General features: G+C 66.9%; 192 protein-coding genes, 2 rRNA genes and 10 pseudogenes (1 of these 204 cut by a window edge). 91 read left to right on the top strand and 113 right to left on the bottom strand.

The window, feature by feature from the left end:
* Window positions 1–681, top strand: the 3' portion of a protein-coding gene (locus CFB52_RS31685) for a Crp/Fnr family transcriptional regulator (protein WP_257220844.1). The gene continues 162 nt to the left of window position 1, outside the view; the window shows 681 of its 843 coding nt (coding positions 163–843); its start codon lies off the left edge, out of view; it ends in the stop codon at window positions 679–681.
* A 78-nt stretch (window positions 682–759) separates the two neighbouring features.
* Here the strand turns inward: CFB52_RS31685 and CFB52_RS31680 are convergent, their stop codons facing one another.
* The 5 genes from CFB52_RS31680 to CFB52_RS31660 all read right to left on the bottom strand — a co-directional run bounded on the left by CFB52_RS31680 (window position 760) and on the right by CFB52_RS31660 (window position 4168).
* Window positions 760–1059: a RebB family R body protein gene (locus CFB52_RS31680; protein ID WP_226093981.1), complete on the bottom strand. Its 300-nt coding sequence runs from the start codon at window positions 1057–1059 to the stop codon at window positions 760–762.
* 220 nt (window positions 1060–1279) lie between these two features.
* A complete protein-coding gene (locus CFB52_RS31675; protein ID WP_059574947.1) occupies window positions 1280–1636 on the bottom strand; it encodes a RebB family R body protein in 357 nt (118 codons plus the stop codon).
* Between the two features lie 190 nt (window positions 1637–1826).
* Window positions 1827–2159 carry a RebB family R body protein gene (locus CFB52_RS31670; RefSeq protein WP_059574945.1) on the bottom strand — a complete coding sequence of 111 codons (333 nt, stop codon included), beginning with the start codon at window positions 2157–2159 and terminating at the stop codon, window positions 1827–1829.
* Between the two features lie 80 nt (window positions 2160–2239).
* Window positions 2240–2890, bottom strand: a complete 651-nt coding sequence (locus tag CFB52_RS31665; protein ID WP_099318407.1) for a hypothetical protein — start codon at window positions 2888–2890, stop codon at window positions 2240–2242.
* Between the two features lie 228 nt (window positions 2891–3118).
* Entirely contained in the window at window positions 3119–4168 is a 1050-nt protein-coding gene (locus tag CFB52_RS31660; RefSeq protein ID WP_257220843.1) for a DUF6396 domain-containing protein, read from the bottom strand.
* A 535-nt stretch (window positions 4169–4703) separates the two neighbouring features.
* Here CFB52_RS31660 and CFB52_RS34885 point away from each other — a divergent pair.
* Both CFB52_RS34885 and trpS read left to right on the top strand, forming a co-directional pair.
* Complete coding sequence (locus tag CFB52_RS34885) at window positions 4704–4859, top strand: hypothetical protein (RefSeq protein ID WP_167351636.1); 156 nt, start codon at window positions 4704–4706, stop codon at window positions 4857–4859.
* A 209-nt stretch (window positions 4860–5068) separates the two neighbouring features.
* Complete coding sequence (gene trpS / locus CFB52_RS31655) at window positions 5069–6082, top strand: tryptophan--tRNA ligase (protein ID WP_059575188.1); 1014 nt, start codon at window positions 5069–5071, stop codon at window positions 6080–6082.
* Between the two features lie 110 nt (window positions 6083–6192).
* On the opposite strand, the gene CFB52_RS31650 is transcribed toward trpS, so the two are convergent.
* The 4 genes from CFB52_RS31650 to CFB52_RS31635 all read right to left on the bottom strand — a co-directional run bounded on the left by CFB52_RS31650 (window position 6193) and on the right by CFB52_RS31635 (window position 10196).
* Entirely contained in the window at window positions 6193–6606 is a 414-nt protein-coding gene (locus CFB52_RS31650) for a VOC family protein (protein ID WP_099318406.1), read from the bottom strand.
* A 93-nt stretch (window positions 6607–6699) separates the two neighbouring features.
* Window positions 6700–7620, bottom strand: a complete 921-nt coding sequence (locus CFB52_RS31645) for a bestrophin family protein (protein WP_099318405.1) — start codon at window positions 7618–7620, stop codon at window positions 6700–6702.
* A 165-nt stretch (window positions 7621–7785) separates the two neighbouring features.
* Window positions 7786–8793 (bottom strand): cytochrome d ubiquinol oxidase subunit II, encoded by a 1008-nt coding sequence (gene cydB / locus CFB52_RS31640; RefSeq protein WP_099318404.1) that lies wholly within the window; start codon window positions 8791–8793, stop codon window positions 7786–7788.
* A gap of 2 nt (window positions 8794–8795) precedes the next feature.
* Window positions 8796–10196 (bottom strand): cytochrome ubiquinol oxidase subunit I, encoded by a 1401-nt coding sequence (locus CFB52_RS31635; protein ID WP_059574934.1) that lies wholly within the window; start codon window positions 10194–10196, stop codon window positions 8796–8798.
* A gap of 424 nt (window positions 10197–10620) precedes the next feature.
* Between CFB52_RS31635 and fdhD the strand changes: the two genes are divergently transcribed.
* The 5 genes from fdhD to moaD all read left to right on the top strand — a co-directional run bounded on the left by fdhD (window position 10621) and on the right by moaD (window position 14976).
* Window positions 10621–11493 carry a formate dehydrogenase accessory sulfurtransferase FdhD gene (gene fdhD, locus CFB52_RS31630; RefSeq protein ID WP_099318403.1) on the top strand — a complete coding sequence of 291 codons (873 nt, stop codon included), beginning with the start codon at window positions 10621–10623 and terminating at the stop codon, window positions 11491–11493.
* The gene (locus CFB52_RS31625) at window positions 11490–12704 is read left to right on the top strand and encodes a molybdopterin molybdotransferase MoeA (protein ID WP_099318402.1); all 1215 of its coding nucleotides are present in this window, start codon (window positions 11490–11492) and stop codon (window positions 12702–12704) included. The genes fdhD and CFB52_RS31625 overlap by 4 nt, the downstream gene beginning before the upstream one ends.
* 217 nt (window positions 12705–12921) lie before the next feature.
* Window positions 12922–14046 (top strand): GTP 3',8-cyclase MoaA, encoded by a 1125-nt coding sequence (gene moaA / locus CFB52_RS31620; protein ID WP_099318401.1) that lies wholly within the window; start codon window positions 12922–12924, stop codon window positions 14044–14046.
* A gap of 47 nt (window positions 14047–14093) precedes the next feature.
* Window positions 14094–14666, top strand: coding sequence for a molybdenum cofactor biosynthesis protein MoaE (locus CFB52_RS31615; RefSeq protein ID WP_099318400.1), 573 nt, complete (start codon window positions 14094–14096; stop codon window positions 14664–14666).
* A 52-nt stretch (window positions 14667–14718) separates the two neighbouring features.
* The gene (gene moaD, locus CFB52_RS31610; RefSeq protein ID WP_099318399.1) at window positions 14719–14976 is read left to right on the top strand and encodes a molybdopterin converting factor subunit 1; all 258 of its coding nucleotides are present in this window, start codon (window positions 14719–14721) and stop codon (window positions 14974–14976) included.
* A 150-nt stretch (window positions 14977–15126) separates the two neighbouring features.
* On the opposite strand, the gene CFB52_RS31605 is transcribed toward moaD, so the two are convergent.
* Window positions 15127–16551, bottom strand: a complete 1425-nt coding sequence (locus CFB52_RS31605; RefSeq protein WP_099318398.1) for a PLP-dependent aminotransferase family protein — start codon at window positions 16549–16551, stop codon at window positions 15127–15129.
* A gap of 436 nt (window positions 16552–16987) precedes the next feature.
* Between CFB52_RS31605 and CFB52_RS34880 the strand changes: the two genes are divergently transcribed.
* Together CFB52_RS34880 and CFB52_RS34875 are read left to right on the top strand one after the other, a co-directional pair.
* Complete coding sequence (locus CFB52_RS34880; protein WP_180278294.1) at window positions 16988–17152, top strand: hypothetical protein; 165 nt, start codon at window positions 16988–16990, stop codon at window positions 17150–17152.
* 29 nt (window positions 17153–17181) lie between these two features.
* Entirely contained in the window at window positions 17182–17352 is a 171-nt protein-coding gene (locus CFB52_RS34875) for a hypothetical protein (protein ID WP_180278289.1), read from the top strand.
* A gap of 30 nt (window positions 17353–17382) precedes the next feature.
* Here the strand turns inward: CFB52_RS34875 and CFB52_RS31595 are convergent, their stop codons facing one another.
* The 8 genes from CFB52_RS31595 to CFB52_RS31560 all read right to left on the bottom strand — a co-directional run bounded on the left by CFB52_RS31595 (window position 17383) and on the right by CFB52_RS31560 (window position 29282).
* The gene (locus CFB52_RS31595) at window positions 17383–18303 is read right to left on the bottom strand and encodes a hypothetical protein (protein ID WP_099318397.1); all 921 of its coding nucleotides are present in this window, start codon (window positions 18301–18303) and stop codon (window positions 17383–17385) included.
* A 312-nt stretch (window positions 18304–18615) separates the two neighbouring features.
* Window positions 18616–20352 carry a site-specific integrase gene (locus CFB52_RS31590; protein WP_099318396.1) on the bottom strand — a complete coding sequence of 579 codons (1737 nt, stop codon included), beginning with the start codon at window positions 20350–20352 and terminating at the stop codon, window positions 18616–18618.
* Between the two features lie 133 nt (window positions 20353–20485).
* Window positions 20486–21754, bottom strand: coding sequence for a nitrate/nitrite transporter (locus CFB52_RS31585; protein ID WP_059574912.1), 1269 nt, complete (start codon window positions 21752–21754; stop codon window positions 20486–20488).
* 15 nt (window positions 21755–21769) lie between these two features.
* Window positions 21770–22558, bottom strand: coding sequence for a peptidylprolyl isomerase (locus tag CFB52_RS31580; RefSeq protein ID WP_059574910.1), 789 nt, complete (start codon window positions 22556–22558; stop codon window positions 21770–21772).
* Between the two features lie 9 nt (window positions 22559–22567).
* The gene (narI, locus tag CFB52_RS31575; RefSeq protein ID WP_059574909.1) at window positions 22568–23251 is read right to left on the bottom strand and encodes a respiratory nitrate reductase subunit gamma; all 684 of its coding nucleotides are present in this window, start codon (window positions 23249–23251) and stop codon (window positions 22568–22570) included.
* Between the two features lie 24 nt (window positions 23252–23275).
* Window positions 23276–23980, bottom strand: coding sequence for a nitrate reductase molybdenum cofactor assembly chaperone (gene narJ / locus CFB52_RS31570; RefSeq protein WP_059574907.1), 705 nt, complete (start codon window positions 23978–23980; stop codon window positions 23276–23278).
* On the bottom strand, window positions 23977–25506 hold the full coding sequence (gene narH / locus CFB52_RS31565) for a nitrate reductase subunit beta (protein WP_059574905.1): 1530 nt from the start codon (window positions 25504–25506) through the stop codon (window positions 23977–23979). Before narH ends, narJ begins: the two co-directional genes overlap by 4 nt.
* Window positions 25503–29282: a nitrate reductase subunit alpha gene (locus tag CFB52_RS31560; protein WP_099318395.1), complete on the bottom strand. Its 3780-nt coding sequence runs from the start codon at window positions 29280–29282 to the stop codon at window positions 25503–25505. The genes narH and CFB52_RS31560 overlap by 4 nt, the downstream gene beginning before the upstream one ends.
* A gap of 250 nt (window positions 29283–29532) precedes the next feature.
* On the opposite strand from CFB52_RS31560, the gene CFB52_RS35275 reads away from it, so the two are divergent.
* A complete protein-coding gene (locus tag CFB52_RS35275; RefSeq protein WP_059574900.1) occupies window positions 29533–29901 on the top strand; it encodes a hypothetical protein in 369 nt (122 codons plus the stop codon).
* Window positions 29805–30302, top strand: a complete 498-nt coding sequence (locus tag CFB52_RS35270) for a tetratricopeptide repeat protein (RefSeq protein WP_226225506.1) — start codon at window positions 29805–29807, stop codon at window positions 30300–30302. Before CFB52_RS35275 ends, CFB52_RS35270 begins: the two co-directional genes overlap by 97 nt.
* 118 nt (window positions 30303–30420) lie before the next feature.
* Here CFB52_RS35270 and CFB52_RS31550 read toward each other — a convergent pair whose 3' ends face one another.
* Window positions 30421–30612 carry a DUF2964 family protein gene (locus CFB52_RS31550; protein WP_059574896.1) on the bottom strand — a complete coding sequence of 64 codons (192 nt, stop codon included), beginning with the start codon at window positions 30610–30612 and terminating at the stop codon, window positions 30421–30423.
* Window positions 30613–30625: 13 nt separating this feature from the next.
* A complete protein-coding gene (locus CFB52_RS31545) occupies window positions 30626–31105 on the bottom strand; it encodes a universal stress protein (RefSeq protein ID WP_059574894.1) in 480 nt (159 codons plus the stop codon).
* A gap of 366 nt (window positions 31106–31471) precedes the next feature.
* Here CFB52_RS31545 and CFB52_RS31540 point away from each other — a divergent pair, with 366 nt between their 5' ends.
* The 4 genes from CFB52_RS31540 (at window position 31472) to CFB52_RS31525 (ending at window position 36704) form a co-directional block, all read left to right on the top strand.
* Window positions 31472–32233, top strand: coding sequence for a 2-keto-4-pentenoate hydratase (locus CFB52_RS31540; protein WP_059574892.1), 762 nt, complete (start codon window positions 31472–31474; stop codon window positions 32231–32233).
* 31 nt (window positions 32234–32264) lie between these two features.
* Complete coding sequence (locus CFB52_RS31535) at window positions 32265–33677, top strand: hypothetical protein (protein WP_059574890.1); 1413 nt, start codon at window positions 32265–32267, stop codon at window positions 33675–33677.
* A 145-nt stretch (window positions 33678–33822) separates the two neighbouring features.
* The gene (locus CFB52_RS31530; RefSeq protein WP_099318394.1) at window positions 33823–35991 is read left to right on the top strand and encodes a hypothetical protein; all 2169 of its coding nucleotides are present in this window, start codon (window positions 33823–33825) and stop codon (window positions 35989–35991) included.
* 5 nt (window positions 35992–35996) lie between these two features.
* Complete coding sequence (locus CFB52_RS31525; RefSeq protein WP_060967369.1) at window positions 35997–36704, top strand: DUF3142 domain-containing protein; 708 nt, start codon at window positions 35997–35999, stop codon at window positions 36702–36704.
* Window positions 36705–36781: 77 nt separating this feature from the next.
* Here the strand turns inward: CFB52_RS31525 and CFB52_RS31520 are convergent, their stop codons facing one another.
* Complete coding sequence (locus CFB52_RS31520) at window positions 36782–37462, bottom strand: LysE family translocator (RefSeq protein ID WP_099318393.1); 681 nt, start codon at window positions 37460–37462, stop codon at window positions 36782–36784.
* Window positions 37463–37628: 166 nt separating this feature from the next.
* Here CFB52_RS31520 and CFB52_RS31515 point away from each other — a divergent pair, with 166 nt between their 5' ends.
* Window positions 37629–38549 (top strand): LysR substrate-binding domain-containing protein, encoded by a 921-nt coding sequence (locus tag CFB52_RS31515; protein WP_099318392.1) that lies wholly within the window; start codon window positions 37629–37631, stop codon window positions 38547–38549.
* A gap of 96 nt (window positions 38550–38645) precedes the next feature.
* Here CFB52_RS31515 and CFB52_RS31510 read toward each other — a convergent pair whose 3' ends face one another.
* Window positions 38646–39482 carry an alpha/beta fold hydrolase gene (locus CFB52_RS31510; RefSeq protein WP_059574880.1) on the bottom strand — a complete coding sequence of 279 codons (837 nt, stop codon included), beginning with the start codon at window positions 39480–39482 and terminating at the stop codon, window positions 38646–38648.
* 135 nt (window positions 39483–39617) lie between these two features.
* Complete coding sequence (locus CFB52_RS31505) at window positions 39618–40451, bottom strand: oxidoreductase (protein ID WP_059574878.1); 834 nt, start codon at window positions 40449–40451, stop codon at window positions 39618–39620.
* A gap of 94 nt (window positions 40452–40545) precedes the next feature.
* Here CFB52_RS31505 and CFB52_RS31500 point away from each other — a divergent pair, with 94 nt between their 5' ends.
* The 3 genes and pseudogenes from CFB52_RS31500 to CFB52_RS31490 all read left to right on the top strand — a co-directional run bounded on the left by CFB52_RS31500 (window position 40546) and on the right by CFB52_RS31490 (window position 42781).
* Window positions 40546–41517: an AraC family transcriptional regulator gene (locus CFB52_RS31500; RefSeq protein ID WP_099318391.1), complete on the top strand. Its 972-nt coding sequence runs from the start codon at window positions 40546–40548 to the stop codon at window positions 41515–41517.
* 111 nt (window positions 41518–41628) lie between these two features.
* Window positions 41629–41904 (top strand): annotated as a pseudogene (locus tag CFB52_RS31495) (TrmB family transcriptional regulator); the annotation flags it as partial.
* Between the two features lie 16 nt (window positions 41905–41920).
* A complete protein-coding gene (locus CFB52_RS31490; RefSeq protein WP_059574872.1) occupies window positions 41921–42781 on the top strand; it encodes a PhzF family phenazine biosynthesis protein in 861 nt (286 codons plus the stop codon).
* A 33-nt stretch (window positions 42782–42814) separates the two neighbouring features.
* Here CFB52_RS31490 and CFB52_RS31485 read toward each other — a convergent pair whose 3' ends face one another.
* A complete protein-coding gene (locus CFB52_RS31485; RefSeq protein WP_099318595.1) occupies window positions 42815–43978 on the bottom strand; it encodes an aldose epimerase family protein in 1164 nt (387 codons plus the stop codon).
* 442 nt (window positions 43979–44420) lie between these two features.
* Between CFB52_RS31485 and CFB52_RS34870 the strand changes: the two genes are divergently transcribed.
* Window positions 44421–44579, top strand: coding sequence for a hypothetical protein (locus CFB52_RS34870; RefSeq protein ID WP_180278293.1), 159 nt, complete (start codon window positions 44421–44423; stop codon window positions 44577–44579).
* On the opposite strand, the gene CFB52_RS31480 is transcribed toward CFB52_RS34870, so the two are convergent.
* A complete protein-coding gene (locus tag CFB52_RS31480; RefSeq protein ID WP_059574870.1) occupies window positions 44545–45450 on the bottom strand; it encodes an AraC family transcriptional regulator in 906 nt (301 codons plus the stop codon). The genes CFB52_RS34870 and CFB52_RS31480 overlap by 35 nt on opposite strands.
* Window positions 45451–45570: 120 nt before the next feature.
* Between CFB52_RS31480 and CFB52_RS31475 the strand changes: the two genes are divergently transcribed.
* Window positions 45571–46479 (top strand): LysR family transcriptional regulator, encoded by a 909-nt coding sequence (locus CFB52_RS31475; protein WP_059574869.1) that lies wholly within the window; start codon window positions 45571–45573, stop codon window positions 46477–46479.
* Window positions 46480–46660: 181 nt separating this feature from the next.
* Here CFB52_RS31475 and CFB52_RS31470 read toward each other — a convergent pair whose 3' ends face one another.
* The 5 genes from CFB52_RS31470 to CFB52_RS31450 form a co-directional block, all read right to left on the bottom strand.
* Window positions 46661–48148 carry a mechanosensitive ion channel family protein gene (locus CFB52_RS31470; protein WP_099318390.1) on the bottom strand — a complete coding sequence of 496 codons (1488 nt, stop codon included), beginning with the start codon at window positions 48146–48148 and terminating at the stop codon, window positions 46661–46663.
* A 111-nt stretch (window positions 48149–48259) separates the two neighbouring features.
* Complete coding sequence (locus CFB52_RS31465) at window positions 48260–48679, bottom strand: DoxX family protein (protein WP_059640736.1); 420 nt, start codon at window positions 48677–48679, stop codon at window positions 48260–48262.
* 153 nt (window positions 48680–48832) lie between these two features.
* Entirely contained in the window at window positions 48833–50638 is a 1806-nt protein-coding gene (locus CFB52_RS31460; protein WP_099318389.1) for a winged helix-turn-helix domain-containing protein, read from the bottom strand.
* Between the two features lie 411 nt (window positions 50639–51049).
* The gene (locus CFB52_RS31455; protein ID WP_099318388.1) at window positions 51050–51871 is read right to left on the bottom strand and encodes an alpha/beta fold hydrolase; all 822 of its coding nucleotides are present in this window, start codon (window positions 51869–51871) and stop codon (window positions 51050–51052) included.
* 70 nt (window positions 51872–51941) lie between these two features.
* Window positions 51942–52367, bottom strand: coding sequence for a DUF3331 domain-containing protein (locus CFB52_RS31450; RefSeq protein ID WP_059574860.1), 426 nt, complete (start codon window positions 52365–52367; stop codon window positions 51942–51944).
* Between the two features lie 366 nt (window positions 52368–52733).
* Between CFB52_RS31450 and CFB52_RS31445 the strand changes: the two genes are divergently transcribed.
* The gene (locus CFB52_RS31445) at window positions 52734–53714 is read left to right on the top strand and encodes an alpha/beta fold hydrolase (protein ID WP_089466086.1); all 981 of its coding nucleotides are present in this window, start codon (window positions 52734–52736) and stop codon (window positions 53712–53714) included.
* Window positions 53715–53814: 100 nt separating this feature from the next.
* Here CFB52_RS31445 and CFB52_RS31440 read toward each other — a convergent pair whose 3' ends face one another.
* Complete coding sequence (locus CFB52_RS31440) at window positions 53815–55395, bottom strand: MFS transporter (protein ID WP_099318387.1); 1581 nt, start codon at window positions 55393–55395, stop codon at window positions 53815–53817.
* Window positions 55396–55478: 83 nt separating this feature from the next.
* Here CFB52_RS31440 and CFB52_RS31435 point away from each other — a divergent pair, with 83 nt between their 5' ends.
* Both CFB52_RS31435 and CFB52_RS31430 read left to right on the top strand, forming a co-directional pair.
* The gene (locus tag CFB52_RS31435) at window positions 55479–56531 is read left to right on the top strand and encodes an HlyD family secretion protein (protein WP_099318594.1); all 1053 of its coding nucleotides are present in this window, start codon (window positions 55479–55481) and stop codon (window positions 56529–56531) included.
* Window positions 56528–57964: an efflux transporter outer membrane subunit gene (locus tag CFB52_RS31430; protein WP_099318386.1), complete on the top strand. Its 1437-nt coding sequence runs from the start codon at window positions 56528–56530 to the stop codon at window positions 57962–57964. Before CFB52_RS31435 ends, CFB52_RS31430 begins: the two co-directional genes overlap by 4 nt.
* A 50-nt stretch (window positions 57965–58014) precedes the next feature.
* On the opposite strand, the gene CFB52_RS31425 is transcribed toward CFB52_RS31430, so the two are convergent.
* Window positions 58015–59286, bottom strand: a complete 1272-nt coding sequence (locus CFB52_RS31425) for an NAD(P)/FAD-dependent oxidoreductase (RefSeq protein WP_059574852.1) — start codon at window positions 59284–59286, stop codon at window positions 58015–58017.
* 234 nt (window positions 59287–59520) lie between these two features.
* Between CFB52_RS31425 and CFB52_RS31415 the strand changes: the two genes are divergently transcribed.
* The 12 genes from CFB52_RS31415 (at window position 59521) to CFB52_RS31360 (ending at window position 72823) form a co-directional block, all read left to right on the top strand.
* Entirely contained in the window at window positions 59521–59793 is a 273-nt protein-coding gene (locus CFB52_RS31415) for a UBP-type zinc finger domain-containing protein (RefSeq protein WP_059574850.1), read from the top strand.
* 156 nt (window positions 59794–59949) lie between these two features.
* Window positions 59950–60429: a VOC family protein gene (locus tag CFB52_RS31410; RefSeq protein WP_099318384.1), complete on the top strand. Its 480-nt coding sequence runs from the start codon at window positions 59950–59952 to the stop codon at window positions 60427–60429.
* Window position 60430: 1 nt separating this feature from the next.
* Window positions 60431–61654, top strand: a complete 1224-nt coding sequence (locus CFB52_RS31405; RefSeq protein ID WP_099318383.1) for an FAD binding domain-containing protein — start codon at window positions 60431–60433, stop codon at window positions 61652–61654.
* 73 nt (window positions 61655–61727) lie between these two features.
* Window positions 61728–62087, top strand: a complete 360-nt coding sequence (locus CFB52_RS31400) for a DUF485 domain-containing protein (RefSeq protein WP_089466084.1) — start codon at window positions 61728–61730, stop codon at window positions 62085–62087.
* Window positions 62084–63766 (top strand): cation/acetate symporter ActP, encoded by a 1683-nt coding sequence (actP, locus tag CFB52_RS31395; protein WP_099318382.1) that lies wholly within the window; start codon window positions 62084–62086, stop codon window positions 63764–63766. The genes CFB52_RS31400 and actP overlap by 4 nt, the downstream gene beginning before the upstream one ends.
* Window positions 63763–64893 carry an amidohydrolase family protein gene (locus CFB52_RS31390; protein WP_099318381.1) on the top strand — a complete coding sequence of 377 codons (1131 nt, stop codon included), beginning with the start codon at window positions 63763–63765 and terminating at the stop codon, window positions 64891–64893. Before actP ends, CFB52_RS31390 begins: the two co-directional genes overlap by 4 nt.
* 277 nt (window positions 64894–65170) lie before the next feature.
* Complete coding sequence (locus tag CFB52_RS31385; RefSeq protein ID WP_099318380.1) at window positions 65171–66457, top strand: cytochrome c; 1287 nt, start codon at window positions 65171–65173, stop codon at window positions 66455–66457.
* Window positions 66454–66954, top strand: a complete 501-nt coding sequence (locus CFB52_RS31380; RefSeq protein WP_060310513.1) for a (2Fe-2S)-binding protein — start codon at window positions 66454–66456, stop codon at window positions 66952–66954. The genes CFB52_RS31385 and CFB52_RS31380 overlap by 4 nt, the downstream gene beginning before the upstream one ends.
* Window positions 66954–69215, top strand: coding sequence for a molybdopterin cofactor-binding domain-containing protein (locus CFB52_RS31375; RefSeq protein WP_099318379.1), 2262 nt, complete (start codon window positions 66954–66956; stop codon window positions 69213–69215). Before CFB52_RS31380 ends, CFB52_RS31375 begins: the two co-directional genes overlap by 1 nt.
* A 104-nt stretch (window positions 69216–69319) precedes the next feature.
* On the top strand, window positions 69320–70237 hold the full coding sequence (locus CFB52_RS31370; protein WP_059640765.1) for a LysR family transcriptional regulator: 918 nt from the start codon (window positions 69320–69322) through the stop codon (window positions 70235–70237).
* Window positions 70238–70414: 177 nt separating this feature from the next.
* Window positions 70415–71632 carry an MFS transporter gene (locus CFB52_RS31365; RefSeq protein WP_060310515.1) on the top strand — a complete coding sequence of 406 codons (1218 nt, stop codon included), beginning with the start codon at window positions 70415–70417 and terminating at the stop codon, window positions 71630–71632.
* A gap of 78 nt (window positions 71633–71710) precedes the next feature.
* Window positions 71711–72823 carry an alkene reductase gene (locus CFB52_RS31360; RefSeq protein ID WP_059574828.1) on the top strand — a complete coding sequence of 371 codons (1113 nt, stop codon included), beginning with the start codon at window positions 71711–71713 and terminating at the stop codon, window positions 72821–72823.
* 82 nt (window positions 72824–72905) lie between these two features.
* Here the strand turns inward: CFB52_RS31360 and CFB52_RS31355 are convergent, their stop codons facing one another.
* From CFB52_RS31355 to CFB52_RS31345, 3 genes are all read right to left on the bottom strand, one after another.
* Window positions 72906–73589 carry a hypothetical protein gene (locus tag CFB52_RS31355; RefSeq protein WP_059574825.1) on the bottom strand — a complete coding sequence of 228 codons (684 nt, stop codon included), beginning with the start codon at window positions 73587–73589 and terminating at the stop codon, window positions 72906–72908.
* 93 nt (window positions 73590–73682) lie between these two features.
* Entirely contained in the window at window positions 73683–75569 is a 1887-nt protein-coding gene (locus CFB52_RS31350; protein ID WP_180278292.1) for an amidohydrolase, read from the bottom strand.
* 132 nt (window positions 75570–75701) lie between these two features.
* The gene (locus tag CFB52_RS31345; RefSeq protein ID WP_099318378.1) at window positions 75702–78596 is read right to left on the bottom strand and encodes a winged helix-turn-helix domain-containing protein; all 2895 of its coding nucleotides are present in this window, start codon (window positions 78594–78596) and stop codon (window positions 75702–75704) included.
* Window positions 78597–78995: 399 nt separating this feature from the next.
* Here CFB52_RS31345 and CFB52_RS31340 point away from each other — a divergent pair, with 399 nt between their 5' ends.
* Window positions 78996–79916 (top strand): AraC family transcriptional regulator, encoded by a 921-nt coding sequence (locus CFB52_RS31340; protein WP_059574821.1) that lies wholly within the window; start codon window positions 78996–78998, stop codon window positions 79914–79916.
* Window positions 79917–79942: 26 nt separating this feature from the next.
* Here CFB52_RS31340 and CFB52_RS31335 read toward each other — a convergent pair whose 3' ends face one another.
* Entirely contained in the window at window positions 79943–80977 is a 1035-nt protein-coding gene (locus tag CFB52_RS31335; RefSeq protein WP_099318377.1) for an MBL fold metallo-hydrolase, read from the bottom strand.
* A 218-nt stretch (window positions 80978–81195) separates the two neighbouring features.
* Between CFB52_RS31335 and CFB52_RS31330 the strand changes: the two genes are divergently transcribed.
* Window positions 81196–82101: a LysR family transcriptional regulator gene (locus CFB52_RS31330; RefSeq protein ID WP_099318376.1), complete on the top strand. Its 906-nt coding sequence runs from the start codon at window positions 81196–81198 to the stop codon at window positions 82099–82101.
* A gap of 24 nt (window positions 82102–82125) precedes the next feature.
* Here the strand turns inward: CFB52_RS31330 and CFB52_RS31325 are convergent, their stop codons facing one another.
* The 5 genes from CFB52_RS31325 to CFB52_RS31305 form a co-directional block, all read right to left on the bottom strand.
* Window positions 82126–83586: an alginate export family protein gene (locus CFB52_RS31325; RefSeq protein WP_099318592.1), complete on the bottom strand. Its 1461-nt coding sequence runs from the start codon at window positions 83584–83586 to the stop codon at window positions 82126–82128.
* Window positions 83587–83600: 14 nt separating this feature from the next.
* A complete protein-coding gene (locus CFB52_RS31320; RefSeq protein ID WP_089466078.1) occupies window positions 83601–84554 on the bottom strand; it encodes a VOC family protein in 954 nt (317 codons plus the stop codon).
* A gap of 315 nt (window positions 84555–84869) precedes the next feature.
* Window positions 84870–86759 (bottom strand): amidohydrolase, encoded by a 1890-nt coding sequence (locus CFB52_RS31315; RefSeq protein ID WP_099318591.1) that lies wholly within the window; start codon window positions 86757–86759, stop codon window positions 84870–84872.
* A gap of 19 nt (window positions 86760–86778) precedes the next feature.
* Window positions 86779–86946, bottom strand: coding sequence for a DUF1427 family protein (locus CFB52_RS31310; protein WP_059579100.1), 168 nt, complete (start codon window positions 86944–86946; stop codon window positions 86779–86781).
* Between the two features lie 169 nt (window positions 86947–87115).
* The gene (locus tag CFB52_RS31305; RefSeq protein ID WP_059579098.1) at window positions 87116–87802 is read right to left on the bottom strand and encodes a hydrolase; all 687 of its coding nucleotides are present in this window, start codon (window positions 87800–87802) and stop codon (window positions 87116–87118) included.
* A 306-nt stretch (window positions 87803–88108) separates the two neighbouring features.
* On the opposite strand from CFB52_RS31305, the gene CFB52_RS31300 reads away from it, so the two are divergent.
* Together CFB52_RS31300 and CFB52_RS31295 are read left to right on the top strand one after the other, a co-directional pair.
* Window positions 88109–88390 carry a XapX domain-containing protein gene (locus CFB52_RS31300; RefSeq protein WP_081066619.1) on the top strand — a complete coding sequence of 94 codons (282 nt, stop codon included), beginning with the start codon at window positions 88109–88111 and terminating at the stop codon, window positions 88388–88390.
* An 8-nt stretch (window positions 88391–88398) separates the two neighbouring features.
* Window positions 88399–88527: pseudogene (locus CFB52_RS31295) on the top strand (LysR family transcriptional regulator); the annotation flags it as partial.
* 173 nt (window positions 88528–88700) lie between these two features.
* Here CFB52_RS31295 and CFB52_RS31290 read toward each other — a convergent pair.
* Window positions 88701–89438 (bottom strand): YoaK family protein, encoded by a 738-nt coding sequence (locus tag CFB52_RS31290; protein ID WP_099318375.1) that lies wholly within the window; start codon window positions 89436–89438, stop codon window positions 88701–88703.
* Entirely contained in the window at window positions 89420–89656 is a 237-nt protein-coding gene (locus CFB52_RS31285) for a DUF1427 family protein (protein ID WP_099318374.1), read from the bottom strand. The genes CFB52_RS31290 and CFB52_RS31285 overlap by 19 nt, the downstream gene beginning before the upstream one ends.
* 226 nt (window positions 89657–89882) lie before the next feature.
* Here CFB52_RS31285 and CFB52_RS31275 point away from each other — a divergent pair, with 226 nt between their 5' ends.
* The 4 genes from CFB52_RS31275 (at window position 89883) to CFB52_RS34865 (ending at window position 93093) form a co-directional block, all read left to right on the top strand.
* Entirely contained in the window at window positions 89883–90602 is a 720-nt protein-coding gene (locus CFB52_RS31275; RefSeq protein ID WP_060314486.1) for a TetR/AcrR family transcriptional regulator, read from the top strand.
* 142 nt (window positions 90603–90744) lie between these two features.
* On the top strand, window positions 90745–91620 hold the full coding sequence (locus CFB52_RS31270) for an alpha/beta fold hydrolase (protein WP_099318373.1): 876 nt from the start codon (window positions 90745–90747) through the stop codon (window positions 91618–91620).
* A 40-nt stretch (window positions 91621–91660) separates the two neighbouring features.
* Window positions 91661–92803, top strand: coding sequence for an FAD binding domain-containing protein (locus CFB52_RS31265; protein ID WP_099318372.1), 1143 nt, complete (start codon window positions 91661–91663; stop codon window positions 92801–92803).
* Window positions 92804–92823: 20 nt separating this feature from the next.
* Complete coding sequence (locus CFB52_RS34865) at window positions 92824–93093, top strand: hypothetical protein (protein WP_180278291.1); 270 nt, start codon at window positions 92824–92826, stop codon at window positions 93091–93093.
* 39 nt (window positions 93094–93132) lie between these two features.
* Here CFB52_RS34865 and CFB52_RS31255 read toward each other — a convergent pair whose 3' ends face one another.
* Both CFB52_RS31255 and CFB52_RS31250 read right to left on the bottom strand, forming a co-directional pair.
* Complete coding sequence (locus CFB52_RS31255) at window positions 93133–93438, bottom strand: DUF4148 domain-containing protein (protein WP_060314497.1); 306 nt, start codon at window positions 93436–93438, stop codon at window positions 93133–93135.
* A 222-nt stretch (window positions 93439–93660) separates the two neighbouring features.
* The gene (locus tag CFB52_RS31250) at window positions 93661–94128 is read right to left on the bottom strand and encodes an MEKHLA domain-containing protein (RefSeq protein ID WP_060314464.1); all 468 of its coding nucleotides are present in this window, start codon (window positions 94126–94128) and stop codon (window positions 93661–93663) included.
* A 211-nt stretch (window positions 94129–94339) separates the two neighbouring features.
* On the opposite strand from CFB52_RS31250, the gene CFB52_RS31245 reads away from it, so the two are divergent.
* From CFB52_RS31245 to CFB52_RS31235, 3 genes are read left to right on the top strand one after another with little or no spacing between them, the layout of a single operon-like run.
* The gene (locus CFB52_RS31245) at window positions 94340–97579 is read left to right on the top strand and encodes an efflux RND transporter permease subunit (protein WP_099318370.1); all 3240 of its coding nucleotides are present in this window, start codon (window positions 94340–94342) and stop codon (window positions 97577–97579) included.
* A gap of 53 nt (window positions 97580–97632) precedes the next feature.
* The gene (locus tag CFB52_RS31240) at window positions 97633–99069 is read left to right on the top strand and encodes an efflux RND transporter periplasmic adaptor subunit (RefSeq protein WP_099318369.1); all 1437 of its coding nucleotides are present in this window, start codon (window positions 97633–97635) and stop codon (window positions 99067–99069) included.
* Between the two features lie 31 nt (window positions 99070–99100).
* A complete protein-coding gene (locus CFB52_RS31235) occupies window positions 99101–100642 on the top strand; it encodes an efflux transporter outer membrane subunit (RefSeq protein WP_099318368.1) in 1542 nt (513 codons plus the stop codon).
* A 466-nt stretch (window positions 100643–101108) separates the two neighbouring features.
* Here CFB52_RS31235 and CFB52_RS31230 read toward each other — a convergent pair whose 3' ends face one another.
* From CFB52_RS31230 to CFB52_RS31195, 8 genes and pseudogenes are all read right to left on the bottom strand, one after another.
* Window positions 101109–101459 carry a type II toxin-antitoxin system ChpB family toxin gene (locus CFB52_RS31230; RefSeq protein ID WP_059579063.1) on the bottom strand — a complete coding sequence of 117 codons (351 nt, stop codon included), beginning with the start codon at window positions 101457–101459 and terminating at the stop codon, window positions 101109–101111.
* Window positions 101453–101704: an AbrB/MazE/SpoVT family DNA-binding domain-containing protein gene (locus CFB52_RS31225; protein ID WP_099318367.1), complete on the bottom strand. Its 252-nt coding sequence runs from the start codon at window positions 101702–101704 to the stop codon at window positions 101453–101455. The genes CFB52_RS31230 and CFB52_RS31225 overlap by 7 nt, the downstream gene beginning before the upstream one ends.
* A gap of 169 nt (window positions 101705–101873) precedes the next feature.
* Window positions 101874–103334 carry a heavy metal sensor histidine kinase gene (locus tag CFB52_RS31220; protein WP_059579061.1) on the bottom strand — a complete coding sequence of 487 codons (1461 nt, stop codon included), beginning with the start codon at window positions 103332–103334 and terminating at the stop codon, window positions 101874–101876.
* The gene (locus CFB52_RS31215; protein WP_059579057.1) at window positions 103331–104008 is read right to left on the bottom strand and encodes a heavy metal response regulator transcription factor; all 678 of its coding nucleotides are present in this window, start codon (window positions 104006–104008) and stop codon (window positions 103331–103333) included. The genes CFB52_RS31220 and CFB52_RS31215 overlap by 4 nt, the downstream gene beginning before the upstream one ends.
* Window positions 104009–104212: 204 nt before the next feature.
* Window positions 104213–104746, bottom strand: a pseudogene (locus CFB52_RS31210) (methyl-accepting chemotaxis protein); the annotation flags it as partial.
* An 83-nt stretch (window positions 104747–104829) separates the two neighbouring features.
* Complete coding sequence (locus tag CFB52_RS31205; RefSeq protein ID WP_155753715.1) at window positions 104830–105210, bottom strand: hypothetical protein; 381 nt, start codon at window positions 105208–105210, stop codon at window positions 104830–104832.
* Window positions 105211–105394: 184 nt separating this feature from the next.
* Window positions 105395–106681 (bottom strand): MFS transporter, encoded by a 1287-nt coding sequence (locus tag CFB52_RS31200; protein WP_099318366.1) that lies wholly within the window; start codon window positions 106679–106681, stop codon window positions 105395–105397.
* Window positions 106682–106730: 49 nt separating this feature from the next.
* Window positions 106731–108155: a M20 family metallopeptidase gene (locus CFB52_RS31195; protein WP_089466066.1), complete on the bottom strand. Its 1425-nt coding sequence runs from the start codon at window positions 108153–108155 to the stop codon at window positions 106731–106733.
* 134 nt (window positions 108156–108289) lie between these two features.
* Between CFB52_RS31195 and CFB52_RS31190 the strand changes: the two genes are divergently transcribed.
* Window positions 108290–109186, top strand: a complete 897-nt coding sequence (locus CFB52_RS31190; RefSeq protein WP_099318365.1) for a LysR family transcriptional regulator — start codon at window positions 108290–108292, stop codon at window positions 109184–109186.
* Window positions 109187–109460: 274 nt separating this feature from the next.
* On the opposite strand, the gene mdeB is transcribed toward CFB52_RS31190, so the two are convergent.
* Both mdeB and CFB52_RS31175 read right to left on the bottom strand, forming a co-directional pair.
* The gene (gene mdeB, locus CFB52_RS31180) at window positions 109461–112148 is read right to left on the bottom strand and encodes an alpha-ketoglutarate dehydrogenase (RefSeq protein WP_099318364.1); all 2688 of its coding nucleotides are present in this window, start codon (window positions 112146–112148) and stop codon (window positions 109461–109463) included.
* Between the two features lie 71 nt (window positions 112149–112219).
* Window positions 112220–113236, bottom strand: coding sequence for a 1-aminocyclopropane-1-carboxylate deaminase (locus CFB52_RS31175; protein WP_059579040.1), 1017 nt, complete (start codon window positions 113234–113236; stop codon window positions 112220–112222).
* 173 nt (window positions 113237–113409) lie between these two features.
* On the opposite strand from CFB52_RS31175, the gene CFB52_RS31170 reads away from it, so the two are divergent.
* The gene (locus CFB52_RS31170; RefSeq protein ID WP_059579037.1) at window positions 113410–113922 is read left to right on the top strand and encodes an Lrp/AsnC family transcriptional regulator; all 513 of its coding nucleotides are present in this window, start codon (window positions 113410–113412) and stop codon (window positions 113920–113922) included.
* Between the two features lie 125 nt (window positions 113923–114047).
* Here CFB52_RS31170 and CFB52_RS31165 read toward each other — a convergent pair whose 3' ends face one another.
* The 5 genes from CFB52_RS31165 to CFB52_RS31145 all read right to left on the bottom strand — a co-directional run bounded on the left by CFB52_RS31165 (window position 114048) and on the right by CFB52_RS31145 (window position 121489).
* Window positions 114048–115616: a methyl-accepting chemotaxis protein gene (locus CFB52_RS31165; protein ID WP_099318590.1), complete on the bottom strand. Its 1569-nt coding sequence runs from the start codon at window positions 115614–115616 to the stop codon at window positions 114048–114050.
* Window positions 115617–115915: 299 nt separating this feature from the next.
* The gene (locus tag CFB52_RS31160) at window positions 115916–117010 is read right to left on the bottom strand and encodes a Rieske 2Fe-2S domain-containing protein (RefSeq protein ID WP_099318589.1); all 1095 of its coding nucleotides are present in this window, start codon (window positions 117008–117010) and stop codon (window positions 115916–115918) included.
* A 25-nt stretch (window positions 117011–117035) separates the two neighbouring features.
* Window positions 117036–118736: an NAD(P)/FAD-dependent oxidoreductase gene (locus CFB52_RS31155; RefSeq protein ID WP_059579034.1), complete on the bottom strand. Its 1701-nt coding sequence runs from the start codon at window positions 118734–118736 to the stop codon at window positions 117036–117038.
* A gap of 51 nt (window positions 118737–118787) precedes the next feature.
* Entirely contained in the window at window positions 118788–119822 is a 1035-nt protein-coding gene (locus tag CFB52_RS31150) for a monodechloroaminopyrrolnitrin synthase PrnB family protein (RefSeq protein WP_180278302.1), read from the bottom strand.
* 50 nt (window positions 119823–119872) lie between these two features.
* Entirely contained in the window at window positions 119873–121489 is a 1617-nt protein-coding gene (locus tag CFB52_RS31145) for a tryptophan halogenase family protein (protein ID WP_099318362.1), read from the bottom strand.
* 800 nt (window positions 121490–122289) lie between these two features.
* On the opposite strand from CFB52_RS31145, the pseudogene CFB52_RS31135 reads away from it, so the two are divergent.
* Window positions 122290–122892: pseudogene (locus CFB52_RS31135) on the top strand (LysE family translocator).
* Between the two features lie 273 nt (window positions 122893–123165).
* Here CFB52_RS31135 and CFB52_RS31130 read toward each other — a convergent pair.
* Together CFB52_RS31130 and CFB52_RS31125 are read right to left on the bottom strand one after the other, a co-directional pair.
* Window positions 123166–123351, bottom strand: a complete 186-nt coding sequence (locus CFB52_RS31130) for a hypothetical protein (protein WP_226093956.1) — start codon at window positions 123349–123351, stop codon at window positions 123166–123168.
* Between the two features lie 283 nt (window positions 123352–123634).
* On the bottom strand, window positions 123635–125056 hold the full coding sequence (locus tag CFB52_RS31125) for an aldehyde dehydrogenase family protein (protein WP_059579018.1): 1422 nt from the start codon (window positions 125054–125056) through the stop codon (window positions 123635–123637).
* Between the two features lie 189 nt (window positions 125057–125245).
* Here CFB52_RS31125 and CFB52_RS31120 point away from each other — a divergent pair, with 189 nt between their 5' ends.
* A complete protein-coding gene (locus tag CFB52_RS31120) occupies window positions 125246–125941 on the top strand; it encodes an SDR family NAD(P)-dependent oxidoreductase (protein WP_059579015.1) in 696 nt (231 codons plus the stop codon).
* A gap of 88 nt (window positions 125942–126029) precedes the next feature.
* On the opposite strand, the gene CFB52_RS31115 is transcribed toward CFB52_RS31120, so the two are convergent.
* The 3 genes from CFB52_RS31115 to CFB52_RS31105 form a co-directional block, all read right to left on the bottom strand.
* Window positions 126030–126755: a GntR family transcriptional regulator gene (locus tag CFB52_RS31115; protein ID WP_081066620.1), complete on the bottom strand. Its 726-nt coding sequence runs from the start codon at window positions 126753–126755 to the stop codon at window positions 126030–126032.
* Between the two features lie 67 nt (window positions 126756–126822).
* Window positions 126823–127833 (bottom strand): zinc-binding dehydrogenase, encoded by a 1011-nt coding sequence (locus CFB52_RS31110; protein WP_089466059.1) that lies wholly within the window; start codon window positions 127831–127833, stop codon window positions 126823–126825.
* Between the two features lie 2 nt (window positions 127834–127835).
* Complete coding sequence (locus CFB52_RS31105) at window positions 127836–129449, bottom strand: GMC family oxidoreductase (RefSeq protein ID WP_059579010.1); 1614 nt, start codon at window positions 129447–129449, stop codon at window positions 127836–127838.
* Window positions 129450–129727: 278 nt separating this feature from the next.
* On the opposite strand from CFB52_RS31105, the gene CFB52_RS31100 reads away from it, so the two are divergent.
* The 4 genes from CFB52_RS31100 to CFB52_RS31085 all read left to right on the top strand — a co-directional run bounded on the left by CFB52_RS31100 (window position 129728) and on the right by CFB52_RS31085 (window position 134392).
* Window positions 129728–131221, top strand: a complete 1494-nt coding sequence (locus tag CFB52_RS31100) for a sugar ABC transporter ATP-binding protein (RefSeq protein ID WP_059579116.1) — start codon at window positions 129728–129730, stop codon at window positions 131219–131221.
* Window positions 131222–131232: 11 nt separating this feature from the next.
* Entirely contained in the window at window positions 131233–132216 is a 984-nt protein-coding gene (locus tag CFB52_RS31095; RefSeq protein ID WP_257220818.1) for an ABC transporter permease, read from the top strand.
* A gap of 83 nt (window positions 132217–132299) precedes the next feature.
* On the top strand, window positions 132300–133553 hold the full coding sequence (locus CFB52_RS31090; protein WP_059579007.1) for a sugar ABC transporter substrate-binding protein: 1254 nt from the start codon (window positions 132300–132302) through the stop codon (window positions 133551–133553).
* Window positions 133554–133636: 83 nt separating this feature from the next.
* Window positions 133637–134392 (top strand): SDR family NAD(P)-dependent oxidoreductase, encoded by a 756-nt coding sequence (locus tag CFB52_RS31085; RefSeq protein WP_059579005.1) that lies wholly within the window; start codon window positions 133637–133639, stop codon window positions 134390–134392.
* Window positions 134393–134484: 92 nt separating this feature from the next.
* On the opposite strand, the gene gabD is transcribed toward CFB52_RS31085, so the two are convergent.
* The 3 genes from gabD to CFB52_RS31070 form a co-directional block, all read right to left on the bottom strand.
* Complete coding sequence (gene gabD, locus CFB52_RS31080) at window positions 134485–135966, bottom strand: NADP-dependent succinate-semialdehyde dehydrogenase (RefSeq protein ID WP_059579002.1); 1482 nt, start codon at window positions 135964–135966, stop codon at window positions 134485–134487.
* Between the two features lie 165 nt (window positions 135967–136131).
* A complete protein-coding gene (locus tag CFB52_RS31075; RefSeq protein WP_059578999.1) occupies window positions 136132–137118 on the bottom strand; it encodes a transketolase family protein in 987 nt (328 codons plus the stop codon).
* A 2-nt stretch (window positions 137119–137120) separates the two neighbouring features.
* Complete coding sequence (locus CFB52_RS31070) at window positions 137121–137990, bottom strand: transketolase (protein WP_059578997.1); 870 nt, start codon at window positions 137988–137990, stop codon at window positions 137121–137123.
* A 180-nt stretch (window positions 137991–138170) separates the two neighbouring features.
* Here CFB52_RS31070 and CFB52_RS31065 point away from each other — a divergent pair, with 180 nt between their 5' ends.
* The 3 genes from CFB52_RS31065 to CFB52_RS31055 all read left to right on the top strand — a co-directional run bounded on the left by CFB52_RS31065 (window position 138171) and on the right by CFB52_RS31055 (window position 141617).
* Window positions 138171–139001 carry a shikimate dehydrogenase gene (locus CFB52_RS31065; RefSeq protein WP_059579109.1) on the top strand — a complete coding sequence of 277 codons (831 nt, stop codon included), beginning with the start codon at window positions 138171–138173 and terminating at the stop codon, window positions 138999–139001.
* Between the two features lie 7 nt (window positions 139002–139008).
* A complete protein-coding gene (locus CFB52_RS31060; protein ID WP_257220816.1) occupies window positions 139009–140256 on the top strand; it encodes a glycerol dehydrogenase in 1248 nt (415 codons plus the stop codon).
* A gap of 62 nt (window positions 140257–140318) precedes the next feature.
* Complete coding sequence (locus CFB52_RS31055; protein ID WP_059578991.1) at window positions 140319–141617, top strand: MFS transporter; 1299 nt, start codon at window positions 140319–140321, stop codon at window positions 141615–141617.
* Here the strand turns inward: CFB52_RS31055 and CFB52_RS31050 are convergent.
* The 4 genes from CFB52_RS31050 to xopAD all read right to left on the bottom strand — a co-directional run bounded on the left by CFB52_RS31050 (window position 141519) and on the right by xopAD (window position 150764).
* Window positions 141519–142724 carry a phenylacetate--CoA ligase family protein gene (locus CFB52_RS31050; protein ID WP_226093955.1) on the bottom strand — a complete coding sequence of 402 codons (1206 nt, stop codon included), beginning with the start codon at window positions 142722–142724 and terminating at the stop codon, window positions 141519–141521. The genes CFB52_RS31055 and CFB52_RS31050 overlap by 99 nt on opposite strands.
* 190 nt (window positions 142725–142914) lie before the next feature.
* Window positions 142915–143145, bottom strand: coding sequence for a hypothetical protein (locus CFB52_RS34860; protein ID WP_089466058.1), 231 nt, complete (start codon window positions 143143–143145; stop codon window positions 142915–142917).
* Between the two features lie 12 nt (window positions 143146–143157).
* Window positions 143158–143334 (bottom strand): hypothetical protein, encoded by a 177-nt coding sequence (locus CFB52_RS34855; RefSeq protein ID WP_155634578.1) that lies wholly within the window; start codon window positions 143332–143334, stop codon window positions 143158–143160.
* A 548-nt stretch (window positions 143335–143882) separates the two neighbouring features.
* Complete coding sequence (gene xopAD / locus CFB52_RS31035; protein ID WP_059578989.1) at window positions 143883–150764, bottom strand: XopAD/skwp family type III secretion system effector; 6882 nt, start codon at window positions 150762–150764, stop codon at window positions 143883–143885.
* 280 nt (window positions 150765–151044) lie between these two features.
* On the opposite strand from xopAD, the gene CFB52_RS31030 reads away from it, so the two are divergent.
* Window positions 151045–151287: a hypothetical protein gene (locus CFB52_RS31030; protein ID WP_124864160.1), complete on the top strand. Its 243-nt coding sequence runs from the start codon at window positions 151045–151047 to the stop codon at window positions 151285–151287.
* Window positions 151288–151549: 262 nt separating this feature from the next.
* Here CFB52_RS31030 and CFB52_RS31025 read toward each other — a convergent pair.
* Window positions 151550–151768, bottom strand: a pseudogene (locus CFB52_RS31025) (transposase); the annotation flags it as partial.
* A 238-nt stretch (window positions 151769–152006) separates the two neighbouring features.
* On the opposite strand from CFB52_RS31025, the gene rbsK reads away from it, so the two are divergent.
* Genes rbsK through CFB52_RS31010 form a run of 3 tightly spaced genes read left to right on the top strand, consistent with a single transcriptional unit; the run spans window position 152007 to window position 155402 of the window.
* Window positions 152007–152933 carry a ribokinase gene (gene rbsK, locus CFB52_RS31020; RefSeq protein ID WP_059578976.1) on the top strand — a complete coding sequence of 309 codons (927 nt, stop codon included), beginning with the start codon at window positions 152007–152009 and terminating at the stop codon, window positions 152931–152933.
* Between the two features lie 40 nt (window positions 152934–152973).
* Complete coding sequence (gene fucP, locus CFB52_RS31015) at window positions 152974–154347, top strand: L-fucose:H+ symporter permease (RefSeq protein WP_059578973.1); 1374 nt, start codon at window positions 152974–152976, stop codon at window positions 154345–154347.
* 2 nt (window positions 154348–154349) lie between these two features.
* Window positions 154350–155402 (top strand): aldose 1-epimerase family protein, encoded by a 1053-nt coding sequence (locus tag CFB52_RS31010; protein WP_099318360.1) that lies wholly within the window; start codon window positions 154350–154352, stop codon window positions 155400–155402.
* Window positions 155403–155448: 46 nt separating this feature from the next.
* Here CFB52_RS31010 and deoR read toward each other — a convergent pair whose 3' ends face one another.
* On the bottom strand, window positions 155449–156219 hold the full coding sequence (deoR, locus tag CFB52_RS31005) for a DNA-binding transcriptional repressor DeoR (protein ID WP_059578967.1): 771 nt from the start codon (window positions 156217–156219) through the stop codon (window positions 155449–155451).
* 146 nt (window positions 156220–156365) lie between these two features.
* Here deoR and deoC point away from each other — a divergent pair, with 146 nt between their 5' ends.
* Together deoC and CFB52_RS30995 are read left to right on the top strand one after the other, a co-directional pair.
* Window positions 156366–157046: a deoxyribose-phosphate aldolase gene (gene deoC, locus CFB52_RS31000; protein ID WP_089466054.1), complete on the top strand. Its 681-nt coding sequence runs from the start codon at window positions 156366–156368 to the stop codon at window positions 157044–157046.
* Window positions 157047–157206: 160 nt separating this feature from the next.
* Window positions 157207–158073 (top strand): DUF2071 domain-containing protein, encoded by an 867-nt coding sequence (locus tag CFB52_RS30995; RefSeq protein ID WP_099318588.1) that lies wholly within the window; start codon window positions 157207–157209, stop codon window positions 158071–158073.
* Between the two features lie 100 nt (window positions 158074–158173).
* Here CFB52_RS30995 and CFB52_RS30990 read toward each other — a convergent pair whose 3' ends face one another.
* From CFB52_RS30990 to CFB52_RS30965, 6 genes are all read right to left on the bottom strand, one after another.
* The gene (locus CFB52_RS30990) at window positions 158174–159028 is read right to left on the bottom strand and encodes a 3-hydroxybutyryl-CoA dehydrogenase (protein ID WP_099318359.1); all 855 of its coding nucleotides are present in this window, start codon (window positions 159026–159028) and stop codon (window positions 158174–158176) included.
* A gap of 38 nt (window positions 159029–159066) precedes the next feature.
* The gene (gene bktB / locus CFB52_RS30985) at window positions 159067–160260 is read right to left on the bottom strand and encodes a beta-ketothiolase BktB (protein ID WP_059578954.1); all 1194 of its coding nucleotides are present in this window, start codon (window positions 160258–160260) and stop codon (window positions 159067–159069) included.
* Window positions 160261–160309: 49 nt separating this feature from the next.
* Window positions 160310–161938 carry an electron transfer flavoprotein-ubiquinone oxidoreductase gene (locus tag CFB52_RS30980; protein ID WP_373680984.1) on the bottom strand — a complete coding sequence of 543 codons (1629 nt, stop codon included), beginning with the start codon at window positions 161936–161938 and terminating at the stop codon, window positions 160310–160312.
* Between the two features lie 80 nt (window positions 161939–162018).
* Window positions 162019–163809, bottom strand: coding sequence for an acyl-CoA dehydrogenase (locus tag CFB52_RS30975; protein WP_099318357.1), 1791 nt, complete (start codon window positions 163807–163809; stop codon window positions 162019–162021).
* Window positions 163810–164226: 417 nt separating this feature from the next.
* Window positions 164227–165273, bottom strand: coding sequence for an AraC family transcriptional regulator (locus tag CFB52_RS30970; protein WP_373680983.1), 1047 nt, complete (start codon window positions 165271–165273; stop codon window positions 164227–164229).
* 133 nt (window positions 165274–165406) lie between these two features.
* Window positions 165407–167041 carry an AMP-binding protein gene (locus tag CFB52_RS30965; protein ID WP_099318355.1) on the bottom strand — a complete coding sequence of 545 codons (1635 nt, stop codon included), beginning with the start codon at window positions 167039–167041 and terminating at the stop codon, window positions 165407–165409.
* 311 nt (window positions 167042–167352) lie between these two features.
* On the opposite strand from CFB52_RS30965, the gene CFB52_RS30960 reads away from it, so the two are divergent.
* Window positions 167353–168453 carry an AraC family transcriptional regulator gene (locus CFB52_RS30960; RefSeq protein WP_099318354.1) on the top strand — a complete coding sequence of 367 codons (1101 nt, stop codon included), beginning with the start codon at window positions 167353–167355 and terminating at the stop codon, window positions 168451–168453.
* Window positions 168454–168468: 15 nt separating this feature from the next.
* Here CFB52_RS30960 and CFB52_RS30955 read toward each other — a convergent pair whose 3' ends face one another.
* The 3 genes from CFB52_RS30955 to CFB52_RS30945 form a co-directional block, all read right to left on the bottom strand.
* Window positions 168469–169989: a HAMP domain-containing sensor histidine kinase gene (locus CFB52_RS30955; protein WP_060315351.1), complete on the bottom strand. Its 1521-nt coding sequence runs from the start codon at window positions 169987–169989 to the stop codon at window positions 168469–168471.
* Entirely contained in the window at window positions 169989–170708 is a 720-nt protein-coding gene (locus tag CFB52_RS30950) for a response regulator transcription factor (protein WP_059578940.1), read from the bottom strand. The genes CFB52_RS30955 and CFB52_RS30950 overlap by 1 nt, the downstream gene beginning before the upstream one ends.
* A gap of 299 nt (window positions 170709–171007) precedes the next feature.
* A complete protein-coding gene (locus tag CFB52_RS30945) occupies window positions 171008–175405 on the bottom strand; it encodes an autotransporter domain-containing protein (protein ID WP_099318353.1) in 4398 nt (1465 codons plus the stop codon).
* Window positions 175406–175957: 552 nt separating this feature from the next.
* Between CFB52_RS30945 and CFB52_RS30940 the strand changes: the two genes are divergently transcribed.
* Entirely contained in the window at window positions 175958–176575 is a 618-nt protein-coding gene (locus CFB52_RS30940) for a glutathione S-transferase family protein (protein WP_060315336.1), read from the top strand.
* Window positions 176576–176663: 88 nt separating this feature from the next.
* On the top strand, window positions 176664–178733 hold the full coding sequence (locus tag CFB52_RS30935) for a pyridoxamine 5'-phosphate oxidase family protein (RefSeq protein WP_099318352.1): 2070 nt from the start codon (window positions 176664–176666) through the stop codon (window positions 178731–178733).
* 211 nt (window positions 178734–178944) lie between these two features.
* Here CFB52_RS30935 and CFB52_RS30930 read toward each other — a convergent pair whose 3' ends face one another.
* Both CFB52_RS30930 and CFB52_RS30920 read right to left on the bottom strand, forming a co-directional pair.
* Entirely contained in the window at window positions 178945–179850 is a 906-nt protein-coding gene (locus tag CFB52_RS30930) for a LysR family transcriptional regulator (protein ID WP_099318351.1), read from the bottom strand.
* Between the two features lie 295 nt (window positions 179851–180145).
* On the bottom strand, window positions 180146–181126 hold the full coding sequence (locus tag CFB52_RS30920) for an AraC family transcriptional regulator (RefSeq protein WP_059578927.1): 981 nt from the start codon (window positions 181124–181126) through the stop codon (window positions 180146–180148).
* A 129-nt stretch (window positions 181127–181255) separates the two neighbouring features.
* On the opposite strand from CFB52_RS30920, the gene CFB52_RS30915 reads away from it, so the two are divergent.
* Window positions 181256–181792 carry a carboxymuconolactone decarboxylase family protein gene (locus tag CFB52_RS30915; RefSeq protein WP_099318348.1) on the top strand — a complete coding sequence of 179 codons (537 nt, stop codon included), beginning with the start codon at window positions 181256–181258 and terminating at the stop codon, window positions 181790–181792.
* 200 nt (window positions 181793–181992) lie between these two features.
* On the opposite strand, the gene CFB52_RS30910 is transcribed toward CFB52_RS30915, so the two are convergent.
* From CFB52_RS30910 to CFB52_RS30895, 4 genes are all read right to left on the bottom strand, one after another.
* Entirely contained in the window at window positions 181993–182742 is a 750-nt protein-coding gene (locus CFB52_RS30910) for an amino acid ABC transporter ATP-binding protein (RefSeq protein WP_099318347.1), read from the bottom strand.
* Window positions 182729–183379: an amino acid ABC transporter permease gene (locus CFB52_RS30905; protein ID WP_059578919.1), complete on the bottom strand. Its 651-nt coding sequence runs from the start codon at window positions 183377–183379 to the stop codon at window positions 182729–182731. Before CFB52_RS30905 ends, CFB52_RS30910 begins: the two co-directional genes overlap by 14 nt.
* A complete protein-coding gene (locus tag CFB52_RS30900) occupies window positions 183376–184062 on the bottom strand; it encodes an amino acid ABC transporter permease (RefSeq protein ID WP_059578916.1) in 687 nt (228 codons plus the stop codon). The genes CFB52_RS30905 and CFB52_RS30900 overlap by 4 nt, the downstream gene beginning before the upstream one ends.
* An 89-nt stretch (window positions 184063–184151) precedes the next feature.
* The gene (locus CFB52_RS30895) at window positions 184152–184958 is read right to left on the bottom strand and encodes a transporter substrate-binding domain-containing protein (protein WP_059578913.1); all 807 of its coding nucleotides are present in this window, start codon (window positions 184956–184958) and stop codon (window positions 184152–184154) included.
* Between the two features lie 460 nt (window positions 184959–185418).
* Between CFB52_RS30895 and ansP the strand changes: the two genes are divergently transcribed.
* Window positions 185419–186909 carry an L-asparagine permease gene (gene ansP, locus CFB52_RS30890; protein ID WP_059578910.1) on the top strand — a complete coding sequence of 497 codons (1491 nt, stop codon included), beginning with the start codon at window positions 185419–185421 and terminating at the stop codon, window positions 186907–186909.
* 195 nt (window positions 186910–187104) lie between these two features.
* Here the strand turns inward: ansP and CFB52_RS30885 are convergent, their stop codons facing one another.
* Window positions 187105–187932: a hypothetical protein gene (locus CFB52_RS30885; protein WP_059581218.1), complete on the bottom strand. Its 828-nt coding sequence runs from the start codon at window positions 187930–187932 to the stop codon at window positions 187105–187107.
* 129 nt (window positions 187933–188061) lie between these two features.
* On the bottom strand, window positions 188062–188649 hold the full coding sequence (locus CFB52_RS30880) for a tetratricopeptide repeat protein (RefSeq protein WP_059644760.1): 588 nt from the start codon (window positions 188647–188649) through the stop codon (window positions 188062–188064).
* A 415-nt stretch (window positions 188650–189064) separates the two neighbouring features.
* Here CFB52_RS30880 and CFB52_RS30875 point away from each other — a divergent pair, with 415 nt between their 5' ends.
* Both CFB52_RS30875 and CFB52_RS30870 read left to right on the top strand, forming a co-directional pair.
* Window positions 189065–189667, top strand: coding sequence for a TetR/AcrR family transcriptional regulator (locus CFB52_RS30875; RefSeq protein ID WP_099318346.1), 603 nt, complete (start codon window positions 189065–189067; stop codon window positions 189665–189667).
* 587 nt (window positions 189668–190254) lie between these two features.
* Window positions 190255–190536: a hypothetical protein gene (locus CFB52_RS30870; protein ID WP_059644903.1), complete on the top strand. Its 282-nt coding sequence runs from the start codon at window positions 190255–190257 to the stop codon at window positions 190534–190536.
* 114 nt (window positions 190537–190650) lie between these two features.
* Here CFB52_RS30870 and CFB52_RS30865 read toward each other — a convergent pair whose 3' ends face one another.
* The gene (locus tag CFB52_RS30865) at window positions 190651–191958 is read right to left on the bottom strand and encodes an Nramp family divalent metal transporter (protein ID WP_099318587.1); all 1308 of its coding nucleotides are present in this window, start codon (window positions 191956–191958) and stop codon (window positions 190651–190653) included.
* A gap of 479 nt (window positions 191959–192437) precedes the next feature.
* On the opposite strand from CFB52_RS30865, the gene CFB52_RS30860 reads away from it, so the two are divergent.
* A complete protein-coding gene (locus tag CFB52_RS30860; protein WP_059578827.1) occupies window positions 192438–193343 on the top strand; it encodes a manganese catalase family protein in 906 nt (301 codons plus the stop codon).
* A gap of 106 nt (window positions 193344–193449) precedes the next feature.
* On the opposite strand, the gene CFB52_RS30855 is transcribed toward CFB52_RS30860, so the two are convergent.
* The 3 genes from CFB52_RS30855 to groES all read right to left on the bottom strand — a co-directional run bounded on the left by CFB52_RS30855 (window position 193450) and on the right by groES (window position 195874).
* The gene (locus tag CFB52_RS30855; protein WP_059578902.1) at window positions 193450–193737 is read right to left on the bottom strand and encodes a hypothetical protein; all 288 of its coding nucleotides are present in this window, start codon (window positions 193735–193737) and stop codon (window positions 193450–193452) included.
* A gap of 116 nt (window positions 193738–193853) precedes the next feature.
* Window positions 193854–195476 (bottom strand): chaperonin GroEL, encoded by a 1623-nt coding sequence (gene groL / locus CFB52_RS30850; protein ID WP_099318345.1) that lies wholly within the window; start codon window positions 195474–195476, stop codon window positions 193854–193856.
* Between the two features lie 80 nt (window positions 195477–195556).
* Window positions 195557–195874, bottom strand: coding sequence for a co-chaperone GroES (gene groES / locus CFB52_RS30845; RefSeq protein ID WP_034209415.1), 318 nt, complete (start codon window positions 195872–195874; stop codon window positions 195557–195559).
* Window positions 195875–196318: 444 nt separating this feature from the next.
* Between groES and CFB52_RS30840 the strand changes: the two genes are divergently transcribed.
* Together CFB52_RS30840 and CFB52_RS30835 are read left to right on the top strand one after the other, a co-directional pair.
* Complete coding sequence (locus tag CFB52_RS30840; RefSeq protein ID WP_059644908.1) at window positions 196319–196642, top strand: hypothetical protein; 324 nt, start codon at window positions 196319–196321, stop codon at window positions 196640–196642.
* Window positions 196636–196914: a hypothetical protein gene (locus CFB52_RS30835; protein WP_099318344.1), complete on the top strand. Its 279-nt coding sequence runs from the start codon at window positions 196636–196638 to the stop codon at window positions 196912–196914. Before CFB52_RS30840 ends, CFB52_RS30835 begins: the two co-directional genes overlap by 7 nt.
* Before the next feature lie 175 nt (window positions 196915–197089).
* Here the strand turns inward: CFB52_RS30835 and CFB52_RS30830 are convergent, their stop codons facing one another.
* Complete coding sequence (locus CFB52_RS30830; RefSeq protein ID WP_059578837.1) at window positions 197090–197581, bottom strand: Lrp/AsnC family transcriptional regulator; 492 nt, start codon at window positions 197579–197581, stop codon at window positions 197090–197092.
* Window positions 197582–197925: 344 nt separating this feature from the next.
* On the opposite strand from CFB52_RS30830, the gene CFB52_RS30825 reads away from it, so the two are divergent.
* From CFB52_RS30825 to CFB52_RS30815, 3 genes are all read left to right on the top strand, one after another.
* Window positions 197926–198594, top strand: coding sequence for a haloacid dehalogenase type II (locus CFB52_RS30825; protein WP_060314546.1), 669 nt, complete (start codon window positions 197926–197928; stop codon window positions 198592–198594).
* Window positions 198591–199832: a phosphotransferase gene (locus CFB52_RS30820; protein ID WP_218964217.1), complete on the top strand. Its 1242-nt coding sequence runs from the start codon at window positions 198591–198593 to the stop codon at window positions 199830–199832. The genes CFB52_RS30825 and CFB52_RS30820 overlap by 4 nt, the downstream gene beginning before the upstream one ends.
* Before the next feature lie 119 nt (window positions 199833–199951).
* Entirely contained in the window at window positions 199952–201268 is a 1317-nt protein-coding gene (locus tag CFB52_RS30815; protein ID WP_180278290.1) for an aspartate aminotransferase family protein, read from the top strand.
* A 225-nt stretch (window positions 201269–201493) separates the two neighbouring features.
* Here CFB52_RS30815 and CFB52_RS30810 read toward each other — a convergent pair whose 3' ends face one another.
* Together CFB52_RS30810 and CFB52_RS30805 are read right to left on the bottom strand one after the other, a co-directional pair.
* Window positions 201494–201967: an RES family NAD+ phosphorylase gene (locus tag CFB52_RS30810; protein WP_059578842.1), complete on the bottom strand. Its 474-nt coding sequence runs from the start codon at window positions 201965–201967 to the stop codon at window positions 201494–201496.
* Window positions 201964–202392 (bottom strand): antitoxin Xre/MbcA/ParS toxin-binding domain-containing protein, encoded by a 429-nt coding sequence (locus CFB52_RS30805; protein ID WP_059578845.1) that lies wholly within the window; start codon window positions 202390–202392, stop codon window positions 201964–201966. The genes CFB52_RS30810 and CFB52_RS30805 overlap by 4 nt, the downstream gene beginning before the upstream one ends.
* A 500-nt stretch (window positions 202393–202892) precedes the next feature.
* Between CFB52_RS30805 and msrB the strand changes: the two genes are divergently transcribed.
* The 4 genes from msrB to CFB52_RS30780 all read left to right on the top strand — a co-directional run bounded on the left by msrB (window position 202893) and on the right by CFB52_RS30780 (window position 207479).
* Window positions 202893–203423, top strand: a complete 531-nt coding sequence (gene msrB, locus CFB52_RS30800) for a peptide-methionine (R)-S-oxide reductase MsrB (protein WP_099318342.1) — start codon at window positions 202893–202895, stop codon at window positions 203421–203423.
* A 34-nt stretch (window positions 203424–203457) separates the two neighbouring features.
* A complete protein-coding gene (locus CFB52_RS30795; protein WP_099318341.1) occupies window positions 203458–205323 on the top strand; it encodes a cytochrome c biogenesis protein DipZ in 1866 nt (621 codons plus the stop codon).
* Window positions 205324–205383: 60 nt separating this feature from the next.
* Window positions 205384–206127, top strand: coding sequence for a peptide-methionine (S)-S-oxide reductase MsrA (gene msrA, locus CFB52_RS30790; RefSeq protein ID WP_099318340.1), 744 nt, complete (start codon window positions 205384–205386; stop codon window positions 206125–206127).
* A gap of 236 nt (window positions 206128–206363) precedes the next feature.
* Window positions 206364–207479, top strand: a complete 1116-nt coding sequence (locus CFB52_RS30780) for an aromatic ring-hydroxylating dioxygenase subunit alpha (RefSeq protein WP_089466233.1) — start codon at window positions 206364–206366, stop codon at window positions 207477–207479.
* 34 nt (window positions 207480–207513) lie between these two features.
* Here the strand turns inward: CFB52_RS30780 and CFB52_RS30775 are convergent, their stop codons facing one another.
* From CFB52_RS30775 to CFB52_RS30740, 8 genes are all read right to left on the bottom strand, one after another.
* On the bottom strand, window positions 207514–207903 hold the full coding sequence (locus CFB52_RS30775; protein ID WP_060011396.1) for a cytidine deaminase: 390 nt from the start codon (window positions 207901–207903) through the stop codon (window positions 207514–207516).
* Between the two features lie 25 nt (window positions 207904–207928).
* The gene (gene deoA / locus CFB52_RS30770) at window positions 207929–209245 is read right to left on the bottom strand and encodes a thymidine phosphorylase (protein ID WP_089466041.1); all 1317 of its coding nucleotides are present in this window, start codon (window positions 209243–209245) and stop codon (window positions 207929–207931) included.
* Window positions 209246–209284: 39 nt separating this feature from the next.
* The gene (locus tag CFB52_RS30765; RefSeq protein WP_059578863.1) at window positions 209285–210559 is read right to left on the bottom strand and encodes a NupC/NupG family nucleoside CNT transporter; all 1275 of its coding nucleotides are present in this window, start codon (window positions 210557–210559) and stop codon (window positions 209285–209287) included.
* A 247-nt stretch (window positions 210560–210806) separates the two neighbouring features.
* Entirely contained in the window at window positions 210807–212264 is a 1458-nt protein-coding gene (gene hydA / locus CFB52_RS30760; protein ID WP_099318338.1) for a dihydropyrimidinase, read from the bottom strand.
* A gap of 63 nt (window positions 212265–212327) precedes the next feature.
* Complete coding sequence (locus CFB52_RS30755) at window positions 212328–213836, bottom strand: NCS1 family nucleobase:cation symporter-1 (protein ID WP_099318337.1); 1509 nt, start codon at window positions 213834–213836, stop codon at window positions 212328–212330.
* 100 nt (window positions 213837–213936) lie between these two features.
* Complete coding sequence (preA, locus tag CFB52_RS30750) at window positions 213937–215253, bottom strand: NAD-dependent dihydropyrimidine dehydrogenase subunit PreA (RefSeq protein ID WP_099318336.1); 1317 nt, start codon at window positions 215251–215253, stop codon at window positions 213937–213939.
* A 53-nt stretch (window positions 215254–215306) separates the two neighbouring features.
* Complete coding sequence (locus tag CFB52_RS30745) at window positions 215307–216644, bottom strand: NAD(P)-dependent oxidoreductase (RefSeq protein ID WP_099318335.1); 1338 nt, start codon at window positions 216642–216644, stop codon at window positions 215307–215309.
* A gap of 129 nt (window positions 216645–216773) precedes the next feature.
* Window positions 216774–218054 (bottom strand): Zn-dependent hydrolase, encoded by a 1281-nt coding sequence (locus CFB52_RS30740; RefSeq protein ID WP_099318334.1) that lies wholly within the window; start codon window positions 218052–218054, stop codon window positions 216774–216776.
* Window positions 218055–218375: 321 nt separating this feature from the next.
* Here CFB52_RS30740 and CFB52_RS30735 point away from each other — a divergent pair, with 321 nt between their 5' ends.
* Entirely contained in the window at window positions 218376–219068 is a 693-nt protein-coding gene (locus CFB52_RS30735) for a TetR/AcrR family transcriptional regulator (protein WP_099318333.1), read from the top strand.
* 127 nt (window positions 219069–219195) lie between these two features.
* On the opposite strand, the gene CFB52_RS30730 is transcribed toward CFB52_RS30735, so the two are convergent.
* Genes CFB52_RS30730 through CFB52_RS30720 form a run of 3 tightly spaced genes read right to left on the bottom strand, consistent with a single transcriptional unit; the run spans window position 219196 to window position 222853 of the window.
* Window positions 219196–220386, bottom strand: coding sequence for an acetyl-CoA C-acetyltransferase (locus CFB52_RS30730; protein ID WP_089466037.1), 1191 nt, complete (start codon window positions 220384–220386; stop codon window positions 219196–219198).
* Between the two features lie 18 nt (window positions 220387–220404).
* Window positions 220405–221172 (bottom strand): 3-hydroxyacyl-CoA dehydrogenase, encoded by a 768-nt coding sequence (locus CFB52_RS30725; protein ID WP_059578885.1) that lies wholly within the window; start codon window positions 221170–221172, stop codon window positions 220405–220407.
* A gap of 13 nt (window positions 221173–221185) precedes the next feature.
* The gene (locus tag CFB52_RS30720) at window positions 221186–222853 is read right to left on the bottom strand and encodes an acyl-CoA synthetase (RefSeq protein ID WP_099318332.1); all 1668 of its coding nucleotides are present in this window, start codon (window positions 222851–222853) and stop codon (window positions 221186–221188) included.
* 143 nt (window positions 222854–222996) lie between these two features.
* Between CFB52_RS30720 and CFB52_RS30710 the strand changes: the two genes are divergently transcribed.
* The 5 genes and pseudogenes from CFB52_RS30710 to CFB52_RS35350 form a co-directional block, all read left to right on the top strand.
* Window positions 222997–224001, top strand: coding sequence for an AraC family transcriptional regulator (locus CFB52_RS30710; RefSeq protein ID WP_059644950.1), 1005 nt, complete (start codon window positions 222997–222999; stop codon window positions 223999–224001).
* A 119-nt stretch (window positions 224002–224120) separates the two neighbouring features.
* Window positions 224121–225374: an SMI1/KNR4 family protein gene (locus CFB52_RS30705; protein WP_099318331.1), complete on the top strand. Its 1254-nt coding sequence runs from the start codon at window positions 224121–224123 to the stop codon at window positions 225372–225374.
* Window positions 225375–225568: 194 nt separating this feature from the next.
* The gene (locus tag CFB52_RS30700; protein WP_099318330.1) at window positions 225569–226168 is read left to right on the top strand and encodes a hypothetical protein; all 600 of its coding nucleotides are present in this window, start codon (window positions 225569–225571) and stop codon (window positions 226166–226168) included.
* Between the two features lie 55 nt (window positions 226169–226223).
* Entirely contained in the window at window positions 226224–226595 is a 372-nt protein-coding gene (locus CFB52_RS30695) for a nuclear transport factor 2 family protein (RefSeq protein ID WP_099318329.1), read from the top strand.
* Between the two features lie 152 nt (window positions 226596–226747).
* Window positions 226748–226906: pseudogene (locus CFB52_RS35350) on the top strand (GNAT family N-acetyltransferase); the annotation flags it as partial.
* A 26-nt stretch (window positions 226907–226932) separates the two neighbouring features.
* Here CFB52_RS35350 and CFB52_RS30685 read toward each other — a convergent pair.
* A pseudogene (locus CFB52_RS30685) lies at window positions 226933–227238 on the bottom strand (integrase core domain-containing protein); the annotation flags it as partial.
* 82 nt (window positions 227239–227320) lie between these two features.
* On the opposite strand from CFB52_RS30685, the gene CFB52_RS30680 reads away from it, so the two are divergent.
* Window positions 227321–228607: an IS110 family transposase gene (locus tag CFB52_RS30680; RefSeq protein WP_060011748.1), complete on the top strand. Its 1287-nt coding sequence runs from the start codon at window positions 227321–227323 to the stop codon at window positions 228605–228607.
* Window positions 228608–228831: 224 nt separating this feature from the next.
* Here the strand turns inward: CFB52_RS30680 and CFB52_RS30675 are convergent.
* A pseudogene (locus tag CFB52_RS30675) lies at window positions 228832–229637 on the bottom strand (IS3 family transposase); the annotation flags it as partial.
* 71 nt (window positions 229638–229708) lie between these two features.
* On the opposite strand from CFB52_RS30675, the pseudogene CFB52_RS35470 reads away from it, so the two are divergent.
* Both CFB52_RS35470 and CFB52_RS30665 read left to right on the top strand, forming a co-directional pair.
* Window positions 229709–229821: pseudogene (locus CFB52_RS35470) on the top strand (GNAT family N-acetyltransferase); the annotation flags it as partial.
* Between the two features lie 9 nt (window positions 229822–229830).
* Window positions 229831–230127, top strand: a pseudogene (locus CFB52_RS30665) (GNAT family N-acetyltransferase); the annotation flags it as partial.
* Between the two features lie 103 nt (window positions 230128–230230).
* Here the strand turns inward: CFB52_RS30665 and rrf are convergent.
* Together rrf and CFB52_RS30655 are read right to left on the bottom strand one after the other, a co-directional pair.
* Window positions 230231–230343, bottom strand: a 5S ribosomal RNA gene (gene rrf, locus CFB52_RS30660).
* Window positions 230344–230571: 228 nt separating this feature from the next.
* Window positions 230572–230686: ribosomal RNA gene (locus CFB52_RS30655) — 23S ribosomal RNA — on the bottom strand; the annotation flags it as partial.

Genomic DNA, 230686 nt, shown 5'->3' with positions numbered 1-230686 from the left:
GAAACCATGCCTGCCCTTGCTAACGCTCAAACGCTGCGCAATATACCGATACTCGCCGGCCTCCCGGAAAGCCTGATCGCCCACATCGAGCGGCACGTGACGCCCTGGCCCGAACACGGCAATCGCCTGTTGTTCTTCAAGGGCGATCCGGGGGATTTCGTCGCGTTCGTGCACAGCGGCCGCGTCTACAAGACACTGCACGAACCCGGCGGGCGCGAGATCATTCTCGGCCACTCGATGCCCGGCGAACTCATCGGCGAAAACACGCTGATTCGCGCGCACCGGCGCAGTTTCACCGCCCAGTTGAGCGCCGACTGCCGCATTTCGCTGCTGTATCGCCAGTACTTCGCGCCGCTGCTGGCGAACGCGGAATTCATGGGGCGCATCCATGAGCAGCTGTGCCGGCACCTTCACCAGTTGAGCGACTTCGTCGAGTCGGCATGCCTGTACCGGGTCGAAGCACGGCTCGCGCGCCATCTGCTGAACCGCATGCAAGGGAACGATCTCGAGGTGCCGTTGCCGGAGAACCAGAGCATCCTCGCCGCGATGCTCAACGTCAGCCGGCCGCGACTGAACAGCAGCCTGCGGAAGATGCAGCGCGACGGCCTGATCCGGCTACACGAACACGGCGTGACGATTCAGAAACCGGAGCAGCTCCGGACCATCGTCGACGCCAATTGATGCCGCGGCAAGCGCGTGCGTCGGGCAGCGCCGCCGGGCGGGCGGATGCGCGCCGGGTCATGCGGCGCGCGGTGAAGGTCAGCCGCGCCCGTGACCGAGGGCGTTCATCAACTGCGCGACGGCGGCGAGTTGCGATACGAAGCTGTCGTTCGCCGAGCGCGCCGCGCCGGCCGCCGCCGCCGGCGACCCGGCATAGAGCTGCATGACGCCGACGGTCGTGGCGGCAAGGTTGGACATCGCCTGGTTCGCCTGCATCTGCACCGCGTTGTGAAGCAGGATCGCGGACGCATGGCTGTTCGACTGCATGAGCGTGCCCAACGCCACGGCGGGCGCTTCGCCCACCACCTTCACGTTGGCTTGCGTGACCGCATCGGTCATCGCGGGAGAAACCTGTTCCGGCATGTCGTTGCTCCTGGTTGGTTCGCCGCTGACGTGCTGTCACGGCGAAAGCATGAGTGGGTCGGTTGCTGCCGCGCGCGGCACGGCGCCGCCGATGCGCCCGCTGGGGCCCGCGTGCGCGGGCGTGTCGACACGGCGTCCGACGCCGGGCGGCAGCACCCGATGGGAGCCGCCGCCCGGCGTCCGCGCCAGCGATGCGTCAGGCAAGCGCCTTGCCGAGCGCGAGCACGTCGGCCAGCACGGAAAGCACGCCGTTCGAGCCGATTTCCGTCGCGGATGCGCCGGCGCTCGCCGGCCCGAGCGTGTACAGCTGCATCGTGCCCACGTTCGTCGAGGTCGGCAGTTGCACCGCGGACTGCGACTGCTGCTGCACCGCGTTCTCGAACAACACGCTCAGCGAGTGGCTCTGCGCCTGGTACAGCGAACCCGTTGCCATCGCGGGCGCTTCGCCGACCACCTTGACGTTGGTCTGCGTGACCGCGTCGGTGATCGCGGCGTTGACCGCGCACGTCGTGCAGTTGCAGGGGTCTTTCGGATCGTCTACGTCGTTTGCCATCGTATTTCTCCTGATTGGCGAACGGGCGCCGCATCGAATCGGTGCTGCCCGTTCTGTCGATTGCTCCGGAACATCGCGCGGCACCGCTGTTCAGGCGCCGGCGGCCATGCTGCCGACTCGCGGCACGGCGGTGGCATGGGCGGCTCACGCCGCTTGCGCCGCCGCTCGACCACGGCGTTGCGATGGCGCGTCAGCCCTTGACTGCCTTCCCGATCGCGATCACGTCGGCCAGAATCGAAATGATCCCGTTCGCGCCGATTTCGGTGGCGGCCGCGCCCGCGCTTTCCGGCCCGATCGTGTAGAGCTGCATCGTCCCCACGTTCGTCGACGTTTGCGACTGGATCGCGGCCTGCGACTGCTGCTGCACCGCGTTCTCGAACAGGATGCTGAGCGAATGGCTCTGGGCCTGGTACAGCGAGCCCATCGCCATTGCCGGCGCTTCCGCGACCACCTTGACGTTGACCTGTGTGACCGCATCGGTAATCGCGGGATTGACCTGGCACACTTGACACGTATCAGCCATTTGTTGCTCCTTGGTTCACGTAGTTGAGAGGTCGCACTTCGGGGCCGGCCGGTTTCGCGTTCGGCCGCATGACCCGCGTGCTACTCCATGGACGCTGCGCCGGGCGTATCGTGAACGGCAGCGGTGGGGTCGGCCGGGCCGGCCGGGCCGGCGCCGATGCTCCGCAACCGGTCCTCCATCGCGTCGAGCCTGACGGCGAGCCCTCCGGCGAGCCGTTCGGCGAGCCGTTCCGCGAGCGCATCGCCGTATTGCCGGAAGCATGCTTCGATTTCCTGCCGGATCAGCCCCGTCAGTTGTTCCCCGATCATCGTCAGCGCCTCGCGGGTGCTGTCCTGGATCTCGACCGCGCCGGACGCCTGCGCGTCGGCCGCCGGCTCGTGCGCGTCGAGTACGCCCGATACTTTCCGCTGCTCCGACGCGAGCATGCCGAGGGTCGTCTCGTTCTGCGTATCGATCGTCTGCAGGATCCCGCGCATCTTCTCGTACGCCTTTTGCTGGTTGAGCTGCAGGAAATGCTTGATCTGTTCGCGCGCCTCTTGCCGCGTTTTGAATTGCGGCAATGGAGGCTTCGCGGCGCCCGCCTGCGCGGCCGGGCCGCCGGCGGGCGGCGGCGGGTTCCCCTGCCGGCTCGGCAGCCGCTCGAGCAACGCCTGTTCTTCGGGCTCGAGCGGCCGTCCGAGTCGCTTCTCCGCAAGCTGCCGCAGCAGCGGGGTCAGTTCTTCAGTGCTCATGGCTCACCCCTCCTCGCCGGTCGCTCGCGGCGCGAGTACGTGCGGTTCGGGTTCGGATGGACGCCGCGTCACGGCGGCCTGGTCGGGGTGCTGCAATGGATATCGCATGGTGTTCTCCGGGAAAGGGACGTGCGACGGCCTTGCCGGAAATGTCGGCAGGACCGCTGCAAGGACGAACCGTGCGACGAGGATGTGAAGTCGGGAGGCAGTGCGGGTGGGCGGTGTGTGTCAGGTGAGCCGGTAACCACCGACAGGAGCGGCCGTCGTTTCCGCTTGGGGAGGCTCGGCGGCTTGCGGCTTCTCCGGCGGCATGTAGCCATCGGGCACATGCACGCGGCCCGTACGCGGCGACACGGGATGCGCCGCGGGCTTGACCGGCGACACCGGCGCGGACGTCTCCGTCTCCGCCTTCGCCGCGTCGATCAACGTCTCCTTCTTGCCGTCCCACCTGGGCAGCTTGGCGGGCGGCAGCGGCACGACCTTGTCCAGATTCGGCAGACGCAGGTCGGGGTCGCGCTCGAGGCGATCGGCAAGGACACTGTAGCGCTCGGCGCGGGCTTCATCCTTGACATGGCCGACCAGAGCGTCCCCCTTGCCAAACGACGCACTCAACCACCCCGCACTCTCGGCATTACCGAATTTCACACCCGTATGCAGCGTCTGGAGTGCGCGTTCGTTGTTCTCGCTCAACTCGGCTCGATCGCCGGCAATCGTCGTTCCCAATTCATATGCGGCAAGTCCGTTGCCCTGCGCAACCGCACATTCGAGCATCTGGAGTGCGATCTTGCGGTTCCCCCAGAAGCCCGCCTTCGGGTCGTCATAGAGCGCGTCCATCTTGCCGCCCAGATACGCCATCGCACTCGGGCTGCCCATATCGGCGGCCAGTTGCCAGAATGCATGGGCGCGGCTGGCATCCTGCCTAACGCCCATCCCGTTCATGTGGTACGTGCCCATCAGGTCGTAGGCTGCCGGAATGCCGAGTTTCATCGCCTGTTCGGTGATCTGAACGGCATGTTCCGCATCACGTTCCACGCCCTGGCCCTGAGCGTAGGCATTCGCCAGATTCAACATGGCTTTCCAGTGCTTGCGCTCGGCCGCCTTCGTCCACAAGTCGACAGCGCCCTTGTAATCGCGCTGGTTCGGCCACAACAGCGAACTGGTCAGCGCCATTGCTTGCTGATTCCAGCGATCGGCCTCTGGCTCGACAGGCGGCGCGACGGAAGATTCGTGCTTGCACGCAAATGCCCCGCGATGCGGATTGAAGGCAGCCAGCGACATATTCCGAGGGAGAACATCGTTCCTCGAACAGGCTGTACACGCGAAGCACAGGAAAACAGAAACCAATTGCATGAAGCCAATACGGTTGGCAGCAGTCGGACGTAATTGATTTCGCACGATTTCGAATACCCACGCAAGAAAAGCGAACCCATTATCGCCCGCTCATTATGGTGCCCACGCGCGAGACCAGCGGGTCCATCCGGTTTTTTCCGGGTGATATCATTGACCCCGGCAATCGCACCCGACCGAGAAATACCGCGGCCTCGGCTTGGCTCGCAGACCGAACGCGACGCGATCCATTCAGGCCATTGCCCTACAATTCCTGACTGTGCGCACCGCCCCGAACTGGTAGCATGCGCACCGCTTCGCACGAAACGATGCGTTCGCGGAACACATGATCGTTCCCCTTTAAATGCCCGCGCGTGCCCCGCCGCACGGGAAGCCAGATTGAGCCCCATTTCCCCGCAACACCCCGGCCTCGCCCCGCGCGACCCGTTGCAGTAACGTTGGAGTGGCGCACCTCGCGCCTGCAAGCATGAAGAAATCGAAGCAGCCCATCCATTCCCCACGCGACAAGGACCGCACGCCGCTCGTACGCGCCGGCGCGTGGCTGCTGATGGCCGGCCTGCTGTATCTGCTGTGGCCGTCCGCCGAAACCGCCTACCTCGCGATGGAGTCGGTGATCCGCTGACGCGCACGTCCCCGGACGCACTACGCTATACTGCCGCGATGGAAACCCGACCCGCCTCGCCGATCGTGCATTGCTGGTGGCGCGCCTGACCCAGGCGGCCCGTTTCCTTTTGCATGTCCCAAACGTGATGCCGCCAGCGATGGCGGCATTCGCGTTTCTGCGCCGACATCATGGCTGGCGGCCTCGACAACCCGGAGCCAACGACGACCATGACTCACCCCGCCCGCCCGACCATTCTCACCGGCGACCGCACGACCGGCCCGCTGCATCTCGGCCACTACATCGGCTCGCTGCGCGCACGCGTGCAGATGCAGCACGAAGCGCGGCAATTCCTGCTGCTCGCCGACACGCAGGCGCTGACCGACAACATGGGCCGCCGCCAGCGCGTCACCGAGAACGTGATCGAGGTCGCGCTCGACTACCTCGCCGTCGGCATCGATCCGGCGATCTCGACGATCGTCGTGCAATCGCAGGTGCCCGAACTCGCCGAGCTGTCGCAATACCTGCTCAATCTCGTCACGGTCGCGCGCCTCGAACGCAATCCGACCATCAAGGAAGAAATCCGCCTGCGCGGGTTCGAGCGCGACATCCCGGCCGGCTTCCTCACCTATCCGGTGAGCCAGGCGGCCGACATCACCGCGTTCAAGGCGACCCACGTGCCGGTCGGCGACGATCAACTGCCGATGATCGAGCAAACCAACGAACTCGTGCGCCGCTTCAACGCGACCGTCGAGCAGCCGGTGCTGGTCGAATGCGAGGCCGTGCTGTCGTCGGTCACGCGGCTGCCGGGCATCGACGGCAAGGCGAAGATGAGCAAGTCGCTCGGCAACGCGATCACGCTCGGCTCGACGCCGGACGAGATCGCGCAAGCCGTGAAGGACATGTACACGGACCCCAACCACCTGCGCGTGAGCGACCCGGGCCAGGTCGAGGGTAACGTCGTGTTCACGTTCCTCGATGCGTTCGAGCCCGACGTCGCGAAGGTCGACGAACTGAAGGCCCACTATCGCCGCGGCGGCCTCGGCGATAGCGTGGTCAAGCGCGTGCTCAACGAGCGGCTGCAGGCGCTGATCGAGCCGATCCGCGCGCGCCGCCGCGAATTCGAGGCCGACAAGGCCGAAGTGATGGCGATCCTGAAGCGCGGCACGCTGCATGCACGGGAAGTGGCAGGCGCGACGCTCGCGGAGGTGAAGGGTGCGATGGGGTTGACGTATTTCGACTGATACGTTCCGGCGGCATGCGTTGACCGTCGGCATGCCGAGTAAAGCGATATCGCTCGGGACGTGGGACTCCGACGCAGTCGAAAACTAGCGGCCGCGGGGCCTCACCACCGTCACGGCCGCTCGCGCCCCGCCCCCGCCGCATGACACACGGCCTCGATCCGGTTGCCGGCCGGATCGACCAGGAAAGCCGCGTAGTAGTCGCCGTGGTACTGCGGCCGCAAGCCCGGGGCGCCGTCGGACTGGCCGCCCGTCGCGAGCCCTGCGTCGAAGAACGCATGCACCTGCTCGCGGGAAGCAGCCTTGAAACACCAGTGCCGCTTGCTCGCCCCGATTTCGGCGGGGTCCAGATACACCGCCAGAAAAGTCGACTCCGGGTCATTCGCGCTGCAACGTTCACCATAGCCGAGCGCGTTGGGCCGGTCATAGACCTTGGTCGCGCCCAGCGCAGCCATGACGGCATCGTAGAAGGGGCGTGCCAGGTCGATGTCCGGAACACTGATCGACACGTGATCGAGAAGTTGCATGGTATGGGCTCCATTGAACGAGCCCGAGTCTACACAACCGTTCCCGGCCCGGCCGATCAACCTTACCGACGACTACACTACCGACCGCGCCGCCTACGTGATCTGATACGTCGACGCCGGCACGAACTCCTCCGGCATCGGCCGATCGCCGAGTTCGAGCACCGACCGCTCGATCGTGCGCGTGATCGCATCGAGCGCGAGCGCATTCGGCGCGAGCCCGAACGGTTCGGCCACTTCGTTCGCGATCGCTTCGAGCGCGATCAGCGTGTACGAGATGAACACGCAGATCAGCGGCGTGAAGAACTCCGTCGAATCGACGAGCCCGAACGGCAGCAGCACGCAATACGCATACACGGTGCGATGGAGCAGCACGCTGTACGAAAACGGGATCGGCGTCGACAGGATGCGCTCGCAACCACCGATCGACTTGCCGAGCTCGTCGAGTTGCGTCTCGAACATCCAGCAGGCCGTGTCGCTGCCGGGCGCGCGGCCTAGCGCACGGACGATGCCGCCGCGCAGTTCGTCGAGGATCGCGACCGGCTTGTAGCATTTGCCGCCAAGCGCCGCCGCGCGTTCCGCCCCGAGAATGCGCTGCAGATCCGCGGTCGGATCGGTATGACGCAACTGATGCTTCAACGCATACGCGAGCGCGATCAGCAGATCGGTGAGCCGGTTGCGCTCGGCGTCGCTCACGCTGTCGGGCAGGTAGCGATGCAGTTGCGACGTCACCGCGCGTGCGGCGATCAGCAGGTTGCCCCACAGATGCCGCGCTTCCTTGAAGCGCTCGAAGCTCGCGTTGTTGCGAAACCCGAGGAAGATCGCGAGCGCGAGCCCGAACAGCGTGAACGGCGCGGTGTTGAGCGGAATCTTCTCGCCGAAGATGCGCCCGTTCGTGAAGACCGCCAGCGTGCTGACGATCGCCATGAACACGAGCTGCGGAATGATCGATTGCAGCACGGAGCCGTTCCATACGAACAGCATCCTGAGCCAGTTCTGTCGTGGTCTGACGATCATGATGTTTTCTCGACTGCCAAAGGAATGCGCAACGCAACCCGTTGCGCCCGCACCCGATGCGCAACGGCCCGCGCGTGGCGGGCCGCTTTCTGTCGGGCACCGTGCCGGGCACCGCGCCGCGCGTGATGATACGCGAGCGCCGCGCCCCGTCACCTCGCGTGCCGCTCAGTGATAGCCGATGTCGCCCTCGCGCACCTTGCCGCGGAACACGCGATACTGCATCGCGTTGTACACGAGGATGATCGGCAGCACGATCACGGTGCCGACCAGCGCGAACAACTGGCTCGAATGGCTCGACGACGCGTCCCAGATGGTCAGCGACGGCGGCACGATGTTCGGCCAGATGCTGATCACGAGCCCCGTGTAGCCGAGGAACACGAGCGCGAGCGTCAGCAGGAACGGCGTGGCCTCGTGCACACGCTTCACCGCGTGGAAAATGCCCCACACGCATGCGACGACGAGGACCGGCACCGGCAGGAACCAGCCGAGGTTGCCGCTGCCGAACCAGCGGTGCGCGACGGCCGGCAGCCCGATCACGGTCCACAGGCTCACGACGCCCATCACCGCGAGCAGCACGCCCGTGAGCGGCTTCATCAGCAACCGCATCTTGCGCTGGAGTTCGCCGTCGACCTTCAGGATCAGCCAGCCGCAGCCGAGCGTCGCATAGGTGACGAGCACGCCGATCCCGCACAGCATGCTGAACGGCGACAGCCAGTCGAACGGCCCGCCCACGAAATGGTTGTTCTCGATCTTGATGCCCTGCAGCAGCGAACCGAGCACGATCCCCTGGCAGAACGCGGCGAGCGCCGAGCCGCCGATGAACGCGAGATCCCACATGTGCTGCGTGCGGGTGGCTTTCGCGCGCAGCTCGAACGCCGCGCCGCGGAAGATCAGCCCGACCAGCATCAGCACCAGCGGCAGGTAGTTGGCCGGCAGCAGCGTCGAATACACGACGGGAAACGCGCCATAGAGGCCCGCGCCGCCGAGCACGAGGAACGTCTCGTTGCCGTCCCATACCGGCGCGACGGTGTCGAGCATCACCTGGCGCTCGGCCTTCGCATCGAAGAACGGAAACAGCAGCCCGATGCCGAGGTCGAAACCGTCCAGCATCACGTAGATGAACACGCCGAGGCCGATGATCGCGGCCCAGACGACAGGAAGATCGATGTGCATGGTTACTCCGCCTCGGTGACGTTCAGCGGCGTGGACAGCGCGCTCTTGCGCAGCCCCGGATGCCGGTGCAGCTCGATGTACCCGGCCTGGGCGGCCGGCCCGCGCTTCATCAGTTTCATCATGTAGTAGATACCCGTTCCGAATACCAGGAAGTACACGACCACGAAAATCAGCAGCGATACGCCGACCTGCTGCGCGGTGAGCGGCGCGACCGAATCGATGGTGCGCAGCACGCCGTACACGGTCCACGGCTGGCGCCCGACCTCGGTCGTGATCCAGCCGGCCAGCAGCGCGACGATGCCCGACGGCCCCATGCACACGACGAGCCACTGGAACCAGCGCGTCTCGTACAGGCGCCCGCCCTTTCTCAGCAGCAGCCCGAGCAGCGCGGTCAGCAGCATCAGCATCCCCAGGCCGGCCATGATCCGGAACGTCCAGAAGATGATCGGAGAATACGGGCGATCCTGCGGCGCGAATTCCTTCAGCCCGCGGATCTCGCCGTCCCAGCTGTGCGTGAGGATCAGGCTGCCGAGGTGCGGCACCTGGATCGCATAGCGCGTGGTTTCGGCCTGCATGTCGGGCAGCCCGACGAGGTTCAGCGCGGTGCCGCCCTTCTCGGTTTCCCACAGCCCCTCGATCGCCGCGATCTTCGCCGGCTGGTATTCGCGCGTGTTCAGCCCGTGCGCGTCGCCGACGAAGATCTGGATCGGCGCGAGCACCAGCAGCATCCACAGCGCCATCGAGAAGCTGCGCTTCACCGGCTCGTCGCGGCGGCCCTTCAGCAGGTGCCACGCGCCGCACGCGGCGACGATGAAGCCCGCGACGATGAACGCCGCGATCGTCATGTGCGCGAGACGGTACGGAAACGACGGGTTGAAGATCACCTTGAACCAGTCGACCGGCACGACGAGGCCGTTTTCGATCTTGTAGCCTTGCGGCGTCTGCATGAAGCTGTTCGACGCGAGAATCCAGAACGTCGAGATCAGCGTGCCGACCGCGACCATCAGCGTCGCGAAGAAGTGCGCGCGCGGGCTGACGCGCTGCCAGCCGAACAGCATCACGCCGAGGAAGCCGGCTTCGAGGAAGAACGCCGTCAGCACTTCGTACGTGAGCAGCGGCCCCGTGATGTTGCCCGCGACGCGCGAGAACCCGGACCAGTTGGTGCCGAACTCGTACGCCATCACGACGCCGGAGACCACGCCCATCCCGAAGCCGATCGCGAAGATCTTCGACCAGAACTGAAACATGGATTTGTAGGCGGCGTCGCCGGTGACGAGATAGCGCCATTCCAGCACTGCCAGAAAGCTCGCCATGCCGATGCTGATCGCGGGGAACACGATGTGGAACGACACCGTGAATGCGAATTGCAATCGGGCGAGATGGAACGCATCGAAGATTTCCATGACCGTAATTTGCTCGTGGTTTGTGAGGACGTACGCTCGAAGCAGGAAATCGCGCGACGGCTTGGCGGCGACACATGCGAACGCAACCGGTCGCTCGCACGGCATCGAAGCGTGAATGACGATATCGCGTTTGCAACGATACTCGCAATCATTCGGACGTGCGCTGAAACTGTGATGCCCGCTCCGCCAAAGATGTGTGCACGGAAAACACTTTCCGTGCCGGCGGGACGCTCAGCTGTACTGCTTTCCCCGTTGCGGCGCTGTGCCTGCGGTGCGCTGTTCGCTCCACTTAACATGTGATGCAACGCCAGCCCGCGGCGGTCGCGCGCCCTTCGGCGCCCCGCCCGGCGGCATCGATTCCCGTCGTTCGGCGCATGCGCCGAGCCCGGCCGGCCCGCCGGCCGCCCCGCCTGGAGAAACCTGCATGGAGTCCTGCATCCGCCGCGACGATCCGACCGGCAGTACCGCGTGTCGGGTGACGCGCCATCGTGCCGGCGACGCGCGCGACACCGTCGATCGCGTCGTCGACGAGACGCCGGTTGCACTCGTGTTCAACGGCATCTCGCACACGGTCATGATGGCGACGCCGATCGACCTCGACGCGTTCGGCCTCGGCTTCGCACTGAGCGAAGGCATCGTCGAGCGCGCGTCGGACGTCTTCGATATCGAAAGCGAATGCCGGCCCGGCAGCGCCGAAGTGCGGCTGACCGTGTCGCAGCAGGCGTTCATGGCGCTGAAGGCGCACCGCCGCGCGCTGGCCGGCCGCACGGGCTGCGGCGTGTGCGGCATCGAAAGCATCGCGCAACTCGACCTGCAGCCGCCGCGCATCGCCGCCGCCGGCGCGGCCGCGGGCATCGGCGCCGACGCGATCGCACGCGCCGCTCGTGCATTGCCGGCCCGGCAGACGCTGATGCGCGAGACGGGCGGCATCCACGCGGCCGCGTGGTGCGACCGCGACGGCGCCGTGCTCGACGTGTTCGAGGACGTCGGTCGCCACAACGCGCTCGACAAGCTGATCGGGCAGCTCGCGCGCCGCCGCGCCGACTGGAGCGCGGGCTTCGTGTTCCTGTCAAGCCGCGCAAGCTACGAACTGGTGCGCAAGGCCGCGCGGGTCGGCATCCCGATGGTCGCGACGATCTCGGCGCCGACGTCGCTCGCGATCGACGTCGCCCGCGAAGCCGGCGTGCGGCTGCTCGGCTTTTGCCGCAACGACGGCTTCGTCGAATACGTGTCGCCCGCTGTCGCGCCCTTCCACTCAACGGCGCCCGCACCGGCGCACCCGGCCCATTCGTCATGAAACACCTGCTCGATTTCGATACCGCGCAGCAGCAATTCGCCGGCGCGTTCGCGCCGCTCGACAGCACCCGGTCCGTGCCGATCGCGCAGGCAGCCGGCCACGTGCTGGCCGCGCCGCTGACCGCGGTGCTCGACCAGCCGCCGGCCGACCAGAGCGCGATGGACGGCTATGCCGTGCGGCACGTCGACCTCGCGCACGGCGAGCCGCTGCGCGTCGCACAGTGCTGCTATGCCGGCGACACGCCCGCGCCGCTCGCGCCGCGCACGGCCGCACGCCTCTTCACCGGCAGCCTGATTCCGCCCGGCGCCGACACCGTCGTGATGCAGGAGCATGCGCGCGAACAAGCGGGCGGCGTCACGTTCGACGCGCCCCAACGCAGCGGGTCGCACATCCGCCGCCGGGGCGAGGAAGTGCGCGCCGGCGATCGGCTCGTGCCGGCCGGCGTGCGGATGGGCGCGATGCACGTTGGCGTGGCCGCCGCGCAAGGGTTCGCGCGCATCGACGTGCGTGCGGCGCTGCGCGTCGGTATCCTGACGACCGGCGACGAGTTGATCGCGTGCGGCCAGCCGCGCGCGCCGCAGCAAATCTACAACAGCAACGCGCCGATGCTCGCCGCGCTGGTGGCGGGAACCGGCGCCGACGTCGCGATGAGCGTGCACGCGGCCGATACGGCGGCCGCCGTCGATCGGGCGTTGCGCGACCTGCACGCGCAGTGCGACCTCGTGATCTGCGTCGGCGGCGCGTCGGTCGGCGACAAGGACCTGCTGCGCCCCGCGCTGGCCGCGCTCGGCGCGTCGCTCCTCGTCGCCGGCGTCCGCATGAAACCCGGCAAGCCGGTCGCGCTCGCACGCCTCGATGCGCGGCCCGTGGTGCTGCTGCCCGGCAATCCGGGCGCCGCGATGACGGCGTTCGCGCTGTTCGTCGCGCCGCTGATCCGCCGCCTGCAAGGGCGCGACACGTGCCTGCCGGCCGTGCCGTCGCTGCCGATCGACACCGGCTTCGAGCCGGATGCGCAGCGCGATCGGTTCGTGCGCGTGTGCCGTGCCGTCGGCGCCGATGGCGCGCCCGTGCTCGATACGTTGCGCCAGCAAGGCGCCGGCACGCTGCAGTCGCTGGTGCTGGCGAGCGGGCTCGCGCGGCTGCCGGCCGGACGCACCATCGCGCGCGGCGAGGCGGTACCGTATTACGAATTCGCGCGCTGGCTCGCATGAGCGCGACGCCGAATACCCGCCCCATGCGGCGCCTTCGCCCGATTCGCCGTGCGTGCCGCACCTCCCGCGCGGCGAACTGTATTCCTGCCATTCAGGCGCGATTGTGTCTCTGCCGACGAAACCCGGCGGACTATGCTCACGATGAGGCTCGTCACGAGCTGTGCGCCGACACGTCGGCACCCGCACGGCCGGACGGCGACGCCCCTCCGCTTACTTCATGCAGGCCGACGACCCGATCGTGAATGCCATCGTTTCCGCCGCGCCGGCCGCCGCCGCTTTATCCGGCGGCGCGTCACCCGGCGCTTCTCCCCGCCCGTTCGACACGCTCGGCCGCCCGCTGCGCGACCTGCGCCTGTCCGTCATCGACCAGTGCAATTTCCGCTGCGGCTACTGCATGCCGCGCGAGAGCTTCGGCGCCGACTACGCGTTCATGCCGTCGTCCGAGCGATTGTCGTTCGCGCAACTGGAAAAGATCGCGCGCGCCTTCACGTCGCTCGGCGTCGAGAAGATCCGCATCACGGGCGGCGAGCCGCTGCTGCGCCGCCACCTCGAAGCGCTGATCGAACGGCTTGCCGCGCTGACGACCGTCGACGGCAAGCCCGTCGAAATCGCACTGACGACCAACGGCTCGCTGCTCGCCGCGAAGGCACGCACGTTGCGCGACGCGGGGCTGACGCGCGTGACCGTGAGCCTCGATGCGCTCGACGACACGGTGTTTCGCAGGATGAGCGACGCCGACGTGCCCGTCGCGCGCGTGCTGGCCGGCATCGAGGCCGCGCAGGCGGCCGGGCTCGCGCCGGTCAAGGTCAACGCGGTGATCGAGCGCGGCGTGAACGACGACCAGATCGTGCCGCTCGTGCGGCACTTCCGGCATACGGGCGTGGCCGTGCGTTTCATCGAATACATGGACGTCGGCGGCGCCAGCTTCTGGTCCGGCGACAAGGTGGTGCCGGCCGCGCGGATGCGCGAGCTGATCGACGAGCACTATCCACTCGTGCTCGTCGGCGAACCGGGGCACGACGCCACCGCGATCCGTTGCGCGCACATCGACGGCGCCGGCGAAGTCGGCTTCATCGCGAGCGTGTCGCATCCGTTTTGCGGCACCTGCTCGCGCGCCCGCGTGTCGGCTGACGGCCAGCTCTATACGTGCCTGTTCGCGACGCAGGGCACCGACTTGCGCCCGTGGCTCGACGGCGCGGCGTCGATCGACGCCCTCGCGGCCGCCGTGCGCGCACGCTGGACGCGGCGCGACGACCGCTATTCCGAGCGCCGGGCCGCACGGCCGGCCCGCGCGCCGGGCAAGACCTATCCGACCGTGCGCATGTCGCTCGTCGGCGGCTGACGGGCCGCCGCCCGATACAGGATGCGCCGCCCACTGGAGAACCTGTCATGACCACCTTCACCGAATCCCGCGCCGGGCTGCCGGACGATCCGCTGCGCGCCGGCAGCTCCGCGCCGCCCGTCGACGCGACCGAACCCTACCCCGAAGCGGCGCCCGCGATTGCCGCCGGCTTCGAGGTGCGCGTGCAGCATGCGCCGATCGACGCGGGCGCGGAACTCGCGCCGATCGTTCGTAATCCGAATGTCGGCGCGGTCGTGAATTTTCTCGGGGTCGTGCGCAAGGAAGGCGATGTGGACGACGTCGTCGCACTGGAAGTCGAGCACTATCCGACGATGACCGAACAGGCGCTGTGGAGCATCGTCGAGGAAGCGACCGCGCGCTGGCGGCTCGAAGCGGTCAGGATCGTGCACCGCGTCGGCCGCATTCCGCTCGGCCAGCCGGTCGTGCTGGTCGTGGTGGCCGCCGCGCATCGCGCGTCCGCGTTCGATGCGTGCGAATTCCTGATGGATTTCCTGAAGACCCATGCGCCGTTCTGGAAGAAGGAGATCCGGCACGACGGCGAATCCGGCTGGGTCGAGGCGAAGGCGCGTGACGACCAGGCGATGCGGCGCTGGGGCTGACTGCGTTCGCTTCGTGTTTTCCGATTCCGCCGCTCCTGCTCGAGACATCCCGATGAAACTGAAGATCAAATACTTCGCAAGCATTCGCGAACAACTGGCAATCGACGAGGAATCCGTCGAGATCGATGCCCGCGAACTCACCGTCGACGCGCTGCGCGGCACGCTGGCCGCGCGTGACGCGCGCAGCGCCGAAGCACTGCGGATGGACCGCCCCGTACGCGCGGCCGTGAACCTCGAAATGGTGACGGGGGAATTCGTCGTGCGGGAGGATAGCGAGGTTGCGTTCTTTCCGCCGGTGACGGGGGGATGACGGGACGCGCGGGGCTATGCGCTTCGATGCAGCCGCTTCGCCTCGATCGACGCCCCGACCACGACCGCGGTCGTCGGCGCCCGCCGGGAACAACAAAACCGGCACAAGGCCGGCTGTGTCATCGAAGCGCGGCGTACCACGCGCGTCCGTTCACCGCATGCATGCCGCGGCCAGCTTCCCGACCGTGATCACCGCCTGCTCGATCTCCGGCGACCACGGGCTGCTGTAGTTCAACCGGATGAAGTTCCGGTAGTTGTCCGTGATCGAGAACATGTAGCCGGGGCCGATCGTGATCCCCTGCTCCAGCGCGAGCTGGTACAGCCGCATCGCATCGACCTGCGCGGGCAGCTCGACCCACAGCACGTACCCGCCCGCCGGGCTCGAAATGCGCGTGCCCTCCGGAAAGAACCGTGACACCATCGCGCGCATCAGGTTCGCCTGCTGCGCATACGCCTTCCGGATCCGCCGCAGGTGATGCTCGTAGCCGTCACGTTCGAGAAACTCCGCGATCGCCAGTTGCGGCAACGACGGCGTCGCCAGCGTATTCAGGAACTTCAGCTTCTCGACCTGATCTCGGTAACGGCCCGGCAGCGCCCAGCCGATCCGGTACGCCGCTGTCAGGCTCTTCGAGAACGACGAGCAATGCAGCACAATCCCGGTCCGGTCGTAGGATTTCAACGAACTCGGATGCGTGTCGCCGAAATACAGTTCGTTGTACACGCCGTTCTCGATGATCGGCATGCCAGCCTTCGTTGCGAACTCAACCAGTTCGCGCTTGCGCTCGTCCGGCATCTGAAAGCCGAGCGGGTTCTGGAAATTCGGCATCACCATGCACGCGGCGATCGGCTGCGACTTCGCGATCGCGGCCAGCGCCGCGATGTCGATCCCGTATTCCGGATGCGTCGCCACCTCGATCGCCTTCATCCCCATCCGCTCGATCGCGTGCAGCATCGCGTAGAACGTCGGCGACTCCACCGCGATCGTGTCCCCCGGCTTCGCCACCGCCTGCAGGCACAGGTTGATCGCCTCCGTCGCGCCGACCGTCACGATGATCTCGTTCGGGTCCACCGACATCCCGTTTTCCAGGTAGCGGCGGGCGATCTGCCGGATCAGCCGCGGGTGGCCCGGCGGCAGCCCGTCGGTCACGCCCCACAGCGACTTGTCGCGGCCGGCCGCATACGCATAGCGGTTCAGCTTCTCGAACGGAAACAGGCTCGGGTCCGGATACGGCGAGCCGAGCGGCACCGCATCGTCCGTGCCGATCGAGCGCAGCGTCGACAGCACGAGCCGGCTCACGTCGACCGACGACGAGATCGCGATCGGCTTCGACGGCCGCAGCTCGCGCACCGGCGCATGGCCGTCGTCGCGCCGCAGGTTCACGAAATAGCCGGACTGCGGACGGCTTTCGAGCAGCCCGCGGCTTTCCAGCAGCAGATACGCATGCAGCACGGTCGTGATGCTGATCCGGTGTTGCTGGCTCGCCTGGCGCACCGACGGAATCCGGTCGCCGTGCCGGTACACGCCCTGGCGGATCAGGCGCTCGATATCGTCCGCGAGTTTTTCATAGAGTTTCATCGTGCCCCTCCTGCCGGCACGCGCCATCGCACCGCTTCGCCGTGTGCGTCCCATACGCACGTGTTGCAGATGTTTCGCCCGCCGACCGGGCCGCCGTGATTCCTGATCTTTCCCTCCGGTTTTGCCTTTTCCATCGCACTGGCTCTCTCTTGAAGATGCGCCGGCAGGGTTCCGATACGGCTGGATCTGCAGCACTGTGCACTTGATGATCGAATCTTAAGAGAAGAACAGTTGGCGGCGAGTACACACATCGAGCGCGCGAACAAGAGTACAGTTCGGCGCGAATCGCGCATTGCGGGGGAACTGTACGTCTTATGAAATGGCCGGACGGCCGGTTGGCCAGCACCGCGCGGCCGGATCGGCCCGGGATGCCCGCCCACGCTTCACCGGCACGGCGCGCGCCGGGGCGCCGTTGCCGATAGGCGGGCGCCATTCGGTGGTGTTTTCGGAAGTCGCGCGTGCGGTCGACCTGCTCGTCAGCGTGTCCGTGTCCGTGTCCACGTTCGCGCTCGACGACGATGCGCCCCGTACGGCGGCCGGTGCCCGCGCGACGAATCCGGTCCGCCAGCGCGATATCGGGACGCAACACTGGCGCTGCTGAACCGGTTGTCGGATTTACCGCTGGGTGTGATGGCGCGACAGCGCAGGCAGGTGCTGTCGCTCGTATTCGTCGAATCGGTTGCGCACGGCAAGATCTCGTTCGACGAGCGCGGCGACCTGGTCAAGCCGCCGTACACGCTGTTCCGTGTCGAACAGGGGCAGTGGCGCAGCATTCGCACGGTCGGCGGCGCGTCGAACTGATCGACGCCGAGCGGCAGCCGGCAGGCGGCGTCATCGCGCCGTCTGCTGCCGCTGCACCTCCTGCGCTTTCATCTGCAGATACGCGCCGCGCTCCACTTCATGCAGTTGCTGCGGATACTGCTCGGTCGCGTCGAACCAGCGCGCGAGGCGCTGGTCGAGCGGCTTGTCGAGCGTCGCGAGGTAGGTGTCGATCGCGAGGTAGTAGCGCATCGTGTTGCGCTCCAGCAGCCCGCGCACGCCGCCGATGTACTGCGGCTGCGCGACCGACGCGCCGCTGGCGGGCGTGAACCCGACCTTGTCGCTGCCGACCGTCGCGAGGTAGGTCTTCATCGCCATCCGGCCGACCGTGCCGAAACCATACGAATACGTGAGGTGCAGGAACGTGCGCGACGCGCCGACCGGCACGGCTTCGAGCGCAATCCGGTAATCCTTCGTGCCCATCGGGCCGCTGTCGGCGGTCAGGTCGACCTGGAAATAATCGGGCGTCGCGGCCGCCACACGATAGCGGAACTGCACGCGATAGGTATCCGACAGCTTTTGCTCGACCTTGCGCCCGAGGTTCACGTCGAGCACCGGGCCGTTGCCGCCGCTCGACGCACGGCAGTACTTCGTGTTCAGGTGCAGGATCAGCACCGCGCACCAGTTCGCGGGGCCTTGCGCGGGATCGTTGAGCTGGCCGTTCACCACCGCGAACGGATAATCGACGACCGCATAGATGTCGCCCTTCAGCGAAGACGACGCTTCCGACGATTCGAGCACCACCGGCCGGTGAAACGCGTTGTCCTTCAGTTGCGCGCCGAGGCTGCGATAGCGCTCGAGCAGCGCGGCCGCGCCGTTCGCGCCCTCCGCGCCGAACGACAGCGCGCTCCAGCCCACGCACACGGTCACGACGAGCGCGCGCCAGGCGCGGCGCGCCAGCCGCATACCGCGCGAAACTCCGGATGTCTCCATGTTGGTACTCCCTGGCGCACGACGGTCGCGCGCATGTGTCACAGAATACGCCTGCCCGCTATGCGGTGCGGCATGCGGCGCGTTCGTCATCGGCCGCGCTTCACCGGCAGCGGCAAGCGCGCGGCGGTGATCCGGATCGGCGTCGCCAGCCATGCGCGATCGTCCCGGCGATCGCCGAACATCTTGCGCGCCGACACCGTACCGGCCGCCGCGATCTGCTCGACGATGAAATCGACGTACCCTGGCTCGATGCCATCGCGATCTCCGGAATCGAAAATTCGTCTGACCTGCGTCGATGCCGTGCCGTTCCGCTCATTTGTCGATGCCGAATGCGCTCGACATCTGCCGTGCCCGCTTCACGTCGTCGCCATGCAGATAGATCGACGTCGTCGAGATCGACGCGTGCCGCAGGTTGTCGCGCACCGTCGTCAGCTCCGCGCCGCGCGCCAGCGCGTGCGTCGCATGCGTATGCCGCATCCAGTGCGGGCTCGCCTGGCGCAGCTTGTGCGCGAGCGCCGGGTTGTCGGCTTCGACGGCATCGGCCGTCTGCGCGAAGAAGCGCTGCATCACCTTCCACAGCCGCACGCTCGTGATCGCGGCCGCGTCGTCTTCGGCGAGGCTCGGAATCAGCGGCGTATCGGGCCGCCAGCGCGCCGGCGTGACCGGCAACCGGCGCGCGACCAGATAGCGATCGAGCGCCGTGCGCGCGAGCGGCGGCAGCGCGACGCGGGCGGCCTTGCTGCCCTTGCCGACGACCTTCAGCCATGCGTCGCCGTGCGCGTCCGTCTCGATGTCGCCGAGCGTCGCGCCGACCAGTTCGCTCGCGCGCAGCCCGGTCGCATAGCCGAAATCGAGAATGAAGCGCAGCCGTTGCGCGGCGGCCGGCGTCCAGCCCGACCGCGGCGCACCGTCGGCCGTGCGCTTGCCGAATTCGAGCCCGTCGGCGATCGTGCGGACCAGCAGCCACTCGCCTTCGGTGAATGCGTGCGACGTATCGAGTGCGGTCACGCCGCGCGTGTCGCGCACCTTCACGCCCGCGAACGGATTCGCGAGCAGGTAGCGCTGCTCGATCAGCCAGCGGAACAGCGCGCCGAGCACCGACAGCGTGTACGCCGCCGACCGCGCGGACAACGCACCCGAGAACGGCCGCCAGTCGGGCGCGCCGCGCGGCCGCACGGGCCCGACCCAGCGTTCGTGCGGCGTCGGGCGGCGGATGAACGCGCGATAGGCGAGCGCGTCCTCGGTCGTCAGCGACGACAGCGCCCGGCCGCGCTCGACGATCGCCCACAGGATCAGCCGCTCGGCCTCCTTGCGGTACGCGCGCCGCGTCGCGGCCGATTCGTGCAGCGACAGCCACGCGTGCACGGCCGCGTAATCGTTGTCCGCGTCGAGCGTGCAGGTCGCGCGCGGCGCGCGGAACGTGCCGGCCGAGCCGTCGACTTCGTGCGGCAGCTTCAGGTGTTCCCACGGCACGATGCTGCCGCGCGGCGTCGCGGCGATCAGCGCGCGCGCCCGTTCGGTCAGGTCCGGATGCGCGGCGAAGAACGCCTCGATGCGCCGCGCGCCGGCCATGCCGAGTCCCGCGATCGTGCGCCACCACTGGCGCCGGCGCGGAATCCGCACCGTCAGGTCGGCGAGCGTCGCGATGCCGTGCGCACGCAACGCAACGACCGCGCGTGCCGGCAGCCACAGGCCGACGTCGTCGCCCATCTGCGGCACCGGTGCGCGCGCATGACGCAACTGGCCGATCGCGTCGGTGGCCGCTTTCGCCTGCCGCAAACGCTCACCGTCCGGATGGCCGAGCCGTTCCGCGAGATCGGGGCGGCCGACCTGCCGCGCGACGCGCACGAGGCGGCGGCGAATCGCGCCGATCACGCCGCGCGCCGAGCGCCTGTCGCCGAGCCGGTCGGGCAGATAGCGCTCGACGGCCTGGCGCACGGCCATGCCCGCGTACCACGCGCGCAGTGCGGCCAGTTCGTCGGCATCGGGAAAGCCTGCGGGCGCAGGCGTGGAATCGGGGGAAAGCTGTGCAGTGAGGCGCGGTTTCATGGGCGCCAGTTTGACAGAAGCGCGGGCGGCCGGGTACGTCGCGCGCGAACCTCCAGAACGCAACGATGCGCGTGCGCGACCCCGAACCCTCCTCCGGGCATCACGCGAGCGCATCGGACCGTTCGAACCGACCTCAACCCGTGACGACAGGCGTGCGGCGCACTTCGGACAGGTAGATGAGAATCAGCGACACCCACACGATTCCGTACAAAAACATGAAGCAGGTCGTGCGCACGCGCAGCAGGTCGAGCAACATGCCGAACAGGATCGGCAGCAGGAAACCGCCGAGCCCGCCCGCGAGCCCGACGATGCCGGTGACGACGCCCATATTGTCCGCGAAATCGTCGGCGACGTACTTGAACGTCGAGGCCATCCCGAGCGCGAACACCGCACCGAGCACGAAGGTCAGCGCGACGAAGCCGGCCACCGGCATCGCGACGTTCAGCGTCGCGGTGCCGTCGATCGTGTGGATCACGAAATCGGTCGCCGGATACGACAGCAGGAACAGCGCGATCCACGCGACCCACAGCCCCCACCACGTGACCGCATGCGCGCCGAAGCGATCGGACAGCGCGCCGCCGAGCGCGCGCAGCACGGAGCCCGGCAGCGAAAAGCCGGCCGCAAACGCGGACGCCATCACCAGCGACATCCCGTATTCGCTCTTCAGGTACTGCGGGATCCACAGCGACAGCGCGGTGAAGCCGCCGAACGTGATCGAATAGTACTGGCAGAGCCGCCACACGCGCGGGTCGCGCAGCACCTTGAACGAATCGAGCATCGATCCGCCGCGCTTGCCCGCGCCCGGATCGGGCGCCGACGCGAACCAGAAGATCAGCGCCGTGACGAGCAGCGCGACCGCGTAGATGCGCGGCACGACGCGCCAGCCGTACGCGTCGAGCAGCACCGGCGTGACGAACAGGTTGACCGCCGCGCCGCACGTCCCCGCGCCGAACACGCCCATCGCAAGCCCGCGCCGCTGCGGCGGGAAAAAGCGCGCGACATACGGCGTGCCGACCGCGAACGACGCACCGACGCAGCCGAGGAACAGCCCGATCAGCAGGAACTGCCACAGCTGCGTCGCGTAGCTGACGACATAGACGGGCACCGCGCACACGACGAGCAGCACCGTCATCACGATGCGACCGCCGAAGCGGTCAGTCCAGGTGCCGAGCGGCAAACGCATCAGCGCGCCGGTCAGCACCGGCGTCGACGTGAGCATCCCGAACTCGGTGCTGTTCAGGCCGAGATCGGCGCGCAGTTGCACGCCGAGCACGCCGAACATCATCCACACGACGAAACACACCATGAATGCGAGCGTGCTCGCGGCCAGCACCGACCACGCGCGCAGCGGGACGGCCGGCGCGCTCACGACCGGCCCGGCGTTACCTTGTTGAGTTGCCATACGTCAACCTCGTTTTCATTGGACCAGCGGCCCGTTCGCACCGTCGAAGGTCACGCCTTCGACCCGTGCGCCGCCCGCGAGAATCGCCACGTACTGCCGCATCGCCTGCTGCCGTACGCGCGCGGCCAGGTGCGCGGCGATCTGATCGGCTGCTTCGTCGAACGGCACCGCATCGCCCGGCACGCGGCGCTCGATGCGCACGATGTGGAAGCCGAAGCGCGTGTTGACGAGCTTCGGCAGCACGCCGATGCTGTCGGTGTCGAACAGCGCGGCCTCGAATTCCGGCACCGTGTCGCCGCGCAGCAGTTGCCCGAGGCTACCGCCGACTTCGGCCGACGGACAGTTCGACGATGCGCGCGCGACCGTCTCGAACGTATCGGGCGCGGCCACGATGCCGGCGAGCGCCCGTTCCGCGCGCTGCCGCAGCGGCGCGAGCGGCACGCGGTCCGTCATCGCGAACAGCACGTGGCTCGCATAGACGATGTCGTTGCGGCGAAAGCGCGCCGGATGCCGCGCGTAATAGCGCTCGCACGCCTCGCGGTCGGGGTCGGGCACGTGTGTGAGTTCGCGTCCGAGCAATGCGTCGACCGCCGCGTCGTCGAGCGCCGCGCTTTCGTCGAGCAGCGCGAGCGACACCGCGCGCTGCCGCAGCAATTCGCGCACCGCGAGCGCGCGCCGCGCCGCATCGAGCGGATCGGGCGCATCGCCGTGATGCGCGGCTTCGGCCGCGATCGCGTCGTTGCCGATCGCTACGCCGTTGACCGTGAGCGGCGCCGTGACGACTTCGGAGAGAACGTCGTTCATGCAGCCTCCTCAGCGCTTGCGCACGAGCTGGTACGGGCGGATCAGGTACGCGACCGACGCGATCCCGCTCCAGACGTGCACCATCCGCGTGAACGGCGATACGAGGAAGATCGTGAAGCCGAGCAGGATGTGCAGCCGGTACGTGAGCGGCACGCCGACGAGCAGGCTCGCGATGTCCGGACGGAACGTGACGACGCCCTTCACGTAATCGGTGAGCTGTTCGAACATCACGCCGTCCATGTGGCGCGTCGACAGCACGACGGTGCCGAGCCCGAGCGCGAGCTGCACCCACAGCATCAACACGATCAGGATGTCCGACGTGCGGCTGTTCTTGCGGATGCGTGCGTCGCCCAGGCGGCGCCAGATCAGGATCGTCAATCCGATGATCGCCGCGACGCCGGCCGCGCCGCCCGCAACCATCGCGACTAGCTGGTGCCCGGACGCCGACAGGAACGGCGACACGAGCCAGTGCGGCGCCAGAAAACCGCCGAAGTGCCCGAGCACGACGACCAGCACGCCCCAGTGGAACAGGTTGCTGCCGAGTCGCAGCATGCCGTGGCGCAGCAGCTGTGATGAATCGCTTTTCCACGTGTATTGCTCGCGGTCGAAGCGGATCAGGCTGCCGACCAGCAATACGGCGAGACAGATGTACGGGTAGATCCCGAACAGGAACTGATGCAAGTAAGCGTTCATGTCATTCCCCAATTGGGCCCGCGCTCACGCGCCGCGGGCCGGCCGCTTGTCGTGGAACCGCACGGTCTGCTCGGTCGACGCCGGCGTTGCCGCGCCGACGAAGCGCACGGCCTCGTCCGCATACGACGCGTCGAGCGTGCGGTAGTCGTCGGCACTCGGCCGCTCGGCGGCAACGTCGTCGTCGGCAGCGTCGGGCGCGTCGGCCGGCGCGAGCCCGGCCATCGGCAGCAGCGCGCCGACGACGAAGCTGTAATGGCTGCCGCGCTGCGCGAGCTGGCCGGCCAGCGCGCTCAGGATCTCGCCGGTTTCGGCGAGCAGCTTGCGGGCATCGGGCGCCGGCAGCCGCGACAGGTATTCGAGAAACACGGGCAGGTAGTCGGGCAGCTCGCCCGGGTTCAGGAACAGCCCGTGCCGCTCGTACATCTGCAGCAGGTCGACCATCGCCTGCCCGCGGTCGCGCGATTCGCCGTGCACGTGCTCGAACAGGTACAGCGACGTCGCGCGGCCACGGTCGAACAGCCCGACGTAGTTCTCCTGCAGCGTCAGCAGATCGCGCTCGCGCACGTACGCAAAAAACCGGTAGAGGCCCGCGCGCACCGCTTTCGGCAAACGCGTGCGCTCGCGCAGGTGCGCGTCGATCGAATCGAGCGCGGCGACCAGCGATTCGTCGGGATAGTCGAGCAGCGCCGCGAGCGCCGCATAGGTCGGATCGGGTGCGGTGCTCGTCATCGGGCAGCCTCGTGAATCGGAATCGTCTTGTTGCCCTTCCTCGGGCTGAACAGGCTCGTCTCGGAACGGCCGTCCGAGCAGCCGTTGCCGAACGAAAAGCCGCACGACGCGCGCAGGTCGTACGCGTTCTCCGCGTATTCGCGGTGGGTGGTCGGGATCACGAAGCGATCCTCGTAGTTCGCGATCGCCAGATAGCGATACATCTCCTCGACCTGCGCGAGCGACAGCCCGACCTGATCGAGCACGCCGCGCGCATCGATGCCGTCCACGTGGCGCGCGCGCATGAACGCGCGCATCGCCAGCAGCCGTTCGAGCGCGCGCTTCACGGGCGCCTCGTCACCGGCCGTCAGCAGATTGGCCAGATAGCGCAGCGGAATGCGCAGCGATTCGACGTCCGGCAGGTAGCCGTTCATCCCCAGGTCGCCGCTATTGGCGGCCGCGTTGATCGGCGACAGCGGCGGCACGTACCACACCATCGGCAGCGTCCGGTATTCCGGATGCAGCGGGAACGCGATCTTCCAGTCGATCGCCATCTTGTAGGTCGGCGAACGCCGCGCGGCGTCGATCCACGCGGCCGGCACGCCGTCGCGCTCGGCCTGCGCGATCACGGCCGGATCGTCCGGATCGACGAACAGCGACAGTTGCGCTTCGTACAGATCCTTCTCGTTCGCGGCACTGGCCGCCTCGCCGATCCGGTCGGCGTCGTACAGCAGCACGCCGAGGTAGCGGATGCGGCCCACGCAGGTTTCCGAGCACACGGTCGGCTGGCCGGCCTCGATGCGCGGATAGCAGAAGATGCACTTCTCGGCCTTGCCGCTCTGCCAGTTGTAGTAGATCTTCTTGTACGGGCAGCCCGACACGCACATGCGCCAGCCGCGGCACTTGTCCTGGTCGATCAGCACGATGCCGTCTTCCTCGCGCTTGTAGATCGAGCCCGACGGGCACGACGCGACGCACGCCGGGTTCAGGCAGTGCTCGCACAGGCGCGGCAGGTACATCATGAAGGTGTTCTCGAACTGCCCGTAGATGTCCTTCTGCACGTTCTCGAAGTTGATGTCCTTCGCGCGCTTCTCGAACTCGCCGCCGAGGATTTCCTCCCAGTTCGGCCCCCACTCGATCTTCTCGAGCCGCTGGCCGCTGATCACCGAACGCGGCCGCGCGACCGGCATCGCGCGCGTGTTGCCGGCTTCCTGCAGGTGCGCGTAATCGAACGTGAACGGCTCGTAGTAATCGTCTATCTCGGGCAGGTGCGGGTTCGCGAAGATCTGCGCGAGCAGCCGCCACTTGCCGCCGAGGCGCGGCTCGATCCTGCCGTCCGCGCGCCGCTGCCAGCCGCCGCGCCAGCGATCCTGGTTCTCCCAGTCCTTCGGATAGCCGATGCCCGGCTTCGTCTCGACGTTGTTGAACCACGCGTATTCCATTCCTTCGCGGCTCGTCCACACGTTCTTGCAGGTCACCGAGCAGGTATGGCAGCCGATGCACTTGTCGAGGTTCAGCACCATCGCGATCTGTGCGCGGATTTTCATGACGTTTCTCCGATGCGAACGGCCTGCGTTGTCGGGTCGCTCGCGGCGTCTTCCCCGTCGAGCCAGTCGATCCTGTTCATCCTGCGCACGATCAGGAACTCGTCGCGATTCGAGCCGACCGTGCCGTAGTAGTTGAAGCCGTACGACAGTTGCGCATAGCCGCCGATCATGTGAGTCGGCTTCAGCGCGATGCGCGTGACCGAGTTGTGAATGCCGCCGCGCGTGCCGGTGATCTCGGATCCCGGCGTGTTCACGATCTTTTCCTGCGCGTGGTACATCATCACCATCCCGGACGGAATCCGCTGGCTCACGACGGCCCGCGCGCACAACGCGCCGTTCGAGTTGTAGCACTCGATCCAGTCGTTGTCGGCCGCGCCGATCGCCTTCGCGTCGTCCTCCGACATCCATACGATCGGGCCGCCGCGCGACAGCGTCAGCATCAGCAGGTTGTCGGTGTACGTGCTGTGGATCCCCCACTTCTGATGCGGCGTCAGGAAATTCAGCACGCGCTCCGGGTTGCCGTTCGAACGCTTGCCGACCATGTGCGCGTAGCTGCCGGTGTCGATCGGCGGCTTGTATGCGCACAGCGATTCGCCGAACGCGCGCATCCACGGGTGATCCTGGTACAACTGCTGACGGCCGGTCAGCGTGCGCCACGGCACCAGCTCGTGCACGTTCACGTAGCCCGCGTTGTACGACACGTGCTCCGATTCAATCCCGCTCCACGTCGGCGACGAGATGATCTTGCGCGGCTGCGCCTGGATGTCGCGAAAGCGGATCTTCTCGTCCGCGCGCGCGGCGGCCAGGTGCGTGTGGTCGATACCGGTGATGCCGGACAGCGCGCGCCATGCCTTCACCGCCACTTCCCCGTTGGTCTCCGGCGCGAGCGCGAGAATCACCTCGGCCGCGTCGAGCGCGGTGTCGATGCGCGGGCGGCCTTGTGCAGCGCCTTGAGCGACCGTGTAGTTGAGCTCGCCGAGCAGCTTCACTTCATCCCGCGTATCCCACCCGATGCCCTTGCCCGCGTTGCCGAGCTTGTCCATCAGGGGCCCGAGCGACGTGAAGCGCGCATACGTGTTCGGGTAGTCGCGCTCGACCGCGATCACGTTCGGCATCGTGCGACCCGGCACCGGTTCGCATTCGCCGCGCTTCCAGTCCTGCACGTCGAACGGCTGCGCGAGCTCGCCCGGCGTGTCGTGCGCGATCGGCGCGAGCACGACGTCGCGCTCGACGCCGAGATGCCCGTCGCACAGCTCGGAGAAGCGCTTCGCGATCCCCTTGAAGATCTCCCAGTCGCTCTTCGATTCCCATGCAGGATCGACCGCCGCCGACAGCGGATGAATGAACGGATGCATGTCGGACGTGTTCATGTCGTCCTTCTCGTACCACGTCGCGGTCGGCAGCACGATGTCCGAATACATGCAGGTCGTCGACATCCGGAAGTCGAGCGTGACGAGCAGGTCGAGCTTGCCGCGCGGCGCGTCGTCGCGCCAATTCACTTCCTCGGGGCGCGCGCCGCCCGTCGCGCCGAGGTCCTCCCCTTGCACACCGTTGGTGGTGCCGAGCAGATGCTTCAGGAAATACTCGTGGCCCTTGCCCGACGAGCCGAGCAGGTTCGAGCGCCACACGAACAGGTTGCGCGGGAAGTTGCCGGGTGCGTCCGGGTCCTCGCACGCCATCCGCAGCGTGCCGGCCTTCAACCGTTGCGCGATGTCCGCACCGGCCCGCGACGGGTCGTCCAGGCTCGCGCCGACCTTCAGCGGATTCGCCGCGAGCTGCGGCGCGGACGGCAGCCAGCCCATCCGTTCCGCACGCACGTTGTAGTCGATCGGCGAGCCGTGGAACTGCGCCCTGTCCGCGAGCGGCGACAGCAGCGCGCCCGGGTCCATCGTGTCGTAGCGCCACTGGTCGGTGTGCGCGTAGAAGAACGAGGTCGCATTCATGTGCCGCGGCGGCCGGCTCCAGTCGAGCGCGAACGCGAGCGCGGTCCAGCCGGTCTGCGGGCGCAGTTTCTCCTGGCCGACGTAATGCGACCAGCCGCCGCCCGGCTTGCCGATGCAGCCGCACATGATCAGCATGTTGATGATCGCGCGGTACGACATGTCCATGTGGAACCAGTGGTTGATCCCCGCGCCGATGATCACCATCGACTTGCCCTGCGTCTTGTGCGCGTTCTCCGCGAACTGCCGCGCGACCGAGATCACGTCCGCGCGCTTCACGCCGGTGATTGCCTCCTGCCATGCGGGCGTGTAGGGCAGGTCGTCGTCGTAGCTCGCGGCCACGTCGCGCCCGCCCAGCCCCTGGTCGAGCCCGTAGTTCGCGACGAACAGGTCGTAGACGGTCGCGACCAGCATGTCGCCGTCGCGGTTCGCCACGCGCCGCACGCCGATCCGGCGCGACAGCTCGGATGCGTGCTGCGTCGAATTGAAGTGCGCATGCGGCTGGTTGCCGAAGTACGGGAACAGCACGTCGACCACGTCGTCGTGCGCGGTCGTGCACGACAGCCGCGGCGACAGCGCCGCGCCCTTCGACGTCTCGCCGCGCAGGTTCCACTTGCCCTTGTCGCTCGATCCGTCCTTGCCCTGCTGGCCCCAGCGGAAGCCGATCGAGCCGACCGGCACGACGAATTCACCGGTCGCGTCGTCGATCATCACGGTCTTCCACTCCGGATGCGCGGCTTCGTCGAGCGCGTCGTCGAAGTCGGACGCGCGCACGAGGCGCTCGGGCACGTAGCCGTCGCCGTGCGGCACGAGGCGCACGAGCGCCGGCATGTCGGTGTAGCGCTTGCAGTAATCGATGAAGTAGTCGCTCTTGCGCGCTAAATGGAACTCCTTCAGGATCACGTGCCCCATCGCGAGCGCGAGCGCCGCGTCGGTGCCCTGCTTCGGATGCAGCCACAGGTCGCCGAATTTCGCGCCTTCCGAGTAGTCGGGGAACACCGACACGACCTTGGTGCCGCGATAGCGCGCCTCGACGAGGAAGTGCGCGTCGGGCGTGCGCGTCTGCGGGACATTGGAGCCCCACATCATGATGAACGTCGAGTTGTACCAGTCGGCCGATTCCGGCACGTCGGTCTGCTCGCCCCAGATCTGCGGCGACGCGGGCGGCAGGTCGCAATACCAGTCGTAGAAGCTCAGGCACACGCCGCCGATCAGCGACAGGTAGCGCGAGCCGGCGGCGTACGACACCATCGACATCGCCGGGATCGGCGAGAAGCCGACCACGCGATCGGGGCCATGACGCTCGACCGTGTAGACGTTTGCGGCCGCAACGAGCTCGTTGACCTCGTCCCAGCTCGCGCGCACGAACCCGCCGAGCCCGCGCCGGCTCTGGTACGACCGGCGTGCTTCGTCGTCCTCGACGATCGAGCGCCACGCGTCGACGGCGCCCAGCGTGCGGCGGCGTTCACGCCACAGCTTCACGAGCGCGCTGCGCACCATCGGGTGCTTGAGACGGTTCGCGCTGTACAGATACCACGAGTACGATGCGCCGCGCGAGCAGCCGCGCGGCTCGTGGTTCGGCATGTCCGGGCGCGTGCGCGGATAGTCGGTCTGCTGGGTTTCCCACGTGACGATCCCACCTTTCACGTAGACCTTCCACGAGCACGAACCCGTGCAGTTCACACCGTGGGTCGAACGGACGATCTTGTCGTGCTGCCAGCGCATCCGGTAACCGTCTTCCCACTTGCGGTCTTCGTCTGTGACGGCGCCGTGTCCATCGGAAAAGCGTGGCCTCGTGGTGGAGAAATAACGCAATCTATCCAGGAAATGGCTCATGGGGATCTCGTTTTTCCGGTCTTTTTGCAGACCCTGATTATTTAAGGAGGTGAAATGCCGGTTGTAAAGGACGATCGGATTTCGATCATTTCGCCCTGCTCACCGTGGTCGAACCCATTGTCAGACGGATCCAAATATCACAAGTTGATACAAATCACGGAATCGTTCATCTGCCCGCAACAATGAGGGCAAAGGGAGAGCGCTCGAATCGCGCCGCCTGCTATGCTGCGCGCAACAACCGCGGCCGAACGTGCGCGACCGGCTGTTTCTGCCCGGCCAGGTCATTGCGGGGGCGCCCGTCAAGCCGGACCAGCACGACAGCGTGATCTTCGGCACGACGGACGCGGCCGGCCGCACGGCGAGGATTCGCCTGCCGAAATGGCATCCGCAAAAGAAGTGGGTGTTCAACGCGGTCGTCGGCGACGGCGACCTCGGCGAGTCGTTCCATCTGATCGACCCGGGCGGCCAAAAGGTGCACGCCGGCGTCCCGTATCTGCTAGACGTGGAGAACGGATATCTGCCGTGCGGCCATTCGGATGCGAACGGCTACCCCGACTACGCGCAGTCGCGCACGCCGAGCAACGTCGATCTTTCGACAGGATTCCGGACGATCTGCTGAACGACGTCGGCTATCGGCTCGCCGATGCGGGCGTCGCGGTCGAGCGCGGGCTCGCGATGATCGACACGCATCTCGCGCAATCGCCGGACGTGGCGTATGCGCTCGACAGCAAGGGCTGGGCGCTGTATCGCCTCGGCCGCAACGACGACGCGCTCGCATGGTTCGACCGCGCGATCGCAATCCTCGCGAAGGACGACGACGCGCGCGAAGCCCTGGCGATCGGGCTCGAGCGCAAGGGCGAAGTGCTGTGGAAGCTGGGCCACCGGGATGAAGCGCGCAACGCGTTCGCGCAGGCGGAGAAAATTCAGCCGGCGAACGCCGCGCTGGCGGAAACGTTGAAGCGGTTGAACGTGCAGGCGCGCTCGGCCGGTGCGACGGCGCCCGGTACGAGCCGCACGTGACGACACGCGCGGCAAGCCGTGATCGTCGGGAAACCCCACATCACGGCTGGCGCGGATCGTCGCGGGACAGCATGTCGACGTGTGCGGATGCGTTCGCCATCGCGCGCGACGCGACGCATCACTCCTCGCCTTTCGGCCCCGGGTTCAACATCACGACGAAGCCGGCCACGCCGACGATCAACGCGAGGGCGCCGCCGCGCAGCACCGTCGCGGCATCGAGCAGCAGGCCCGTCACGACGGCCATCATTCCGGCGAGCGACATGAACACGGCGATCGCCGCGACGACGATGCGGGACTGGCGGCGTATCATCGCGCGCGCCGCGTCATGCCGCGGCCGAGGCGGCCTTCACGTCGGCGTCGTCGCCGCGAATCAGCAGCACCGGGCACTTCGAGCCGCGGACGAAGCGCTCGGCGACGCTGCCGAGCAGCACGCGCCGGATGCCGCGCCGCCCGTGCGTGCCGACCACCGCGAGATCGATCCCGTGCTCCTTCACGTAGCGCTGCAGGCGTTCCGCGATGTCCTCGCCGATGCTCTCGGTCTCGACCAGTTCCGCGTCGCCCTTCGCGCCGGCCAGCGCGATGACCTGTTCGGCTTCGCGCAGCACCTTGCGCCCGTCGTCGCGGATTTCCTCGACGAGCGCGTGCGGATCGATACGGCCCGCATACGTGAACAGCACCGACTTGTCGACCACATACACGACGCTGACGTGCGCGTCGCCCGCCAGCGCCACCTTCACGGCCTCGGCAAGCGCCTGTTTCGACGAAGCGCTGCCGTCGACGGCCACCATGATCTTCTCGTACATGCGAACCTCGCTGGGGTGAGTTGCCGCGCGCGCTGTCGCGTGCGGCCATGTCGTCATCATCGGCCGACAGCGGGTTCCGGTCTTGACGACGATCAAGCCGGCAAACGTCCGGCCTGCGACCGGACGACGCGGGCGCCCGGACAAGCGGCGAAGCGGAACCGGAAGTGCGAACCACGTCGTCGATCAGGCCGCCGATCCGCATGTCGGTCCGAGCGTCCGGGCGGATTCCGCCGGCTTCCGTGCTCGCGTTGCCGCTGTCGATCCCGACACGACCGAACAGCCATCGCGCCGAAGGCGCTATCATCAACCATGCGACTTTCGTCCGGCCCTTTTTTGCCGGCCCCACTTTCAACTCGCTCAACCGACATGACAACGACTATCGAACGCGTGGACGGCGCCGCCCAGCATCTGGTCGCCGCCCGCCATGCCGGCTCGCCCGGCCCGCTGTTGCCCGATGCACTGCGTCCCGACGACATCGAGACCGCGCTCGCGATCCAGCAGCGCGTGGCCGATTTGCTCGGCGAACCCGTCGGCGGATGGAAATGCGCGCTGCCGCCGCCCGATCGCGTGATCCTCGCGCCGATCTTCGCGTCGGCGATCCGCGAAGCCGATGCACCGTACCGCGTCGTCGGCGGACCGATCGTGCGGATCGAACCGGAAATCGCATTCGTGCTCGATCGCGACCTGCCCGCGCGCGAGCAGCCGTACGACGAAGGCGACGTGCGCGCGGCGATCCGCGAGGTGCGCATCGTGCTCGAGGTGCTCGGCTGCCGCTACGCGGAGCCCGCGCGCGCGTCGAAGTTCGAGCTGCTGGCCGACGGGCAATTCAACCAGGGGCTGTGCGTCGGCCCGGTCGTGCCCGATGGGTTGAACGTGCCGCTCGCGACGCTGGCGTTGTCGTTCGAAGGCGCGCTGAACCGCACGATCGACGGCAGCCATCCGGACGGCGATCCGCTCAAGCCGCTGGTGTGGCTCGTCAATTTCCTCGCGTCGCGCGGCGACGCGGTGCGCGCCGGCCAGATCGTGACGACCGGCTCGTACGCGGGCGCGATCGACGTGCCGCTCGGCGATGTGCTGACGGTCCGCTTCGGCGAGCTCGGCAGCCTGTCGGTGACGTTGACCGCGTGACGGTTCGGTCGCTTTCACGCTCCCGTCCGCCATGTCGCTGACACCGCTTCCCGCCCTGCTCGACGCGACGCTGCGCACCGTCGCGCGCCGTTACCGGCTGCCGCCGCTCGACCGCGCGTCGGCACTGACCGACGCGACGAATCCGGCCACCGCGCTGGCGATCGTGATCGAGGAAGCGCGCAGCATGCGGGCGGACGGCCACGCGCCCGGCGCGGACTTGCGGCAGCGCTTCATCGACGCGCTCGGGCGGATGATCCGCGATGCGATGGATCCGTCGTCCGGCGATCCGTCGTTTCAGGCATCGGTGCTGCGCCACGATGCGCCGAGCGTGCGCGAATACGCGTCGTTGTCCGCGCACGCGGAGCAGGACCGGCGCGCGCTGCACTCGGCCGTCAATGCGATCGCGCACCCGGCCAAGCTCGAGCGCAGCGCCCACGCATGGCAACGCGACGGCCTCGCGCGCCTGCACGCGGCCGCGGCCGCGGCGTCGTGGGCCGAACTGCACGCGGCGCTCGCGCACCTGCTCGCGCGGCCCGAGACGGCGACCGACGCGGCATTCGAGCAGGACATCGTCAGGCTCAAGGACAGCCCCGCGCTCGAACGCATGCTGCGGCTCGATGCGCTCGCCGCGGACGAGGACGTCCGTCGCTACCGCGCGTTGTGGGTGCGGCAGGGGCCGCTCGTCGGCAGCACGGTGGCCGTCGCGCAAGGCGCCGCGTCCCAGCGGCGCGGCGCGGCCGTCGAAGCGCTGGCGGCACAGGCGCTCGACGCATTGGCGCGCCGGCTCGACGCGGCGGACGAGCAGCGTACCTACCGCGTGGTCACGTCGATGCGCGTGCCGTCGTCGATCCCGGGCCGGCACGACCGCGCGAAAACCGAATGGGACGCGATCCTGCTCGAACGGGCGCGCGGCAGCGACCCGGCGCCTGCGTGGAACGTGCGCTTCCTCGTCGAGGCGAAGGCCTCCGCGGATGCCGCGACGACCGATCTGCCGCGGCTGCTGCGCGGCCTGAACCTGCTCGCGCAGGCGGATCCCGACACGGTCTATGCATTCGAGACGCACCAGGGCACGGTGCGCGTGCATGGCGCATCGCTGCACGCATTGACGACCGACGAAGCGGCGCTGCCGCGCGAAGTACTGTATTGCTGCGACGCGTCCGCGGACGCGACGCCGCGCCTGCTGGGCGCTGCGAGCCGGATGCAGTTGCTGTCCGCGCAGGCGAGCCTCGAATACGCGAGCGCGCTCGCGCGGCGGCCGGACGCCGATCCGGACGGCCTCGGCGTCATCTGGCATGCCCTGCTGACGCTGCCGCAATGGCAAGCCGTGCTGCATCAGTACCCGTCGTTGCGGCAAGTGCGCGAGCTGATGGTGGCCATCGACGATTTGCGCGCCACGCTCGACGAAATGAACGACGGAGGCATCGCCAGCAGCGTGTGCGCGTGAGGCGCGGGCACGGCCGCGACGCTCGCGCGCGCCCGGCTCGGTTGGCGCCCCGCCGGCCGTCACGCGCCGTGAGGTACGATACGCGCCGGGGCAGCGCGCCCCCTGAGAGACCCGGCCGTCGCGGCCCCTAACCAGCACAAGAAAAATGCGAAAAACACCGACGCTGCACCGCAACCTGTTCGCCGCGCTGGCGGCCAGCCTGCTCTGGATGCCGGCCGCCCATGCCAGCGGCGACGACGGCTGCTACGTGCCGACCACGCTCCGGCAGGCTTCATACTCGTGCGGCAACGTGCCGATGCTGACGCCCGCCAACGACACGCGCATCAACGCGATGCTGATGATGGCCGACAGCGCCAAGGTCGCGCAGGTGTTCCCGGACCCGAAGACCATCCCGGCGAAAGAGCGGATCAACCAGATCGTCGTGCCGTTCCCGATGGATTTCTCCGGATGGATCTACATCGGCCAGAAGGAGCCCGACAAGACCGGTAGCGCGGCGGACGCCGATGCGTCGTCGAACCGGTACGCGGACGGCGAAGGCAGCATCTGCCGCAGCATGAGCGCCGGCGTGGACGCGTTCAACGAAGCACTCGGCGGCGCCGGCGGCCTGCCCGCCGACGAAGCCGCCCGCCTGCGCGCGGCGCGCGCCGACATCGCGCAGAAAACCTGTGGCGCGGGCGCCGCGAGCGCCGCATGGGCGAAGCCGCCGGTCAAGTCGCCGCTCGGCCAGCAGTTCGCCGCGTACCTCGACGGCACGAACGCGTTCTATCGCGCCGACTTCCTCACCGCGACCCGCGCCTTCGCGAACGCATCGCACAGCGCGGACCCGTGGCTGAAGGAAACCGGCCTCTACATGGCCGGGCGCGCGCAGTTGAACGCCGCGCAAGCCAACGTATTCGACCACGACAGCCCGACGCCGACGCGCGCGCGCGTGACGAAGGTGTCGCTCGACGCGGCGAACACCGTGTTCCGAACCTACCTGAAGGTGTATCCGAAGGGACGCTATGCGGTGTCCGCGGCCGGGCTGTTGCGACGGGTCGCGTGGCTCGGCGGCAACGTCACGCAGCAGGCCGACCTGTACAGCCATGCACTCGCGCGCTGGTCGCCAGCGACGTCGAACGTGCCGCTGATGCAACTGGCGAACGAACTCGACAGCAAGCTGCTGTTCGGCCCGGAATTCGACGCCGGCCAGATCCAGTCGCCGACCGTGCTCGCCACCGTCGACCTGCTGCGCATGCGCGCGTCGGACAGCAGCGATGCGAGCCGCAAGCCGATGACCCTCGACGAACTGCAGGCGCAGAAGCCGCGCTTCGCGAACGCGCCCGCGCTGTACGACTACCTGCTCGCGACCTGGTACGTGCAGATCGGGCACAAGCCGGACGCCGCCCTCGATCTGCTGCCGCGGACGCCCGCCGCGCCGCTCGACTACTTCGGCCTCAGCCAGCAGGCGCTGCGCGGGTTCGCGCTGGAGGACAGCGGCCAGAACGACACGGCCCGCCAGCTATGGCGCGACCTGATCCCGCTCGCGAAATTCCGCTTCCAGCGCGAAATGCTGGAACTCGCGCTCGCGATCAACCTGGAACAGGCCGGGCTCGTCAACGACGCGTTCGCCGACGATTCGCTCGTGCAGAACGCCGCGATCCGTGCGGTGCTGCTGCAGCGCGCGGCCAATGCCGACCTGTTGCGCGCGCAGGCGCAGAATCAGGCGACGAGCGGCGCGCTGCGCGACACCGCGCTGTATACGCTGCTGTACAAGGAACTCACGCGTTCGCACTACGCGGACTTCCTCGCCGATACCGCGCTGGTGTCGGGCACGCCCGCCGATCCGTTGAAGCCGTTCATCGCCGCCGGCGCGAAAAACGACGACGGCTACACGTGCCCGTCGGCGCGCGACGTCGCCGCGACGCTGCAGCAGAATCCGGCCGATCCGAAAGGGCTGAACTGCCTCGCCGATTTCGTGCGCCTGCATCCGCCGGCGTCGGGCCTCGAAATCGATCCGGTGCCCGCGTGGGTCCGCAACGGATCGAGCGCGGCCGCCACGCGCGTGCCGCCGACACTCGGCGCGGCGCCGTCGCAGTTCGCCGGCAAGCCGTACGAGCGGATGTCGAGCTACGTGACGGTGATGGCCGATACGCAGGCGAACCCGAACGATCGCGCGTACGCGTTCTACCGTGCGATCAGGTGCTATGCACCGGCCGGCGCCAACGAATGCGGCGGCAAGGAGGTGTCGAAGAGCACGCGCAAGCGCTGGTTCGACACGCTGAAGACCGCCTATCCGGGCAGCCCGTGGGCGCAGAAGCTCCGCTACTACTGGTAGGCCGCATGAAGCGCATCGCGTGCGTCGCGCTGCTGCTGGCCGCGCGCGTCGCGCTGGCCGGCACCGTCGACGCCGCGCGGTACGACGCGTTCTGGCTGTGGGCCGGCGTGAAGCCGCAGGCGGTCGTGCGCGACGCGCGCATCGTCTACGTGCTGCAAGGACAGATCGAGGCGTCGCCGCGGGACGAGTCGCAGGTGCGCGTGATCGCACAGGGCGTTGCGCTGCCGCCCGCGCCCCACGCGCGCGTGTGGCTCGTCTATCGTGCGCATACGCTGCGCTGGACGCCGCGCGTCACGCGGATCATGCTCGCGCAGCTCGCGCGCTGGCGTGCATCGGGCCGCACGATCGCCGGCATCCAGATCGATTTCGATGCGGGCACGCGCCACCTGCAGGATTACCTCGCGTTCCTGCGCACGCTGCGCGAGACCTTGCCCGCCGATTGCCGGCTCAGCATCACGGGGCTGCTCGACTGGAGCAGCCGCATCGATACCGACCAGGTCAACGCGCTCAAGGGCATCGTCGACGAGGTGGTCGTGCAGACCTACCAGGGCCGCCGCACGATCCCCGACTATGCGGCGTACCTGCCGCGCGTCGCGCGGTTGCAACTGCCGTTTCGCATCGGCGTGATCCAGGGCGGCGACTGGGACGCGCCGCCGTATCTCGCGACGAACCCGTGGTTCCGCGGCTACGTCGTGTTCCTGCGCAACGGCTGAAACCCGTCCACGCTGATAACGGGCCGCACGCGGCGCCAACGAAGCGGTAACGCCGAACGCCGCGGCAGTACGCTGCACTAAGCGGCGCCCGCGATCGTGCTGCCGAGCCCGGCGAGCGCAATCGCGAGCAGCGCGAGCGCCGACGACGCCGAGATCCATCGCTGCTTCCGATGCATCGCCGGGTGGTTGATCGCCGCCATATAGCCGGTCAGGATCGTGAAATCGACCGCGATCCACAACGCGGCGAGGATCGCGAGGCTCACGCGCGAATCGGGCGTGATGGCGACGAACTGCGGAAAGAACGCGACGAAGAACAGCAGGTCCTTCGGGTTCGCGATGCCGACGAGGAAACCGCGCACGATGCCCGGCAAACCGCGCGGCCGCGCCACGGGTTCGCCCGCCGCGGGTTCGCCCGCCGCCGCTTCCGCTGCGGCCGCGCCGTCGCCGCCACGCTCGCGGGCGGCGCGCCATTCGCCGAGCAGCGTCCGGATGGCAAGCCCCGCGATGAACAGGCACCCCGCGACATGCAGCCCGGCAAGCAGGCGGGCGCTGACCATCACGACGCCGAACACCATCAGCATCGCACCCGCGATCATCACGAGGCTCGCGGCGTTCGCGCCCACCGCGGTCAGCACGCCCTGACGGAACCCGCGTCGCGCGACGGTGCCCGTCACGAGCATCACGACCGGGCCGGGCGTCGCGATGAGCAGCACGATCGCGGCGAGGTAGGCGAACAGCAGCGGGTAATGGAGCGTCATGACAAAAAGTTCTGTTTGATGAGTCGGGGGCGTGTACGTCACAGTGGCATCATGGAGGTCCGATATCGCGAAAGACGCGGCGATAAGCAGTATCACGCGCCCGCTCTGTCGAGCTAAAACGGAAAATCCTGTCTGATGACATAAGTTTTATTCATATTCGAAATCCATGAAAGCCAAACCGCTTCCGCCCGTCTACGCGTTGCGCGCATTCGAGAGTGCCGCGCGCACCGGCTCGTTCACGCTGGCCGCCGAGGAACTGAGCCTGACGCAAAGCGCGGTCAGCAAGCACGTGAAGACGCTCGAAGCCTACTTCGGCCGGAAGCTGTTCGTCCGACGCGGGCCCAGGATGACCGTGACGGCGGAAGCCCATATCTTCGCGGCCGGCCTCAGGCGCGGGTTCCGGCAGATCGAGGAAGCGTGCATGCTGTCCCGCACGCAACGCGACGTGCTGCGGCTCAAGGCGCCCTCCACGCTCACGATGCGCTGGCTGCTCGACGCGCTGGCCGCCTTTCGCGGCACGCGGCCGGCGTTCGAGGTGCAGATCGCGAGCGTGTGGATGGATGTCGATACCGTGGATTTTTTCAGCGAATCCTACGATTGCGCGATCCTGCTCGGCGCGGGCAAGTTCGGCGAAAGCACGCATTGCGTGAAGCTGTTCGACGAATGGCTGATTCCGGTGTGCTCGCGGGCCACCGCCACGCTCGCGCGTACGAATCCCGCCGCGTGCGAGCTGATCCATCCGTCGCCCGACCGGCGCGACTGGCGCCGCTGGCTCAACGGCAGCGGTCACGATCTCGATGTGGACATCACGCGCGGGCAGGTGTTCGACATGCTCGAACAGGGGATCGCGGCGGCCATCGCCGGCCACGGGATGTCGATCGGCGACCTCGCGCTGTGCGCGACGGCCCTCGACGAGAAGCAGCTCGTGCTGCCGTTCAAGACGGCCGTGAGCACCGGCGATGCGTACTACCTCGTGTGGCCGGAAGACTCAGCGAAGACCGCGCAGGTGCGCGAGTTGCATGCGTTCCTGGCCGGCCGGATGCCGCGCCTCGCGCATCCGGGCGTTCGCTTCGTCGATTTGGGGTGAAGCAGAGGGCGGGCGATCGGCCCTTTTGCTCGCGCGGCCGGATCGCCGGTTTTCAATCGCGGCGCCGCCCGCCGCGGCGGGCCGGCGCCGCCACCGTCATGCCCGCACGAACGCCAGCAGATCGGCGTTCAGCACGTCCGCATTGACCGTCAGCATGCCGTGCGAATAGCCCGGGTACGTCTTCAGCGTGCCGTTCTTCAGCAGCTTGATCGACTTCAGCGCGGCATCCGCGATCGGCACGATCTGATCGTCCTCGCCGTGCAGCACGAGCGTCGGGACGGAGATCGACTTCAGGTCGTCGGTCTGGTCCGTTTCCGAAAACGCCTTGATGCCGTCGTAATGCGCCTTCGCGCTGCCTTCCATCCCCTGCCGCCACCAGTTGCGGATCACGCCCTGGTGCACGGTCGCGCCTTCGCGATTGAACCCGTAGAACGGACCGCTCGCCACGTCGAGGAAGAACTGCGCGCGATTGTCGGCGAGCGCTTTCCGGAAGCCGTCGAACACCTCCAGCGGCAGGCCTTCGGGGTTCGATTCGGTTTTTAGCATCAGCGGCGGCACCGCGCTGACCAGCACGGCCTTCGCGACGCGGCCGGCCGGCTCGCCGTGCTTCGCGACGTAGCGCGCCACTTCGCCGCCGCCCGTCGAATGGCCGACATGCACCGCATTGCGCAGGTCGAGCGCCTCGACGACCGCGAACGCGTCCGCCGCGTAATGGTCCATGTCGTGGCCGTCCCAGACCTGCGCCGAGCGGCCGTGCCCGCGGCGGTCGTGCGCGATCACGCGATAGCCGTGCTGGACGAAGAACAGCAGTTGCGCATCCCAGTCGTCGCTGGACAGCGGCCAGCCGTGGTGGAACATGACGGGCTGCGCGTCTTTCGGACCCCAATCCTTGTAGAAAATCTCGACGTTGTCCTTCGTGGTGACGTATGGCATCGCGGTACTCCTGTGAGGTGGATGAAGGTGGCGAACGGGCCGCCGCCATTATCGGCTTTATTGTGAAACCACGACGCCATCGTGCAATGCGATGGCCGATCCTCCACCGGCAGGAAACGGACGAGGCGGCGCGCGTCAGCCGTCCGTCGACACCGTCAGCGCCTCCCACGCGCGGATTTCGTCGTCCAGCGCCGCCAGCTTGCTCCGCACGAGCCGCAGCGCGTCGCTGCCGAGCAGCAGATGCGCGGGCGGATGGTCCGCCGCGATGACGGCGAGCATCGCCCGCGCGGCCTTCGCGGGGTCGCCCGGCTGCTTGCCGCTTTTTTCCTCGCGTGCGCGGCGGATCGGGTCGAACAGCGCGTCGTAGTCGGCGATCGAGCGCGGCGTGCGCGCCATCGAGCGGCCGGCCCAGTCGGTGCGGAACGAACCCGGCGCGACGGCCGTCACCGCGATGCCGAACGGCTCGAGTTCCTTGCCGAGGGTCTCGGAAATGCCCTCCAGCGCGAACTTGCTGCCGCAGTAATACGCGATGCCCGGCATCGTGATGTGCCCGCCCATCGACGTGATGTTCAGGATGCGTCCGCGCCGGCGTTCGCGCATGAACGGCACGACGGCCTTCATCATCGCGACCGCGCCGAACACGTTCACGTCGAACTGGCGGCGCATCTCGTCGAGCGGCGACTCCTCCATGATCCCTTCGTGCCCGTAACCCGCGTTGTTCACCAGCACGTCGACGGGCCCGACGTTCGCCTCGATGTCCGCGACGACGCCGTCGATCCGCTCGAAATCGGTCACGTCGAGCACGCGTGCGACGGCCGCCTGCGCGGACAGCGCCTCGAAGTCGCGCGCCGCCTGCGCGCTGCGCACCGTGCCGACCACCGTGTGGCCGGCGGCCAGCGCTTCCTGGGCCAGCGCGCGGCCGAAACCGCTGCTGACGCCGGTAATGAGCATGATGTTGCCGGATGCCATGTGAGCTTCTCCCGAATGTCGATTCAAGCGTGCATACTAGTCTGACGAAGGACGCCGAATAAGCCCGATTCCGCTGATTTTCTTGCACAAAACTATGAGCACCGTGCCCGTCTCCGCCCAACCTCCAGCGCTGTCGCCGCGCGACCGGAAGCGCCTGGTGGCGCTGCTGCGCGCGCTGGCGCCGAACGAGGGCTACAACCTGACCGCGCTGCCGAGCGTGCGCATCCTGCGCTCGAACCGCGCGCTGTCGCGCACGCCGGTGCTGTACGACCCGGGCATCGTGATCGTGTGCCAGGGGTCGAAGCGCGGCTACTTCGGCGGCGAGTGCTATCTGTACGACGAACACCATTACCTGGCCGTCTCCGTGCCGGTCCCGTTCAGCATGGAAACCGACGCGACGCCGGAGCGCCCGCTGCTCGCGCTGTACCTGCACCTCGATTTCACGCTGGCCGCCGAACTCGCCGCGCAGATCGATCGCGCGGGCGTCGCGGAAACGGTGCAGGCGCCGAAGAGCATGATGTCGACGCCGATGGACGAAGCGATGCACGCGTCGGTGCTGCGTTTCGTCGACGCGATGCAGCGGCCGCTCGACGCCGCCGTGCTCGGCCCGGCGCTGCTGCGCGAGCTGTATTTCCGCGTGCTGACCGGCGCGCAGGGCCATGCGATGCGCAGCGCGCTGGCGATGCGCGGGCAATACGGCCGGATCGGGCGATCGCTGCGCATGATCCACGCCGATTACGCGCGGCCGCTCGACGTGTCGCAACTGGCCGACGAAGCCGGCATGAGCGTGCCGAGCTTTCACAGTCACTTCAAGGCGATCACGCAGGTGTCGCCGATGCAGTACCTGAAATCGACGCGGCTGCATCAGGCGCGGCTGTTGATGGTGCGCCAGGACCTGACGGCGGAGGCGGCCGGCTATGCGGTCGGCTATACGAGCCCGTCGCAGTTCAGCCGGGAATTCAAGCGCCTGTTCGGCTTGACGCCGGCGAAGGAAGCGCGGCGCATGCGCGCGAGCTTCGCGATTCCGGAGGCGTTCGACGATGCGGTGTTCGTGTCGTCGCATTGACGTCGTTGACGTGCGCCGCCCCCCCGCCGCGACGCGCGCGTTCATCGCGCCGCATCGAGCGCGCGGCCGGGCGGCGACTTCAGGATGAACGCGGTCACGCCCCGGATGCCCTGCGGCGCCAGCGCGAGACTTCGGCTCTCGGGCCGGCCGCTGGCCGTCGCGGTCGCGGACAATACCGAGGCAGTGATGGCGGAATTCGGCGACCCGTCGCCCGACCACGCGACGCTGACGACCCATCCGGTCATCGCGCTGCTCGCGGTCGAGTCCATCAAGGCCGACGTGAGCGGCCGCGTCTTGATCGACGCGATGAGTCCGGCAGAATACCGGAAAGTGCTGAAGCATCCCGACATGCAGGCGATGCTCGCACCGCTCGACAAACAGGGCTGACCCACACGAGATACCGATGACCCAGTACACCTTCCGCCTGCTGAACGTCTTCGCCGAATCGACGTTCGGCGGCAACCCGCTGTGCGTGTTCGACGATGCGCGCGGCATGGACGACGCGACCATGCAGGCGCTGGCCGTGCAGTTCAATCTGTCGGAGACGACCTTCGTGCTGCCGTCCGAGCGCGCGCATGCACGCGTGCGCATCTTCACGCCCGGCTACGAGATGGCTTTCGCGGGCCATCCGACGCTCGGCACCGCGCACGTCGTGCGGGACCTGCTCGAGGCAGGCGATGCGCTGTCGCTCGAATTCAAGGCCGGCGTCGTCGACGTCGCCGCGCGCGGCGACGTGTGGACCTTCATCGCGCCGCACGCCGGCATGCCGAACACGGCGCCGTGCGCGTTGCCGAATGCGCAGGTCGCGGCGCTGCTCGGAATCGCGGAAAGCGACCTGCTCGCGCCGCCGCTGTGGGTCGACACCGGTGCCGACCAGTTGCTGGTCGCGCTCAAGGACCCGGCCGCCGTGCGGCGCGCGCAGCCCGATAGCGCGCACCTCGACGTCTGGCCGCGAAGCAGCCTCGGCCGCAAGACCGCCTATGTGTTCGCGTTCGATGCCGCGCGCCCGGGGACGGTCGTGTCCCGCTACTTCTTCGTGAAGCAAGGCGGCGGCGTGTCGGAAGACCCCGGCACCGGATCGGCCTGCGCGAATCTGGGCGGCTGGCTGCTCGCCGCCGGACACGATCTGCCGGCCGCGTTTCGGGTCGAGCAAGGCGAAGCCGTCGGCCGGCCCTGCCTGCTGCGCTTGTCGGTCGATGCCGCGGGCGAAATCGGCGTCGGCGGGCGCGTGATCGAAATCGGGCGCGGCGTGATCAACGTGTGACCGACGCACGCCCGCCGATGCCGACGCCGACGCTCATCGCGCGCCTACCCGCCACACCGTCACTTCGTGCAGCGTCTCGCCCGGCCTGAGCGCCGTCGACGGGAAGGCCGGATGATTCGGCGAATCGGGAAAATGCTCGGCCTCCAGCGCGAACGCATCGGTTTGCCGGTAGGCCGTCCCGCCCTTGCCCGCGACACTGCCGTTCAACCCGTTGGCCGTATAGAACTGCAGCCCCGGCTGCGTCGTGTACAGCTCGAGGAACCGCCCGGACGCCGGGTCGTAAGCGCGCGCGGCAAACGCCGGCGCCGTCTGGCCGCCCTGATCGAGCACCCAGTTCTGATCGTAGCCATGCGCGATCGCGAGCTGCGGATACGCATCGCGCAAATGCGCGCCGATTGGCGTCAACTGGCGCAGATCCATCGGCGTGCCCGCGACGCTCGCCAGTTGCCCGGTCGGAATCGACGTGCCGTCGGTCGGCGTGAAATGCGATGCGGCGATCTCGATCAGTTGCCGCTCGACGCTGCCGGCTGCCTGCCCCGCCAGATTGAAGTAGCTGTGGTTGGTCAGGTTGACGACCGTGTCCCGGTCGGTCGTCGCGCGGTAGTCGATGCGGATCTCGTCGTCGCGGGTCAGCGTGTAGGTGACGTCCGTCGTCAGCGTGCCGGGGAAGCCGTTCTCGCCGTCGGGGCTCACGTAGCGCAGCGTGACGCTCGAACCGGCCGCGTCGCTGTGCGTGCCGGTGACCTTCCACACCTTCGCGTCGAAACTGTCCGGGCCGCCGTGCAGCGTGTTCGGCCCGTCGTTGACCGGCAGCGTCCACGTCTTGCCGCCGAGCGTGAAACGCCCGCCCGCGATGCGGTTCGCATACCGGCCGATCAGCGCGCCGAAATGGATGTTGCCGTTGTGCGCTTCGTAGTCGCGCAGCGAATCGAAGCCGAGCACGATGTCGGCAACGTGGCCGGTGCGGTCGGGCACGTCGAGCGCGGTCACGATGCCGCCGTACGTGATGACTTTCAGCGTCACGCCGTGCCGGTTCGCGAGCGTGTACTGGCTCACCGCCTGCCCGCTCGCGGTCGTCCCGTAATCGGCGCGGCTGATCGACACGTCGGGCGCCGCCGATGCGACGGCTGCGTGCAGCGCGAACGTTGCGAACACACCTATCGCGAGCATCGGTTGTCGCGGCCAGCGTCGTTTCATGAAAACCTCCAAAGTGGTGCGGCCCGTGCAGGCGCGCAAGTTGCATGCCCGCACGGCGCCACGTTTGCCATGCCGCGCGCATCGTCCGCCCGAGCGAGCGCCGCCATGAAGGCCGTCTCCCGCGATATCGCGCGCACGCTGCGCGCCGCCTGCGATGCCTGCTTCGGCACGGCGGCCGTGTGGCCGCTCGTCGAGCGCGAATACGGCGAGCTGCGGCGCTTCGATCACACGCTCGCGCATCTGGCGGAATTGTTCGCGCACCTCGCGCCGTATCGTACGGAACCGCCGTGGCCGGCCATCGAGCTCGCGGCTTGGGCCCATGATGTCGTCTACGCGACGACGCTGCAGGACGACGCGGACAACGAAGCGCGCAGCGCTCGTGCGGGTCGCGAACACGCACTGTACCGCGTCATGGTTGCACGCGCACGCATCGCATCCGTCCATGGGCCGCGATCTCGTGCTGGCCACGCAGTTGCACCGGCTGCCCGAAACATACGCCGCCGATCCGCCGTGGCAGCGCGCGGCGCGGACCGGCGCACCCCGCCTTCGCATCGCGACGATCGCGATCACGTATGGTCCGCGCGCCACCGGCGTGGCGTGACACCGGTCAACCGCGTGAAGGTTCGCGAGAAATGGCTTTGATCGGCGAAGCCGCACGCGGCGGCGATCAGGCTCAACGGCACGTCCGGGTTGCGCATCCACTCCTTCGCCCGTTCGACGCGCTGCACGATGAGCCAGCGATGTGGCGGCAGCCCGGTCGTCCGATGAAACGCCTTGACGAAATGACTGCGAGACAGCCCGCACGCGCTCGCCACGTCGGCCAGCCCGATGTTGCCGTCGAGATGCGCGAGCAGCAGCTCTTTCGCGCGGCGCGCCTGCGACGGCGTGAGCTTGCCGTCCGACTTTTCCCGCCGTTCGCCGATGCCGCCGTATCGGCACGCGACGTGCGCCTGGAACGCCAGCCCCACGTGATCGATGAAGATCTGCGATGCCTCGCCAGGCCGGGCCAGCGCGGGCAGCAGCGCGCGTCCGAGCGCATGGATGACCGAATCGTGGGTGCTCAGATGCGGCGGCAGATAAAGCTGCGGCCGCCGCCGGCCGCCGAGGTCGTCGACCGTTTCCTCGAGCATGGGGCGCGGCAGGTGGAAATGCAGGCAATCGAACGCGCCCTTCAGGTCGGCCACCCAGCGACGGTCGAGATCGTAGATCGACACGGTTCCCGCGTCGTACGGAACGAACGGCGCGGGGCGGCCATCGAGCCACAGATCCTGTTCGCCGAACGCATGCAACTGCAAGACGATCAGATCCGTATTCTCCAGTTCATAGGGCGCGGTCAGCCCCATGTTCCGGCGCAAGGTCTTGAGTCGGACGATACCGATTTGCCCCTTCGGCAACGCCTGCGTGACGATGGTTTGCCTGACGTCGGCCGGGATGAAATCGGAGGATGCGGTGTCCGGCTGAGCGGTGGTCATGGGACGATGCGAAGAGACGAATGACAGGAGTGGCCACTCTAGCAAATCACGGTGACGCGCGCCGCTCGCGCCGCGGCGGCACTGGTATGATGCGCCAGCCACCCCCTACCGGAATTTGCGATGAAGCTGTCATTCGAAGCGCTCGAAGCCCTGGACGCGATCGACCGCACCGGAACCTTTGCCGAAGCGGCGGAACTGCTGCATCGCGTGCCGTCCGCGCTGACCTACCTCGTGCAGAAACTTGAAAGCGATCTCGGCGTGGCGCTGTTCGACCGCAGCGGCCGGCGCGCGAAGCTCACGCATGCGGGACGCATCGTCGTCGAGGAAGGCCGCCGCCTGCTGCGCGCGGCCGAGCAACTCGAGCTGAAGGCGCTGCGTGCGCAACAGGGCTGGGAAACGGAAGTGCGCGTCTGTATCGACGAAATTCTGCCGTTCGGCGCGCTGTGGCCGTACGTCCACCGCTTCTACGCGCTCGGAATGGACACGCGGCTGCGGCTGTCGACCGAAGTGCTCGGCGGCGCGTGGGATGCGCTGATTTCGCGGCGGGCCGATCTCGTCGTCGGCGCGGCGGGCGAACCGCCGGAATTGCCGGGCATCGTCGCGCGGCCGATCGGCTCGCTCAGGCACGTGTTCGCGGTCGCGCCGTCCCATCCGCTCGCGGCGTTGCCCGAACCGCTCGCGATGGCGTCGGTCGTCCAGTATCGCGGCGCGGTGATCAGCGATACGTCGCGCGAATTGCAGCCGCAGTCCGTCGCGATCGATGCGGGCCAGCCTTACCTCGCGGTACCGACGCTGGCCGCGAAACTGGAAGCGCAATGCGAAGGGCTCGCGGTCGGCACGCTGCCGGAATGCATCGCGGCGCGCGCGATCGCCGACGGCAAGCTCGTCGCGCGCCAGGTGACGGGCATGCGCGACACCACGCACTGCTATCTCGCGTGGCGCGGCGACGAGGCGGGCCGCGCGCTGCACTGGTGGGTCGAGCAACTCGACCAGCCGGATCTCGTCGAGCGTTTCACGACACCCGACTGACGCGCCCGTTCACCGCCCGCCGGCACGCCGGGGCCGCACGCGCTGCCGCCCGGCCGCCCGCCGATGACTGACGGCCCGGCATCGCACGCGTCACGCAGCGCCCCGGCACGGCGCCACGCGCCGCGACGGCAAGCGCACGTCCTCCCGTCCCGCCGGCAACCCTCGCGATCCGCGCCGCGCGTCAGCCGAGCGAATCGTGCAGCCGCTTCATTTCCTTCTCGAGCCATCCGATCAGGCTGAACCCCGCGTGCGCCTGCTCGACCGGCGGAATCATCATCCTTTCCTCGGTCGCGACATGTTCGGTGAGCGACTCGCACATCAGCCTGCCGAGCGCCGGCTTCCTGCCGATCAGCGCCGCCAGATCCTCGCTGCGAAGCTGATGCACGGTCATCGCGGTCACCGCGTGGACGGTCGCATGAAGCCGCGTGCCGGCGAGTACGACCGACTGCCCGATCGCATCGCCGGGCGCCATCCGACGGACTTCGACGTCGCCCGCCGCACCCGGCACGAACACCGCCGCGACGCCCGATTCGACGATCGTCAGCACGCGCGACTCGGCATTCGACGCATAGATCACGTCGCCCTTGCCGAACGAACGCGCCACCAGCGCATCGGCCAGCACGGCCAGATCGTCGTCGTCGACGCATGCGAACAATTCGACCGCCCGCAACAGCAGCAGCCGGCGCGATACCGGATGCGCTTGCGATGTCGATGGCGACGCACACGCCGGCGCGGCGCCCGCGAGCGGCCGCCACGCGACGCCCGCCGCGGCCAGGTGCCGATGCGCGAGATCGTAGAGCGCGTTGCGCACGGTGGTTTTCTTCTGCAGTGCGTCGACGTAACAGATGAGTTCGTACTGGATCGCGTTCGCGCGGAACGCCTTCACGACGGCGATCGGCGCGGGGCGCGCGAGCACGTCGAGCGAACTCGCCGCGGCCCGCTCCAGTGCGCCGACGGCGACGGCCGGCCGCACCGCGGGATCGAGGTCGAGCGCGAGCGTGACGCCGTGCAGGCCGGCCGGCTCGCTGAGGTTCACGATCGTGGCGCGCGCCGCCGCGCTGTTCGGCACGACGACCAGGTTGCCGAGGCTGTCGATCAGCTTCGTCGCGCGCCAGTTGCTCTCGACGATCCGCCCTTCGAGCTCGCCGATCGACACCGTATCGTCGAGCCGGAACGGTTGCGTGGTATTCAGCACGAGCCCGGAGAACACGTCGTTCAGCGTGTTCTGGAGCGCGAGACCGAGTATCACCGCGACGGCGCCGGAGGTCGCGACGAGGCCGCTCAACGGCAGGCCGAGCACGTAGCCCAGCGCGGCCACCGCGGCCGCGCCGAACACGATGCCCGCGGCGATGTCGTGAAAGAGCCGCTGGCTGTGCCATGCACGCGGCAGCAGCAGATGATTGAGCAGCAGGCTGAACACGATCGCGCACTGGAGCCACCATGCGATGCAGATCGCCTGGACCGCGATCCGGTCGAGCCCGCCGATCGATGCGGGCACCGCGAGCGGGCTCACGCCGGTCGCGAACAGCACGGCGCTCAGCGCGGCGAACGCCGCACAGCGCCGGATCGCGCGCGTCACGGGGCCCGCGCGCCCGAACAGCCGCCACGCGGCGAGATCGGCCAGCACGATCGGCGCGCCGTAGATCGCCGTATCGGAGAAATTCAACATGTCGGATCGCCAGCGCGGCGCGCGAAAGGGTCAAGGCGGCAAGACGAACGTCGCCGCGGGAACGGAATCATCGGACGCATCGCGTGCCGACCGCCGTCGCGCCGGTCGCGGCTAGTCCCGCCGGCGCGCGACGCCCGGCAACGGCAACACGTAGCGGCCGGCGCCGGCGATCGCGATCGTGCCGAACAGGATCAGCAGCATCCATGCGAACTGCGCATCGCGCAGCGGCCAGTCCGGGTGCACGAACACCAGCGCGACGAGCGTGACCATCATCACCGGCAGCGCCGCGAGCCTCGGGTACAGGCCGACGATCATGAAGATCGGGCACACGACCTCCGCGAAGATCGCGAACACGATCGACAGCGTGCGGCCGAGATGGAACGGATCCTCGATGGCGGCGGCTTCGGCCGTGTAATGCAGGATCTTCGGCAGGCCGTGAACCACGAGCAGCAGCACGCTGGCGGATACACGCAGGAACAGCAGGCCGAGATCGGTCGCGTGGCTGGAAAGGTCGGAGTGGGCAGGATTCATACGGCGTTTCGTCGATTGAGCGGGATGCACGGCGGCGTGCGCCGGGTGGCATGCCGGCGCCCGCCGTCCAGGCAATCTACGCGTGCCGCCTGCCGCTGTCCTGTATCCGGGCTGAATCGTTCTGAAACAGGCGAGCGGCGCGCGAACCCGGCGTCACGACTCGCGCGACGGCAACTCGGCCTCGGCCGCATCGAATCCGAGCGCGTGCACTTCCGACCACGCATCATGCGCCGCCTGCGTCGACTCCGCCGTATGCGCGAGCGCAGCCGCATACGCGGCCAGCAAGCGCACGCGCGCATCGTCGGACACCAGGGCGGCATCCGCGTCGCGCATCGCATCGAGCGCGACGCGCGCGCGCTCCCGACATTCGTCGACGAGCGACAGATCGAACAGGCAAGGCACCGCGACGGCCGCGAGCGCGATGCCGAGCGCCGCGTCGCCGCGCGCCGAAAATGCCCAGTCGAGCGCGGCACGCAGATTGCCGAGTTCGCACCGGACCGCGTCGAGCCGGGTCGTGCCGCCCGGCTCGACGCCAGGCTGCTCGCCGCCGTGGGTCGCGCTCCGGAACAGCGCGAGGAAGTAGGCCGCATGCGCGCGGGCGGCAGCCTCGCCCTCGCCGTGACTGTCGAGCTGCTGTTGCGCGTAGGCCCGCGTGGTCGTCAGCAGCCGGTAGCGCGGCGCGCCGTGCGCGGTCTCGAGGATCAGCAGCGACTTCGACACGAGGCCGGCGATCGTATCGAGCAGGTCGGCGCCGGCCAGCCCGTTGGCGCCGACGACCTCGCGCACGGCCTCGATCGCGAAGCTGTCGCGGAACACGCCGAGCCATCGCAGCAGCAGGCGCTCGGACTCCCCGAGCAACCGGTAGCTCCAGTCGTACATCGCCTGCAGCGTCTGATGGCGCGGCAACGCGGTGCGAAATCCGCCGGTCAGCAGCCGGAAGTGATCGTCGAGATGGGCGGCCAGCACGTCGATGCCGAGCACGGCGGCGCGTGCCGCGGCCAGCTCGATCGCGAGCGGCAGGCCGTCGAGGCGGCGGCAGACCGACGCCATCAACGACAGGCTGCGCGCATCGAGCGGAAAGCGCGGATCGGCCGCACGTGCGCGCGCCGCGAACAACTGCACCGCGCTCGCGCTCATCGCCTCGTGATCGCCGGCGTCTTCGCCCGGTATGTCGAGCGGCGGCACCGGGCACACGCGCTCGCCGTGGATGCGCAGCGATTCCCGGCTCGTCGCGAGGACGCACAGCCCGTCGTCCGCATCGGTGAGCGCGCTCGCGATCCGCGCGGCGGCGTCGAGCAGGTGCTCGCAGTTGTCGAGCACGAGCAGCATCCGGCGCCGCGCGACGCTGGCGAGCACCGCTTCGAGCGTCAGCGAGCCGGTCGGCTGCGTGATGCCGAACGCGCCGGCGAGCGCGTCCGGCACGAAGCGCGGACACGCGACGGTGGCGAGCGAAACGAATACGGTGCCTTCCGGAAAGCGCGCGTCGGCGCGCGCCGCCGCTTCGATCGCGACGCGCGTCTTGCCGATGCCGCCCGCGCCGACGAGCGTCACGATGCGCGCCGTGCGCAGTGCGTCCAGCACGTCGGCGACCGTCTGTTCGCGGCCGAACAACGCGCCCGGCGCGGCGGACGGCCGCCACGTCGCCGGGCGCACGGGCGCGGCGCCCGCGTCCTGCCCGGAAACCAGCCGATAGCCTCGACCGGGTACCGTCACGATCAGGTTCCGGTCGCCGGCCAGCGCCTTGCGCAGCGATGCGATGTGCACCTGCAGGTTGTTTTCTTCCACCACGGTGTGCGGCCACACGCGCTGCATGATTTCATCTTTCGATACCAGCGCACCGTTCGCCCGAATCAACAGTTCGAGAATTTCGAATGCGCGGCTGCCGATGCGCAGCAGCTTGCCGTTCGAACGAATTTCACGTCTGTCGAGAAAAACGTGAAGTGTTCCAATCCGGATCATGGGAATTTCTTGAGGGTGACATTCAACGGCGCCCGGCTGAAATCGGGTGCCGGTTCGCCATCAATGCTACGGTATTTGCATGATCGAATGATTCAAATTATCAGAATGGACGGCTCGAATTTTTTGAAATGACGAAAATGCCGCGGCGGGCGCGGCGCCCGACACGTCCGCATGCACCGGCATGCGGCACGACGATGCCCGTTTCATGTGCAAATCATGGATGCGCCCATGAACGCGATTTCGATATATCAGACGAAATTGCCGAGCGCGGAAATGCCGCGCATTTTCCTTTTCGATTCGCCCGGCCGATTCCCGATTCATTTCCGCTCGATCCGTTGCACCGGCCGAATATCCGCGGGATTATCGGCATCCGCCTTGAATCGATTCGCCGCGCGGCGCCGCGGCGCGCACTCAGGACCGCGCGAACGCCAGCAGTTCGTCGTTCAGCCGCGTCGCGTGCGTCAGGTAAAGCGCATGCGGACCGCCTTCATAGACGCTCAGCGTCGCATGCGGGACAAGCTTCGCCGTCGCGGCGCCGGTCAGCGCGAGCGGAACCGTCTGGTCGTCGTCGCCGTGAATCACGCGCGTCGGCACGTCGAATCGTTGCAGGTCGGCCCGAAAATCGGTCTCGGAAAACGCGCGAACGCAATCGAGCGTGCCCTTCAGCCCGGCCTGCCACGCCATGAACGACGTCCAGTCGAGCGCGGCGCGCGAAACCGTCGAACCGTCACGGTTCGACCCGGTAAAGAGGGGCCAGAAGCCGTCGAAAAAGGCGGCGCGATCGGCCGCGATGCCCGCGCGAATGCCGTCGAAGACCGCGACGTCCACGCCTTCCGGATGATCGTCGCGGCGCGCGATGAGCGGCGTCACCGAACCGATCAGCACCGCCTTCGACACGCGCTTCGTGCCATGCCGGCCGATGTAGCGGGCCACCTCGCCGCCGCCCATCGAAAAGCCGACGAGCGTCGCGTCATGCAGGTCGAGCGTGTCGAGCAGCGTCGCGAGATCGTCGGCCAGCGTGTCGTAGTCGTAACCGCCCCACGGCTGGCCGGAGCGGCCGAAGCCGCGCCGGTCGTATGCGACGCAGCGCAGGCCGTGCGACGCGAGATGGTGCATCTGCACGTCCCACATGTCGGCATTCAGCGGCCAGCCGTGAATGAACACGACCGGGCGGCCGCTGCCCCAGTCCTTGTAGTGAATCGACACGCCGTCGCGGGTGGTGAACGTGCTCATGAGGGTTCCTTTCGAATAGGGAAGCCGCGCCCGCGGATGTGGGCGCGGCCGAAGCGTGAGGCGCGGCGCGTCATGCCCGGGACTGCCGGGCGGCGAACTGCTCGAGCGCCGCCGCGAGAATCATCTCGCGGCAGTTCGCGGGGCGTCTCTCGCCGCGCCATTGGGGTTTGTAGATCACGTCGCCCACCCGGATCGGTTGCCCGGTGAGCGCGCAGCGCGCCAGCCTGCGCGCCTTCGCGCAGATCCAGCGTTGCTCGTCGTAGCGGCAGCGCGTCGGATCGCTCCACGACACCAGCATCGACGAATCGGTCTGCCGCTCGACGGCGACGATCGCGCTGCGGCGGCGTACGTCGCCGCTCGATGGCGTGGGCGCGTCGTCCCGATGCGGACGACAGGAGCCGTCCGCCGTCCGCTCGCGCGGCATCATCCGGAGGCTCGCGGCGGGCGACGGCCTGAGCGACGTGATCATGTGCTCCCAACGATTGAAGGCGTCCATGGCGGCTTATCCAGGCAAGTGACGGGCGGTGCGGGCGTGAGGCGCCCGCTCGCGTCGCGGCAAACGCACGGCGGGTGACCCGATGCTGACGATAGTCGCCGTGCGCTGAAGAGTCCCGGTCGCGCGCTTAATTTTTCTGCAGTGCGGCAATGCCGCTCGCGGCGCCGCGGCGTTCAAGAAAATTCAGCCGGATTTCAGTACGGCGCGCACCGCGCCGGGATACGCTCCTGACGGCATTCGTTCGTCCGCGCGCACCAGCCGACGCGACGGCGCACGCCGGACGGCCGCCAGGCGGGATGGCCGCGGCCGGCCGCCACCGATCCACCATCCCGCGCGGCCTCGCCGCCGCACACCTCAGGAGTCCAGATGCATCCCGAACAGACCGACGCCGTTTCGTCGGCTCGCCGCCGCGACATGCTGCTCGCCGGCGCGACCGCCGTCGCGGCCGCCGCGCTGCCCGCGATGGCGGCCGCGGCCGGCACGCCCTCCCGCCACCCCTCTTCCGCGCATTCAGGAGCGCACACGATGAACACGATCACCACGAAGGACGGCACGCAGATCTACTTCAAGGACTGGGGCAGCGGCCGCCCGGTCGTGTTCTCGCACGGCTGGCCGCTGTGCGCGGACGCGTGGGACGCGCAGATGCTGTTCCTCGTGCAGCACGGCTATCGCGTGATCGCGCACGACCGCCGCGGCCACGGCCGTTCGAGCCAGCCGTCGAACGGCAACGACATGAACACGTACGCGGACGATCTCGCCGCGCTGCTCGACGCGCTCGACGTGCGCGAAGCGACGCTCGTCGGCCACTCCACCGGCGGCGGCGAAGTCGCGCGCTACATCGGCCGCCATGGCACGAAACGCGTGTCGAAGGCGGTGCTGATCGGCGCGGTGCCGCCGCAGATGGTGAAATCGGCGACCAATCCGGGCGGCCTGCCGATGGAGGTATTCGACGGCATCCGCAAGAACGTCGCGGAAAACCGTTCGCAGTTCTACAAGGATCTGGCCGTGCCGTTCTTCGGTTTCAATCGCCCGAACGCGAAGGTGTCGCAGGGGACGATCGACGCATTCTGGTCGCAGGGGATGATGGGCGGCATCCATGGCCAGTACCTGTGCGTGAAGGAGTTTTCCGAAGTCGACTACACGGAGGACCTGAAGAAGATCGACGTGCCGACGCTCGTGCTGCACGGCGACGACGACCAGATCGTGCCGATCGACGATTCGGCCCGGCTGTCGTCGAAGATCGTGAAGCACGCGGTGCTGAAGGTGATCGAAGGCGGCTCGCACGGGATGTGCGTGGTGAGCGCCGACCGCATCAACGCCGAGTTGCTCGCGTTCCTGCAGGCGTAAGCCTGCCGTCCGTCGCGGCGGCGCGCATGCCGCCGCGACGGACGCCGCAGGTGCGCCGTTCAGGATTTTTCAGGACATTTCAGCCCATGCGGCGCCGCATTCACGGCGCCCGCACCGGGCGCAACAGTATGCCGAGCAGTGCGCCGGCGAGCGCGAACGCCATCGCCACGCGAAAGTTGTCGGCCAGCGCGAGCGTCGTGGCCTGCACGCGCACCGCACGATCGACGAGCGCATAGGCCGCCTGGTTGCCCGTCGCGAACGTGGCGCCGTGCGCCACCAGCGACGCCGCGCCGGCCCGCAGCCGTTCGAGCGTTTCCGGATCCGACAGCGACACATGCAGACCGACGAGATTCGAATGGGTAGCCTCCCTGATCCGCTGAATCACCGCGATCGACGTCGTGCCGAGCTGCCCGCTCAGCAGGCGCGTCGTCTGCACGACCGCGCCGAACGTCAGCGCATGCTCGGCCGTCACGTGCCTGCCGAAGAAGACGATGACCGACGTGAGCGCCATCGTCTGGCCGAGCGCCTGCAGCAATTGCGACGGAATGAAGTCGGGTTCGGCCCACACCGGCGTGAGCCGCGAGCCGAGCGCGAACGCGATCGCCACCACCGCGAAGCCGGCGACGATCAGCCGGCGCGGGTCGACACGCTGCAGCAACAGCGCGACGCACGGCGCGAACAGCAACTGCGGAATCGCGATCCAGCGCAGCGTATCGCCGATCTGCAGCGGGCGCAGCCCGTACGTACTCGCGAGGAACAGCGACGGGATGAAGCTCGTGTTGAGCACGGTGAAGCGCACGAGGCCGACGAGCACGATCAGCAGCGCGACGTTCGGCCGCGCGAGGTAGCCGAGATCGATGCCGGCGCGCGGCGACGCGAGCTCGTGGATCAGGAACGCGGCGACCATCAGGATGCCGACGGCCAGCAGCGCGACGATCAGCGGCGACTGCAGCCAGAACAGCCGCTCGCCCTGGTCGAGCGCGATGCACAGGCAGGCGAACCCGCCCGCGCCGAGCAGCATGCCGCGCGCGTCGATGCCGGACGCGAAGCGCTTGACCGGCTCGTCGGCGAGCGACAGCATCAGGCAGGCGATGAACGGCAGGGTCAGCACCGCGTTCTGCCAGAACAGCCAGCGCCAGCTCAAGTGCTCGCTGTACCAGCCTTCGAGCGTGGCCGACAGGTTCAGCGACATCTCGAGATTCATCGCATACGCGGCGATGCCGAACGGAATGAGCCGCGGCGGCAGCGTGCGCACGACGAAGCCGATCGTCAGCGGCACGAACACGCCCGATGCGCACCCGGCGAGCGCCTGAAACACGATGAACGCGCCGAATCGCGTGCAGAGCGGCAGCACGCTTTCGGCGCAGAGAAACACCACGGCGCCCGCGAGCAGCACGCGGCGTGTGCCGAACAGGTAGGCCGCGGCGATCGCCAGCGGCCCGACGAACATCTGCGACGCGGTAAACGCGGTGTTGATCCACGCGCCTTCGTCGACGCCGATGCCGAGCGCGCCGCGCACGTCGGCCAAGCCGAGCGACGTGATGCGCGACGTCAGCGTCGCGATGACCGCACCGAGCAGCACGGCCGCGATCGCGGCGATCGACCGGAACGTCGGAACGTCGGAGGCCGGGCTCGAGGCCGGCCCTGGCGCGGCATTGCCGGTGGCGAACGTCGTGTTCATCGTCGAGCGGCTCCCGTTTGTCAAGCTGGCGCAAGCATAACGCGATGCGCCGAATCCCGTCCGTACGATGGAGTGTGCCGATCATGACCCCGCCCTCGCCCGATACCCGATCTTCCGCGGCCTCCATGCCTTCCACGCCCGCGCCCGCGCGCTCGCGCCGGCCGGCCGTCGTCGCGATCGCCGTGCTCGCGCTGCTGCTCGTCGCGTTGCTCGTGTACGAGTTCGACGCACGCGATCGCGGCACCGACGACGCGTACGTGACCGGCCACCTGCACGTGATCTCGCCGCGCGTGGCCGGCACGGTCGAGCGCGTGCTCGTCGACGACAACCAGTTCGTGCATGCCGGCGACGCGCTCGTGCAGATCGACCGCCGCGATTTCGACGTGCGCGTCGCGGCGCAGCGCGCACGCGTCGCACAGGCACATGCCGATGCGAGCCGCGCACGCGCGCTGATCGAACAGGCGGACGCGGCGCTCGTGTCGGCGCACGCCGATGCCGAAAAAGCCGAACTCGATTACGCACGTGCCCGCGAGCTGACCCGCGAGACGCCGCGCGGCTTGTCGAAGCAGGAGTTCGATGCGGCCGATGCCGCACGCAAGTCGGCCCGCGCGCGCGTCGCGGCGGCCGACGCGCAACGGCGCAGCGCCGCCGCCGCCGCTCAGGCCGCCGATGCCGCGTCGAGCCAGAACGATGCCGAGCTGCGCGACGCGCAGTTGCAGCTCGGGTACACGACGGTCGTCGCGCCGTCGGACGGCTACGTCGGCAAGAAGACCGTCGAGACCGGCGAGCATGTCGCGCCCGGTCAGGCGCTGCTCACGCTGGTCGAGCCGCATCCGTGGATCGTCGCCAATTTCCGCGAGACGCAACTGCGGCACGTGCGCGCCGGCGACGCCGTGCAACTGCGCTTCGATGCGCTGCCGCAGCGCGTGTTCACCGGCCGCATCGACAGCCTGTCGCCCGCGACGGGCGCGCAGTTCGCGCTGCTGCCGCCCGACAACGCGACCGGCAATTTCACGAAGGTCACGCAACGGGTGCCCGTGAAGATCCTGCTCGACGGCCCGGCGGCGACGGAGCCGCGCATCCGGCCCGGGCTGTCGGTCGTCGTCACGCTGCAACCCGGCGGTGAATCGCGATGAGGCGCGCATGCATCCTCGTCGCCGCGAGCGTGCTGGCCGCGTGCTCGATCGCGCCGCAGCCGCTCGCGCCCGTCCCGGTCGGACACGACGGGTTCCGCCATGCCGATCCGTCGACCGATGCGGGTGCGCCGTCGCTCGCGGCATGGCCCGCGTGGTTCGGCGATCCGCAGCTCGGCCGCCTCGTCGACGCCGCGCTCGCGCACAACCTCGATATCCGCGCGGCGGCCGCGCGCGTCGACCAGGCGCGGGCGCTGCTCGGCATCCGCGATGCCGCGCTCGCGCCGACCGTGCGCGTCGATCCGTCGTTCAGCCGCACGCGCGTATCGGGCACGGTCGACAATGCGCTGCCGAAGCGGACGATGCACAACTGGTCGGTTCCCGTCGCCGCGAGCTACGAAGTCGATCTATGGGGGCGCTTGCGCGGCGACGCCGACGTCGGCGAACAGAACGTGCTGCAGGCCGCGGCCGATCGCGATGCGATCCGCTTGAGGATCGCGACCGAAGTCGCCGTCGACTACCTGACGCTACGCTACGTCGACGACGATCTCGCGACGCTCGACAGAGCGATCGGGCTGCGCCGCACCGCGCTGGACGTGATCGCCGCACGCGTGCGGGCCGGCGCGGCGAGCGACCTCGACGGGCTGCGCGCGTCGGCCGACCTCGATACCGCGCATGCCGATCTCGCGGAAAGCCGCCGGCTGCGCGACAACCTCGTCGACGCCATCGCGGTGCTGACCGGCGTGTCGCCGACTGCGTTCGACGTCGACACGCGCGCCGTGCCCGTGCGCGTGCCGGACGTGCCGGCCGGGCTGCCGTCCGCGCTGCTGGCGCGACGCCCCGACGTGTTCGCGGCCGCGCGGCGCGCCGATGCGGCGTCGCTCGAACTGGGCATCGCGCGCACCGCGTGGTTGCCCACGCTGACGCTGACCGCCGACGGCGGTTTCGCCACCCGCGACCTGCGCTCGTTTCTCGACCGCAACAGCTCGCTGTGGAGCCTCGGCGCGAACGTCGCACTGACGCTGTTCGACGGCGGCAAGCGCGACGCGGCGGTTGCCGCCGCGCGGGCCGGCACGGACATCGCCGACGCGAACTATCGCGCGACGGCGCTCGGCGCGCTGCGCGACGTGCAGGACGCGCTCAACGACATCGCCGCGCAAAAGGAACGGATCGCACGCTACGCCAGCGCCGCGCGCGCGACCGACGCGGCGGCGCGCCTGTCGCTGAGCCGTTACGCGCACGGTTACGTCAGCTACCTCGAAGTCATCGATGCCGATCGCGACGCACTGAACGCGCGGCGCCAGCTGATTCACAGCCGGCAGGCGCTCGCGATCGCGACGGTGAGCCTCGTGCGTGCGTTGGGCGGGGGGTGGACGCCGCCGGCGCGGACGGGCCGTGACGGGTCGCGCGATTCGACGCAGGCCGACGCCGGATGAAGCCGGATGAAGCCGCGATCCAGGGCGGTCGCGACGCCTTCGCACGCGCGTCAGGCCCTCGCGAGCCGATGCGCGTCCTCGCCGAGAAACCGGTGCACGAAGGTCACGGCCATCGCGCCTTCGCCGACCGCCGACGCGACGCGCTTGACCGACCCCGATCGCACGTCGCCGGCCGCGAACGATCCCGGCACGCTGGTTTCCAGATGGTACGGCCGGCGCTCGAGCGGCCACACGCGCTCGAACGCCGGACAGTCGTACAGGTCGCCGCCGGTCACGAGATAACCGTCCGGATTGCGGATGATGTCGGTATCCTTCGCCCAGTCGGTGTTCGGCGCGCCGCCGATGCACACGAACAGGCGCGTGGCCGGCAGCCGTTCGCGCGTGCCGTCCGCCGAGCGAAGCTCGATCGCGTCGAGCCAGCCGTCGCCGTGCAGGGCAACGACGCTCGACTGGTAGCGGACCTCGATGTTCGGCGTCCGCTCGATCCGGTCGATCAGGTAGCGCGACAGCGTGTCGGCGAGCGACGCGCCGCGCACGAGCATCGTCACCTGACGCGCATGCCGCGAGAAATTCATCGCGGCCTGGCCGGCCGAATTGCCGCCGCCGACGATGAACACCTGCTCGCCCGCGCACATCGGCGCTTCGCTCGAACCGGCGCCGTAGAACAGCCCCGCATTCAGGAACGCCGGCTCTTCCGGCAGGCCGAGGCTGCGATATTCGATGCCGGTCGCGCAGATGTTCGCGCGCGCGACCAGGGTCGACCCGTCGGCGAGCTCGACGCGGATCTTGCCGTCGACGAAGGTCGCATGCACGCCCTCGCGCATCGTCAGCAGCTCGACGCCGAACTTGACCGCCTGCTCGCGCGCGCGTTCCGCGAGTTCCGCGCCCGGAATGCCGTCGGGGAAGCCCATGTAGTTCTCGATCAGCGAACTCGTGCCGGCCTGCCCGCCCACCGCGCCGCGCTCGATCACGACCGCGCGCAGCCCTTCGGACGCCGCGTAGACCGCCGCCGACAACCCGGCCGGCCCGGCGCCGTAGATCGACACGTCGTATTCGACGAAGCGCGGCCGCGCGACCCAGCCGAGCCGCGCGGCGATGTCGGCCAGCGTCGGCTGGTACAGGCGCGAGCCGTCCGGAAAGATCACGACCGGCAGCCGGATGTCGCGCAGCGGCGCGATGCCGAGCTCGCGCGCGCAGTCCGCGTCGGACGTCAGCTCGCACCAGTCGTACGCGACCATGCGCCGCTGCAGGAAATCGCGGATCGCGTACGCGTCCTTGCTGTGCGGCAGGCCGACGATCCGGACCAGTTGCGACTGAATCATGCGCGGCTCCCGAAGAAATCGATGCTGGATACGGTCCGGCCGTCGCCAGGGTGAAAGGGTGAGCCGGACGCACCGCGACTGTACGCCGCGCCGACGCGCCGCATGCGCGATTTCATAACAATTAAGGCGCGGCCGCCGCGCGGCGCCGCACAATGCGGCATCCCCGTCCCCGCTTGCGGCATCGCGCCGGCCGCGTCGCAAGCGTCGTTCCCCGCGCCGGCACCGGAGCGCAAGATGGCCATCGCCTGTACGCATCTCGACGAAGCACGCGTGCTCGACACCGACAAGGACTACTGCGAGGAATGCATCAAATCGGGCAGCGGCTGGGTGCATTTGCGGATGTGCCTGATCTGCGGACACGTCGGCTGCTGCGACTCGTCGCCGAATCGCCACGCGAGCCGGCATTTCCGCGACACCGGACACCGGCTCGTCCGCTCGATCGAGCCCGGCGAGCGCTGGATCTGGTGCTACGAGGACGAAGTCGTCGCCGGCGAGGTGCCGTCGTAACGTGACGCGCGGCGCACTCGGCGCCCGTTCGTCGCCGATTCGCCCCCGGTTCCGGGCCAAGGGTTAACACGGCTGGATCACGGCTTTGCGCCGCGTCGTTTTCGGCCTAGAATTTATCGAACGATAACTTATCCTTCGATAAACAAGAGGTTCGCCATGCCTGTCTCGCGACTCGCGCATTACTCGATCCGCACGCCTGATCTCGAAGCCTCGTGCCGCTTCTACGAACGCGTGCTCGGCTTCAGACGCGGCTACCGCCCGCCGTTCGACTTTCCGGGCGCGTGGCTCTATCTCGGCGACGACGAAGCCGATTACGGCACGGTCCACCTGATCGGCATCGATCCGGCCAACCCCCACGGGCTGGCCGCGTATCTCGGCGACAAGCCCGTGCCGGCCGCGGGCACCGGCACCGTCGACCACATCGCGTTCGTCGCGACCGGCGTCGAGGCGATGTGGCGCACGCTGCGTGACGAGCGCATCGCGTGGCGCGACCGCACCGTGCCGAGCCTCGGGCTGCATCAGGTGTTCATCGAGGATCCGTCGGGCGTGACGATCGAACTGAACTACCCGGCCGCCGAAGTCGCCGGCCTCGACATACGCGGCGCCGCAGCGGCCGCCGCCACCCGTGGAGACTGACATGCGCACCACTTCGACGCATCGCAAGGCCGCCATCGTCGGCGGCTCGCTGGGCGGGCTGTTCGCCGCGAACCTGCTGCTGCGCCACGGCTGGGACGTGGACGTGTTCGAGCGCGTGCCCGACGCGCTGTCCGGCCGCGGCGCCGGCATCGTCACGCATCCGGAGCTGTTCGACGTGCTGCGCGCGGCCGGCGTGCGCATCGACGCATCGATCGGCGTGAACGTCGAATCGCGCATCACGCTGGCGCGGGACGGTACGCTCGCCGCCGAGCGGCAACAGCCGCAGACGCTGACCGCATGGAGCAAGATGTACCACGTGTTGCGCGCCGCGCTGCCCGATCAGCACCATCACGCGGGGGCCGTCGTCGCCGACGTCGCGGACGGGCCCGAGCGCGCGACGCTCACGCTGGCCGACGGATCGGTCGTGCATGCCGACCTCGTCGTCGCGGCCGACGGCTTCCGTTCGGCGATCCGCGAACGGTTGCTGCCGGACGCGCGCCTGCAGTACGCGGGCTATGTCGCGTGGCGCGGCCTCGTCGACGAACGCGAACTGTCCGGGCGCACACATGCGGCGCTGTTCGACAAGTTCGCGTTCGGCCTGCCGCCGCACGAGCAGATCCTCGGCTACCCGGTCGCCGGCCAGCACAACAGCACGCAGCCCGGCGAGCGCCGCTACAACTTCGTGTGGTATCGCGCGACCCGCGAGGACACCGACCTGCCGAACCTGCTCACCGACGCGACGGGCAAGCTGTGGGCGGCCGGCATTCCGCCGACGCTGATCCGCCGCGACGTGCTCGCCGACATGGAAGACGCCGCGCATGCATTGCTCGCGCCGCAGTTCGCGGAAGTCGTGTCGCGCGCCGCGCAGCCGCTGTTCCAGCCGATCTACGATCTCGAGGTGCCGCGCATGGCGTTCGGCCGCATCGCGCTGCTCGGCGATGCCGCATTCGTCGCGCGGCCGCATTGCGGAATGGGCGTCACGAAGGCCGCGGGCGACGCGCTGGCGCTCGTCGGCGCGCTGGCCGCGCATGCCGATCCGCTCGACGCACTGCACGCGTACAGCGACACGCGCACCGCGTTCGGCGCCGCGATCGTCGAACACGCGCGCCATCTCGGCGCATACATGCAGGCGCAACTGAAGAACGACACCGAACGCGAGATGGCCGAGCGTTACCGCACCGCGGAAGTCGTGATGCGCGAAACGGCCGTGCCGCCGTCGCTCTGACCACCGGCGGGCGCATGCACGACGTGTCGCGCCCGCCGCATCGCGCCCCATCCGATACCGACAAGGAGACACCGTGAACCGCTCGATTCCGGCTGCCGCCGGCCCCGCACCCGATCCGGACCTGCCCGCCGCGGCCATGCATCCGCTGCTGCGCGATGCCCGCTTCCGCCATCTCGTCACGCGAAGGAGGCGATTCGCGTGGTCGCTGACCGCGGTCATGCTCGCGCTTTACTTCGCATTCATCCTGTCGCTCGCGTTCTCGCCGGCATGGCTCGGCCGGCCGATCGTGGCGGGCCGCCCGACCACGTGGGGCATCCCGGTCGGTTTCGGCATGTTCGTCGCGACGTTCGCACTCGTCGCGCTGTACGTGTGGCGTGCGAATGCGGTGCACGACGCGCTCGTCGCGTCGATCCGCGACGGAGGCGGCCAATGAAACGCACCGTCGCCATCCTCGTCACCGCGGCCGCGGTCGCCGCGGCGCCGGCGTTCGCGGCCGGCCCCGCCGCGCTCGCGCACGCGCACAATCCGGTCGCCATCGGCATGTTCGTGCTGTTCGTCGCGTCGACGCTCGTCATCACGCGCTGGGCCGCCCGGCAGAACCGCAGCGTCGCCGATCATTACGCGGCCGGCGGGCGCATCACCGCGCTGCAGAACGGCTGGGCGATCGCCGGCGACTACATGTCGGCCGCGTCGCTGCTCGGCATCTCGGCGCTCGTGTTCACGAGCGGTTACGACGGGCTGATCTATTCGGTCGGCTTTCTCGCGAGCTGGCCGATCATCCTGTTCCTGATCGCGGAGCCGTTGCGCAATCTCGGCAAGTACACGCTCGCCGACGTCGTGTCGTATCGGCTGCAGCAACGGCCGATCCGTGCGTTCGCTGCGTCGAGCTCGATCGTCATCGTCCTGCTGTATCTCGTGTCGCAGATGGTCGGCGCCGGCAAGCTCGTCGAGCTGCTGTTCGGGCTCGACTACACGGTCGCGGTGGTGATCGTCGGCGTGCTGATGGTCGTCTACGTATTCTTCGGCGGCATGCTCGCCACCACGTGGATCCAGATCGTCAAGGCCGTGCTATTGCTCGCCGGCGCGGCCTTCATGGCGTTCATGGTGCTGAGCCGCTTCGGCTTCAGCCTCGACGCGCTGTTCGCGCAGGCGTTGCGCGTCCATCCGAAGCACGCGGCCATCATGCGGCCGGGCGGCCTCGTGTCCGATCCGGTGTCCGCGGTATCGCTCGGCCTCGCGCTGATCTTCGGCACGGCCGGCCTGCCGCACATCCTGATGCGCTTCTTCACGGTCGGCGACGTCGGCGCGGCGCGCAAGAGCATCCTCCATGCGACGGGCATCGTCGGGGCCGGCTATGCGCTGATCATCGTGATCGGCTTCGGCACGATCGCGCTCGTCGCGGCGGACCCGCGGTATCACGATGCGTCCGGCGCGGTCGCGGGCGGCGCGAACATGGTGGCGATCCATCTCGCGCATGCGGTCGGCGGCAACTTTTTCCTCGGCTTCATCTGCGCGGTCGCGTTCTCGACGATTCTCGCCGTGGTCGCCGGGCTGACGCTCGCCGGCTCGTCCGCGATCTCGCACGACCTCTATGCGAACGTGCTGCGCCGCGGCCGGGCGACCGACCGCGACGAAATGCGCGTCGCACGCGCGACGACGCTGGTGCTCGGCGTGCTCGCGATCGTGCTGGGCATCGCATTCGAGAAGCAGAACATCGCGTTCATCGTCAGCCTCACGTTCTCGATCGCCGCCAGCTCGAATTTTCCGGTGCTGCTGCTCTCGATCTACTGGCGCGGCCTGACGACGCGCGGCGCGGTGGCCGGCGGCACGATCGGCCTCGTCACGGCGGTCACGCTCACCGTGCTGAGCCCGACCGTCTGGGTCCAGGTACTCGGCCATGCGCACGCGCCCTACCCGTACGAATATCCGGCGCTGTTCTCGATGGCCGCCGCGTTCATCGCGATCGTCGCGGTATCGGCCACCGACGGGTCGGCCCGCGCGCGACGCGAACGCGCGCGCTTCGACGCGCAGCTCGTCGCATGCGAACTCGGCACCCTGCCGCGCCACGGCGCGCGGCAACACGACAATCCCGACCTGGAGACGATTCGATGACCTGCCCCTGCTGTCTGTCCGCCGGGCGCCGCCGCATGCTCGGCGCGTTCGCCGCGCTTGCCGGCGCGGCCGTTGCCGGACGCCCCGCCGCGGCGGCGCAACCGGCGCCCGCGTCGGCCGCTTCGGCCACGCTGGCTGGCCGGCGCCCGCGCGCGATCGACATCCACGCGCATTACTACCCGGAAAGCTTCTGCGACCTCGTCGGCGGCGAAGGCAAGCGCTTCGGCGGCGCATTCGCGTGCGACGGCACGACGTTCACGTTCCGCACGCCGGCCGGCGGCCTCGGGCCGCTGCCGATGAAATTCATCGACGTCGATGCGCGGCTCGCGGACATGGACGCGTCGGGCGTCGACGTGCAGGCGCTGTCGCTGAGCGTGCCGATGGCGTACTGGGGCGACCGGCCGTTCAACGCGAAACTGGCGCGCGCATGGAATACGGCCGCGTCGCGCGTGCACCAGCAGCATCCGGCGCGCTTCGTCGTACTCGCGACGCTGCCGATGCTCGACGCGACCGACGCGATCGACGAGCTCGAGCGCGCGTCGACGCTGCCGGGCGTGCGCGGCGTGTACATGGGCACGAACATCGACAACCGCGACCTCGACGATCCGCGGTTCGCGCCGGTGTTCGCGCGCATCGAACAGCTCGGGCTGCCGGTGTTCCTGCATCCACAGCAAACCGTCGGCGGCGCGCGCCTCGGCGATTTCTACCTGAGCAACCTGCTCGGCAATCCGTTCGATACGGCCATCGCGGCCTCGCACCTGATCCTCGGCGGCGTGCTCGACCGCCATCCGGCGCTGCATGTCACGCTGCCGCATGCGGGCGGCGCGCTGCCGATCCTCGTCGGCCGGCTGGACGCCGGCTGGACCGTCCGGCCGGAAACGCGCCGGCTCGCGCACAAGCCGAGCAGCTATCTGCGGCGCTTCAGCTACGACACGGTGTCCCACTCGGGGCCGGTGCTGAGCTTCCTGATCGAGAACGTCGGCATCGACCGGCTGGTGCTCGGCAGCGACTATTGCTTCGACATGGGCTACGCGCAACCGGTGCGTTTTCTCGATCGGCTGGACCTGCCCGACGACCAGCGCGCGATGGTGCTCGGCGGCAATGCGGGCCGGCTGCTGCGGATCTAGCTGGCGCGCGCGTGCCGGATGTCGCCGAACCGGCCCAGCCCGCCGTTCAGAACGTTTCAGCCGGACTTCAGGAAATGATGCGGGCGTCTGCGTAGACTGGCTGCAAGAGCGACCGCGCTGGCCAGCCCGCGCGCCTTTTCGACTGATGGAGTGACGACGTGAATCCAGTTGCCAATTACCGCCTCGCCGCAACGCGTTCGCGGCCCGGCCGGCCGACGCACGACGGCCCGGGCACGCCGCGCGCGACGTGCGGCGTACCGCTTCGCGCGGAGCGCGCATGAAGCACAAACGACTCTGGTTCGGCGCGGCCGGCATCGCGGTCGCCGGCCTGGCGATCGCGATCGGCATCATGGTGCGGCCGTCGATCGCGCCGATCGACCCGCCCGCCCCCGCTTCGTTCGATCCGCAACTGGTGCGCGCCGGCGCGCGCGTCGTCGCGCTCGGCGACTGCGTCGTGTGCCACACCGCGAAGGACGGCAAGCCGTTCGCGGGCGGGTTGCCGCTCGCGACGCCGTTCGGCACGATCTACGCGACCAACATCACGCCGGATGCCGAAACGGGGATCGGCCGCTGGTCGCGCGACGCGTTCGCCCGCGCGCTGCGCACCGGCATCGGACGCAACGGCCAGCCGCTCTACCCGGCGTTTCCGTACATCCATTTCACGCGGATGTCCGACGACGACATCGCCGCCGCGTATGCGTACCTGATGACCCGCGAGCCGGTGCGCGCGACGACGCCCGCCAACGACCTGATATTCCCGCTGAACTTCCGGCCGCTGGTGGCGTTCTGGAACGTGCTGTTCCTGCACGAAGGCGCATATCAACCCGACCCTGCGCAGTCCGCGCAATGGAACCGCGGCAGGATGCTCGTCGACGGGCTCGGCCACTGCGCATCGTGCCATTCGCCGCTGAACGCGATCGGCGGCGAGCAGCGCGGCCGCGCGTTCGACGGCGGCATCGTCGACGGCTGGGAAGCGCCGCCGCTCAATGCGCTCGGGGATGCCGCGCGGCCGTGGACGCAGGCGCAGCTCGTCACCTACCTGCGCACCGGCCGCGCGAGCGAGCACGGCGCGGCGGCCGGGCCGATGCTGCCTGTCACGCGCGACCTCGCGACGGTGCCGGTGGAGGACGTCGAGGCGATCGCCGCGTACATCCTGTCGATCCAGAAACCGGCGAACGCACGTGCGGCCGCGGCTGCGCATCCGGTCGAACGCGTCGCGACGACGCCGGCCGCGCAGCGCGGCGCGGTGCTGTTCCAGGCATCGTGCGCGCAGTGCCACGGGCCGGCCGCGCCGATGCAGTCGATCGGCGAACGGCCGACGCTCGCGTTCAGCACGGCGGTCAACGCAGACACGCCGCGCAACGCGATCCAGATGATGTTCAACGGCATCGGCTGGCACGGCGAGGATACGCTCAACTACATGCCGTCGTTCGTCGACCAGTACGACGACGCGCAGATCGCCGATCTCGCCGCGTACGTGCGAGAAACCTATACCGACCGCCCCGCGTGGTCGGGCGTCGACGCGATGGCCGCGAAGCTCAGAAAAGAGGACACCGCACGATGATCACCCTCACCGTCAACGGCGTGCGCCACACGCTGGACATCGACCCGTCCACGCCGCTGCTGTACGCGCTGCGCAACGACCTGCACCTGCACGGCGCGAAGTTCGGCTGCGGCCTCGGGCAGTGCGGCGCGTGCACCGTGATCGTCGACGGCAAGCCGACGTTCTCGTGCCTGATGCCGGTGGCCGCGGTCGGTTCGCGCAGCGTGCGTACCATCGAGAGCCTCGGCACCGCCGAGCGTCCGGGCCCGCTGCAACGCGCGTTCATCGAGCACCAGGCCGCGCAGTGCGGCTACTGCATCGCCGGGATGATCATGCGCGCGCAGGCGCTGCTCGAACGCAACCCGAAACCGACCGAACAGGAACTGCGCACGCACATGGAACCGAACCTGTGCCGCTGCGGCACGCACATGCGGATTCTCGCGGCGGTGCGCTCGGTCGCGGGGCTGCCGGCCCCCGAACCCGCTTCCGCTCCCGTCACGATCAGCAAGGGGCTGTAATGAATTCCCACGACGACATCGACGAAAGCCGCCGGCACTTCATCGTCTCCGGCGCGCTGTTCGTCGCGTTCAGTCTCGCGCCCGCGTCGCGCGCGGCCGCGCAGCTGGTGATCGCCGACGAAGGCGCGGCCGTGCACGTGGCGAAAGCCACGCAGGCGCTCGCCGGCAGCCTGAAGACCAATCCGCTGCTCGACGCGTGGATCAAGATCGCGCCCGACGGCAAGGTCACCGTGTTTACCGGCAAGGTCGAGCTCGGCACCGGCGTGCGCACGGCGCTGCTGCAGGTGGCCGCCGAGGAACTCGACATGAAGCCGTCGCTGATCACGTTCCTGACGGCCGACACCGGCGCGTCGCCCGACGAGGGCCTGACGGCCGGCAGCCACACGATGGCCGACAGCGGCTCCGCGCTGCTGAACGCGGCCGCGCAGGTGCGTGCGCTGCTGGTGGAAGGCGCGGCGAAGCGCTTCGGCGTCGAGCCGCGCGTGCTGACGACCGCCGACGCGGTGATCACGGCGCCCGACGGACGCACGATGACCTACGGCGACGCGATCCGCACGGTCGACCTGCATCGCAATGCGACGCCCACGTCGCCGCTGAAGAACCCGGCGACGTTCGCCGTGATCGGCACGTCGCTGCCGCGCGTCGACATCCCGAACAAGGTCACGGGCGGCGTCAGCTACGTGCAGGACATGCAGTTGCCCGGCATGCTGCACGCGCGCGTCGTGATGCCGCCGGTATATGAAGCGAAGCTGCTGTCGTTCGACGAAACCGCGATCCTGAAGCTGCCGGGCGTCGTGCGGATCGTGCGCAACGGCAGCATGCTCGCGGTCGTCGCGCAGGGCGAATGGCAGGCGGTGGTCGCGCAGCGCGCGCTCGCCGCCGGCTGCCGCTGGTCGCCGGGCCGCACGCTGCCCGAGCGCGGCACCGTGCACGCGGACCTGAAGCGGATCGCGACACAGCGCATCGAGATCGCGAACACGCATGCGGCCGCCGCGCCGGCCGTGAAGACGCTCAATGCGACGTTCCTGAAGAACTACCTGCTGCACGGGTCGATCGGGCCGTCGTGTTCGGTCGCGCATCTCGAGAACGGGATGATGACGGTGTGGACGCACTCGCAGGGCGTCTACCCGCTGCGCGACGCGCTCGCCGAGATGCTGTCGATGCCGAAGTCGAGCATCCGCTGCATTCACACCGAGGGGTCGGGCTGCTACGGGCACAATGCGGCGGACGACGCGGCCGCGCACGCCGCGCTGATCGCCGCCGCGATGCCGGGCAAGCCGATTCGCGTGCAATGGATGCGCGAACAGGAACACACGTGGGACCACTTCACGCCCGCGATGGTGACGGAGGTCAGCGCATCGCTGGACGCGAGCGGGCGCATCGTCGACTGGAACTATGCGTTGTGGAGCAGCTCGCACAACGAGCGGATCGTCAACGCCGGCCGGCTGCTGCCGGCGCGCATGCTGGAGCCGCCGTTCGTGCCCGCGCCGTCGACGCCGATGCTGCAACCGGAAGGCGGCGGCGACCGCAACGCGATTCCGCTGTATGCGCTGCCGAACCAGCACATCGTCAACAACTTCTCGCCGACGATGCCGCTGCAGACCTCCGCGATGCGCTCGCTCGGCGCGCACACCAACGTCTGGGCGATCGAAAGCTTCATGGACGAGCTCGCGCATGCGGCCGGCGTCGATCCGGTCGAATTCCGGCTGCGCCACATGGACGACCATCGCGCGCGGCAGGTGATCAAGCTCGCCGCGACGCACTTCGGCTGGCCGCGGCCGCCGCGTGCGCGCAACCGCGGCGTCGGCTTCGCGTTCGGCAAGTACAAGAACCTGATGGCCTACGTCGCGATCGCGGTCGAGGTGTCGGTCGTGCCGGAAACCGGCCAGGTGACGCTCGAGCGCGCGGAAGCGGCGGTCGACGCGGGCCAGGTCGTGTCGCCGGACGGGATCCGCAACCAGATCGAGGGCGGCATCGTGCAGGCCGCGAGCTGGACGCTGTACGAGGCGCTGAAGTACGACACCGAACGGATTCGCAGCTTCGACTGGAGCAGCTATCCGATCCTGCGTTTCTCGGCGGCGCCGCAAAGCGTGAAGGTTCATCTGATCAATCGTCCCGGCGCGCCGTTTCTCGGCGCGGCCGAGGCGTCGATGGGGCCGACCGCCGGCGCACTGGCCAACGCGATCTTCGACGCGACCGGCCAGCGCATGCGTGAAATGCCGTTTGCCGGCGACGCGCTGAGAAAGCGCATCGACGCATAGCGGCCCGGTCGCCCCCGCTACGCGATACCCGATATCCGATATCCGACCAGACGGCGCCGGCACGCACCGGCGCCGCATGCCGACAGGCTGGAGAACTTCCGACGATGGATACCTTGCTTTCGATGCGCGTGTTCACGCGCATCGTCGAAACCGGCAGCTTCACGCGCGCGTCCGACACGACCGGCCTCACCACGCCGCGCGTGTCGGCGCTGCTGAGCGGTCTCGAGCAGCACCTCGGCTGCCGGCTGCTGAACCGCACCACGCGCCGCATCTCGCTGACCGAGGACGGCCAGGCCTACTACGAACGGTCCGTCGCGGTGCTGCGCGAGATCGACGACATGGAGGCGTCGGTCTCGCAGGCGCGCAACGTGCCGCGCGGCCGGCTGAAGGTGAACCTGCCGCCGGCGATGGCGAAGCAGGTCGTGGTGCCCGCGCTGCCGGCGTTTCTCGACGCCCATCCGGACATCATGCTCGAACTCGGCGTGACCGACCGGCAGATCGACCTCGTCGGCGAAGGGGTCGACTGCGTGGTGCGCATCGGCGCGCTGGACGATTCGGGGATGATCGCGCGGCGGATCGGCAGCCTGACCACCTGCACGTGCGGCTCGCCCGCGTATTTCGCGCGGTTCGGCGAGCCGGAGACCGTCGACGATCTCGCGCGGCACGTCGCGGTCAGTCACATCTCCGCCGATACCGGGCGGCCACGCGCGTGGGACTACGTCGTGGACGGCGAGCCGCGCATCGTGCAGATGTGCGGCACGGTGGCCGTCAACGACGCGGACAACTACATCGAGTGCGGCGTCGCCGGCATCGGGCTGATCAAGACGTCGCTGTACCTCGTCGAGCCGTACCTGAAATCGGGCCGGCTGCGCGAGGTGCTGACCGATTTCAACGCGCCGGCCCGGCCGATCTCGGTGCTGTATCCGCCCAATCGCCACATTCCGGTCAAGCTGAAGGTGTTCGTCGACTGGCTCGCGGGGCTGTTCGAGCAGATTCCGACGCTGCAGGGCAAACGCGGCTGAACCCGCCCGGCGCGGCACCTTTGCGTGCCGCGCAACGCTCGATTGCGCGGCGTTCCGCTTCCGGCTTTATCGATTGATCAATAGTATTGACGGCAATGCGGTGCACCGTATCGCGGCCGGCCTCCATGCCGGCGCGGCGCTCCGGTAGCCGGCCTTTCCCTTTTCCAGGAGTCGACCATGTCAACGGATTCAACACCGCTCGCGCCGCCCGCGCACGGCGCCAAGCTCACGCAGGGGCTGATCCTGCTGTTCGCCTTCAGTTGCGGCGCGATCGTCGCGAACCTGTACTACGCGCAACCGATCACCGAGCTCATCGCGCCGAGCCTGCACATGTCCGGCGACACGGCGAGCCTGATCGTGTCGCTGACGCAGATCGGCTATGCGTTCGGCCTGTTCTTCATCGTGCCGCTCGGCGATCTGCTCGAAAACCGCAAGCTGATGATCGTGACGGCCGTCGTGTCGATCGCGAGCCTCGCGGCGGCGGCGCTCGTGCGCACGCCCGGGCTCTTTCTCGCGGTTTCGCTGCTGATCGGGTTCAGCTCGGTGGCCGTGCAGATTCTCGTGCCGCTCGCCGCGCACCTCGCGCCGGATCATTCGCGCGGCCGCATCGTCGGCACGATCATGAGCGGGCTGCTACTCGGCATCCTGCTGGCCCGCCCGCTGTCGAGCGTGGTGGCCGACGCGTTCGGCTGGCGCTTCGTGTTCGCGGCCGCGGCCGTGCTGATGACGCTCGTCACGGCCGTGCTCGCGCTGACGATTCCGTCGCGCCAGCCCGATCACCGCGCGACCTATTTCGAGCTGATCGGCTCGCTGCTGCACCTCGTTCGCACGATGCCGGTGCTGCGCCACCGCGCGTTCTACCAGGGCCTGATGTTCGCGTCGTTCAGCCTGTTCTGGACGGCCGTGCCGGTCGAACTGACGCGTCACTATGGGCTGTCGCAATCGGCGATCGGCCTGTTCGCGCTGGTCGGTGCGATCGGCGCGACGTCGGCGCCGGTAGCGGGGCGTCTGGCGGATGCCGGCCATACGGTGCGCGCGACGCTGATCGCGCTCGTGGCCGGCGCGCTGTCGTATGCGGTCGGGTTCGTGCACGGCACCGGCCTGTACGGGCTCGTCGTCACCGGCATCGTGCTCGACTTCGCGGTGCAGATGAACATGGTGCTCGGCCAGCGCGAGATCTACGCACTGCACGCGGCGAGCCGCAACCGGCTGAACGCGCTGTACATGACGAGCATCTTCGTCGGCGGCGCCGTCGGCTCCGCGCTCGCGAGCCCGCTGTACGAGCGTGGCGGCTGGCCGCTCGTCGCCGCGGCGGCCGGCGCGTTCCCGATCGTCGCGCTCGCCCACTACCTGCTCGTCGGGCGGCCGCACGCGCAACGTCACGCCGCGGGTTGAGCCGCCCTCGCCCATCGAATCGATCCGTTCGCGGGGCGCGCCGCCGCCCCGCTCCACGTCGAACCACAGGAGTCCATCATGTCTTCCCTGCTCAGTGCCTACGATCTGCGCGGCCTCGCGCTGCCGAACCGCGTCGTGATGGGGCCGATGACGCGCTCACGCGCGCCGTCGCGCGGCCTGCCCACCGAACTGATGGCCGAGTACTACGCGCAGCGCGCGTCGGCCGGCCTGATCGTGACCGAGGCCACCAACGTCAGCGCGGCTTCCGCGGCGTTCGAGCTGACGCCCGGCCTCGTCGACGATGCACAGGCCGCCGGCTGGAAAATCGTCACCGACGCCGTCCACGCGAACGGCGGGCGCATCTTCGCGCAGCTGTGGCACGGCGGCCGCGTCAGCTCGCTGACGCTGCTCGGCGGCGCCGCGCCGCTGTCGCCGTCCGGCGTGAACGACGACCTCGAACAGTTGCAGGTCTGGGCACAGTTGCAGAACGGCTACTACACGAAGATTCATGCGACGCCGTCGCGCGCGATGACGACCGATGAAGTCGTCGCGACCGTCGACGAATTCCGGCAGGCGGCCGCGCGCGCGATGGCCGCGGGCTTCGACGGTGTCGAGATCCATGCGGCCAACGGCTACCTGCCGCACCAGTTCCTGTCGTCGACGCTGAACCGCCGCGACGATCGCTACGGCGGCTCGGTCGCGAACCGCGCGCGCTTTCTCGAGGAAATCGTCGACGCGGTCGGCGGCGTGATGCCGTTGAACCGCGTCGGCGTGCGCATCTCGCCGTACGCGAAATACAACAACGTGCGCGACGCCGACCCCGACGCGACGCTCGCCTACGTCGGCCGGATGCTCGACGCGGCAGGCGTCGCCTATCTGCACGCGGCCGATACCAACGGCTGGAGCGGCGAGCCCGATCTGCCACGCATCGTCGAGCACGCGCGGCGGTCGTTCCGTGGCACGCTGATCGTCAACGGCGGCATTTCACCGGACGCGGCGAACGCGCTGATCGACGCGGGCGACGCCGATCTCGTCGCGTTTGCGCGTGCGTACATCGCGAACCCGGATCTCGTGGAGCGCATCGCGGCCCGCGCACCGCTCGCGGAGCCGAAGACCATCGGCTGGTACGGCGGCGACCGCGCCGGCTACGTCGACTATGCGCGGCACGACGCCGCGCAGTCGCACGCATGATCCGCGCATGCGGCGCGCAGGGCCCGGCATGCCGGGCGCGGTGCCGCGACGCGTCCGGCCGCCGCGTGCCGGAGCGGCGCCGTCACGTATCGTTCCACCGCGCGCCCAGCACGCGCCCGCAGAAATTCGGCCGATGAAAATCCGGATCCGCGCGTTCGAGCACGTCGGCACTCCACGTGCCGAACGTCGATTGCGGCCGATGTTCGACGCCGCGCGCGACCGTCGCGAGGAACGTTTCGCGAAAACCGCTGCCGCGCGGATACGCGGCGAGCAGCGCGTCACGCTCGTCGAGCGTGTATGCGTCGAAGTCGGTCGCCATCAGGTCGGTCGACACGGCGGCCGCCAGCGCGCGCGCAAGCGGCGACGCGCGGGCGGCCACGCCGGGCGTCGTATGCAGCGCGATCGCCTGCCACACGTCGTCGCGCACGCGTCGCGAGCGCCGATGGCGCAACAGCAGCGCGCATGCGGCATCGGCGCCGTCGAGCTCGTAGCGCTCGGTCGAGCGGCAATACGCATGGCTCAACCCCATGTTCGCGTACATCGCGGCGACGTACAGCGCGTCGGCGTCGCATGCGTTGCATGCGTCGCCTGCCCGCCGCGCGGCGAGCGACGCGAACACGAACACGCGCGCCGCGTGATCGACCAGCACGGCGGGCAACGACGCGCGGGCCGCGTCGGCCGCATCGAGCGCAACGGGCGTGCGCGGAATGCGAACGCCGGCCACTTCGTCGCCGATGGCCGGTGCGCGCGGGTGCGCAGCATTCATCCTGTCTCCTTCATGCCCCGCGCACGGGGCGGAAAATCGTTCAATGCCCGGGGGCGTCCGGCGCGCGGCGCGTCGCACACCGGCACGCGCCGCTCAAAACGCGACGCAGCAGCGGCCGAACGCTTCGCAGCGCTCGGCGGCCGCACTTGCCGTCGGATAGCGCGGCCGCGCGAAACGGCGGCCGTGACCGCGCGCCCGGCACGCATCGCTGCCGGGCGCCGCGCATGCGTCGCCCGCCGCCGATGCATGCGGACGGGCGAGCGCCGCGCCGCCGACGCCGCCTTCCGCGACCGGCGACCATGCGGGACTGACGGGCGGCGGCGGCGGCGCCAGCGGCGCGAATTCCTGCTCCGCGTGCACGACCTTGCCGTCGACGACCGTCAGCACCGACGACAACGCGGGGATGCGCCGTGCGTCGATCGTGAAGTAGTCGTCGCTCAGCACCGCGAAGTCGGCGTACCGGCCGGGCACCAGCGCGCCCTTGCGGTGCTCGTCGGCGGAGAACCATGCGCTGCCGACCGTATAGCGGCGCAGCGCCTCCATCCGGCCGAGCCGGTTGCGCGCCGGATACAGCGCGGTGCCGCCGACGGAGCGCCCCGACACCATCCAGTACAGCGCGACGAACGGGTTGTAGCTCGCCGCGCCCGTCGCCCCGGAGCCCGCGCCGACCGGCAGCCCGGCCGCGAGCATCGCGCGGATCGGCGGCGCGCGCGTGGCCGCCGCCGCGCCGTGGCGGGCGATGAAGGCTTCGCCCTGGAACGCCATGCGCGGCTGCACGGTGATGCCGCCGCCCAGCGCCGCGACACGCGCGATATTGGCATCCGAGATCGTCTCGCAGCGGTCGAAGCACCAGCGCAGCCCGTCGAACGGCGTGTCGCGATCGACCGCTTCGAACACGTCGAGGAAGCGGCCGATCGATTCGTCGTAGGTCGCATGCAGCCGGAACGGCCAGCGATGGCGCACGAGCAGCCGGACGACGGCCGCCAGGTCCGCGTCGACCGACGCGGCCATCTCGACGCGCGGTTCGAGAAAATTCCCGAGATCGATCGCCGAGCACAGCAGCCGCTCGCCCGCGCCGCTCACGCGCAGGAACGCGTCGCCGTCGCCGGGCGCCGTCCGCGCGATCCATGTCGCGAAATCGTCGAGTTCGCGGCCGGCGTGCCGCGCGCCCAGCGCATAGGCGATGCGCGTCGTCAGTTCGCCGCGCCGCGCGAGCGTCGCGACCGCCGCATAGTCGTCCGGATACGCGAGGCCGTCGCCGCCGGCGTCGATCGCGCTCGTCACGCCCACGCGGTTCAGCGCGCGCATGAACTGCCGCGTGGAGTTGACCCGGTCGGCCGCATCGAGCATGGGCGCGCGGGCGAGCGCCGCGAACAGCACGGCCGGATCCCGACGCGCGAGCAGCAGCCCGGTCGGCCGCCCGTGGCGATCGCGCCGCAGTTCGCCGCCGGGCGGATCGGGCGTGTCGCGGCCGTAGCCGAGCGCGCGCAGCGCGGCCGCATTCAGCCACGCGCTGTCGCCCAGATGCTGAATGAATACGGGCGTGTCGGGCGCGATCGCGTTGAGCTCGGCCACCGTCGGGCCGCGCTTTTCCGCGAACTGCAGCGCCGTCCAGCCGCCCGCCACGCGCGCCCATTGCGGCGCGGGCGTGCGTCGCACCTGCCGGCCCAGCAGTTCGAGCGCGTCGGCAAGCGACGGCACGCCGTCCCAGCGCACCTCGAGGTTGAAGTTCATGCCGCCGCGGATCGCCTGCAGGTGCGCATCGATCAGGCCCGGAATCACGGTACGGCCGTTCAGATCGATCCGGGTCGTGCCGTCGCGCGCATGGCGCAGCACGTCGCGATCATCGCCGGTCGCGACGATGGTCCCGTCCTTCACGGCGAGCGCGCGGACGAACGAGCGTCGTTCGTCCTGGGTCGCGATCTTGCCGTTGAAGACGACGAGGTCCGCCGAGCGCGCGGGTTCCGTCGCCCTAAGCACCGTCGGGCCTCCCGTGCGCGCCTGCGTGCGACATGCTGCTTGGCGCCGCTGCCTGGCAAGCGGCCGCACCGCGCGCGTCGGCACGCATGCCGCGATCGCGCGGGCGCGCTGCTGCACCGGATTCGCGCATCGCTATGCCGCCTGCTGCGCCGCGTCGGCGGCATCGCGTCGCGCGCGCGTCCGGCACGGCGCGAGCGGCGCCTCCTGACGGACGAAGTTCTGCACGCGCAGCAGGCGGCGCACGTCGTGGGCGCGCGAATCCGGATCGAAGTGCCGCGCGCCCGCGGCGACCAGCGTCGACGCCTGCGCGGTGTGCCCGCGCTCGATCAGGTGATCGGCGAGATCGAGCGAACTGCGCAGCGCCCACATCGCGGCGCCCTGCGCGTTCGCGGTCTGGATCGCCATCTGCAGATGACGATGGCCGTCGGCCTCGTACGCCACCGCGAGATCCGCGCCGACGGTGCGCGCCTGTTCGAGCATCGCGACGCCGTTCACCCGCAGCAATTCGGGGACGAACAGGTGCTCGCCGTGCGCGCGGCAGCGCGCGAGCGTCGCATCGAGCCGGGAGCGCGCTTCGTTCGCGCGACCGGTCCGCACGAGGCCCTCCGCGTACGCAACGGTCAACGGCGCGAGCAGACGCCGGAAACCGCTCGCCTCGACGCGCCGCAGCGCCGGTTCGAGGCGGGCGAGGCCGGCGCCGGGATGGCCGGCCTGGATGTCGAACTGCCCGGTCAGGCATTCCGCGTGACTGCGCCAGATGTCGAAGCCGTGCGCGTCGGCGGTCGCGCGCAGCGTCGCGAGATAGTCGGAGGTGATGTCGTGATCGCCGTAGCGCAGTGCGATCGGCGCGGCGGCCGCACCGAGCACGATGCACAGCGTGAGCGCCGACGGGCCGCGGCGCGCGCACTCGACCGCCTGCGCGGCGACGCGCATCGCATGCTCGGGCTCGCCTTGCATCCAGAGCAGACGGATCAGCATCGTGCGGCCCAGCGTCGCCATGTCGACGCCGAGCGCGGCCTGCGCGCACGCCGGTTCGTCCGCGTCGGCGAGTTCGGCCGTCGCCGCTTCCAGCCGCTCGCGCGCCTGCGCATGCTCGCCGAAGTAATGCAGCGACGTCGCGACCATCGTGTTCGCCAGCAACCGCTGCGACCGGTCCCCGCGCCGCTCGGCCGCGCGCTCGAAGCGCGTCGCGTAGCGCAGCGATTCGTGGATGTCCGACAGCGTCAGCATCGTATGCCACAGCCCGACCAGCGCGCGCGCGTCGAACGCATCGTCGCCGATATGCGCGGCGAGACCGAGCGTGCGGTTCCACATCGCGGCGGCGGCCGGCGCATCGCCATCGGTATGCAGCAGCGCCGACGCGCAGGCCGCCCGCAGCCGCATCTCGCGCGCGGCGTCGACCGGGCCAGCGGCGCCCGTGTCGAGTGCGTCGAGTACCTGGCGCGCGCGCGCCGTGCACGCGCGCATCCGCGCCGGCTCGAGCAGCGCACGCGCCAGCCGGTCGGGCTCGGGCACGACTGCGGCCACGGCGGCCTCCGCCGGTTCGTCCGCGGCCGGCGCGGGTGCATCCGCGGGCAGCGCGTCGGCGAGCGTCGCGGGACGCGCGGGCGCATGCTCGCGCTCGTACGCCGCGTGGCGCGCGACGATCCGCTCGAATTCGCCTTCGTTGTGCAGTTTTTCGAGCGCGTACGCGCGCGTCGATTCGGTCAGCCGGTAGCGCGCATACGCGCCATGGAACTCGACGGTCACCAGCGATTTCGCCACCAGCTCGCCGAGCACCGCGATCATGTCCGCGGCCGACGTGCCGGGCTCGGTCGCGACCGCGCGCGCGGCATCGAACGAAAACGGCCCGATGAAGCATCCCATCCGGCGAAACAGCGCGCGCGCGGCCGGATCGAGCAGCACGTAGCTCCAGTCGAACGTCGCCCGCAGCGTCTGATGACGCGGCAGCGCCGAGCGCAGCCCGCCCGTCAGCAGGTTCAGCCGGTCGTCGAGACGCGACGCGACGACCGCGAGCCCGAGCGTCGCCACGCGCGCCGCGGCCAGCTCGATCGCGAGCGGCAGCCCGTCGAGGCGCCGGCAGATGTCCGCGATCACCCGCACGCCGGCTTCGTCGACCGGGCAATCCGGCGCGGCCGTGCGCACGCGCTCCAGGAACAGTTCGACGGCCGAACAGCGGACCATTTCCGGGACGGACGCGCCGCCGTCCGGCACCGCGAGCGGGCTCATCCGCAGCACCGCTTCGGCCGAAATGTGCAGCGGCTCGCGGCTCGTCACGAGCACGCGCGGCGAGCCCGCGCGCGACGTCAGCGTTTCGACGAGGCTCGCCACCAGATCGACGATGTGCTCCGCGTTGTCGAGCACGAGCAGGCAGCGCGACGTCGCGAACGCGTCGCCGATGCGCTCGATGGCAGGCACGCCCTGCGTGTCGAGGCCGAGCTCGGCGGCCAGCGCGATCAGCATGTCGTCGCGCGTCGACGCGCGCGCCAGCTCGACGAACAGCACGCGCTCGCGCGAGCGGCTGCGCACGCCGTGCGCGACGCGCACGGCAAGACTCGTCTTGCCGATGCCGCCCGCGCCGACGAGCGTGACGACCGGCGTACGCTCGAGCATGTCGACGATCTGCGCGATTTCGGCGTCGCGCCCGACGAGCGGCGCGAGCAGCGACGACGCGGGGGCGTCGGGCGGCGCCGCGACGGCCGGCGCGTCGGCCGCGGGCACGAGGTCCGGGCCGGGCGACGGGCTCGCGACCAGCAGATAGCCGCGCCCGGGCACCGTCTTGATCAGATCGCGGCTCGCGCCGAGCGCCTTGCGCAGCGTCGCCACATGCACCTGCAGCCGGTTTTCCTCGACGATCAGGCCCGGCCAGACCGCATCCATGATGTCGTCTTTCGACACGACCGAACCGCTCGCGCGGTGCAGGACCTCGAGAATGTCGAGCGCGCGCGCGCCGATGCGCAGCGACGCGCCGTGACGGCGAATGTCCCGCTGCTCGAAATCCACCGACAAAGTTCCGATCTGGACCATGGCCGCCTCCGGGTACCTCGGGATGAGCGCCGGGTGAACGCGGCAGTTCGCCCGGCGGAGAGTCCAAGTCCGGCGTGCTGCCGCGCCGGACGATAAATGTCGAAATACGGGTCGAGTGTAGAGGGGCATGCCGTGAAAATCTTGAAGGAAAATGCGCTGTCCGCGCATGCCGCGCACGCGCGGCCGGCACGATCGCTTGCGTGTAAAAGTGGGGCGCTATACTCTGCCGGGCCGCTCGCGCAGGCGTCGCGCCGGGGCACGCACTCACCGCGCGCACGCATTGAAAGCAATTTGTCAGGATGAAGAGCGGACGTTTATGCAAATTCATTTTGAACGTTCGCGCGCGCATCTAAACTGGACTCGTCATTTCACGCTCCGAGTCCCTCGCTGGGGAATTCCATGTCAGACTCCGTCATCGCAGCCCCGACGGCATCGCCTCCGCCACGGCCGAAAGACACGCTCGGGTGCGTGTCGAGCCTGCTGGCGAAGGATGTCGAGACGGCATCCGGCGGCCTGAAGCTCCACCGCAAATGCATGCGCGAAGCGCACGTCGAGCGAATCGACATGCCCGCGTGCGACCGCGGCTTCCTGGTCGGCGTGTCGCTGAACGGCGGCCACCGCCGCACGCTCTATGGGCGCGCCGGCGCGAGCGAACGCCGGTTCCAGCATCACTCGATCTACATTCGCGACTTCTCGCGCCATTTCCACGCGGACCTGTACGGCAATTTCGACTTCGTGCTGGTCGAGCTGCCGCACCCGTATCTGGCGCGCATCGGCCCCGAACACGGCGGCAGCCCGGTCGACGGCCTCACGTGCCGCGTCGATGCGCGCGACCCGGTGCTCGGGCATCTCGCGCACGCGGTGGCCGACAGCCTCGACGCGCCCGGCCCGCTGAACGCGCTGTTCATCGAGCAGGTCGGGCTCGCGATGGGCACGCATCTCGTGCGCCGCTACGGCAACGTGCGCGCGCGCGAACTCGAGCACAAGGGCGCGCTGTCTCCCGCGAAGGTGGCGCTCGCCAAGGAGCTGTTGATGGAAAAGGCGGACCTCGGCGTGTCGATCGAGGAAGTCGCGAACGAATGCGACCTGTCGCGCGGCTATTTCATCCGCGCGTTCTCGCGCACCACCGGCCGCACGCCGCACCAGTGGCTGCTCGAACAGCGCGTGATGCGCGCGCGCGAACTGATCGAGACGTCCGACATGACGCTGGCCGACATCGCGGTCGCGTGCGGCTTCGCCGACCAGAGCCACCTGAACCGCGTATTCGCGCGGATCGTCGGGCACCCGCCCGGCGCGTGGCGGCGCGCACGGGCGCGCTGACCGGCGGCATGGCGCACGCCGGGACGTCACCGCACCGGCGTCGCGTCGTAGTTGACCGGCACCCAGTCGTATTGCGCACCGTCCCGGCGCAGGTGGCCGAGCCCGGGAAACGCGATATGCGCGGCCCCGACGAGATAGCGCCGCTCGGCGACGCGCTTAAGCGTATCCCGCCGCGTGCGGCGGGCGGCCTCGGCATCGCTGTCGTACTGGACCGTCGCGTCGACGTCGCGCAACTGGATCGCCGCCACGTGCACGATGTCGCCCCACGCGAGCAGGCCCGCGCGGCCGCTCTCGATCAGGTAAGCCGTATGGCCCGGCGTATGGCCGGGCATCGGCACCGCGCGAATGCCGGGCGCGAGCGTCGCGTCGCCGCGAAACGTCTTGAAGCGGCCGGCCGCGACGTACGGCGCGACCGCCGCGGCGGCCGCATCGAAGAACGACGCGAGAAACGCCGGCGCGTGCGCCTTGTTCGCCGGATCGAGCCAGTACGCGGCCTCGACGGCGTTCACCCGCACGACGGCATTCGGAAACGTCATCGCGCCATTCGACGCAATGCCGCCGACATGGTCCTTGTGCAGGTGCGTGAGCAGCACTTCGTCGATCTGCGCGGGCGCGTAGCCGGCCGCGCGCAGGTCGTCGAGCAGCTTGCCGCAGCAGTCGCCGTACAGCGTGCCGGCGCCCGCGTCGACGAGGATCCGCTTCGCTCCGGTATCGACGAGGAACGCGTTGATCGACCCTTGCACGGGCGGCTCGAGGAATGCGCGGTCGAGGTCGCGCCGGATCTCGTCCTTCGAGATGTCGCGAAACACCGAATCGACCGGAAACGGATGCGTGCCGTCGGACAGCGCGATCACCGTGAAGTCGCCGATCTTCAGCCGATAGAAGCCGGGCGGCTGCCGGCCCGCGGCGGGCACCGGCGCGTCGGGCTGCACGCCGGACGGCGCATCGGCCCGCACGCCGGCCTGCGCATGCGCGGCGGGCGCCAACAGGCCCGCGCACCCGGCCACGATCAACCAACGGGCCGCCTGCGCGACGCACGCGTGCCGAAACAGGTTCTTCATCGGATCTCCGTGACGAATCGTGCGCGTGGCCCGTCACGAACGGAACGGCCAGCGCAACACGCGATGTCGCGCAGCTTATCGGCCGCCGCGGCGAAAATCCTGAGCGACGCCTGAATTGTCCTGAAGACACGGCGCACGCGATCCGGCCGCCGCGCCGCCCGACGCTAGAATGCGAACCGCATGCAACGCGACGTTGCCACCCGCCCAAGGACGATCTCATGGACAAATTCTCCGCGCTGCGCGCGTTCGTCGAAGTCGCGGAAGCCGGCGGCTTCTCGAGCGCGGGGCGCCGGCTCGATCTCGCCGCTTCGTCGGTCGTGCGCGCGGTGGGCGCGCTGGAGGCGTCGCTCGGTACCGTGCTGCTGAACCGCACGACGCGGCAAGTCACGCTGTCCGACGCGGGCGCCGTCTACTATGCGCGGGCGAAACGCGTGCTCGGCGAGCTCGCCGATGCCGACGCGCTGGTGGCCGACCGCGGCGACGCGCCGTCCGGCCCGCTGCGCGTATCGGTCCCCGTCGCCTACGGGCTGCGCCGCATCGCGCCGCACGTCGCCGCGTTCGTCGCGCGCCATCCGAAGCTCGACCTCGATCTGCAACTGACCGACGAACGCGTCGATCTCGTGTCCGCGCGGATCGACGTCGCGATCCGGCTCGGCGACGCGGCCCCGACCGCGGACGTCGTCGCGCGTCCGCTCGGCACGTTCCGGCGCTACGTGGTCGCGAGCCGCGGCTACCTCGACGCGCACGGCACGCCGGCGACACCCGGCGAACTCGTCGATCACGCGTGCCTGCGCTTTCATTTCGGCGTCGACCAGCAGGCGTGGACGTTCGCCGGCGCGCCACGAACGACGCAGGTCGTCGTCACCGGGCGGCTGAAATCGAATCACAGCGAGGTGCTGCGCGAGGCCGCGCTCGACGGCGCCGGCATCGCGCTGCTGCCCGACTGGCTGGTCGGGGCGGATATCGAAGCCGGCCGCCTGCAGCGGCTGTTCGACCAGTACGACGTGACGCCGGGCTCGGCGCGCGCGGTGATCACGGCCCTGTACCTGCCGAACCAGCGCGGGTCGAAGCGAGTAACGGCGTTCATCGATTTCGTCGAATCGCTCGCCCGCGCGCAGCCCTGATACGCGAGAGCCCGGCGCGGCGCGTCACCAGCCGAACTTCGCTTCCATCCCGACATAGTCGGCATTGCGCGCGCCGAGCGCGCGAATCGACGAGCCGAGCTGGAAGTGCACGGCTTCGAGCGCGAGCGCGACGTTCGCGTTCACGAGCCAGTCGACGCGCGCCTGCGCGTACATCCCCGTCCACGCGCCGCCCTTGCCCGACGTGCCCGGCACCGCCGACATCCCCTGCCCGTAGATCGCGTCGGCCGTCGTCTGCCGCCACTGGAAGCCGACGGCGGTGAGCACCGTCACCGAGCTCGCCGGCTTGAAGGTCAGCGACGGCTTCACGTGGATCAGGTTGCTGTATCCGGTATACCCGGCGAGCGTGAAGTAATAGCCGTTCGGAAACATCGGGTTGAACGTGCCGACGCGCCGGTCGCCCGGATGCGCGTCGCCCGATGCGCCGTCGACCTGGATGCCGACGCGCGGCGTGCCGGCCGTCTTCGCGAACGTGTAGCCGCCCAGCGCGCCGAACGCCCACGCGCCGATCGTGTCCTGCCCGACGTGGCCCGTCTGCAGCATCGCCTCGACGTCCCAGTCGAACCCGTCGGTCTTGCCCGCGTAGCGCATGTCGAACACGTCGCGCCGCTCGGTGCCGGATGCATCCGGATAGCGCGCGTTGTCGCGCGTGTAGCGCGACCAGTACGCGGACAGATCGCCGGGCCCCGTGCCCGTGCGCTCGACGCGCACGCCGTCGAATCGCAGGTGCCGGTTCGACACGTCGTCGAACGCGGCCGCGTTGCGATACTGCACCGGACGCGTCACATAGCCGATCACGCGCCATTTGCCGATTTCGTAATCGGTCCACAGTCCGTCGTATGCCTGGCGCACGTTCGGGCCGTCGCGGACCGACACGAAGCGCTGCAAGTCGAACGCCATCTCCTGCCGGCCGATCCGCGTCTTGAACGTGCCGGGCCCCAGTTGATCGACGTACGCGACGAACGCCTGCTGGAGGTCGAGCTGGTCCTTGTCGACCGGGCCGACCGTATCCTTGCCGAACGGCCGCGCATCGACGAACTGCACGAACGCCTGCAGGTGCCCGCGATAGCGCAGGTCCGCATGCACGTTCGCGCGCTGGATCACGTAGTTGTCGTCGTGCGCGGCGCCGAGGCCGAACAGCGGCGCGTTGTTCAGCTCGAAGCGCTCGCGCAGGTTCGCGCCGAGCGACAGATAGGTCGACGGGTCGTCGCCGAGCGGCACGTATTTCAGCGCGTCGAACGGCTTGCGCGGCACGCACGGATTCGCGAGCGCCGACCAGTCTTCCTGCCAGCGGTTGAACAGCACCGTCGGGCGTTTCGCGGTGCACGACGCGGCGGCGGCAGCCGGCGACGCGGCCGCGCCGGCCGACGCCGCCTCGGCCTCGGCGCCGACGGCGGTACCCGCGTGCGACGCGGCACCGCCCGCGAGCACGACGCACGACAGCGCGCCGCGCCACGATCGCTTCATCGGCCGGCGCACCGTCATTTCGACCGCGCGTGGATCTCGGCGACGTAGCCGCCCGGGAACTGCACGAGCGCCGCGTCGCGCCCGTCCGACTTGAACGGCGGCACGAGCACCGTCACGCCCGCGGCTTCGGCCTGCTTCAGCGTCGCGGCGAGATCGGCCACTTCGTAGCCCGTCATTTCACGCCCGAACGGGTACGGCAGATGACCGTCGGTCGCGAGCACGGTCATCTTGCCGAAGCCCGATTCGATGCGAATGCGGCGATACGTGTCGTTCGGCCGCCCGATTTCGATGCCCGGCGCATGGCGCACGTCCGACACGATCTTGCCGTGCGAGAACGCGGCGAAGTCGCGCGCGAGCTTGCCCGCGCTTTCCGGCGACACGTATACGCGATTCTCCGGCACCGTCTGCAGCGGGTCGTAGTTCGGCGCCTGCGTATGCCAGTACAGCTGCATGTTCACGCCGCCCGGCCAGCGGACGATCGCGTCGCGGCCGATCGGGTCGGGGAACGTCGCCACGACGATGTCCGCGCCATGCGCGCGCGCCGACTTCACCGCGACGTCCATGTCGGTGACGAGATAGCCGGTGCGCTCCTCGCAGAACGGATACGGAATCGGCGTCTTGAAACCGAACACCGAGATCGTGCCGACCGGCGTCAGCACGAGCTGCGACATCGTCTGGCTCGGCGTCGGCGTGACCTGGAACACGCCCTGCTTCGACTTCTTGCCGCCGAACGTCGCGACGAAGCTGTCGGTGAAGCGGTCGAAGTCCTCAGGCGCGACGCACACGTGGGTCGTGTCGTACTGCGGGCCGACCGCAACGGCGGGGAACCGCGCCGCGGCGGCCGGCGACGCGATGTCGTCGAGGTGGGTTTCGTCGGCGAGCGCCGGCGTGCCGGCCAGCAGCGCGGCGAGCACGGCCGACGACGCGGCGGTCATGCGCAGCATGTTGCGCAGGTTCAATAAACTCATCGGTTTTCTCCTTGATGGTGATGCACGCGGCCAGCGCCACGCGCGGATTCGGATTCAGCGGGATACGGGCCACGCGTCCGGGCGGCCGGACGACCGGCGAGAAACACGAGCGGCGCGCGCGGCTTCCCGCCCGGCGGGAGACGGCGCAGACTCGTCGTTTCAGCGCGGTCGCCGCAACGTCACCGAATGGCGGGAACGCTGCCGGTCTGGCGTCGTATATCGTCGAGCACGGTGACGCGCTGCTGGATTTCCCATGGCCGCGACGGCAGCGCGCGGACCTGCGCCGCGGTGTCGCAAGTGGCACGCATCGCCCTGTCAGACCGCCCAGCACGAACAGCCGAACGCGCCCCAGAAACCCTTCGCGTCCGACGTCGGCAATGCGTTCGCCCATGCGCTCGCGTGCGCATGCTGGTGAACGTTGCATTCATTCGCGCAGCCACACATCGCGGCGGCCGCCGCGCGCTGCAACGGCGCGCCGGCGCGCTGCGTCGCGCCCCAGCCGCCATAGCCGCCGAACTCGCGCACCGGCGACCAGTCCGGCATCGCCGGCGGGATCGGCGCGTCGTGCGACGCGAACGGCCCCGCGCCCCACACGATCTTCCCGTCGACCACCGTCAGCAACGCGGTCGTGCCGGCGATATCGTCTTCCGCGCACGCGAAGAAATCGCGATCGGGGACCATCAGGTCGGCAAGCTGTCCCACCGCGATGCGCCCTTTCTTGCCTTCCTCGTTCGAGAACCACGTCACGTACTCGGTCCACATCCGCAGCGCGGTTTCGCGATCGAGCAGGTTGCGCTGCGGATACAGGCGCATGCCGCCGACCGTCTTGCCCGTCACGAGCCATGCAAGCGATACCCACGGGTTGTACGATGCGACGCGCGTCGCGTCGGTGCCGGCCGACACCTTGAGCCCCTTGCCGAGCATCTTCGCGACAGGCGGCGTCGCCTCGGCGGCCTGCGCGCCGTAGCGCTCCACGAAGTATTCGCCCTGGTACGCCATCCGGTGCTGCACCGCGATGCCGCCGCCGAGCGCGGCGATCCGGTCCATCGATTTCTCGGAGATGGTTTCCGCATGATCGAAGAACCAGTTCAGCCCGTCGAGCGGGATGTCTTCGTTGACCTTCTCGAACACGTCCAGCGCGCGGCTGATCGTTTCGTCATAGGTCGCGTGCATGCGCCACGGCCAGCGGTTTTCCGCGAGCACGCGCACGACGCCTTCGAGATCGTCCTCCATCTGCGCGGGCAAATCCGGCCGCGCGACGCGGAAATCCTCGAAGTCGGCCGCGGAAAACGCCAGCATCTCGCCGGCGCCGTTATTGCGGAAGTAGTCGGTGCCGTCGTGGTACTTGACGCTCTTCGTCCAGTTCACGAAGTCTTCCTTCTCCGCGTTCGGCTTCTGCGTGAACAGGTTGTACGCGATCCGGATCGTCATCTCGCCCGCGTCGTGCAGCTTGCGGATCACTTCGTAATCGTCGGGATAATTCTGCGAGCCGCCGCCCGCGTCGATCACGCCCGTCACGCCGAGCCGGTTCAGCTCGCGCATGAAATGGCGCGTCGAGTTGTACTGATACTCGAACGGCAGCTTCGGCCCCTTCGCGAGCGTCGCGTAGAGGATCGTCGCGTTCGGGTTCGCGAGCAGCAGGCCGGTCGGATTGCCCGCGGCATCGCGCAGGATCGTGCCGCCCGGCGGCTCCGGCGTGTCCTTCGTATAGCCGACGACACGCAGCGCGGCCGCGTTCAGCAACGCGCGGTCGTACAGGTGCAGGATGAACACGGGCGTGTCCGGTGCAACCGCGTTGAGCTCATCGATCGTCGGCAGCCGTTTCTCGACGAACTGATGTTCGGTGAAGCCGCCGACGACGCGCACCCACTGCGGCGCGGGTGTCACGGCGACCTGACGCTTGAGCATCTCCATCGCGACCGCGAGCGACGGCACGCCGTCCCAGCGCAGCTCCATGTTGTAGTTCAGGCCGCCACGAATCACGTGGCAGTGGTTGTCGATCAGGCCCGGCAGCACGCCGCGGCCGCCGAGATCGACCACCTTCGTCGCACGGCCCGCGAGCGGCATGACGTCCGCGTCGCTGCCGACGGCGACGAAGCGGCCGGCGGCAATCGCGACGGCCGTCGCGACGGGGTTCGCGCGGTCGAGCGTCGTGAATCGTCCGTTATGCAGGATCAGATCCGGTTGGGTCACGGTTGCGGTCATGTGCATCACCTCTTGTTGATCAGAAGCCAAACAGCTGTTTCACGGTGGGTAACGCTTGCACGCCGATCAGCATGCCGAGCAACCCGACCAGCGCAATCAGCGGCGGTGCGGGAGAGCGAACCTTGATGGCGCTGTAAATCACACCGATCAGCAGGCCCGCACCAAGGGAAACCAGATAAGGTTTCATGCGATCAATCTCCCGGACAATTTCAAATGCAGGCGCGGCGTGCCGAACAGCATGCCGCGGGCGGCATTCGTGTTTTCGGTCACGTCCGCCGCCCGCGGCAATGGAGCCGATGCGGCGCGTTCGCATCGAACCCGTCGCACCGGCATCCGCCGTTGCAGGCCGTCCGCGCTTACTTCGCCGGAACGGGCGCAATCGACTCGTGCGGCGTCGCGGTACGCTGCGGCGCCTTGTGGAGCATCGTGTACGCGTAGTCCACGCCCATCCCGTATGCGCCCGAATGCTCCTTCGCGATCGCCATCACCGCGTCGTACGTCTCGCGGTGCGCCCAGTCGCGCTGCCATTCGAGCAGCACCTGCTGCCACGTGACCGGCACCACGCCGGCCTGCACCATGCGCTGCATCGCGATGTCGTGCGCGGCCTGGGTCGTGCCGCCCGAAGCGTCGGCGACCATGTAGATCTCGTAGTCGCCTTCGAGCATCGCGCACAGCGCGAACGTCGTATTGCAGACTTCGGTCCACAGCCCCGACACGACCACCTTCTTGCGGCCGTTCGCGGCGAGCGCGTCGCGCACCTTCTGGTCGTCCCACGAGTTCATCGACGTGCGTTCGAGCGTCTTCTGGTTCGGGAACACGTCGAGCAGCTCGGGATAGGTGTGGCCGGAGAAGCTCTCGCTTTCGACCGTCGTGATCGTGGTGGGAATGTTGAAGACCTTCGCGGCCTTCGCGAGCCCGACGACGTTGTTCTTCAGCGTCTGCCGATCGATCGACTGCACGCCGAAGGCCATCTGCGGCTGCTGGTCGATGAAGATCAGCTGGCTGTTGTGCGGGGTAAGTACTTCAAGCTTGGGGTTGCTCATGGTGATGATGTCCTTTGACGCGGAGAAAAATGAGACTCGCCTGGCCGACGAATCCGCGAGGCGTCCAATGCGCGGTGTCGGAAGCGTCGGCAGCCGGCCTGCGTCATTCAATACGCGAATGTGCGGCCGCACCAGTTAATTGTTCTGATTCTCGCCACGCTCGACATTCAGACTGAAAAGTTCTGAATTTCGTTGAATGCGCTAACGACGAGCGCGCCGACCTGATAGGCTGGCCCAAGACTTTCGGATCGACGCCAGACCGGTAGGTATCCGTATTTTTAACGGCTGTCATTTCATTCCAGAACGATGAAACCGTACACTGCTTCGCTTTTCGCCGGCATCCTCGCCGGCGTCGTCTACGCGCTGATCGGCGTGCAATCGCCGGCGCCGCCCGCCGTCGCCCTCGCCGGCCTGCTTGGCATTCTGGCCGGCGAACAGATTCTTCCCGTGGTGCGACGGATGCTCGACGGCATCCGACCGGGAACCGCGTGGCGCGACGCGAAGTGCAGCCAGCACATGTTCGGCCCGTTACCTGGCGCTCACACCTCCGACGCTTCCGTGAAGCACCGAGAATCGACACCGACGTGACAGGCACACGTCGAGCGAAGCTCACGCGCATGGGCCGCGTCGTCGTCGACGAAGGCCGTCATCTTCTTGATGCTGCCGAACAGCTTGAACGGAAGGCGCAGCGCGCGAAGTCGCGCGTTGTGCGTGATTTGCGCATCCGCCGCCCCGAGTGTCGGTTTCCGGGAGATCAGCCGTGAACGGTCGAGGCGTCTGGCGCTTGCCGACCTGAATCAAGCCATTCTCGAAGCCAGCGTTGACGGAATGAAGAAACGGGAGCGGCTTCGCCGCCCCCGATGCCGCGCACAGCCGACGCCGCGCGCGGTATCGGCGCTCAGCGCGCCGCGGACGTCTCGCCGGTCCGGCCGGCGCGCCAGGTGAGGAAAACGAGCATCGCGAGCGGCAGCGCCAGCGCCCAGAACGCGGCGTACAGGTAGGCGCTCGCGCCGGCGCCCGCACCGAGCGCGAACCCGGCGACCGGCGGCAGCGTGCGTCGCAGCCGCGCGCGCGCGGCTTCCCGTTCGGCCGGCGCGGCGATCGGCACGAGCCAGTCAAATGCATCGATGACCGCCTGCGTGACGTTGCCGGTCATCACGGTATTCGCGACGACGGTGCGCGCGGTCAGCCGGCCGTGCGCGTTCTGCACGCCCATTGCCGCCGCACCCAGCAGCCCGCAGACGATCGTCGCGGGCGCATCGGCGCTGCCGATCGGCGACGCCGCGACGCCCGCGAGCATGAAGCCGGCCAGCAGGATCGTCTGCAGCGCGTACAGCGAGCGCGCCCGCGGGCCATGCCCGCGCACGCGCATCCGGTGATCGAGCAGGCGGGCGGCCACGATGCCCGCGATGAATGCCGGAAACGCGAGCCACTTGATCATCAGGCCCTGGCCGACACCGGCGAGGCCCGAGCCGATCAGGATGAAGTTGCCGGTAACGTGCGCGGTGAAGAGCCCGAACAGCGCGACGAAGCCGAGCGTGTCGACGTAGCCGGCGATCGAGGCGAGAAACACATCCTCGCCGCGCAGGCGATCGGGGGCCGCCGCGCCCGCTGCCGTTACTTGCGCGGGCTGCATGTCGTGGCTTCCGCGGTTGGGTCGACGGTGCCCGCATCGCGGACCTGCGCGGCGCGCGCGCGCCATTGCGCTCGCGCGAGCGGGACCGCATGCTCGCGCAAGACGAGGCCGAGCCGGCCCGCCAGGGCGATCGGCGGCGGCGCGGGCGATTGCACGCGCACGAGGGGGTGCGGGAGGCCGACTGCGATGCCGGCTCCCGGCGAGATCAGGTAAGGCATGGTCCGTTCCGGTTGCGCCGCCGGCCGGGCCGGCCGAAGGGATTCGGCCGCGTGCGGCGGCTCGGGAGCAAGACTACGGAATGCGGGCCTGAAAGTCATGGCGGCGAACTGAATCGTTCTGAACGCGCGGGGCGGCGACGCCCGCGCCGCGTGGCCGGCTTCGCGGTGGCCGCCTTGCTATTTTTCGATCGATAAGTGCAGAATGGCCGCATTCAGGAGCCGACGCATGACCGACACCAAGCGCAAGGCAGCGCCCCGCACGCGCGGGGCGACTGCCGACGACACCGCCGCCACATCGGGCCGCCGCCTCACGCCGGAAGCGCGCGAGCGGCAGATCGTCGAAAAGGCGGTCGAACACTTCGCGACCCACGGTTTTTCCGGCAGCACGCGCGAGCTCGCGCGGCAGATCGGCGTGACCCAGCCGCTGCTCTACCGGTATTTCCCGAGCAAGGAAGCGCTGATCGATCGCGTATACGACGAGGTCTACACGTGGGATCCCGAGTGGGAAAAACTGATCGCCGACCGCTCGGTTCCACTGCAGCAGCGGCTCGTCGCGTTCTACCGGTCGTATGCGCAGACGATCCTGCGGCGCGAATGGATTCGCACGTTCATCTTCGCGGGGCTCAGCCGCGAGGGCTTCAACACGCGCTATCTGTCGCGGCTGCGCGAACGCGTGTTCCTGCCGGTGCTGCGCGAGCTGCGGCACGCGTACGACATCGCGACGCCGGCGTCGGAAGCGCAGCGCAATGCGGAAATCGAACTGGTGTGGAGCCTGCACGCGAGCATCTTCTATCTCGGCGTGCGCAAGTGGGTATACGGGCTGCCGGTACCCGACGATCTCGACGCGGAAATCGAACGGCAGATCGACGCGTTCCTGAACGGCACGCCGGCCGCGCTGAAGCGTGTCGCGTCCGACGCAGCGGCGAAGCGCGCCCGCCGCTCGTGATGCCGCGGCGCGGCGTGGCGTTGCACCGCGCCCTGGCCGATTCAGAACGATTCAGCCGCGACGTTCGCTGCTTGCCCTATGCTCGGACAGCATTGGACGCGTGCCGTACCGCGCACCGTCCGCATCGAACCGGGGCTCCCACATGACGACCGACACGCTCGTACTCACCCATCACACCATTACCGCGAACGGCATCCGCCAGCACGTCATCGATGCCGGCGCCGGGCCCGTCGTCGTGCTGCTGCATGGCTTTCCTGAAACCAGCTTCGCGTGGCGCTACCAGATCCCGGTGCTCGCGCGGCACTACCGCGTGATCGCGCCCGACCTGCGCGGCTACGGCGAAACCGACAAGCCCGCGGCCGGCTACGACAAGCGCAACATGGCGCGCGATCTCGCCGCGCTGCTCGATGCGCTCGGCATCGACCGCATCGCGCTCGTCGGCCACGATCGTGGCGCACGCGTCGCGACGCGCTTCGCGAAGGACTTCCCCGCGCGCGTCGAGCGGCTCGTCGTGATGGACAACGTGCCGACGCGCATCGTCGCGCAGAACATGACCGCGCAAACGGCGCGCGCGTACTGGTTCTTCCTGTTCCACCAGGTGCCCGACCTGCCGGAGGCGCTGATCGCGGGCAAGGAAGCCGAATGGCTCAGCTATTTCTTCGCCGACTGGTGCTACAACCCGCATGCGATCTCGGGCGATGCATTCGACACGTACGTGCGCGCGTATCGGCGCCCGGGGGCCGTGCGCGGCGCGTTGGCCGACTATCGCGCGAACGCGGAAGACGTGCAGCAGGATCTCGTCGATGCGGATGTCAGGATCGCGTGCCCGACCATGGCGATCTGGGGCGAGGATTTCTACGCGGTCGGCAAGATGTTCGACATGAAGGCCGTATGGGAGAGCATGGCGGCGAACCTGCGGGCCGAGCCGATCGCGCAGTGCGGACACCTGCCGCACGAGGAGCAGCCCGAGCGCGTGAACATGCTGCTGCTCGATTTCCTGCGCGGCTGGGCCGGCTGACGCACCGCCGCTGCACGCGGCATCATCGGAGGACCATCGGATGGGACACGGATCGGGCCGCAAGGCCGTCATCGCCGGCGGATCGGTCGGCGGGCTGTTCGCGGCGACCGCGTTGCGCGCGGCCGGCTGGGACGTCCGCGTATTCGAGCAATCGCCGCACGAACTCGACAGCCGCGGCGGCGGCATCGTGCTGCAGCCGCCGATCGAGCGCGCGTTCGCGTTCGGCGGCGTGCCGCTGCCGCGCGCGGCCGGCGTCGATTCGATCGACCGGATCTACGTCGACGCACAGGACCGGATCGTGCAACGCTTCGCGATGCCGCAGACGCAGACCGCGTGGAACGTGATCTACACGGCGCTCAAGCGTGCGTTGCCGGCCGGCATCCTCCACGCCGGCGACGCGTTCGAGCGGTTCGAGCAGGACGGCGAGCGCATCGTCGCGCACTTCGCGAGCGGCCATGCCGAGACGGGCGACCTGCTGATCGGCGCGGACGGCGGCCGCTCCACCGTGCGCGCGCAGTTGCTGCCGGACGTGCGGCCGACGTATGCGGGCTATGTCGCGTGGCGCGGGCTCGTCGACGAACGCGCGCTGCCCGAGCAGGTGCTGGTTCTGCTGCGCGAACGCTTCACGTTCCAGCAAGGCGACCGGCACCTGTTCCTCACCTATCTGGTGCCCGGCGCCGACGGCGCACTCGAACCGGGCGGGCGGCGCGTGAACTGGGTGTGGTACCGGCGTCTCGCGTCCGACCGGCTGGCATCGCTGTTCCTTGCACGCGACGGCACGCAGCGCGACGGGTCGCTGCCGCCCGGCGCGATGCGCGACGACAACCGCGCGGAACTCGTCGACGCCGCCGACCGGATGCTCGCGCCGACGCTCGCCGCGCTCGTCGACGCGACGCCCGCGCCATTCGCGCAGGCGATCCTCGATCTCGCCGTCGAGCGGATGGCGTTCGGGCGCGCGGTGCTGCTCGGCGACGCCGCCTGCATGGTGCGCCCGCACACGGCGGCGGGCGTCGCGAAAGCGGCCGACGATGCGGTCGGTCTCGCGCAGGCGTTGCGCGACGTCGCGCCAGGCAGCAGGTTCGACGCCGGGCTGGCCGGCTGGGACGCCCGTCAGCGCGCCGCCAGCGCATCGATCGCCGCGCGCGGAATCGCGCTCGGCGCACGTTTGATGGGCGCGGCCTGAGCGTTCGCGGGCCGCGTGTCATGCGCCCGGCGCGGCGCATCGGACTCCGGGTCGAGCGCGTGCAGCACGCTCGCGCGCCCGCCGTCGTCATCCGGCAGTTGCGGCTGGCCGCGCGCGAAGGCCGGCGTGGCGGCGGCCGTGCCGACGCAAAGAGCGAGCAACGCAGCGGCGACAAGCTTGCGATTCATGATGACACTCCCGAGAACGATTCGATGGGGACGCGCCGCCGGCACGACCGCGCGAGCGAAAGCGATTCGTTGCGTGACGGGTGCGTTGCCGGCGTCGAATGACCCGACGCCGGCGGCGGACGGCGGCTGAAAAAGCCGCGTTCAGTGGTGCTCGAACAACTGCTGCGTGTCGAGCGACGCGAGCGACGGCACGCCCGTCGCGGCGGCGGCATCCGGCCGTGCAGCGACCGACTGCGGATGCTGGGCGGCGACCTTCGCCTCCGCTGCCTGGATGTCCTCGGGATAGTAAGGATCGCTGCCGACCGGCCGATAACCGGCCTTTTCGACACGGACGAGATCGGCGCGCACGTCGGCCCGTGTGAGCGCATGGTCGGCGGTTTGCGCAAATGCGACGATCGGTGCGCTCAGCGCACAGGAAAGCAGGACTGCACGAATCAGGTTGTTCATGATGTTCACCTCTCAAAGATGGCGTGTTCGCGTCCGCAGATCAGGCCGGACATCCGCTCCCCATCGATGTGATGAAGAGTTGGGATCATTCTGCGATTCGCGCGCTTTCCTGAAGGTGAGGCTTCGATTACGGTTTTGTTATCCGGGCGCGGGCGCCCGTCGTGCAGGGGCGCCCGGCTCGCCGGGCACCGCGCAGGCGCGCACGTCGGACGACCGTCGCGTTCATGCGGACGCGTCGAGCGGCCGCACTTCCGGAATCATCGCGGCCTGGCCGCGCACGATTCCGTCTGCGTCCGTGAGCTGCCACACGGTCGCGCGCTCGATCCAGAACCGCTTGCCGGATTTCGTGACCCGCACGCCGCGGTATCCGGACACGAAGCCGTCCCGCATCACCTTGTCGAGGAATATCTGCCGTTCGCGCCGCTCCATCGGCTCCGCCGACAGGCGCGACGGCAACGCCGTCAGTTCGTCCCAGTCGTATTCGAAAATCGCCTGCGCGCGCCGGTTGCCGTACACGAACACCGGATCGGCCGACGTGTCGTGCGCCAGCACGCCGAACGGCGCCGTCTCGTACAGCCACGCGGCGCCGTCGGACGCGCTCATCCCGTCGGGAACGAGCGGATGGTGCAACAGCCGGCGGTAGGAATCGGCGAGAAGGAGGAAGAAATCTGCATCGGTGCGCAACGACATCGGTCAGGCTCCTGAAAGCGGCGGGATACGGGAACGCGTGAAGGTTCACGGCCGGACATTATAGGGACGAAGCGGCGCGGCCGGCGCCGCCGCATCCGCACAGATAACGACTTCGTAATCTTCGGGTCAGGGTCGGGTCAACGCCGCGCCGGCAGACTGCATGCTCGTCGCATCGAATGCGCATCCGAGCCCTGCTTCGAGGAGCACCATCATGTGGATCGTCCGGCTGGCGTTACGCAGGCCCTACACGTTCGTCGTACTCGCGCTGCTGATCTTCATCGCGGGGCCGCTTGCCCTGCTGCGCACGCCGACCGACATTTTTCCGAGCATCGACATTCCGGTCGTCAGCATCGTCTGGTCGTACAACGGCTTCTCCGCGGAGGACATGGCCAAGCGGATCACGTCGAACTACGAACGCGCGCTCACGTCCGACGTCGACGACATCGAGCACATCGAGTCGCAGTCGCTGAACGGCGTGTCCGTCGTGAAGATCTTCTTCCATCCGGGCGCCGACATCAATCGCGCGATCGCGGAAGCCGCGAGCAACGCCGCGTCGATCCTGCGCATCCTGCCGCCCGGCACGCTGCCGCCGAACATCATCACGTACAACGCGTCGACGGTGCCGATCCTGCAGCTCGGGCTGTCGAGCGGCACGCTCGCCGAGCAGCAGCTGTACGACCTCGGCAACAGCTTCATCCGCACGCAGCTCGCGACCGTCCAGGGCGCGGCCGTGCCGCTGCCGTTCGGCGGCAAGATCCGCCAGATCGTCGTCGATCTCGATACGCGCGCGCTGCAGGCGAAGGGGCTCGCGCCGATCGACGTCGTGAACGCGATCAACGCGCAGAACCTGATCCTGCCGGGCGGCACCGCGAAGATCGGCACGCACGAATACAACGTGCAGATGAACGGCAGCACGCAGACGGTCGCCGCGCTGAACGACCTGCCGGTGAAGACGATCGGCGGCAATGTCGTGTACGTGCGCGACGTCGCGCACGTTCGCGACGGCTACGCGCCGCAGACCAACATCGTGCGCGTGGACGGCAAGCGCGCGGCGCTGCTGACGGTCGAGAAGACCGGCAGCGCGTCGACGCTGACGATCATCGACCAGGTGAAGGCGATGCTGCCGAAGATCGCGGCCGGCCTGCCGAAGGCGCTGCACATTTCGCCGCTCGACGATCAGTCCGTGTTCGTGAAGGCGGCGGTCCAGGGCGTCGTGCGCGAGGCGCTGATCGCCGCGTGCCTGACCGCGCTGATGATCCTGCTGTTTCTCGGCAGCTGGCGCGCGACGCTGATCATCGCGGTATCGATTCCGCTCGCGGTGCTCACGTCGCTGCTCGCGCTGTCCGTGCTCGGCCAGACCATCAACATCATGACGCTCGGCGGGCTCGCGCTCGCGGTCGGGATCCTCGTCGACGACGCGACCGTCGCGATCGAGAACATCACGCATCATCTGGAGCTCGGCGCGCCGCTAGAGGAAGCCATTCTGACCGGCGCGGGCGAAATCGCGGTGCCGACCTTCGTGTCGACGCTGTCGATCTGCATCGTGTTCGTGCCGATGTTCCTGCTCACGGGCGTCGCGCGCTATCTGTTCGTGCCGCTGGCCGAGGCCGTGATCTTCGCGATGATCGCGTCGTACTTCTTCTCGCGCACGCTGGTGCCGACGCTCGCGATGGCGCTGATGCGCGCGAAGGGGCAAGGCCGGCCGCCGCGCGGCGTATTCGCGTGCGTCGCGCGTTTCCAGGCCGCGTTCGAGCATCGCTTCGAGGCCGTGCGGCTGCGCTATCGCGCGGTGCTCTCGGCGGCGATCGCGCGGCGCCGCCGCTTCGCGGCCGCGTTCCTGCTCGCGTGCGTCGCGTCGACGGGCCTCTACGCGTTCGCCGGTCAAGACTTCTTCCCGTCGGTCGACACCGGCGAAATCCGCCTGCACCTGCGCGCGCCGACCGGCACGCGAATCGAGGAAACCGCGCGGCTGACCGACGAAGTCGAAGCGAAGATCCGCGGCGTGATCCCGGCCAACGAACTCGCGGGCGTGCTCGACAACATCGGCGTGCCGGTGAGCGGGATCAACCTCACGTACGACTCGTCGGACCCGATCGGCACCGAGGACGCCGACGTGCTCGTCACGCTGAAACCGAATCACGCGTCGACGGCCGCGTACGTCGCGAAGCTGCGCAACGTGCTCGCGCAGTCGTTCCCCGGCGTGACGTTCGCGTTCCTGCCGGCCGACATCGTCAGCCAGATCCTGAACTTCGGGCTGCCCGCGCCGATCGACATCCAGATCGTCGGCAACAAGCTCGACCAGAACCGCGCGGTCGCGAATGCGCTGCTCGCGAAACTGCGCGGCGTGCGCGGGCTCGTCGACGCGCGCATCCAGCAGCCTGGCGACGAACCGGCGATCAACGTGAACGTCGACCGCACGAAGGCGATCCAGGCCGGCCTCGAGCAGCGCGACGTCGCGCAGAACCTGCTGATCGCGCTGTCCGGCAGTTCGCAGACCACGCCGAACTTCTGGCTCGATCCGCGCAACGGCGTCAGCTACCCGGTGCTCGTGCAGACGCCGCAATACACGGTGAATTCGCTGCAGTCGCTCGCGAACGTGCCGCTGCCCGCCGGCACCGCGCGCGCGCCGCAGACGCCGGCCGGCGGCCCGGCCGCGGGCGCGCCCGCGCAGAACCTGCTCGGCTCGCTCGGCACGTTCTCGCGCTCGACGCAGCAGGCCGTGGTGTCGCACTACAACGTGCAGCCGGTGCTCGACATCTTCGCGTCGGTGCAGGGGCGCGACCTCGGCGGCGTCACGGCCGACGTGACGAAGCTCGTCGACGCCGCACGCGCGCAACTGCCTCCCGGCTCGTCGATCGTGCTGCGCGGCCAGGTGCAGGCGATGCACGAGTCGTTCACGGGCCTGCTCGGCGGCCTCGCGCTCGCGATCGCGCTCGTCTACCTGCTGATGGTCGTGAACTTCCAGTCGTGGCTCGATCCGCTCGTGATCGTCGGCGGGCTGCCGGCGTCGCTCGCCGGCATCGCATGGATGCTGTTCGTCACGCGCACCACGCTGTCGGTGCCCGCGCTGACCGGCACGATCCTGTGCATCGGCATCGCGACCGCGAACAGCATTCTCGTCGTGAACGCGGCGCGCGAACTGCTCGCGGGCGGCGCGTCGCCGTGGCAAGCGGCGCTCGATGCCGGTTTCAACCGCTTCCGCCCCGTCGTAATGACCGCGCTCGCGATGCTGATCGGCATGCTGCCGATGGCGCTCGGGCTCGGCGACGGCGGCGAACAGAATGCGCCGCTCGGCCGCGCGGTGATTGGCGGCCTCGCGTTCGGCACGGTGTCGACGCTGCTGTTCGTGCCGGTGGTGTTCGGCTTCGTCCACGCGTGGCTCGCGCGGCGCCGCGACGCCGCGGCCGCCCGGCGCGCGCAGCCCGCGCCCGATACGCCGGCACTGCGTTGAGCGCGCACGGCCGCCCCTTCCCATCCTTCGATTCGCCCGACCCCGGACCCATCATGAACGACTCGATCGAACCCGTCGCCCCGCCGCCGGCCGCCGAAACGGCCACCGCGGCCCCCGCTGCCGCAGCCGTGCCGCCCGCCGCGCGCGGCGCCGCCTCCGACACCCCGCCGGCTCGCCGCGGCCGCAAGCTGACCGTGCCGCTCGCGGCCGCCGCGCTCGCCGCCGCGCTGCTCGCGCTCGGCATCGTGCCGCGTATCGACGCGCGCGCCGCGCAGCGTGCGCAGGTGGCCGCGCAGCAGGCGCTGCCAGTGTCGGTCGTCGTGCCCGGCACGGCGCCGGCCGACCAGACGCTGACCCTGCCCGGCGCGGTGACGCCGTATGCGGACGCATCGATCTATGCGCGCACGAGCGGCTATATCGCGCACTGGAGCGCCGATCTCGGCACGCACGTGAAGGCCGGCCAGACGCTCGCGCAAATCTCGGCGCCCGATCTCGACGCGCAGTTGCGCCAGGCGCGCGCGGACGAAGCGAGCGCGCAGGCGAACTACGACTATGCGAAATCGACCGCGCAGCGCTGGCAGGACATGCTGAAGACGCAATCGGTGTCGCAGCAGGACACCGACACGAAGGTCGCGGACATGAACGCGAAGCGCGCGATGCTCGCCGCTGCGCAGGCGAACGTCGCGCATCTTGCCGAACTCGTGTCGTACGAATCCGTCACCGCGCCGTTCGACGGCGTGATCACCGCACGCAACGTCGACGTCGGCACGCTCGTCACCGCGGGCGGCACGCCGGGCAGCCCGGGCCTGTCTGGCGAACTGTTCCACCTCGAACAGACGGACACGCTGCGCGTGTTCGTCGATGTGCCGCAGGACAGCGCGACGGGCGTGTCGACCGGCACACCGGTCTACCTGACGACGCCGCAGTATCCGGGGCGGCGCATCGCCGCGCGCGTCGCGCGCAGCGCGGGCGCGATCGATCCCGTCACGCGCACGCTGCGCGTCGAGATCGACGTCGACAATCGCGACGGCACGCTGATGCCCGGCGCGTACGCGCAGGCGCATCTCGTCGTGCCGAGCGCGGCGCCGGCGCTCGAGCTGCCGGTCAGCGCGCTGCTGTTCCGTCCGAACGGCGTGACGGTGGCCACCGTCGGCGCGAACGGGCGCACCGCGCTGAAGACCGTGCAGATCGGGCGAGATTTCGGCACGCGGGTGGAGATCGTCGCGGGGCTCGCGGCAACCGATCGCGTGATCGACAACCCGGGCGATGCGATCACGGCAGGGGAGACCGTGAAGATCGTGTCGACCGCGCACGATGCGGCGCCGGTCGCTGCTTCGCCGGCTTCGGCCGCTTCGGCCGCTTCCGCCGCGCAGGCCACGCAGGCCGCGCAACCGGCGTCTGCGGCCGATGCACGCAACGTGCCGCCGCCGCGCGCGGCCGGCGCCGCACCGGCTACGTCAACGCCCGCTGCCGCGCCCGCCCGCGGCTGACCCATCGACGACGAATCACGAGATACCTGCCATGCGCCTCCGTCATCCGCTTCCGTTCGCACGCCGCATCGTCACGCTCGCCGCCACCGCCGCACTGACCGCCTGCTCGACGCTGCCGCCCTACTCGCCGCCCGCCGTCGCGGTGCCCGCGCACTACGCGGGCGCGCCGGCCGCACCTGCCGCGCAGGCCGGCTGGCACGTCGCGATGCCGGCCGACGCCGCCGCGCGCGGCGCGTGGTGGACGGTGTTCGGCGACGCCGACCTGAACGCGCTCGAAGCGCGCGTCGACGTGTCGAACCAGACCGTGAAGAAAGCCGTCGCCGATCTGCAGCAGGCACGCGCGATGGTCGACTATCAGCACGCCGGATTCCTGCCGACGATCACCGCGGGCGTCGCGCAAAGCCGCGCGCGCGTGTCGCGGAACCGGCTCGGCTCGTCGCTCGCCGGCAAGACGACGCCCGACTACCAGGCCGGCGTGGCCGCGAGTTGGGAGCCCGACGTGTTCGGCCGCGTGCGCGATGCGGTGACGGGCGCGCAGGCGAACGCGGCCGCGAGCGCGGCCGACCTGCAGGCCGTGAAGCTATCGGTCACGGCCGAACTCGCGACCGATTATTTCGCGCTGCGCTCGCTCGACACGCAGAAGCAACTGCTCGACGACACGGTTAGCGCGTACGCGGACGCGCTGACGCTGCTCAGGCAGCAACTCGCGGCCGGTGCGATCGACGCGTCGGCCGTCGCCCAAGCTCAGACGCAACTCGAATCGACGCGCACGCAGGACACCGACATCGACGCGTCGCGTGCGCAGTTGCAGCATGCGATCGCGACGCTCGTCGGCGAAAGCGCATCGACGTTCGCGCTGCCGCCCCGCGTGCAGGCGTTCCACGTGCCGGCCATTCCGGCCGGCGTGCCGTCGCAACTGCTGGAGCGGCGGCCCGACATCGCGGCGGCCGAGCGTCGCGTCGCGGCCGCGAACGCGCAGATCGGAGAGGCACGTGCCGCGTTCTTTCCCGATCTGGTGCTGTCGGCGAGCGCGGGGCTCGAGAGTTCGTTCTTCGCGCCGTGGCTCGCCGCGCCGAGCCTGTTCTGGTCGATCGGCCCGCAGCTCGCCGGCACGCTGTTCGACGGCGGCCGCCGCAGCGCATCGCTGCGCGGCGCGCATGCGCAATACGACGGCGCGGTCGCCGATTACCGGCAAACCGTGCTCGTCGCGTTCCAGCAGGTGGAGGATCAGTTGTCCGCGCTCGATGCGCTCGCTTCCGAAGCCGGCAGCCAGCAACGCGCGACCGACGCGGCCGATCTGTCGCTGCGGCTGACGACGAATCGTTTCAACGCCGGCGCCGTCAGCTATCTCGATGTGGTTACCGCGCAGACGATCGCGCTGACGAACCGGCGCACCGCCGATCAGATCGACGCGCGCCGGATGGAGGCGGCGGTCGGCCTGCTGAAGGCGTTGGGCGGCGGCTGGCAGGCGGGCGCGGGCGCGGAATCAGGCGCGGAATCGAACGCCGGCGCGAAGGAACACGCGGCGGCCGTGCGGCCCGAACCCGCCGTCACACAGCCGGCGGCCGGTTGAACGTGAGAGGCGCGCAGCCGTAGCACCATTTCAACTCTTCGATCGGCGGACGAAAGGTTGCACGTCGGTAATACGGCTCGTTGACGTCACACTGCGACATATCACCGTCAGTCATGCGAACCATGTCTTCCCCATCACTTGCGCCCGGGTCGATTGCCTCGCGGTAGTTGGGTGCCACTCTCCGGTCTCGTACGTCCGGTTGACCTGCCGCTGGCAAGCGAATGGTCCCCGGCCTCGTTCTGGATCAAGCTCCAATAGTGCTGGGGCGTGCTCGCGTAATTGTCCATCTGCGAGCAGGGCTTCGACCAATTCGCCGGCAATGACGTCGCCGAGACGCTCCGCATCGAACAGCCGCCCACGGTTGCACGCGCCAACGCCGTGCGCGCCGCATTTGAGGCAGCGAACCGACGCGTTGATCGCACTGTCGATTGGCGATGTCACTTACCGGCGAGGCCGGCGTTTCCCGTCATTCCAAAATGGTTTGCAGGCGAGCGAGCGCATCTTCGACAACTTCAATGGGGGCACGCTCGACCTTGCGTGCGCCGCGCGCCTCGAGGTCGAGCGTGCGGACCATGTTCACCAGCGCCACGCCCTGCGTCTCCGTCCCCGAACCCGAGAGCGGCACAGCGAATCCCGCGTATCGCGCGAATTCGCCGCCCTGCGTAATTGGCGCGACGAGCGCCACGCCAAGCGTGTTGAACGCGGCGGGTGACAGAACCAGCGCGGGACGGAAATCCCCTTGCTGTTCTTTGCCCACTGTCGGATTCAGGCTAACCCGCACGATATCGCCACGGTCGAACTTGACGCGCCTCACCATGCCTCACGTCCCACGGGCTTGACTTCACCCCACGCGACGAGGTCTGCCGGTTGCGGAGCCTTCGGATCGCATTGCGCAACGAGTTCATCCAGCGAATATTTGCGCCGCGCGGGCGAAAGCAACAAGCCATCCGGCCGTACATCGGCGTGCAGAGAACTGCCAGCCGACGCGCCGATCTGCTCCAACAACACAGCAGGAAGCCGCACGGCCGCACTGTTGCCCCACTTCTGAATTTTGAGTTCCATATCACGCTCCGAATGTTTATCCATTGTAGACACGCGCCGCAGAAATGGCAAGCCGTTTGTATCTACATTGATTCTACATTCGGTTCGTTTGAAGACCCCGCAAACGGCTGCCCTGTTTCGAACGCCGGCGCGAAGGAACACGCGGCGGCCGCGCAGCCCGAGCCCGCCGTCACACAGCCGGCGGCCGATTGAACGTGAGCACGAAGCGCGTGCCGCGCGCGTCGCTTTCGACCTGCGCGGTGCCGCCGTGCAGTTCCATCACCGAGCGCACGATCGCGAGGCCGAGCCCTGCCGTGCCGCCCGGCGCGCCGCCGCTGCGCGCGGGGTCGCCGCGCACGAAGCGGTCGAAGATCCGCGGCAACAGCGCGGGATCGATCGGCTCGCCCGGATTCGCGACGACGACGCGCACCGCGTCGGCGGTTTCATCGACACTCAGCGTGATGACGCCGCCGGCGGGCGTGTAACGCAGCGCGTTCGCGAGCAGGTTGCCGACCGCGCGGCGGAACAGCTCGACGTCGGCGGTCAACTGCCCGTGCCCGTCGACGCGCAGCGCCGAGCCCGCCTCGTCGGCGAGCCCCTCGAAATACTCGGCGATGCGCTCGAGTTCGTCGCGCACGTCGAATGCGCGCTGCCGCGTGACGAAGCTCGGATGCTCGGCGCGCGCGAGAAACAGCACGTTCTCGATCATCCGTGCGAGGCGATCGTATTCCTCGAGATTCGATTCGAGCAGCGTCTGGTACTCGTCGGCCGAACGCGGCCGCGCGAGCGCGACTTCGGTGGCGCCGCGCATGTTGTTCAGCGGCGTGCGCAAGTCGTGCGCGAGATCGGCGCTGAATTGCGACAGATGCGCGAACGCCTGCTGCAGGCGGCCGAGCATCGCATTCTGCGCATCGACGAGCGCGCGCAGCTCCGGCGGCGCGCGCGACGCGTCGAGCCGCGTGTCGAGCTTGTCGACCGTGATCCGGCCGGTGTCGTCGACGATCTCGCGCAGCGGCGCGAGCGCCTTGCGGATCAGCCAGTAGCCGAGCAGCAGCGCGAACAGCGCGCCGACGCCGCCGGCAAGCATGAGCCGGTTGCGGTAGCCGTCGAGCAGTTCGGCCCGGTCGCGCATGTTGCGCGCGATCGCGATGCGGATAGGCGTGCGGTCGCCGAGCGCGGCCTCGATCGCGACGCCGCGCATCGGCGTGCCGCCGGCGGCGGTCCATGTGACGAGCCGGTCGGCCGTGATCCGGTCGTTCGCGGGAACCGGCGCCGCGTGCGGCGCGAACAGTTGCGCGTCGGCCAGCGGAACCGATGCGGCCGCGGGTGCATCGTCGAGCGCGACGAGCCGGACGTTGTGGCGCGCGAGCACGTCGCCCTGCGCATCGACGACGACCATCGACAGCGCCTCGTTGCCCAGCACCTGGCTCGTCAGCCGCTCCGCGTGCGCGCGAACCGCATCGAGCGACTCGAGCTCGCCCGCGAGCCGGCGCGTGTGGCGCGCGGCCAGCACGATGTCGAGATCGTCCTGCGTGTTCACCTGCCGCTCGAGGCCCGCATACACATACGCGCCGACGAGCGCGAACGCGGCCAGCGTGGTCGCGGCGAAAGCGAGCGCGAGTGTCGCCGCGAGCGAGCGCGCGCGCGTCATGCGCCGTCCTTCGGCTCGAGCACGTAGCCGACGCCGCGCACGGTATGGATCAGCTTGACCGGAAACGCGTCGTCGATCTTCGCGCGCAGGCGCCGGATCGCGACCTCGACGACATTGGTGTCGCTGTCGAAATTCATGTCCCACACGTACGATGCGATCTGCGTGCGGCTCAGCACCTCGCCCTGCCGGCGCGCGAGCAGTTGCAGCAGCGAGAATTCGCGCGGCGTCAGGTCGATTCGCGTGGCGCCGCGCTTCACGCGGCGGCGCACCACGTCGATTTCCAGATCGCCGACCGCCAGGTGCTCGGTCTCGCGCGGCGGCCCGCGACGCGCGAGCGTGCGGATGCGGGCCAGCAGCTCGACGAACGCGAACGGCTTCACGAGGTAATCGTCGGCGCCGAGTTCGAGGCCGTGCACGCGGTCCTGCACGTCGTCGCGCGCGGTCAGGAACAGCACGGGCGTCGTATGCGTCTCGCGCAGCCGCTTGAGCACGCCCCAGCCGTCGAGCACGGGCAGCATCACGTCGAGCACGATCACGTCGTAACGCTCTTCCTGCGCGAGCATCAGCCCTTCGGCGCCGTCCTTCGCGAGATCGACGCTGAAGCCCGATTCCTCGAGCCCTTTCTTCAGGTACGCGCCCGTTTTCGGTTCGTCTTCGACTATCAGGATGCGCATGGCCGGCTCCGTCGCATTCGTGGTGACATACGGCGATGTTACCCGGAAACGGCGACACGGCCGCGCTCCGTGCAGGCCCGAGCGGCGTAGATGACAAAACGGTAATCGGCCCGTCAGCCTGGCGTGCGGTCGCGGCGCCAGGCGGCGGATTCCCGTCCCGTCGGTCCAGCGCGATCGCGGCGCGTATGCCTAAACACGCCGGCTCTACGGCGCTTCACCGCGTCCAAGGCGAAAAACCGAGATGACCTCCACCCGTTCCCGTGACTGCTGGCGCAGACTGACCGCCGCCGCCGCCGTTTGCTCGACCAACGCAGCGTTTTGCTGCGTGGCGCGCTCCATCTGGCCGACGGCTTCGCCGATCTGGGCCACGCCGAGCGATTGTTCGGCGCTCGCGGCACTGATTTCACGCATCGTCTCGGTGACGCGACGAATGGAGTTCACGACTTCGGTCATCGCCACCCATGCGCGCTCGACTTCGGTCGAACCTTGAGCAACGCGCCCCACGCTCGAGCCGATGAGCTTCTTGATCTCCCTGGCCGCATCGGCGGAACGTCCGGCCAGGCTGCGCACTTCGCTGGCGACCACCGCGAAGCCCCTGCCCTGCTCGCCGGCGCGCGCGGCCTCGACCGCCGCATTCAAGGCCAGAATGTTCGTCTGAAAGGCAATGCTGTCGATGACACCCGTGATGTCCGAGATTTGGCGGGAGCTGTCGTTGATGCCCTTCATGGTTTCCACGACGTGACCGCGACACCGATTTGCCGGGACTAGTCATTGACCAGCCGCTCGGTCTGCAACGGCCGGGCAAAGCGATTTTCATCGCCTCAATGGATCAACATGTTCTCGGCGATCGCGTGCTTCAACTCCTTCAGCACAAGCGCGAGCAGACGAGATACCTGCATTTCGACCTCGTCGCCGTCGAAAGTAACGAGGGCACGCACCCTGTTGCCTTCGATGCCGCCGAGCCAGTCGAGGTGTTGCGGGCGTGTCGACCACATCAGCAACGGCACGCCTCGCGGCAATCGACTCAATCGGCAATCCGCGCTCGTCTTCGCCGCATCCGGGACGTTACCCGGCATGAGCGACTCGCTCCATGCACGATGCGCATCGACGGGATCGTCAATCTGGAGAAGCGCGACTTCCGGCATCGCCGCGAAGCGGGCTACGGCCGCTGAAACCGCGGCCGAGCCCGGGCTCGGATCCATGACGACACACACGCGAGCCCGCTCCGAAGGCGGTAACAGCCAGTTCCACGTCGAAGCCCCCGACGATACCGCGCCCAGTTTCCTTGCACTCATGCCGATCACCTCGCATGTCGTCGAAACAAGTCTCGCGCCGCACCCGGCGAAGCCATCGCCCGGCCGTGCGGCGTTCTCTCGATGCGCTGCCTTATCGGAGATTCAACATCGATCGACAGCCGCGCAATGCAATCAGACTCAGCACGCCGAGCAGCATCAGATAAAACGCCGGCGATGCCAGATTGCCCGTCTGATGGATCAGCGACGCGACGATCAGCGGCGCGAAACCGCCAAACAGCGTGACGCCGATGTTGTAGCTGATCGCCATGCCCGTCGCTCGCGTTTCGGTCGGAAATACTTCCGCCATCAGCGCTGGCAGCGCGCCAAAATAGACCGCCTTCAGCGTCCCCATCCAGGCCATCATCGCAATGAGTCTTCCCAGATCGGGATGCGCGCCAAGCAATTTGAAAACCGGGTAAATGGTCAGAATGAAGGCTACTCCGGCCCAGATCATCAGCCTGATGCGGCCGATCCTGTCCGAGAGATGACCGACGAACGGCGTAACGAACGTCAGGATGGCGCCGGTCAACGTCGTTGCAATGAAACCGAAACTGGCAGGCAGATGAAGTTCACGTACCGCGTAGGTCGGAATATAAAGAATGACGTAACTGGCGCCGGTAGAAAGAACGAGCGTACCGATCGCCAGCAACATTCTGGCTTTCTGATTGACGAACACTTCCCTCACCGGGAACGATGCGGGCCTTTCACGCCTCGCGCCGTCGGCCTCATGCACGTGCTTTCGCAAGTACAGGCCGACCGGGCCGATCAGCACACCAAAGAGAAACGGGATGCGCCAACCCCATGCGTCGATGGCGTCTCCATCGAGGATCAACGTGAGGAGAACGCCGAAACCGGCCGCAAGCATATAGCTCAATCCTTGACTCGCGAACTGGAAGCTGGCGAACAATCCCTTGCGCTCGGGACACTGCTCCACCAGAAACGCGGTCGTGCTGCCGAACTCGCCGCCCGCGGAAAATCCCTGAAGCAGCCGAGCGCAGATGACCAGAATCGGTGCGATCACGCCGATCGACGCGTAACTCGGCATCAGTGCGATCGTCGTCGTGCCGATCATCATCGTCACGATCGACACCATCATCGACGCCTTGCGGCCGCGACGATCCGCATACGAACCCAGTACCAGCGCTCCGATCGGTCTGGCCAAATACGAGATCGCGAACGTCCCGAACGTCAGAAGAAGGGATACCCCGCTGCTCGACGCAGGAAAGAAAGCCTTTGAAATCGAGATTGCGAAGAATCCGTAAATCAGTATGTCGAACCATTCCAAGGCATTGCCGACGGTTGCGGCGGACACCAGTCGCAACACGTTTGGAGCTTGTTCTCTCGTCGGCGCGGCATCCACCATTTCCATAGTACGCATCTCATTCTCCGTTCACTTACGATGACAAGTGCATTAAAAAATTGGCGTCTTATGCGTGGACGACAAGCGCTCCTTCCTTGCGCCGATCCCGGACGGCGGATGCCGACTCCCCGAGATCCCAAAATATGCCGGCCATGATCTGCAGCGCCTCACGCGCGACACTTCCAAGGAGGTGTTCGTTCGGTGCGTGCTGGGAGCAGGCTCCGTATGAGTGCGGAATCCAGATCGTCGGAAGGCCCAGAACCTCGGAAAAGACGTCGTTGGGCAGCGACCCGCCAAGATTGGGAAGCAAATCCGGCTGCTTTCCGGTCGTCCGCTCGATCGAATCGAGCGCCCATGCGACCCACGGATCTTCCGGCGGCAGACGCGTGGCGCCCATTCGCTCGCCGATCGAAACCTCGACCCTGTCGAACCCGCATTCGTCGAGGCGATGCCGTAGAACTTCTTCGATACGCTCGCAATCCGTACCGACGACGTATCTGAGTTGGCAATGCGCGTGCGCGACGGGCGGAATCGCGCCGATCGGGCTGGTCGGGTTACCGGTGGTAAAGGCCAGTACTTCGAGCGCGTTCCATGCATAGACGCGCTCCTGGGCCGTCAAATCGGGTTCGCCCCAATTGCCGTCGACGTGAGGATCGTCGGGCCCGCCACCGACGGCAATATGCTTCAGCGCCGTGCGTACCGAAGCCGGAATATGCGTCGGCAACAGCGCGTCGACGAGGATCCGCCCGCGCCCGTCGACGAGCGACGAAATCGCGTTCGCGAGCACGGTTCCGGCATTGCCGAGCGCTCCACCCCAATTTCCGGAATGATGGGCGCCCGACCGGAGCCGGACGGAAAGCGTGAAGTTCACGAATCCACGCGACCCGAGAAAAACGCAGGGGACGTTCGACCTGGCCCGAGGGCCATCCGAAGCGATCAGAACGTCGGCGGCGAGAAGGTCCTTGTTCTGCTCGCAGACCGCGCGCAGCCCGGGCGATCCGGTTTCTTCCCCCATCTCGAGCAGCAGCGTCGCATTGAAGCCCAGGCGTCGATTCCTGGCCTCGATGACTTGCTCCAGCGCGGCCAGGTTGATCGTGTGTTGCCCTTTGTTGTCGGCGGTGCCCCGCCCGAACCATCGGTCCCCTTCAACCGTGACGTTCCATGGCGACATCTGGTCCTTCCACTGTCCGTCATGGCCACGGACGACGTCACCGTGCCCGTACATCAGGATCGTCGGAAGCGAGGGGTCCTCGATACGCGTCGCGATCAAAAACGGCGCGCTCCCCGCCACCGGGTTCTCGACGATACGAGACTCAAAGCCGATACGGTCGATCGATGGGACGATCTCGTCGACGAGGTATGCTCGAAGCTCGCCGTCCCGTCCGGAATCCTGACTTTCCGTCGTCATGGAGACGCGTCGCGCGAGATCTTTCAGAAAGCCCCCCGAATCGAAATATGTTGTGGCAGAGTCGATTGCTTGATGGCGCGTCATGGTGATCCTCGCGTGTATCGTGGAAGAGCGGCTTGTTCGACCTTGATGGATCAAGCGTACGGAGCCAAAACGCGCACCACAATTGACTTTTTTGCGTGCCCTGCTTTCGAATAACGCAAACTTGGCGGCCCGTCATGCACAACGCTGCACTCCGATACTTCCTTGCCGTTGCCAATACAGGTTCGCTGAGCGAGGCGTCCGAGAAGCTGCACGTTTCGATCTCGGCGATCAGCCGTCAGATCACGAAGCTGGAGGAGGAGGTTGGCTGCCCGTTGTTCGAGCGTCAGGCGCGCGGCATGGTCCCCAACAAGGCCGGGGAGCTGCTGGCTGCCCATGTTCGTAGAACCCTGCTCGAAGGTCAGCAGGTGATCGAGGAGATCAAGGCGCTGAACTCGTTCGATCGGAGCACGATCCGCGTCTCGACGTCGGAAGCGTTTGCCCGGGATGTTCTCCCTCGGGCCATCACGCAATTTCTGGAGAAGTCGCCCGGTACCCGTTTCGAGGTGGCGGTGACGGCGCCGAAGGAGGTGACGGCACACGTACGGAGCGGCGAAGCGGATATCGGACTGACTTTCGGTGTTGTACGAGAGCCGGAGATCAACGTCGAGTACACGCAGAGCGCGCCCATTTGCGCCGTCATGCCGCGTTCTCACGCGCTGGCTGGTCGCGCGACGGTATCGATGGCCGAGTTGCGGAATTTCCCGATTGCGCTGCTTGACCGTGGCACGACGATCCGTCAGCTTTTCGATACGACGGCGAGCCTCGAGAATCTTCTTTTCGAGCCTGTCCTGACCTGCAACAACTCCGGCACGCTGTATGCATTCACTCAAATGTCTGGGGTCGTGTCGCTGACCAGCCGCCTGACGGTACAGGCGCGTCTGGCGACGGACGGCCTGGTGGCGATACCGATCGACCATCCGGGCATGTCGTTGCGTGCGATCCAGATCCAGACCTTGTCGGGCCGCGAGTTGTCGACTGTACTGATCGACTTCATTGGCGAACTGGTGAAGCAACTGCATACGGCCGACTAGACACGTGGCGACCGTACCCGTGTCCCCACCGAGCCCCGACATCCCGCGAACTACGGTGGTCAAATAAACCACGAACCTGAGCAGAACCACCTTTGCCGTCCGCCCAAGGACGCGCCTTTCTTTTGGTTACTTTTCTTTGGAAGACAAAGAAAAGTGACCGCCGCCCCGCGCAGGGGCGACGCTGATAGACCGATAGCAAGACAAGTTCAACGACAAAGGCGCGGAGAACCACTTAAAACAACGACCCACGCACATATTCGACAGAAACCACACGTTAGTACGCCACCACCCCGACGACATCAGACGCCCCCGACAGTTGGCGGGCCTCATTCCCCACCACCGGCCCCTCGAGGGCCTTCAACCCGGCCTGCACGATGGCCTGAGCATCCACCTCAAAATACCGCCGCAACTGCGCGCGCGAATCGCTTCGACCGAACCCGTCGGTCCCAAGCGTGACATATCGCCGTCCTTCAGGAATATATGCACGAACCATTTCCGGAAGCGCTTTCACATAGTCCGACGCGGCGACGATCGGCCCAACGGTCGCGCGCAGCTGGGTGGAAATCCACGATTCCCCGATGTCTCCGGAACCGAGCCGCCATTCCCGCTCGCATCGCGCGCCATCCCGCCCCAGCTCGACATAGCTGGTAATACTCCAGACGTCCGCGGACACCTCATGCAACCGCTCGAATTCGTCCGCCGCCTTGAGAACCTCCCCCATGATCGCGCCGCTGCCGAACAACTGAACCCGCCTCTGAAAGCGGCCGCCCCGTCGAAACAGATACATGCCTTTCACGATACCTTCATGCGACGCATCGGCAATACTTGGTTGCGCGACGTTTTCATTGGTCACGGTGACGTAAAAGAACTCGTCGTACGCGTCACTCAGCATACGCCGCAACCCGTAATCGACCAGGACCGCCAGTTCACCGGCAAAGGACGGATCGTACGCCCGACACGTCGGTATCGTCGACGCGAGAAGATGGCTCGAGCCATCCTGATGCTGCAATCCTTCACCTCCCAGCGTCGTGCGGCCTGACGTGGCGCCGACGAGAAAGCCTCGGGCTCGCTGGTCGGCAGCCGCCCAGATCAAGTCGCCGATACGCTGAAAGCCGAACATGCTGTAGTAGATATAGAACGGCATCATCGGAATACCGTGCACGGCGTAACTCGTCGCGGCGGCCGTCCACGACGAGATGGCCCCCGCCTCCGTGATGCCTTCCTCGAGAATTTGACCATCGGACGCTTCACGATACGAGAGCATCGATGAATTGTCTTCCGGATCGTACAACTGACCGAACGGCGCGTAGATTCCGACCTGACGGAAAAGATTCGCCATGCCGAACGTTCTGGCCTCGTCCGCCACGATCGGAACCAATCGCGGGCCGAGGCTGGCGTCCTTGAGCAGCGCACCAAGTTGCCTGACGAAGGCGGTCGTCGAACTCATGACCTTGCCGTCCGCATTCAGCGAGAAGCCCGCGACGCTCGCCAGTTCGGGCACCGCCAGTCGCTCGGATGCCGCACGTCGCTGAGGGAGATAGCCGCCAAGCGTCTCGCGACGCTTGCGCAAGTACCGCAGTTCATCGCTATCGTGCGGCGGCCGATAGAACCGCGCTTCCGATGCCTCTTCGTCGGAAAGCGGGAGCGCGAATCGATCCCGAAAGGCAAGCAGGTCGTCCCGCTCCAGCTTTTTCTGCTGATGCGTCGTCATGCGCCCTTGCGCGATCGTGCCCATGCCATAGCCCTTCATGGTCTTGGCAAGCACAACCGACGGCCGACCATTCCTGACCGTCGCCGCGGCAAAGGCGGCATGGATTTTCACGGGATCGTGTCCGCCGCGCCGAAGCATCGCGATGTCGTCGTCGGACAACGAATCCACCAGCGCTCGCAGTTCCGGCGTCCGGCTGAAGAACGTCTCGCGATTGAATGCGCCGTCATTGGCCGACAACGTCTGGAAATCACCATCGACGGTGTTCGCGAAAGCGCGTTCGAGCACACCGCCATGATCGCGGCCGAGCAACGCATCCCACTCGGAGCCCCAGATGCATTTGACGATGTTCCATCCGGCGCCGGCGAACAATGCCTCGAGTTCGTCGATGACCCGGCCGTTGCCGCGAACGGGGCCATCCAGTCGCTGGAGATTGCAGTTGATGACGAATATGCAGTTGTCGAGCCGCTCGCGAGCCGCGAGTGTCAACGCGGCGATCGACTCGGGCTCGTCCATTTCTCCATCGCCGAAAAAACCCCACACGCGACGATCGCCGTGCGCCTTCAAGCCACGATTTTCCATGTACCGCATGAACCGCGCCTGATAAATGGCGTTGAGCGGCCCCAGCCCCATCGATCCGGTTGGAAACTGCCAGAAGTCCGGCATCAAAAAGGGATGAGGATATGAGCTCAATCCCCGGATGCCGCCGGCCTCCGCCACGATCTCCTGGCGATAATGGGACAGCGATTCTTCCGACAGTCGCCCCTCGAGAAATGCCCGCGCGTAGACACCCGGCGCCGAGTGCGCCTGGAAAAACACCAGATCGCCGCCGTGCACCGCATCCGGGCCGCGGAAAAAATGCTGGAAACCGACCTCGAACAGGTCCGCGGCCGAAGCATAGCTCGCGATGTGTCCGCCCAGTTCGCCCTGCGCCCGGTTGGCGCGGACCACCATCGCGAGCGCGTTCCACCGTATCAACGCCGCGATCCGCCGCTCGATTTGCAGATCGCCCGGATAGGCAGGCTGCTCGTCGGGCGCCACGGTATTGACGTACGGCGTGATCAGAGGCGGCCTCCACGCGACGCGACGGGCGTGTGCATGCGCCAACAACGAGTCGAGAAGATGGCGTGCACGTTCCTTGCCTTGATCGCCGCCCCACGCATGCAACACGCCATCGAGCGCGTCGCACCATTCCCGGAGCTCTTCCGGGTCGGGATCGGTCGTCGTGGTCGGAAGTCGATTCTGCATGTCCATACTTTGCACCCCGAATTGACGATATACACGCCGCGTTCCGACTCCACTTGCAGTCGGAACGCGGCCAAGCCTCAACCGTTCTTGAACAGGAAGCTGTATGCGTTCAATGCGGGGACGCCGCCGAGGTGTGCATACAAGACACGGGACCCTTCCGGAAACTCGCCCCGGCGCACCCTGTCGATCATGCCATGCATCGACTTGCCTTCATAAACCGGGTCGGTCAACATCCCCTCGGTCTTCGCGCACAGTCGAATCGCTTCGAGCGTACCTTCCGACGGAAGGCCGTATTCAGGGCCCCCGTAGCGCGTATCCAGCACCACGTCCGCGTCCCCGATCGGCCGATCGAGTTCCACGAGATCGGCGGTGTGGCGTGCGATGCGAAGAATCTGCTCGCGCGTCTGCGCGGGTTTGGCCGACGCATCGATACCGATCACGCGATCCGCGCGCCCGTCTGCCGCGAAGCCGACGACCATGCCGGCCTGCGTGCTTCCCGTCACCGAACACACGACGATGTAGTCGAACTTGAATCCGAGTTCAGCTTCCTGGGCGCGCACTTCCTCCGCGAAACCGACGAACCCCAGGCCGCCAAGCCGATGCTCTGAACAACCGGCTGGGATCGGATACGGATTCCCTCCCGCGTCGCGAACGCTCTCCATCGCCTGCTCCCAGCTCGGGCGAATGCCGATGTCGAAGCCATCGCTGACCAGCCGAACGTCGGCGCCCATCATGCGCGACATCTGAATGTTCCCGACGCGGTCATACACGGCGTCCGAGTAGTTGACCCAGTTTTCTTGAACCAGCACGCATTTCAGGCCAAGATGAGCCGCGACCGCCGCGACCTGACGCGTCTGGTTCGACTGGATGCCGCCGATCGATACCAGCGTGTCGGCTCCGCTCGCCAGAACGTCCGGCACGATGTACTCGAGCTTCCGGGTCTTGTTCCCGCCGAACGCCAGGCCGCTGTTGCAGTCTTCGCGTTTTGCATAGAGATGAACTTTTCCACCCAGCGCCTTGCCGAGGCGGGGCAACTCGTGGATGGGGGTGGGTCCGAAGGTCAGCTTGTGGCGAGGAAAGCGATCGAGGTTCACGGAGGTTCTCCGAAAGGTGGGCGGTGGATTCCGACGCCCGATGTCGTCAGGGCGACCGGGCACGAAGAAATTCTAGTGAAATACCCACGAAACGTGGTTGCAAACATCCGCCGATCGCCGCGCTTTGAAATACAATTTCCCCCATCCCCACGAATGTATATTTTTTAGAATCAATGAAATCGACAACAAAATTTCCTGGCAAATCGCGCCCCGACGACGCGAGCCACGTCGAACTTGACCGTACGGACAAAGCGATCCTGCGAGCCCTTCAGAAAGACGCATCGATCTCGAACGTCGCTCTGGCGGCGAAGGTGAATTTGAGCGCGCCGGCGTGTTTGCGCCGCGTCGAACGGCTCAAGAGCCTGGGTTTGATCCGAGGAATCGTCGCGTTGCTCAACGCGCCTGCCCTCGATGCGGGCATGGTCGTCATCATCGGCGTCGTACTGGATCGATCGACTCCCGAATCCTTTGCCGCGTTTGAAAAAGCGGCGCAGAACGTATCCGGCTGCATGGAATGCCACGTGGTGACCGGCGAGTTCGACTACTTCATGATGCTGCGCACCCGCGATAGCGAAAGCTTCAACCGACTCCATGCCGAACAACTGCTTTATCTGCCCGGCGTGCGTCAGATTCGGACTTTCATGGTGCTCAAACAGGTTTTTTCCTCGACGCAGATCGCCATATAGCGGCTGGGCAAGGCAGCCGTTTGCGGCTTACGCCGGAACTCGCCGACGGCAATCACATGGAAAGCCGCGAAGCGGCTCGGCTTCCGCTCGCGTCGACTTCCCGCGGAGCACCGGGGCCGCGCCCGTCAGTGCGCGAGCGCGCGACCGATCCTGAATACCCCGACCACGTCGCGCAGCGTGGTTGCCTGCTGCGCCATCGCCTGGGCGGCAGCCGATGCCTGCTCCACGAGCGCCGCATTCTGCTGCGTGACCGAGTCCATCTGCCCCACGGCGACGTTGACCTGCTCGATACCCGTTCCCTGTTCGTCCGAAGCCGACGCAATTTCACTCATGATGTCGGTCACCCGCCGCACGGACTGCACGATATCCGACATCGTCGTGCCCGCGCGTTCGACGTGCTGCGACCCCTGCGCCACGCTCTCCACCGAACCCGTGATGAGATCCTTGATTTCCTTGGCCGCGTTCGCGCTGCGTTGCGCCAACGTGCGCACTTCGCCGGCCACGACCGCGAAGCCGCGCCCCTGCTCGCCCGCACGCGCGGCCTCGACTGCCGCGTTCAGCGCGAGGATGTTCGTCTGGAACGCGATCCCCTCGATCACGGCAATGATTTCGGCCACCTTGCCCGAACTGCTCGAAATCGCACGCATGGAATCGACCACCTGGTTCACCACTTCGCCGCCGCGCATCGCGACCTCGCACGCGCTGCCCGCAAGCGCATTCGCCTGCCTGGCGTTTTCCGTATTCTGACGAACCGTCGCGGTCAACTGCTCCATGCTCGCCGCCGTTTCCTCGAGCGAAGCCGCCTGCTCTTCCGTTCGCTGCGAGAGATCCAGGTTACCCTGCGCGATTTCGCCGGCCGAAGTCGTGATCGATTCCGCGGTCGACTGGATTTCCGACACGATGCCGCTCAGTTGCCGTCGCATCGATTCGAGCGACGCCATCAGGCTGCCGCGATCGTTCGGCGCGACCGGCACGGGTGCTTCGAGGTTGCCTTCGGCAATACGCCCGGCCACGACCGCGGCGTCGGCGGGCTCGCCGCCCAGCGACCGCATGATTCCGCGCGTGATGACTGTCCCCAGCACGATTGCGAGGATGACGGTGACGACGCCTGCAGCCGCGAGCGTCAACTTGGTCAGCGCCGTCAAGCTGGCCACGTCTCCTGAACGCTGATCGAGCAGCGACTGCTCGGCGTCGTTCAGCTCGGCGGCCACGGCTCGATAGCGGTCCATGAACTGCTTGTCGTCGCCCTGCTTGAAGTAGTCGATCAGCACATTGGCAGGCTGCGTACCGGCATTGACGTCACGCCGCATCGCGATCAGCTTGTCGTCGACCTCCGCCACCTTCTGATGCATGTCGCGCAGCGTCTCGAGACGGCGCTGTTGCGCTGCATTGTCCGAAGTGAGGCTGCGCACGACATCGAACGACGTGGCGAACTGCTTGAGGCCCGCCTTGTAGGGCTCCAGAAACCGGTCATCCCCCGCGGCCACGTAGCCACGCACGCCCGTCTCCATGTTGATCATGCTCGTCAGCATGTCGTCGTTCGCTCGCAGGACCTGGTAGCTATGAACGTTCCAGCCGTTCGCCTGGTTCAGCTTCAGAAAATTGACGATCGAGATCGCGCTGCCGATCAACGAAATAAGTACGACGATACCGAATGCTACGCCCAGCTTCCTGCCGACCGTCATGGAGCCCATGCTTTCTTCCCCGCGTGTGTTGTTGTTCTTGATGTCGGCACGCAAGCAAACTTACTGTAATGTGCGCATCCCCGCCTGAAGAGACATTTCGCAAGATGGCCGGCCATGTCGGTCGGCTTGCCCCGACATGCAGCCGCATCGGGTGACTATCCGTCCTCGCAAACGATCAACGGCGAATTATCTTTTTATCGGTTGCCACGAAAAATGGTGCGCCGGCCGCGATGAAAACGCGGGACGTTCTCGTCACCGGGAAAACGGGAACCGGCAACGAGGGCCGGCCGGCGCTGCCGACTCACGCGTCACGGTTCGCTCGAGCCGACGCGATCGACCCACCCCCGGTAGAACGCGCGGTACTTGAGCACGAGCTTGTCGTACTTGCTGTACGCGCCGCCGCCGTCCGGCTTCATCCCGTTCCAGATCTTGACGTCGTACCCCGCGGCCTGCCGGGTCTGGAGCCCGAACAGCACGTAGTCGGTCGCGCGGCGCAGGAGGCCGCCCACCTTCCTGATCGAGATCAGCATGTGCATGACGTTCTTGCCGTCGCTTATCGGCGTCACGCACTGGAGCAGTTTGTATTTGGCGTCTCCGTCCAGCGCGACGGTCATCACGCACCCGCCGGGATAGCCGTCGAAGTGCAGGTTCATCTGCGACATGTTCAGGCCCAGCGCGCGCGACAGCATGCCGAGCGGCCCGAAGTACCGGTCCACCGTGAAGTCGATCCCGGCGCCGAACCACGCGCCCGCCCGCGCCATCGGCTCGACCTCCGGCCATTCGCGCCAATCGTCGAACAGCTTGAGCTCGAAGGCCGAGACCGGGAGCGCGTGGACGGGCGTCGCGTGCTGCGCGTCGTAGAAGTTCTCGACGATCCGCAAGACCGCCGTCGTCGTCTCGAACGCGAAGTGCAGATGCATGAAATCGTCGTTGTCGACGTCGGCCGCGGCGATGTCGGGCAGCGGGTGCAGCGGCTGCGCGGAACCGTACCAGACCCACACGTAACCATACCGCTCGGCGGTAACCCACGTCGGCTGGCGCGCGCCGCGCGGAACGGGCTCCAGCCGGTGCACCGCCGGGCTATGGCCCGGAATGTGCACGCACTGGCCGCGCTCGTCGTATCGCCAATGGTGAAACGGGCACTGGATGCACCCGTCCCTGATCTGCCCGTCGGCCAGGTTCGCGCCAAGGTGCGCGCAGTGGCGGTCCATCACCACGGCCCGTCCCGACGCGCCGCGCCACGCGACGCACGGCCGGCCGAAGAGCGTCAGCGCCGTCGGTTTGTCCTTGAGGTCGGCCGAGCGCATCGCGACGTACCAGCTCGCGGCCACGCGCGTGGTCGCGTCGTACGCTCCCGCGGGACGCTCCCTGGCCCCCGCCTCGTTCAATTGAATGTCTTCGATCATTTTCATTCCGGAGGTCGGCCGACTACTTCAGCGCCAGGCCGATGCGGGTCGTGATGTACGCCCTGAGCAGCGCGAACATCGGGTTGTAGTCGAAATACCTTTTCACCTCCGCCGGCGCGCTGGTCTGCGTCCAGTGCAGCAGCTTCATCGCCGGCAGCAGGCTGTACTTCGAGTTGTTGAGCTGCGGTTTGGCTCCGGTGATGCAGTACCCGAAACCGAACATCGGCTTCGCGAACTCCCGTTCGTCGATGAGGGCGTGAATGCGCGCCGCGGCCTCCTCGGCCGGCTTGCGCCCGGCGCTCACGGCTTCGACCTCGGCTTTGGCGTCGTTGAACAACTGGTAGTACCCCTCCATGTCCGCGCACAGGTACCCGAGGTACGGGGGGTTGTCGTCGAGGTGATCGAGGTCGCGCTCGTCGCGCGACGCACGGAACCGCGCGTGCGCCTGCACCAGCCGGAACTGCCCGAGGATCGTGCCGACCGCCCACAGCCGGTGGAACGCGTCCCACAGGCGGAAGTCCGAGAACGCCGTGTAGCAGCAACTGACGAAGTCGTCGTTGTGGTCCAGAAGCTTCTGCTGCAGACGCTCGATGTACTCGAAGCGCTCGGGGGAGAAATCGTCGTCGCGCAGCGCCTTGATCAGGCGCGCCGCGAGCGCGTGGATGGTCACCGCGGTGTTCTCGAGCCCGCGGGAAAAAAGCGGATCGATGAACCCGTTCGCGTGCAGCATCAGGCAGTATCGGTCGCCGACGCAGGCGCTCGACGAGAACTGCAGGCGATCGGTCCTGACCCAGTCGCGCACCGGCACGGCGTCCCGGAACTGCGCCGCGATGCTCGGGAACCGCGCGAGGAATGCGTCGAATTCCTGCTGCGCGGAGATGTCCGTTTTCGGATGGATACGCGGGTCGAGCTGCAGGCCGACGCTCACCAGGTTGTTGGTCGAACGCGGATGATTGTTGAACGGAATCACCCAGAGCCAGCCGCCCTCGAACATGTGGTGCAAGGTGCCCTCGTGCCAACGCCAGCGCTGCCCCTTGACCTTGAAGATGTCGTCGAACGGCTTGACGCCGAGCATGTGCGTATAGAGGCTGCGCGAGTGCGTCTTGAAGCGGCACGGCTCTTCGCGGAGATTGAACTTGGTCGCGAGCGGCGCGCGGGGCCCGCCGCAGTCGATCATGTAGCGGCCGGTGAACCGTTCGCCCTGGGCGGTCGCGACCGCGACGCCATCCTTGTCGGCGTGGTATTCGGTCACGCTCGTCTTCTGGCGAACCGTGCAGCCGTACTTGATGGCGGCTTGCAACAGGTACGCGTCGACGTCCTGCCGGTAATAGTGGCTCTCCGGCCCCCACGGCAGCTCGGGAATCACGCACTGCGTGAACTCCTTCGGGTCGTGTTCCTCGCCGGGCCTGTGGAACACGAAGCCGAAGTTGCGCTTGATGCCGGTGCTCGACGCGACGTAACGCTGCGTCGCATAGAAGGACGTGATGTGGTCGAGCTCGGGAATGCCGTAGCGATCGGCGATGATGCGATTCATCAGCGACGTCTCGGGGATCGACGATTCGCCGATCGTGAAGCGCGGGTGCGACGATTCCTCGATGATCAGCACGCGAAACCGCTGCTTGGCCAGGATGGCTCCCATCTGGGTGCCCGACATGCCCGAACCGAGGATGATCACATCGAAGTGGTTGCTGTCGCGCCCGTTCGCGGGGCTCTGTTGAGTCATGAGGGCACACTCTCCTGTTGAGATGGAACACATGGCCGCGCGCGTCGCGCGTCAGGATTCGTCGAGCGCGGCGCGAACGCGCGACCGTGCCGCACGCGTGAGTGCGAGCAGATCGCCGAGCATGCTGGGCGCGTACCCGCCGCTGCCGATCGTGGGGCCGCTTCGCCCGACTTCGTACGCGCGCTCCGCCAATTTGACGTGAGGCGCGCGAAAGCGCAGCAGAATCTCGAATACCCGGTCGAGGGCCGCCAGTCCGGCCTCGACGGGCTCGCCCCGCGCGCGTGCCGCCTGCGCTTCGCCGAGCACGCGGTCGATGAGCGCCGGACGCCCGGCGAACCGCGCGTAGATCGCCCTGAACGCGGGAAGCACGTAAGGCAGGTACGTCTCCTTGAATTCCCGGTAAGCGGCGTGATCCGACTGCGAACCCCACAGCACGTGCTCCAGCACGAAGAGGGGCATTTCGACCGCACCGGGGCCCAGGTAGTGCTGGCCGCCGACTCGAATCGGTTCGTAGAACGGACGAAGCTCGTCGTAGAACACCTGCAACGAGATGAACCGGTACGCGTAGACGATCGAGTCGACCATTTTCTGCAGATGGACCGCGAGCGCGTCGCACCCTTTCGCGAACGCGGGCGACCTCAGCGGCACGTCGGTCAGCTCGACGGTCAACGCGATGGCCGCCTCGAGAGCCGCCATCGAGATGCGCACGCTCTCGAGCAGGTGCGCCTCGTCGCGCAGCCCGGTGTAGCTGCGCTGCGCGTCGGCCGCGGCGGGGTTCCAGACCGTCACGTGCAGCAGCGTCTCGCGTGGCGGCAGGCCGGTCGCGCGCGCCAGGTCGAGCAGCACCGGCTCGAGCCCGGGCACCACGTCCACGGGCTCGTGTCCGTGCCGCTTGAGCGACCCGAGGAAGAACCCGATGTCCCGCATCGCGGCGGCGGCTTCGACGAAGCCCCAGCCCGAAGGCACGCCGCGTGCCGGCAGGAACGCGCGCAACAGGCCGACGATGCCGGGCACGTCCCGTTGACGGTTCAGGCCCGGCAGCCGCAGGACGAGCGCGCGCGCCTGCAGCGGATCGCAGGCCGCCACCGCGGCGTGCGTGGCCGCGATCGTGCGTACGCGGTCCGGGGCGCGGTCCACTACAGGATCTCCGGCGTCGCGAGCGTCGGCCCGGGCTCGCTGCGAGACAGCGCCGCATCGCCCTCGCGCAGCGAGCGCAGGTAATCATGGTTCGTCGGCAGCGTCGTGCGCAGACGCTCGGCCTCGCGCCGGATCCGCGCGAACATCTCCTCGGCCTTGTCGATCGACTCGGGCCGGTGCCGCAAGAGCGGCAGCGACCGGTCGGGCAGCAGCCCCAGGCCGGCAAAAATGCAGTAGTAGTTTCCGTTCAACCAGAAGTTCTTGAATTCGTAGTCGAAGGTGTCGTAGTACGTGGAATCGTCGAACGACGTGGTGGTCAACGGCAGCCCCGCCTTGTAGCGTTCGACCTTCTCCTTGATCGCGTCCGACAGCCGCAGGTCGTGCCGGTTCGCGCGCCAGAACGGCGTGTCGTCGCGCGACGTGGTGAAATAGTGCGCCTGCACGAAATCCCGGCAGTCGTCGAACATGTAGACGATTTCAGCGTTGAACGCGTCGATCAAGCGCGGATCGAACGACGTGTCGGGGAAGTGCTTCACGAGCTGGTACAGCGCCGCGTAGATGAAGTAGATGCCGGTCGATTCCAGCGGCTCCAGAAAGCACGACGACAGCCCGACAGAAACGCAGTTGTTGACCCACGCGCGCCGGTTGCGCCCGACCCGGAACTTGATCTGGTTGAGCGGCTGCTTGTCCGAAAGCCCCCAGAGGTCGAGGAAATCGGCGGTGGCCCGGTCGCGCGACGTGAACTTGCTCGAGAATACATAGCCGCTGCCGAACCGGCCCAGCATCGGGATCTTCCAGGTCCACCCCGAGTTCATCGCGATCGCCGACGTGTACGGCTCGATCCCGTCGCGCGCGTCGTCGGCGGGCACGGCGCTGGCGACCGCGCTGTCGCACAGCAGGTAATCGGACATGTCGATGAAGGGCTCCTTCAGCGCCTGGTTGATCAGGAGCCCGCGCATGCCCGAGCAGTCGATGAACAGGTCGGCTTCGAGCGTGCGCCCTTCCTTGGTGGACAGGCGGGAGATGTAGCCGCGGTCGTCCAGGTGAACCTGCTCGACCTCGTCCACCACGCGCTTCACCCCGCGTTCGGTGGCCCAGCGCTTCAGGAAGTCGGCCACGAGATGCGCGTCGAAGTGCCACGCGTGGGACATCTGGCGGGTGCCGTCGGCCAGGCACGGCGCGAGCTTGCCGTCGAGCGCCTCCGTCTGCGGGTAGCACGCGTACTCCATCGGTTGCTGGAAGCCCTGTTCGCGCTTGCGCAGCCAGTAGTGGGTCAGCGGCACGCCGTCGCAGTTCGGCACGTTGCCGAACAAATGGTAGAAGTGGTCGCTGCGCGAACCGTCGGGCGACTTCCTCCAGTTCACGAACCGGATGGCAGCCTTGAACGCGCCGTTCACCTGCGGCATCCATTCCCGCTCCGGTATCCCGAGGAAGTCGAAGAACACCTTCTGCAAGCTCGGGATGGTCGCCTCGCCCACGCCGATCCGCGGAATCGCCGCGGATTCGACGAGCGTGATGTTCGCCTGCTGCTGGAGCGCGCGGACGAGATACGACGCGGACATCCAGCCCGCCGTGCCGCCGCCCACGATGACAATATTCCTGATCGGATTGCTCATGACACGCTTCCCATGGGATTTGAAACCTGAATGGATAGTGCCGCCTCGTCGAGTTGAACCGGAAAATCGTTCGTCAATACGTCATGACGTGTTTCGTCCATCATGACGAATGGCGTCGAAAAGGCGCGTGAACCGCAGCGAAGTCAGGCAACAATGCGAAGCCCCATTTCACGCGGCGGCACACCGCGCAATGGATTCCACGTCGACAAATTGGCTTGCCGACACGTCGATCGCCATTAGCGCATGGATTTGATCAGTTTCCCTAATTGCAGTCAGGATTGTCACACCGTGCACTTGACCTCCGGGACACACCATAGCAGCGTTCACGATGGTCTATCTCGAAAAATTTCATATCAATCCAGGGTTGTTCAGAGAAATTCTAAATCCCGAAGAATTTCGACGAAATATCCCGCATCAACCGATTTAATTTTATCGAACTAATAAATTCACTTTTTCATTTAATGTCCATCATCAAATGTCCTTGTTTTACAAAAAAACGATAAATGGCCAACCGAATTCAAGGGAAAGAAATAAAACCTTCGCCATTACCAAAACAAAGATGACGATCTTTTCTCATTTCGGCAGCTTCGATCTCGACCCCAAAAATAATTCAACGCGCCTGCGGAGAAATTCGTCATGATGTGTCCGGGCGAACATGAGCGATGCTCGCCAGACGCATCGGACAGGAAGCGCCGAGTAAGCAGATCGAACGGTTGCGCGTACCGGGCCACCGCCAGTTCAACGGTGCACCCCGCCTGGACCGGACGCAAACCGCGACACTGACGAATCGAGGAGGCCGCATGCCCATCCAGGAAGCGTTGCTGAAGATGTCGATGTACGTATCGCTGGTGCTGATCGTGCCGGGGCCGACCAATACGCTGCTGCTGTCGTCCGGGTTGAAGGTCGGCCTGCGCGGCACCTGGCCGCTCGTGATCGCCGAAGCGCTCGGCTACGCGATCGCGATTTCCGTATGGGGATTCTTCCTCGCCGCGTTCGCTGCCGGCCGGCCCTGGCTTTATGACGTGGTCAAGCTCGCGAGTTCCGTCTAAATTCTTTTCCTCGCGCTCAAGATGTGGACGCACAGCCGCGTGCTGCAGGACGTATCGAGCACGCCGGTGAGCTTTCGCGACGTGTTCGTCGCGACGATGATGAATCCGAAGGCGCTGCTGTTCTCGAGCACGCTGTTTCCGCTGGAGGCGTTCCGGTCGGCGCACTATTTCGCATGGACGCTCGTCGTATTTCTGCTCGTGCTCGCGCCGATCGGCGTGGGCTGGTCGTCCCTCGGCGGCCTCGTCACTTCGCAACGCGCATGGGCCGCCCGCACGTCGACGCTGCTGCGCGGCGCCTCGCTCGTGCTGTTGATGTTCTCCGGCACGCTCGTGTACTCGGTCGTGAATCGCTGAGCGCGCTGCCGATCGTTGCGACGCGCGGGCATGCATCGCGCCACGATTGGTCTCTGCCCGGGCAGGCCGTAGCGGCCTTGATTCGCGCACCGGCGGATCGTTTTCGTACGTGGTTCGGATAGTCCTTAACGTCGATCTCGTCGAGCACGGCTTGCGCATCGCGCTCCCACGGATGGCCGTAACCAGCACCGCCTGCCGCGATGTGACACACCGCATCTCCCGAATCGGTGACGAAGCCATAGTCGGAGATGTTCAGCGGCAGACGCGCCTCGATCAACTCGACCGGCTGGTTCGACAGATTGCCGGGCGGATTCGCAATGCCTTCGTGCCGTCATTGCGACCGCCGCCGCCCCAACTGCCGAGAATACCGTCGATGATCAGCCAGTTCCCGCCCGCGCCGAGCGCCGGAATCGCGTCGGGCACGACCTGCGCAAACGCCGCTTGCAGCACGTCGAACATCCGGTACGCCATGATCCGCGCGCCGCGCACGCGGCCGGCTCAACGCCATCATCACACTAGAGGAACCAAGGTGGCGCGAATGGTTCGGCAATACAGCCTTCGACCGCAGGCCGAAGGCTCATGGGTAACGGAACGCTCACGCTCGACACGGCCAAGCAATCCGATCGGCTTGCTCCGAATGTTCGCGAACATCGATGTAGTGGGGATTTCCGGCAGCGACACTGCAACGAGTTGCCGCCCCCCCGCATTCACGGCTTCACCAACAGCGATCCCGCGCCAGTCCTCACGCCGCCACGTTAATGACCTTCGTTTCCAGGTAGTCCTCAAAACCAAACGCGCCCCATTCGCGTCCATTGCCGGATTGCTTATAGCCGCCGAACGGCGCTTCGAAAGACTGATCGGCGCCGTTGAGGCTTACCATACCGGCACGTAGCTCCCCGGCCACGGATTGCGCCAACTCCGCATCTCCCTGCAAATATGCAGCAAGCCCGTACGGCGTGTCATTTGCAATGGCGATCGCCTCATCGAGACTGCGATACGGGATCATCGTCAACACGGGGCCGAAAATCTCCTCGCGCGCGATACGCATCTCGTTATGCACATCGGCGAACACCGTCGGTTTCACATAGTAGCCGCGCTCGAGACCAGCCGGCGCATCCGGCCCGCCAGCGACGAGCGTCGCGCCTTCGTCGATGCCGGCCCGGATGAGCGCGCGGACTTTTTCGAACTGAACGCGCGACGCCACGGGGCCGATATGGTTGCCGCGATGATCAGGTCGACCGACGCGAATTTCGTTGGCCGCGTCACGGGCGATTTCGACCGCGGCAGCGTATTCGTTCTGGGGTACGAGCATGCGCGTCGGCGCATTGCATGACTGTCCGCTGTTCGCCATGCAATGACGCACACCTCTCTCCACTGCCGCGTGCAGGTCGGCACCCTCGAGAATGATGTTCGGCGATTTTCCGCCCAGCTCCTGCGTGACGCGTTTGATCATTTGCGCGCCCACCGCGCCAATCGTGCTGCCGGCGCGCGTTGAACCCGTAAACGAAATCATATCGATGTCCGGATGCGCCACGAGCGTCGCGCCCGCGGCCGCCCCGTCGCCGTTGATCAGGTTGAACACGCCCGGCGGCAAATCCAGCTCGTCGATCATTTCGGCCCATAACAGCGCGCTCAACGGCGTGACTTCGCTCGGCTTGAGCACCATCGTGCATCCGGTTGCGAGGGCGGGCACCACCTTGCACGCGATCTGGTTGATCGGCCAGTTCCACGGCGTAATCAATGCACATACGCCGATAGGCTCCCGAACCACGGTCCCGCCAGTGACCGAATGCCGGAAGCGGAACGTCCGCAGGGCGTTGATGCCGGCTTCGATGTGTCCCTGTCCGGTGCGCGCCTGCGCCGCGACTGCGAAATCGATCGGCGCGCCCATTTCAAGCGAGATGACGCGTGCCATCTCGTCATAGCGACGGTTGTAGATCGACAGCAGCTTGACGAGCCAGCGCTCCCGCTGTTCGACGGTGGTCCGCGAAAATTCGCCGAACGCCGCTTTCGCGGCCGCCACCGCACGATCGACGTCGGACGCGGAGGCGGCGGCAATCGTCTCGATGACCGCTTCGTCCGCCGGATTTTCCACTTCGATGTGAGCGCTTGAATCGGGCGCTTGCCATTCGCCCGCAATGTAGAACCGCTTCGCATGGGTCATTCGAGTCTCCAGTTGTTGAATTGAGAACGTGGTTCGCTCTTGCCGTCATCGTCATCGCACCATCTGCATGGCCTTCGGAAAGGCTCGTGACTCTCCGCCTCCGTTGCCACGATCGAGCCGTACGCTTGTGCGCGTCACGATCAAAGAATATGATGCATCATATATTCAATTTCCACAGGAGGAAAGTCCATGACGAAAGTTGCAGTAGTAACGGGCGGAGGCACCGGTATCGGGCGCGCTATCGCGGAAGAGTTCCGGCGCGCCGGTCTGTACCCCGTGTCAGTCGGCAAGGATGCGGACGAGGATCTCGATCCCGCCATCGAGTTCCGGCGGGTCGACGTGACATCGGCTGCTGCCGTGCGTGACGCATTCGGCGATCTGGCGCGGATTGACGTGCTCGTCAATGCTGCCGGAATCATCCTTCACGATCGCGCCGAATTCGATTCGGCGGGATTTCGGAAAGTGGTCGATGTCAACCTGAACGCCTGCCAGCTCACGACCGAAGTCGCGCTCGAGAAGCTGTCCGCGGTGCGCGGCTGCATCGTCAATATCGCGTCGATGTGGAGCTTTTTTGGCTCGGCCCGGAATCCTGCCTATACGGCAAGCAAGGCCGGCGTGGTGGGCCTGACGCGCGCGCACGCCGCAGCTTTCGCAGATCGCGGAGTGCGCGTCAACGCGGTAGCGCCGGGCTGGATCGAAACGCGGCTGTCGGCCGGAGCGCTCAACGACCCGGAACGCAGTGGTTCCATTCGCGCGCGTGTGCCGCTTGGGCGCTGGGGGCACCCTTCGGATGTCGCCAGAGGCGTGAGATTCCTTTGCTCGGCCGATGCAGATTACATCACGGGGGTGGTCCTGCCGATCGACGGCGGCTTCAGCATCGCGTGATGACGCAATGAGTATTCACGGCGGCGCGAGGCCGCCGTGCGCCATTACCACCAACGCATGCGGTAACGCAATCGGAGCGTGCGGCTGCTTACGTCGCCGCCACTTCGTCACGCTCACGCTCGGCCATCCATTCGAGCAGCACGCGCTGGCCCCATTCGATGTCTTCCTGGATCGCCTGGGATGCGCCTTCCGCATCGCCCTTGCGCAGCGCGGCAAGCACGCGATAGTGAGGATGCGATCGGTTCGATATCTCGCGGGGCGGCAGATGTGAATGGAACGTGTGCAACAGCGGCCCCATCCTGACCCACATGGTTTCCACGGTCGCGCTGAGCGTGGGCATTCCGGCGGCTGCCATCAATTCGAAATGGAAATCGCGGTTGCGCTCCGCTGCCTCCGACGGACTCACGGCAACTGCCTCGATGAACTCGTCGTGCGTCAGGCTCAGATGGCGGATTTCCTTCGGGGTAATGCGCTGCGCGGCCTGCTTGGCCGCCGCGCCCTCCAGAAGGCGTCGCATCAATTGGATCTCTCCAACGGTATCGGCATCCAGCGCCGGCACCATGATCGACGTGGCCGCAGTCATCTCGAGTGCCTGTTCACTGACCAGACGGAAAATCGCTTCGCGCACGGGCGTGATGCTCGTGCCCAGTTTTTCGGCGAGATCGTTGATGCGGAGTCGGTCGCCAGGCGCGTACTGACCATTCATGAGTCGGGAGCGAATCTCTTCATAGATGCGTGACGAGAGATTGCTCTTTTCCACACGGGCGAGGGGCTTCATTCTGATAACGGGACGAAAAAGAATGTTGTCATGCATGATACATCACGCTTCCTCGCTGCAACAGGCGGCGACCTCATCGGCACGCCGCGGCAACCGTGCGCGGTCAGTCGAATACGGCGACGGGCCGGCCTTGCCCGGTATGAGCCTTCAGCGATTCCAGCGCCTCGGGCAAGCGCGATACCGACGTCGGCTCGATCGGCAGCGGCGCCAGCGCACGATGCAGCACATCCGTGAGCAGACGCTCGCCCGCGTCGACCAGCGTGCGCCACTGCGCGGCCGACCCGTGTACGTGCAGTGCATTGAGGGCCACCTCGTGCAGCGAGATTGCAGTCGTGAACGGCGCGACCGGCGACGTGTCCAGACGATCCTGGATACAGACGAGATGGCCGTTCGCGCCCACGGAAGCGGCCAGCCGGACGGCATGCTGACCGCTCACCGTGTCGAACACTGCATCGAACGGCCGACGCGATGAAAAGGCACTGCTTCCGATATCGGGCGACAGGCAGGTCGAAGCGCCAAGACGCGCCATCCGCTCGAAATGACGGGCGTTGCACATGACGGAGACGCGCCAGCGCGCACGTACGGCAAGTTGGACCAACAGCGTGCCGACCGCGCCACCGGCCCCGCTCACGAGCGCCTCGGCGCCAGGATGGTGCGGCACTTTTTGCATCGCTTGCCACGCGGTCAGCATGGGGCACGGCAATGTCGCGGCCTCGGCAAAGCCCAGGCCCGGTGGCAAGCGCAACACTGCGCGGGCCGGCACCACGGTGTACTGCGCGAAACTACCGTCGCGCGCGAGCGACTGATGGTAGGCCACGCGCACACCCAGCCATTCCCGTTGTATCCCCGCGCCGACGGAAACGACCTCTCCCGCGCCGTCGACACCGGGCACGTGACCCGGCCGCCAGTCGGGCGCACCCCAATCGATGAACTTCCAGTCGACCGGATTGAGCCCTGCGGCGCGGTTGCGTACGAGCACCTCCCCGGGCCCCGGCGCCGGCCTCGGAACCCGCTGCCACACGAGCGCGGAAGGGGCGCCGGCGATCTGCCAGGTCCACGCGCCCATCGTCTCCACCGTGCTGTTCATGTCCATCGTCACGTCGTGTTCCACCATCGCTACACCACCGCGTCGAGCGCTGCGCTGTTCAGCAGCGATTTGCCGAGCACGTAGTCCGCCCCCTTCTCGCCTATCATGATCGATGCGGCGTTCGTATTGCCCGACACGAGATTCGGCATGATGGATGCATCGATCACCCGCAATCCGTCGATGCCGCGCACGCGCAATTCCGGATCGACCACTGCGCGCTCGTCCACGCCCATCCTGCACGTGCCGACCGGGTGATAGACGGTCTTGGCGCGCTTGCGAATGTAGTCCATCAGCCCGGCGTCGGTCGCGACGCCAGCACCCGGCAGCGCTTCTTCCCCCGTATAGGCGCGCAGAGCGGGCTGCGCGAGAATTTCGCGCGCTTTTTTCAGGCCGGCAACGGCGACGCGCCGATCTTCGGCATGCTGGAAGTACTTCGGATCGATCCACAGCGCAGCGGCCGGGTCCGCGCTGCGCAGGCGAATCTCGCCACGGCTTTGAGGGCGTAGCACGCACGGATTGATCGTCGCGCCTGCCGACTTCACGTGGTCCTGGTCGAGGTCCAGAAACACGATAGGCACGAAGTGCATCTGGATGTTGGGCCGCTCTTGCGGCGCGTCGACGTTGACGAACGCGCAGGCTTCGGTCACGTTCGACGTGACAGGACCGCTCTTGAACAGCAAGTACTGCAGTCCGTTTTTCAGCGTATTGGCGAAGCTGTCCTGACCGTAGTAGCCGTAGTTTCCGGTGCAATACGAAACCGCGGGAAACTCGATATGGTCCTGCAGGTTCGCGCCGACGCCCGGCAGATCGTACACCGTCTCAATACCGTGCCGGGCGAGTTCGGCGGCCGCGCCGATTCCCGAAAGCAACAGCAAGCGGGGCGACTGCACGGCTCCGGCCGACACGATCACCTCCTTGCAGCCCTTCTCCTGGACGACCTCGCCATTGCTGACGTATTCCACCCCGACGGCCCGGCCTGCGTCGATCAGGATCCGGTCCACGCGGACATCGGTGCGGATCGTCAAGCGGCCGCTCGCCTCGGCCTTGCGCAGATAGGCCACGGCGGCGCTGCAACGACGCTTGTTGCGTGTCGTGATCTGATTGAAACCGACGCCGTTCTGCGTGGCACCGTTGAAGTCGTGGGTAAAAGGAATGCCAGCCTGCTGCGCGGCACGCACGAATGCTGTCGACAATTCACAGCGCTGCGTGAGATCGGATACACCAAGCGGCCCGCCTACGCCGTGATAGCGATCGTTGAGTCGCTCGTTGTCCTCGGCGCGCTTGAAGTACGGCAACACCTCGTCGTAAGACCATCCGGAATTGCCTAGACGATCCCATTCGTCGTAGTCCTCGCGTTGGCCGCGGATATAGATGAGCGCGTTCACGGAACTGCCGCCGCCCAGCACGCGCCCTTGCGGCACGATGCGCGGACGGGCATCGAGTCCCGTTTGCGGTTCGGTTTCGTAGTGATACAGCAGGTCCGTGGACAGCAGCCTCGTGAAACCCGCCGGAATGTGCACCAGCGGATTCCTGTCACGCGGCCCCGCCTCCAGCAACAAGACGTTCGCGCCGGCCTCGATCAGCCGACCGGTGACGGCACTGCCCGCCGAACCGCCCCCAATCACGATGTAGTCGTATTTCAATGATGTCTCCTGTGTCCGGTTCTGGTGTCAATTCAACGGGACAGCCTCGCGAGGGCCTCGGCGCCGCTTCCCGTCACGATAGATATATGATGCATCATCATAGAGCAATGGCCGGCGCTCCGGTAGAGCCAACTTGTTAGGGCAAATACCCATCTAACACGAAGCCATGCGGATATATGATGCATCATGCATGTCGCATCAGCCACATGGCACCGCAGGTTCGCTCAGGCACCCGCGATGAAGTTCGCAGAATGCAAAACACGATCACAGAGGAGACGATGAGCAACCATCTGGTCATGCGCAACATCAGCAAGCACTTCGGCGGCGTACACGCGCTGCGTAACGTCAGCCTCGATGCATACGGCGGCCAGGTGCACGCGCTGATGGGCGAAAACGGCGCGGGTAAATCGACGCTCATGAAAATACTGGCGGGCGCCCACACGCCCGACGAAGGCGAGATCCTTCTGGATGGTCGCCAGCTTGCGATCGACAGTCCCCACACTGCGCGGGCACACGGGATCTCGGTCATTCACCAGGAGTTTTCGCTCGCAAAGCATCTTTCCATCGCGGAGAACATCTTCCTGCACGACATCGGCGCGGGAACGTCGATCATTCGTTGGTCGAAACTTTATGCGCGCGCCCGCGAACAGCTTGCCGCGCTCGGCTTCGGCGAACTGGACGTATCGCGCCCCGTATCGACGTTGTCGGTCGCCGAACAGCAGATCGTCGAGATCTGCAAGGCGCTTTCCCGGACGTCGCGCGTTCTCGTATTCGACGAGCCGACCGCGGTGCTGACCGCGCGCGAAACCGAGCGTCTGTTCGCCCTGCTGGAACGGTTGAAGCGCGACGGCGTCTGCATCATTTACATCTCGCATCGACTCGAAGAAATCTTCGGACTGTGCGACAGCGCCACCGTGCTCAAGGACGGCACCTTCGTCAGCACGGTGCGCATTGCCGACATCGACGAGAGCCGTCTCGTTCAACTGATGGTGGGCCGCGAGCTCCAGGATCTGTTCCCCAGACGCGACGCGTGCATCGGCGACAAACGGCTCGAAGTCCGCGAGCTGTGCGCGGGCGAAAACGTGCGCGATGTGTCGTTCCATGTGCGCGCGGGCGAAGTGTTGGGATTCAGCGGTCTCGTCGGCGCCGGGCGCACGGAAACGATGCGCGCGATCTTCGGCGCAGACCGCAAGAGCAGCGGCCAAATCCTCGTCGATGGCCGGCCAATTCCAAAACTCAAACGTCCCCGTCACGGCATCGAAAGCGGCATCGGCATGCTGCCCGAGGATCGCAAGCAGCAAGGCGTGCTGCTCGACATGCCAATCCGCGTCAACGCGATGATGACGCCGCGCAACGGGCTCGCGCGCCTGCGCTGCATTCTCGATCATCGTGCCGAGCGCGTGCGCACACGCGAATTGATCAAGCAGCTCCGGGTGAAGGCGCGCGACACCGAGGTCGACGTGTCGACGCTCTCCGGCGGCAACCAGCAGAAAGTCGCGCTGATGAAGTGGCTCTCGAACGGATGCCGCGTATTGATTCTTGACGAGCCGACCCGGGGCGTCGATATCGGCGCCAAGATCGAGATCTATCAGGTAATCAACGAACTCGCGCGCACCGGCGCCGCCATCATCGTGGTTTCCTCCGACATGCCGGAGATCATCGGCTTGTGCGACCGTGTGGTCGTCATGCGCGCAGGCCGTATCGCGGGCGAACTCAGCGGCCCCGCCATCAATGAAAAGTCGCTGATATCGCTGGCCATGGGAGTGAAGTAATGGAAGGAATCATGCAAACGCAGCGCGCCGACGTACCGCTGCTTCGCAGCGTGGCGCGCTACAACGCGCTGATCATGCTCATCGTGCTATTCGCCGTATCGAGCATCATGTCACCGGCGTTTCTGAGCGAGGAAAACCTCTATAACCTGCTGCGGCAGTTGACACCGCTGTTGCTCGTCAGCCTGGGCATGCTGCTCGTGATCAATACCGGCGGCATCGACCTGTCGGTGGGGTCGATCGCGGCCGCGGGCGGCCTGCTGGCAGCCATGCTGGTGCCGGTGATGCCGTTCGGCGCCACGCCGGGGCTCCTCCTCGCAGTCGTGCTGTCCGTCACGCTTGGCGCGCTTTTCGGCGCATTCAACGGAATATTGGTGACCGCCTTCGGCCTCGCGCCATTCATCGTCACGCTCGCCATGATGACCATCGCGCGCGGCGTCACGTACATGATGTCGAACGGCCAGCCGACGATGCTGCCACTCGATCTGCCCGCAGCGGAGTTGCTCAACGAATTCGGCAGCGGCAGCGTACCGTCGCTCAACGTACCTTGGCCCGTCGTACTCGCCGCGGGCGTCGCGCTCCTGTTCTACTTCTTGATGAACTACACCACATTCGGACGCATGGTCGTCGCCACCGGCAGCAACGAAATGGCGGTGCGGCTTGCAGGTATTTCCGAGCGCCGCTACAAGTTCTGCGTCTACGTGATTTCCGGCGCACTGAGCGCCGTCGCCGGCATCATTTACACGGCCCGAACGGGTGTCGGCACACCGATCACTGGCGTCGGCCTGGAGCTCGACGGGATCGCCACGTGCGTGATCGGTGGTGCACTACTCTCCGGCGGAAGGGGCTCAGTTCTCAACACCGTGATTGGGGTGCTCGTGCTGGGGCTCATCGGCAACGTGATGAATCTGCTGAGCGTACCGGTGTATCCGCAGCAGATCATCAAGGGCGCCATCATCATTCTCGCCGTTCTGGTTCAGCGCATCGGCCAACGCTGAACAGCGCGTCCGTGCAAGAGGCCGCCGCGCGGCCTTCCGCTCCACGCCTTACTTCGTCAAACAATATCGTTCAGGAGACTCAAATGCGCGTTGCTCGCAAGGCACTCGCCGCAGCCGGCATGCTGGCGTTCGGCATCACCGCCCCGATCCATAGCGAGGCCAAGGCCAGGATCTACACGCTGCTACCCAACACCGCCCTGTCGGGCGTAGTCGATCCCTCGCTGCCGGATCGGACTGCGATTCGCAAGGCGTGGCCGAAACAGCCTGCCAATCCAAAGGAGATCAGAATCGGCTGGACAGAGATCACGCTCGGTAATCCATGGTTCGTGGAGCTTATCAAGGGCGCGCGGGCGAGCGCCGCAAAGTACGGCTATTCGATCGACGTGCAGGTCGCCGACGGTGATCTCCAACGCCAATGTGCGCAGATCGACAATTTCGTCACGCGCAAGCTGGATGTCATCGTGGTCGATCCGACCGATACACTGGGCGTATCCGCGTGCGTCAATCGCGCCGTCGATGCCGGCATTCCAGTCGTCACCGTCGGCACGACGCCGGACGCAAGCGCCCGCGTCCTTACCACGCTGCTCGGCAATCCGTATGCAAGCGGCTTCGAGGTCGGCCAATATGTGGCGAAAACAGCCGGCAAGGACACGCCGATCGACGCAGCCGTCATCATCGGCGTGCTCGGAAACTCGACGTCGGAAAGCCGAATCAACGGTCTGATCACGGGCATCGTCTATCAGCGCATGCGCGACCAGGCCCCCGGGGCGAGCCGCGATGACGCCATGCTGCGCGGCTTCGAACTGTTCCAGACGCTGAAGAAGACCGGGAAGTTGAGCGCACCGGACATCAAGTTCAATGTGCTCGCGCTTGGCGTTGGCAAGTGGACCGAGGAAGGCAGTCTCGCGGCAACCGAAGACATTTTGTCCGCGCACGGGAGCAAACTGAATTTCATCCTCTCGGAAAATGACTTCATGGGGCTCGGCGCATTACGTGCCGTACGCAACATGGGCAAGCAGGGGAAGATCCGCATTGCCGATGCAGCCGGCGGCTATCGCGGCGAACTCGATCAGATCAAGAAGGGCAACATCCTCGTGTCCGGCGAGAATTCCGGCGAGCAGACGGGCGTCGCGGCCATTGAATTCATCCACAACGCATTCACGCGGCGCGTCGATGCCAACAACCTGCCGCTAGGTTCCGGCTTCCCGCCCGCAATCATCACGCAAGGCAACGTTGATCAGAAGATCGACCCGAACCCGGCCAACCTGTTCTACAAGTACACGATCCCGCCCGTCCGGTCGATTCCGGAAATCCGCGGGCAAGGCAAGAGCGACTGAGTCGTTTCAACTGCCCCTTTCCAATGCAACGGCGCGCATACACTCATTGTTTCCGCCGCGCCGCGTTAAAGGAGTTTCACTTCATGAGCTTTGACAATGGCACATTTTGCGCCGATCTTTTCGCGGGAAAACACGTGGTCGTTTCCGGCGGCACAAGTGGCATCGGGCTGGCCATCGCGCGCACGTTTCACCGACTCGGCGCGCATACCACCGCCACGGGATCGTCGATGAAGAAGCTCGACGCGCTTCGCGACGACGCATCCCTGTCGGGGCTGCGTTTCGCCGCGCTGAACGTGCGCGACCAACGAGAAATAAATGCATTCTTCGGCAGCCTCGCGCGCGTCGATGTGCTGATCAATGCGGCCGGCGTGGCTCGTCCGCGCGACGAATACACGGACGACGTCTTCACCGATGTGCTCGATGTCAACCTGCGTAGCGTGATGCGCGTTTCGCAAGCCGCGCGCCCGCTGCTCGAACAGTACCGGGGCTCGATCGTCAACATTGCCTCGATGCTGAGCTACCTCGCCGACGCCGACGTACCGGCCTACTGCGCAAGCAAAACCGGAGTCGTCGGCCTGACTCGCTCGCTGGCACACGAATATGGGCGCAGCGGCGTGCGCGTCAACGCCATCGCGCCGGGTTATCACCGAACCGAGATGACCCGGATATTCTGGGAGTCGGAAGCGTTGTCGAACAAGATCGTGGCGCGGTCTGCGCTCGGACGCTGGGGCGAGGCAGACGACCTGGCGGGTGCCGCGGTGTTTCTTGCCTCCCCTGCGGCCGCATTCGTGACTGGCGTGACGCTGCCCGTCGATGGTGGTTATGTATCAGGCTTTTAAGCCGATTTGGGACCCGGTTCGAAGTCGATTTGATGAAATGGCCGCGGGTGCCGGCCATTTCATCTTTCAATCGGACCTCGATCGGACGGCGTTCAGACGATGCCGCCGAAGCACAAGTACTTTATTTCTAGATAGTCGTCGAGACCATGGCGGGATCCTTCCCTGCCGAGGCCGCTTTCCTTCACGCCGCCAAACGGCGCGACTTCCGTCGATACGATCCCGTCGTTGATGCCGACCATGCCGTATTCGAGCGCCTCCGCGACCCGCCAGACGCGCGCGATATCGCGCCCGTAGAAATACGAAGCCAGGCCAAACGGTGTATCGTTCGCCAGTGCGACAGCTTCGGATTCCGTGTTGAACCGGAAAACCGGCGCAACGGGTCCGAACGTCTCTTCGTCGAAGATTCGCATGTCTCGTGTCGCATCGGCCAGGATAGTCGGTTCGAAGAAGTTTCCGCCGAGTGCTGCGCGCTGGCCGCCCGTCACGATGCGCGCGCCCTTCGCGAGCGCATCCTGCACATGCTCTTCGACTTTCGAAACGGCGCTGCCGTCAATCAGCGGGCCGATTGTGACGCGTTCATCAAGACCGTTTCCAACCACGAGCTCGGCGACTGCCTTCTCGAGTCGCGTGACGAAGTGATCGTAGATTCCATCCTGCACGAGCAGGCGGTTCGCACATACGCAGGTCTGCCCGGCGTTGCGATATTTTGACGCGATCGCGCCGCGCACGGCAGCGTCGACATCGGCATCGTCGAATACGATGAACGGTGCGTTGCCGCCCAGTTCCATTGACGTCTTCTTGACCGTCGCCGCACATTGGGCAAGCAGTTGTTTGCCGATTTCGGTCGAGCCGGTGAATGAAAGCTTGCGCACGGCCGGATTCGACGTGAGCTCGGCGCCAATCTGGCTCGCGTTGCCCGTCACGCACGAAATCACGCCGTCGGGAATGCCTGCACGAACGGCCAGCACACAGAGTGCCAATGCGCTGAACGGAGTTTGACTCGCCGGTTTGAGCACCATCGTACAACCGGCTGCCAACGCTGGCGCAAGCTTGCGCGTGAGCATCGCCGCCGGGAAATTCCATGGCGTGATGGCCGCGCATACTCCGATGGGCTGCTTCAGCACGACGATCCGCTTGTCGGCCGCAGTCGACGGAATCGTGTCGCCGTACGCGCGCTTGCCCTCCTCGGCGAACCACTCGACGAACGACGCGGCATAGTTGATTTCGCCGCGGCTCTCGTTCAGCGGCTTTCCTTGCTCGAGCGTCATGATTTTCGCCAGATCTTCGCGATGCGCGAGCATCAGATCGTGCCACCGTCGCAGCAGCGCCGCGCGCTCCTTCGCGGTTTTGGCCCGCCAGAGCGGCAGGGCCCGGGACGCCGCGTCGATCGCGCGTCGCGTTTCGGCGGCACCCGCCCGAGGTACGCTACCGAGCACTGAGCCAGTCGCAGGGTTGAATACGTCGATCGTAGCCCCGTCGTCTGCCGCAGTCCATTCACCGCCGATCAGGCATACATCTTTCAGAAGGTCCGTATCGCGCAGCTCGGCGCCACGCCAGCTTTCGTCATTCAACATCGCTATTCCCACTTTTGTCAAAACCGGCGCGAAATGGTGGCGCCCGGGTCTCGATATCCGGGACGGATGGACGAACGAGACCCGATGCACCCTTCGCGAACCATTAACATCGACACGCCTGCACCGCCCGCGATATGGATGTTCATTTAGCGGGCGGCCGATCGATCAGGTTGCCTTCGCAAGCGCGGCGCGTGCGACGCGCGCGATGCCAGGACCGTCGAGTTCGTAGTGCGCATACAGATGCGTCGGCGGCGCGATCAGGCTGTACTCGTCGTAGATGCCATGCCGCACGAGCCGCACGCCGAGCCCCTCGTCGGCCAGGACCTCCGCCACTGCCGCACCGAGGCCGCCAATCACGTTGTGCTCCTCCACCGTGACGAGCACGCTCGACTGCCTGGCCGCCGCGATAATGGCGTCGCGGTCGAGCGGCTTGATGGTCGGCATGTCGATCACACCGGCAGAAATGCCTTCCGCTCCGAGCTTGGTCGCGGCCTCGAGCGCACCTGCGACGGGCAAGCCGCAGCCGATGATCGTGACGTCGTGCCCGACCGAGTGAACGATCGCCTTGCCGATCGTGAACTCGACACCGTCTTCGTAGACTTTCGGATCGCGCCCGCGTCCGATGCGGAAGTAGATCGGGTCCGGCCACGTGGCTGACGCGCGAATCGCCGCGGCCAGTTGCGCACCGTCAGCCGGCGAGATGACGGTCAGGTTAGCGATCGCGCGCATCGTCGAGATGTCTTCCGTCGCATGATGCGAGGTACCGTAGAAGCCGAGCGAGATGCCGGTATGGTGACCGACCAGCCGCACCGGTAGCTTGCAGTACGCGACATCCATGCGGATCTGCTCGCAGCACAACAGGCCGAGAAACGATGCGAAAGTCGCGACGAAGGGCATCAGGCCGGTGGTCGCCATGCCGGCGGCCGCGGAAACCATGTTCTGCTCGGAGATGCCGAATTGCACGTAGCGCTCCGGAAACTCGCTGGCAAACTTGTTCAAGCCATTCGAATACTGGAGATCGGCGGAGCCGGCGACGACGGGATGGCCTTCGCGCACGAGGTCGATCAGCGCATCGGACAAATAGTCGAGCCCAGGATTGCGCGCGTTGAGCGCCCGGTATTGCCACGAATCGGGATTTTGCGGAGTAGACATGCTTAGATCACCTTGCTCTTGATTTCTTCGATCGCACGTTGCGCGTCGTCGGGTGCCAGATAGCCGAGATGCCAGCCCGGCTCGGTTTCCATGTACGACACGCCCTTGCCCTTGATCGTCTTCGCAATGATGCAGGCCGGCTTGCTGCGTGCCGTGTCCGCCTTGACCCGACGCAACAACGGCACGAGGGCCGCCAAGTCGTGGCCGTCGACTTCATGCGTCTCCCAGCCGAACGCGCGCCATTTATCTGCGAGTGATTCGATGCCGATGACGTCGTCGACCTTGCCGTCGAGTTGATAACCATTGCGATCGACAATCGCGATGAGGTTCGAAAGGCGGTGGTGCGCCGCGAACAACGCGGCTTCCCATACCTGCCCTTCCTGCATTTCGCCATCACCCAGTAACGTGAAAACCTTGAAGGGACTGCCTGCCAGCTGCGCCGCCTTCGCCATGCCGGCCCCATTCGACAGCGCATGGCCGATCGACCCCGAGCTGAAATCGACACCGGGGACCTTCGTCATGTCCGGGTGGTCGCCAAGCGGGTTGCCGAGCCGCGTGTAGCCATCGAGGGTCTCGCGCTCGATGAACCCGTACTCGGCGAGAATGGGAAAGAGGCCGACGGCAGCGTGTCCCTTGCCCATCGTGAACCGGTCGCGGTCCTTCCAGCGCGGCTCGCCGGCTCGCACCGACATGACGTCGTAGTACAACGCCGCAAAGATTTCGGCTGCTGAAAACACCGATGTGTAATGACCCGTCTTCGCGATTTCGATCAGACGGATCGTCTCGAGGCGGACGAATTGGGCCTTTTCGCGCAACCGCGCGAGCGTCTCCGTGGAAAGCGCATGATCGCTCTCCTGCAATGCTGTCGACATAGAGTCTCCTGTTGGAACCTGAAAAGAACGAGGCAAGCACGCCATTTTTGCCCGCCGCATTGATGCATGATGCATCATATATTTTTCGAATGCAACGACGAAGCCATCAGCGGGCAAATAGCAGTTGCGGGGCACTCGAATAATGATGCATCATATATCATCAAGAACACGGAGACGCGTATGCTCACCACCCCACCCTCCTCGCCGATCGTCAATGGCGAAACACAGCTCATCGTCCTGATGGCATGGCCTGCCACTCATGTCCGCACGCCGACGCTGTTCAATACGCTCTGCGCCAGCCGGAACGTCAACGCCATCATGGTCCCGTGGGCCGTGCGTCCCGAACATCTCGTGCAGGCATGCGACGGTTTGCGGCACATCGCCAATCTGGCCGGCATCGTCCTCACGATTCCGCACAAGCAGGCTGCGGCCGAACTGTGCAACGAGCTCGAGGGGGACGCATCGCTGCTGAGCGTCGTCAATGTGCTGCGCCGCAACGCTGATGGCAGCTACACGGGACGCATGTACGACGGCTCCGGATTCGTCACCGGCATGCGGCGGGAGGGTATTGCGCTTGCGGGCAAGCGCGTGCTTCTACTGGGTGCCGGCGGGGCGGCAACCGCCCTTGCGCTGGCATTGGCGCGCGAAGGGATTGCGCGGTTGACCATTGCGAACCGGAATCGGGAAAAGGCGAACGATCTGGCCGCACTCGTCGGAAAGGCGGTGCCGGACTGCGCGGTAACCGCAGACAGCGGCGAACCCGACCGCCACGACATCGTGATCAACGCGACGTCACTCGGGCTCAAGCCTGACGACGCCCTGCCGTGCGACACCTCGCGGCTCACGGCGGGCATGGTCGTCGCGGAGGTCGTCATGCAACCTGCCGTCACGCGGTTTCTGATGGAAGCCGAAGCGCGGGGCGCTCGCATTCACCGCGGCGAGCACATGGTTACATCGCAACTTGACCAGTTTGTCCAATTCTTGCTTCCGGCCGCAGGCCGCACGGATTGATGCATCCATGCTGCCGGGCGTGTTGGCAAATACGCCATCCAAGCCGTGCTTCATGGGGCCGAGCCGCCCGGCCATTCTGGAATGCGTATTACATCGGTGGTCATCGGCGCGTCAGTTTGATTGCATCCGGTTTAGACCCCGCATCGATCCATCTTCTCTGTTACTCGAAATCATGACTGCACTCATTTTTGGATCTCCAGGGCGATACATTCAGGGAGATGGCGTCCTCGACGAGATCGGTCAATACATCCGCGATTGCTCGGAGCGTGCATTGGTTCTTTGCGACATTTTCGTGAAAAGGCAGTTCGGCGCGCGCATCGCGGCATCATGTGACGCACACGGAATCGACGTCCTCTGGCTGGCGTTCGACGGTGAACTCACGGATCGCAAAGTGCGCGAACTGGAGCGTGCCACGCAATCGTTCGACTATGGCGTCGTGGTCGCAATCGGTGGTGGCAAGACGCTGGACGCCGGAAAGGCCCTCGTCGACACTGCTGGTTGCGCTTTGATCACGGTGCCTACCGTGGCATCGAACGACTCGCCGACTTCCAAGAACTATGTGCTTTACGACGACAACCATCAACTCGCATCGGTCAGGCACCTGCCGCGCAGCGCCGCGTACGTGCTGGTCGATACCGCGGTGATCGCGAAGGCGCCGACACATTTTCTGCTGGCCGGAATTGGCGATGCGATCAGCAAATACTTCGAGGCAGAGCAGTGCTTGCGCAGTGGCGGAAAAAACATGTTCGGCGCCAGGTCGTCGTACTCCGCGTACATTCTCGCGCGTGAATGCTTCTCGCTGATCCGCTCCGACGCCGAAACGGTGCTGGACGAACTCGCGCACGGCCGCACCGGCCATGGGTTCGACCGACTCGTCGAAGCGGTCATTCTGATGAGTGGCCTGGGCTTCGAGAGCGCGGGGCTCTCGATCGCACATTCAATGACGCGCGGCCTCTCCCGAATCGAAACGGCGGCCGCAGCGCCACACGGGTTGCAGGTCGCATATGCGCTGCTCGTACAGCTACAGCTCGAAGGTCGAGCACCGGACTTCATGCGCGATCTGACCGGCTTGTATGAACGCATCGGCCTGCCTGTCCGGCTGAGCGACCTGGGCCCCGGGGCCGTTACGCGGGACCACTACGAGACCGTCGCCAGATTCACGTTACAGGCGCCTCATTCGGCGAATTTCGAGCGTCCGCTCCGCGTCGAGGACCTCGTCGCGGCGATGGATGCAATCGACCACGCAACCGCCTGAGCCTCGGCATTGCGCGAATCGGGCGCGCATCCAACCCCGCATCAAAAACAACTGGAGACGTCATGACTTACCTTTCCCATCTTTCTACGTCGCGACCCGCGGCGTTACGATCGTCCTCTCATCGGCGATCGCTGATCGCATCTAGTCTAGGCAATTTGCTTGAATGGTTCGACTGGACGATCTATACGGTGGCATCCGTCTATATCGCCGGCGCGCTGTTCGACAACACGGACAAGACATCGTCGCTGCTCGGTACACTGGCCGTGTTCGCCGCGGGCTTCTTCGCTCGCCCGTTGGGCGGCATGGTGTTCGGCGCGATAGCGAACCGGGTCGGGCGCCGTTCGGTACTCTTGAGCACGATGCTGCTCATGGCGTTTGCCAGCCTCCTGATCGCCATCATCCCGTCATACGACGCGATCGGCAGCTGGGCTTCGGCTGCCTTGTTACTCGCGCGACTCGTGCAGGGCGCGGCACACGGCGGCGAGACGACGGCGTCCTATGCGTATGTTGCCGAGATCGCCCCCGCGTCCCAGCGAGGCTTGTGGTCGAGTGCCGTATTCATTTCGGTCGGCGCCGGCTCGTTGATTGCCACGTTTTTTCTCGCGTCGTTGACGGCGTTCCTTTCACCGGATGCCATGCAGGCGTGGGGATGGCGAGTGCCGTTCGCGACGGGCGGCTTCCTCGCGATATTCGCGCTCTGGCTGCGCCGCAACATGGTGGAAAGCATCGACATCGATACATCGGCCAACACACGTCATGCGCCGTGGCCCCGGGCCAAGGTCATCCGCGAAGGCCTCAAGCTGTTCGTGTACGAAGCCGGATCGACGCTGACCTACTATACGTGGGTAACGTCCGCCGCCATCTATGCAATCACGGTCAAGCACATGGATCCGCACCGTGCGTTCACCATGAGCTGCATCGCGCAGGTGATCTATCTGATCGTGCTTCCGCTCATTGGGCGCCTTTCCGATTACACCGGGCGCAAGGTGACCACGCTCATTTCGTTGCTCGGCATCTCGATCACCATCTTTCCGCTATGGAGCCTGATTTCCAGCGAGCCATGGACTTTGCTGGCCACGCAATCAATCGGGCTCGTTCTCGTTGCGTTCATTACCGGCAGCAAGCCTGCCGCCATTTCGGAACAAGTACCGACGCGTTACCGCACTCGTCTGTTCGGCTTCTTCATTTCGCTCGCGGTGGCGCTCTTCGGTGGCACGGCATCCTATCTGAACGCGTGGCTGTATTCGATTCAAAAGGGACAGCTATTCAACGTCTATCTGATCGTGGTGGCAATCATCGCGAGTTGTGCCGTCGTGACCTGGAAGAACAACACCGGGGTAAAGCTCGACGATATCGAATGATGCCGCCGAGTGCCGGCCGATTGAGCCGAGGCGGAGCCATGCCGGGGCCCCGCCTCGGCCGCGTGCGGTCGCTCCGAGCTTACCCGTGAGCCCCTGCGCGGCTTCGACCGTCATCGTGATCCGGTCGTACGGTCCGTCCCCCTTCAGCACGATCCGGAAGATTCCCGACGCCCATTGCGGCAACGATTCGACGGCCACGCGAACCGCGCTCGGGAACACGTTGATGCCGCGCACGTTGAACATGTCGTCGGTGCGGCCGGTGACGCGGAATCGCCATGCCGTGCGACCGTCCGGCCCGCGATCGACGCCGGTCACGGTGACGACGTCTCGCGTGCGGTAGCGAACGAGCGGCTGGCACTCCTTCTGCAAGTGCGTGCAGACGAGTTCGCCGACGGTCCCCGTCTCGATCGGCAAGCGTTGCAGCGTGGCGGGATCGACGATTTCGGCAAAGACCACGTCGCTCGCGTGATACAGCAAGTCGTTGGTCCAGTCGGTTTGCCCGCCGAGAATGCTCAGCACTTCCGACAAACCGAAGTTGGCGTTACGGATCCGGAAGCCCCACTTCTCTTCCATCGCGCTGCGCAGATCCAGATTGTCGAGCCCGGCCTCGCCGCCGAACAGGTCCAGCGTCAGCTTCAGGTCGCGAGGACGAAGGTCGGTCGATTCGCGCAGGATCTGTTCGATGAGCCCCGGATACGAAGGCGTGCACGAAATCGCGTTGATGCCGAGATTGACGATCGAATCGATCAGCAGACGCGTATTGCCCACGCCGAACGGTACGACCGTCGCGCCGGTCGCCTCCAGAATCGTGTGATCGGTAAAGCCGCCGGTCCACATGCAGTAGTTCAGGCAGTGCACCACGCGATCCGTCGGCCGCAATCCAGCGGCCCACATCGACCGCGCGCCGACCCGTGCGACCCGGTACGCATCGGCCGCGCTGTTCGCAAGAATCAGCGGGCGTCCGGTCGTCCCGGAGGTGCGATGCAGCCGGGACACGCCCGCCTCGCCGCACGCCACGTAATCGCCGAATGGAGAGGCCGCCTCCTGGCTGATCCGGAGTTCGTCCTTCTCGGTAAAAGGCAGCTCCTGTAGCGCATCCAGCGTCACTTCTCGGTCGATCCAGCGCGACAGCTTCCCGCGATAGAACGTCGACATCGAACGGATGTAGTCCCACTGCGACGGCCATAGCGCGTCTTGATGCCGGCGCACCTGCCCGGGAGGCAGGGTTTCGAATGCTTCGTCGAAAAGCGCGTTGCCTGCGTTGACTGACGACTCCACTTTCATGTTCCCGTTTCCTTTAGCATGACGAACCCATATCGCCGACACGGCCGCGACGGCTTGCGCACTGAAACGCGAGTGCGGAACGCTCCACGATCGAGCGCGCGTGACTCGCGCTCGCCACCGAACTGGCCGCATCGGTCGCCACGACATCGAACCAGTACCGTTCGCCATCGAACGCCCGGAACGTCGCGGTGACGACAACCGGGACATCCAATGGCGTCCGCGCCAGATGCGTGACATGCGTCATGCGGCCGATCGATCATTCGTCGCGCCGCATTCGCTGGCACATCGCGTCGACGCAAGCGGCTTCCATGAGGCCCATCAACGCGGACATCGACAGCACGTCGGGACCGCATGCCGCTGCGTCGCTGGAGCGACGCTCGCCCGGCTCGGGTATCCCGATCACTTTCGGGATCGACGTACGTACCGCTGGCATCGGGCGCCTCCTCCGGTTCGTTACGCTCCAGTACTGCAAAGCCCGTGCCAATATCGAATCGACCGGGAAGCGTTGTCTGGTGGGCGGGTGCGGTCGACGCGACCATCCGCCGTATTCGATCTGAACGGAAAGAATCTTTACGATCGGAAGGAAAATCGACAGTGACCGACGAGCAGGCCAGACGCGATCCGGCCAGAAAACGCGGCCTTCAGAAGGCAGGGCTGCGCCAGTGCCGCGCGCGGGTTCGATGTGGTCTGCGCGAGCCGACGTTGCAGCGCGTGCTGCTGGTCGAAACGACAGCAAAGGCTTGCTCGCTCGCCTCAAGCTCGTGCGCGGCTTCGACCAATGCCATCTCGGTATCACGCGGCAACGCGCGGCGGCATCCGGCAGGACCATCTGATACGCTGCCGCGAGTATCTTGTTCGGTAGGTCGTCGAGCACATAATGCGCGTCCGTCGCGCCGTTTTCAGCGCACGGAATCAAGCCAACCGGCCTGAATTTGAACCAACCGGCCTTCTCGAAAGCCGGGTTGGTTCATACGATGTCAATTAGTAGCGCCGGAAAGATTGGATTGTCTCAATACCAGCCGGTATCTCGACGCTCGCAGTCTGCGAACGCATTAAATTCGACAAGCGATGGCGCTCCGTGTCGAAGACATCGATATCATTGCCGTCCGCCCGATCGCTGCCAGCCTCGATCGTGCTGCTAAGCGACCTCAATTTTTCGTAACGCTTGTGGTTCTTCTGCTTTGCGTAAAAGCTTTTCCCGGTATGGAGTTGAACCTCGAAATCTTTGCCGTCAGCGGTCCGCAGCCCGACGTTAATTCCGCGATATGTACCGTCATCTTCCACGAAAGCATTGCGAACCCGCATCACCTCAAAGCCGTTCTTAGGGAAGTCCTCGAGTAATCGCTTTGCGGACGCAGTAAACGACTCGGGTTTCAGTTTCACCGTATAGCGAAGCGCGTCGCGCACGTGCTGGGCCGCTTCGTCCAAAGTCAGGCCCCGCTCGCGTCTAATCACGTCGATTTTGCGCGCGATGGATGCCTCCTTCTTCAGCAATGACGCACGCCATTTTTCCCCCTCGGCCCATTCGCCGCCGACGCCTTTTATCAATTTCTCGACAGTCGGTGTGCACACCTTCTCCAGTTGCAAGGCCGAGCTCGCCAACGCCCCAGCTCTCTGATTCGCCGGCCCCCACGCAACCATTCCACTCAAACGCGGCGCCTTCGGCTTGATATCCTTTGGACGGGCCACCTCTCGAGTCCAGTCATCGATCTCGAGCCATCCTTCCGGCTTTGGCATCGCCTTCGTCTTCTCAAGGGTACCCGCGAGCAACTTCGCTCGGTCCTCGTGCCGGCCTTCCAGCTCAAGCGCATGTGATAACTTGTACTGGTCGTGGTTGGCTTCCTTGAGCTCAAAGCTTTCAGCGGTATGGAATTGAATCTCGACGAGTCGGCGTTCTTCATTACCTTGATCGTTTGGCACGTTCAGTTCGCAGGTGACCGACACTGCGTTGAATGCCTCCGACGGCTTTCTGAAATGGTTGACCACCTTCACGCGCTCCATTCCGCTCTTCGCCAGCTCAGCGATCGCCAGGTCATACGATTTGGCAAACGTAGCCGAATCCAGCACCACGGAATATCGCACGGCGTCGTTCACGCCGGCACTCGCGTCAGCGAGCGATAGCTTGCGCACTCCGATGAAGCGCCTCAACTTCTCCTGCAGCGAACCTACGGATTTGAGCCGATGGTCCATATTCTTCAAACTGCCGCCCTCGATCTTGCCCACGACATTGGTCACTAAAGGCGTCGCGACTTTCTCGACATGCGCAGCGGTCGCTCGGATGCGCTTTGCTTCCGCCTCGATCTCCGCCTGTGACGCAGTTTGCGCGATGCGCTCACGCGGAGTGAGCGATCGCGCCAACAGACCGAAGCGCTGCTGCTGCTCGATCGAGGTTTCCATGACGGCTGCAGCCATGGAAGGCATCTTACGCAATTGTTCCAACGCGCTATCGGCATCGAAGCGGTCATCTCGCAACAGGCGCGCTGTCTCTTTTCCGTAGGGAACCGTCCTGACACGTTCGTCGTATTGCTTCTCGACACGTTCGAACAACGCCATGACCGACATGAAGGTCTCCGTCCCGGTGTTCGATTTGAGCGCATCAGTACCCACTTTGACTGCCAGCGTCAGCAGATTGCGCGCCGTAAGTTCGACTTCTCCTTTCACATAGCCAGGTTGCCCTTGCGGGAATTTCGATGCCGGCAGGCGACACACGGGATAGTGATCGAGGATTGCGGCGATTCGATCGACGGGCGCTTGTGCCTTGCCGTAGCTCTCCGCCAATTCCGGAAACCGCTTTTGAAGTTCAGCACCGGTCGAAACGGCTGGCGTTGCCTTCTCGCCGTCCAGCGTCCGCCGCCAATCGGCGATGGCCCCGTGCAATAGTTCAGCGACCTCCTTGGCGACAGGATGATGAGCCGCCTCGACGGCCTGCTGCGCCGCCTCGAACTGCTCGTCGAGCATCGCGCGATTCGGGCTGCTGTCCGAAATCAGATCCTGCAACGTATTGCGAAGATCGCGATCGACACCGTCGTAGGTACCGAACATCCAGTCCTCCGCCATTTTGTGACGCAATGCCTCAGGTTGCGCCATAAAGCGGACGGCCGCCATGCTGGCCTTGCCTACGAGCGCATCTCCCTGTTGGGCGTCGATGATGTTTCGCGCACGCCCCGCGTGGTAGTGACGATCCGAATCAAAGGCCGTCTGTGCCGTCTTCGGCGGCTTAAACGAGCGATGTACGCCCTTGCGACTTGCGCGATCCGTTACAACTTTCGCGATGTGTTCGGTGAGTTTGGGATAACCGGCAAATACATATGCGTCATCTCCATCGGTGTCCATGTCCCGCTTGCGCAACTCTCTGATCGGCACCGCGCCTAGTTCGCCAGGCAACAGCAGATCCTTCACACGAAGGCTGCCCGTTGTCGTCATCGACGTGGGCGATTGCGCGCGGTTTCGAGATTCCGTCCAAGTAGACAGCGTCTTCATGTCTTCCGTGGAACATGCTAGATCAAGGTGCTGGTACGCCTCTGGCCAGGATCCTTTCGGCGGAATAATCAGCATTCCTTTGCTATGGAGAATGTCTGCATCCGACTGCTTGGCGTCATCGAAGCCCGCATAACTATATTGGATCGCAAAGCAGTCGTTACTCAGGAACTTCGCCGTGACATCGCCAGACCCTATCGTCTTCACACGGTCTTCCTCAATAGGCAACAAGTTTTCCTTGTCGTACGGCGGCTTCCCCAGCAGGACGGCACCGCCCTTTTTGTCGAACGTCTCGCCCTTTTGCCTGGGTAGGTGGAGGTTGTCGTCGGCAGACGGCACCGCCCGGATCTTGCGCCCTTCGTAGCCGCCGTTGACGAGCAATCGATACTGCTCGAGCTTTGTGACGTTGTCCGGATCCAGAGGACCAGGCCGGCGCGCGTCGAGCCCCGGTGCCTTGCCGACAACCGTCGTTGCCTTGACCAGTTCATTCAGCTTTTCCTCGATAAGATCGCTCGCCTCCTTGACCGCTGCTTCGTCGCGAGGGAAGTGCTGTAGCGCCTGGGGAGCCATGTAACTGGGCTCTTGCTTGAACGACTCGATTAGCTTGCGCTGTGCTTGGTCGGCGTGGCCATATCGACAAGCGGTCCACGCATTGATGAGCTCAGCCACGACCGGAATCTGCATGGCGGCCTCGTAGCGCAAGAACCCGCAACCGTCGTTCGGACATAGCTTTATTTCCTTGCCGGAGGCGGGATCCACAGGCTTGAACGGATGTTCCGGTCCGGGCACGTCCGGGAACCAGCCAATCCTCACCGTCCCTTCCACGGCGTGGTCGGCGGGCACGATCTCGAGTAGAGAGCGCTGAATTCGCGACCAATCCTCTCGCTGCGGCCCCAGCTTTGAGACCAGCTTCATAAATGGGCTCGTCGGCGCGCTGTCCGAGTACCGAATCGCCGGAAGCCGGCCGTATCCACGCTTTGAACCCGCCAGGATGGCTTGCGGACGCATACTCGGCACCTTCAAATGGCTGCCGCCGAACATATCGAAGCGCCACTGCTCGCCGTTGTGGTTGATCGTGCGCGCCAGCATGAAGGGGCTCAAGGGACCAGGTAGCTTGACTTCTGTCACAGGCTGGCCCGTCAAGCGTGAATAGAAGGAATACTGGGGTCCACCTTCGGACTCTTCGCTCCGCAACGTCTTGCCGGTCATATCAATGAGCGTGTAGTGCGGCGATCCTTCTCCTGGCCGAACCGGACGCAGCGTGCCTGGCTTCGTCTTCATGCTCGCCTGCAGCTTATCGAGGTCGAGCGGAATGGGTTTGCTCTTTGCCGTCAACAAAGCTTCATCTCTGCGCATACGAACATCCAGCGCATTGAGAATGTCGTCGCCGACTTCGATCTGCGCAATGAGATTCCAACTCATCTCCTGCAGATCGGTGGTGACCGTGTCGCGCGTGCGCTCGAGCAGGCTTTCGACCCAACCTTTTAGCTCCGCACGCTGCTGTGCCACCTCGGTACGTGGCGCGTCTACCCAGCGCGTTTTCCACAAGCTTTGCGTGATCGCAAACGACTTCAGGATGTGCACGAAAGTCAGGGCGGGGCGACGCGTATCGAACTGTTCTGCCGGCTCGCCAGTAGCAGACTGATCCTCTCGACTATTTCCGGGTGTGGAATCTGCCTGATCCAACAACAATTGAATCTTACGATCCGCAATCGGCTTTAGCCGATCCATCAGCTTTAGTGCGGCTTTGCGATGACGCACGAGTTCCGGGCTTCGCTGTACCGGCACGAGGCCCATGCACAGTGTTCCCAGCGACTCCAGGTTTTCGCCGCGCAGGGCGTCCGTGTCGATCAACGCATGGACGCGTCCAAGGGCAGTCGGGACGAGCGGCTTCATCGCCTTCTGCATGTTGGCCGAACCTAGCGCCTTGAAGATAACGCCGATATGTTTGGCGGAAGCTGTTCCGAGCAGCTCGCTCTTGTGCGTGTCGAGATGGGCCGCAAGCATGTGCAGACATGTCTGCGAAAGAGCTTGTAGGTCGTCGGCACTATCGTCCGCCGAATGGAGGCGTGACATCGCATTCGCGAGTTGCGCGAGCGACACCATGTTGAACTCGCTCCATTGCCGCTTGCCCTCGGATAGCGTTTCGGCGATGGCCTGCAAAGCGGTGGTGCATGCCGGCTCACGAGGCCAGCGACTCAACGCGTTGGCGATCGTGGCAAGCGAACGCGCTTCAAATTTCTCCGGATAGGCAAATTCAGCACGGCGCTCGATGAGCGCCTCGGCAAGCGCCCGTCCACCTGCAACACACTGCTCATCGTCAGGCCATTTACTCAGTGCGACGAGCGTGTTCGACAGTCCCTGATCGTTGAACGTCGCGCAAAGACCATCGTCCTCATGGATCCGCTGACCAAGCGCACCGGCGACCTTTAGGGCGGCCGGCTCGGCGGTCCAATGGGACAAGGCGTTAAGCGTGTTGCTGACGTCCTCGCTGTTCATCGCGTTGAGCTTGGACCTGTCTTGATCAAGTTGCCTTGCCAACTCCCGAGCAGCTTCTGCACTACCTGGAAGATCCGGCATCTTGCTGAGCGCGTTCAGCGTCCCACTCATTTGATGAGCAGAAAAGCCTTTGCGTAACTCTGCATCGCCGACGAGGCGTGCGGCTAATGCGGCAGCAAGTTCTGTACAGGAGTCGTACTGCGGGAATTTGCACAGCGCGACGAGCATGCCTGAAATTTCCTGTGCACCGGCAGTAGCGATTGCCTCCTCGTCACTGCGCAAGCGTTGGGCGATCTCGCGGGCCCCGTCGGGGAATTCCAGGACATGTGCAAGCCGCGCCATTGCAGATAGCGCATTGAGGGAATCCAACGGGTGCTTCACCAGGTCGCCTTCTGCACGCAAGCGACGAATCAGAGTAAGTGCCGCATCGCGGCACTGGTCGTCTTCCGGCCAATAACTGAGCGCATTCGCTGTCAAACTGACGTGGCCCCCAGTGAGGCGACGGGCTAACGGACCTTGATCGTTTTCACTCGGCACGAGAACGCCCGCCAGTGCGCGAGCCGCCTGCATACATCCGGGGTGCTTCGCCCACGTCCGCAATGCATTGAGCGTTTGAACCGCCTCCTGCTGGTTGAAAGAGCGTACGACGCTCGGATCGGTCGCGATGCGCGGAATGAGCGTGAGCGCGGCTTCCTTGCAATAGGGCAAATCCGGCCATTTCGACAGCGCGCCTAATACGTTGCTGATCTCCTGTTCATTGAAGCCGACCTGAAGGTCGCGTTCAGAAACGATACGCTCAGCAAGCGTGCTCGCGACCGCCTTGCAGACAGCCTGCTCCGGCCATTTCGATAGGGCGGTCAACGCATTCGCAAGGGACTGCTCTTGCAGCTTTTCCCGCAATGCCGGCTCGTTTTTGAGGCGATCAGTAAGCGCTTGCGCGACTTCGATACAGGGGCGCGCCGAAGGCCATTTGCTGACGATATTAAGTACGCTGGCGACTTCCTGTGCGCTCAGCTGACTGCGCAGCGCGGACTCGTTTTGCAGACGCTCGACAAGAAGCCGTAACCCCGTTTGCGATGGGTCTTTGAGTCCGTCTCGCGCCAGCGACGCGAGCGCGTTGCTAACACCCTGCGGCGACAGATCGGCAAGGATCGTACTGCTGTTGTTCAAGCGTGCGGCGACATTTTCGGTTGCCGCCGCGCACAAAGGATCTCCCGGCCACTTGGCAAGCGCGCCGAGCACGTTGCTTACGCCTTGCGCGTCCAGCGTCGTCGCCAACGTCGGCGTGCTCGCGAGACGCTGAGCAAGATTCGCTGCCGCTTGCGCACATTGGGAGACATCAGCACTTTGCGAAAATGCATTGAGTGCCATACTGAGGCCCTGTCCTTCCAGTCTGGCGAGGCAGTCCCCGTCTTCCAGCAGAACATTTGCGACATGGGATAGCGCCGCATTACGCGGTTCGCTCGGGAGCTTCGAAAACGCGTTGAGCAGAAGTGCCGTCACCTTTAGATCCCTAAAGTCCGCGTCTCCCCCACGTCCCATCACCTCGCGAGCGATTTTCTCGATTGCACCCAGAGCTGCGGGAAGACGTTCGAACTTGCTCAGCCGGTTCGACAAGTGGGCCAGGTGATAGACGGACCCGCCATTCAACCACTCCGCCTTGACCAAGTAGTGCGCCACATCCTCTATGCGCTGCTCGACCTGCGGGTCTTGCAGAGGCTCTTGCCGGCCGTCCCCCGAGCGCAGCGTGCATTTGTCGAGCGCGTCCACATACCGGCCAAGCAAAAACAGCGACACATCTGTCTTGGCCTCCGGATCCAGAAAGGCGAGCGCCCTCGGATGCCCCTTTTTCCCTGCAAGCACGTTGGCGGTCGCAAGGTCCAGCACGTCCGCGCGTGAATATCTGGCGGTATGTTGCAAATAGAGCTGTTGCCGCTTGCGCTGTTCGAGCAGGACCTTCGCATCGAGGCCACCAACAGGACGGTAGGCGATTGCCTCCCGAGATGGCCCTTTCCTCGCAAAGTCGTAATCAACCGTGCGAACTCCCCGCTGCGACCCGGCGAGGCGCTGAGGCCGCGCTGGCACCGGTTGGGTAGCATGTTCACCAAGCGTACCTGTTCCGGTCCCTGAGAATACAGAGGGCCTGCGGGGCGTACGGGAAAGGTTTATGAAATTGCCCGACTGCCGAATGGAGCCGGAACCTATGGACGCCGTGTTCTCGGATCGGGTATTTGCTCGCGACTGGAAATTCCCCGGCATCCCTGCTGGCCGAAACACGGCTCGCGGTTGCGAAGCAACTGAAGACGATGGCGACAAATTTTCCGGCGTTGTATCTGCTTCCCTCGAAATGCTGGGGGAGTTCGAAACCTTTGGTCTCATGGCATTGGCCTCCGTAGGCATCGCGGTCTAAAGACGCTACAGTAATGAGGTCGTGCGCATCGTCAGGTACTGGCGCGAAGAAATGTGCCACCAGGCGCAACGAAGCCGCCGCATCTTGTGTCATGCAGCACGTCTTCCGGAAAGCGAAAACCGGGTCGCGTGGCTCGCGCTGCGGGAGGCGGCTCGCAGTGCGTATGTTGTGGCGTCCAACTCGTCACTGTCATGCCGGGGCACTTCGCCGCTTGCCTATCCAGCGGATCTGTAATCCGCTCGGTTCCTGAGAGACGGTTTCATCAAGACGGCTCGACGCGCCGGAGGGTATTCCAGCAGATCAGGCAGCGACCGAGTTTGAGGAACGCGCCGTGAACGTCCGTACGTCGCTCGAAACGAATACGGAGGCGACGGAAGCGATGCAGCCAAGCATGCGTGCGTTCAACGACCCAGCGCTATTTGCCAGGGCCACAGCCATGTCCGGTACTGCGCATGGCGATCACCGGTTCGATACCCTGCTCGCACTGAGTGGATTTCCGGCCTAGGTCTTTTTGCACATTGCCTCTCTTCATCCAAGTGCGACCTTTTTCGTATGCCGACACCAGGATGGGGTTTTCACCCGCCTGCCCGTCGACCAAAAAGTGACCCCACTAACATCACAGGATTGCATTTTCACACTTCATGTGATTTTATTATCATATTTCGTGAACCGCCGACCACGCGCGCGGTCGCCCCCCTATACCAAGGAAGAGACAACAGATGGAGACAATCGCCGTCATCGGCAGCAACATGGTCGACCTCGTGACCTATGTCGCGCGCATGCCCGTTCGGGGCGAAACGCTCGAAGCGCCGAACTTCGAACTCGGCTGCGGCGGCAAGGGCGCGAACCAGGCCGTCGCGGCCGCGCGGCTCGGTGCGCGCGTCGTGATGGTCACGAAGGTCGGCGACGACGTGTTCGCCGACAACACGATCCGCAACTTCGAGCGCGAAGGCATCGACACCACGCACGTGCGCAAGGTCGCCGGCGTGTCGAGCGGCGTCGCGCCGATCTTCGTCGAGCCCGATTCGAGCAACAGCATCCTGATCGTCAAGGGCGCGAACCGCCACCTGCGGCCGGCCGACATCGACGCGGCCGCGCCGATGCTCGCCGAATGCGCGCTGATCGTGCTTCAGCTCGAAATCGAGCTCGACACCGTCTATTACGCAATCGAATTCGGCGCGCGGCACGGCATTCCGGTGTTGCTGAACCCCGCGCCCGCCGTGGCCGACCTCGATTTCGAACGCATCCGTTCCGTCGAATTCTTCGTGCCGAACGAAACCGAGCTCGCGATCGTGTCGGGCATGCCGGTCGATTCGCGCGAGCGCGCCACCCGTGCCGCCGAAGCGCTGGTCGCGCGCGGGCTCAAGCACGTGCTCGTCACGCTCGGCAGCAACGGCTCGCTGCTGGTGTCGCGCGACGGCGCGCGGCACGTGCCGGGCGTCCCGGTCGACGCGCGCGACACGACGGGCGCCGGCGACGCGTATATCGGCTGCTTCGCGCGCTGCTATGCCGCGTCGCGCGACGCGCTCGACGCGATGCGCCACGCGTCCGCGTACGCCGCGCATTCGGTCACGGGCCTCGGCACGCAGAAGTCGTACGCCGACGCCGCGACGTTCGAACGCTTCCTCCGCGACGCCGGCCTCTGACCGGCGCCTTCATCGACGAGACATTGGGAAGGAGACACCCATGAGCCGAGCCCGGATCGAACACGCCCCCGACGGCTATTACCTGAACCGCACGCCGCTTTTCGCGTTCACGCTGCTGTGCTGCCTGTTCGCGCTGTGGGGCACCGCCGCGAACCTGAACGACGTGCTGATCGCGCAGTTCAAGAAATCGTTCTTCCTGTCCGATTTCGAATCGGCGTTCGTGCAGTCCGCGTTCTATCTCGGCTACTTCTTCCTCGCGATTCCGGCCGCGACCGTCGTGAAGAAGTTCAGCTACAAGACGACGATCCTCGTCGGCCTGCTGCTCTACACGACCGGCTGCCTGCTGTTCTTCCCTGCCGCGTCGATGGCGAAGTACGGGATGTTCCTCGTCGCGCTGTTCGTGATCGCCGCGGGCCTGTCGTTTCTCGAAACGGCATCGAATTCGTATTCGACGCTGATGGGCCCGCGCGACACCAGCACGCGGCGCCTGAACATCTCGCAGACGTTCTATCCGTTCGGCGCGATGGCCGGCGTCTACATGGGCAGCTTCCTGATCTTCAAGGAAGGCGACGCGTCGCATGCGCAGCTCGCGGCGATGTCGGCCGCCGACGCGCACACGCACCAGCTCGCGATGATCCAGGCCACGCTCGAACCGTACAAGTGGCTGATCGTCGTGCTCGTCGCCGTGTTCATCGTGTTCGCGCTCACGCCGTACCCGGCGTGCAAGGGCCACGGCCCGGGTGCGGTCACGCACCGGATCGACGCGCGCGGCACGCTCGCGCGCCTGTTCGGCAACCGGCGCTTCGTCGCGGGCGTGGTCGCGCAATTCCTGTATGTGGGCGCGCAGGTCGGCGTGTGGAGCTTCACGATCCGGCTCGCGATGCAGATCGGCGGCCTCACCGAGCGCGGCGCATCGCGCTACCTGCTCGCGACGTTCTTCGCGTTCTTCGTCGGCAAGCTGGTCGCGACGCTCGTGATGAAACGCGTCGGCCCGGCCAAGGTGCTGATCGTCTACGGCATCCTGTGCATCGCGCTGCTCGCGTACACGATCGGCGTGCACGACATCACCGCCGTGTATGCGGCCGTGTGCGTGAGCATGTTCCTCGGCCCGTGCTGGCCGACGATCTACGGACTCACGATCGACGGCCTCGGCAAGGACACCGAATACGGCGGCTCGATCCTCGTGATGAGCATCGTCGGCGGCGCGGTCGTGCCGCTGATCCAGGGGCTGATCTCCGATCACACCGGCGGCAACATGCAGCTCGCGTTCGTCGTGCCGCTCGCATGCTTCGTCGTGATCGTCTACTACGGCTTCTACTGCCTGCGCCACCTGCCGGCGGCCACGCCCGACGCGGCGGCCGACGGCCATGCGCCCGCGCGCTACGCCGCGACGCGCAACACGTCGGGAGCGTGACCATGCGGGGCGAGATCGAACTGCGGCGCGACGACTTCCGCGAAGCGCCGCGCACGCTGTACCGCACCGACGGCCTCACCGTCACCGCGTTCGCGTACCCGTCCGGCGTCGAGGCGCTGAAGCTCGACAACCGCCGCGGGTACCTCGTCGTGCTGCCGTATCTCGGCCAGATGATCTGGGCCGCCGAATTCGACGGCCGCGACCTGACGATGAAGCACATGTTCCGGCAGCCGAAGCGCGCGGCGTCGATCATCGATACCTACGGCTGCTTCATGTTCCACAGCGGGCTGCTGCGCAACGGCTGCCCGGGGCCGGACGATACGCACGCGCTGCACGGCGAGATGCCGTGCGCGCCGATGGACCGCGCGAGCCTCGTTGTCGGCTCGGATGCGCGCGGCGCGACGGTCGAAGTGACCGGCGAATACGAATACGTGCAGGGCTTCGGCAGTCACTACGTCGCGCGTCCGTCGGTGCGGCTGGGCGAGCACGATGCGCGGATGACGATCGCGATGGACGTGACGAACCTCGGCGGCACGCCGATGGACCTGATGTACATGGCCCATCTGAACTACGCGTACGTGCCAGGCGGGCGCTTCGTGCAAGCGTTGCGTCCAGGCGGGCTGCGGCTGCGCGACAGCGTGCCGGCTCACGTGAAGCCGACCGCCGCGTGGCGCGACTACACGGCCACGCTCGCGCGCGATCCGGCGCGGCTCGCGACGCTCGATGCGCCCGCGCTGTACGACCCCGAAATCGTGTTCTTCATGAACGACGTTGAAACGGACGCCGACGGCGTCGCGCATTTCCGGCTCGTGCATCCGGACGGCGGCGCGTTCCACACCTCATACCGCCCCGAGCAATTTCCGCATGCGACGCGCTGGATCCTGCACAACGCGGACCAGCAGGTCGCTGCGTTCGCGCTGCCGTCGACCTGCGAGCCGGAGGGTTACGAAGCCGAACGCCGCAAGGGCCACGTCGCGGCGCTGGCGGCGGGCGCATCGCGCCGCTTCGAAGTGCTGACGGGCTACCTCGGCCCGGCGGAAGCCCGCGATGCGTGATGCGATGAGAGGCGCGATGAGAGGCGCGCCGCCCGCCCGCGCCGCATCAGGTCACGAGCGCGATCCCGTGCTCGCGGATCGCCGTTTCGTAGCGACGGCTCAGCTCCCCGTCCGAGATCACGTAGTTGAAATCGGTCAGTTCGGCGAAATAGGCCGCGCGCACTTCGTCGAATTTCGTGTGATCGACCAGCAGGAAGCGGTTCTGCGCGCGCGCCATCACTTTCTTCTTCGCGTCGACTTCGTGGAAGTTGAAGCACGTGACGCCGCAGCGCTCGCTCACCCCGGCCGCCGAAATGAACGCCTTCGACACGCGCACCGAATCGAGGATGCCCGTTTCGGCGACCGATTCGAACACCATGTTCTGGCGGTGATACGCGCCGCCGCACAGGATCACGTTGCAATGCGGCTTCTGCTGCAGCTTCGCGAACACGTTCAGCGAATTGCACACCGCGGTGAATTCGAGGTCGTCCGGAATGAAGTCGACGATGAACGGCGTGGTCGACCCGCAGTCGACGAAGATCGTGTCGCCGGTCGTCACGAATTGCGCGGCCAGCTTGCCGATGCGGCGCTTTTCCTCCGTCTGCCGGTTGTTCTCGGCGCTGATCAGGTATTCGCCGATGTCGCTGCGCTGCGCGGCGAAATGGCGCGTCACGTAGCCGCCGATCAGGCTCAAGCCGTGCGGGTTGTCCGCGAGATCGCGACGGATCGTCATTTCGGACACGCCGAACAGTTCGGCGACTTCCCTCAGATGAATCGCGTTCTGCCCTTGCAGCACGTTCATCAAGGTCTTGATCCGTTCGCCCTTCTTTGTTTCCATGCCGGTATCCTGCGTGCCCGCCGCGTGAGTCGTTCGTCGTGCCGGGCGCGCGGGCCCGGCCGGAATGTCGTATTTGTAACAAACCGATGTGAAAACATCAACTTTCCGTGTGCCGTTTCCGCACACGATCCGTGGAGTCCTGACACATGCCGCTTTCCAACGCCCAGCTCGCCCAAACCATCGATCACACGCTGCTCGCGCCCGACGCGAGCGACGCGCAGATCCGCGAACTCTGCCGCCAGGCGGCCGAGCATCGTTTTTACTCGGTCTGCGTGAATTCGGCGAACGTGCCGCTCGCCGCGCGCGAGCTGGCTGAAACCGGCGTGCTCGTCTGCGCCGTGGTCGGCTTTCCGCTCGGCGCGGGGTTGTCCGCCGCGAAGGCATTCGAAGCCACCGCCGCGATCGCGGCGGGCGCCGGCGAGATCGACATGGTGATCAACATCGGCGCGCTGAAAAGCGGCCGCGCCGACGACGTGAAGGCCGACATCGACGCCGTGCATCGCGCGTGCGGCACGGTGCCGTTGAAGGTGATCCTCGAAACGGGGCTGCTGACCGACGACGAGAAGGTGCGCGTGTGCGAGATGTGCCGCGATCTCGGCGTCGCGTTCGTGAAGACGTCGACCGGGTTCGGCCACGGCGGCGCGACGCTCGCCGATGTCGCGCTGATGCGCCGCACCGTCGGGCCGACGCTCGGCGTGAAGGCGTCGGGCGGCGTGCGCGATCGCGCGGCCGCGCTGGCGATGCTCGAAGCCGGCGCGACGCGGCTCGGCACGAGTTCGGGCGTGGCAATCGTGACCGACCAGGGCGACGGCGGGTCGGGGTACTGACGCGCGAACGGCGGGCCTTCGCGCGCGTACGTCATGCGTCGGGCTCGGCCGTCGGAATCCATTGCACAAGCGGCAGCACGCGGCGCGCCAATGGCAAAATACGCGCGCCGTTCGTCTCAAGCCGCGCCGCCTCTTCCGGGCATGCGACAACCCCGGCACAATGCCGCCCATGCGCAACGACAACGCCTTCATTTACCCGTCCACCGGCCTCGCCGGGCGGCTCGCCAACCGGATCGTCGCGAGCCGTCCCTTGCTGCGCGCACGCCGCGCGCTGCTGTCGCGGCTGCCGTTCCTGCAGCTCGCGAGCGACGTCGAGCATGTCGTGTATTGCACGTGGGTCGTCGACGTCGCGGCCGTCGCGCATCTCGTGCCGCGCGGCGTCACACTCGCGAGCCGAGGCGGCCGCACGCTGTTCACGACGCTCACCTACCGGCATCGCCACTTCGGCCCGCGTCTCGCCGGCCCGCTGCGCCGCGTGTTTCCGTCGCCGCTGCAAAGCAACTGGCGGCTCTACGTCGACGCGCTGCCGGACGGCGTGCCGGCCGAGCGCACCGTGCTGTTCGTGAAGAACGTGTTCGACCACCCGCTCTATGCGCTCGGCAGCCGGCTGTTCAGCGACGCGCTGCCGTCGCATCTCGCGCGGCCCTTCACGCATGCGGCGCACGACGGACGGTACGACACGCGGCTGGCGGCAAGCGGTGGCAGCGCACCCGACTTCCGCTGCACGGCCGAAGCGTCGCACGACCGGACGCTGCCCGCCGCCTTCGCACCGATCTTCGACGACTGGCGCGCGGCCGTGGCCGCGCTGTCGCTGCAGCACGCGGCCGTCGCCCACGTCGAGGACTGCGACCGCCTCGCGTATGCGTCGATCGACCTGCCGATCGACGTCGACGCGGTGCGGCCGCTGAAGACGGTCGGCCCCGTCGGCGGCGGCGACTTTCTCGCCCGCATCGGCGCGACCGGCGAACCGCTGTGCTTCGTCGTGCCCGACGTCGCATTTCGCGTTCTGTCCGAGCGGCTGCTGTAGCGCGACCTGTCGGTACACGACGCGTCATCACGCCGCGCGCGCCATACAAAGCACGCGGCCGCCCGAAGGCGGCCGCACGAAACACCATGGGACAACCGGCTTACTTGCCGTAGTCGTACACGCCGCGCCCGGTCTTCCTCCCGAGCCGCCCTGCCGACACCATCTCGCGCAGCAGCGGGCACGCGCGATACTTCGGATCGCCGAAGTCCTTCGCGAACACGTCCATCACCGCGAGGCACACGTCGAGGCCCACGAGGTCGGCCAGCGCGAGCGGCCCGATCGGGTAGTTCGCGCCGAGCTTCATCCCCGCGTCGATCTCCTCGGCCGACGCGATGCCTTCGGCCAGCACGAAGAACGCTTCGTTGATCATCGGCACGAGGATCCGGTTCACGACGAAGCCCGGCGAATTGCGCACGCCGATCGGCGACTTGTCGAAACGCTCGGTCAGCGCGCGCACGGCCGACGCGGTCGCGTCGCTCGTCTGCAGCCCGCGAATGATCTCCACGAGCGGCATCAGCGGCACCGGGTTGAAGAAATGCATGCCGAGGAAACGCGACGGATCGGCGAGCGGCGCCGCGAGCGCGGTGATCGAGATCGACGACGTGTTGGTCGCGATGATCGCGTCCGGGCGCGCGACGGCCTCGATCTGCTTCAGGATGCGGCCCTTCAGCTCGACGTTCTCGGTCGCGGCCTCGATCACGATGTCGACCGCGGCGAGCGTCGCGTAGTCGGTCGACGTCGTGATGCGCGCGAGCGCCGCGTCACGCGTGGCCGCGTCGAGCTTGTCCTTCGACACGAGCCGCTCGAGGCTGCCCTTCAGCGTCGCGAGGCCCTTGTCGAGCGCGGCGTCGCTGACGTCGATCATCACGACGTTCAGTCCTGCAACGGCGGCGGTTTGCGCAATGCCGTTACCCATGGTTCCGGCGCCCACGACGCCGACGGTTTCGATGGCCATGACGATTCCTGTGTATTCGGAGGCTGAGCGGTCGATTATCAGATGTTCTCGAAGATCGCCGCAATCCCCTGGCCGCCGCCGATACACATCGTCACGAGCGCGTAACGCCCGCCGATGCGCTTCAGTTCGTACAGCGCCTTCACGGTGATCAGCGCGCCGGTCGCGCCGATCGGGTGACCGAGCGAGATGCCCGAGCCGTTCGGGTTGACCTTGGCCGGATCGAGGCCGAGTTCCTGCGTGACCGCGCACGCCTGCGCGGCGAACGCCTCGTTGGCTTCGATCACGTCGAGATCGCCGATCTTGAGGCCGGCGCGTTCGAGCGCCTTCTGCGTGGCCGGCACCGGGCCGATGCCCATGTACGCCGGATCGACACCCGCGTGCGCATACGCGACGAGACGGGCGAGCGGCTTCACGCCCTGCGCGCGCGCGGCGTCCGCGCTCATCATCAGCACGGCGGCGGCCGCATCGTTGATGCCCGACGCGTTGCCGGCCGTCACGGTGCCGTTCTCCTTCGCGAACACCGGCTTGAGCTTCGTGAAATCGTCCGCGCTCGCGTCGTGACGCACGTGCTCGTCGGTGTCGAACGCGACCTCGCCCTTCTTCGTGCGGATCGAGATCGGCAGGATCTGGTCCTTGAAGCGCCCTTCGGCGATCGCGCGCGCCGCGCGACGATGCGATTCGAGCGCCAGCGCGTCCTGCGCTTCACGCGAGATGTCGTATTTCCTCGCGACGTTCTCGGCCGTCACGCCCATGTGGATCGTCTGGAACGGATCGTGCAGCGCGCCGAGCATCATGTCGACGAGCTTCGCGTCGCCCATGCGCTGGCCGAAGCGCGCGGCCGGCACGGTGTACGGCGCGCGGCTCATGCTTTCCGAGCCGCCGCCGATCGCGACGTCGGCGTCGCCGAGCATGATCGTCTGCGCGGCCGACACGATCGCCTGCAGGCCGGAGCCGCACAGGCGGTTCACGGTCAGCGCCGGCGTGTGCTGCGCGACGCCGCCGTTGATCGCCGCGACGCGCGCGAGATACATGTCCTTCGGCTCGGTGTTGACGACGTGGCCGAATACGACATGGCCGACCGCATCGCCGGGCACGTTCGCGCGCGACAGCACTTCGGCAACCACCTTCGCGCCGAGGTCGGTCGGCGAGAAATCCTTCAGGCTCCCGCCGAAATCGCCGATCGCGGTACGGACACCGCTCACCACCACGACTTCCTTCGCTGCATTGCTCATCGTCTCACTCCGGTTCGTTCGCGCCCGCGGGCGCGGGGATGCGTTTGCGTTACATGTTCGGGTAATTCGGCCCGCCGCCGCCTTCGGGCGTGACCCACACGATGTTCTGCGTCGGGTCTTTGATGTCGCAAGTCTTGCAGTGCACGCAGTTCTGCGCGTTGATCACGAGCCGATCGCCGCCGTCGTCGTTCTTCACGAACTCGTACACTGCCGCCGGGCAGAAACGCGCCTCCGGCCCTGCGTACGTACGCAGGTTCACGTTCACCGGCACGCTCGCGTCCTTCAGCGTCAGGTGCGCCGGCTGGTTTTCCTCGTGGTTCGTGTTCGAGATGAACACCGACGAAAGGCGATCGAACGTCAGCTTGCCGTCCGGCTTCGGATATTCGATCGGCTCGCACTGCGACGCCAGCTTCAGCATCTCGTGGTCCGCGTGCTGGTGATGCAGCGTCCACGGCACGTTGCCGCCCATCACCTTCTGCTCGAGCCCGACCATCAGCGTGCCCAGATACAGGCCCTTGGCCATCCACTGCTTGAAGTTGCGCGCGCGGTACAGCTCCGTGTACAGCCACGATTGCTTGAACGCGTCCGGGTACGCGTTCAGCTCGTCCGACTGACGCCCGGCCTGCACCGCGTCGAATGCCGCATCGGCCGCCAGCATCCCGGTCTTGATCGCCGCATGGCTGCCCTTGATCCGCGATGCGTTCAAAAAGCCCGCGTCGTCGCCGATCAGCGCGCCGCCCGGGAACACCGTCTTCGGCAGCGACAGCAGGCCGCCGGCCGTGATCGCGCGCGCGCCGTACGACACGCGCTTGCCGCCTTCGAGGAATGCGCGGATCGACGGATGCGTCTTGTAGCGCTGGAATTCCTCGAACGGCGACAGGTACGGGTTCGTGTAGCCGAGGCCCACGACGAAGCCGACCACCACCTGATTGTTGTCCATGTGATACAGGAACGAGCCGCCGTACGTATCGGACTTCAGCGGCCAGCCGGCCGTGTGGATCACGAGGCCCGGCTTGTGCTTGGCCGGATCGATTTCCCACAGTTCCTTGATGCCGATCCCGTACGCCTGCGGATCCGCATTCGCGTCGAGCTTGAACTTCGCGATCAACTGGCGGCCGAGGTGGCCGCGGCAGCCTTCGGCGAACAGCGTGTACTTCGCGTGCAGCTCCATGCCGAGCTGGAAGTTCTCGGTCGGCTCGCCGTCCTTGCCCACGCCCATGTTGCCGGTGGCGACGCCTTTGACCGAACCGTCGTCGTTGTAGAGGATCTCCGCGGCGGGGAAGCCCGGGAAGATTTCCACGCCCAGCGCCTCGGCCTGCTGGCCGAGCCAGCGCGTGACGTTGCCCAGCGAGATCACGTAGTTGCCGTGATTCTTGAAGTTGTCGGGCAGCGCCCAGTTCGGCGTCGTGACCGCGCTCTTCTCGGACAGGAACAGGAAGCGGTCTTCCGTCACCTCGACGTCGAGCGGCGCGCCGCGTTCTTTCCAGTCGGGAAACAGCTCGGTGATCGCCCGCGGGTCCATCACCGCGCCCGACAGGATGTGCGCGCCGATCTCGGAACCTTTCTCGAGCACGCACACGCCGATCTCGGCGCCTTTCTCGGCGGCCAGCTGCTTGAGCCGGATCGCCGCCGACAGCCCGGCGGGGCCGCCGCCGACGATCACGACGTCGTATTCCATCGATTCGCGCGGGCCGTACTGCGCGAGCAAGTCCTGTGTGGTCAAAATCCTGTCTCCTGCTGCGTCCCGACCGTCAGCGGTCAGAACTGGTCTTCCGTCAACGCGAGCACGCTCTCGTTGCCCTTCGCGCCGACGATCGACGCCTCGAGCGCACCCGCCTGCACGAGCACGTGCTCCGCATAGCATTGCGCGATCGCGATCTTCGCGTCGAAGAACGCCGTGTCGCTCGCACGGTTCGCGTGCGCGGCCAGCAGCGCACGCGCCATCTGCCAGCCGCACAGCACGACGCCCGCGAGCTTCAGATACGGCACGCTGCCCGCGAACACCGCGTTCGGGTCCTGCTTCGCGTTCGCGAGCACGTAGTCGACCACCGTCGACAACGCGCGCGCGCCCTTCTCCAGTTGCGCCTTCATCGACGCGGCCGCCGCGCCGTCGATCTTGTCGAGCGCCGCGACGGTCTCGCCGATCTCCGCGATCAGCGCCTTCGCGACCGCGCCGCCGTCGCGCAGCGTCTTGCGGCCGACGAGGTCGTTCGCCTGGATCGCGGTCGTGCCTTCGTAGATCGCCAGGATCCGCGCATCGCGGTAGTACTGCGCGGCGCCGGTTTCCTCGATGAAGCCCATCCCGCCATGCACCTGCACGCCGAGGCTCGCCACGTCGTTCACCATCTCCGTGCTCCAGCCCTTCACGACCGGCACCAGATATTCGTAGATCGCCTGATGACGCGCGCGCGTCGCGTCGTCCGAATGGCGGTGGGCAATGTCGCTGTGCGCGGCGGCCACATAGGCCAGCGCCCGCGCGCCTTCGGTCAGCGCACGCATCGTGCCCAGCATCCGGCGCACGTCCGGGTGATGGATGATCGTCACCGACTGCTTCGCCGAGCCATCCACCGGCCGGCTCTGCACGCGTTCCTTCGCGAATGCGGCCGCCTTCTGATACGCGCGATCGGCCACGCCGATCCCCTGCATCCCGACCCCGAAGCGCGCCGCGTTCATCATGATGAACATGTATTCGAGGCCGCGGTTCTCCTCGCCCACCAGATAGCCGATCGCGCCGCCGTGATCGCCGTATTGCAGCACCGCCGTCGGGCTCGCCTTGATCCCGAGCTTGTGCTCGATCGACACGCAGTGCACGTCGTTGCGCGCACCGAGCGAGCCGTCGTCGTTGACCAGGAACTTCGGCACGATGAACAGCGAAATGCCCTTCACGCCTTCCGGCGCATTCGGCGTGCGCGCCAGCACCAGGTGGACGATGTTGTCCGCCATGTCGTGCTCGCCCCACGTGATGAAGATCTTCGTGCCGAACACCTTGTACGTGCCGTCGCCCTGCGGCTCCGCGCGCGAGCGCACCAGTGCGAGGTCGGAGCCTGCCTGCGGCTCGGTCAGGTTCATCGTGCCCGTCCATTCGCCGGAGATCAGCTTCGGCACGTAGCGCTGCTTCTGCGCGTCGGTGCCGGCCGTCAGCAGCGCCTCGATCGCGCCGTCGGTGAGCAGCGGGCACAGCGCGAACGACAGGTTCGATGCGTTCAGCATCTCGATGCACGGCGTCGCGATCAGCTTCGGCAGCCCCTGGCCGTCGTATTCGGCCGGATGCTGCAGCCCCTGCCAGCCGCCCTCGACGAACTGGCGGAACGCTTCGCCGAAGCCCGGCGTCGCGGTCACGACGCCGTCCTTCCAGCTGCTCGGATTGCGATCGCCTTCGACGTTCAGCGGCGCCAGTACCTCGCCGCAGAATTTCGCGGACTCGTCGAGCACGGCCTGCGCCGTGTCGTAACCCGCATCCTCGAAACCCGGCAACTGCGCGACGGCGTCGATGCCCGCGAGTTCCTTCAGCACGAACAGCATGTCCTTGACGGGGGCGTTATAGCTCATGGTCGATGTTCCAATCAGGCGGTGAATTGGGGGCGCCACGGGGTCCGATACGGCAGAACCGGCCAGAACCGGGCGACGTGATGGGCCATCCTAACGCCGGGGGTCCGGATTTTCATTGTCATATCCGGCCCACATGGTGACAAAATCGGCCACGCCGCGCACCGGCGGCGACCCTGCCGCCCGGCGGAGAAGCCCGTCGGGCGGGCGCCGGCGCCCGATCCGCCCGTATCGGAGATTGCGGTGAAGCGCGCCAAAAAAACGGCCACGCGTACGCGCGGCGGCCCCGCTCGGCGCAGCAAAGGGAGCCGGTTATGGGAGTGTCCTCTGAAGAACCGGCCATGAAAACCGCCAAGGTGTCCGGTTATGGGATTCCATACGCGGCCCCGCGAATCGGTGATACCCGGCGCCGCGCCCGCGTCACGCCCGGCGCCGATACGTCCCCGGCGTACTGCCCGTCCAGTGCCGGAACGCGCGATGAAACGCGCTCGGATCGTCGAAGCCGATATCGGCGCCGATCGCCGCGATCGTGTCGGGCGTGTCGGTCAGCCGCTGGATCGCGATATCGCGCCGCAGCTCGTCCTTCAGCACCTGGAACGTCGTCCCTTCGGCGGCCAGATGGCGGCTCAGCGTGCGCACCGAACAATGCAGGTGCTCGGCCGCCTGGTCGATCGCGGGCAGGTCGGGCAGCGCCGCCGACAGGTACTGCCGCACGCGATGGCACACGAGCTGTTCGCTGAACGATTCGAAGATCCAGTCGCCGGGCGCGCGCGCGAGAAACTTGCGCAGGTTGCGCTTGCTCTGGCGGATCGGCGCGTCGAGGTAATCGGCGCTGAAGCGCATCAGCGTACGCGTGCAGTCGAACTGCACGGCGCCGGTGAAGAAGTACAGGTGGTCGACCGCATGGCGCGGCCGCGGGCACGCGAACTCGATCTGCAGCAGCGGAATTTTCTGCCCGATCAGCCAGGAGCATACGCCGTGCACGAGCTTGAGCATCAGCTCCTGGCCGAGCGCGCCGATCGGGCCGATGGCGTCGTTCGGGCGCAGCAGCACCTGCGCGACGAGCTCGTCGCGCTTCGATTCGACGAAGAAGTCGTCGAGCAGGATATGGAAGAATTGCCCGAAACGATGCAGCGCCGTTTCGAGGTTGCGCGCATCGAGCAGGCTCAGGCACAGGTACTTCAGCGTGCCGCCGCGCAGCGGACGCGAGAAGATGCCGGGCATCTCGTCGTCGAGGTCGATCGCGAGCGTGCGGTACAGCGTCGAGAACTGCTCCTCCGTCACGCGCGCATGCGGCTCGCCGAGCAGCTCGATCGGAATGCCGGCGCCGCGCAGGTAGCGCTCGACCACGTCGCGCCGCGCGCCCGCGCTCGCGAGAAAGCCGTTGACGAGCGAGATCGGCACCGTCGCGCTCGGCGACGGCAGCGCACGCCCGGGCCGGGCGGAAAGTGAATCTGAGCCGGTCATCGCGTCCCCGTCGATCGAACCGACCGCATTGTACTTGAGCGGCCCGCGCGCGACCTTCGGGCTTGGACGCGCACCGGGCCGCACCGGGCCGTGCCGTGCCGGGCGGCCGCGGCCGCGCGGCGCGTGGCCGCCATCAGTCGGTGCGGCTGAGTTCCCGGCGCAGGATCTTGCCGACCGTCGACTTCGGCAGCCGGTCGACGAAGCGCACCAGCTTCGGCACCTTGTACGCGGCCAGGCTCGCGCGGCAGTGCGCGACGAGCTGCGCCTCCGTCACGTCGGCGTCCGGCGCGCACACCACGAACAGCTTGACGGCCTCGCCCGTGCGCGGGTCCGGCACGCCGATGCACGCGCATTCGGCGACGCCCGGCAGCGCGGTCGCGACCGCCTCGATCTCGTTCGGGTACACGTTGAAGCCCGATACGATGATCATGTCCTTCTTGCGATCGACGATCCGCAGGAAGCCGGCCGCGTCGAACACGCCGACGTCGCCGGTGCGGAAATAGCCGTCCGCGGTGAACGCGGCCGCGTTCGCGTCCGGCTTCCGCCAGTAGCCGCTCATCACCTGCGGCCCCTTCACGCAGATCTCGCCCGCTTCGCCGATCGCCACCTCGCGATCCTGGTCGTCGAGCAGCTTCACGTCGGTCGACGGCAGCGGCACGCCCGTGGTGCCCGTGAAGCGGTCGATCGACTGCGGGTTGAACGACACGACCGGCGACGTTTCCGACAGCCCGTAGCCCTCGCGGATGAAATTGCCCGTCACCGCTTTCCAGCGCGACGAGATCACGTCGATCACCGCCGCGCCGCCGCCGGCCGACAGCTTCAGCCGCGACCAGTCGACCTCCTTCAGGCGCGGATGGCCGGCGAGCCCCGCGTACAGCGTGTTCACGCCGACGAACACCGTCGGCCGCGCGGCCTTCAGCACGTCGATGAACCCGTCCATGTCGCGCGGGTTCGCGACGAGCCAGTTCTGCGCGCCGATCGCGAAGTAGGACAGGAAGTTCACCGTCAGCGCGAAGATGTGATACAGCGGGATCGCCGTGACGACGACTTCCTCGCCCGGCCGGCGCGCATCCGGCACGATCGCCGCGAACTGCGCGATGTTCGCGACGAGGTTGCGATGCGACAGCGCCGCGCCCTTCGACAGGCCGGTCGTGCCGCCCGTGTATTGCAGCAGCAACAGGTCCGCGCCGCTCAACGCAACCGGCTCGCACGCGAGCGATTCCCCGGCGGCGATGGCGTGCGCGAGCGCGGTCGAACCGGGCGGCAGCGTGTCGCACGTGCCGGCCGGCGCATCGACGACGCCGAGGTCCTCCCGGCCCACGCTGAGCACGGTGCGCACGCGCGTGCGGCTGACCACGTCCGCGAACGTGCCCATCGACCCGCCGCAGACGATCGCCACCTCGACCCCGGCGTCGTCGAGCTGATGCTCGAGCTCGCGCGCGGTGTAGTGCGGATTCACGTTGACCTGCACCGCGCCGATCTTCGCGACGGCGACGAACACGACCGGGAACGCGAGCACGTTGGGCAGCATCACGGCCACGCGGTCGCCCTTGCGCACGCCGACGACCTGCTGCAGATACGCGGCCAGCGCGGTCGACAGGCGCTCGACGTCGGCATAGGTGAGCGTGCGGCCGAATGCATGGAACGCCGGACGATCGGCGAAGCGGCGCATCGCGTCGTCCAGCAGCGCGCTTACGGAAGGATGGCGATCGGCGTCGATCTCGGCGGGGATCGAGCCATACGACCCGATCCAGTGTCTCTTCGTCATGTCTCACTCCTCTGGGCGCGGCACGCCAGCGTGCGTACCGCTCTCACGGCGGCCTGCACGCCGAAAGGACGCGGGACGCCGCCTGACCGGCGACTATCGCCCGTGCGATGCGCGTTGCAAATGATCCGCGCGGCCGAAAACATGATCGAAACGGACACGCGAACGTACGCGCCTGCGCCACTCACATCGCGAACACCCGTCCGGCCGGCCTGTTCCATCGCTGCATCAGGGTGAACCCTGTGGCGGACGGGACCGTTCCCGAGCAGAATTGCGGGCCGTCAACGATATCGATTCGGACGCAGGATCCCGCCATGCCGCGCAGCGCGCTGTTGAAACCGACCGACGCCCGTCCCGCCCGGCTGCCCGACGCCGAGGCCGCCCACGCGTTGCGCGCGCAGCGCTTCACGCCGGCCAAGCTGGCCGTGCTGGTCGACGTGGCCGCGCACGCCGGCCTCGATCCGGCCACGGTGCTCGCCGGCACCGGGCTCACGCCGGCCGACGTCGTCGATCCGTTCACGCTCACGTCGCCGCTGCAGTTCCTGACGGCCGCGCGCAATGCGGTCGGCCGGTACGACGGCACCGACCTCGGCGTGCGCGTCGGCCGCCGGCTGCACGCGTCGAGCTACGGGATGTACGGCTACGCGATGCTGTGCTCGGAATCGCTCGCGCGCGCGTTCGATTCGGCCGTCAAGTATCACCGGCTCGCGAACGGCATGCTGCCGATCCGCTGGGTCGAACAGGGCGATACCGCGTCGTGGCTGTTTCCGGCCCGGCACGAGGTCACGCTGCCCGATCTCGACGCGCCGCTGTACCGTTTCCTGATCGACATGCAGTTCGCGCTGCACGTGACGGTCATCAAGGACGTGATGGGCGGATGGTGCGTGCCGGCGCGCGCGCAGTTCGCGCAGCCGCGGCCGCCGCACGCGGCGCTGCTGGCCGACGCGCTCGAATGCCCGATCGCGTTCGACCAGCCGCATCACGTGCTCAGCTATCCGGCGGCATGGCTCGCGCGCGCGCCGCAGCTCGCGAACCCGATCACCGCCGCGCAGATGTCGTCGCACTGCGCCCGGTTGCTCGACGAATTACGCAGCCAGTCCGGCATCACGCGACGCGTATACGAGGAGCTCACCCGCACGCCGGGTCAATTCCCGGACATCGACGCGATCGCCGAAATCCTCTGCATGACCTCGCGCACGCTGCGCCGCAAGCTCGAAGCCGAAGGCACGTCGTACAGCGAACTGCTGACGAGCGTGCGCAAGGCGCTCGCGATCGACTACCTCGGCACGACCACGCTCAGCATCGAGGACATCGCGTTGACGCTCGGCTTCAGCGATGCGGTGGGATTCCGCCACGCGTTCAAGCGCTGGACCGGCACGACGCCGAGCGACGTGCGGCGCAAGCGCGGCGGCTGACGCCGCCGCCGGCGGTCAGCGCGCGTCGCCGGCGGCCGGCGACGCGACCGCCAGCGCAAACTCGAACACCGCGCCGTGCCCGGCCCGGTCGACGAGCCGGATGCTGCTGCCGTTGAGCGCCAGCATCCGGTGCACGATCAACAGGCCGAGCCCGCCGCTCGTCGCCGTGCCGCCGCTGATCGGCCGCTGCGGCCGCTGGAACAGCCCTTCGCGCCGCGCCGCCGGAATCCCTTCCCCGGTATCCGACACCGTCACGACCACACGGTCTTCCCGAGGCTCGAGCGCGATCTCGACCTCGCCCTGCGAAGGCGTGTGCCGCAGCGCGTTGTCGAGCAGGTTGGTCAGCACGCGCTCGATCATCCCGAGATCGGCCGACACGACCGGCACGCGCGGCGGGATCCGCGCATGCAGCGCGACGCCGCGCGATTGCGCGGTCAGCTCGAACTTCTGGAACACGTCCTGCACGAGATCGACGAGCGAGAACGGCTCGCGCTCGGCCTGCACCCCGCCCGATTCGAGCCGCGCGAGCTCGAACAGCGCCTGCGCGAGCCGCCCGACCTTCGCGCTCTGCGCGAGCGCGATCGACAGGTAGCGCCGCCGTTCGGGCTCGGCCAGCGTGTCGGCCTTCAGCGACAGCGTCTCCAGATAGCCATGCAGCGACGTGAGCGGCGTGCGCAGGTCGTGCGAGATGTTCGTGATCAGTTCGCGCCGCTGCTGGTCCTGGCGCGTCAATGCGCGCCACTGTTCGCCGATCCGGTCGGCCATCTGCGCGAACGCGGATTCGAGCACCGCGATGTCGTCGCCGCGGCGGCCCGGCGGCAAGCGCAGCACCGGCGGCTGCGTATCGGGCATGGCGGGCATGGCCGGCGCGCCAGGCGCGCCGCTCGCGTCGAAGCCGCGCATCGCGGCCGTCAGCCGGCGCAGCGGGCGCGTGATGAAGCTGAAGGCGACGAGGCCCGCGAGCAGGCCGAGCAGCGCGACGATCGCCATCGACCACAGCGTCGTGCGCAGCACGTTGCCGGCGTCGACGCGCGCGGCGAGCCGGTCATGCGCCTCGCCGAGCAACACCACGTAGATGTAGCCCGACGGCGGCTGCCCCGCGCGCTGCAGCGGCGCGGCGCTGAACACCTTGCGCGCGTCCGGGCTGCGCGGGTCGTCGCCGAGAATCGGCAGCGGCTGGCCCGCGATGAAGCGCTGCACGGGCGCGAGATCGACGCGGTCGCGCTTCACGTGGCCGGGCGGCGCGTCGTCGCCCTTGATGCGCCCCGCGTTGTCGAGCAGGTACACCTCGACGCTCGGGTTCACGCCCATCAACTGGCCGAACAGCGTGCGCACGGCGTCGGGGCGCAGCCCGTTCGCGTCCATCAGCGGCGCGCTGCCCGCGATGTTGGCGGCCAGATCGCGCGACAGCGCCTGCACGACTTCCTTCTCGCGCATGTCGTTCGCGCGGATCTGCAGCCACGCCGACGCGCCCGAGCACGCGAGCAGCAGGATCGAGAACACGAGCGACAGCCGCCGCGTGAGTGTGAGTTTCATCATGCGTCCCGCTGCCCCGGCGCGGCGAGCTTGTAGCCGCGGCCCCACACGGTGAGGATCCGCACGGGCTCGGCCGGATCGGCCTCGATCTTCGCGCGCAGCCGGTTGATGTGGGTATTGACCGTGTGTTCGTAGCCTTCGTGCTGGTAGCCCCACACCGCATTGAGCAGGTCCATCCGCGAAAACACCTTGCCCGGGTGCCGCGCGAAGAAATACAGCAGGTCGAATTCGCGCGGCGTGAGGTCGATGCGTACGCCGTCGACGCTCGCCTCGCGCGCGATCGGGTCGATCGCGAGCCCGGCGACGTCGAGCGTGCCCGCGTCGATCCGCGAATCGCGCGCGAGCGCATCGACGCGCCGCAGCAGCGCCTTCACGCGCGCGACGAGTTCGAGCACCGAGAACGGCTTCGCGAGGTAGTCGTCGGCGCCGAGTTCGAGGCCGAGGATCCGGTGCACCTCGCTTGAGCGCGCGCTCGTGATGATGATCGGCGTGTAGCGCGTCATCGCCCGCGCGCGCCGGCAGATTTCGAGGCCGTCGACGCCCGGCAGCATCAGGTCGAGGATCAGCGCGTCCCAGTTGCCCTGTTCGAGCAGGCGCAGCCCTTCGGCGCCGTCCGCGCTGTGCACGACCTCGTAGCGCTCGTCGCGCAGGTGCAGGCTCAGCACGTCGGCGATGTCGGCGTCGTCCTCGACGATCAGGATGCGTTTCGGTTGGTCCATGGCGGTGGGCGGCGGCACGTCGGCGCGACGCTCGGTGAGGGTTGTCGGGCGGTCGCCGGGCGGCGCTCGGTCGCCCGGAACGCCGCCCGGCGAAAGGCCGCGCTGCCGTCATTGTGCAAAATTTTGCGGCGGAGAGTGATCACAAATCGTTTAAATCTGGATCGTACTCGTGATGTGAGCCAATCTCGGCGAGGCTTCCCGCTCCGGCCCCTCGAACCCGATTCGACACGCTCCGGCGCAAACGCCAAAAGGCCGGTTCGAAAAGACGGCACGGTTTCGCCATCTCGGCTCCCGTGCGGTCAGAACCGGGTATTGACGCGCACATATGCGGACTGCGCCGACACGTGGCTCGTATCGATCGTCGCATCCAGCCCGAGCGATACCGTGGTCGTCTTGGCGGCCTGCAGCGTGACGCTGGCGCCCGTGGTCAGGAACGCGCGCGGAAGATCGGTACCCGGCGCCGCGAACACGGTCCCGTCCTGGCTCTGCACCTGGACGACGCGGCTGCCGCGCAGCACCTCGTGCGCGTAGCCGACGCGAAGCTGGACGCCGACCGGGCGCACGGCGTCGCCGAACGCCTTGTCGAGCGACACGCCCGCGTAAGGCTGAAGGCTTCTCGCACTGTCGGGCCCGACGTTCAGGTTCTGGCCGTTGGCGCCGTTCTCGCCGAAGCCGCTGCCGCGCACGTACGCATACCGCAGCCCGATGTGCGGCGTGAACCGGAAACCGCCGGCTTCCATCGGCAGACTGGCCTGCGTGGCGGCAGTGAATTCGTGGCCGAGATGGTCGCCTTCGGCGGTACCCACGCTGCCGAACGGCCGCTTCTGCGACAGGAAATCGAGACCGTAGCCGAGCGCCGCCGACAGGTTGACGGCGCCGATCGGCCGCGCGCCGTACAGCGCGACGCGCAGCGTGTCGATGGCGCCTGATGCGCCTGTCGTGTCTTCCGCCAGCGTGGTGTGCGTGTAGCCGCCGGCCGCACCGACCGTCGCGTCGCCGAGCCGCCCCTGTGCGCCCGCCAGGAACCCGTACGCGTGCGTGAGGAAGCCCGGCGCGCCGCCCGTGCCGCCCACCTTGGTGCTGGAACCATTGGCCACGGCCCACACGTTGCTGGCACCCGCCGCGTCATCCTGCCGGCCGGCGAGACGCCCGAGCAGCGTCGAACTGGCGTCTTGCGCCTGCAGCAAGGCCGTCGTGCCGAGCGCCGTGTAGATCGACGTCCTGGTCGGCGCGATGACCGTTGGGCCGGCCGGCGTGCCTGGACCGGCCGGCGTGCCGGGCCCGGCCGGCTCGGCGAGCAGCAGGTCGACCGCATTGGCGCCGTAGTCCACCGACGATTGCAACGCGCCGAGATTCGCGCCGGCCGTGCTGGTGCCGACGTTCGAGAAACGGCCCGTCACGCCGTTGGCCGCGCTCAGCACGGTGTAGCGGCGGGCGGTATAGGTGCCGGGATCGAACAGAACGGCCAACGAACCGCCGAGCGTCGCGGCGCCGCCCACGCGCAATTGCGATGCTTCCGTCGGGCTGACCTCGATCGACAGCGTGCCGCCCGCCGCCTGCGTGTAGTTGCCGCCCACGGTCAGCGTTCCGATCGAACCGCCCGGCGCGACCACCCCGCTGCTGCTGACGGCGCCCGCTACCGTGCCATGGCCGCGCAACGTGCCGAGCGCATCGACCACGACATTGCCCCCCAGCACTGCACCGGCATTCGCCGCGTCGCCAACGGCCAACGTGCCGCCCGCCACCGTCGTCGTTCCGGAGAACGCGTTGCTGATACCGTTCAGCGTCAGCATGCCCGCGCCTCGTTTGACCAGGCCGCCGGTGCCGACGAGGCTGCCGCTGAAGGTTTGCGACGAGTCGTCGGCCAGCGTGAGCGCGCTGCCGCCCAGCACCACGCGGCTGCCTGCCACGCCGGACAGATGCGCGACCGTCTGGCTGCCGGCCGCGGACAGGTCGAGCGCGGCCGCCTGGCCGGCGAGCGTGACCGACGTGGACGACGCCAGCCGGCCGGCGCCCGACAACGCGAGCGTGCCCGCGTCGACCGTCGTCGCCCCGGTGTATGTGTTCACGCCGGACAGCGTTTGCGTGCCGCCCGCCACGATCAGCCCGCCGCTGCCGTCAATCACACCGCCGAACGTGCCGACCGCATTGGCGAGCGTCAACGTGCGACCGCCCAGCGCGACCGTGCCCGTACCCGTGAGCGCATTGATCGTCGCCCCGGCGGTCGTCCCCGAGATATCGAACGTCCCGTTGTCGACGACCGCGCTGGAGGCCGCAATGCTGCCCGAACCGGTCAGCGCCAGCGTTCCGGCATTGACGGTGGTAGCGCCCGTGTAGGCGTTCGCCGCCGACAGTGTTTGCGTACCGCCGCCGACGGTCAGTGCGCCCGTCCCGTTGATGGTTCCGCCGAACGTGCCGGCCGCATTGGCCAGCGTCAGCGTGCGGCTGCCCAGCGCCACCGTGCCCGTACCGGTCAGCGCATTGATCGTCGCCCCGGCGGCGGTCGCCGAGATGTCGAACGTGCCGTTGTTGGCGATTGCGCTGGAGGCGGCCAGGCTGCCCGAACCGGTCAATGCCAGCGTGCCGGCGTTGATCGACGTTGCACCGGTAAAGCCGTTCGTACCGGACAGCGCCTGCGTACCGCCCGCAACCGTCAGGCCGCCGGTGCCGCCGATCACGCCGCTGAACGTGCCGGCCGCATTCGCGAGCGTCAGCGTGCGACCGCCCAGCGCCACCGTGCCCGCGCCGGTGAGCGTATTGATCGTCGCCCCGGCGGTCGTCCCCGAGATATCGAACGTGCCGTTGTTGGCGATTCCGCTGGAGGCGGCGAGGCTGCCCGAACCGGTTAATGCGAGCGTGCCGGTGTTGATCGACGTTGCACCGGTAAAGGCGTGGGCGCCCGACAGCGTTTGCGTGCCGCCCGCCACGTTGAGCCCGCCGGTACCGCCGATCACACCGCTGAACGTGCCGGCCGCATTGGCGAGCGTCAGCGTCCGGCTGCCCAACGCGACCGTGCCCGTACCCGTGAGCGCATTGATCGTGGCGCCCGAAGTCGTCCCCGAGATGTCGAACGTGCCGTTGTTGGCGATTCCGCTGGAAGCGGCGAGGCTGCCCGTGCCGATCAGCGCGAGCGTGCCGCCGTTGATCGCGGTGCTCCCCGTATAGCTGGCGGCGCCGGATATCGCGAGCGTGCCGGTACCCGCCTGCACGAGGCTGCCCGCCCCGCTGACGGTGCCGCCATACGACACCGTGTCGCTGCGGTTGAACGCCAACGTGCCATTGTTGACGATGTTGCCGACGACCGAGCCCGTGGTCCCGCCGCTGCCGATCTGCAGCGTGCCGGCGCTGATGGTGGTGCCGCCGGTATAGGTGTTGTCTCCCGTCAGCGTGATCGTTCGGCCGCCGCTCACGGCCACACTGCCCGCCCCGGATACCACGCCTGAAACCACGAGACCGGTCGCGCCGGAATTGAAGGTCACCCGGGACGCGGCATCGCCGAGCGTCACCTGGTTGGACAGCGTGAGCCCGGCGGAACCCGCGGCGATGGTGGCCGCCGCCGCAGCAGCCACCTCGAGGTTTCCGACGATGTTGGACCCGGTCACCAACTGCAGCGTATTGTTCGCGCCGTTGAACCGGACGGCTGCCGCGCGCGTCACGCCGTCCGCGTACAAGCCGCCCGAGATCGTACCGCCGTTGACGACGAAATCGCCGCCATTGACGATGACGCCGGCCCCGGCGGTCGCGCCGTTGCCGGCGCCGCCGGCGATCGTGCCGACGTTGGTCAGCACGGTGAAGCCGCCGGCCAGGTTGACACCGGCGCCGCTGGCTCCGGCCGTGCTTGCGCCACCGCCGCTGACGCCGCCCACACCGCCGGTGATGGTTCCGAGGTTGGTCACCTGCGAACCGGGCCCCAACGTCAGCAGCCCGTCGCCGCCCCCGCCGCCGCCGCCCGGGTTTCCGCCACTGCCCCCGTTGCCGCCGTTTCCGCCGACGAGCGCTCCCTGGTTCGTCACGTCGGCCGCCGGCGTCACCATGACGAGCGCAGCGCCCCCGCCGCCTCCACCGCCGCCGTTCGACGCAGGCCCCGACGTGCCGGCTCCGCCATTCCCGCCGGTGCCGCCCTGCACCGTCACGCCGTTGTTGACGGTCACGCTGGTGCCGGTCGAATACACGCCCGCGCCGCCGCCACCGGCACCGCCGGCGAAATTGAATCCATCGAAGGCCTGACCGGCGCCGCCTTGCGCGTTCGCGTTGACCACCGCATCGCCGGCGAGCACCACGGCTGGCGCTCCGCCGGGGCCGCCCTGGCCGCTGTCGTTCGTCGCACCGGTGCCGCCTGTCCCGCCTGACGTGGCCCCGCCGGGGACCTGGACCGTGGCCGAGCCTCCGCCCAACGTAGACGAACCCCCGCCACCGCCGTTACCGCTGCCGCCGTTGCCGCTTCGGTCCGGGATGCCGTCGCCGCCGGGCGCGCTGCAATTCGCGATGGTGGCGGACGAACACGTGGCGGCCCAACCCGGGACGGCCGCGCCGGCCAGACCGAGCGACACGCCGATCGAAACGAGGCAGGCGCGGCGGCGCGCGGGCGTGGCGCCATGGCCGGCGTCGACTCCGCCGTGCGACGCCCTCGTGCGTTCGGATACCACTTGCGGAGCATGCAAGCTGCGGCTCCAGACCAGCCGATAGACCCGGTTCATGTCGATCCCCTCGGTGCATAGACCCATGGGCCTGGCGCCGGTCACGGAGAGGCTGCCCCGATGGCGCGACGGACCCGTTCTAGTTGTCTTTCTATGGCGCGCCGGTCCGCGGATACTGGTTGTGTTGGTTCATCGGTCGGGGCGCATGCGCGCGCAATATAACACCTACGTCGGCAGCCCATCCAGGTTGTCGTGGCCCCGTCACGCTCCGGCGGCGAGCGGAAGACACGACGCGGTCGACCACGCCTCGTGGTCGACCCCGGCTACCCGACGTCTTCCGTCCGTACGCCTGACACACGGTGTCTTTCAATGCGCGACCGCCCCTCGGTCTCCACTTGCCCGCCGGCCTGCCAGCCGGTTCGGGACCGACACGGAAGACAACGCCAACACGCCCGTCACGCGCCTTGACGACCACACCGGCTTTCGTCCGACTCGTCTCGAAACGAGAACGATCCATTCTCGGCAGCGGGGATTCTGCCGCAGCCGACGAGTTTCTAGACTTACCGCAAGCGATGAGACCTGCTCGTCGCACCTGCCCCAAAGGACACCGTCATGAAGCTCTACGTTCACCCGCTTTCCGGTCATTCGCACCGCGCACGCCTGCTCATCTCGCTGCTCGGCATCGAGCACGAACTGATTGAAGTCGACCTCGCCGCCGGCGCGCACAAGTCGCCTGAATTTCTGGCGCTGAACCGCTTCGGTCAGGTGCCGGTGCTGGTCGACGGGGACACCGTGATCGCCGATTCGAACGCCATTCTCGTGTATCTCGCCCGCACGTCGGGCAACCGCGACTTCCTCCCGCCATCGCCCGTACAGGAAGCCGCCGTGCAGCGCTGGTTGTCCGTCGCGGCCGGCGAGATCGCATTCGGCCCGGCCGCCGCGCGGCTCATCACGGTGTTCGGCGCGAAGTTCAACGCCGACGAAGTGATCGCCCGTGCGCATCGCATCCTCGCGCTCATCGACGCCGAACTCGCGGCGCGCGACTTCATCGTCGGGCCGAAGCCGACCATCGCCGACGTCGCGTTGTACAGCTACGTCGCGCGCGCGCCGGAAGGCAACGTGGATCTGTCGGGCTATTCGAACGTCGCGGCGTGGCTGCGCCGCATCGAAGCGTTGCCGGGCTTCGTCGAGTTCGTGAAGACGCCGGTCGGGCTCGCGGCGGCTGCGTGAGCGAAGTCGGCCCGTCGCCCGTGCAGGCCGACGGGCGACGCCGGCGCATCCAACGCGTCATGTGCAAATTCCGTCGAGGAGACACATCGTGAGCACGGTATCGAATGAAGCGAACTCGCCGTGGCATCGGGGCGAACTCGAGCTGCAGGAAAAGACAGGCGTGATGCAGAAGATGGACAGCGTGGGACGGCGCTTCGTCAGGAACCACATGCCCGACCAGCATCGAGCGTTCTTCGCGCAGTTGCCTTTCGTCGTCGTCGGCGCGGTGGCGGACGACGGCGACGTATGGGCGACGTTCGCGTTCGGCCGGCCCGGCTTCATGCAGTCGCCGAACGACAAGCGTCTGCGCATCGACACCGTGTTCGATCCGAACGATCCGGCTGCCGGCGGCACGCGCGACGGCGCGGCGATCGGCCTGCTCGGCATCGAACTGCATACGCGGCGTCGCAATCGGCTGAACGGCGTGATCCGCCGCGGCGAGACGCGCGCATTCGATCTCGACGTCGTGCAGAGCTTCGGCAACTGCCCGCAATACATCCAGTTGCGCGATTTCGCGTTCGTACGCGAACCCGATACGTTCTCCGCAATCGCACCTGAGCAGAGCGATCATCTCGACGATCGCGCCCGCGCGGTCATCGCGGCTGCCGACACGCTGTTCGTTGCGTCCTACGTCGGCGACGGCGCCGAGCGTCAGGTCGACGTTTCGCATCGCGGCGGCAAGGCGGGGTTCGTGCGCATCGGCGACGACGGCGTGCTGACGATTCCCGATTTCGCCGGCAACCTGTTCTTCGCGACACTCGGCAATTTTCTGGTCAATCCGCGCGCGGGCATCGTGTTCGCCGACTTCGAAACCGGCGACGTGTTGCAGATGACCGGTGAAGCCGAAGTCGACCTCGATTCGCCCGAGATCGCCGCATTTCAGGGCGCGGAGCGACTGTGGCGCTTCAAGCCGCGCCGCGTCGTTTATCGCGCCGGCGCATTGCCGTTGCGCTGGACGTTCCGGGCGGAAGGCTGGTCGCCCAACTCGCTGATGACGGGGAGCTGGGACGAGGCCGCGCGCCGCCTGAAAGCGGCCGAACTGGCACGGGCATGGCGTCCGTTCAGGGTCGCGAAAATCACCGACGAGAGCATGCTGATCCGCTCGTTCCAGCTCGATCCCGAGGACGGCGCCGGATTGGTGCCGCATCTGGCGGGCCAGCACGTGCCGATTCGCGTGAACCTGTCGGAGAACGGCGCTCCGCTCATCCGCACTTATACGTTGTCGAGCGCGCCGTCAGACGGCGTGTATCGCATCAGCGTCAAGCGCGAAGGACGCGTGTCGTCGCATCTGCATGACATGGTGCAGATCGGTGACCGCATCGACGTCCGGGCGCCCGCCGGGCAATTCACGATCGATGCGCTCGAGCGCCGTCCCGCCGTATTACTGGCGGCCGGTGTCGGGATCACGCCGATGCTGGCGATGTTGCGTCACATCGTCTACGAAGGCGCGCGCAAGCGCAGCACGCGCAAGACCTGGTTCTTTCACGCCGCACGCTCCGTGAAGGAACGCGCGTTCAGCGACGAGATCGCCCAGCTCGCATCGGCGGCGAACGGCGCGGTGAACGTGGTGCGCGTCCTGTCGGACGCGAGCGGCGCGCGCGAGGGCGACGAGTTCGACGTCGTCGGCCGCATCGATGCGAACCTGTTGCGCGCCACGCTGCCGTTCGACGACTACGACTTCTATCTGTGCGGACCGTCGGGCTTCATGCAGGCGGTCTATGACGGGCTGCGCGACCTGAACGTGGCGGACGACCGAATCCACGCGGAGTCGTTCGGCCCTTCCGGGCTCGAGCGTCGCGCCGATCCGGGCGCACGTGCCCCACTGCGTGCGCCGGCGGATACGCCGACACCCGTTGCATTCGTCAAGTCGGGCAAGGAAGCGCGCTGGCAACCGGGCAGCGGCTCGCTGCTGGAGCTGGCCGAGGCCCGCGGCCTGACGCCCGAATACGGGTGCCGGGGAGGCAGTTGCGGCACCTGCCGCACCCGGATCGTCGAAGGCGCGGTGACGTATCCGGTCGCGCCGGCATTCAAGGTATCGGACGACGAAGCGCTGATCTGCTGCGCGGTGCCCGCGCATCGCGAATCGGGCGGCGGCGACCGTCTGCTGCTCGACGTGTAATTCAGAACCCGCGTCACGCGGCGGCGGTTGCCAACGAAAGGCGTTGGATCCGGAAAGACGTCAACGTCGTGCTCGGGCGCGGGCCCGACGATCATCCCGGCCTGAGCGATCTCGGCCTGCAGGGCCTGCTTGCAGACCGAATGCGATGCTTGATACGCGCGCCGTTCGGGATGGTTCCGCCGCGCGCGCCGTGCCGACTCGCCGCTGTCGGCTATGCAGACCACATCGGCGCCTTGGCTCTCAGCTTTTCGACGCAGAGATCGATGAAGGCGCGCGCCTTCCGGTTCGCGTGCCTGCCCTCCCGATGCACGACATGAACCGGAAGCGGGGCAAGTTCGTGCTCGGCCAGCAGCACGCACAGCGTGCCTTGCGCGAGCTCGTCGACCACCTGATAGGACAGCAGGCGCACGATTCCGAGGCCGGCCGTCGCCGCGGCGATCGCGGAATCGTTCGTCGTGGTCACCAGGCGCGGCTGGATAGGGACGGTGAGCGTCTTGTCCCGCGCGCGCAAGCGCCATTCCGGCGCCGGCGTGATGCCCGTCGCCTGGATCGTGACGTGAGCCGCGAGATCGTCCGGATGCCGCGGCGTGCCGTGCGCACTGAGATAAGCGGGAGAAGCGCACAGCACGCGCCGCACCTTGCCGACCGGGATCGCCTGCAGCGACGAATTCGGAAGCTCGCCGATGCGCACGGCCACGTCGGCGCCTTCATCGACGAGATTCACGACGCGGTCCAGAAACCAGCAGTTGAGATTGACGAAAGGATGCTGCTCCAGATACTCGAGCGCGATAGGCGTCACGTAGGTCTTGCCGAACAGCACCGGCGCGGTGACGGTGAGCTGGCCGCGTGGCGTATTGCCGGTGCCGGTGGCGGAAAGCTCCGCCGCGTCGATGTCCGCCAGGATTCGCCGGCAGTCTTCGTAAAACGACGCGCCCGCATCGGTGATGCGGACCACGCGCGTCGTCCGCGTCAAGAGCCGCACGCCCAGATGCTCCTCGAGCTCCGTCATCACGCGGCTGATTACCGACGGCGATACGTTCAGCTTGCGCGCCGCCGATGCGAATCCTTCCGTCTCGACCACCGCGACGAAGGTGGTCATGGCCTGGAGCCTGTCCATGTCTGAAAGATATCCGGGTGAAGTGAACGTGTCCTCACGCGCAGCGTGCGTATCGTGCGCATCCATGTCGCCGCATGGCGGCGGCCAGCATAGCAAAGTTTCGAACCCGCTCCGCGTGCGACATCGATGCGCGACGATCATGGCCCGTGCATGCACGAGCGTCGTCGACGGATGCGTGGTCGCCGGCCGGCAGCGATCGAGCGGCAACATGGCGCGGCCGATCCGCATCCACGCGATTGCGCGAACGCCGTGCCCGGACGGAACCGACGGGCGAACGCAGCGTGCGCATCGTCCGTCACGCTGAACGCGCCTGCGGCTCCGCGGTTTGCGACGACCGCATGCGCCACTTCGCCGGCGTCATGCCTACCTGCCGTTTGAACACCCGTTGGAATGCGGCCTCCGATCGATATCCGACCGATTCGCCGATCTCCGCGACGGACATCGTCGTTTGCGCCAGCTTGCGCCCGGCCAGCGCCATGCGGATTTCCGTCAGCACATCGCTTGCCGAGCGGCTGATCGCCTCTTCAAAGTGGCGTGCGAACGTGGCACGCGACATGTGACAGAGCGCGGCCAGTTGCGGAAGCGTCCACGGCTTATCAGGTTCATCGAACATGGCCGCGAGCGCCGGCTGCAGCCGCTGACGCTGCGCAAGCGCCAGCAGGCCGCGCGGCGCGTGGCCGGTATCGGACGCGCATCGCAGGGTCAACGCAAACAGCGCGCCCGACAACTGGTTCACGACCGTCGCGCTGCCCGGTCGTTGCTCGAACGCTTCCTCGCGCATCAATTCGATGACGCGGGCCAGCCTGGTGGCCGCGAATGCGGCGTCGCGCGCCGGTCCGTCGCCCTCGCTCACGCTGCTTACCAGCAAACGCCCCGGCAGATGGTCGCGCAGCAACTGCTGCGGCACCGCCGGGAGGATGAAGCGGCCGCAGAGCACATCGGCGCCATCGCGTGTGCGGCCGTTCGTGACAATGGTCAGGCCGTCCTGATGCCGCTCGCGTGCCGGGCGGGGCGGCTTGCCGCTGCCGTCGCGCAGGCTGTGCGCGCTGCCGGAAGGAAACAGCACGATATCGCCGGCTTTCATTCGAAGCGCGGGTTCGCCTTTCGCGCCGGCGTCGCCTTCCACCACGGCCTCGCCGCGCAACAGCACGTGATAGGGAAATTCCCACTCGTTCGACTCGGGATGGTCGATGCGCCACGGCGAGCCGAAGTGGCATCGCACATCGAGCCGTCCGGTGACCGGCATCAGCGCGAGCAGTCGGTCCAGCAGTTCCATATGAGACGTTTGGGCATGAAGTTGCGGAATTATGGCATTAAAGAACTCGCCGTGCACCCCTACACTGACTCCCATGCCATACGACATGGCTAAGCGGTTCAACCCTCAATCCGAACGAAGGAGTCGATCATGTCCCGTCTCACCACCATTCGCCCCGAAGACGCAACCGGCCCGGCCGCCGAAGTATTCGCGAAGATCAAGAAGGCCGTCGGCAAGGTGCCCAATGCGTACGCAACCATCGGAACGCACAGCCCCGAAGCACTCGGCGCGGCGCTGGCATTCGACGCCGCTGTCGCGTCGAGCACGCTCGGCAAGGCAGACATCGAAGTCATCAAGCTGGCGGTCAGCGAATACGCGGGCTGTGACTACTGCGTCGCGGCTCACACGCTGATGGGCAAGCTGGCCGGCCTGACGAGCGATCAGATGAAGCAGGTGCGCGCGGGCGAGGCAACCGGCGACGCCGCGCGGGATGCGCTGGTCACGTATGTCCGTACGCTCGTCGGCACGCACGGCACGGTCCCCGGTGCAGTCGTCGATGCAGTACGTGCAGCTGGCTATACGGAACGTCAGCTGATCGAGATCAATCTTGCCATCGCGTCGATCACGTTCACGAATCTCGTGAACCGCGTGAACGACACGACGCTCGATTTTCCCGCCGTGGAGTAACGGCGCGTCCGTGCGCGGCGTCGGCAACCGAATCCGGATGATTCAACCGTCGGCCTTCATCGGAACGGATACTCGCCGACGCGCCCGGAACACGGGCGCCGGCGTGCGCTGCCGCCACGCCGGGTGCACACGTACGGCAAGCTCGAATGACCCGTTCCGAAGTCGTCGATCGACATGCGCAGCCGCGCCGGCACCGCGTATCAGCGCGCGGCCGCCTCCGGGTTCCGGACGCTGCCCAGAAACCGCGTCAACTCCACCGTCTGCGGCCGCTCGAAGATCTCGTCGGCCGTTCCGCTCTCCCACACGCGGCCCTGGTGCATGAACACGATCCTGTCGCTCACCGCACGCGCGAAGTTCATCTCGTGCGTGACCATGATCAGCGTCATGTCCTCGCGCGCGAGCTGCTCGACGACGCCCAGCACCTCGCCGACGAGCTCGGGATCGAGCGCGGACGTGATTTCGTCGCACAGCAGCACGCTCGGCTTCATCGCGAGCGCACGCGCGATCGCGACGCGCTGCTGCTGGCCGCCCGACAGTTGTTCCGGAAACGCGTCGAACTTGTCGCCGAGGCCCACACGCTCGAGCATCAGTTCCGCGATCGCGCGCGCCTGCTGGCGATGCACCTTCTTCACCACCGACTGCGCGAGCATCACGTTTTGCCCGGCGCTCAGGTGCGGAAACAGGTTGTATTGCTGGAACACCATGCCGACCTTGAGCCGCAGCGCACGCAGGTCCGCATGCCGCGCATCCACGCGTTCGCCGTCGACCGAGATCGAGCCCGCGTCGATGCTCTCGAGCCCGTTGAGCGTGCGCAACAGCGTGCTCTTGCCCGAGCCGCTGCGGCCGATGATCGAGACGACCTGCCCGCGCTCGACGGAAAAATCGATGCCCTTGAGCACATGATGGGTGCCGAAGTTCTTTTCGAGACCACGGGTTTCAACGAGCGGCATGCCATCTCCTTTGCAACGTGCGCGCGTAACGGGTAAGCGGATAACAGAGCGCGAAATAGATCAGTGCGACGAGGCCGTACACGACGAACGGCCGGAACGTCGCGTTCGAGATCGCGATGCCGACCTTCGTCAGCTCGGTGAAGCCGATGATCGACACCAGCGCCGTATCCTTCACGGCCTGCACGCCGAAGCCGACCGTCGGCGCGATCGCGATGCGCGCGGCCTGCGGCAGGATCACGTGACGCAGTTGCTCGACGTAGCTCATCGCCAGGCTCGCCGATGCCTCCCATTGCCCCTTCGGCACGGCCTCGACGCAGCCGCGCCAGATTTCCGCGAGATACGCGCTGGTGAAGAACGTGAGCCCTGCCGTGGCCGCGACCCACGGCGGCACGTCGAGCCCGACGAGCGGCAGGCCGAAGAATACGATGAACAGTTGCATCAGCAACGGGGTGCCCTGGAACACTTCGATATACAGCTTCGCGACGCCGCGCAGCAGCGTCGAACTCGATACGCGCATCACGAGCAGCCCGAGGCCGACGAGGCCGCCCGTCACGAACGACACGATCGACAGCACGATCGTCCAGCGCGCGGCCAGCAGCAGGTTGGCGAGAATCTGCCCGAACGTGAAATCGGTCATCGCGCACCTCGCAGGCGACGGGAAAACAGGCGGCGGCCCATCGCGCCGAGCGTGGCGCGCAGCAGCAGCGCCATCGCCAGATACGCGAGCGTGATCACGAAGTACGTCTCGAACGCGCGGAAGTTGCGCGACTGAATGTAGCCGGCCGCATAGGTCAGGTCGGCCACCGAGATCTGCGACACGACCGCCGAACCGAGCATCGTGATCACGATCTGGCTCGACAGCGCGGGAAACACCTTGGCGAGCGCCTGCGGCAGCACGACGTGGCGCAGCATCTGCGCGCGCGACATCGCCAGCGCCGACGCGGCCTCCAGATGCCCTTTCGGCACGGCGGCCACGCCCGCGCGCACGATCTCGACCGAGTACGCACCGAGATTGAGCGTCATCGCGAGAATCGCGGCCGTGTATTCGTCGATGTGCACGCCGAGCGCCGGCAAGCCGAAGAAGATGAAGAAAAGCTGGACGACGAACGGCGTATTGCGGATCGCCTCGACGTACGCGCCGATCAGCGGGCGCAATCGTACGGCCGCGCGCGCGTCGGCGCTGTACGCGGCCGCGCCGAGCACGCCGACCGCCACGCCGAGCACGGTCGCGACCGCGGTCAGCGCGAGCGTGATCGCCGCGCCGCTCGCGAACACGCCGACGTATTCGGCGAGCTCGCCGAATTGAAGCTGGTAGCTCATGGGAACGGAATGAATTCGGGTTCGGACAACGACACGCGCCGCGCCCGGCATGCCGGCAGCGGCGACGTATCAGGCGACACGACGATTCGTCACAGTCCGGCCGGCAGCGGCTGGCCGAGCCACTTCCGCGACATCTCGCCCAGCGTGCCGTCCTGCTTCGCATGCGCGATCGCATCGTCGATCTTCGCGAGCAGGCGCGGTTCGTTCTTGTTGACGCCGACGAAGCATGGCGAATTCTTGATCACGAACTTGACCTCGGGGCGGCGCGGCGGATTCTTCGCGAGAATCGCCGCCGCGACGATGTTGCCGGCCGCGATCAGTTGCACTTGCCCCGACAGGAACGCCTGGATCGTCGCGTTGTTGTCCTCGAAGCGCTTGATCGTCGCGTTCGGCGCGAGCTGCGACAGCGCGATCTCCTCGAGCGCGCCGCGCGTGGCGCCGACCGTCTTGCCGGTCAGGTCGGCGGGCGCGCTCACCTTCACGTCGGACGGGCCGAACACGCCCTGGAAATACGGTGCGTACGCGCTCGAGAAATCGATGACCTTCTCGCGCTCCGGCGTCTTGCCGAGCGACGAGATCACCATGTCGACCTTGTTGGTCGTCAGGTACGGAATCCGGTTCGCGCTGTTCACGGGCACCAGCTTCAGCTTGACGCCGAGCGCCTTGGCGAGCAGGCCGGCCATGTCGATGTCGTAGCCCTGCGGCTGCATGTCCGTGCCGACCGAGCCGAAAGGCGGATAGTCCTCGGGCACCGCGACGCGCAGCGTGCCGTTTTTCGCGATGGTGTCGAGCGCATCGGCATGGGCCGGCGCGGCGGCGAACAGCGCCATCACGGGTGCGGCGATCAACGCAGCCAGCCAGGTGCGTCGGGGGAACGGTCGGGTCGTCGGGCTCACGGTGAATCTTCCTTGTCTGGTATGTCGTCGGGGCGCGCGCAACCGTTGCGCGGCCCGACACGACTCCAGCAAGAACCGGGCCACGCCCCGTGCAACGCTTGCCGCACCGACCCAGCCGGGCGACCCGTCGATCCGCATTCCTCATTTCGGTGCATGAGCCGGCGCCGGCGGCGGCGGTTGCCCTCACAGGGCGCGCCGGCGCACCAAATTAACTGACCGGTTCACCCGCCGCCCGGCCCCTATGCACGGATTCGAACAGGCCCAGTCGAAATTTGCATTCCGTTTGTGACGGGAATTACGGCTGAATACGTTCGCGACGTACCGTGCCGTTCGCCACGCCCGGCGAATCGCAATCAGGACAGGTGCGCTTGATTCCGCGCCCTCGTCCGCCGGTACCGGTGGTCCCGATCGCCTCGCGATCGGGATGAATTCAATCCCATCCGTGCGCGAGGATACCGTCATGGCATCGATTCCCGAACCGTCGACAACCGGCGAAACCGACAAACGCAGCTGGCTCGAATCGCACGAAGCCGGCTATCACAAGACCCTCGGCAATCGACAGGTGCAGATGATCGCGATTGGCGGGGCCATCGGCACCGGGCTGTTTCTCGGGGCGGGCGGCCGGCTGCAGGCCGCCGGCCCGTCGCTCGCGATCGTCTATCTGGTATGCGGCGCGTTTTCGTTCCTGATCCTGCGCGCGCTCGGCGAGCTCGTGATGCATCGCCCCAGCAGCGGCAGCTTCGTGTCGTACGCGCGCGAATTCCTCGGCGAGAAGGCATCGTTCGTCGCCGGCTGGATGTACTTCCTGAACTGGGCGATGACCGGCATCGTCGACATCACCGCCGTCGCGCTCTACATGCATTACTGGGCGCCGTTCGCGGCCGTGCCGCAGTGGATCTTCGCGCTCGTCGCGCTCTGCATCGTCGCGACGATGAACCTGATCGGCGTGAAGTGGTTCGCCGAGATGGAGTTCTGGTTCGCGCTGATCAAGGTCGCCGCGATCGTGCTGTTTCTCGTGATCGGTTCGGTCATCCTCGGCACGGGCATGCCGGTCGCCGGCCATGACACCGGCATGCATCTGATCACCGACAACGGCGGGTTCTTTCCGCACGGACTGATGCCGGCGCTGGTGCTGGTACAGGGCGTGGTGTTCGCGTTCGCGGGCGTCGAACTCGTCGGCACGGCCGCCGGCGAATGCAAGGATGCGCGCAAGGTGCTGCCGCGCGCGATCAACAACGTGATCTGGCGCATCGCGATTTTCTACGTCGCGTCGGTGGTGCTGCTGGTGTGCCTGCTGCCGTGGAGCGCGTACAAGGCGGGCCAGAGCCCGTTCGTCACGTTCTTCGGCGCGCTCGGCGTGCCGGGCATCGGCTCGGTGATGAACCTCGTCGTGCTGACCGCCGCGCTGTCGAGCCTCAACTCCGGCCTGTATTCGACGGGGCGCGTGTTGCGTTCGCTGTCGATGGGCGGCTCGGCTCCCGCGTTCCTCGCGCGAATGAGCGCGCAATCCGTGCCGTACGCGGGCATTCTGGTGACGGTCGCGATCTATGTGGTCGGCGTGCTGCTCAACTATCTCGTGCCGTCGAGCGTGTTCGAGATCGTGCTGAACATCGCGTCGCTCGGCATCGTCAGCACATGGGGCTTCATCGTCGTGTGCCAGATGAAGTTCCGCGCCGCGGTCAGGCGCGGCGAGGTGGACGACGTATCGTTCAGGATGCCGGGCGCACCCGTGACGTCGTGGCTCACGCTGCTGTTCCTGCTCGGCGTGCTGGTGTTGATGGCGTTCGACTACCCGAACGGCACGTGGACGATCGCATCGATCCCGCTGGTCGCGCTGCTGCTCGTGGCCGGCTGGAAGTGGCTGAGCCGTCGCGCGCGCCGCGCGTTGCTCAAGCCGACGATTCCGTCGGTCACGCTCACGCAGAACGTACTGGAGAAAGGAGACGACTGAGCCACGGCCCGGCGCGACTCGGCGACCGTTCCCGCCGAGTCGTGCCGGGTGTCCGACGACGCCGTGTGGCAACGATCGGGGACGAGCACCCGGGACGCCACGTCGCACGGCATGGCTCACCGACCGGCAAGGCGCTCGCAATGAGTGGGGCGCACGCGACAAGCGGCCGGCGGCATCCCGCCGGCCCCGTCGGCGTCAGTTGACCTGAAGCTGGCCACCGCGGCCCAGCCCGCCCTTCACGTCCTGCGCCTTGTAGCTGCGCAGCGCGACGACCATCTTGTTCCACGCGTCGATGAACGCGACGACCGTCGCCTTGCCTTCCGGCGTCGTCGAAAAACCGGCCAGCCCGCCGCCCACCCCGCCGCCGAGGCCGCCCAGCGCCGCGCCGTAGTTCGTCGCCGTCGAGCTGCCTTCCGACGCCGCGATCTGCACCGCCGAGCGCACGTCGAACAGCGTCAGCGTCACCACCGACGCCTTCGTCTGCAGGTGCCCCGCCACTGCCGCCACCGCGCTGTTGCCGATCAGCCCGCCGATCATGCTGCCGATCCCGCCGATCGGCGAATCGTTGATCACGATCTGCGGCTCCATGTAGTAGTCGGCCGCCACACGCTGGCCCTTCTGCTGCTTCGAGCCCGCGCGATATTCGCCCGAGTTGCGTTGCAGTTGCGTGATGCGCGACAGGCGCGCGTCGCTCTTCTGGTTGCCGATCGACGTGATCACGAAGCAGTTCGACTGCTGCACGGCCAGCCGCAGCAGCGGGTCGATGCTCGTCACCTTCGTCGCGCTGCCGAACGGGCCCCACCAGTCGGCGTTGCGGCCGTCGTCGACCGCGATCGTGCCCAGCGGCGACGCGCAGCGCTGCAACTGCGAATCGGCGCCGGCGCTCGCGCCGCCGGCCGCCGCGCCCGTCACCCCGGCGTTCTGCCCGCCGGGCGTCACCATGCCGCCGCACCCCGCGACGGACGCGCCAAGCGCTGCAACCAGCGCACCTTGAATCAGACGTTGGGAAAGGTTGGTCTTCATGTCGTTGTCGATCGATTAGAGTCGTTGTTCGGCTTATGGGTCCGTGCGAACTTCGATAAGCCCCCCCGGCTTGGCGCGCGATGGTGGTCTCCCCGCGGCTGCCCCCGTTGCTTCAGGCCCGATGCCCGGTCAGTAGTACCAGTACGTCTGCTGCCAGACGCCGTAGTACGGATAGCCCGAGTACCAGTAGCCGTAATAGACGTCACGCCACTGCGTGCGCCATTTCCAGTCTTCTTCGTCTTCCTTCTTCGCCTTGCGCGCGAGATCGAGCAGCTTTTTCGATTCCTTGTCGCCGCGGCCGGCCGCGATCGACAGCCACTTCTCCGCTTCGCGCGCATCCGAGCCCATTTCCTCGAGGCCGAACAGGTAGAAACTGCCGAGCGCCTTCTGCGCGTTCAGGTCGCCACGTTCGGCGGCCTCGCGCATCCACTTGAGGGCCTGGTAGCTGTCCTGGCGCACGCCGTCGCCGCGGAAATAGCGCAGGCCGAGATCGTAGGCGGCCTTCGGCTGGGTCTTCGCGGTTTGCTTGAGCGCGGCGATGCGCGGATCTTCCCGGTCGTCCGCATCGTCCCTTTTTTGATAGGAGACCTGATCTTTAGGGCGATCGGAACACCCCGTGTCGTCGCAGATCCGTACCGTGCTGCTGGTGATGGACGGATCCTGCGCGCAGGCGGCCAACAGCAACAGCAGCCCCGGTGCGAGTAAACGGCGATACATGGGTACTATCCTCAAGTTTTATTGGCGCCGTATTGCTTTGCGCGCTCGCCCCGCGAGCATGCCCCCGGCCGGTGCGGGGCGCGGTGAAGATCGTCCGCGGGCCCCATGCCAAGGCTCTCTCAGGTTCTCTTTTCGGCTTGACGCATCGTTGCAGCGTGGGATCGGGCGGAAAGCGCAAACGGAAATCCACCCCGGTTCCGTCTCTTCGATCCACGCAATATCGACCACGGCTCACTCGGTTCAAATGATACATATCGGTCTATCCAATAGTCAAGACGACTCGATAACCGGTTTGCCGCGTGAAGCATACCGAGCCGGAAGTACCGTCAGACAGGAGCGGGAGGCGATTTCATCGAGCAGCATGATGCTAGAATAATCGGTCTATGCTGCTGAAACATCGAGGAGGAAGCCGTTCGTGCGAGCCAACAAACGCCAGCTGGTGGTAGACAAAGCGACCGAACTGTTCTCGAGGCACGGATTCCACCCAGTGGGCGTCGACTGGATCATCGACGATTCCGGTGTCGCCCGCATGACGCTGTACCGGCATTTCGCGAGCAAGGACGAGCTCATCCGCGAAGTGCTGGTCCAGCGCTACGACCTGATCGTCGGCAGCATCGACGCGCAGTTGCAGCACGTCGTCGATCCGGTCGAACGCGTCAAGACCATCTTCGACTGGTACGCGGCGTGGTTCAGGACGCCCGAATTCGCCGGCTGCCTGTTCGAGCGGGCGCTGGCCGAATTCGGCACCGCTTACGCGCCGATCTCGGACGTCGCGATTCGCTATCGCCGCAAGATGGTCGAATGGATCGGAGAACTGATCGCCGCGCTCGTGCCGCCCGAAACGGCCAACCGGCTCGCGACCGTCTTCATGATGCTGCTGGACGGCGCCACGGTCGAAGCCCGGGCGTTCAACGATTCCGCGGCGGCCGGCCGCGCGTGGCAGGCCGCGCATGCCCTTCTCGAACAGGCGATGCACGCGGCCGGCTCGTCCGCGGACGGTGCGGGCAGCCCGACGTAACGCCCGCCGCACACCGCCGTGTGGCGCGCCAACCGCGGTCGGGGGCGCCGGGGCACGACGTGCATGACCGGATGCGCTGACCGGTTTCGCGCGAGTGCGGCAATCGCATGCGCCGAATGCAAACCGGGTGCATGTCGATCGATATGACATCCGGCAGCGGAATCGGAACGGCCTCACGGGCAGCGGGCAGCGGGCAGCGGGCAGCGGGCAGCGGGCAGCGGGCAGCGGGCAGCGGGCAGCGGGCAGCGGGCAGCGGAAACATAAACGGCCAGGCGGCTGCGCGTTCGCGTCCCGATCGATGCGTCGCCCGCTTTTCGTTTCACCGGAACGTCATTGTCGCTGCCCTACCATCCACCTCGGTTCGCGGAACGCACCGCCTCCCATCGCTCGCGCGCGGGAACGAATCGTGCTCGCACGCCGGCCACCCGGATCCAATTTATTTTCTTTGACGGATACCGTATTACCAGCGAATATTCGCGTCGATCAAGCAGTTAGTACCGCTCAAAAACAACACGAGACGATGCTCGCTCATGCAGTCGGGGACGTTACGCTGTTTCGCCAACGGATACGTGATCGAAGGGGAAGAAATGACGCCGTTTTCCCAGGATGTGAGCATCAAGCAAACCGCCGCCGTCTCCAAGGCAGCCGCCCCGTCGCCCGTGTTCTGGAAAGCGGGGCCGCTCGTCGAAGCCCCGCCGCCCGAGCCGAAATCCGCGATGCCGGAACTGCGCGATTTCTTCGCGGCCGCCGCACTGCAAGGATTGCTGTCGCGCGACGCCGGGCGCAACGTGTCGACGATCGCCGACTACGAATCGAAGCGCGCGGTGAGCGCCTATCGGCTCGCCGACGAAATGCTGAAAGCGCGATGACCCCGCACGCCGGCCAGCGCCAGCCGGCCCGCGCGCCTGTCGCCCTTCGGCACGCGCGGCATCGCGCGAAACACGGGCCGCCATGTCCGTCCGGACGCTGACGCACCCGGCCATTCAGTTGCCGCCCAATCGCGAAACCATTGCGCCGATCGGCTGCGCCAGCAAAACGGCGTTCAGCCCGACGACGACGGCAGTCGCGCCGAGCGCCGCGCGGCGCGCGATGCGTCCGCTCGCAAAGGCGCCCATGACGTCACGGCGGCCGCAGAAGTAAACCAGCGCGAGCATCGGCACCGGCAATACGACGGACAGCACGACCTGGCTGATCACGAGCGCCTGCATCGAATCGACGCCCATCCCGACGACGACGAACGCGGGCGCCATCGTGACCAGCCTGCGCAGCCAGACCGGAATCCGAAACCCCACGAAGCCCTGCATGATCATCTGCCCGGCCATCGTGCCGACGACGGAACTCGAGATGCCGGCGCTCATCAGCGACACGAGGAAGCAGGCCGCCGCCGCCTGGCCGAGCAACGGCGTGAGCATCCGGTACGCCGATTCGATCTGCGCGACATCGCGATGGCCGGCGTGAAACGCCGCGCTCGCCATCACGATCATGGCCATGTTGATCGCGCCGGCGGCGGACAGCGCGACGAGCACTTCTCGGTTCGAGAAACGCATCATCATCCGGCGCTGCGCGTGGTCGAGCCCCGACGCGCGTCGCTGCGTGAGCCCGGAGTGCAGATACAGCGCATGCGGCATGATCGTCGCGCCGACGATGCCGACCGATACCGTCAACGCCTCGCCGCGCGGCCATTCCGGCACGACGATATGGCGCCCGACTTCGGCCCAGTCGACCGGCGCAATAAACAGTTCCGCGAGATAGCAAAGACCGGTCACGCCGACGAATGCGCCCACCGCGATTTCCATCGGCCGGAACCCGTTCCGGTCGGCCAGCAGGATGCCGTAGGTCGCGAGCGCCATCACGAACATCCCGGCGAAGGTCGGCAGGCCGAACAGCAACGACAGCGCGATCGCGCCGCCGAGGAATTCGGCCGGCTCGGTGGCCATCGCGGCCAGCTCGCTCGCGACCCACATGCCGAAGACCACCGGCCGCGGGAAATGCACGCGGCACAGTTCGGCGAGATTGCTGCCGGTGACGATGCCGAGCTTCGCCGACAACGACTGGAACAACATCGCGATGCCGTTCGCCATCAGCACGACCCAGAGCAGCGCGTAACCGAATTGCGCGCCGGCCCGGATGTTCGTCGCAAAATTGCCAGGATCCATATAGGCGACCGACGCGACGATCGCCGGTCCAGCGAACGGCAGCGCCGCCAGCGGCCCGCGTCGCCGGCCGGCAAAAACCGCGCGCATGTCCGCCGCGGTGCGCTCCGTCGCCGCGTTCCTGTCGAGCGTGGCCATCTGCACTCCTTTACGAAACCGGCATCGCGCGCCGCCGACGCGGTTCGCCCCGCCCGCCGCCGACACGCCGCGCCGCATCCGCGCCGGCATGGCATGGCCCATGCGGCCGAAATGACAACCGTTTGAAAATCCCGCAACGACGATTGCAGGTCACAACGATGCGCTCGCGTCGCCCCCGCTTCCGCTCTTGCGCATGCCGCGCGCTTGCGGCGGCAACCGGCCACTTCGCCGCGAGAAGTCGGCCCTCCCGAACCGCTCGCCCGCGGCGCCAGACGCCACCCGCGCCGCGCCGCCATTGCCGGTTGGATCGATGCATACACGTTGTACAACCCACGCCTCGGCATTCGCGACAACACCACGTCCACCGTAGCCGGCAGCGGCCAGCATCGCGCATGCCCGGGATCGTCGGCCAGCCCGCGGGATCGGTTCGTGCTGTTTCGACACCGCGAATCCCGCGCAATCCTTTCCACGGAGATGCCATGTTCATCCACAACACACGGCTTCAGTACACGGTGCGCGTCGGCGCGCCGAATCCCGGCCTCGCCAATCTGCTGCTCGAGCAGTTCGGCGGCCCGCAGGGCGAACTCGCCGCCGCGATGCGTTATTTCACGCAGGCGATCACCGAGGAAGACCCGGGCCGCAAGGACATGCTGCTCGACATCGCCACCGAGGAGCTGAGCCACCTCGAAGTGATCGGCTCGATGGCCGCGATGCTGAACCGCGGCGCCAAGGGCGAACTCGCCGAAGCGGTCGACGAACAGGCCGAGCTGTACCGCAAGCTGCACGGCGCGGGCAACGACAGCCACGTGACGCAGGTGCTGTACGGCGCGGGCGCGCCGCTGACCAATTCGGGCGGCGTGCCATGGTCGGCCGCGTACATCGACACGATCGGCGAACCGACGGCCGACCTGCGCTCGAACATCGCGGCCGAAGCACGCGCGAAGATCATCTACGAGCGGCTGATCAACGTGACCGACGATCCGGACATTCGCGACGCGCTGGGCTTCCTGATGACACGCGAGGTGTCGCACCAGATGTCGTTCGAGAAGGCGCTGTATGCGATCACCGCGAATTTCCCGCCGGGCAAGCTGCCGCCGAAGGCGCCGTACGATCACGTGTACTTCCGGATGCAGCCGGATGCCGCGCCGCTGGTCGGCCCGTGGAACCACGGCGGCGAACTGGAAATCCGTCCCGCGGAACCGGCGGTCGACGGCGGCAGCGGAATTGCCGAGGGCATGCTCGACGCGCAGCAAGCGGAGGCCATCGAGGCGATGGCGCAGCGGCTCGCGTCCGATCCGGACAGCGACCCGGTGACGGGCGCCGAGCTCGGCGCGGGGCAGCCGGCTCCTCAGGGCCGCAAGCCGGGCAAGCCGGACAGTGCCTGAACGGATGTGTCCGGCCGTACGACGAGGACGCCGACGCGCCGGCGAAGCGGCAGGAACAACGGCGCGCCCGACGCCTCGCCGAACGGGCGGGCGCGTTCGGCGCGCATCACGCGCCCGTTTCGCCCGACCGGTTCTGGTCGCCCTGGTCCGCCATCAGATACTGGATGACCAGCGTCGGATCGGCGATGTCGAGAATCAGGCGGCGCATCACACGCTTGCGCATATGGTCGTCGTCGAGCGTCCACGGCCCCGCCGCGTCGCCGAGGTAGCGGCCGATCGCGCCGCGATGGTCGCCGTCCGGAGGCAGGCCGAGCCGCGCGGCGAGCAGGCCCGCGATCACGTCGTCGATCTCGACGTTCAGCGGCCTGGAATCGATCGAAAGTTCGAGCTTCATCGTCGGTCTCGCAAACATGAAAAAACGGCGCGACGCGCCCCCGCTGTCGCGCGCGCCGGCAAAAGCCGCTCCGGCCAGCGGCTGTTCGACCATCGCAGGCGGGCCTGCGACGCAGGTCAGTAGCCGAGTTCGGGCGCGGAGGCCGGCTCGGCGCTGTCCTCTTTCGGTGCTTGCGCGACGGTCGCATCGGTCGTCAGCACGAGGCTTGCGATCGACGCGGCGTTCTGCAGCGCGGTACGCGTGACCTTGGTCGGATCGACCACGCCTGCCTCGACCAGATCGCCGTACTCGCCGGTCGCCGCGTTGTAGCCGAAGTTCCCCTTGCCCTCGAGCACCTTCGAGATCACGACCGACGGTTCGTCGCCCGCATTGGCCGCGATGACGCGCAGCGGCGCCTCCAGCGCGCGCAGCACGATCCGGATGCCGGCGTCCTGGTCCGCATTCGCGCCGCGGATGTCCGACAGCGCCGCACGCGCGCGCAGCAGCGCGACGCCGCCGCCCGGCACGATGCCCTCCTCGACCGCGGCGCGCGTCGCATGCAGCGCATCGTCGACGCGATCCTTCTTCTCCTTCATCTCGACCTCGGTGACCGCGCCGACCTTGATCACCGCCACGCCGCCCGCGAGCTTCGCGACGCGCTCCTGCAGCTTCTCGCGATCGTAGTCGCTCGTCGCTTCGTCGATCTGCACGCGAATCGACTTCACGCGCGCCTCGATGCGCGCCGCATCACCCGCGCCGTCGATGATGATCGTATCGTCCTTGCGCACCTCGACACGCTTCGCACTGCCAAGATCCTCGAGCGTGGCCTTGTCGAGCTGCTTGCCGGTTTCCTCCGAGATCACCGTCGCACCGGTCAGGATCGCGAGATCCTCGAGCATCGCCTTGCGTCGGTCGCCGAAACCGGGCGCCTTGACGGCGGCGACCTTCAGAATGCCGCGCATCGAATTCACGACGAGCGTCGCGAGCGCTTCGGCCTCGACATCCTCGGCCACGATCAGCAGCGGCTTGCCGGCCTTGGACGCCGCTTCGAGGATCGGCAGGAGGTCGCGGACGCTGGAGATCTTCTTGTCGTGCAGCAGAATCAGCGCGTCGTCGAGATAGGCCGCCTGCTTCGCCGGGTCGTTGATGAAATACGGGCTCACGTAGCCGCGATCGAACTGCATGCCTTCGACCACGTCGAGTTCGTTCTCCAGCGACTTGCCGTCCTCGACGGTGATCACGCCGTCCTTGCCGACTTTCTCCATCGCATCGGCGATGATCCTGCCGATCGCGTCGTCGGAGTTCGCGGAAATCGCGCCGACCTGCGCGATTTCCTTGTGGGTCGAAATCGGCCGCGACAGCTTGCGCAACTCGTCGAGCACCGCGCCGACGGCCTTGTCGATGCCGCGCTTCAGATCCATCGGATTCATGCCGGCCGCGACGTGCTTCATGCCTTCCTGCACGATCGCCTGCGCGAGCACGGTGGCGGTGGTCGTCCCGTCGCCGGCCACGTCGGCCGTCTTGGACGCGACCTGCTTGACGATCTGCGCGCCCATGTTCTCGAAGCGGTCCTTCAGCTCGATTTCCTTCGCGACCGACACGCCGTCCTTCGTGATCACGGGCGCGCCGAAGCCGCGTTCGATCACGACGTTGCGGCCCTTCGGGCCCAGCGTCACCTTCACCGCGTCGGCCAGCACGTTCACGCCCTTGACGATCTGCTGGCGGGCGCCGTCGCGGAATTTCACGTCTTTTGCACTCATTTTCTTGCTCCGGATACAGTCGTTGAACGGGATGCCGCGCGCATCGGGCAGACACCCGTGCGACGCGGTCGAATCGGCATTCAGGCCGCTTTCCTGGCGGCCTGCGATTCGGGTTCGAGTACGCCCATGACGTCCTCTTCGCGCATCACGAGCAGTTCCTCGCCGTTCACCTTCACGGTCTGGCCTGCGTACTTGCCGAAGAGAACCTGGTCGCCGACCTGGAGCTGCAGCGGGCGCTGCGAGCCGTCCTGGAGCAGCCTGCCGCTGCCGACCGCAATCACTTCACCCTGCTCGGGCCGTTCGGCGGCCGAATCGGGAATCACGATGCCCGAGGCCGTCGTCCGCTGCTGTTCGATTCGCTTGACGATAACCCGGTCGTAGAGGGGACGAATCTGCATTTTCATCTCCTGAGCGATGAGATCACCTGAAAAAGGGAATCCGCCGGCGCCCGCACGCGCAAAGGCTGCGCTGCGCCGGCGTGCCGTCGATTGGCGAAAAGCGAAATAGTGGCGTGGGAAGCGCGCTTCAAGAGGGCGATGAATGCGCATATGTAACAAAATGTTTCATGGCGAAAGCGACGTTCGCGCAACGGTCGGTGTTCCCGCGACGCCCCCGTCACGAGCGTCGACACGGCGTCGACGGTCGGCGCTCCGGGCCACGCGAATCGTCGCGCGACGACGCTTGAAATCCGCGCGTCCCATCCTATTTTGGTATCGCTCAAGCAGCCGCGGCTTACGCGCTGCGTGTTTCGATTTGTTTGTCAGCGAGACCGCTCGCGGATCGACGAACTGGAGCGCGTGGTCCGGTTCGTCCTCCGTGCGGGGTCCAACCGGGAGCGAATCATGAACGATCCTTTCTTCATCTTCGATCGGCTGCCGGGGGTCGGCCGCCGACCACGACGCGCCGCCCGCGTCGTCACGGGTCTGCCGGCCGGCCTGCGGATAGCGCGCAACGGCACCGGTCGCTTCGCGCCGACCGGCGCCCGGATACGTTTGACACGCAAGCCATTCGTGTTGCGCGGCGCGGGCCAACCCGCCGCGATCGGCCGGCCGAAGCCGCCGCGCCGTCGGGTCGCCGCGCCCGGACGCCTGCTGCACCCTGTTTCGTTTTTCCGCGTCACGCTCGCCGGGGGCGGCTCCGCGCGCGACGGGGGGCGGCCATGCTGAGCCCGCACGAATTCGCGACGCTGATGCTGGTGTGCCAGGCGCCGGATCAGCTCGACATGAATCGCGCCGAACTCGATGCGTTGCTCGAACGGCAACTCGTCATGCTCGAGCACGGCGCCCCCGGCCGCCGACGCGCGCATCTGACGAAGAAAGGCCGATCGATTCTCCACGCGCTCGGGGCCGACATCCAGTCGCGCCGGGGCCACGGGCCCGCCGCGCAGCGCGGCGGTCAAGGCGAAACGCCTGTCGCACTATCGGACGAGGCCGGATGATGCGGTGCCCGGATGGCGGACGGGTAGCATGGCAGCGCCCGAACGCGGTTCCGGTCGACACGTGCCGCTCGACACGAGCGGCACGCGATCCGGCAACCGGCCGCCCCCACGCTACTTCGCTCGAAGCAAACCCGCGCTGCCGTTCAGTTCAGCCACGGATCGTGCACCGCTTGCTTCACTCCGCGGCAGAGATCGCGTCCAGACGAAAGCCGCTCTTTACGATCGGCGACGCAATGATCACGTAGCTGAAATACTTTTCGATACCGATATCGCGTTTCACCAGCCCTTCCATCAGGTCGCGGAAGTGGTCGATGTCGCGTGTGACGAACTTGAGCAGATAATCGTAGCCGCCCGTCGCGTGATGGCACTCCATGATCTCGTCGATGTCGCTGATGGCGTCGATAAAACGCACGAAGTCTTCGCGACGATGGTCGGTGAGGGTGATCTTGGCAAACACGATCTGAAACGCGCCGATCTTCTCGATCCGCACCGTTGCGCCGTAGCCCGTAATGAATCCCGCGTTCTCGAGCCGCTTGATGCGCGTCAGGCACGGGCTGGGCGAAAGCCCGACGGCGTCGGCCAGCTCGACGTTGGTCATGCGACCGTGATCCTGCAACTCGGCCAGAATACGCAGGTCCAGCCGGTCAAGTGTGCAATCCGCTTTCATCTCCGCCCTGCGTTCGTTCAGTCGGGGGCCTCCGGACGAGTGCCTTCGCACTCGCTCCAAGACGGATAGTAGCCCACCGGCCGGCGTGACGAAATTACGATCTTGCGTTCTGTCCCCGGCACCCGGCAGCGCGCCGTTTCACACCGCAGAAGCTGCCGTCGATCGCGTCGAAAACGCGTGGAATCTTGTTTTTCTCGCCGCGCAATTCGGCTGAATAGCGCAGTCGCCCCCGTTTAAATTTCACGTATCGACGTTGCCACCGACGCTTGCCCGAAGCGGCTCGCGGCAATCCTCTTCACTCAAGAATTCCTCATGGGGATTCGCCACTCATCGAGATTGACGACATGATCGACTTCGAGCCGAAGTTCATAACTTTCGATTGCTACGGCACCCTCGTCAACTTCCGAATGGCCGACACGGCTCGGGAAATCTATGGCGATCGTCTGCACGGCGACGCCATGGAAAACTTCGTCAAGCTGTTCGCCGCCTATCGTCGCGACGAAGTGCTCGGCGCATGGAAACCCTTTCGCGACGTCGTCGTCAATTCGGTGCGCCGCACGTGCGAGCGCACCGGCGTCGCCTTCGTCGAACGGGAGGCCGAGCAGTTCTATCTGGCCGTGCCATCCTGGGGACCGCATCCGGACGTGCCCGAAGGGCTCGCGCGCCTCGCGAAGAAATACAGGCTGGTCGGTCTGAGCAACGCGGACAACTCGCAGATCATGAGCAACATCGAGAAGCTCGGGGCGCCGTTTCATGCGGTCATCACGGCGGAAGACGCCGGCGCTTACAAACCGCGAATGCAAGGATTCGAATACATGTTCAGGAAGCTCGACGTGCAGCCTCACGAAATCCTGCATGTCTCGTCCAGCCCGCGCTACGACCTGATGACCGCGCACGATCTCGGTATCGTCCACAAGGCCCATGTGCTGCGCGGGCATGAGCCGGAAGCGCCGGAATACGGTTACACGCCCGTCAAAAGCATCATTGAACTGGCCGAGCATCTCGGCCTGTGAGCAAGTCGCACCGCCCCGGCGCCGTCTCCGACGGTTGCCGCGGGCTCGCCTCGCGCGTTTCCAATGATGCCGTTCCCCAGGCCGATCGCTCGTCAAAAATGTCCCGCACCAGTGTCGTCCACTTCTCTCGCACGGAGCCGCCGTTGTCCACGTCCCCTGCTTCCGGCGGCACGCACCGCGCTGCTTCGGCTGCCGCCGACACACTGCCGGGCAGCGGCCTGTCGGTGGGCTTTACCCGTCTGGACGAATCGGACGCGGTCGCGATCACACGCCGCATTTATGGCATCGACGGATCGGCCGCACGGTTCTCGACCGAGAAGGACGACACTTTTCGCATCGATGCCCGCGACGGCGCGCGGTACGTACTGAAGGTCTCCAATCCGGGCGAGACAGCTGAAGAGCTGGATTTGCAGGTCGCCGCGATGCGGCACGTCGGCACGGTCGCGCCGCGGTTGCCGGTGCCGCGCGTGATACCCGGTACGGCGGGGCGGCTTGTCGTCCCGCTCGCGTTACCGGCCCATCCGCATCGGACGGCGAGGCTCTACAGCTACCTCGAGGGTATGCCGCTCGACAAGCTGCATGCCGACACGGTCGATCATTACGAGATCGGTGAAGTGCTGGCGCAGTTGCAACGGGCGCTCGCCAGTTTCCGTCATCCAAACGAGCATCGGGTACTGGCGTGGGACGTCAAGCACTTGTCGAGCCTGAAAGGGCTGCAAACCCATATCGCCGACCCGTTGCATCGCTCGCTGATCGAGCAGGCATTCGCCCGCTTCGCGATGATCGAGCCTGCCCTTCGGGGTTGTCGCACGCAGGTCGTACATAACGACTTCAACCGCTCGAACATCGTCGCAAACCCGGGCGGCCCGCAATTCGTCAACGGGATCATCGACTTCGGCGACACCGTGCACACCGCGGTCGCCATCGACGTCGCCACCGCGGTCATGAACCAGTTTCCGCTCGACTTCGACGCCGACGCCCCGCACGACCTGTTCATTCAGGCGCGCGAGCTTCTGCGTGGCTATCTCGCGCATGCTCAACTGAGTGCCGAAGAACTGGCTCTGATTCCACACCTGGCCATGGCGCGCGTCGCGGCGCGCGCGTTGCTCACTTCATGGCGTGCGATGCTGTTTCCGGAAAACGAAGCGTACATCCTGCGTTTCACTCGTCCCGGATGGGAGCATCTGCGCTGGTTCATGCAGCGCGACCACGAAACCGTTTCGCGTGCGTTGCTCTAGTTTTTCCTTCGCCCGCTCACCTCACCCGCCCTGATCGACCTATGAACACGACATCGACACCGACCACGCCGGCCGAAGCCGCCGATACGAGCAAAGCCCCCGACGCGCTGCGCGGCGACATGCCGAACGGCTTCAATCCGTCGGCGATCTCCCACCTCGACGCCGCCACGCAGGCGCACATCGCTCGCCGGCTACAGCTGCTCAGCCCGTCGTATCGACTGTTCTACGCCGAGCCGGTGAAGATCGTGCGCGGCGAGAAGGTCTATCTGTACGACGATCGAGGCAACGACTATCTCGATGCCTACAACAACGTCGTCTGCGTCGGGCATGCCAATCCGCGCATCGTCGACGCCATTGCCCGTCAGCTCTCGACGCTCTGCACGCATACCCGCTACATGCAGGAGCCGATCCTCGACTACGCCGAGGCCCTGCGCGCGACGTTCAATACGTCGATTCGCGACGGCCAGATGATGTTCACCTGCACGGGCTCCGAAGCCAACGATCTGGCCATGCGCATCGCGATGCACTACACCGGCAAGACGGGCGTCATCGTGACCAGCGAGGCGTATCACGGCAACTCGCATCTCACCTCGGGCTTTTCGCCGTCGCTGGGTCGCAAGGCCCTGCTCGGCCCCTATGTGCGAACGGTGCCTGCTCCGGATTCCTACCGTGTGCCGCTGCCCGAGATCGGCCGGCGCATGGCCGAGCAGGTCGCGTTGCAGATCGAGGACATCCGCCGCCACGGCGGCGGTCTGGCAGCGTTCATCGCCGACTCGTTCTTCTCGTCGGATGGCGTATTCGCGTACCCGACCGACGTGCTGGCGCCGGTGGCAGAAGTCGTCCGCCGCGCGGGCGGCCTGTTCATCGCGGACGAGGTGCAGTCGGGTTTCGGGCGCAGCGGTACGCATATGTGGGGGCACGAGCGTCACGCGGTCGAGCCCGACATCGTCACGCTGGGCAAACCGATGGGCAACGGCTATCCGGTGGCCGGGCTGGTGGTGCGCCCCGAGATCGTCGCGGGATTCGGCCAGGACATGCGCTACTTCAACACGTTCGGCGGCAATTCGGTGGCCATCGCCGCCGCGCAGGCCACGCTCGACGTGCTGCGCGACGAACGGGTGCTGGACAACGTGCAGCGGGTCGGTGCGATCCTGCTGGAGGGGTTGAACGCGCTGGCACGGAAATACGAATGTATCGGCGACGTGCGCGGCACGGGCCTGTATTTCGGCGTCGAAATCGTACGCGACCGCACGAAAAAGGACACCGACATCGCGACCGCACTCGAGATCGTCAATGGCTTGCGCCAGCGGCGCGTGCTGATTTCGGCAACCGGACCGGACGCGAGCGTGCTGAAGATCCGGCCGCCGCTGGTATTTGGCGCCAACGACGCCGACCGTCTGCTGACGGAGCTGGACGCGGTGCTCTCCGCGCTGTAGTCGGTCGTATTCGGCACTCGATGCACGGGGCCGCGCCGGGCGGCGCATGAAATCGCTCAGGCGCCTGCCTGGCCGTCCGCCACCGGCGAGACATCACGAATCATTTAACTTTGAATCGTGGCTGTGCTGTGAGCAAGTGAGGAACCGCGACGGGCGGCTCAAGTTCTGTGCGAAGCCAGTGAGTCGGGTGTTGAGATGATCCGCAAGCGGACCTCCATCGAGGCGCTATGACTGCCCGGCTGGTGGCATGATAAAGAGGCGTTCGTCCCACACCACGGGTTGAGGATCTGTCACGACGATTCGCGCCGCGTCAGGATGCGCCGGATTCACCAGCACGTTGAATTCTGCCCGGACGACGACTGAAGGGATGATCAGGAGCGCTGTCCTCGATTCGGTCAGCCATGCGTCGCCGAAGTGCCGTGCTACCTGCAGTGCCGCCGCATCCCATGCTCTCGGCAACGTTTCTGCCGTGTGGCGTTCGACGCTGACATCGTCGGGTACAGTTGCTTCCACCCAACCGTGTGTTTTCGGCACCTTCCCGATTCGCGCATGCACGAGTACCTCGAGCATTGCACCTGCGAAGGTCGACGCCGCGTAGATGACGGGCCGCCCCGGACTATTAAAGCGGCCACCGACAAGCATCGCGCCGGTGCCGCTCCAGATCGTGTGTCGCGTATCAGCAATGCGAAACAACTTCATGCCGGCAGCCCGTAGAACAGCTTCCAGAGCAGTTCTTCGACCCGGCGCGCACCGAGTTCGGTCAGCGCGACATCGAGCGGTGCCCGTCCCTCCAGCTCAGGGTGGGGCGTCGACAGAAATTCCCGTGCATCCTCTTCGTCGTTCCAGACGTAGGTGGTCGTCGCAACGATCCGGGCCAGGCGCTCGGTTTTCTCCGATTCGTCTTGCGTCAGCCGATCGCGGCGCCGCTTGTAGGTCGCCTCGGGGATGATGCGTGCAAGCAGTGCGCGGCGGGCGTCGGCACCTTGCGTCGCATGTTCGACGCCGGCACGCAGCGCAGACTTCGGGAGGCCGTCGCGCACGAGCGCCTCTAATTCCGCCAGTGTGTGCGGGACCGGTCGCAGTCCCATGACCGCAGCCACGGCTTCAGGGGTAACGAGTGACATGGCAGCTCCCAATCCGGTATCAGATGATACGTGATTATAGTCCATTTGATACCAGACCGAGGCGAATTCCCCGACGGTGGGTTGAATTGAGGCACTTGAAGCCCAGTGCGACCCTGCTGTAGTGGCCTCTCGCTATGGATTTTGCACGGAGGCATGGTTCGCGCGCCGGCTGCACGCGGACTACGGACACACGGTCAACGGCTCCCGCCTGATCACCCTCCTTTGATATCGCAACTAGGTCGGCCCGCACCTTCGTACGCAGAGCCTACCCCACATCGCGAACACTAAAAAGTTGCGGCTCGTGGCGGATTTCCGTGGAACTTGGCGAACCGCCAGCTCTCGGCAAACCCTTGTCAGACAGGGCTTGGACGGATTTCATCGGATCTTCCCGGATCACCCGGGAAACAATCACGATTCATTTAACTTTCCGTGAGGACTTCGACACCGGCCGCCGCCTACGATGGGCGCATGTTTTCAGGACCTGCTTCCAGGAGCCCATCATGCCCACCCGCAGACATCTGCTGTTCGCCGGCGCCACCGGCCTCGCCGCGCTCGCGGCGCTGTCGTCCGCCGGCCGCCGCGCGCTGGTCGGCCGCGCGTTCGCCGCGTCGCCGGTCGGCTCGCCGAAGGCCGCCCCGTTCGAGATCACGCACAGCGACGCCGAATGGCATCGCCGCCTCACACCGGCCCAATACACGGTCCTGCGCGAGGCCGGCACCGAGCGGCCATTCACCAGCCCGCTGAACGACGAGCACCGGCACGGCACGTTCGCGTGCGCCGGCTGCGGCCTCGCGCTGTTCTCGTCGGCCACCAAGTTCGACAGCCATACGGGCTGGCCGAGCTTCTGGAAACCGCTCGACCACGCGGTCGGCACCGACACCGACGCGTCGTTCGGGATGGTCCGCACCGAAGTGCACTGCCGCCGCTGCGGCGGCCATCTCGGCCACGTGTTCGACGACGGCCCGGCGCCCACCGGGCTGCGCTACTGCATGAACGGCGTCGCGCTCGTCTTCCACCCGGCCGCCGCCTGATCCGGCCCCATTCCGTCCGACTGGAGAACGCATCATGCTGCTCATCGTCCTTGCCTATCTCGGCGGCGTGCTCACGATCCTGAGCCCGTGCATCCTGCCCGTGCTGCCGTTCGTGTTCGCGCGCGCCGACCAGCCGTTCGTGCGCACCGGCCTGCCGCTGCTCGCCGGCATGGCGCTCACGTTCGCCGTCGTCGCGACGCTCGCCGCCGTCGGCGGCGGCTGGGTCGCGCAAGCCAACCAGGCCGGCCGCTGGATCGCGATCGTGCTGCTCGCGGTGTTCGGCCTGACGCTGCTGATGCCGCGTTTCGCGGAACACCTGACGCGCCCGCTCGTCGCAGCCGGCAACCGGCTCACCGGGTTCGCACAACGCGACGGCCGCCCGGCCGGCCCGGCGTCGTCGCTGCTGCTCGGCGTCGCGACGGGCCTGCTGTGGGCGCCGTGCGCCGGCCCGATCCTCGGCCTCGTGCTGACCGGCGCGGCGCTGCGCGGCGCGAGCGTCGGCACGACGCTGCTGCTCGTCGCGTATGCGGCCGGCGCGGCGACCTCGCTCGGCGTCGCGCTCGTGATCGGCGGCAAGGTGTTCGCCGCGATGAAGCGCTCGCTCGGCGCCGGCGAATGGATCCGGCGCGGGATCGGCGCGACGCTCCTGGCCGGCGTCGGCGCGATCGCGCTCGGCCTCGACACGGGCGCCCTCGCGCAGTTGTCGACCGTCACCACGGGCGGGCTCGAAACGAAGCTCGTCGACCGTCTCGGCGGGCGCGCGAACGGCGCGCCGGCGGCAATGGCCGCGACCGACGCCACCGACAACGACAACGCGACGAGCGGCGCGATGATGGCCGCGGCAGCCAATGGCGCGCAGACCGGCGGCGGTGCGCTGGCCGGCGGCGCGATGATGCGGACGGCCGGCGCCACCGCGGCCGCACTGCCGGTCGAAGGCACGCTGCCGTCGCTCGACGGCGCGGTGCAGTGGCTGAACTCGCCGCCGCTGACGGCGGCCGGGCTGCGCGGCAAGGTCGTGCTGGTCGATTTCTGGACGTATTCATGCATCAACTGCCTGCGCACGCTGCCGTACACGACCGCCTGGGCGCGCAAGTACGCGCCGTACGGGCTCGTCGTGATCGGCGTGCACGCGCCGGAGTTCGCGTTCGAGCGCGACATCGGCAACGTCAGGAAGGCCGTGCACGACCTCGGCATCGACTACCCGGTCGCGATCGACAACGGCTATTCGATCTGGCGCGCCTTCGACAACCAATACTGGCCCGCGCACTACTTCATCGATGCGCAAGGGCGGATCCGCCATCACCACTTCGGCGAAGGCGAATACGCGCAATCCGAACGCGCGATCCAGTCGCTGTTGGCCGAAGCCGGCCATCCGGACGCGCTGAACGTGCCGCTCGGGCTCGCCGGCGCGCCCGCGAACGGCGCGCTCGCGGCGGCCGACAGCGCGGACGTCCGTTCGCCCGAAACCTATGTCGGCTATGCACGCGCGGAGAGCTTCGCGTCGCCGGGCGGCGCCGTGCGCGATGCGGCCCACCGTTACGACGCACCGGCCCGCCCGGATCTCAACGACTGGGGCCTCGCGGGCACGTGGAACGTCGGCGCCGAGCGCGCGTCGCTCGCCGCGCCGGACGGCCGGATCGTCTACCGCTTCCATGCGCGCGATCTGCACCTCGTGCTCGGCCCGGGCGCGAACGGCCGGCCCGTGCGCTTTCGCGTGACGCTCGACGGCGCGGCGCCCGGTGCCGCGCATGGCGCCGACGTCGACGCGCAGGGCTACGGCACCGTCACCGGCCAGCGCCTGTACCAGCTCGTCCGGCAGCCCGGCGCGATCGCCGACCGCACGTTCTCGATCGAGTTTCTCGATCCGGGCGTCGATGCGTATGCATTCACTTTCGGTTGATCGCGCACGCCGCCCCCATTCGGCCGCCGTGTTTTCTCACCCATTGAACAGGAGCAAAAGATGAACCCGATCTCCACCCGCGAAGCCGCGGCGCGACGGCGCGCGACCTTGCTGCGCCGCATCGGCGCCGTCGCCGTCGCGGCGGCTGCCGTGTTCGGCTACCAGCGCATCGTCAATTCCGCCGAACCGATGCGCACCGCGCCTGCCCCCACGCTCGACGAAACGCCCGGCGCGTCGCACGACGAGACGGCCGTGCTCGCCGGCGGCTGCTTCTGGGGCGTGCAGGGCGTGTTCGAGCACGTGAAAGGCGTGAAGCAGGTCACCGCCGGCTATGCGGGCGGCGCGTCCGAAACCGCGCACTACGCGCTCGTCGGCTCGGGGCTGACGGGGCACGCGGAATCGGTGCGCATCGTCTACGATCCGACGCAGATCACCTACGGCCGGCTGCTGCAGGTGTTCTTCTCGGTCGCGCACGACCCGACCGAGTTGAACCGCCAGGGCCCCGACGAAGGGTCGCAGTACCGGTCCGCGATCTTCCCGACCACCGCGCAGCAACGCGCGGTCGCGACCGCGTACATCGCGCAGCTCGGCAGCGCGCATGTGTTTCCGGCGCCCGTGGTCACGCGTGTCGAAGCCTACAAGGGGTTCTATCCGGCCGAGGCCTATCACCAGAACTACCTCGAACTGCATCCTGATGCGCCGTATATCGCATTCAACGACCTGCCGAAGGTCGCCGGGCTGAAGCAGCGCTTCCCGGCGCTGTACCGTACCGACGCGGTGCTGTGGCGCGAAGCGCGCTCGTGAGCCGCTTGCCGACCCGCGCGGCTGCGTGTGACGCGGCGCCGCCCGCCGCACGGCGGCGCCCCGGCCGCCATGCATCGGCGGCGGCTGCCTTGCGCCACGTCAACGAATCGGCGAGCCCGATGCCGGGGCAAACCCGCATCGCGTCCGCGGCGGCCGGCAACTTCGCGTAGACTTCTCCTGATCCTCGCCGCATGATGCGGCATCCGGACCAACCGCCCAGCCAGGAGGCGTCACGCATGCGCGCAGTGCCTTTGCCTGACAGCAATACCCTCGAAGAACCGTCCACCGGCGCGCTCGTGCGCGATCTGCGCCGCGTGCCCATTCATCCGGATCACTGGTACCCGCTCGCGTGGTCGCGTGAGCTCAAGCGCGGCAAGACGCTCGGCGTGCGCTTCGCCGGCGATCCGATCGTGCTCGTGCGCACCGAATCGGGCGCCGTGTATGCGCTCGAAGATCGTTGCGCGCACCGCCAGGTGCCGCTGCACGCGGGCGTCGTGAGCGGCGAAACGCTGCGCTGCTGCTATCACGGCTGGACCTACGCGTGCGACAGCGGCCGCTGCGTCGACGTGCCCTACCTCGGCCGCGAGCGCTTGCCCAACGGCGTGCGTGCGTATCCGTGCCGCGAGGCGCACGGGCTGATCTTCGTGTTCCCGGGCGACGCCACGCTCGCCGACGAACGCCCGTTCCCCGCGCTCGAATCGGCGGACCACCCCGCGTACAAGACGCGCCGCTTCGGCCGCGAGGTCAAGTGTCACTACTCGTTCATGCACGAGAACCTGATGGACATGAACCATCAGTTCCTGCATCGCAAGCAGATGGGCCAGATGCGCGCGCGCTCGGTGGGCCGGCGCCGCGGCGACGACTGGGTCGAGGTCGATTACACGTTCGCGCGGATGGAAGGCAAGCAGCCGGTCGGCGAGGCGCTCGTGTTCGGTTCGAGCAAGAAGCCCGGCGACCAGGCCAACAAGAGCGTGATGACGGTGCGCACCGAGTATCCGTACCAGACGCTGCAGATCCGCTCGAGCGAAGGCACGCTCGTGATGGACCTCTGGATCGTCTACGTGCCGCTCGACGCCGAGCAGCGCACCAACCGCACGTTCGGGCTGCTGTCGATCCACAAGCCCGGTATCCCGTTCGCGCTCGATCTCGCGTGGCCGCTGCTCGTGTGGTTCACCGAACGCATCTTCCGCGAGGATCGCTGGATCGTCGAGCGCGAGCAGGAAGCGCACGACGCCCAAGGCGCCGACTGGAACCACGAGGTGTTTCCGGTCATCAACGAGCTGCGCGACCTGCTGCGCCAGTGCGGCGCGCGCACCGTGATCCCGATCCGCGACGCGCGCGACGGCGCGTGAGGCGACGCATGGTCTCGCCGCGGCGCGCGCACCGTTAAAGCGTGAACGCGCCCGGCAGCAACGCGCGGGCCGTCGTGATCTCGACGGCGCCTCTCAGGTTGGCGAGGATCACCTCGATGTCGGGCTTGCCGATCTCGACGATTACCTGACGGCATGCGCCGCACGGCGCGATCGGGCCGTCGGTGTCGCCGACGACCGCGAGCCGCGCGAAATCCCCCGGCCGATAGCCGGCGGCGATCGCGGCGAACATCGCCGTGCGTTCCGCGCAATTGCACAGGCCGTACGACGCGTTCTCGACGTTGCAGCCGTGGAAAACCGTTCCGTCTTGCGCCAGCAGCGCCGCGCCGACCTTGAAGCGCGAATACGGCGCATACGCACGTTCGCGCGCCGCCTTCGCCTGTTCGATCAGTTCGTCTCGTTCCATCGTGTGATGTCTCCCGGAGCAGAGGTCAGCCGATCTGCTGGTAAAGGGTCGGCGGCGCTTCGCCGGTCTCGCCGAGCACATAGCTGCGGCGAATCGCGTCCGCCGCATGGGCCGCCGTTGCTTCGTCGCGGGCGTGCACGAAGCCGAGCGGCTCGCCGGCCTCGATGCGCTGCCCGATCTCCGCGAGCGCCGTCAGGCCGACGCTGACGTCGATCGCGTCCTCCGCGCGGGTGCGGCCGCCGCCGAGCGCGACCACCGCCAGCCCGAGCGCGCGGCAATCGACGCGCCGCACCACGCCGCTCGCAGGCGCCGGAACCGGCACGATCACCGCCGCCCGCGCCAGATGCCGCGCGGGCGCGTCGAGCAGGTCGGCGGGACCGCCGAGCGCGACGACCATCCGTGCGAAACGCTCGGCCGCCGTGCCGGAATCGAGCGCGTGCTGCAACTTCTCGCGCGCATGGGCGGCATCGCGCGCCAACCCGCCGGTCACGAGCAGTTCAGCCGACAGCGCCATCGTCACGTCATGCAACCGTGCGGGACGCGACTTGCCCGTCAGGTAATCGATCGCGCATGCGACCTCGAGCGCATTGCCCGCGCATGGCGCGAGCGACTGGTTCATGTCGGTGAGGATCGCGGTCGTCTTCATGCCGGCGCCGTTGCCGACGTCGACGATGCTGCGAGCCAGCTCCGCCGATTTCTCCGCCGTCGGCATGAATGCGCCGGAGCCGACCTTGACGTCCATCACGAGCCCGTCGAGCCCCGCCGCGAGCTTCTTCGACAGGATCGACGCGGTGATCATCGCGACCGATTCGACGGTCGCCGTCACGTCGCGGATCGCGTAGATGCGCTTGTCGGCCGGCGCGAGCCGCGCGGTCTGCCCGATGATCGCGACGCCGACCTCGCGCACCGTGCGGCGAAACGCGTCCGTCTCGGGCATCACGTCGTAACCGGGAATCGCGCTGAGCTTGTCGAGCGTGCCGCCGGTATGGCCGAGCCCGCGCCCCGAGATCATCGGCACGTAGCCGCCGCACGCGGCCACCATCGGCCCGAGCATCAGCGACACGACATCGCCGACGCCGCCCGTCGAATGCTTGTCGATCACCGGCCCGCCGAGATCGAGCGCGCGCCAGTCGAGCACGTCGCCGGAATCGCGCTGCGCGAGCGTCAGCGCGACGCGCTCGTCCGTGCTCAGGTCGTTGAAATACACGGCCATCGCGAACGCGGCCACCTGGCCTTCCGTCACGCTGCCGTCGGTCACGCCGCGCACGAACGCGGCCATCCCGTCGCGATCGAGCGGCTGCCCGTCGCGCTTCCTGCGAATGAATTCCTGCGGTAGAAACATCGTTGCCTCGCTTCGATCGGTCGGAGTCGGCTGCACGGCTCAATGCAGCGAAAAGAACAGGCCGGCAATCGCCGCGCTCATCAGGTTCGACAGCGTCGCGGCCGTCAGCGCGCGCAAGCCGAGCCGCGCGACGTCCGAGCGGCGCTCGGGTGCGACCGCGCTGAAGCCGCCCGCGAGAATCGCGATCGACGAGAAGTTCGCGAAGCCGCACAGCGCGAACGACACGATCGCGAGCGTCTTCGGGTCGAGCACCTGCAGGCCGGCCGCCGCCGCGTGCGCGCCGCCTTTCAGGTACGGCGACAGGTCGCCGTACGCGACGAATTCGTTGAAGATCAGCTTCTCGCCGATGAAGTTGCCGGCCAGCGTCGCATCGTGCCACGGCACGCCGATGATCCACGCGAGCGGCGCGAACAGATGGCCGATGATGCCGACCAGCGTGACCTGCGGAAAGCCCGCGAACGCGGCCGCGCCGCCGACGATCAGGTTCATCAGCGCGATGAGCCCGACGAACGCGATCAGCATCGCGCCGACGTTGATCGCGATGCGCAGCCCGACCGATGCGCCGGACGCGGCCGCCTCGATCACGTTGGCGGCCCGCTTGTCGTCGAAGTCGAGCCCGTCGACCACCACGCGGCTCGGCTCGACGGTCGGAAACAGCAGCTTGCCGAACAGCAGCCCGCCCGGCACCGCCATGAACGACGCGGCGAGCAGGTACTCCATCTTCACGCCGAGGCCGGCATAGCCGACCAGCACCGAGCCCGCGACCGACGCCATGCCGCTCGCCATCACCGTGAAGATCTCGGCGCTCGTCATGTTGCGCACGAACGGCTTCACGAGCGCGGGCATCTCGCTCTGCCCGAGGAAGATCGTCGCGACGGCCGAGCACGCCTCGATGCGGCTCACGCCGAGCACTTTCGCCAATCCCGCGCCGAGGATCGCGACGATCCATTTCATCACGCCGATGTAGTACAGCACCGAAATCAGCGCGGTGACGAAGATGATCATCGGCAGCACGCGCAGGCCGAATACGAACCCGCCGTCGCCGAACAACTGGAACATGCGCGCATCGACGAGCCCGCCGAACACGAACGCGATGCCGTGATTGCCCATGTCGAGCACGCGATTGACGCCGTTCGCGGCCGCGGCCAGCGCCGCGCGGCCCGACGGCACGAACAGCACCAGCGCGCCGATCGCGAACTGCGTGAAGAGCGCGGCGATCATGGTCCGGCCGCTGACCGCGCGGCGATTGTTCGACAGCAGATACGCGACCAGCAACAGAAACAGCATACCGAGGAGACTGCGCAGAATATCCACCTTGTGCTCCTTTCTCACTATTTGAACTGTCCGGCGGGCGGCCCGTGCCCGCGACCCGCGTGATCGGGTGGGTGGATGTTACTCGGTCGACATGCGCGCAGGCAACGTCGCCAAAATCGCCGCGATCAATGCCATCGATCGTTTCTCTTTTGCCCTTCGCCGGCTTGATCAGTCGTTCTACCTACTCTTCGAAAACACGCGCGGGGCGCGCCGCTCGAACGGACACGCCCCGCCTGACACGCGCCGTTCAACCCGCGCGTTCGACCGGATGCGGCTCGCGCAGCCGGTTCGCGATCCGCGCGGCCTCGTAGTAGCCGGCCGCCGGCGGGCGCTTCAGGTAGCGGCCCGCGCCGCGCACCGCGCGCAACTCGCCGTCGGCCCACGCGAGTGCGCCGCGCGTGAGCGTATGCGTCGCGACACCCTGCACCGTCATCCCCTCGAACACGTTGAAGTCGACCTGCTGGTAATGCGTCTTCACCGAGATCGTCTTCGTCGCGGCCGGGTCCCACACGACGAGGTCGGCATCGGCGCCGACCTGCACGGCGCCCTTGCGCGGATACAGGTTGAAGATCTGCGCGGCGTTCGTCGACGTGATCCGCACGAACTCGTTCGGCGTGATGCGGCCATGATTCACGCCGTGATGCCACAGCACCGACATGCGGTCCTCGACGCCGCCGCAGCCGTTCGGGATCTTCGTGAAATCGTCGCGGCCCATCGCCTTCTGCGATGCGCAGAATACGCAGTGATCGGTCGCCGTCGTATGCAACTGCCCCGACTGCAGCCCGCGCCACAGCGCCTCGCGATGCTCGGCCGAGCGGAACGGCGGGCTCATCACGTGGGCCGCCGCGCGCGTCCAGTCGGGATCGCGATAGACGGCCTCGTCGATCACGAGATGGCCCGGCAACACTTCGCCGAACACGCGCAGCCCCTCGCTGCGCGCGCGCGTGATCACGTCCACCGCGTCCTTCGCCGACACGTGCACAATATACACGGGCACGCCGAGCACCTGCGCGATGCGGATCGCGCGGTTCGCGGCCTCCCCCTCCACTTCCGGCGGCCGCGACAGCGGATGCGCCTCCGGCCCCGTAATCCCGCGCGCGAGCAGCGCCTTTTGCAGCTGGAACACGAGTTCGCCGTTCTCCGCGTGCACGGTCGGCAGCGCGCCGAGCTCGAGCGAACGCGTGAAGCTGTTCACGAGAATCTCGTCGTCGGCCATGATCGCGTTCTTGTACGCCATGAAATGCTTGAAGCTCGACACGCCATGCTCGCGCACGAGCGTGCCCATGTCGCGGTGCACGCTGTCGTCCCACCACGTCACGGCCACGTGGAAGCCGTAGTCGGAAGCCGACTTCTCGGCCCAGCCGCGCCATTCCCGGAACGCATCCATCAGCGGCTGCTTCGGGCTCGGAATCACGAAATCGATGATGCTCGTCGTGCCGCCCGACAGCCCGGCAGCGGTGCCCGAGTAGAAATCGTCGCTCGCGGTCGTGCCCATGAACGGCAGTTCCATGTGCGTATGCGGGTCGATCCCGCCCGGCATCACGTACTGGTCGTGCGCATCGACGACGGTTGCGCCGGCCGGCGCGTCGATCTGCTCCGCGATCTGCAGGATCGTGCCGCCGTCCTGCGGGTCCGCGCAGAGCACGTCCGCGCGATAGGAGCGGTCCGCATCGACCACGGTGCCGCCACGAATCAGGATTGCCATTTCGTTGCCTCCTCGTTGACTGTCGGGTGCCGCATGCCGCGCGGGTCGCATCCGGCTCGCGCGTCATGCGCTCGCGATCTGCGCGCGCTGTCCGGCGCGCCACTTCATCCAGGTGCCGTACACGCCGGACGCCAGCACGAGGCCGACGAACCACGCGTACGTGTAAAGCGTGTTGAAGAACGCCGGCACGTTCGGGAACGACGCCGGAAACGCCGTATGCAGGAAGCCCGGCAGGTTCGGCAGCACGCCGATCGCGAGCGCGGCCAGCGCGGCCGGGTTCCAGCCGCGCGCGTAGCTGAAGCCGCCGCGCTCGTCGAACAGCGCGCGCGTGTCGAGCCGCGTGCCGCGAATCAGGAAATAGTCGACCATCAGGATGCCCGCGACGGGCCCGAGCAGCGCCGAATAGCCGACGAGCCAGGTGAAGATATAGCCGTCCGTCGTCGCGAGGATCTTCCACGGCATCATCACGATCGCGATCGTCGCGGTGATCATCCCGCCCGCCCGGTACGAGATCGCCTTCGGCCAAAGGCTCGAAAAATCGTAGGCAGGCCCGACGAGATTCGCGGCGAGGTTGCAGCACATCGTGTCGAGCGTGAGGATCACGAGCGCGATGCCCACGCCGATGCCCGTCATCCGGCTTGTCAGGTCGATCGGATCCCAGATCGCGTTGCCGTAGATCACGACGGTCGCCGACGTCACGACGACCGACACCACCGACAGCAGCGCCATCGGCAGCGGCAGCCCGATCGACTGGCCGATCATCTGGTCGCGCTGCGAATGCGCGAAGCGCGTGAAGTCGGGAATGTTCAGCGCGAGCGTCGCCCAGAAGCCGACCATCGCGGTCAGGCCCGGCCAGAACGTCGCCCAGAAGAGCCCCGCCTTCTTGCCGCCCGCGACGAACTGCGACGGCGCCGACAGCATCGAGCCGACACCGCCCGCCCGCGACGTCGCCCACCACACGAGCGCCACGCACATCACGACCTTGATCGGCGCGGACCAGCTTTCGAGCCAGCGGATCGAATCGGTGCCGTGCAGGATGAAGTACAGCTGCAGCGCCCAGAACACGAGAAAGCACGCGAGCTGCCCGAACGAGATGCCGACGAGCGGCAGCGCCGCGCCGTGCAGCGCGTTGCCGGTCAGGATGTTCAGCAGCGTGTAGATCGCGCTGCCGCCGAGCCAGGTCTGGATGCCGTACCAGCCGCACGCGACGATCGCGCGCAGCAGCGCCGGCAGCTTCGCGCCCTGCGTGCCGAACGACGCGCGCACCAGCACCGCGTACGGAATCCCGTGCTTCGCGCCCGCATGGCCGATCAGCAGCATCGGCACGAGCACGATCAGGTTGCCGAGCAGCACCGTCATCACCGCCTGCCACGGCGACATGCCTTCCTGGATCAGCCCGGCCGCAAGCATGTACGACGCGATGTTCATCACCATCCCGACCCACAGCGCCGCGAAGTGGTACCACTTCCACGTGCGCTGCGCCGGCGTCGTCGGCGCGAGGTCGTCGTTGTACAGGCTGCCGCCGTGCGCCGAGGCGCTGTCGGCATCGGCGGGAATCGCTGCTGGTTTCATTGAACGCGCTCCACGAAAACGTCGGCGCCGGCATCGTACGATGCCGGCCCGGTGAAACGAAAAGCGGCGGCGCAACGTCTGCCGCGCCGCCGGACGCCGGTCAGGCCGCCTTCGCGTGCTTCTCGGGCGCGGCGGCCGGGCCGCCGCTCGCACCGGCATCCGCGCTCGCCGGATTGTTCGGATGCGTGGTCCAGTTCGCGTAGTCGCCCGAATCGACGCGCTCCATCGTGATGCATTGCTCGACCGGACACACATGCATGCAAAGATTGCACCCGACGCATTCCGAATCGATCACTTCGAAATGCCGCACGCCGTCCTTCGTCGCCGTGATCGCCTGATGCGACGTATCCTCGCACGCGATGTGGCACAGCCCGCACTGGACGCAGCGGTCCTGGTCGATGCGCGCCTTGATGTCGTATTTCAGGTTCAGGTATTTCCAATCGGTCACGTTCGGCACCGCGCGGCCGCGGATGTCGTCGAGCGTCGCGTAGCCCTTCTCGTCCATCCAGTTCGACAGCCCGTCGGCGAGATCCGACACGATCCGGAATCCGTAATGCATCGCGGCGGTGCACACCTGCACGCTGCCGGCGCCGAGCACCATGAATTCGGCCGCGTCGCGCCACGACGAGATGCCGCCGATGCCGGAAATCGGCAGGTTCGGCGTTTCCGGGTCGCGCGCGATCTCCGCGACCATGTTCAGCGCGATCGGCTTGACCGCCGGCCCACAATAACCGCCGTGCGTGCCCTTGCCGTCGACGGTCGGCATCGGGGCCATCTGGTCGAGATCCACCGCGACGATCGAGTTGATCGTGTTGATCAGCGACACGCCGTCCGCGCCGCCCTTGTACGCGGCGCGCGACCCCATCCGGATGTCGCTGATGTTCGGCGTGAGCTTCACGAGGCACGGCAGCTTCGTGCCCTCCTTCACCCAGCGCGTGACCATCTCGACGTATTCGGGCACCTGCCCGACCGCCGCGCCCATCCCGCGCTCGCTCATCCCGTGCGGACAGCCGAAGTTGAGTTCGACCGCATCGGCGCCGGTATCCTCGACGAGCGGGAGAATCCATTTCCAGTCTCGCTCGTTGCACGGCACCATCAGCGACACGATCAGCGCGCGGTCCGGCCAGTCGCGCTTCACCTGCGCGATCTCTGTCAGGTTCACGTCGAGCGGGCGGTCGGTGATCAGCTCGATGTTGTTCAGCCCCGCGATGCGCTGGCCGTTCCACTGCACCGCGCCGTAGCGCGAACTGACGTTGACGACGTGCGGATCGAGCCCGAGCGTCTTCCAGACGACGCCGCCCCAGCCTGCCTCGAACGCGCGATTGACGTTGTAGGCCTTGTCGGTGGGCGGCGCGGACGCCAGCCAGAACGGATTCGGCGAGGTGATGCCTGCGATGGTGCAGCGAAGATCGGCCATGTTCGGCTCCGTGAGAAGGGTCGTGTTCGGTGTGCTGACGATGCGACGCGCGTTCAGGCCGCCTTCGCGTCGCGCGCGGCGAGCGTCGCGTCGATCGACGCGGCCGCGCGCTTGCCGTCCTGCACGGCCTGCACCGTGAGGTCGATGCCGTCGGTCGCCGCGCAGTCGCCGCCGGCCCATACGTCGGGCAGCGCCGTACGCCCGTCCGCATCCACCGCGATACGCGTGCCGTCCGCGGTCAGCAATTCGGCCGCGACGCCGTCAGGCACGAGCGTCTGGCCGATCGCCTTCAGCACCATGTCCGCATCGACGATGAAGCGCTCACCCGATGCGGCCTCGAATTCGACGCCCGTCGCCTGCCCGTTCACGCCCGCGATGCGCACCGGCGTCGCGTGCGTAACGAGCGCGACGCCGCACTTCTGCGCGAACTCGCGCTCGGCCCACGTCGCGCTCATCGCGTCCACGCCGCGCCGGTACACCATCGTCACGCGCTCAGCGCCGAGCTTGCGGCTCTGCACGGCCGCATCGATCGCCGTATTGCCGCCGCCGATCACGACCACGCGTCGCCCGACCGGCACGTTCTCCAGTGTGTCCGCCTGCCGCACCTGCTCGATGAAGTCGACTGCATTCATCACGCCGCCCAGTTGCTCGCCGTCGATCTCGAGCGCACGCACGCCACCGAGCCCCATCGCGAGAAATACCGCGTCGTGCTGCTCGCGCAATGCGTCGAGCGTCACGTCGCGCCCGAGCGCCACGCCCGTTTCCAGCGTGATGCCGCCCACCGACAGCAGCCACTCGACTTCACGCTGCGCGAAATCGTCGACGGTCTTGTACGCGGCGATCCCGTATTCGTTGAGGCCGCCGGCCTTCGGGCGCGCGTCGAACAGCGTGACGCGATGCCCGGCGAGCGCGAGCCGGTGCGCGCATGCGAGCCCGGCCGGCCCCGCACCCACCACCGCGACATGGCGGCCCGTGTCGGGCGCGCGCCGGAACTGCACCGCACCGGTCTGCATCGCCCAGTCGGTTGCATGCCGCTGCAGCGCGCCGATCGCGACCGGTTGCGCATCCTGATGGTTGCGCACGCACGCGCCTTCGCACAGGATCTCGGTCGGGCACACGCGTGCGCACATCCCGCCGAGCGGATTCGCGGACAGGATGTCGGTCGCGGCGCCTTTCAGGTTGCCGTTGCCGATCTTGCGGATGAAACTCGGGATGTCGATCTGCGTCGGACACGCGTGCACGCACGGCGCGTCGTAGCAGTAGTGGCAGCGACTTGCGGCGGCGGCCGCCGCGGTCGGATCGAGCAGCGGCGCGATATCGGCGAATTCGCACGAGAGTTGCGTGGACGACAGGCGATGCGCGGCGATATCGCCGGTTGGCTGAGTGGTCATACGCGTTCCTTCGACTGGGTGGAGACAAAGCCGTCCCCGCCGGCTGCGAATGCTCAGTCGGGGCGGTCATGCGTCGGCGTGCTACGGTCAAGCGGTGCGCGGCCTGCCTGTCGCGCTATGTCCGGTCGGTCATGAAGCCGGCTCGCACGCACGCGACAGCATCGCGTGCAGCAATACGTTCGCGCCGGCCTCGATCCATGCGGGCGTCGCGTCCTCGATCTCGTTGTGGCTGATGCCGTCGATACAGGGCACGAATACCATCGACGTCGGCGCGACCTGCGCCAGATAACACGCGTCATGCCCCGCGCCCGACACGATGTCGCGATGCGAGTAGCCGAAGCGATCGGCCGCGTTGCGCACGGCCGCCACGCATGCCGGGTCGAACGCGACCGGCTTGTAATAGAAAATCTGCTCGAGTTCGGTGTCGAGCCCGATGTCGCCCGCGATGCGCGCGACGCCGTCGCGCAGCGCCGCGTCCATCTTCGCGAGCACAGCGTCGTCCGGATGACGGAAATCGACCGTGAAGAACACGCGGCCGGGAATCACGTTGCGCGAGTTCGGGTAGACCTGCATCATGCCCACCGTCGCGCAGCCGAACGGCGCATGATCGAGGCCGATCCGGTTGACGAGATCGACCACGCGCGCCGCGCCGAGCAGCGCGTCGCGGCGGCGCGGCATCGGCGTCGGTCCCGCGTGCGCTTCCTGGCCGGTGAACGTGATCTCGTACCAGCGCTGCCCCTGCGCGTCGGTCACGACGCCGATCGTCTTGCATTCCGCTTCGAGAATCGGCCCCTGCTCGATATGCAGTTCGAACGCCGCGTGCAGCTTGCGCCCGCCGCACGGTACGTCGCCCGCGTAGCCGATGCGCGCGAGTTCCTCGCCGATCGTCTTGCCGTCCACATCCTTGCGCGACAGCCCGTAGTCGAGCGTGAACACGCCCGCGAATACGCCCGACGCGACCATCGCCGGCGCGAAGCGCGAGCCCTCCTCGTTGGTCCAGATCACGACCTCGACCGGATGCTCGGTCTCGATGCCGTGATCGTTCAGACTGCGAATCACTTCGAGACCGCCGAGCACGCCGTAGATGCCGTCGAAGCGCCCGCCGGTGGGCTGCGAATCCGCATGCGAGCCGGTGACGACCGGCGCCGCGTCGGCCACGCGGCCCGCACGGCGCATGAACACGTTGCCCATCGTATCGACCGTCACCGTACAGCCGGCGGCCTTCGCCCAGCCGACGATCAGGTCGCGGCCGGCCTTGTCGAGATCGGTCAACGCGAGCCGACACACGCCGCCTTTCGGCGTCGCGCCGATTTTCGCGACTTCCATCAGGCTGTCCCACAACCGCTTGCCGTCGACCTTGATCGACGTGTCGAAAGCTGCCCGCTTCACTGTTTCCGATACCGCGTTCATTCGTATCGCTCCTGTGGGGTCGGTGATGTCGTCGGCCCGGTCTGTGCCGGTGCGTGCGAGACCTCTTTCGGGGCACGCCGCACGGATGCGGTGCAGGTGCCCGCCGGTTCGCGAAACACGTCAAATCCTGTCCGATTGGACAGGTTTTAGACGATCAAAATGACCAGCGCAACGTCTTTCTTGCGTGACGCGGCAGAGCGAGAACCGTGCCACCGCAACGCAGCATCGCCGTGGCATCACGACATTCCTGTCTGTGCGTGCGACGCGAATCAGCGGCTAGAATGAAGCCCAACGCGGCATGACCGCCGCGCGAGGGTAACGATGAGACATGACGAGGCGACGATCGAAGCCACCGACCGGGACGAAACGCCGGCGCCTTTGCGGCGACGCAAGGCGCACATACGCGAGTCCAACGAAGCACATCTGCTCGCGTGCGCGGAAGCCGTATTCGCGGAACGCGGGCTCGCCGGCGCCAGCACCGCGATGATCGCGGAGCGCGCCGGCCTGCCGAAGGCGAACGTGCACTACTACTTCCCGACCAAGCTCGCGTTGTACCGACGCGTGCTCGACGACCTGTTCGAAGATTGGCATCGCGCGGCCGGTTCGTTCGAGGCCGGCGACGATCCGGTGGACGCGATCGGCAGCTACGTGCGCGCGAAGATGGCGCTGTCGCGGCGGCGCCCGCTCGGCTCGAAGGTCTGGGCCAACGAGATCATCCACGGCGCGGAGCACATGCAGGACATCCTGTCGCAACGTGTGAAGCCGTGGTTCGACACGCGCGTCGAGGTGATCGAAGGCTGGATCGCGCGCGGGCTGCTCGCGCCGATCGACCCGCATGCGCTGATGTACCTGATCTGGTCGACCACGCAACACTATGCGGATTTCGATGCGCAGATTCGCGCGCTGAGCGGCGAGCGCGCGTTCACGAAGAAGGCGTTCGACGAAAAGACCGAGCAGGTCGTGCAACTCGTGATTCGTGCGTGCGGCGCGGTGTCGCCGAACGCGAAGCCGTAGCGCGACACGGCGAGCCGCCGAATAAAAAGACGGGCGGCGCGCATCACCCGGGGATGTCCCGTGCGATACGCGCCGCCTGTGTTGCCACTTGCGTGCGCGGGTACGACGCGACGCGTCGTGCGTCGTGTCAAGCGATCCGCTCGATTGCAACCGCGGTCGCTTCGCCGCCGCCGATGCACAGCGAGGCGATGCCGCGCGTCAACCCGTGCGTCTCGAGCGCGGCCAGCAGCGTCACCATCACGCGCGCACCCGATGCGCCGATCGGATGCCCGAGCGCGCACGCGCCGCCGTGCACGTTCACCTTCTCGTGCGGCAGGTCGAGGTCGCGCATCGCGGCCATCGGCACCACCGCGAACGCTTCGTTGATCTCGAACAGGTCGACGTCGCGCAGGTTCCAGCCGGTTTTCTCCGACAGCTTGCGCAGTGCGCCGATCGGCGCGGTCGCGAACAGGCCGGGCTTGTCCGCATAAGTCGAATGCCCGACGATCACGGCCTTCGGCGTGAGGCCGAGGCGCTCGGCTTCCGAGCGGCGCATCATCACGAGCGCGGCCGCGCCGTCCGAGATCGACGATGCGTTCGCGGCCGTCACCGTGCCGCCGTCGCGAAACGCCGGCTTCAGCGTCGGGATCTTGTCGAGTTTCGCCTTGCCCGGCTGCTCGTCGATCGACACGACGCTTTCCGTCTTGCCGGCCTTCACGGTCACCGGCGCGATCTCCGATGCGAAACGCCCATCCGCGATCGCGCGCTGCGCCCGCGTCAGCGACGCAATCGCGAACGCATCCTGCGCTTCGCGCGTGAACTGGTAGGCCTGCGCGCAATCCTCCGCGAACGTGCCCATCAGGCGGCCTTTTTCATATGCGTCCTCGAGCCCGTCGAGGAACATGTGGTCGAGCACCTGCCCGTGCCCCATGCGCATGCCCGCGCGCGCCTTCGGCAGCAGGTACGGCGCATTCGTCATGCTCTCCATCCCGCCCGCGACGGCCACGCCCGCGGACCCCGCCAGCAGCAGGTCGTGCGCGAACATCGCCGCCTTCATCCCCGAACCGCACATCTTGTTGACCGTGGTCGCGCCCGCCGCGAGCGGCAGCCCGGCCTTCAGCGCGGCCTGCCGCGCGGGCGCCTGCCCTTGGCCGGCCGGCAGCACGCAGCCGAACACGATTTCGTCGATACGTTCGGCCGGCACGTTCGCGCGCTCGAGCGCCGCACGAATCGCCACCGCGCCAAGCTCGCTCGCGCTGGCCGCCGCCAGGTCGCCCTGAAAACCGCCCATCGGCGTACGGGCCGCACCCACGATTACGATCGGATCCTGAGTCGTCATGATTCGCTTCCTCCAGTGTCAGCGCGGTGCCATGCGCAACGCGCCATCGAGACGGATGACTTCGCCGTTCAGCATCGTGTTCTCGGCGATGTGGCGCACCAGCGCCGCAAATTCTTCCGGGCGGCCGAGCCGCGGCGGGAACGGCACGCTCTTGCCGAGCGCGTCCTGCACGTCCTGCGGCATGCCGGCCATCATCGGCGTCGCGAAGATGCCGGGCGCGACCGTCACGACGCGAATGCCGAAGCGCGCGAGCTCGCGCGCGATCGGCAGCGTCATGCCCACCACGCCGCTTTTCGACGCCGCATACGCGGCCTGGCCGATCTGCCCGTCGAACGCCGCGACCGACGCGGTGTTGACGATCACGCCGCGCTCGCCTTCCGCGTTCGCGTCCTGCTTCGACATCGCTTCGGCGGCCAGCCGGATCATGTTGAACGTGCCGACGAGGTTGATCGACACCGCGCGCGCGAAGCGGTCGAGCGAATGCGGGCCGTCGCGGCCGACGACCTTCTCGCCCGGCGCGACGCCCGCGCAGTTCACGAGCGCGTCGACGCGACCGAACGCATCGCGCGCGGCGGCGACGGCCGCCTGGCCGTCGGCCTCGCTCGTCACGTCGGTCTTCACGAAGCGCGCGGCCGCGCCGAGTTCGTTGGCGAGACTCGCACCCGCCTCCTCGTTGACGTCCAGCAGCACGGCCTTGCCGCCTTGCGCGACGACCATGCGCGCCACCGCGGCACCCAGGCCGGAACCTGCGCCCGTAATCAGAAAAACGCGATCCTCGATATTCATTCGCAGTCCATATTCAGGGTTGAACGGCCTTCTCGGCTTCCATCTTGCGCAACACGAAGCGCTGGATCTTGCCGCTCGGGGTTTTCGGCAGCGCGTCGACGAAATCGATCGCGCGCGGATAGGCGTGAGCGGACAGCCGCCGCTTCACGTGCAGACTCAATTCCTCGGCCAGTTCCGGTGTGCCGTCGAACCCTTTCGACAACACGACGAACGCCTTCACGATCTCCGTGCGCTCCGGATCGGGCACGCCGATCACGGCGGCCTCGCTGACGGCCGGATGCTCGATCAGCGCGCTCTCCACGTCGAACGGGCCGATCCGGTAGCCGGACGACGTGATCACGTCGTCCGCGCGGCCGATGAAGCTCACGGCGCCGTCCGGCTCCAGCTCGACGTTGTCGCCGGTCCGGTAGTAGCCACCCGCGATCGCCGGCGTGTCCTGCTGCCAATAGCCGCGGAACCACAGCAGCGGCGAGCGCGCGATGTCGATCGCGAGGTTGCCGGGCTCGCCGGGGCCGAGCTCGCGGCCCGCTTCGTCGAGCACCGCGACACGGTAGCCCGGCATCGCGAAGCCGGCGGAACCGATGTGCACCACGTGCGCGAGGCCGTGATGGTTGTTCACGACCATCCCGAGTTCGGTCTGGCCGTAGTGATCGTGGATCGGCGCGCCGAGCGCCGCGTGGAACCAGCGCACCACTTCCGGGTTCAGCGGTTCGCCCGCGCTGCTCACCACGCGCAGCCGGCCCTTCGCGCGCGCGGCCGCTTCCGGCCCGGCCGCCATCAGCATCCGGAACGCAGTCGGCGAGCCGGCGAGGCTCGTGATGCCGAGCCGTTCGATCACGTCATACGTGCTGTCGACCGTGAAGCCGCCCTCGTACAGCGTCGTCGCCTGGCCGAGCAGCAGCGGGCCGGTGATCGCGTAATAGAGCCCGTACGCCCAGCCCGGATCGGCGATGTTCCAGAACCGGTCGCCGGCGCGCAGATCGATCGCTTCGCGCATGTACGCGCCGAACGCGAGCAGCGCGTACAGCGGCACCGGCACCCCCTTCGGCAAACCCGTCGTGCCCGACGTCGACATCATCATGAACAGGTCCGACCCCTTGCGCAGCACGGGCTCGAACGTATCGGACTGCGCGTCGAGCGCCGCGCGGAAATCGATGTCGTGCGCCGACAGCGTCTCGCCTGCTTCGCGCACCGTCGCCACCGGCGGGCAATCGGCGACCTCGTCGAGCTTCGCGCGATTCGCGACGTTCGTCACGACGAGCCGCGCGTCGCTCATGCGCAGCCGGTGCTCGATCGCCTTCGGGCCGAATGCGGTGAACAGCGGCTGGTACACGGCGCCTGCACGCCACGTGCCGAGGATCGTCGCGACGAGCTCGGGCGTACGCGGAAGCAGCCCGGCCACCACGTCGCCCGGCTTCACGCCCTGCGCGACGAGCAGGTTCGCGACCCGGGCCGAGAGCGCCTGCATCTGCGCGAACGTGAAGCTGTGGTGCCGGCCGCCGGCATCGATCCAGTCGAGCGCGATCGCGTCGGCCTTCGCGTGCCGGTCGCAGCACTCGACGCACGCGTTCAGGCCGCGCTCCAGGTCGCCGGCCAATTGCGCGGCGGCGGTCTCGATACTGAACCGGGCCACGGCGTCGGCGTAGGCCGGCACCGCCCGGGCGGTAGCTCCTTCAGGCATGCGTGTCTCCTGTACGTTATGGCCGCCGGCGAGCCAGGGGCGCGACGGGGATACATCGATAGTAGACAGCCGCTACATTGCAATCAATGACAAACCGAATCTAGAATTGTGATCGCTTTTGCCATGTCGGAGGACGCCGGAAAATGGGGCCGCAGATGATTTCGCCGGATTTCGTCGACGATGCGCTCGCGTGCCTGCGCCGGCGCGACCTGCCGACCGCGCCCGTGCTGCGTGCCGCCGGGCTGCCGGCCGCGGTGCGCGAGCCCGTCACGCCGCAGCAGTACGGCCGGCTGTGGCTCGCGATCGCCGGCGCGCTCGACGACGAATTCTTCGGGCTCGCCGCGCGTCCGATGCGGCGCGGCAGCTTCACGCTGCTGTGCCACGCGGTGCTGCATGCCGGCACGCTCGACAAGGCGCTGCGACGCGCGCTGAAGTTCCTGCGGGTGGTGCTCGACGAGCCGCACGGCGAACTCGTCGTGGCCGACGGGCAGGCGCAGATCGTGCTGACGCAATCGGGCGCGCCGTACCCGGCATTCGCGTACCGGACGTTCTGGCTGATCCTGCTCGGCGTCGCGTGCTGGCTGATTGGCCGGCGCATCCCGCTGCAGCGCATCGACTTCGCGTGCCCGAGCCCCGGCCAGCGCGGCGACTATCACCAGTTCTTCGGCGTCCCCGTGCATTTCGACCGGCCCGACAGCCGGCTCGCATTCAACGCCGCGTACCTCGCGCTACCGACGATCCGTTCGGAACAGGCGCTGAAGACCTTCCTGCGCGGTGCGCCCGGTAACCTGCTCGTGCGCTACCGGCACGACACGGGCTGGGTCGCGAAGACACGCGCACACCTGAAGGCGCTGCCGGCCGCCGAGTGGCCCGACTTCGACACGCTGGCCGTGCGGCTCGACACGACGCCCGCGACGCTGCGGCGGCGTTTGCGCAGCGAAGGGCAAAGCTTCGCCGCGATCAAGGACGAGTTGCGCGGCGCGCTGGCGCAGTCGCTGTTGCGCGGGCATGCGCTCGGCGTCGCGGAGATCGCGGCCGAGCTCGGCTTCACCGAGCCGAGCGCGTTTCATCGCGCGTTCCGGAAATGGACCGGCACGAGCCCCGGCGCGTTTCGGCGCGACGTCCATGCGGCGGAGGCGGAGTCTTGAATGACCGGTGGATTCGAAGCGTCTCGTCAGGTGCCGCCGATACGATGCGACCATCCGCGGGGCGTCCATCGCCGATGAACCGCGGCACACATCCGATCAACCCTTACCGCTGACGCTCGATGCAAGCCACCTTCTTTTCCGATACCGAACTGGCTGATCTGCGCGCGCACGGCATCGTACTGTTTGCCGGCCGCGTGATCTTCGATGCGCAACCGCCGATGCCGGCCGACCAGATCGCGGCCGTACGGGCCTGCTGTCACGGCGACATTCCGCTCCCGTTGCTCGAGCTGTGGCGTATCACGGCCGGCGGCAGCCTCGACTACGACCTGACGCTGGAGATGAACGGCAATGTCGAAGCGATCGGCTGGAGCGAACTGTTCTACAACGGCAGCGACGGTTATCGCGACCTGCAAGGCTGGATCGACCACGAACTCGAACTGGCCGAAGAAGCCGCGGAGGAGAGCGCCCGCACGTGGAACGGCAAAATCGGCGCGCTGCCGTTCGGCGGCTTCGAATATTGCGACCGCATCTACGTCGTGACGGAGCCGGGCGCCCGCGACTATGGTCATGTGCTCGCCTGGAAACAAGGGTTGCCGCCTGCGTGGCGCGGGGCGATGCACGAGGACGGCCTCGCGACGGTCGCCCCCGATCTGTACACGGCATTCGGCGCGCTGCAGCTTCATGCGGATCCACTGGAGCCCGGCAGCGAACCCGGCACCGGCGTCACGCTGCTCGAATACGTCGATGAACGCCGCGACGATCATGGCCTGTCCGCATCGCTGGCCGACAAGCTGATCGCGTTCTATCGGCAAGCGGTGATCGACTGGCGCACGCCGCTCGCCGACGGCACGCTCGGCTCGCAGCCGGTGCTTGCGCGTCACGCATTACGTCATGCGATCGATCACGACGATGCGGCACTCATCGCGCGACTGGCGCCGCTGGTCGCCGATCTCGGCATGGCACTCGCCGGCAGTTCGATCCCGACGGATTACGCACTGCGGTGCCGGAAGTTTTCCGCAGCCGCCGCGTTGCTCGAATCGGGCGCACCGGTTGCACCCGATTCGCTCGCGTCCGTGTCCGGCGACGTGCCGGTCGCATTGATGCGTGCGCTGCTCGACGCCGGCGTGCAGCCGGATGCCGACGCGATGGCGCGTTGCGTCGCGGGCGGCGGCGCCGATAGCGCTCGGCTGATCGGCGCGGCCCTGTCGGCCCATGGCGCCGATGCAGCAACAGCCTATCGCGCGGCGAGCGGGAAACTGCTGGACAAGCTGAAGGACGACATTAGCAAGGTTCGCGCCGGCAAGCTCAGCCACTATCTCGGGCTCGACGGGCTCGAAGCACACGCAGCGCGCCTGCGGACGTTCGAGTACTGACGCCACCCAGGCATCGACGCGCGGTGGGTTTTCCGGCGGCATCGCATTCCCAGTGCCGTTTGTTTTGGGCCGGGTTGCTTCCGCGTTCCGGTGCGAATCTGCATGACGCTCACCGCACCGCAGCGCACGCATGACGTTGCACTCCGATCCGTCACGGCACATACTGGTCGGCCGATCCGAACAAGGTTGCGTCGATGGTGAGCGTCGATCAGGGAGCCGCTTCGATCTTTGGCGCGATCGGGACGGCCGTGTCGTTGCTGGCCGCCATTCCTTACGCGCTCGCGATCTACCGGCGCATCGTTCGCCCGCATCTGTTCACGTGGCTCGTGTGGTCGATCGTCACGGCGATCGCGGCCGCTGGCCAGTTCGTCGCGGGCGCCGGGCCGTCCGCATGGTGCACGGCAGCGATTGCCGTCACGTGCTTTTTGACGCTGATCGCCAGTCTGTTTCGCGGCGAGCGCGGCTGGACGGGCCTCGACTGGTTGTTCCTGTGCGCGGCCCTGTCGGCCATTCCGCTGTGGCTACTGACCGACGATCCGACGGTATCGATCTGTCTCGTTACGCTGATCGAGCTCGCCGGCCTCGGCCCAACCGTGCGCAAGGCGATCCGCGATCCGTGGAGCGAGAGCCTCGCCTACTTTGCGCTGTGCGTGCTCAAGTACACGCTGGCGTTGCTGGCGCTGAGCACCTGGAGCGTCGCGGTCGCGTTCTATCCGGCCGCCAACCTCATCGCGTCGACCGGTATCTGCATGGTGATGCTGGTCCGGCGTCAGTCGTTGTCGAACGCGCGGTAGGCTGCGTCTGTCGCCGCCGTGCCGCTTCCCCTTCCGAAATGATGCGAGGCCCGACATGGATGCAATCCGTACCGTCATCGAACCCGCCGAAGCCGAGCTCCGTGCGGCGATGTTGGCCAATGATATCGAAGCGCTCGATGCGCTGCTGGACGATGATCTGGTGTTCACGGTCCCGACCGGTCAGATCATCTCGAAAACGGACGACCTGGCCGCACATCGCGCGAGGCTTCTGCGTCTCGACACGCTCGACGTCCTCGACATGCGTGCATGCGCGATCGACGAGATGATCCTGACCACGACGCGAGCGACCCTCGCCGGCCATTTCGATGGCACGGCATTCTGCGGCAAGTTTGCCTATACGCGGCTCTGGCGTCGAGCAGGCGCCAGTTGGCGCGTCGTCGCCGGACATGCTTCGCAGGTCTGGTAGCTGCACCGGCGCATGCATTTGACGCGTGTCGCGCAATACTGCGGCGAGCGAGCAGGCTGTCGGTCGAGCGGTGAGACACTGCGATCCGGACAAGGCACCGATAAAAGCGCTGCGCGAGGGGATGCCGGCAGCCGGCAATGACGAGAGACGAAATGCATACGCTATTTACCGTGCGTGCTGCGCGTGGCGCGGATTCGGACGAGCTCACGCAACTGGCGCGCCTGTCGAAGGCGCACTGGGGCTACCCGAAGGAATGGCTCGACTTGTGGCAAAGCGATCTCACGATTTCGCCGGAGACGATCGAAGGGTCTGACGTGCCTGATTTCTTCGGACCAGTTCAGTCTTGGAGAACGGCCTCGATTGCTTCAGTTGAACAATACCGCTGCTTAAACTCGTTGGGCGTCAGATAGGCCAGGCTCGAATGCGGCCGAATGGCATTGTAGTGACGCCGCCACTGCTCAATTACGACTTTCGCTTCCACCCGCGTCCTGAACCATTCCAGGCTGAGGCATTCGTCCCGGAACTTGCCGTTGAAGCTCTCGTCCGCACCGTTCTGCCACGGCTTGCCAGGATCACTGAGCGCCATGTCCATGCCGTTCTGCGCAGCCCATTTCAGAATCGCCCGCGATACGAACTCCGGACCATAGTACATGCAGAATGTCAGCCATCAGGGGTAACGGGCATCCTTTGGATTGCCCGTTCACCGCCCGCCGGAGGAAACCGAAATGGCCGACTTGCTGGAAGGTACGCTGCCCCTGAACCTGGTTGCAATCGACATCGCCCGTTATTCGAACGCTGTGTTGATCGAGTTGTCGGACGGGAAGCGTCAGCGCTTCCGGATGACCAACAGCGCTCCTGACTTCGACCGGCTGTTGAGTTACCTTCAAGCGCTACCCGGCAATTGCCGGGTAGCGCTTGAGCCGACCGGCGACTACCATCGCCCGCTGGCTCACCGCCTGCTCACAGCTGGGCACGAGGTGGTCAGCATCAATTCCGTGGCACAGGCGCGGTATCGCGAAGCGATGTTCAACTCTTGGGACAAGAACGATCCCAAGGACGCGCAGGTCATCCTGGAAATGCTCAGGCGTGGCACATATCAGCGCTACGTGGACCCGCAGATCGCCGGCCATCATGACCTGCAGGAACTTGCAAAGACCTACTACCAAGTTTCCCGCGCACGCACCAAGGTGCAGCACTCTCTGATCAACCACAGCCTGCCGCTGTACTTCCCGGAGATGCACCGCTACTGGTGCACCACCCGCAACGAATGGTTCGTGCGTTTTCTGCTCGAGTTTCCGACGCCGACGCATGTACGCGCCCTGGATCGCGAGAGCTTTGTGGCTGCTGCATGGGATCTGGTCGGCCGCAAGGTGAACAAACGCGCCAAACTCGAAGAGATATGGGAAACAGCTGCACACACCGCTGCCTTGCCTCACGCGCCGGATTGCCTGGCTGTCGAGACATTCCGTATTACCCTTCGCCGGTACCAGGAGCTCAACGTACTGCGAGCGGCAATCGAGGCGCGCGCCGAGGCGGAGCTTCACGACAATATCGACTTCGCCCATCTGAAGACGCTGCCTGGCATTGGCTCGGTGATCGCCATGACTATCCTCGCCGAGGCCGGCGACCTGCGCCGCTTCGGTCACCACCGTCAGTTCCTGAAGTACTGTGGATTCGACCTGGCGAAGATACAGTCGGGTACCCAGCGGGGGCGCGAGCAACTCTCCAAGCGCGGCAATGCACGATTGCGGCTGGCCTTCTGGATGGCAGGCATGGCTGCCGTGCGCATGAAGGAGAACTCATTCCGCTCGAAATATGAACGTTACGTCCATGCAGATCCGGACGACGCTGACCTCAAGCGCAAGGCGCTTACCGCCGTGGCAGCGAAGATGGCTCGCGTGGCTTACAGCATGATCAAGAAGAACCAGCCTTACAGGCAGTTCTTCGAACTCGGTTTACCCAGTGGATCGATCCCTCTCTCGGCTGCCGTTGGGGCGCAGGCGACCCCGTAGATAATGCTCGGACCTTCCGCTGGGGCTTCTATGCTGTTTTAGGTACGGTGAAGATCACGCCGTGTGCGATGAATCTTGTGTCCACTATGGTCAGCAAGTCTCCCCGATGCCGCGGAAGACCACTGGTTGGTTGTCGTTCGCTCTTTGACAGCTCGCGCACTGCATCTCGCCGTGTGCGCGGCACCGTTTTACCTTGCGTTGCACATTCCGCTTGCATTTAGAACGTTGTCCGACCGCAGGTAACGCGGCGCTCCGTGCGGGCTGATCAGTTGTGACAGCACCTCAATCACCCGCCCCGAGCGAATCGACCCGGCTACATCGATCGATAGGCATTGCCGCGTGTATTCATCGATCACCGTCAAGCACTTCAGTTGCTGGCCGTTGGCGCACGCATCGAACACTAAGTCGTAGGCCCAGACATGCCCTGCCGCCGTGGCTGGTTGTGGCCGGGGACGATGCACCGAAATACGCCGGCGCGGACGTTTGCGCGGCACCTGCAAACCGGCCAGCCGCCACAGCCGCCAAGCCCGATCAGCGCTCATCGGATGGCCTTGCCGATCCAGAAAGATCTGGATGCGATGGTAGCCATAGCGCGGATATTGCGCCGACAGAACGCACATCGCTGCCAGTACAGGCGCATCACGCTCCGCCAGCTTCGACTGGTAATGCAGCGCCGACCTCGCGACCGACATCAGCGCGCACGCACGCCGTTCCGACAGGCCCCGCGCCTTCGCGTAGGCAACCTGCTGGCGGCGAGCGGGCGCGCTCACCACTTTTTTGCGTTGATCTCCTTCATCACGTCCAGCTCGAGATCACGTTCGGCCAGCATCTTCTTCAGCCGGGCGTTCTCCTGCTCGAGCTGCTTCAACCGCTTGACGTCGGTCGCCTCCAGGCCCCCGAAGTGTTGGCGCCAGTTGTAGATCGTCTGCTCGCTGATCCCGTGCTGCTTCGCCACCTCCGCGACCGGTGCTTTGTCCGCCTCGCGCAGGATCGTGACCATCTGCTCTTCCGTGAATCGGCTCTTCTTCATGATTTCCAGTTCTCCGTTGGAAGCCATTCTCTCAAGTTTCAGCTGGTCCGAAAATCGCCCGGCAGGTCAGGTCGATCGGTTATCTCGCGCAATCGGGCGAGACAATCATCGGATTCTGGGTCCGAGCATCATCGGAATTGGATCGACCAACGCCCGGATGGCTGTTCGTCCATCCTGATTACATGGGGCGAATCTCGCGCAATCGGGCGAGACAATCATCGGATTCTGGGTCCGAGCATCATCGGAATTGGATCGACCAACGCCCGGATGGCTGTTCGTCCATCCTGATTACATGGGGCGAGGCGTCGCCCGTGCGCTGTGGGAAGCGGTTCGGGCTGAAGCCGCTGCGAGAGGCATCCAAAGCTTTGTGATCGAAGCGGATCCGAATGCCGCGTCGTTCTATCTGGCGCTGGGAGCTGAAAAGATCGGCGAAAAGGAATCGAGAGCGATCCCGGGCCGATTTTTTCCGATCTTGCGGATCACGGTCTGATGGATGAACGGATGGCAGCAAGACGGCTCGCTGCATCATGCTTTTCGGGATGCCGAAATGCAAAAACCCCCGCCTTGTCGGGCGGGGGTTCCTGGCTTAGGGAGCCTGACGATTACCTACTTTCACACGGGAATCCGCACTATCATCGGCGTGGAGTCGTTTCACGGTCCTGTTCGGGATGGGAAGGGGTGGGACCGACTCGCTATGGTCATCAGGCAAAGGGGGTTGTTGCGTTGCTTCGCAGCGCAACCAATCTTGGAAGAAGCAGTAATTTTGAGTTGTGTGTATCGCACACGAGAATCCAACATGTCTCGTCTTGCTACGCAGGTCACCGGTACTTCAACCGGCGCGCCGCATCGATCAGCTTCGCTGCTCGACGCTCTGCGTGGGATGCTCGTAAGTGCTGAAGCACTAACGATCATCGACACAAGGCAGACTTGTTATAGGATCAAGCCTTACGGGCAATTAGTATCGGTTAGCTGAACGCATTACTGCGCTTACACACCCGACCTATCAACGTCCTGGTCTCGAACGACCCTTCAAGGAGGTCTAGCCTCCA

The sequence above is a fragment of the Burkholderia sp. AU18528 genome, from assembly GCF_002223215.2.
Taxonomy (GTDB): domain Bacteria; phylum Pseudomonadota; class Gammaproteobacteria; order Burkholderiales; family Burkholderiaceae; genus Burkholderia; species Burkholderia semiarida.
Note: the sequence above shows the minus strand (reverse complement) of the source record. Positions and strands in the feature narration are given on the sequence as shown.

Coding starts and splice junctions, on each gene's coding strand:
- CFB52_RS31675 (WP_059574947.1), bottom strand. CDS start 1,636: ATGGCAAACGACGTAGACGATCCGAAAGACCCCTGCAACTGCACGACG.
- CFB52_RS31515 (WP_099318392.1), top strand. CDS start 37,629: ATGAAAGCCAAACCGCTTCCGCCCGTCTACGCGTTGCGCGCATTCGAG.
- CFB52_RS30960 (WP_099318354.1), top strand. CDS start 167,353: ATGCCGCGCAGCGCGCTGTTGAAACCGACCGACGCCCGTCCCGCCCGG.
- CFB52_RS30870 (WP_059644903.1), top strand. CDS start 190,255: ATGACGCCGTTTTCCCAGGATGTGAGCATCAAGCAAACCGCCGCCGTC.
- CFB52_RS31240 (WP_099318369.1), top strand. CDS start 97,633: ATGAACGACTCGATCGAACCCGTCGCCCCGCCGCCGGCCGCCGAAACG.
- CFB52_RS31355 (WP_059574825.1), bottom strand. CDS start 73,589: ATGAATGCTGCGCACCCGCGCGCACCGGCCATCGGCGACGAAGTGGCC.
- CFB52_RS34855 (WP_155634578.1), bottom strand. CDS start 143,334: ATGCCAGCGGTACGTACGTCGATCCCGAAAGTGATCGGGATACCCGAG.
- CFB52_RS30980 (WP_373680984.1), bottom strand. CDS start 161,938: ATGGAATACGACGTCGTGATCGTCGGCGGCGGCCCCGCCGGGCTGTCG.
- CFB52_RS31110 (WP_089466059.1), bottom strand. CDS start 127,833: ATGGTGGAACACGACGTGACGATGGACATGAACAGCACGGTGGAGACG.
- CFB52_RS31345 (WP_099318378.1), bottom strand. CDS start 78,596: ATGGTCCAGATCGGAACTTTGTCGGTGGATTTCGAGCAGCGGGACATT.
- CFB52_RS34860 (WP_089466058.1), bottom strand. CDS start 143,145: ATGACGCATGTCACGCATCTGGCGCGGACGCCATTGGATGTCCCGGTT.
- CFB52_RS31095 (WP_257220818.1), top strand. CDS start 131,233: ATGCAAACGCAGCGCGCCGACGTACCGCTGCTTCGCAGCGTGGCGCGC.
- CFB52_RS31320 (WP_089466078.1), bottom strand. CDS start 84,554: ATGAGTTTATTGAACCTGCGCAACATGCTGCGCATGACCGCCGCGTCG.
- mdeB (WP_099318364.1), bottom strand. CDS start 112,148: ATGGACATGCAGAATCGACTTCCGACCACGACGACCGATCCCGACCCG.
- CFB52_RS31205 (WP_155753715.1), bottom strand. CDS start 105,210: ATGGATCCGAGCCCGGGCTCGGCCGCGGTTTCAGCGGCCGTAGCCCGC.
- groL (WP_099318345.1), bottom strand. CDS start 195,476: ATGAGTGCAAAAGACGTGAAATTCCGCGACGGCGCCCGCCAGCAGATC.
- CFB52_RS30815 (WP_180278290.1), top strand. CDS start 199,952: ATGCCGAACGGCTTCAATCCGTCGGCGATCTCCCACCTCGACGCCGCC.
- CFB52_RS30880 (WP_059644760.1), bottom strand. CDS start 188,649: ATGTATCGCCGTTTACTCGCACCGGGGCTGCTGTTGCTGTTGGCCGCC.
- CFB52_RS31410 (WP_099318384.1), top strand. CDS start 59,950: ATGCCTGTCTCGCGACTCGCGCATTACTCGATCCGCACGCCTGATCTC.
- CFB52_RS30990 (WP_099318359.1), bottom strand. CDS start 159,028: ATGGCCATCGAAACCGTCGGCGTCGTGGGCGCCGGAACCATGGGTAAC.
- CFB52_RS31660 (WP_257220843.1), bottom strand. CDS start 4,168: ATGTCGCTGGCTGCCTTCAATCCGCATCGCGGGGCATTTGCGTGCAAG.
- CFB52_RS31290 (WP_099318375.1), bottom strand. CDS start 89,438: ATGCAGCCCGCGCAAGTAACGGCAGCGGGCGCGGCGGCCCCCGATCGC.
- CFB52_RS31070 (WP_059578997.1), bottom strand. CDS start 137,990: ATGTCGACAGCATTGCAGGAGAGCGATCATGCGCTTTCCACGGAGACG.
- CFB52_RS31525 (WP_060967369.1), top strand. CDS start 35,997: ATGAAGCGCATCGCGTGCGTCGCGCTGCTGCTGGCCGCGCGCGTCGCG.
- CFB52_RS31670 (WP_059574945.1), bottom strand. CDS start 2,159: ATGGCTGATACGTGTCAAGTGTGCCAGGTCAATCCCGCGATTACCGAT.
- actP (WP_099318382.1), top strand. CDS start 62,084: ATGAAACGCACCGTCGCCATCCTCGTCACCGCGGCCGCGGTCGCCGCG.
- CFB52_RS31380 (WP_060310513.1), top strand. CDS start 66,454: ATGATCACCCTCACCGTCAACGGCGTGCGCCACACGCTGGACATCGAC.
- CFB52_RS31125 (WP_059579018.1), bottom strand. CDS start 125,056: ATGACCCATGCGAAGCGGTTCTACATTGCGGGCGAATGGCAAGCGCCC.
- CFB52_RS31090 (WP_059579007.1), top strand. CDS start 132,300: ATGCGCGTTGCTCGCAAGGCACTCGCCGCAGCCGGCATGCTGGCGTTC.
- CFB52_RS31340 (WP_059574821.1), top strand. CDS start 78,996: ATGTCAGACTCCGTCATCGCAGCCCCGACGGCATCGCCTCCGCCACGG.
- CFB52_RS30825 (WP_060314546.1), top strand. CDS start 197,926: ATGATCGACTTCGAGCCGAAGTTCATAACTTTCGATTGCTACGGCACC.
- CFB52_RS30705 (WP_099318331.1), top strand. CDS start 224,121: ATGCAAGCCACCTTCTTTTCCGATACCGAACTGGCTGATCTGCGCGCG.
- CFB52_RS30955 (WP_060315351.1), bottom strand. CDS start 169,989: ATGAAACTCACACTCACGCGGCGGCTGTCGCTCGTGTTCTCGATCCTG.
- CFB52_RS30995 (WP_099318588.1), top strand. CDS start 157,207: ATGCCGCCCATGCGCAACGACAACGCCTTCATTTACCCGTCCACCGGC.
- CFB52_RS31485 (WP_099318595.1), bottom strand. CDS start 43,978: ATGAAACGACGCTGGCCGCGACAACCGATGCTCGCGATAGGTGTGTTC.
- CFB52_RS30795 (WP_099318341.1), top strand. CDS start 203,458: ATGCTGCTCATCGTCCTTGCCTATCTCGGCGGCGTGCTCACGATCCTG.
- CFB52_RS31155 (WP_059579034.1), bottom strand. CDS start 118,736: ATGACTCAACAGAGCCCCGCGAACGGGCGCGACAGCAACCACTTCGAT.
- CFB52_RS31370 (WP_059640765.1), top strand. CDS start 69,320: ATGGATACCTTGCTTTCGATGCGCGTGTTCACGCGCATCGTCGAAACC.
- CFB52_RS31245 (WP_099318370.1), top strand. CDS start 94,340: ATGTGGATCGTCCGGCTGGCGTTACGCAGGCCCTACACGTTCGTCGTA.
- CFB52_RS31360 (WP_059574828.1), top strand. CDS start 71,711: ATGTCTTCCCTGCTCAGTGCCTACGATCTGCGCGGCCTCGCGCTGCCG.
- CFB52_RS31195 (WP_089466066.1), bottom strand. CDS start 108,155: ATGACGCGCCATCAAGCAATCGACTCTGCCACAACATATTTCGATTCG.
- deoA (WP_089466041.1), bottom strand. CDS start 209,245: ATGTTTCTACCGCAGGAATTCATTCGCAGGAAGCGCGACGGGCAGCCG.
- CFB52_RS31235 (WP_099318368.1), top strand. CDS start 99,101: ATGCGCCTCCGTCATCCGCTTCCGTTCGCACGCCGCATCGTCACGCTC.
- CFB52_RS30835 (WP_099318344.1), top strand. CDS start 196,636: ATGCTGAGCCCGCACGAATTCGCGACGCTGATGCTGGTGTGCCAGGCG.
- CFB52_RS31585 (WP_059574912.1), bottom strand. CDS start 21,754: ATGGCAACTCAACAAGGTAACGCCGGGCCGGTCGTGAGCGCGCCGGCC.
- CFB52_RS31665 (WP_099318407.1), bottom strand. CDS start 2,890: ATGAGCACTGAAGAACTGACCCCGCTGCTGCGGCAGCTTGCGGAGAAG.
- CFB52_RS31255 (WP_060314497.1), bottom strand. CDS start 93,438: ATGAACAACCTGATTCGTGCAGTCCTGCTTTCCTGTGCGCTGAGCGCA.
- CFB52_RS31060 (WP_257220816.1), top strand. CDS start 139,009: ATGCTGCCGGGCGTGTTGGCAAATACGCCATCCAAGCCGTGCTTCATG.
- CFB52_RS31165 (WP_099318590.1), bottom strand. CDS start 115,616: ATGGGCTCCATGACGGTCGGCAGGAAGCTGGGCGTAGCATTCGGTATC.
- CFB52_RS30740 (WP_099318334.1), bottom strand. CDS start 218,054: ATGAACGCGGTATCGGAAACAGTGAAGCGGGCAGCTTTCGACACGTCG.
- narJ (WP_059574907.1), bottom strand. CDS start 23,980: ATGACGAGCACCGCACCCGATCCGACCTATGCGGCGCTCGCGGCGCTG.
- CFB52_RS31595 (WP_099318397.1), bottom strand. CDS start 18,303: ATGGAGACATCCGGAGTTTCGCGCGGTATGCGGCTGGCGCGCCGCGCC.
- trpS (WP_059575188.1), top strand. CDS start 5,069: ATGACTCACCCCGCCCGCCCGACCATTCTCACCGGCGACCGCACGACC.
- CFB52_RS30905 (WP_059578919.1), bottom strand. CDS start 183,379: ATGACCGATTTCACGTTCGGGCAGATTCTCGCCAACCTGCTGCTGGCC.
- CFB52_RS31220 (WP_059579061.1), bottom strand. CDS start 103,334: ATGACGCGCGCGCGCTCGCTCGCGGCGACACTCGCGCTCGCTTTCGCC.
- CFB52_RS31075 (WP_059578999.1), bottom strand. CDS start 137,118: ATGTCTACTCCGCAAAATCCCGATTCGTGGCAATACCGGGCGCTCAAC.
- CFB52_RS31615 (WP_099318400.1), top strand. CDS start 14,094: ATGACCACCTTCACCGAATCCCGCGCCGGGCTGCCGGACGATCCGCTG.
- CFB52_RS30830 (WP_059578837.1), bottom strand. CDS start 197,581: ATGAAAGCGGATTGCACACTTGACCGGCTGGACCTGCGTATTCTGGCC.
- CFB52_RS30855 (WP_059578902.1), bottom strand. CDS start 193,737: ATGAAGCTCGAACTTTCGATCGATTCCAGGCCGCTGAACGTCGAGATC.
- CFB52_RS31535 (WP_059574890.1), top strand. CDS start 32,265: ATGTCGCTGACACCGCTTCCCGCCCTGCTCGACGCGACGCTGCGCACC.
- msrB (WP_099318342.1), top strand. CDS start 202,893: ATGCCCACCCGCAGACATCTGCTGTTCGCCGGCGCCACCGGCCTCGCC.
- CFB52_RS30775 (WP_060011396.1), bottom strand. CDS start 207,903: ATGGAACGAGACGAACTGATCGAACAGGCGAAGGCGGCGCGCGAACGT.
- CFB52_RS31230 (WP_059579063.1), bottom strand. CDS start 101,459: ATGGTGAGGCGCGTCAAGTTCGACCGTGGCGATATCGTGCGGGTTAGC.
- CFB52_RS31445 (WP_089466086.1), top strand. CDS start 52,734: ATGCATCCCGAACAGACCGACGCCGTTTCGTCGGCTCGCCGCCGCGAC.
- CFB52_RS31100 (WP_059579116.1), top strand. CDS start 129,728: ATGAGCAACCATCTGGTCATGCGCAACATCAGCAAGCACTTCGGCGGC.
- CFB52_RS30915 (WP_099318348.1), top strand. CDS start 181,256: ATGTCCCGTCTCACCACCATTCGCCCCGAAGACGCAACCGGCCCGGCC.
- CFB52_RS30840 (WP_059644908.1), top strand. CDS start 196,319: ATGAACGATCCTTTCTTCATCTTCGATCGGCTGCCGGGGGTCGGCCGC.
- CFB52_RS30810 (WP_059578842.1), bottom strand. CDS start 201,967: ATGAAGTTGTTTCGCATTGCTGATACGCGACACACGATCTGGAGCGGC.
- groES (WP_034209415.1), bottom strand. CDS start 195,874: ATGCAGATTCGTCCCCTCTACGACCGGGTTATCGTCAAGCGAATCGAA.
- ansP (WP_059578910.1), top strand. CDS start 185,419: ATGGCATCGATTCCCGAACCGTCGACAACCGGCGAAACCGACAAACGC.
- CFB52_RS31465 (WP_059640736.1), bottom strand. CDS start 48,679: ATGAATCCTGCCCACTCCGACCTTTCCAGCCACGCGACCGATCTCGGC.
- CFB52_RS30920 (WP_059578927.1), bottom strand. CDS start 181,126: ATGGAACTGCTGGACCGACTGCTCGCGCTGATGCCGGTCACCGGACGG.
- CFB52_RS31540 (WP_059574892.1), top strand. CDS start 31,472: ATGACAACGACTATCGAACGCGTGGACGGCGCCGCCCAGCATCTGGTC.
- CFB52_RS31680 (WP_226093981.1), bottom strand. CDS start 1,059: ATGACCGATGCGGTCACGCAAGCCAACGTGAAGGTGGTGGGCGAAGCG.
- narH (WP_059574905.1), bottom strand. CDS start 25,506: ATGAAAATCCGCGCACAGATCGCGATGGTGCTGAACCTCGACAAGTGC.
- CFB52_RS31425 (WP_059574852.1), bottom strand. CDS start 59,286: ATGATTCAGTCGCAACTGGTCCGGATCGTCGGCCTGCCGCACAGCAAG.
- fdhD (WP_099318403.1), top strand. CDS start 10,621: ATGGAGTCCTGCATCCGCCGCGACGATCCGACCGGCAGTACCGCGTGT.
- CFB52_RS31055 (WP_059578991.1), top strand. CDS start 140,319: ATGACTTACCTTTCCCATCTTTCTACGTCGCGACCCGCGGCGTTACGA.
- deoC (WP_089466054.1), top strand. CDS start 156,366: ATGCCGCTTTCCAACGCCCAGCTCGCCCAAACCATCGATCACACGCTG.
- CFB52_RS30900 (WP_059578916.1), bottom strand. CDS start 184,062: ATGAGCTACCAGCTTCAATTCGGCGAGCTCGCCGAATACGTCGGCGTG.
- CFB52_RS31365 (WP_060310515.1), top strand. CDS start 70,415: ATGTCAACGGATTCAACACCGCTCGCGCCGCCCGCGCACGGCGCCAAG.
- CFB52_RS31270 (WP_099318373.1), top strand. CDS start 90,745: ATGACGACCGACACGCTCGTACTCACCCATCACACCATTACCGCGAAC.
- CFB52_RS30945 (WP_099318353.1), bottom strand. CDS start 175,405: ATGAACCGGGTCTATCGGCTGGTCTGGAGCCGCAGCTTGCATGCTCCG.
- CFB52_RS31285 (WP_099318374.1), bottom strand. CDS start 89,656: ATGCCTTACCTGATCTCGCCGGGAGCCGGCATCGCAGTCGGCCTCCCG.
- CFB52_RS31455 (WP_099318388.1), bottom strand. CDS start 51,871: ATGAGCACGTTCACCACCCGCGACGGCGTGTCGATTCACTACAAGGAC.
- CFB52_RS31265 (WP_099318372.1), top strand. CDS start 91,661: ATGGGACACGGATCGGGCCGCAAGGCCGTCATCGCCGGCGGATCGGTC.
- CFB52_RS31505 (WP_059574878.1), bottom strand. CDS start 40,451: ATGGCATCCGGCAACATCATGCTCATTACCGGCGTCAGCAGCGGTTTC.
- CFB52_RS30930 (WP_099318351.1), bottom strand. CDS start 179,850: ATGGACAGGCTCCAGGCCATGACCACCTTCGTCGCGGTGGTCGAGACG.
- CFB52_RS31190 (WP_099318365.1), top strand. CDS start 108,290: ATGCACAACGCTGCACTCCGATACTTCCTTGCCGTTGCCAATACAGGT.
- CFB52_RS30865 (WP_099318587.1), bottom strand. CDS start 191,958: ATGGCCACGCTCGACAGGAACGCGGCGACGGAGCGCACCGCGGCGGAC.
- CFB52_RS31065 (WP_059579109.1), top strand. CDS start 138,171: ATGCTCACCACCCCACCCTCCTCGCCGATCGTCAATGGCGAAACACAG.
- CFB52_RS31405 (WP_099318383.1), top strand. CDS start 60,431: ATGCGCACCACTTCGACGCATCGCAAGGCCGCCATCGTCGGCGGCTCG.
- CFB52_RS31310 (WP_059579100.1), bottom strand. CDS start 86,946: ATGAAACCTTATCTGGTTTCCCTTGGTGCGGGCCTGCTGATCGGTGTG.
- CFB52_RS31530 (WP_099318394.1), top strand. CDS start 33,823: ATGCGAAAAACACCGACGCTGCACCGCAACCTGTTCGCCGCGCTGGCG.
- rbsK (WP_059578976.1), top strand. CDS start 152,007: ATGGAGACAATCGCCGTCATCGGCAGCAACATGGTCGACCTCGTGACC.
- CFB52_RS31440 (WP_099318387.1), bottom strand. CDS start 55,395: ATGAACACGACGTTCGCCACCGGCAATGCCGCGCCAGGGCCGGCCTCG.
- CFB52_RS34870 (WP_180278293.1), top strand. CDS start 44,421: ATGGGCCGCGATCTCGTGCTGGCCACGCAGTTGCACCGGCTGCCCGAA.
- CFB52_RS31145 (WP_099318362.1), bottom strand. CDS start 121,489: ATGAGCAATCCGATCAGGAATATTGTCATCGTGGGCGGCGGCACGGCG.
- CFB52_RS31225 (WP_099318367.1), bottom strand. CDS start 101,704: ATGGAACTCAAAATTCAGAAGTGGGGCAACAGTGCGGCCGTGCGGCTT.
- CFB52_RS31300 (WP_081066619.1), top strand. CDS start 88,109: ATGAAACCGTACACTGCTTCGCTTTTCGCCGGCATCCTCGCCGGCGTC.
- CFB52_RS31490 (WP_059574872.1), top strand. CDS start 41,921: ATGACCCAGTACACCTTCCGCCTGCTGAACGTCTTCGCCGAATCGACG.
- CFB52_RS31625 (WP_099318402.1), top strand. CDS start 11,490: ATGAAACACCTGCTCGATTTCGATACCGCGCAGCAGCAATTCGCCGGC.
- CFB52_RS31450 (WP_059574860.1), bottom strand. CDS start 52,367: ATGGACGCCTTCAATCGTTGGGAGCACATGATCACGTCGCTCAGGCCG.
- msrA (WP_099318340.1), top strand. CDS start 205,384: ATGAACCCGATCTCCACCCGCGAAGCCGCGGCGCGACGGCGCGCGACC.
- CFB52_RS31435 (WP_099318594.1), top strand. CDS start 55,479: ATGACCCCGCCCTCGCCCGATACCCGATCTTCCGCGGCCTCCATGCCT.
- CFB52_RS31375 (WP_099318379.1), top strand. CDS start 66,954: ATGAATTCCCACGACGACATCGACGAAAGCCGCCGGCACTTCATCGTC.
- hydA (WP_099318338.1), bottom strand. CDS start 212,264: ATGGCAATCCTGATTCGTGGCGGCACCGTGGTCGATGCGGACCGCTCC.
- CFB52_RS30940 (WP_060315336.1), top strand. CDS start 175,958: ATGAAGCTCTACGTTCACCCGCTTTCCGGTCATTCGCACCGCGCACGC.
- CFB52_RS31560 (WP_099318395.1), bottom strand. CDS start 29,282: ATGAGCCATTTCCTGGATAGATTGCGTTATTTCTCCACCACGAGGCCA.
- CFB52_RS31470 (WP_099318390.1), bottom strand. CDS start 48,148: ATGTTGAATTTCTCCGATACGGCGATCTACGGCGCGCCGATCGTGCTG.
- moaD (WP_099318399.1), top strand. CDS start 14,719: ATGAAACTGAAGATCAAATACTTCGCAAGCATTCGCGAACAACTGGCA.
- CFB52_RS31415 (WP_059574850.1), top strand. CDS start 59,521: ATGGCCATCGCCTGTACGCATCTCGACGAAGCACGCGTGCTCGACACC.
- CFB52_RS30975 (WP_099318357.1), bottom strand. CDS start 163,809: ATGAGCTATAACGCCCCCGTCAAGGACATGCTGTTCGTGCTGAAGGAA.
- CFB52_RS30805 (WP_059578845.1), bottom strand. CDS start 202,392: ATGTCACTCGTTACCCCTGAAGCCGTGGCTGCGGTCATGGGACTGCGA.
- CFB52_RS31460 (WP_099318389.1), bottom strand. CDS start 50,638: ATGATCCGGATTGGAACACTTCACGTTTTTCTCGACAGACGTGAAATT.
- CFB52_RS31275 (WP_060314486.1), top strand. CDS start 89,883: ATGACCGACACCAAGCGCAAGGCAGCGCCCCGCACGCGCGGGGCGACT.
- CFB52_RS31590 (WP_099318396.1), bottom strand. CDS start 20,352: ATGAAACCGCGCCTCACTGCACAGCTTTCCCCCGATTCCACGCCTGCG.
- CFB52_RS30680 (WP_060011748.1), top strand. CDS start 227,321: ATGGCCGACTTGCTGGAAGGTACGCTGCCCCTGAACCTGGTTGCAATC.
- CFB52_RS31215 (WP_059579057.1), bottom strand. CDS start 104,008: ATGCGCATCCTGATAGTCGAAGACGAACCGAAAACGGGCGCGTACCTG.
- CFB52_RS34885 (WP_167351636.1), top strand. CDS start 4,704: ATGAAGAAATCGAAGCAGCCCATCCATTCCCCACGCGACAAGGACCGC.
- CFB52_RS31545 (WP_059574894.1), bottom strand. CDS start 31,105: ATGTACGAGAAGATCATGGTGGCCGTCGACGGCAGCGCTTCGTCGAAA.
- bktB (WP_059578954.1), bottom strand. CDS start 160,260: ATGAGCAATGCAGCGAAGGAAGTCGTGGTGGTGAGCGGTGTCCGTACC.
- CFB52_RS31385 (WP_099318380.1), top strand. CDS start 65,171: ATGAAGCACAAACGACTCTGGTTCGGCGCGGCCGGCATCGCGGTCGCC.
- CFB52_RS31550 (WP_059574896.1), bottom strand. CDS start 30,612: ATGATACGCCGCCAGTCCCGCATCGTCGTCGCGGCGATCGCCGTGTTC.
- gabD (WP_059579002.1), bottom strand. CDS start 135,966: ATGTTGAATGACGAAAGCTGGCGTGGCGCCGAGCTGCGCGATACGGAC.
- CFB52_RS31510 (WP_059574880.1), bottom strand. CDS start 39,482: ATGCCATACGTCACCACGAAGGACAACGTCGAGATTTTCTACAAGGAT.
- CFB52_RS31520 (WP_099318393.1), bottom strand. CDS start 37,462: ATGACGCTCCATTACCCGCTGCTGTTCGCCTACCTCGCCGCGATCGTG.
- CFB52_RS30730 (WP_089466037.1), bottom strand. CDS start 220,386: ATGACGACTCAGGATCCGATCGTAATCGTGGGTGCGGCCCGTACGCCG.
- CFB52_RS30745 (WP_099318335.1), bottom strand. CDS start 216,644: ATGACCACTCAGCCAACCGGCGATATCGCCGCGCATCGCCTGTCGTCC.
- CFB52_RS30970 (WP_373680983.1), bottom strand. CDS start 165,273: ATGACCGGCTCAGATTCACTTTCCGCCCGGCCCGGGCGTGCGCTGCCG.
- CFB52_RS30710 (WP_059644950.1), top strand. CDS start 222,997: ATGGGGCCGCAGATGATTTCGCCGGATTTCGTCGACGATGCGCTCGCG.
- moaA (WP_099318401.1), top strand. CDS start 12,922: ATGCAGGCCGACGACCCGATCGTGAATGCCATCGTTTCCGCCGCGCCG.
- CFB52_RS31330 (WP_099318376.1), top strand. CDS start 81,196: ATGGACAAATTCTCCGCGCTGCGCGCGTTCGTCGAAGTCGCGGAAGCC.
- CFB52_RS30780 (WP_089466233.1), top strand. CDS start 206,364: ATGCGCGCAGTGCCTTTGCCTGACAGCAATACCCTCGAAGAACCGTCC.
- CFB52_RS30735 (WP_099318333.1), top strand. CDS start 218,376: ATGAGACATGACGAGGCGACGATCGAAGCCACCGACCGGGACGAAACG.
- narI (WP_059574909.1), bottom strand. CDS start 23,251: ATGAACGCTTACTTGCATCAGTTCCTGTTCGGGATCTACCCGTACATC.
- CFB52_RS30950 (WP_059578940.1), bottom strand. CDS start 170,708: ATGGACCAACCGAAACGCATCCTGATCGTCGAGGACGACGCCGACATC.
- CFB52_RS31650 (WP_099318406.1), bottom strand. CDS start 6,606: ATGCAACTTCTCGATCACGTGTCGATCAGTGTTCCGGACATCGACCTG.
- CFB52_RS30695 (WP_099318329.1), top strand. CDS start 226,224: ATGGATGCAATCCGTACCGTCATCGAACCCGCCGAAGCCGAGCTCCGT.
- CFB52_RS31115 (WP_081066620.1), bottom strand. CDS start 126,755: ATGCATGACAACATTCTTTTTCGTCCCGTTATCAGAATGAAGCCCCTC.
- CFB52_RS30910 (WP_099318347.1), bottom strand. CDS start 182,742: ATGCCGCTCGTTGAAACCCGTGGTCTCGAAAAGAACTTCGGCACCCAT.
- CFB52_RS30725 (WP_059578885.1), bottom strand. CDS start 221,172: ATGAATATCGAGGATCGCGTTTTTCTGATTACGGGCGCAGGTTCCGGC.
- CFB52_RS31605 (WP_099318398.1), bottom strand. CDS start 16,551: ATGAAACTCTATGAAAAACTCGCGGACGATATCGAGCGCCTGATCCGC.
- CFB52_RS31315 (WP_099318591.1), bottom strand. CDS start 86,759: ATGACCGCAACCGTGACCCAACCGGATCTGATCCTGCATAACGGACGA.
- CFB52_RS31030 (WP_124864160.1), top strand. CDS start 151,045: ATGAAATTGCCCGACTGCCGAATGGAGCCGGAACCTATGGACGCCGTG.
- deoR (WP_059578967.1), bottom strand. CDS start 156,219: ATGGAAACAAAGAAGGGCGAACGGATCAAGACCTTGATGAACGTGCTG.
- CFB52_RS34875 (WP_180278289.1), top strand. CDS start 17,182: ATGGCGCGACAGCGCAGGCAGGTGCTGTCGCTCGTATTCGTCGAATCG.
- CFB52_RS31390 (WP_099318381.1), top strand. CDS start 63,763: ATGACCTGCCCCTGCTGTCTGTCCGCCGGGCGCCGCCGCATGCTCGGC.
- preA (WP_099318336.1), bottom strand. CDS start 215,253: ATGGCCGATCTTCGCTGCACCATCGCAGGCATCACCTCGCCGAATCCG.
- CFB52_RS31500 (WP_099318391.1), top strand. CDS start 40,546: ATGAGCACCGTGCCCGTCTCCGCCCAACCTCCAGCGCTGTCGCCGCGC.
- CFB52_RS31085 (WP_059579005.1), top strand. CDS start 133,637: ATGAGCTTTGACAATGGCACATTTTGCGCCGATCTTTTCGCGGGAAAA.
- CFB52_RS31170 (WP_059579037.1), top strand. CDS start 113,410: ATGAAATCGACAACAAAATTTCCTGGCAAATCGCGCCCCGACGACGCG.
- CFB52_RS31200 (WP_099318366.1), bottom strand. CDS start 106,681: ATGCGTACTATGGAAATGGTGGATGCCGCGCCGACGAGAGAACAAGCT.
- CFB52_RS31335 (WP_099318377.1), bottom strand. CDS start 80,977: ATGAAGAACCTGTTTCGGCACGCGTGCGTCGCGCAGGCGGCCCGTTGG.
- CFB52_RS30755 (WP_099318337.1), bottom strand. CDS start 213,836: ATGAAACCAGCAGCGATTCCCGCCGATGCCGACAGCGCCTCGGCGCAC.
- CFB52_RS31580 (WP_059574910.1), bottom strand. CDS start 22,558: ATGAACGACGTTCTCTCCGAAGTCGTCACGGCGCCGCTCACGGTCAAC.
- CFB52_RS31250 (WP_060314464.1), bottom strand. CDS start 94,128: ATGTCGTTGCGCACCGATGCAGATTTCTTCCTCCTTCTCGCCGATTCC.
- CFB52_RS30965 (WP_099318355.1), bottom strand. CDS start 167,041: ATGACGAAGAGACACTGGATCGGGTCGTATGGCTCGATCCCCGCCGAG.
- CFB52_RS31130 (WP_226093956.1), bottom strand. CDS start 123,351: ATGTTCGACGTGCTGCAAGCGGCGTTTGCGCAGGTCGTGCCCGACGCG.
- CFB52_RS34865 (WP_180278291.1), top strand. CDS start 92,824: ATGCGCCCGGCGCGGCGCATCGGACTCCGGGTCGAGCGCGTGCAGCAC.
- CFB52_RS31305 (WP_059579098.1), bottom strand. CDS start 87,802: ATGAGCAACCCCAAGCTTGAAGTACTTACCCCGCACAACAGCCAGCTG.
- CFB52_RS31010 (WP_099318360.1), top strand. CDS start 154,350: ATGCGGGGCGAGATCGAACTGCGGCGCGACGACTTCCGCGAAGCGCCG.
- CFB52_RS30860 (WP_059578827.1), top strand. CDS start 192,438: ATGTTCATCCACAACACACGGCTTCAGTACACGGTGCGCGTCGGCGCG.
- CFB52_RS31430 (WP_099318386.1), top strand. CDS start 56,528: ATGAGGCGCGCATGCATCCTCGTCGCCGCGAGCGTGCTGGCCGCGTGC.
- CFB52_RS31120 (WP_059579015.1), top strand. CDS start 125,246: ATGACGAAAGTTGCAGTAGTAACGGGCGGAGGCACCGGTATCGGGCGC.
- cydB (WP_099318404.1), bottom strand. CDS start 8,793: ATGCACATCGATCTTCCTGTCGTCTGGGCCGCGATCATCGGCCTCGGC.
- CFB52_RS31480 (WP_059574870.1), bottom strand. CDS start 45,450: ATGACCACCGCTCAGCCGGACACCGCATCCTCCGATTTCATCCCGGCC.
- fucP (WP_059578973.1), top strand. CDS start 152,974: ATGAGCCGAGCCCGGATCGAACACGCCCCCGACGGCTATTACCTGAAC.
- CFB52_RS30885 (WP_059581218.1), bottom strand. CDS start 187,932: ATGAAGACCAACCTTTCCCAACGTCTGATTCAAGGTGCGCTGGTTGCA.
- CFB52_RS30720 (WP_099318332.1), bottom strand. CDS start 222,853: ATGCCTGAAGGAGCTACCGCCCGGGCGGTGCCGGCCTACGCCGACGCC.
- CFB52_RS30700 (WP_099318330.1), top strand. CDS start 225,569: ATGGTGAGCGTCGATCAGGGAGCCGCTTCGATCTTTGGCGCGATCGGG.
- CFB52_RS31325 (WP_099318592.1), bottom strand. CDS start 83,586: ATGAAGCGATCGTGGCGCGGCGCGCTGTCGTGCGTCGTGCTCGCGGGC.
- CFB52_RS31645 (WP_099318405.1), bottom strand. CDS start 7,620: ATGATCGTCAGACCACGACAGAACTGGCTCAGGATGCTGTTCGTATGG.
- CFB52_RS31475 (WP_059574869.1), top strand. CDS start 45,571: ATGAAGCTGTCATTCGAAGCGCTCGAAGCCCTGGACGCGATCGACCGC.
- CFB52_RS31635 (WP_059574934.1), bottom strand. CDS start 10,196: ATGGAAATCTTCGATGCGTTCCATCTCGCCCGATTGCAATTCGCATTC.